Below are 223669 nucleotides of genomic sequence, written 5' to 3' on the forward strand. Positions count from 1 at the left end.
AACCATTGATGCGCTGAAAGCCCGTCAGGCGAACATGAACACCGCGCTGATTTACCTCTCGGATCACGGGGAATCGCTCGGTGAAAGCGGTATTTATCTGCACGGCACGCCGTACATGCTGGCGCCGGAGCAGCAGACGCACATTCCGTTTATGTTCTGGCTGTCCCCGGACTATGCGAAAAACTTTGGCATCAACGCGCAGTGTTTACGCGATCACGCAGCAAAAAATGCGGTTTCGCAGGACAATTTATTCTCGACGGTGCTGGGCATGATGGACGTTAAATCAAGCGTTTATCAGCAACAGCTGGACATTCTGAATGCGTGTCGCCGGTAACAGCGCTTGCATTAGACCGAACGGTCTATTAGAGTGAATCCATGAGCAGAAATACTGAACACGACACGCGCGAACATCTCCTGGCGACCGGCGAGCGGCTGTGCATGCACCGCGGCTTCACCGGTATGGGGTTGAGCGAGCTATTAAAAACCGCTGAGGTACCGAAAGGGTCGTTCTATCACTACTTTCGGTCCAAAGAGGCCTTTGGCGTGGCGATGCTGGAGCGGCACTATGCTGCTTACCACCAGCGCCTCGCGACCCACTTCGCCACGGGGGAAGGTAACTATCGGGATCGTGTTCTGAACTACTACCAGGAAACGCTGAACCAGTTCTGTCAGCAGGGCATTATCAGCGGATGCCTGACGGTTAAACTCTCTGCCGAAGTGTGCGATCTCTCAGAAGATATGCGCACTGCAATGGATAAAGGCGCCAGCGGCGTTATCGCCCTGCTGGCGCAGGCGCTGGCGAAGGGGCGCGAAGAAAATACGCTCGCCTTCCCCGGGGATCCCTTAACGCAGGCTCAGGTGCTCTACTCCCTCTGGTTAGGCGCCAACCTGCAGGCTAAAATTTCTCGCAGTGCCGTGCCGCTCGAAAGCGCGCTGGCACATGTGATAAGTACGATTACTGCGCCTGGCGCTTAGCAGGCGTTTTTATTTACGTTATTACTAGTCGACTGGTCTACTCAGGAGTCGTTATGTCAGCTGAAAAATTATTTACCCCCTTAAAAGTGGGTGCCGTCACCGCGCCAAACCGCGTGTTTATGGCTCCCCTTACCCGTCTGCGAAGCATTGAGCCGGGTGATATCCCAACCCCACTGATGGGTGAATACTATCGTCAGCGCGCCAGCTCTGGCCTGATCATCACTGAAGCCACGCAGATTTCTGCTCAGGCCAAGGGATATGCGGGTGCGCCGGGGCTGCACAGCCCGGAGCAGATCGCCGCATGGCAGAAAATCACCGCGGGCGTTCACGCTGAAGACGGTCGCATTGCGGTCCAGCTGTGGCATACCGGTCGTATCTCCCACAGCAGCATTCAGCCTGGCGGTCAGGCGCCGGTTTCAGCGTCTGCCCTGAACGCGAACACCCGCACCTCCCTGCGCGATGAAAACGGCAACGCGATCCGCGTCGACACCTCTACGCCACGCGCGCTGGAGCTGGATGAGATCCCGGGTATCGTGAACGATTTCCGTCAGGCCGTGGCCAACGCCCGCGAAGCCGGTTTTGACCTGGTTGAGCTGCACTCCGCGCACGGTTACCTGCTGCACCAGTTCCTGTCACCGTCGTCTAACCATCGCACCGACCAGTACGGCGGCAGCGTCGAAAACCGCGCTCGCCTGGTGCTGGAAGTGGTTGACGCCGTTTGTCAGGAGTGGAGCCCGGACCGTATCGGTATCCGCGTCTCCCCAATCGGTACGTTCCAGAACGTCGACAACGGTCCGAATGAAGAAGCGGACGCGCTGTATCTGATTGAAGAGCTGGCGAAGCGCGGCATTGCCTATCTGCACATGTCCGAGCCGGACTGGGCCGGCGGTAAGCCTTATACGGAAGCCTTCCGTCAGAAAGTGCGCGAACGCTTCCACGGGGTGATCATCGGTGCGGGTGCTTATACCCCGGAGAAAGCCGAAGATCTGATTAATAAAGGGCTGATCGATGCCGTGGCGTTTGGCCGCGACTATATTGCCAACCCGGATCTGGTTGCTCGACTGCAGCAGAAAGCGGCCCTGAACCCGCAACGTCCTGAGAGCTTCTACGGCGGCGGCGCGGAAGGCTACACCGACTACCCTTCACTGTAATCTCGCCATTGTTCATTGATAGCGGCGACACTTCGCCGCTATACTAAAACATCGTTTCTGTTCAAAAAAATAGTCTATTCCATTGGTTAATGAGGAAATTATGCGCCTACTTCACACCATGCTGCGCGTTGGCGATCTGCAACGTTCTATCGATTTCTACACTAACGTCCTGGGCATGAAGCTGCTGCGCACCAGCGAAAACCCGGAATACAAATACTCGCTGGCGTTCGTGGGCTACGGCCCGGAAACGGATGAAGCGGTCATTGAACTGACCTACAACTGGGGCGTGGACAGCTATGAACTGGGCACCGCCTACGGTCATATCGCGCTGGAAGTGGACAACGCTGCCGAGGCGTGTGAACGCATTCGCAGCAACGGCGGTAACGTCACGCGCGAAGCCGGCCCGGTAAAAGGCGGCACCACCGTTATTGCCTTTGTAGAAGATCCGGACGGTTACAAGATCGAGCTGATTGAAGCCAAAGACGCGGGTCGCGGTCTGGGCAACTGATCCCTCAGGGCGCAACATGCGCCCGTAGTTTTACTGCATCACCCTGCAAAATTTGCCATAATGCGCACTGCTTTTTCCCCTTGTAAGAGACCCTGATGTCCGATAACGCTCAATTTAGCGGTCTGTGCGACCGTTTTCGTGGTTTTTATCCCGTTGTCATTGATGTAGAAACAGCCGGATTTAACGCTAAAACCGATGCGCTGCTCGAAATTGCCGCCATCACGCTGAAGATGGATGAACAGGGCTGGCTTACACCGGACACCACGCTGCATTTCCACATTGAACCTTTCGAAGGGGCAAACTTACAGCCGGAGGCGCTGGCGTTTAACGGTATCGATCCGCATAACCCGCTGCGTGGTGCAGTCAGTGAATATGATGCGCTGCACGCCATATTTAAAATGGTGCGTAAAGGCATGAAAGAGAGCAACTGCAGCCGCGCCATCATGGTAGCCCATAACGCCACCTTCGATCACAGCTTTACCATGGCCGCAGCCGAACGCGCATCGCTCAAACGCAACCCTTTCCACCCGTTCGTGACCTTCGACACCGCCGCGCTAAGCGGTCTGGCGCTGGGACAAACGGTTTTATCCAAAGCCTGCATTACGGCGGGTATACCGTTTGACGGTACCCAGGCGCACTCCGCCTTATACGATACGGAGCGCACCGCAGAGCTGTTCTGTGAGATCGTCAACCGCTGGAAGCGTCTGGGCGGCTGGCCGCTGCCGATGGGCGACAGTGAAGAATAAAAAAAAGCGACCTCTTCAGGTCGCTTTTTTATTAACGCAGAAAATTATTCAGCGTCCGGCTCTTCCGTTTTGTACTTCGCCGCCGTCTCTTTGATCAGCTGCTGCAGTTCGCCGCGCTGATACATCTCAATCAGGATATCGCAGCCGCCCACCAGCTCGCCGTCTACCCACAGCTGCGGGAAGGTCGGCCAGTTAGCGTACTTAGGCAGCTCAGCGCGGATGTCCGGATTCTGCAGGATATCAACGTAAGCAAAACGCTCACCACAGGCTGACAGCGCCTGAACCGCTTGCGCGGAGAAGCCACAGCTTGGCAGCTTCGGAGAACCTTTCATATACAGCAGAATCGGGTTTTCAGCGATCTGGCGCTGGATTTTTTCAATAGTGGTGCTCATGTCTTGCTTCCTTTAACTTCTGTTACGGCAATAGTCTGACATTGTAGCGGGTCAGGCTGGCATCGGAAAATAACATTTTCGTCACGTTTATATATTTTACCCCGACTCCACAAAAGTTGCATTGCAAATGGTGTTTACCCCTTCGCCCGTCAGGGTTTTGCTTAGGGAGTGAACAATTCTGCGTCAGAACGATGAATTTTTTTGCACTTGCTAACGAAACACGTTTTTAGATTGAAAAATGCTATTAACTTCTCGGGTTTTTATGGATTAGAATCGACGGGCTTTGTAAATCACACGCGGGTATTATTGATGACCTGCATATATCAGGGGACTGCCCAGTGGCGCGGATAACTAAAATCTCGATCACGCTCTGTGCTTTACTGTTTACATCACTCACGTTAACGCCAGCGGCAAACGCCTCTCAGCAGGCGCGGCAATCTGCTGTACAAAAAAGCCATCTGGTGAAAGCCACAGAACGTAAGAAAAAAACCAGCAACAAGAACGACAAGAAAAAAACCACCGCTCAGACTAAACAAACCGCTTCCAGCAAGACGAAAACAAAATCTTCCCGCACTACCCGCACCGCCAAAAATAAAGCTTCGCAGACCGCCGCTAACCTCGTTACAGAAAAATGCATTACCCGTAAAGGCCATAAAGCAAAATGCACGAAGGTAACAAAGCTGGCGGATGTGCATAAAGTGCGTGTGCAAAAAGCGCAAAAAACCGCGATGAATAAACTGATGGGGCAGATTGGCAAACCTTATCGTTGGGGCGGCAGTTCGCCGCGTACCGGTTTCGACTGCAGCGGCCTCGTCTATTACGCCTATAAAGATCTGGTTAAATTCCGTATTCCACGTACCGCCAATGAGATGTATCACCTGCGCGATGCGTCACCGGTTAACCGGGGTGAGCTGGAAAACGGCGACCTGGTCTTCTTCCGCACGCAGGGTCGCGGTACGGCTGACCACGTGGGCGTCTACGTCGGCAACGGGAAATTCATCCAGTCTCCGCGCAGCGGTCAGGACATTCAGATCACCTCGCTCAGCGAAGATTACTGGGTACGTCACTACGTCGGCGCGCGTCGCGTCATGACGCCAAAAACCATTCGTTAATCCCTGCCCTGCCGCATCTGCGGCAGGGTAAGTTCCTCTTTTGCATACCCTTTCAATTTGCTATCCTGTCCTTGTTGTCTGTAGGGTTATTGGCAACACAAAATACAATAAGGAGAGAAGCAATGTCGTTCGAATTACCTGCACTACCGTATGCAAAAGACGCCCTGGCACCGCACATTTCTGCGGAAACCCTGGAATACCACTACGGCAAGCATCATCAGACGTACGTCACTAACCTGAACAACCTCATCAAGGGCACCGATTTTGAAGGCAAAACGCTGGAAGAGATCGTTCGCAGCTCAGAGGGTGGCGTTTTTAACAACGCGGCTCAGGTGTGGAACCATACTTTCTACTGGCACTGCCTGGCGCCGAATGCCGGTGGCGAACCTGCCGGTGAACTGGCAGCCGCCATCAACGCCGCCTTTGGCAGCTTTGCAGAGTTTAAAGCGAAGTTTACCGATGCCGCCATCAAGAACTTCGGTTCTGGCTGGACGTGGCTGGTAAAAGAGGCGGATGGCAAACTGGCTATCGTGTCCACGTCTAACGCGGGCACCCCGCTGACCACCAGCGCTACGCCGCTGATGACCGTGGACGTGTGGGAACATGCTTACTACATTGATTACCGTAATGCGCGCCCGAACTACCTGGAGCACTTCTGGGCTCTGGTTAACTGGGACTTTGTCGCGAAGAACTTCGCCGCGTAAGAGACACGCAGAAGGGGTAACCCTTCTGCGTTTTTGCTTATTCAGCCGTGCAAACCGCTTCAGGCTGTTTACGGCCGGACATCATCACCAGCAGCAGGCCGAGCGCGGCAATAATCGCCCCCATCACCGGCACAAAACTGTACCCCAGACCGCCTGAAATCACGGCGCCTCCGGCGGCGGCGCCCAGCGCATTGCCGAGATTGAATGCCCCGATATTCACGGAAGACGAGAGACCCGGCGCCTCATGGGCGACACGCATCACGCGCATCTGCAGCGGCGGCACCACGGCAAAGGTGGCAGCGCCCCAGACAACCATCGCAATCGCCGCGCCGAATTCATTCTGCGCCAGCCACGGGATCGCGACCATAATGACAATCAGCAGGGTTAAAAAGCCCTTCAGCGTGCCGCTCACGGAACGGTCGGCAAATTTCCCGCCGAGATAGTTGCCAATCGAGAAGCCGACGCCAATCAGCACCAGCATCGCGGTAACAAAGAGTGGCGTTGCGTGGGTAATGTCGTGTAAGACCGGCGAAATGTAGGTGTAGAGGGTAAACATCGCTCCTGCCCCCAGCACGGTGGTCAGCAGCGCGGAGAGTACCTGCGGGCGCATCAGCACCGACAGCTCTCTGCGTACATCAGGGCGTTCACCCGCACAGCCTTTTGGCAGGGAGAAGAACAACGCCACCATCGCGACCACGCCCAGTCCGGCCGTCGCCAGGAAGGACATCCGCCAGCCAATGACCTCGCCCAGCCAGGTTGCCGCAGGAACACCGCCGATGTTGGCAATCGTAAGCCCCATAAACATGGTGGCCACGGCGCTGGCCTGCTTGTGTTTTGGCACCACGCTTGCGGCCACGACCGAGCCCAGACCAAAGAAGGCACCGTGGTTGAGGCTGGTCAGAATGCGCGACAGCATCAGAGTGGTGTAATCCGGCGAAATGGCCGAAAGCACGTTGCCCAGGGTGAAAATCGCCATCAGGAAAATCAGCGCATTGCGGCGCGCACGGTGCGAAAGCAGAAGCGTCATCAGCGGCGCTCCTACCATCACGCCGATGGCGTAGGCGCTGATTAACATCCCGGCGGCCGGGATCGAGACGTCCACGCCCCGGGCGATAACGGGCAGTAACCCCATCGGGGAGAATTCAGTGGTGCCAATCCCAAAAGCGCCAATCGCCAGGGCCAGCAGGGGAAAATTGATTTTCATGCGTCAACTCCGGATGCCGTGTCATGTGGTGACACAGAACAAAGAAGCGGAAAGCATGACATCAATCACAAAAAATGAGAAGTTAACAAAATGGCAAAAGATATTTGCCAGAGAAGTAACAATCGGAGCGTTCGGGAGGGAGAAGGCTCTCCCCCCGCGTAAATCAATGCAGCGCAGCCGTCAGGCCAGCCGCCACAATCAGCGCCAGCACAATAACGGTGGTGAACAGCGAAAACTTCAGATCGGAACTCATCAATTTTTCTCCTTTTAATCCCCCCACGAAAAGTGAGCTTGCTCATTTTTGCACAGTTTACGTCAAAAATCTTCCTGGATTTAAGCTGATAAACACTTTACCTCTTCCCCTTTTCATCAAGATAGGCCAAAATTCCACGCTAAATTTATTAGCGTACCGGCCATTGACCCCCTCCTGACGTCCCGTGTCGTTTTCCCGGCGTGCCGCAATTCAAAATTGCGTGATAAGGGTGAGAGAAGGCAAACGTTTACCTTCAAGTTTTTCAGGAGTTTAGGATATGGTCTGGAGTGACATTTAATGGCAACAATTAAAGACGTAGCAAAACGCGCAAACGTTTCCACTACAACCGTATCACATGTAATTAACAAAACCCGTTTTGTGGCGGAAGAGACGCGCAACGCCGTCTGGGCAGCGATCAAAGAGCTGCACTACTCGCCGAGCGCGGTTGCGCGCAGCCTCAAGGTTAATCACACCAAGTCTATTGGTCTGCTGGCGACCAGCAGCGAAGCGGCCTATTTTGCCGAGATCATTGAAGCGGTAGAAAAAAACTGCTTCCAGAAAGGCTATACCCTGATTCTCGGCAACGCCTGGAACAGCATTGAAAAACAGCGCGCCTACCTGTCGATGATGGCGCAAAAGCGCGTGGACGGCCTGCTGGTGATGTGTTCAGAGTACCCGGAATCCGTGCTGTCGATGCTGGAAGAGTATCGCCATATCCCTATGGTGGTGATGGACTGGGGCGAAGCGCGCGCCGACTTCACCGACTCCGTTATCGATAACGCCTTCGAAGGCGGTTACATGGCGGGCCGTTATCTGATCGAACGCGGCCACCGCGAGATTGGCGTGATCCCGGGCCCGCTGGAACGCAACACCGGTGCGGGCCGCCTGGCCGGTTTTATGAAAGCGATGGAAGAAGCGCTAATCACCGTGCCGGAAAACTGGATCGTGCAGGGCGACTTTGAGCCGGAATCAGGCTACCGCGCGATGCAGCAGATCGTCTCCCAGCCTCACCGTCCAACCGCCGTCTTCTGCGGGGGCGATATCATGGCGATGGGCGCCCTCTGTGCGGCCGACGAGCTGGGTCTGCGCGTACCGCAGGACATCTCCGTGATCGGGTATGACAACGTGCGCAACGCGCGCTTCTTCACGCCAGCGTTGACCACCATTCACCAGCCGAAAGATTCGCTGGGTGAAACGGCCTTCAATATGCTGCTGGACAGGATCGTCAACAAACGTGAAGAGTCGCAGTCCATTGAAGTTCACCCTCGCCTCATCGAACGCCGTTCCGTTGCGGATGGCCCGTTCCGCGACTACCGTCGTTAATTTCATTGCGGAGCCAGTCAGTCTGGCTCCCGCAGCCACTCCCGGTTAAGCGTTTCGCTGTCCCCCAGATAGTCCAGCAGCCAGGCCATCGCCGGCGAGACATCATTTTGTTGCCAGGTGAGGCAGCAGGCCGCATCCGGGAACGGATTCTCCAGCGTCAGCTCAACCCACTCACCGGTGTCGATTCGCGGACGTGCAAAATGGGCGGGCACCATGCCTACGCAGAGCCCGGCGCTGAGGCACGTCGCCGACGATCCCCAGTCAGGGGCGACAACCCGCCGCTGGTTGTCCAGCAGCCAGGTAATTCGCTTCGGCAGCGAGCGGGAGGTATCTTCCAGCACCAGCGACGGCCAGCTGCGCAGCGTATCGTCGCTCAGCGGCCCTTCCGTCGCCGCCAGCGGATGATCGCTCGCCACCACGCATTTCCAGCTCAGCATCCCCATATCGCGAAAGGCGTAACGTCCCCCGACCGGGATCGCCTGGGTCGCACCAATCGCCATCTCTACCCTGCCGTCCGCCAGCGCATCCCAGACGCCGTTGAACACCTCCTGCGAGACCCGCAGTTCTACGTCAGAGAAATGCCGATAAAAGTCGACAATCATCTGCCGGGTGCGCTCGGGTTTAACAATGTTATCCACCGCAATGGAAAGGTGGCCCCGCCAGCCGTTCGCGATCTGCTGGCACTGCTCGCGGGTGATCTGCATTTTTTTGATAACAGAGCGCCCTTCCTTCAAAAACCACGCCCCTGCGGGCGTTAATTCCACATCACGATGCCGCCGTTCAAACAGCGGTACCGCCAGCCACTCCTCGAGCTGTCGCACCGTATAGCTGATGGCCGAAGGGACGCGGTGCAACTCCTGCGCCGCTCCGCTAAAGCTGCCGTTACGCGCGACAGCATCGACCACTTCAAGAGAATAATCTGACCACATTTTCTGCCTGCAAAAAATTTGAATGCACCCGCCAAATATTAGCGTTTCACAAGCGGCTTTGCACTCCCTACACTCAGCGCCAACATATACCTGCCTCCTCAGGAGAATAAAACAGTGCAACCCAGGAAAGGTTTTTTAGTCTGGCTCGGCGGCTTAAGCGTGCTGGGCTTTTTGGCCACCGATATGTACCTGCCGGCGTTTGCCGCCATGCAGGAAGATTTGCAAACCCCTGCTGCCGCCATCAGCGCCAGCCTGAGCCTGTTCCTGGCCGGTTTTGCCTTCGCGCAGTTGCTCTGGGGACCGCTTTCGGATCGCTTTGGGCGTAAACCGGTGCTGCTGCTGGGGCTGGCCATTTTTGCCGTGGGCTGCCTGGGGATGCTATGGGTGCGCGATGCCACCTGGCTGCTGGTGCTGCGGTTTGTTCAGGCGGTCGGCGTCTGTGCCGCGGCCGTGACCTGGCAGGCGCTGGTCACCGACTACTACCCGGCGAACCGCACTAACCGTATTTTCGCCACCATTATGCCGCTGGTGGGGCTCTCACCGGCCCTCGCCCCGCTGCTGGGCAGCTGGATCCTCGCGCACTTTGACTGGCAGGCCATCTTTGCCACGCTGTTTGCCATCACGCTGGTGCTGATGCTGCCGGCGTTCGCCCTCAAGCCCGCGCATAAAAAAGAGGCGCACGCAGACGCGAAGCCGATTACCTTCACCTCCCTGCTGAGCGCGAAAGCGTATCGCGGCAACGTTCTGATCTATGCCGCCTGCTCGGCGAGCTTCTTCGCGTGGCTGACCGGTTCGCCTTTTATTCTGCACGATATGGGCTATAGCCCTGCGGCCATTGGCCTGAGCTACGTTCCGCAGACCATCGCGTTCCTGGTGGGCGGGTACGGCTGCCGCGCGGCGCTGCAAAAATGGGAAGGCCAGCAGATGCTGCCGTGGCTGCTGGTGCTCTATGCGCTGAGCGTCATCGGCACCTGGGCCGTTGGCTTTATTCCGGGCGCGGGTCTGGCCGAAATATTGATTCCATTCTGCGTGATGGCCATCGCGAACGGGGCGATCTACCCTATCGTTGTGGCGCAGGCACTGCGTCCGTTCCCGCAGGCGACAGGCCGCGCGGCTGCGCTGCAGAACACCCTGCAGCTGGGGCTGTGCTTCCTGGCAAGCCTGGTGGTCTCCGCGCTGATTGCCACGCCGCTGCTGACGACAACCAGCGTGATGCTGGCTACCGTTGCGCTGGCCGTCATAGGCTATCGCATGCAGGCTTCCGCGCAGGATGAGAGCCCGCAGGTAGAAACCTCGCATGCCTAATCGCGCCAGAAACTATGTTAATTTTCAGTGATTAGGTTGCTAAGAATTTTCTATTGAATCACCAAATTTTGAGGCCTATACTAAATTTGGTTCGATTAAATACGATAAATATTATGTGTTAACGGGAGCCGGAGTGCTCCCGTTTTACCATGGAAGGCATTTCGGCAAGGGTTATCTCCCTTCCTCTGTTCTACGTCGGATACTAGCCTCGCGGTATTTACCGTGAGATTTCTCACAAACCAAAAAAGCGTCTACGCTGTTTTAAGGTTCTGATCACAGTAGGGTGATGGAGAAGCTATGAGTTCATCGTGTATAGAAGAAGTCAGCGTTCCGGACGATAACTGGTCCCGGATCGTCAGTGAACTGTTAGGTCGGGCAGGCATCACTATCAACGGATCATCCCCATCGGATCCTCAGGTTAAACATCCCGATTTTTTTAAACGCGTGTTGCGCGAGGGGTCGCTAGGCCTGGGGGAAAGCTATATGGACGGCTGGTGGGAATGCGAACGGCTGGATACTTTTTTCGCCAGCGTGCTGCGTGCTGGTCTGGAAAAACAGCTCCCCCGTAATCTTAAAGACACCCTGCGTGTCGCCTCTGCCCGTCTCTTTAACCTGCAAAGTAAAAAGCGTGCCTGGATCGTCGGCAAAGAGCATTACGATCTCGGCAACGATCTGTTCAGCCGCATGCTGGACCCCTTCATGCAATACTCCTGCGCCTACTGGAAAGAGGCGTCGACGCTTGAAGAGGCTCAGCAGGCCAAGCTGCGCCTGATTAGCGAGAAATTGCAGTTGCAGCCCGGTATGCGCGTGCTGGATATTGGCTGCGGCTGGGGCGGGCTGGCGTATTTTATGGCGAAGCACTACGGCGTCAGCGTGGTCGGCGTCACCATTTCCGCTGAACAGCAAAAAATGGCGCAGGAGCGCTGCCTGGGGCTTGATGTGGATATCCGCCTGCAGGATTACCGGGATCTGAACGAACAGTTTGACCGGGTCGTTTCCGTGGGCATGTTCGAGCACGTCGGGCCGAAAAATTACGACACCTATTTCGAGGTGGTGGACCGTAATCTGAAACCGGACGGTATTTTCCTGCTGCACACCATCGGCTCTAAGCGGACCGACAATAACGTTGACCCGTGGATCAACAAATACATCTTTCCGAATGGCTGTTTACCGTCCGTACGCCAGATTGCCAACGCCAGCGAATCCCATTTCGTGATGGAAGACTGGCATAACTTCGGCGCGGATTACGACACCACGTTAATGGCGTGGCATGCACGTTTTCAGGAAGCCTGGCCTGAAATTGCGGACAACTATTCTGAACGATTCAAGCGGATGTTTAGCTATTATCTGAATGCCTGCGCGGGGGCGTTTCGCGCGCGAGATATTCAGCTCTGGCAGGTTGTTTTTAGCCGTGGGATTGAACACGGCTTGCGGGTCGCACGCTAGAAAAATAACCCCGGCCAGCCGGGGTTATTTTTTATTCTTCTTCTACAGTTTTAATTATTGCGGCTTCTTTTGCGGCCAGCACGCGCTCAACGGTATCTACAACCGCCTGGGTTTGCGGATCGATTTCGATATTCACGCGATGCCCCAGTTTTTTCGAACCCAGCGTGGTGCGCTGCAGCGTCTCGGGAATTAAATGCACGCAAAAACGCGTCGGAGTAACTTCTCCCACCGTCAGACTAATCCCATCAATGCCAATAAACCCTTTATAGAGGATGTATTTCATTAATGACGGGTCCTGCACTTTAAACCAGATTTGACGGTTATTTTCTGATGTAACGATTTTCGCCACTTCGGCGGTGGTCATGATGTGCCCGGACATCAGATGGCCGCCAATCTCGTCGCTGAACTTCGCCGCGCGCTCAACGTTGACGGTGTCCCCCACCACCAGCTCGCCCAGGTTGGTAATACGCAGCGTCTCTTTCATTAAATCAAAGCTAATCTGGTTGCCATTAATTTCGGTGACGGTCAGGCAGCAGCCGTTATGGGCAACCGAGGCGCCGGTTTCGATGCCGTCGAGCATATATTCTGGCAGCTCTACAACATGAGTACGAAAATTAGGTTTTTCATCAATGGACACCACTTTGGCGGTGCCCTGCACAATACCAGTAAACATGCTTACAACTCCTGTTTTTTCCGGACGGTGGTGACACCGTTTAATCCCACCACAATAACAGTTGGAAAAACAGGTTGCCAGCGGAGCGCATTTTCTGGCGATTTTTTCACTAGATAAATAGCTAAAGCCCGCTACAATAGCTGGCACCCCCCTGCATTTTCTTCTTGCTGCCCGTTTCGGCGGCTTTTTTAGTCTCTCATATAACTACAAAATAAAGGTGTTCACGTGCAGAAGTACATGAATGAAGCGCGCCAGCTATTGGCACTGGCTATACCAGTGATCGTCGCGCAGGTGGCCCAGACCGCAATGGGATTTGTGGATACGGTAATGGCGGGTGGCTACAGCGCCACCGATATGGCGGCCGTTGCTATCGGCACGTCAATCTGGCTGCCGGCCATCCTGTTCGGCCACGGTCTGCTGCTCGCCCTCACCCCGGTTATCGCTCAGCTTAATGGCTCGGGTCGTCGCGAGCGTATTGCCCATCAGGTCCGTCAGGGTTTCTGGCTGGCAGGGTTTGTCTCCGTACTGATTATGGTCGTGCTCTGGAACGCGGGTCATATCATCCGCGCCATGCATAACATTGACCCGGCGCTGGCAGACAAAGCCGTGGGCTATCTGCGCGCCCTGCTCTGGGGTGCGCCCGGCTACCTCTTTTTCCAGGTCGCCCGTAACCAGTGTGAAGGGCTGGCGAAAACCAAGCCCGGCATGGTGATGGGCTTTATCGGCCTGCTGGTGAATATTCCGGTGAACTACATCTTTATCTACGGCCATTTCGGCATGCCGGAGCTGGGCGGCGTCGGCTGTGGCGTGGCGACGGCTGCGGTTTACTGGGTAATGTTCTTCAGTATGATCGCTTATGTGAAGCGCGCCCGTTCAATGCGCGATATTCGTAACGAGAACAGATTCAGCACGCCGGACTGGAGCATTATGACGCGCCTGGTGCAGCTAGGCTTGCCGATTGCGCTGGCCCTGTTCTTTGAGGTGACCCTGTTTGCCGTGGTCGCCCTGCTGGTCTCCCCGCTGGGCATTGTGGACGTCGCCGGGCACCAGATCGCGCTGAACTTCAGCTCTTTGATGTTTGTTCTGCCCATGTCGCTGGCCGCGGCAGTGACGATCCGCGTGGGCTTCCGCCTGGGACAAGGCTCGACGCTTGATGCGCAAACCGCCGCGCGCACCGGATTAGGCGTTGGCGTCTGCATGGCCATTTGCACGGCGCTTTTTACCGTAGCGCTGCGCGAGCAAATTGCCCTGCTCTATAACGATAATCCGGAGGTCGTCACGCTGGCATCGCACCTGATGCTGCTGGCCGCGATTTACCAGATTTCTGACTCCATTCAGGTGATTGGCAGCGGCGTATTGCGCGGCTATAAAGACACGCGTTCGATCTTCTTTATTACCTTTATCGCCTACTGGGTGCTGGGTCTGCCTACTGGCTACGTGTTGGCACTGACCGATCTGGTCGTTGATCGCATGGGGCCAGCCGGATTCTGGATGGGCTTTATCATCGGACTGACGTCGGCGGCGATCATGATGATGATGCGCATGCGCTTCCTGCAGCGCCAGCCGTCAACGGTAATTTTGCAGCGCGCTGCGCGTTAACTACGCAGTAGCCGCCAGCTGGCGGCTACTTTCTCTTCACTTTGCGCGGTAATGAAGCAATCGCGTGAAATCAGAGAGAAAAATGCGTTTTCCCTCTTGCCTCCTTGATGCTGTGCCGCTAATATTCGTCCCCGTTGTCACCGACAACACGTTGCGTTCATAGCTCAGTTGGTTAGAGCACCACCTTGACATGGTGGGGGTCGTTGGTTCGAGTCCAATTGAACGCACCATTCTGCGTCCGTAGCTCAGTTGGTTAGAGCACCACCTTGACATGGTGGGGGTCGGTGGTTCGAGTCCACTCGGACGCACCATTTCAGTCCTGAAATGGTGCAAATTCTCTCCTGTTGTCCTGAATTTTCTTAATCCCTTATTTTCTTTATTATTCTCCTGCTACGCTTTTTCTATGGAAAAAACACAGGAAACGTGTCGATGAAGAAAATCGCGATTATCGGCTCCGGCCCCACAGGGATTTACACCTTTTATCATCTGCTTAATAACAGCACGCCGCTCTCCGTATCCGTCTTCGAACAGGCCGATGAAGCCGGCGTGGGCATGCCCTATAACGACGACGATAATTCCCGGCTGATGCTGGCGAACATTGCGAGCATTGAAATCCCGCCCATTTTTATGACCTACCTCGACTGGCTCAAGGAACAGAGCGACGCCCATCTGGCGCGCTTTAAGGTTGATAAAGCCAGCCTGCATGACCGGCAGTTCCTGCCCCGACTCCTGTTGGGAGAGTATTTTCGCGACAGCTTGCGTTCAATCGTGAAAGAGGCAAAAAAGCTGGGGTTCCAGGTTACGGTCCATGAATCCGCGAAGGTAACGGACATCATCCCCTCGACAACCGGCGTAACGCTTTCCGTCAACGACACCACTTTGCCCGATCGGTTCGACCTGGCGGTTATCGCCACCGGCCACGTCTGGCCAGATGAGGAGGAAGCCACGCGCACGTTCTTCCCCAGCCCGTGGTCGGGGTTGATGGACGCCAGCATTCCCCCTTGCCGCGTGGGCATTATGGGAACGTCGTTGAGCGGTCTGGACGCGGCTATGGCGGTGGTAATGCAGCACGGTGAGTTTCGTGACGGTAAATTCCTCCTCGACAAGGGCAGCGAAGGGTTAAACATTACGCTGATGTCCCGCACGGGCATTCTGCCGGAAGCCGATTTTTACTGTCCAATCCCATACGAACCGCTGTCGGTATTGACCGAATTCATGGTTGAACACGAGATAGCCAAAGGATCGGACGGCCTGCTTGACCGCATATTTTCCCTGATGGTGAAAGAGCTCGAGCTCGCCGATCCGGCGTGGTGCGAGAAAATTTCTCTGCGTAACCAGGATGCCGACAGCCTTCGTGAGGCATGGTTTGAGGACCGTAAACGGCACGGGCCCTTTACCTGGGCGGAAGAGAACCTCAGCGAGGTTGAACGCAACAAACGCGAACGGCGTACCGTGGCCTGGCGCTATACCGTCCTTCGACTGCATGAGGTGGTTCAGGAGATTGTGCCCCACCTCAGCGAAGAGGACAGAGAGCGCTTTAAGCAGGGCCTCGCCCGCGTGTTTATCGACAACTATGCCGCCATCCCGCCGCAGTCTATCCGCAGGCTGCTTGCGCTTCGCGAGGCCGGCATCATTAGCGTGGCGGCGCTCGGCGATGATTACACGCTCGATGCCGGCAGCGATCGGACGGTAATTACCACCAAAGAGAGCGTTTATCGTTTCGACGTGTTTATTGACGCGCGCGGACAAAAGCCGCTCAAAACAAAGGACTTGCCTTTCCCGACGCTGCGTAAACAGCTGGCAGAGACGGGCGACGAGATACCCGACGTTGGCGAGGATTACACGCTTAAAGCGCCTGAAACGGTTCGCGGGCGCATTGCTTTCGGTGCGATACCGTGGCTGATGCACGATAGTCCCTTCGTTCAGGGGCTGGCGGAGTGTGCGGAGATTGCAGAGGCGATGGCGAAGGCGGCTGAAAAACCTGCCTCGGGGAGACGGCGTCGGTTACCGTACGTGGAGAACTGACAGGGCTTCCATGCCCTGCTATCGGTGATTACTCGAAGAAGACCTCCGGGTTTTCCGACAGCGATACGAACGTTTTGGTGTTCTTATCCAGGGCAAGGATTTTGCCGCTTTCAATGTCATACACCCAACCGTGCAGACGAAGTGAGTTATTACGCAGGCCCACCGCGACGGACGGATGGGTCTTGATGTTGCTCAGCTGCGCAAACACGTTCTCCTGCACCATCGCATTCACTTTATCGATCGGCTTATCCCAGCTTTTCTTCTCTACCACGGCTTTCGCCGCGTCGGAATAGCGCAGCCAGTGCGATACGGCTGGCATTGGCTCCAGGTTGGCGTTATCGGCAATTGCCTTCATCGCGCCGCAGTTGGAGTGGCCGCAGATCACGATATCCGTCACGCCCAGCGCCACCACCGCGTACTCGATAGTTGCAGATACGCCGCCCGGCTCCGGCCCGAAAGGCGGGACAATGTTGCCAGCATTACGAATGACAAAAAGCTGTCCCGGCTCTTGCTGGGTGACCAGTTCAGGAACCAGACGGCTGTCGGAGCAGGAGATGAACAGCGCTTTGGGATTCTGGCTGGACGCTAAACTGCGAAAGAGCTCTTTACGTTGCGGGAAAATCTCTTTTTGAAAGCTGAGAAAACCTTCAATGATATGTTGCATAGCAATTTCTCTTTTATCTGTTTTCGTTTAGGTATGATCGCGATCACACTCGTAAAGTTTACCCACCGTACTTTACCTGAGACAAGCAATATATTTCTGGCCCGACCGCTGCACGATGTCGTCGGCGTTCGCCGGGATGTTTTGCCCTTCGAATGCGCCGTAAAGACGAGCGAACGATTTTCCCGCCAGGCGCCGGGTAACGTCCTCAATCGTACGGGCAGGCAGCGGGAGCATATTCGGGTAGCTCCACATAAACGACACCGCATCTTTCCCCGGGGTGACCTGCAAAATATCCCCCGCCAGCAAAACGCCCTCGCCCTCCTGCCAGTGCAGCACCGTTCCGCCCGCAAAATGGCCGCCGAGACGTAGCAACGTGACGGACGGCCAAATCTCCAGCGCCTCCCCCTCCCAGAAATGAATCGCCGGGCTGTTGCGCATCACCCATTCGCGGTCGCTGGCGTGCAGGTAGACTGGCGCATCGAAAGCCGCGGCCCACTCCTGCATCGTGGTGTAATAGTGCGGATGCGAAATCGCAATGGCGTGAAGGCCACCGAGCGCGGTGATGAGCGTTTGGGTTGCCGGGTCAAGGTTGGCAATGCAGTCCCAAAGAATATTGCCGTGCGGGGTGCGCAGAAGCAGCGCCCTCTGGTTAATCGCAAAAGCGGGAACCGTTTTGATACTGAACAGCGCGGGCTCCAGCTGCTGCCATTTATTCACGTGCGTGGCCGTCACCGTCGCGTAATCAATCCACGCCTGACCGCTGACCGGGACATACTGGCGTTCATCCTCGCAAATCGGACATCTCTCCGGCTTTCCATCATAGGAGGTACCACAGGTTTTACAGAGTGTAATCATGAGCGCTCCTCGGTGATAAAGCACTGAGTATGGCAGGGATTATCCTTATGTGCTGCGAGGTACATTGCCGACGTTTTTTACCCTATACTGTGCCAGTATCAAAAACCGAACAGAGCAGGTGCAACATGGAAATTGATCTCGATAACTTAGTTTTTAACGGTCTGGATGAAGCGGAAGAGCGTAACGCGGAACGTCTGGACGACGCGGATAAAAAAGCGCAGGCGATTGTTGCCGACGACGACTGCGGTGATGCCTGCAAGATTTGATAAAAAAAGCACCGGTAAACCGGTGCTTTTTTTATATTACTTTTTCAGCCCGTCAATGGCCGCCTGAGCGCAGGCTTCATCAAGATGACCGCCCGGCGCGCCGCCGATGCCGATCGCCCCAATCACCTCATCGCCTTCTTTTACCGGCAGACCACCTGCCAGCAGCAGGTAGCCAGGAATATCACGCATGTTCTGTGCGCCCGCATTGCTCTGCGCCGCTTCCATCACTTTGCCTGACGCATTCTTAGCGCTGAGCGCCGTAAACGCTTTCATTTCGCTGGCTTTAACCGTGTGAGGACCGGCGTTATCCATACGCTGCACCGCTTTTACCACGCCCGCACGGTCAACGACCGTGACCGCGACCTGGTAATTTTTCGCTGCACAGGACTGAATGGCGGATGTTGCCAGTGCGTTAGCCTGCGTCAGAGAGAGATTTTTTTGGGTCAACGTCTCGGCCTGTGCGGCCAGACTTACGCTACCTGCGACCAGTGCCGCAACCATCATGACTTTTTTCATCGCACTTCCTCGCGTGTTGTTAGACATCCCGGAGGTTACTTAACGGCGCGATGAAACGTAATTCGGTTGATTACGCACTCCACCTGGTAGTTATACGGATTGCAATTTGTCGTACGCCCGGCTCGCCTGTACCAGACTGGTGACGCCGAGCTTGGCAAACGCCGCCGCACGGTGCGCTTCCACGGTTCTCGGGGAAAGATTCAGGCGTGCTGCCACCTCTTTATTACTGCACCCTTCCATCAGTACGGTCAGTACCTCGTGCTCCCGCGCGGTTAGCTGTTCAAAGCGTGCTTTGATCTGCGAAATATCCTGCCAGGCGGCAGACCGCCGCTGACTCTCCTCAAAGGCCAGCCCAACCGTTTCGATGAGCTTATCGGCGTCTAACGGCTTGGTGAAAAACTCAAATACGCCGTTGCGAAACGCGCGACGGCAGGCGTCGATCGTTCCGTGTCCGGTCATGACAACGACCGGCAGCAGCGGCCACGGCCATTCGCCCTCTTCCAGCCACGCCAGCCCACCTTTACCCGGCATGCGCATATCCAGCAGCAGACAGCCGACAAGCGCCGATTCACCGCTCTGCGCCTGAGTAAAAGCCTCGACGCTCGCAAACGTCTTAACCTGCCAGCCCATCCCCGACAGTAAAAACGACAGGGATTCTCTGATGGACTCGTCGTCATCAATGAGCCAGACCACCTTATCCATGTTTTAACTCCTTTCCTGCTGCCAGCTGCAAGCGGATCTGCGCCCCACCCTGCGGGGCATTGCCCAGGGCGATCGAGCCGTTCATGCGCGTCATCAGCGTTTCCGTTAACGTCATTCCCAGCCCAATTCCGCCGGGGCGTCCGCTAAAGAATGGCATAAATGCGTTCTGCAGGGCATCCGGGCTAAACCCGGGCCCGCCGTCGGTCAGGGTAACCAGAATGCCCTTCTCATTTTTCTGACTGTCGATTCGCACCCAGCCGTCCGCGCTCTCCTGCTGCGCCTGAATCGCATTGCTGAGCAGATTATGCAGGATCTGCTCCAGCCAGAGTCGGTCCGCCATTACAGTCGTAGCATCCACAGCAAACGCATGAATAACTGCGATACGTCGGGATTTACGCTCGTGCTCCAGTAAATTCTCCACCTGCTGCCAGCACTGCACCAGATCGGTTTCGCGCAGGGTCACCTTTTCCTGTACCACATGCTCGCGAAACCGGGTCAGCAAGGCGCTGATACGCTGCGTTTGCAGCAGCGCGGCCGCGAGCGCCTGCGACACGGCCTGCGGATTATCCTGCTGCTGTCGCTGCGCCCCCTGGATCCAGGTTTGCACGGCGGTCAGCGGCTGGTTGATTTCATGGACGATGCCCGCGGTGATCTCTCCCAGCGTGTTAAGCCTGGCGTGCTGATAATAGAGCGCACGCTGCTCGGCCTGCTGGCGCTGTTTGCGCTGCCAGAGCACGGTTCCCGCGCCCGCAATCACTATCCCCCACGTCAGAAACAGCAGCGGATACGCCAGCCAGGAGACCCTGAACCAGTCCGGATCTGCCGCGGCAGTGAGAATAAAGGGCTGAGTATGCTGCGGGAAGGTGCGCTGCCAGTGCCAGAAAGCGCCCGTTGACCGCGGCCGATCGTCATTCGAGAGATTCAGATGCAGCTCAGCAAAGCTATGGCTCGGCGCAAGCAGCGCGCTTAAGTCGATCAGGATGCGGATCTGCCGCCACGGGTTGTATAGCCAGTACTGAACGCCGCGAAAAGGCTCCACGCGGGCGGCGTCCAGCGCGCGACCGGTGGTTTTTTCCAGAGCCTTAATGTGGGGGAATTTTTTGCGTAACGCGGTGAGGTCTTCATCGCCGGTGAGAAGCGGAAGTACCGACTCGTTTTGCGTCAGCACTGCGCCGATCCCCGAATACAGCGCCGTAAACTCGCGGTCGCGCTCCCAGAACTGGCGGCGTATCTGTTCCGCATACAGCAGCACGCCGCTTATCAGGCAGACCACCACCCACGCAGCGATGCTGCGCTTTATCATCTTTTTTATGCTCATCGCGTTAACTGGCCCGTCATTCAGGCTGTCGACATTACCAGTTAACGTTGATGAGAACAAAAAAACGCGGGCGTAATCAGATCTCCGGCGTTTTGCTAAAGCCGGTCAGCATCAGGATCAGGCTTTGCGGGGAAGACGCCGTCTCAAACTGGTAGTGATTTCCCTGACGATCGCCGCCGATGTACCACGAAATCTCGGTTTTCCCTTCTGCCAGGGCCTTGCGCACCGCCTTATCCACGTCCACCATCCGGTATTCGCGGGAGTGGTTAAGGTAAAGCACCGCATCCGAACGATAGTTACAGGCTGGCCGCGACTGCCAACTCACGCTGGCCGGATCCCAGTCGTTGCTTGCCGGATAGAAGAAAATTTGATCCGCGCCGTTGGTTTCCACTTTCCCGCCATAAATCCGCACGCGGTATTTAAACTGCGAAGGATCCTGTCCGGCAGGCAGCGGGGGAATGTGAAACTTCACCAGCGACAGCGTTTCGCTGTTTTTGGTGCGCCCGCCGTTCTGCCAGTTATCCTGCACCAGCAGGACCTGGGGCTCTGGCTGGGTAAGCGCGGGCTCCAGGCTGCTGAGCCAGACGTTGGCCTTCGCTTTTGAATAACCATACGGAACGGTGGTGCCGCAGTCCAGACCGCGGTTCATGCACAGGTCGGTCATAAAGCGCGCGGCGTCTTCCGTCCAGCCGTTCATAAAATCAGCATGCGCCGTATACAGGCTCCCCCACCGCTCTTCACGCTCGTTGCCGTGCATGATGGGATCGAGGGAAAGCTGCGCTTTGCTGGTATCAAGCGAGCTAATCGTCGGGAGCACGTACGCAATGTTCATGTTCACGGTGGGAATTTTCACCGGGAAGTCGGACGGGCACTGCCCTTTGGTGTCGTAGGTGGCGTTGGCCAGACCGTGAGCGGGCTTAAGATTTACCCCGTCCCAGCAGTTCGGAAACTGAATGCCAATATTAAACTGCACGGCATCGTTCGCCTTGCGTAAGCCGCAGACCTCACCCGTTTTGGTGGTGTAGCCCTTGCCGTTAGCGCACAGGAAGGTGATATGTGGATTCGGGGCGGTACCGTGATGATCGCCCGCCAGCAGCGACAGCCCCGCCGGGAACGGGTGCAGCGGCCAGGCGTCGACGTTCGATGCCTGATAATAGGTTTTTTGATAGGCGGGTTTGACCACCGTTCCGTCAGGCAATTTCAGAGAGGGTGCCCAGTAGGCCGAGCTGTCTGCTTTGTTATCGCAGGTGGTCTTTTCATCTTTACGCAGCGATTCACGGCTGGAGAAGGCATCCGTTTGCACGTTGCCAAAAAAATCGTGCAGCATGGCCTCGTTGGGCATGCCGTGCATCATAATGGCATCGTCGCCGAGCGTGTGGGAGTAACCGCAGACGACGTGTGCCTGTGGCGCAGCGTGCGCCGCCTGCATGGCAATCAGTAGTGCGGTGGCAGAAAGTGCCGGGGTTAATACTGTCCGTTTCATTATCATCTCCTTCTGAGAAAGGAGATATTGGTATCAAAACGGCCAGGGTTTACCGAGGATTTGCCCGCGTATTTTTCCGTTCATCCCTGCTTTACACGGATCACGCACAGCTCATTCCAGTACGTTTCGCGCGTGCGGCGAAGTTCAGCGTGACGTTTTATCATGGAACCACTCCGGGTCGATGTTAGCGACGTCCACGCCATACAGGCTGGCAACAGGCAGTATTGACTCCAGAACACGCTGCGCGCTGTTCTCCGCATTCGCTGACCGGGTCGCAAAAAACCGCCGTAGCGTGCCGATCCATTTTTTCATTGCCTTTACCCCTCTCGCTTCACCAGCCCTGAGTTAAGCACGCGTTTCCTGGCCGCGGAAATATCAATTCCGGCAGTCGATGTGCAGGACGTGCAAATAGCTCCTTACATTTACCTGCCGGTAACACACTGTTCACTAATGCTTTTTTGTATAGAGCAAAGAACATTTTCTTATTTGGCGATAGCTTTTGCTTATGGGAGCGTAACGGTGCAAAACAAAAACAACGGGACGAACGATGACTATGGCAGCAAAGATGAAAAGGTTTAAAAAAGGGACGGCAGTTCTGGGATTACTGGCCGCCGGGAGCCTGTTTTCAGCGCAGGTGCTGGCCGATCGGCTGGAGGATATTAAGGCCGCGGGGGTGGTGAAAGTCGCCACGTTTGACGCCAACCCACCGTTTGGCTCAATTGATGCAAAAACGCACGAGATCGTGGGTTACGACGTGGACTTTGCCAAAGCACTGGCAAAATCACTCGGCGTGAAGCTTGAACTGGTTGCCACCAATCCGGCCAACCGCATTCCGCTGCTTCAGTCCGGAAAAGCAGATCTGATCGTAGCGGATATCACCATCACCCCGGAACGCGCGCAGGTGATTGATTTCTCCACCCCCTATTTCGTGACCGGACAACAGTTCCTGGTTCCCGCCAAATCACCCGATAAGCTGGATGAATACAGCCGGGCGCGCATTGGCGCGGTCAAAGGCACCACGGGTGAACAGGCGCTCCACCAGCGTTTCCCGCAGTCCCGCGTGCTGGCTTATGACGACATTCCTCTGGCGCTGACGGCGCTGCGCAACGGCAACGTACAGGCCATTACCCAGGACAGCACAATTCTTGCAGGCCTGCTGGCACAGGCCCCGGATAAAGCGAACTTCAAAATCCTGCCCGATCTGCTCAGTAAAGAAGAAATTGGCGTCGGGGTGAAGAAAGGTGAAACAGCGCTGCTGAAAGCCGTCAACGATGAGCTGGTTAATCTCGAGAAGAACGGTCAGGCGGCAAAAATCTATGACGTCTGGTTTGGCCCAAACACGCCCGCTCCACAGCCTCGCGCCTTTAAAATAGAAGCCAGGTAATTATGCTCTCAGGTTTATTTTCCCACTCCGCGGCCGGTGCCGCGGATTTTTCACATCTGGAACAGGCCAGCGTTGAGTTTCGTCACGTGGACAAACGCTACGGCGACCATCAGGTTTTACGCGACATTAACCTTACCATCACGCCCGGTGAAGTGGTTGCTATTCTCGGCCCTTCCGGTTCGGGTAAATCAACGCTGATCCGTCTTATCAATCAGCTTGAAACCCTGAGCGGCGGGGAAATCCTGGTCGACAGCAAGCCGACCGGGCAGCTTTCCGGCAGCAGGCTGCGTCAGCTGCGCAGCCGCGTTGGATTTGTGTTTCAGCAGTTCAATCTGTATGCCCACCTCACCGCCAGCCAGAACATCACCCTGGCGCTGGAGCATGTGCACGGCTGGAAGCCAAAGCCAGCTCAGGAGCGCGCGCTGGCGCTGCTGGAGAAGGTCGGAATGCAGGAAAAGGCTCACCACTTCCCCGCGGAGCTTTCCGGCGGCCAGCAGCAGCGCGTGGCGATTGCCCGCGCCCTGGCCTCGTCGCCGCAGATCATCCTCTTCGACGAGCCGACGTCGGCGCTCGATCCGGAGATGATTGGCGAAGTGTTATTCGTCATGAAAGCCCTTGCCCATAGCGGGATCACCATGATTGTCGTGACTCATGAGATGCAGTTCGCCCGGGAAATTGCCGACCGGATTGTCTTTATCGACGGCGGGCAGATTCTTGAAACCGCGCCGCCGGGGCAATTTTTCCGTCAACCGTCGCATCCCCGGGCGCAGCGTTTCCTGCAAAAAGTGCTGAACCCGCTGCACCAGGAGCACCTCTGATGCCCGCCCTCGACTGGCAGGGCGTGCTGGCCGGACAGCCTCTGCAGTGGATACTCTCCGGATTTCTCACCACCCTGTGGGTGACGCTGGCGGGGGGCCTGATCGCCAGCCTGCTTGCACCGACCTTTTTGCTCCTGCGTCTTTCCGGTGGACGCATCGGGAATGCGGTCGTCAGCGGCTGGGTATCGCTGTTTCGCAATACGCCGCTGTTGGTGCAGCTGCTGTTCTGGTATTTCGCCGCCTGGAACGGGTTACCGCAGGGCTTTCGAGACGCGGTGAATGCGGATCACAGCTGGTCAATTCTGCCCGGCGACGTCTGGTGGTTTACCCCTGAGTTTTTATGTTCTGCCTGGGGGCTGGGCGTTTTTACCTCGGCGTTTTTAATTGAGGAAGCGGCATCGGGACTGCGTTCTGTTCCTGCCGGACAGCAGGAAGCGGCGCTGGCGCAAGGATTCTCCTCGTGGCGTTTATTTCGCTACATCCTTCTGCCGCAGGGGCTCGCCAACGCCTGGCAGCCCGTTGTCGGCCAGTACCTCAACTTGATGAAGCTCTCCTCGCTCGCCAGCGGGATTGGCTTCGCTGAGCTAACCTACCAGGTCCGGCAGATTGAAAGTTACAACGCCCACGCCATGGAGGCGTTTATCGTCGGTACGGTGCTCTATTTGCTTACCGGCATTGTCATGGGGATGGTGCTGGTGCGCGTCGGTCCGCATTCAGGGAGGAAAAAAGATGGTTGCAGGATTTAACGTTATTGTCGAAAACCTGGATTATCTGCTGTGGGGACGAACGGCAGCGGGTGAACCCGGCGGCGTACTGCTTTCGCTGCTGATGGCCGCAGGGGCCGTCCTGCTTGCGCTTCCCGGCGGCGTGGCGCTGGCGTGCCTCGCCTGGCGCTATCCTGGGCTGGTGCGCAGGGGGCTTTTTCTGTGGGCGGAGTTGATTCGCGGTATTCCCCTGATTTTTGTGATTTTCTGGATGTGGTACCTGTTGCCGCTGATCACCGGCGGGGATCTGCCGGGGGCGCTGACCGTGACGCTGGCGCTGGCCTGGTTTACGGCGGCATCGGTGATGCATTCGGTTTTTGCCGGGCTCAGGGCGCTCCCAGCGGGTCAAAACGAGGCCGCGCTGTCTCAGGGGTTCAGCACGCAGCAAACCCTGTGGCGCGTGCTGCTGCCGCAGACGCTGAGAAATATTTTGCCGTCGCTGGTGGGAATTTTTATCAGCCTGCTGAAGGATACGTCGCTGGCATTCATCGTCAACGTCCCGGAGCTAACCACGGTGGCGGGACAGGTCAACAACCGGGTGCAAATCTACCCGGCGGCCATCTTTATCTTTACGGGTGCGGTCTATTACCTGCTCTGCTGCTCGCTTGAACAGGTCGCGAAACGCTGGCGCGTTAGCCGGCCAGCGCCTTAACCACCGTTTCCATCGCTTCGGTTGTCAGTGCGCTGCGCTTGATGCGCTGGTTCGCCAGCGCCGTGCGCAGCACGCCCGCAATGACAATATGCTTCGGCTCCTGCCCTAAATCACGCATCTCCAGCACCACCTTTCCGACCACCCGGCACATCTCCTGGTACAGCGCTTCATCTTTGGTCACGTTACCCATCGTCATCACTCCATTGCCTGTTAAACGTTGAGCTTAAATGATTCTCCCGCCGGATACAAAAAAGAAGCCCGGCGAGGTTCTCGCCGGGCTTCATCTGGAAAATCAAATAATTAGTTGTTTACTGGAATGACCGCGCCTTTGTATTTGGTGCGGATCCAGTCCTGAATCTCTTTGGAGTGCAGCACATTCACCAGCGCGACGATGTCTTTCTTTTTCTCGTCGCCGCGATGCACGGTAATGATGTTGGCGTACGGGTTGTTTTCACCGCTCTCGACCGCAATCGGGTCGTGAACCGGATCCAGACCGGCGTCTATCGCATAGTTGGCGTTAATCACCACCGCGTCGCCTTCGTCGTTGTTGTACATCTGCGGCAGCAGGGACGCTTCCACGTTCGGCGTGAACTTCAGTTTTTTCGGGTTCTCAACGATATCGCTGATGCGCGCCGTCACTTTGTCGATGCCCGGCTTCAGCTTGATCACGCCCTCTTTTTCGAAGATGGAGAGAATACGGCCTTCCTCGGAAACCGCATCACGCATGATGATCTTGCCGCCTTCCGGCAGGTCCTTCAGGGATTTGTATTTTTTTGAGTAGATGCCGATTGGCTCAATGTGGATCGCGCCCGCACTGACAAAATCGTAGTCTTTATCGCCAGCATGATCTTTCAGCACGCTGTTCAGGTAAGGAATGTGCTGGAAATAGTTCGCGTCGATGTCATGACCCGCCAGCGCAGTGTTCGGCAGAATGTAGTCCTGGAACGGTTTAATCTCCAGGTCGATACCCTGCTTCGCCAGAATCGGCTTGGCCTGCTCCAGAATTTCGGCGTGCGGCGTGTTGGATGCGCCCACGGTCAAGGTGTCGGCCCAGGAGGCGAAGCTCAGGGCGCTCAGGGTTGCGGCGGCGATCAGTGTCAGTGTCTTTTTCATGATGTGGTTCCTGTGTGTATTTATTAGCGTTTATCTAACAGTGAAGTAATGACATCGCCGAAGAACTGGATAATGAAAACGATGATTAAAATGGTCACCGTTGCCACCAGCGTGACGTCACCATGGTTGCGCTGGAATCCTTCCAGATAAGCCAGATTTCCCAAACCACCGGCGCCAATCACCCCCGCCATGGCGCTGTAGCTCACCAGCGCAATCAGCGTCACCGTAATACCTGATACCAGTGCAGGTGATGATTCCGGCAGTAAAACCCGAAATACGAGCGTGCTCAGTCGTACGCCCATCGAGCGCGTTGCTTCAATGACCCCTTTGTCCACTTCGCGCAGGGCGATCTCCACCAGACGCGCATAGAACGGCGCGGCACCGACAATCAGGGCCGGCAGCGCCGCGTTAGCGCCAAGGATGGTGCCGACGACGGTCTTGGTGAACGGGATCAGCAGAACGATGAGAATGATGAACGGAATAGAGCGGAACACGTTCACCACTATCGAAATGACGCTGTAGACCGTGCGGTTGTGGAACAAGCCACCGCGCGCGGTTAAAAACAGCGCCAGCCCCAGCACGATGCCCAGCACAAAGGTCGCCACGCCGGACAGCGCGGTCATGTACAGCGTCTCCAGCGTTGCAGCCCAGAGCTGATCCCACTTGAGATGCGGAAAGAGGTTCTCAGACATGTTTAATTACCTCGCCTTCAATATCGCTGTGCTGCAGGTCGGCGAGGATATTGTTCAGTTGTTCATCGGATGCTGCCACGTGGACCCAGAGCTGCCCGAAAACACCGTGGGCGGTCTGCGTCATTTTTCCGTGCAGGATGTTAAACGGCAGGCCGTAGCGCAGGGTGAGTTCCCCGACAATCGGCTTATGCGTGCTGTGTCCGGTAAAGGTCAGCCTGATCACCGTGCCTTCCAGATCGTTTGCGAGTTCAGTATTGAAGGTCTCTTCCTCGGCGTACTGGCTCACCTGGCGGACAAACTGCTGCGTAATCGGCTGCTGCGGATGGGTAAAGACGCTCAGCACGTCGCCCTCTTCCACCACTTTGCCGTTCTCCATCACCGCCACGCGGTCGCAGATTTTGCGCACCACGTGCATCTCGTGCGTGATCAGCACGATGGTGAGTTTGAAGCGGCGGTTAATGTCCAGCAGCAGATCGAGGATCTGATCGGTGGTCTGCGGGTCGAGCGCGGACGTAGCCTCATCGCAGAGCAGCACGTCGGGGTTGTTGGCCAGCGCGCGCGCAATCCCCACGCGCTGCTTTTGCCCGCCGCTCAACTGCGACGGGTACGCATTTTCGCGTCCCTTCAGGCCAACCAGCTCCACCAGTTCGGCGACGCGCGCCTTAATCTTCGCTTTTGGCACACCGGCAATTTGCATAGAGAAAGCAATGTTCTCACTCACCGTGCGCGACCACAGCAGGTTGAAGTGCTGAAACACCATGCTGATCTTCAGACGCGCCTGACGCAGTGCTTCACCTTTTGCGGCGGAGATATCCTGCCCGTTAATGGTGACGCTCCCGGCGCTGGGTTTCTCCAGACCGTTCAGCAGGCGAATCAGCGTGCTTTTCCCGGCGCCGCTGTAACCGATAATGCCGTATATTTGTCCCTGCTCTATCGTCAAATTGACGTTATCAACGGCGGTCAGCGCGACCTTTCCGTTGTCAAAAACCTTAGAAATATTGCTCAGTACAATCATTCTTATTCGTTATCCGTGCCGCCCTCGGCGGTTTAGCAGTATGGATGTCCAAACGATAGTAAACAGGCGTTATCAGCTTTTAAATGAACAAAAAAGAATGGGTTATAACTTTCGGAAATAAACAGCGGATTTACCGGGTGGGAAGCATTTAGACCAATTTCAGCAATGATTATCTGCCAGATGCATATCTGCTGGCGGACGCGCGCAAAAAACGGTCATTTTTGCAGCATTTTATCCCGATATAGCCATCCCTACATCCAGACAACTTTACGTCTTGCTGTCCTGACATCCAAAAACGGTATTTATATTCCTTTCTGTTCTAAACGGCAGTGAATGGTTCTTTATTGAGAAAATTTCATCGCCCTATTATCCCGTCATGACATCCCGAAAGGAAAACATCATGACGATTTACCACTCCGTCACCGAACTGATTGGCCGCACGCCGCTGATCCAGCTGCATAAGCTTGATACCGGTCCCTGCTCGCTGTTTCTGAAGCTGGAAAACCAGAACCCCGGCGGTTCGATTAAAGACCGCGTTGCGCTGTCGATGATTAACGAAGCGGAGCGCACCGGCCAGCTGCAGCCGGGCGGCACGATTATTGAGGCCACGGCGGGCAATACCGGCCTCGGCCTGGCGCTGATCGCCGCCCAGAAAGGCTACTCGCTGATCCTCGTAGTGCCCGACAAAATGAGCCGCGAAAAGATTTTCCACCTGCGCGCGCTGGGTGCTCAGGTGGTGCTGACCCGCTCGGACGTGAATAAGGGCCACCCCGCCTATTACCAGGATTACGCCCGGCGTCTGGCTAACGAGCTGCCCGGCGCGTTTTACATCGACCAGTTTAATAACGTAGCCAACCCGCTGGCGCACCGCACCACCACGGCACCGGAGCTGTACGAGCAGCTTGACGGCAGAATTGACGCCATCGTGGTCGGCGTCGGCTCAGGCGGCACGCTGGGCGGCCTGCAGGCGTGGTTCGCCGAGCACTCTCCGCACACGGAGTTTGTCCTGGCTGACCCCGCCGGGTCGGTGCTGGCCGACCAGGTGGAAACCGGACGCTACCACGACGCGGGCTCCTGGCTGGTAGAGGGCATTGGCGAAGACTTTATTCCGCCGCTGGCCCACATTGAAGGGGTGAATCGCGCCTGGCGCATCACCGACCGCGAAGCGTTCGCCACCGCGCGCGAGCTGCTGAAAACGGAAGGCATTCTGGCGGGCTCCTCCAGCGGCACGCTGCTGGCGGCGGCGCTGAAGTATTGCCAGGCGCAGACCACGCCGAAGCGCGTGGTGACCTTCGCCTGCGACAGCGGCAATAAGTATCTCTCGAAGATGTTTAACGACGACTGGATGCGCCAGCAGGGGCTTATCACGCGCCCTCAGGCGGGCGACCTCTCTGACTACATTGCCCTGCGCCATGATGAAGGCGCTACCGTCACCGCCGCGCCGGACGATACGCTTTCCACCGTACTGGCACGCATGCGTCTGTATGACATCTCTCAGTTGCCGGTCCTGGAGAACAGCAAGGTGGTGGGCATTATCGACGAGTGGGATCTCCTGCGGCATATCGGCGGCGACGGCGACCGCTTTGCCCTGCCGGTCACGGCGGCCATGACCCGTCAGGTGGAATTTCTCGATAAACGTGCCCCGGAGAGCGCCCTGCACGCCATCTTCGACCGCGGTCTGGTAGCCGTCATTAACGACAATGACCGTTTTCTCGGTCTGATTACGCGCAGCGACGTACTGACCGCGTGGCGCAATCGTCTACAGCAATAAAGGATTAAACGATGAAAAACCTGGCAACCCTGAGCGTCCACAGCGGCGCATTCAACGACCCGCACGGCGCCGTCATGCCGCCGATTTACGCCACGTCGACGTTTGCGCAACCGTCACCCGGCGAGCATACCGGCTATGAGTATTCCCGCAGCGGCAACCCCACCCGTCATGCGCTGGAAACCGCCATCGCCGAACTGGAAGGCGGCACGCGCGGCTACGCCTTTGCTTCCGGTCTGGCGGCCATCTCCACGGTGCTCGAGCTGCTGGATAAAGACAGCCATATCGTCGCCATTGATGACGTGTACGGCGGGACGTACCGCCTGATTGAAAACGTGCGCAAGCGCAGCACCGGCCTGCGGGTCAGCTGGGTTAAGCCGGACGACCTGGCCGGGCTTGAGGCCGCCATTCGCCCGGAGACCCGCATGGTGTGGGTCGAAACGCCGACCAACCCGCTGCTGAAGCTGGCCGATCTGGCGGCCATCGCGGCGATCGCCCGTCGCCATAACGTCATCAGCGTGGCGGATAACACCTTCGCGTCGCCGGTGATCCACCGTCCGCTGGAGTCCGGTTTCGATATCGTGGTGCACTCCGCCACCAAATACCTTAACGGCCACTCTGACGTGGTGGCCGGGCTGGCGATTGTCGGGGATAACAAGGAACTGGCGGACAAGCTGGGCTATCTGCAAAACGCGGTGGGCGGTGTCCTGGATCCGTTCAGCAGCTTCCTGACGCTGCGCGGTATTCGCACGCTTGCGCTGAGGGTCGAAAAGCACAGCAGCAACGCGCTGGCGATTGCGCAATGGCTGGCGCAGCATCCTCTTGTCGAAAAGGTATTCTATCCCGGCCTGGAATCGCATCCGCAGTACCAGCTTGCCCGCACGCAGATGGCGCTGCCCGGTGGCATGATTTCCGTCGTGGTAAAAGGCGATGCGCAACGCGCCAGCGAGGTGATTCGCAACCTGAAGCTGTTCACCCTAGCGGAAAGCCTGGGCGGCGTGGAGAGCCTTGTGAGCCAGCCTTACAGCATGACGCACGCCTCGATTCCGCTGGAGCAACGGCTGGCAAACGGCATTGTGCCGCAGCTGATTCGCCTCTCGGTAGGCATTGAAGATCCAAAAGACCTGATTGCCGACCTCAGCCAGGCGCTGCAAAAATAAGCAAACGGCGGCAGGTCGCTCACCTGCCGCCAAAAGTTGTCATCATGGCTTAACGCCTTGATAACAATATTATGTGAAACGGCATTGATTAATTCTGAAACACCGTTTCCATTTTCCTTTTATCTTAAAATTAGCGTATAATGCGCGCCAAATCCCTGGTGAATGGTTTCAGCGCTTGGAATACAAAAAACAACGTACAACTTCTCCTCTCCTTCGTTGGGCTGTCACTCAGGCACACTTTCTTCTGCACGCTCATTTGATGTCTCCTATCCTTAGTGCGTGTCATATACTCTTTTGCAACACAGGTTTGACTCCGCGGTGGTGCGCCCCCGGAGCGAGATTTCCATATCCTTCCCAACTTAAAGACTAAGACTGTCATGAAAAAGACGAAAATTGTTTGTACTATCGGCCCGAAAACCGAATCCGAAGAGATGCTGAGCAAAATGCTGGACGCCGGCATGAACGTGATGCGTCTGAACTTTTCCCACGGTGACTACGCAGAACACGGTCAGCGCATCCAGAACTTGCGCAACGTGATGAGCAAGACCGGTAAAAAAGCGGCGATCCTGCTCGACACCAAAGGTCCGGAAATCCGTACCATCAAACTGGAAGGCGGTAACGACGTCTCTCTGAAAGCGGGCCAGACCTTCACCTTCACTACCGACAAATCCGTTATTGGTAACAGCGAAATCGTTGCGGTCACCTATGAAGGCTTCACCAGCGATCTGTCCGTGGGTAACACCGTGCTGGTCGACGATGGTCTGATCGGTATGGAAGTCACCGCTATCGAAGGTAACAAGGTTATCTGTAAAGTGCTGAACAACGGCGACCTGGGCGAAAACAAAGGCGTTAACCTGCCGGGCGTTTCTATCGCGCTGCCAGCACTGGCGGAGAAAGACAAACAGGACCTGATCTTCGGCTGCGAACAAGGCGTTGATTTCGTTGCGGCGTCCTTCATCCGTAAGCGTTCCGACGTGGTTGAAATTCGTGAGCACCTGAAAGCCCACGGCGGCGAGAAGATCCAGATCATCTCCAAAATCGAAAACCAGGAAGGCCTGAACAACTTCGACGAAATCCTCGAAGCGTCTGACGGCATCATGGTTGCTCGTGGCGACCTGGGCGTTGAAATCCCGGTTGAAGAAGTGATCTTCGCGCAGAAGATGATGATCGAGAAATGTGTTCGCGCGCGTAAAGTGGTTATCACCGCCACGCAGATGCTGGACTCCATGATCAAAAACCCACGCCCTACCCGCGCTGAAGCAGGCGACGTGGCGAACGCCATCCTCGACGGTACCGATGCAGTAATGCTGTCCGGTGAATCCGCGAAAGGGAAATACCCTCTGGAAGCGGTCGGCATCATGGCGACCATCTGCGAACGTACTGACCGCGTGATGACCAGCCGTCTGGACTTCAACAACGACAGCCGCAAGCTGCGCATCACTGAAGCAGTATGCCGCGGTGCGGTAGAAACCGCTGAGAAACTGGAAGCGCCACTGATTGTTGTTGCGACCCAGGGCGGTAAATCTGCGCGCGCAGTGCGTAAATACTTCCCGGATGCCACCATCCTGGCCCTGACCACCAACGAAACCACCGCACGTCAGCTGGTGCTGAGCAAAGGCGTGGTTGCGCACCTGGTCAAAGAGATCGCCTCTACTGACGATTTCTACATTCAGGGTAAAGCAATGGCTCTGGAAAGCGGTCTGGCACAGAAGGGCGACGTGGTTGTAATGGTTTCTGGTGCTCTGGTACCAAGCGGAACAACCAATACTGCCTCCGTTCACGTGCTGTAATAATTCACGAACGAATTAAATTTGATAAAAAGCGCCCAATGGGCGCTTTTTTTATTCCCGGCATTAGCCAAATTGATTCAAAAAGCAAATCGGGTTTTTCTATTTAAATGCGATTTATCTAAGATGAATCCGATGAAAAATGCCTTTTTTTACATAGCTTTTTACTCAAAACGCACTGATTCGATGCTTCTTTGAGCGAACGATCAAAAATAGGCGTATTCCCATCAAAAAAATATTCTCAACCCAAAAAAGTTTGTGTAATACTTGTAACGCTACATGGAGATTAACTCAATCTAGAGGGTATTAATAATGAATCGTACTAAACTGGTACTGGGCGCGGTAATCCTGGGTTCTACTCTGCTGGCTGGTTGCTCCAGCAACGCTAAAATCGATCAGCTGTCTTCTGACGTTCAGACTCTGAACGCTAAAGTTGACCAGCTGAGCAACGACGTGAACGCAATGCGTTCCGACGTTCAGGCTGCTAAAGACGACGCAGCTCGCGCTAACCAGCGTCTGGACAACCAGGCTACTAAATACCGTAAGTAATAGTACCTGTTAATAAAATGGCGCACATTGTGCGCCATTTTTTTTGCCTGCGTCAAACTGCTACTGCGTTACCTTTTCCCCTTCCTCTTCTGCTACCGCAGCAGACACCCGGCTGTTCTGCACTGACAACACGCTATTGCTGGCCGACGGGCCGCTACCCGCGGATACGACAACCGGGATCCCGGCACGGCGCGCCAGGGCTTTATCAATTAACGCCTTATCGCTTCCGGCCTGAGAAACAAAGGTGGCAAAGTCTGCCGAGTGGGTAATGGGCGAAATCTGCGGGTTCTCGCCCTCCACCTGCGCCAGAGGACGGTGGACCTCAATATAACGTTTACCGTCCGGCTCAACCGAGAATTTCACCGGCTCGTTGATGATCTGTACCCGCGTGCCGACCCGCACCTGTTCAAACAGGGCTTTAATATCCGGGGCGTTCATTCGCATGCAGCCGGAACTGACGCGCAGACCTACGCTGTCCGGCGCGCTGGTGCCGTGAATAAGATATTCCCCATTACCAATTCCCAGACGCAGCGCATAGCGCCCCAGCGGGTTATTTGGCCCCGCCGGGACGACGGGTGGCAATTTAATTCCCTGGGCCAGAGAACGCGCTCTGATGCCCGCCGTTGGCGTCCAGGTTGGATTAGGGATTTTTTGGCTGACGCGGGTGGTGCTCACCGGCGTTTCCAGCCCCAGCTGTCCGATGCCGAGCGGGAAGACCTGGACAATATTTTCTCCCGGCGGGAAGTAGTAGAGCCGAAGCTCGGCCAGGTTAACCACAATGCCTTCGCGCGGGGTATCCGGCAGCAACATCTGCGACGGGATCGTGATAACGGTACCCGGCGCCGGGTTTACTGGCGCAATGGTATTGTTCGTTTCAAGGATCACCTGCGCCGCCGTATTAAACCGACGGGCGATAGTCTGAAGCTTATTATCCCCTTCCTGTATCGTGTAGGTTTGATTTTGCCCAATCAGACGGCTGCCTGCGGGCGGCAACGGATAGTCCATCGCGCGGGCCGAATTAAACGTACCGAGCGAACTGAGGAGTAATAGAGTTATTAGAGACGCGCGCTTCATGCTGAGATTCCTTATTCACTGGCAGGATGCCAGAAAGCTGAAAAACCAGCGAGGCGGGAACCACCTCGCGAAACAGAATGAATGCTGTTCTGTAAGTCTAGCTAAGGATTGCAGCTTTGGCGCGAATGGCGCGAATCATCGCTTCCAGCCCCTGGGAGCGGGACGGGGTGAGGTGTTGGGTCAGGGCCATTTTTTCAAACCACGGGCGGACATCGAACGCGACGATATCCTGCGCCGACATCCGGTGGTAAAGAATAAAGACGACCGCAATCAGCCCTTTTACAATGGCCGCATCGCTGTCGCCGTGCAGGGCGATAGTGCCGTCGTCAGACTGCTCCATCACAATCCACACCTGGCTCTGGCAGCCCTGAATAATGTTTTCCGGGTTATGCGCCTCTTCACCGAGCGGCGGCAGACGCTGCCCCAGCTCGATGATATAAAGGTACTTCTCTTCCCAGTTTGCACAGCGTCCAAAGTTGCGCAGCAATTTGTCTCTGTCCGGCAGTTCTGCCATCTTTTGCCTCTTCTTAGCCCAGCAGCTGGTGAATGCGCTTAAGCCCCGACACCAGCCTGTCGACCTCTTCCATTGTGTTATACATCACCAGCGATGCGCGGCACATTGCCGGCACCTGGTAAAAAGCCATCAGCGGCATGGCACAGTGGTGCCCGGTACGGACGGCCACGCCGTAGTTATCGAGGAAGCTGCCCACGTCATAGGCGTGGTGTTTCCCCAGGTTAAAGGCAATCACGCCCTGTCGGTCAGCCGGGCCATACAGGGTAAGGTCCGGCACGCTGGCAAGCTCCTGCAGCGCGTAGTGCATCAGCAGCTGTTCGTACTCCTGGATGGCGTCGAGGCCGATTGCGGAGACGTAAGACACCGCTGCCCCCAGGCCGATAATCCCGCCGGTGTTGGGGGTGCCCGCCTCGAAACGCCAGGGCGCACGGGCGTAGGTCGTCCCTTCCGTCAGGCTGACGGTGGCGATCATCGATCCGCCCCCTTCCCACGGCGGCATCGCCTGCAGGATGTCCTCTTTCACATACAGCACGCCAATCCCGGTCGGGCCATAGAGCTTATGCCCGGAGAATACGTAGAAATCGCAGTCCAGCGCCTGCACGTCCACCGCGTGGTGCATCACCGCCTGCGCGCCGTCAATCAGCACCTTCGCGCCGGCCTGATGGGCTTTTGCGATAATCTCTGTCACCGGGTTTTCGGTACCCAGCACGTTAGAGACCTGGGTGACCGCCACCAGCCGCGTTTTATCGTCCAGCAGGGCGTCAAGCTGCTCCAGCTGCAGCGTGCCGTCGTCGTTCAACGGAACGACCCGCAGCTGTGCGCCGACACGCTCGCAGAGCATCTGCCACGGCACAATATTGGCATGGTGCTCCATCTGGGTGATGATGATGTTATCCCCCGCGCGCACCTGGGCGTTGCCCCAGCTGTTGGCGACGAGGTTAATCCCCTCGGTTGTGCCGCGCACAAATACCAGCTCTTCCGGCTGGCGTGCATTGAGGAAGGCTGCAATTTGCGTGCGCACGTTTTCCATGCGCTGGGTCGCCTCGGCGCTCAGGGTATGAATACCGCGATGCACGGCGGCGTAGCCGTGGCGATAGAACTCGGCTTCCGCATCCACCACCTGATTCGGCTTCTGCGCGCTGGCCGCGCTGTCGAGATAGGCCAGCGGCAGGCCGTTCACTTCACGGGTCAGAACCGGGAAATCGGCCCGCACTTTCTCTACGGGAAAACTCATGCTTCGCCTCCGGGCAGACGCTGACCAATGCGGGCCAGCACCTGCTGCTTCAATACGCCATCGTGCAGCGCTTCCGTAAGCTCCGCCGCAAAGGCGTAGATGATCATTTTCTGCGCCGCCTGCTGGTCGATGCCGCGCGAGCGCAGGTAGAACATCTGCTCGTCGTCGATCCGACCGACCGTCGCGCCGTGGCTGCATTTTACGTCGTCGGCGTAGATCTCCAGCTGCGGCTTGGTGTCCACTTCCGCCAGACGCCCCAGCAGCAGATTGTTGTTGGTCATCTGCCCGTCGGTTTTGATGGCGTGCTGGGCCACGTTAATCAGGCCGTTAAACACCGCCCGCCCTTTATCGCTGACGATGGTTTTGTGCAGCTGGCGGCTGTTGCAGTAGCCTTTGTTGTGCTCAAGCCAGGTGCGCGTGTCGCACACTTCTGCCTTCACCGGCATCGCCAGGCTGTTGATGCGCAACGTAGTGTTTTCACCGTTAAGCTGCGTGCTGGTGTTGTGGCGCAGCACCGCGCCGCCGAGCAGGAAGCTGTGGCTGTACGCCGCGGAATCCTGGCCCAGCAGGAGATCGTTATGGGCAAAATGATGGCTCTGCGGATTCTCAAACGCCAGCTTAATATGGTGAAGCTGCGCATTGGCGGCAACGTTCATCGTCAGCCGGGACCCGGTAAAATGGCGGGTCTCGTTGAGGCTGACGTAATGTTCGATTACCGTGGCCTCCGCCCCCTCCGCCAGCTCAAGGTGATGGCGATAGTGCGCGGTGTTGATCTCATCGCCCTCCACGCCCTGGGTGATGTGCATCAGCAGCAGCGGTTTTGCCGGACGCTGGTTACGCTTGACCTGAATATGCGTCACGCTGCGGGCCAGGCTCTCGGTCAGGTAGAGGAAAACTTCCGGCTGAACCGGGGCGCTCAGGCTCTGGCGGTCGTCGTTAATGACGATATCGAACCCGCTATCCCGGGCGTCATCACTCAGTTCTGGACGCCAGACGCCGTCAACAAAGACCAGACGCACCGCATCCACCGTCAGCGCCAGAGCGTCGCGCCGGGCCGGGTCAATCTCCGCCAGACGCGTCACAAACTCGCCGTTCAGCAGGCCGTCGAGTGGGGTGTATTTCCAGTTCTCATGCTTCCGCGTCGGCAGGCCGAGGCGCAGCATCTGCTGCAGGTGCTGCTGCGCCTGCTCGGAGCGCGTATTACCCTGCTCCTCAAACAGCCGGTGCCACTGCTGGAGCGCATTACTGCTGTTCGGTAAGCCAGCCATAACCCTGCTCCTCCAGTTGTTTAACCAGCGTAAAATCACCGGATTTCACAATACGTCCCTGGTAAAGCACGTGGACGTAGTCCGGCTTGATGTAGTCCAGAATGCGCTGGTAGTGGGTGACAATAATGAACGAGCGCTTGCCGTCGCGCAGGGAATTCACCCCGTCGGCGACAATCTTCAGGGCATCGATATCCAGACCGGAGTCGGTCTCATCCAGAATGCACAGCTCGGGCTCGAGCACCGCCATCTGCAGGATATCGTTACGCTTTTTCTCGCCGCCGGAAAAGCCGACGTTGACCGAGCGGGTCAGCAGGTCTTCTGGCATTTTCAGCAGTTTGATCTTCTCTTCCATGAGATCCTGGAAGTCGAAGCGATCCAGCGCCTCCTGGCCGCGATACTTGCGCACCGCATTCAGCGCCGTCTGGAGGAAAAACTGGTTGCTGACGCCCGGAATTTCCACCGGGTACTGGAAGGCCATAAAGATGCCCTCACCCGCGCGGTCTTCCGGCGACATCTCCAGAAGATCTTTGCCGTTAAATTCGACCGAGCCGCCTGTCACCTCGTAATCTTCACGTCCCGCCAGCGTCGCTGAAAGCGTACTTTTCCCGGAGCCGTTTGGCCCCATGATGGCGTGAACTTCACCCGGCTTGACGTCAAAATTGAGACCGCGCAGGATCGCTTTCTCTTCCACGCTAACCTGTAAATCTTTAATGCTTAACATGTGCTTTCCTTAACCGACGCTGTGTTCAAGACTAATGGCGAGGAGTTTTTGTGCTTCAACGGCGAATTCCAGCGGCAGTTCAGAGAACACGTCCTTACAGAAGCCGTTCACAATCATCGAAATGGCATCTTCTTCGCTGATGCCGCGCTGCAGGCAGTAGAAGAGCTGATCTTCCCCAATGCGCGACGTGGTCGCCTCGTGCTCCAGCTGAGCCGTGTTGTTGCGACACTCCACGTACGGGAAGGTATGCGCCCCGCAGTCGGCACCGATCAGCATTGAATCACACTGGGTGAAGTTACGCGCGTTGGTGGCCGTCGGCATGATTTTCACCAGCCCGCGATAGCTGTTCTGGCTATGCCCGGCGGAGATCCCCTTCGAAATAATCGTCGATTTGGTATTTTTCCCAATGTGGATCATCTTGGTGCCGGTATCGGCCTGCTGATGCCCGCTGGTCAGCGCCACCGAGTAAAACTCACCGATGGAGTTATCCCCGCGCAGAATACAGCTCGGGTATTTCCAGGTAATAGCGGAGCCGGTTTCCGACTGCGTCCAGGACATTTTGCTGTTTTCGCCTTCGCACAGCGCGCGCTTGGTGACGAAGTTCAGGATACCGCCGGTATTGCCGTCGCCGGGGAACCAGTTCTGCACCGTGGAGTATTTCACCTCGGCGTCTTTGTGAATGATGACCTCAACCACCGCCGCGTGCAGCTGGTAGCTGTCGCGCACCGGGGCGGAGCACCCTTCGATATAGCTGACGTAGCTGCCTTCGTCCGCTACCAGAATGGTGCGTTCGAACTGTCCGGTTTTTTCGGCGTTGATGCGGAAATAGGTGGAGAGCTCCATCGGGCAGCGCACGCCTTTCGGCACGTAGATAAAGGTGCCGTCAGAGGCTACCGCGGCATTCAGCGCGGCGAAGAAGTTATCGTTGCTCGGTACCACGGTGCCGATGTACTTTTTCACCAGATCGGGATGGTCATGAATGGCTTCGCCAAAGGAGCAGAAAATGATCCCCTGCTCGGCCAGCTTTTCACGGTAGGTGGTCGCCACCGAGACGGAGTCGAAAATGGCGTCTACCGCCACCTCTCTCCCCTCGCGCACGGGCACGCCCAGCTGGTTAAACGCCTCTTCAACCTCTTTGCTCAGGAAGCTGTTCTCGGCACCGGTCTGCTGGACCGCGCCGGGCTGCGAGGCGCAGGTATCGTCACAGCTGCCGCAGGAGGGCGCGGAGTAGTAGCTGTAATCCTGATAGTTCAGCTTGTCGTAGTGGGCTTTCAGCCAGTGCGGCTCTTCCATCTCCAGCCAGGCGCGGAACGCGCTCAGGCGAAACTCGAGCATCCACTCGGGCTCGTTACGTTTGGCCGAAATGGCGCGCACCACATCTTCATTAATGCCTTTCGCCAGCTCGTCGGTCTGCAGCTGCGTGAAAAAACCCTCTTTATAGTTGAGGTGTCCGCCGCTCCAGGTGTTTACATCACTCGTTGCTTCAGTATTACGAGACATAGTACCGCCTATACCCCAAAGCTTTCGCCGCAGCCGCATTCGTTCTGGGCTTTCGGGTTATGAAATTTGAATAACTGGTTTAAACCTTCCCGCACGTAATCCACTTCGGTTCCATCGATAAACGGCATAGCCTGCAGCGCGACGTACAGCTTTGCGCCGTCGGTTTCAAACACCAGGTCATCTTTTTCCGGTGCGGTGACGGTATCCAGCACGTAGCCAAAGCCCGCGCAGCCGGTCTGCTTAACGCCTAAGCGCACGCCGAGAATGTCGGGATTTTTTGCCACCAGTTCGTGGATATGCGCCGCCGCCGCAGGCGTGAGCGTTAATCCTCGCCAGGCAAAATCGGCAGGATTGAAGGTTTCTGAATGCAGTTCCATAGGTCCACCTCATCTGATTAGCCATCAGGGCATAACACCATGTTAGTGATAACGATTATCACTTCAACCCTCTGTCAGCAGGGGCATTCGGCTAAACCGCCCTTTTTGTCTACTTTTATTAAGCATAGACCCTGTCAGAAGATGCGGGCGGGATGGATTTAATTGTTCAATACTTTGAAAATTAATGGATTATCTGTTGGAGAAAACAGCGAAGAGAGGAAAAGTAAAATATGTATCGGAAATGCCTATTTTTGAGATAGCTTTTGTTCTGGAAGTGTCTAAAACAATAAAAGGCCCTCAAGGCCTCTGATTATTATTGGTGAAATGAAACGCTAAAACCCTGCTCACGCCAGTGATCCAGCTGTTCCTGCTGACGCGGTGTTGGCGTTTTTCCCGTCCAGACGAAGATTTTTTGCCCCGGGAAAAGTTCAGGACGCGGGGAATCAATCGGGTCCGCCAGCACGTCAATGTGCCAGCCTTGCTGCGCCAGCCGCGCGGCTTCAAGCCAAAGATGGGTACGGTCATCGCATTCCCAGCCGATAAGCAACGCATCTTTACCCGCTTTCTTGCGCGACTCCGCCAGGCTTAGAACCGCGAATTCAATCAGGACGCCGTCAAGCATGCTCGCCATGTGGCGTACAGTATTTTGATCCTGATTCATTCGCTGGCGGACGGGGGAAATGATGTTATCAATCAGCGCATCCATGGCATGATCCCGGCGGAACTCACCGATTTTGGCGCGCAGCTTTGCCGGGCTGGCATAACGCAGAACGGTCATCATCTCTTCCTGGAACGAGACCCAGTTACCCTGAGTCAGGACTTCTTTATTTTCCAGCAAGGCTTTTACTTTTCCGACCGAAACGCCGCTTTTCATCAGGCGTTTGATCTCTTCAATACGCAGGATATCTTCATCGTCAAACTGACGATGACCCCCTTCGCTGCGCTGCGGCTTCAACAATCCATAACGTCGCTGCCAGGCACGCAGCGTAACGGGGTTGATACCGCATCGTTCGGCCACTTCGCCGATACTGTAATAGGCCATTAACTCCCTCACGCTCAGAACTTCCATACCTAACTACACCAACCTTATCAGATTGTACAAACCATTTGTATAACTAAGACCGCATTTTGCACAGGTGAAAGGGGTCGTTCTCCCTTCACCTGTTAATACATTGTTGTCTAAAGTTTGCTTCTCGTACAGCTAAGTCTGCCGAATTTTGTACAGCTTTATCAAAAATCGAATTTCTTCTCCGGCCATGCAATCGCCGGAATTCCGCCATGCCGGGGGCTGGCAAAAAGATGCCCCTGGAACTGGGAAATGCCCGCAGATTCCAGCCACATCCACTCTTCTGCCTTCTCCACGCCGACCGCGCAGAACTGAATTTCCAGCGAGGAACAGCATTTGATAATCGCCTGAATGATGGCCTGTCGAGGGCCACTTTTATGCACGTTCGCGACGAGATCGCGATTAATCTTAATTCTGTCGGGCTGGAATTGGGCCAGTAGCTGTAGTCCCGCAAAGCCGGCACCAAAGTGATCGATCGTCACGCTGATGCCTGCACTTTTTAGCTGTCTGACTGAATCCGTGAACTCGTCAAAACGGGAAATGGCTTCACTTTCGGTAAACTCCACCACAATTTGCTCAGGAACAAAACCGTTTGCACCAATCGCGGTGAGCAGGAAATCAACGGCGTTAGGAATGTTAACCAGCGTCATAGGCAGCAGGTTGAGGGATAACGTCTGGTTCTGCAACCCGAGTGCGCTGGCCATTGAGAGTGCCACCTGCTTGCTGTGCAAATCAGAGGTATACACGTCGTCACGCGGCAGATTGGCAAAGTAGATCCCCGGTGCGCCGCCGTCAGGCGTGCGGAGAAGCGCCTCCCAGGAGACGACCTGCTGCATAAACGGATCGACTATGGGCTGGAAAGCAAAGCTGCAATCCGCTTCTTTCGCGATTACCTCGGGTTGCGCTGACAAGCGTGTTTCTTCGCGAACGAACTCCCAGGAATCCGCAGGCGGCAGTTCAAAATAGTTAGCTTTTTCCGTGGCCTCGACAAAGGTACGGAAAAACTGCAGCGGACGGTCATTGTAAGTCAGCTGATAGCGTGTTGTTCCCTTGTTCAGCACCTGTTGCAGCACCTCATTCCTGTCGAACTGGCGCAAATCAAAAAGCTCCATCCCCACCTTGCCAAAACGCCGGACGGGGCCGTGATCGCGCATCAGTTCGACTACGTTATGGTGTCGCGGATCGTTGCAGATCTCCTCATAAATAGCAGAAACATGCTCCACTGGTCCCTCAAGCAACTGAAAAAAATGTGTGCCGTTAAACAGCAAGATCCCCGTGACGTTGGCTTGCCGGTTTTTATTATTTGCAGCAGCGACCATAGCTTCCAGTGCTTTCACTGGAACGTCCTCGCAGATATGACTGCGGTAAATGATGGTTGTAAGCATGCGATTCCTGGGGGTTAAGGGTTTTGACCACAAAAACATGTGGAGAGACTTCTCTTATAGCACATTAATTGCCTCACAAATAATTTACATCTCAATCATTTACGCCCGCTAATGGCACTCTCAAAAGTGTTGTACAACTTAACAGCGGCTGTGCGATTTGTACAATATATTCTGTAGCATTACCGTTTCATGAACAACAAATAAGCAATTGAAAAATAGAGTGTTTATGCAATATATCCTGATTTTATTAAAAATCTGTACATTTTTAATGTACAGATTTGGAAAAAGTGTATACCTTAAATGTAACGTTACTGATTACAAAATTTTACAGGAGCGAAACATGCAGCAGAAAGGTTACGTCGCAGATTCCGCAGCAGCGATCGCACAGTACTTCGAAAAAGCCACGCTTCCCACCCAACAGGAAACGCTGGGTCAGGTCGTTGTTGAGATCCTTAGCGACGGGCGAAATCTCAATCGCAAATCGCTCTGTACCAAACTGTTAAGTCGCCTTGAAAGGGCCGAGGGCCCCGAAGAGGAACAGCATTACCATATGCTGCTTGGTTTGCTCTTCGAACGATAACGTGATGAATCGCAGTGACGCAGACAAACTGACCGATCAGCTGATTGGCGAAGCCGTTCTTTCTCTTTTGAGAGAGCGTGGCCCCGTTACAACTGAAGCTCTGGTTCAGCGTCTGCGGCAGATGAAAACTCATGAAAAGAATCCCCGGCGGCGGGAGACACTGGCGAAGGCGATTGCCGATATCGGATCAAAAAGCCTCGGATTAAAACGTCGCAGAACCGCGCAAGGACGAATGAGCAGAGAGGGACCTCTCAATGATAACAGAGGCAATGTAGTGTCGTTGTTTGGAAAGGGAAAGCCGTCCGATCCCAAAAAAATACATTGACTGCATTTTAACAGCTACGGTGAGAACAAATGAGACAAAATATTCAGCTTCAACCCGAATACCACTCTGCTTTTTTAGACAGTGCGCTGGCGGAATATTTCCGTCACGCAGGCGATCGTTTTGCTGAAGAGTCCGCTATTTTTTCTACTGCAGTACGCTGTGTTCTGGCCTCTGAAGGTCATATTTCCAATAAAGCGATCATCCTGTGGCTCATTCAGACGCTGGAAGCGACCAGAGACGTTGTGCAGGCGGATGTTATTCGTAAGACGCTTGAGATCGTTGTGGGCTACACCATGGATGACGTTTAAACGCCCTGCCATTCAGCGATCGTGTCATCGTCAGAATTGTCGAACAGGCTGACGATGACACCCCCCTCTCTTCATAACCCCCTGTAAAGAAGCGTTATAAAGATGGCATGGTTTCTGCTTACTCCCTGTTACGGGACTGGGCTTACCAGTCATTTTGCTTCATTTCTTAACAGGTCTGTTATTGATGAAAAAAATCGCCAGCGTCTGCCCTTACTGTGGTGCAGGCTGCAAACTAAACCTTGTCGTTGAGAATAACCGTATCATCCGTGCCGAAGCGGCAGAGGGGGCCACAAACCAGGGCACGCTATGCCTGAAAGGATTTTACGGATGGGATTTCCTTAACGATACCCGCCTGCTCACCCCACGCCTGACCCAGCCGATGATCCGCTACCGCAAGGGAGAGACATTCACTCCCGTGACCTGGGAAGAGGCTATCCGCTACACCGCCCGGAAGCTCAGCAGCATTAAAGCCCAGTTCGGCCCGCGTTCGATTATGACCACCGGGTCGTCGCGCGGTACCGGGAATGAAACCAACTACGTGATGCAAAAATTTGCCCGCGCGGTGCTGCACACCAACAACGTCGACTGCTGCGCGCGCGTTTGTCACGGTCCTTCCGTCGCCGGACTTCAGGAGACCCTCGGCAACGGTGCAATGAGCAACTCTATCAACGATATTGAACACTCCAAATGCCTGCTGGTATTTGGCTATAACTGCGCAGACTCCCACCCTATCGTCGCCCGGCGCGTGCTAAAAGCCCGTGAAAACGGCGCGAAAATCATCGTCTGCGACCCGCGCCGCATCGAAACGGCGCGCATTGCCGATCAGCATCTGCAATTGAAGAACGGTAGCAACATGGCGCTGGTGAACGCCTTTGGCTATGTGCTTCTGGAAGAAGAGCTGTACGACAAGAACTACGTCGCGCGGTTTACCGAAGGACTTGAGGCCTATCGGCAGACGGTGAAAGAGTATGCCCCAGAGCGCGTAGAACACCTCACCGGCATCCCCGCCCGCGACGTTCGTCAGGCAATGCGCACCTTCGCGGCGGCCCCTTCCGCCACCGTAATGTGGGGAATGGGCGTGACCCAGTTTGGCCAGGCCGTCGATGTCGTCAAAGGGCTTTCCAGCCTGGCACTGCTGACCGGCAACCTCGGCCGCCCTGCCGTCGGTGTCGGTCCCGTGCGCGGGCAAAACAATGTTCAGGGCGCCTGCGATATGGGCGTTCTGCCGAATATGTTCCCCGGCTATCAGGATGTGACCGATCCGGCTGTCCGGCAGAAGTTCGCCGATGCCTGGGGGATTGACGTCAATAACATGGACGATCGCGTCGGAACGCGCATTACCGAAGTGCCTCACCTTGCGCTGGAAGGCAAGGTCAAAGCCTATTACATCATGGGGGAAGATCCGCTGCAGACGGAAGCCGATCTCGGCCTGGTGCGCAGCGGTTTTGAGGCGCTTGACTTCGTGGTGGTTCAGGACATCTTTATGACGAAAACGGCGGAAGTGGCAGACGTTCTGCTCCCTGCCACCTCATGGGGCGAACACGGCGGCGTCTTTACCTGCGCCGATCGGGGTTTCCAGCGTTTTGGCCAGGCTATTGAGGCCAAAGGCAACGTGAAGCGCGACTGGGAGATCATCAGCCTGCTCGCCACCGAGATGGGCTATCCGATGCATTACGACGATAACCAGCAGATCTGGGATGAAATGCGCGAGCTGTGCCCGCTCTTCTACGGCGTGACGTATGAAAAAATGGGCGAGATGGGCCACGTGCAGTGGCCGTGCCCGACGCTCGATCACCCCGGCACGCCGTACCTCTACAAAGATAATCAGTTCGATACCCCGAGCGGTAAAGGGCAGCTCTTTGCCGCTCCGTGGCGCGCGCCGGCCGAGACGCCCGATGATGATTATCCGCTGGTACTCTGCACGGTACGCGAAGTTGGGCACTACTCCTGCCGCTCGATGACCGGGAACTGCGCCGCGCTGCAAAGCCTCGCCGATGAGCCGGGACGGGTGCAGGTGAATCCTGCCGATGCGGAGAGACTAGGTATTAGCGACGGTCAACTGGTCTGGGTACGTTCGCGCCGGGGTAAAGTGATCACCCGCGCCAGCATTAGCGAGCGCATCAACGCCGGGGCGGTCTATATGACCTATCAATGGTGGATCGGGGCCTGCAACGAGCTGACGCAGGATAATCTCGACCCCGTATCAAAAACGCCGGAGACAAAATATTGTGCGGTGCAACTGGAGGCGATTGAGGATCAGCGCTGGGCGGAGGAATTTGCTGCGTCGTCTTACCAGACGATGAAAACGCGATTGATCAATGCCGTGAACGTCTGATGCACCTGCCGGGTGGTGTCAGCACCACCCGGCAACAGCGCCACGCTTTCGCGTTATTGCTGGTTATAAGCTGTTAATCAGATAGTCACGCAGCCGGTTCGGACAGGCATTTTTCTCTACCATCCGGTGAATCAAGGCCATAAGTTCAAAATCGCTGCGCAGGTCGAATTTCTGCATCAGCAGATATTTATGCGTAAAAATGGTTTTATCACTGGTGTTTAGTTTATTCGCAATCTGCCCTACCGATAATCCGCGGTAAAAATTGACCATAACGCGAATCTGCTGCGGCGATAATATTTTGTGCTGGCATTCGTAGCAGCTTTTATTCTTCCAGCGATAGCCCGGTAATTGCGTGCGATACCATGCGATAAAGAGCGCCTCACCGATCCGATCGAGCGAGGCCCGGCGAGAGATAAAAATCATATCCTGAAAACAGGAGGGAAATGCCGAGAAACGCTGCTCATCATCAACCAGGCCGATCACAATCCCTTTTTTCCGCGCCTGTAGCTCGGGATAACAGGTCAACGTTTCCCCCTGGCATAAAGAGAGAAAAATGATATCCGCAACGCTGACATTTTCCGGCGTAAGTTCAACCTCAAAATGAAGCTGGTGACTGAAATTATGAAAGAAGAACTCCCCCAGAAAACGCTTTAGGCCATCTCGAAAAAATGAATCTGTCTCTTTTATCAGAATATTCAACATTACCGTTACCGACATCTGTCAATCATTAAGAAATATCAACCCATGTACTGATTAGTTGTACTGCATCGTCATGACGACGACGGCACTGATGCTCCCCGGCGTTGCGCCGCCCGTGGAAGATCTGACCGATGCCTGCATGGCCATCGTTGCGGTTCTGTCTGCTGCAATAGTTTGTGTAATACTTGTTCCGGTTCCCTTCATTGCACCCGTTGCGGCCTCACTCATCGCAATCGCGACGTTCATGGCCGAACCGCTGTTCATGTAGTAATCCGCCCCGGCGACCGGATCGGGGTTTCCGGTAAAGGAGACCGTCACGCTGCGCGTCCCTGTCGGACACTGGGTAAACAGCAGGTTAAACGGCACAGGATCGGACGATGACCCCGGCGTAGCCATATTGGATGCCTGAATATTGCCAAGGTTGATATCCAGACTGTTATTTCCCCCATTAAAGATACAGGGAGAGGCCACAATATTTCCGGTAACGCTGACGTTAACGCTGTCCGTCGCAAAGGTATTGCAGCTTATTAATATGGCGGCAAGCGCTGCCGTGCGCAGAATATTCATCATTTATCCTTTACTGATACGTCAAATTTAAGGTTGCAGACGCATTGGCAGTACCGGGTTCAACCGTCGTTTGGGTCTGGTAATAACGCGCTGTTAATGGAAATGCCTGCTGCCCACCCGCGGCGGCATTTAACGGCAGACGGGTATTTAACGAGAGAGGCGTACCGTTATAGAGGAGCTGAACGCCAACCCCTTTCGCCGTGCCGGTATTACCCTGCCCCGTCAGCGCGAGTACGCTCGTTGTTGCTACGTCCGGGTTCTGAATGCCGCTGAGCGAAACGTTGACGTTTGCCCCCGGGTCGCAGTTCAGACCCAGGTTTTGCGTATTCTGAGCGCCCATCGGCGTGGTTCCGACCGTTGAGCCAAACGTCGCGGCAGAAATATCGCCGATGGGAAACGACAGCTGCGGCGTCGTTATGCTGCAGGCCAGCACGTTGATGGTCCCGTCCAGAAGCTTCGTCGTAAGGCCATCGCGATACACACCATCGCTCCCCTGCAGCATAACGACACCCAGTACGCCGGGCGTCAGCGAGCCAGAGGCAACGGGTCCGGTAACGACAAGTTCTATTTTACCGCCCCACCATTCGACATAACTTGTCTGCGCGTTATAAGAAAAGGTATAGGTCGGGTTTTCAAAATAATTACCTGATGAAAAGCGCACGCCAATACCGCTTACATTGGTGTTATAAACGTGATTACCGTAAGTACTCGGCGTTGCATTAAGGTACCGCATGCTAAACCCGAGCATTAACGGATTAGTACAGCCGCTTAAATAAGACCCGGTGACCGACGCATTTTTTGAAAATAATACCGTGCCAACCGCGACATCACGCTGCACCGTAATTGTGCCGATGGACAAAGTGGATTCCTGTGGCGTAATCGTTGTGCAGGTTCCTGCATGAGCACTATTCCAGGCAGCGGTGATACACAGCAGGAACAGGATGTTAAGTATGCGCATTTTTAAAACCCTAAATACAAGTGACGTTAATTTCAGTAATTCCGCCTGCCGAAGATTGCTGTGAAAGCCGGAACGGCGCGCGGCACTGCCGATCGCTTTCCACTCCCCACGTAACGAATACTGTCCCCTGCGAATCCAGGCCAGTGAGATAGACTTGCCCTTTGTCGCCAACAATAAAGCTGCTGTTGTCGCTGCCTTTCAGGCTCACGATTGCGCCAAAAGGAACAAAATGGCCGTTATGCATTAACGTGAATAATGCCCGCCTTCCCACTTTCGCCTTATAGTCGGCCAGGACAATTGCACCGCGCGTCGGCGTTACCGTGCGGGTATTAATATCCAGCTCAACGTCATCCGGCATACTTTCCGGGGCAAGCGTGATGTCATTTTTACGGTACGCGGAAAGGTTACTGACCACCGTATATCCCCGGAAATCTGTTTTTGCCCCCGGCTGATTACGAATATCTACGTCATGCGCGCCCGGTGCGCTAATCAGAACATTGGTCTCCCCCAGAGGCTGAGAAAGCGTAATCCCCTCTCTGTGAGCAAGAATGCCCCCCTGCAAACCATAGTTAAGACGCTCGCTGTTTTTGTCGTAGCTATAGCCCGCCGTCACTTCGCCGTACGTGCCCCTGTAATCCCCGTTCATGTTGCCCGTATAGCCAACGCCGTCCGACCCATACCCTTGCTGCACGTTCCAGTTCAGCCCATGGTTTTCCAGCGCCACGCCGTTCAGACCAATGTTCTGCGTGGTGCCGTTATTCTTGCTGGCGCTCACGCTATAGTTAGCCCAGGTCTGCGGCAGGAATTTTTCAAGCGGAATGCTGACGTTAAAGGCCAGCAGCTGATCGTTGTCGTCGCGTTTATTGCCGTCATATGAACCCGCGCTGCCGTTTTTACTGTAAGTCCAGGTGAGTCCGTAGCTAATGTTGTGCCAGTAGTTGTTGTAACCCAGGCTGTAAGACGCCATCCTTTTGCCCGAATTCCAGTAATCTTCACGGACCGCGCTCAGCGTCAACGAGCCAAGATTGCTGCCCAACGTCTGGCTCATCGTGAGCTCGGCACGGTTACGACGACGGTCCTGGAGCGCAGAGCTGTCTCCCCAGGAATCAAGGATCTCCTGCATGCCGTAGTAACCGCTGGTCGAATAGCGGTAGCCCGCAATCGAAAATTGGGTCCCTGTCCCGATAAAGTTCTTGCTGTAACGCGCACGCCAGGACTGCCCGATGGATTTTTCTTCCCCCTGCGGGGTTGACCAGGCCTGGGTCATGTCCGCCGAAATCGCGCCGAAATCCCCCATGTTTTTCCCGACCCCGGTGGCGATCGACTGATATTTGCTCGACTCCTGCAGCCCGCCATAGAGCGTGAGGCCATATGGCAGACCATAAATCCCCGTGATTTGGCCAAACGGGGTCTTATCCACGCTGCTGCTGTAAGAACGATACTGCCCTCCGGTCACCGCATACTTAAGGCGCCCTTCGCGCTGCAAAACCGGTAATGAGGCATAAGGCAGGGTGAAATGCTGCTCGCTGCCGTCAGCTTCCTTAATGGTGACGTCCAGATCGCCTGCCCCGCCGGTGGGATACATATCGGTAATTTCAAAGGCGCCGGGCGCGACATAGGTCTGGTAAATCTGATAGCCATTCTGGCGAACAATGACCTGAGCATTCGTACGCGCAATCCCACGCACGACGGGCGCGTAGCCTTTGAGCGAATCCGGGAGCATGTCATCATCGGAAGCCAGCTGTCCGCCGCGAAACGGTATACTGTCGAACACGTCGGCGGGCGCGGAGCTATCGCCCAGCGTGAGCTCCGCCTTGAGCGGAATAATCGCCCGCTGTGCATAGGTGTAGACGGTATCCCATTTGTCCTGACCGTTCTCATCACGCGACCAGGTGGTGTAGTTGCGCAGTCGCCATGGCCCAACGTTGAGGCCTGGACGTAAGTTGGCATACTGACTGCTGCTGTTTTTACTCTCGCTCTGTTTCGCCCAGCTGTTGGCTCCGCTCAGGCTGTAGTTGAGCATCGCAGCGGCGATCCCCTCGTCCCACTGTTCTGGCGGGACATACCCTCTCGCAGGCAGGTCGATCGCGGCCTGGGGAATGCTGATAACAAGCCGCTGTGCACCAAACTGAAAATCCGTAGTGGCGTGAGGAATTGCCTGGAGGTTGACGCAGGAGGTGCTTTCAACCGCCAGGTTGGGGAACAGCGCCGTTTTAACGCCCCATTTTTTTAGCTGATCCATGCTCAGGCAGGGCTGCAGGCTATCGTTTTCCTGCCCATCTTTCCGGGCAACAAAATCAATATCGCTGGTCTCAATAAGCTGGTCGTCGAGGATGATGTCAACATGGTATTTCCCTGGTGCCTGCGAACCTGATTCAAATGCAGATAAATCGGCTTTAGCCATTCCCGGATTATCCAACTCCACCAGTTCGGCGTTAAAGGAATCACGGGCGTTAACCACGGGGACTGCATTCGCCAGCGCGAAGGCAATACACATTGCCAGACGCGCGGGCTGCATTTTTATATTGCTTGTTGCCATCATCATAAACCTGACTCGATATTGCGGATGCCACTTTTCTCAGGAACTAAAAGCTGGCCTGATGTATTATTCCCGGGCTGCCATAATCGTTAATCACTTTAAATACGATCTGATTGCCATTAACGCCTGGCGGTAAGCGAAATGCTGCCACTGCGCCAGGTGCAACCCAGGAAACATCCTCCAGCTTTTTACCGCCGACGCTTATTTCATTAAAGTTGATCACATACGGTGTAGGATTTGTGACCTGAAGGTTGTTTCCGCTCCGGGACCAGGTTAATTTATTCGCCTGTTCTTCCGGTGTTGACGCCTTCAGGCTTGTCGGGCGATAAATAAGCTTAATACGTGTTTTAACGGCAATTTGTAACGAGTTTGCCTGTTTGCTCGCTGAAGGTATCGCTTTAATATTTAACCAGAAGAGGCTTTCTATATCCTGCGGCAGTGAGCCGGAGAGTAAAATCCGTTCAATATTTTGCTGGCCGCCGTTCAGTCTGTACAAAGGTGGCGTGACGATAAAAGGTGCTTTATTAGCATTACCCTCTGGCATGTCGACCCAGGACTGGATTAAATAAGGGGCGGCATCCGCATTGTTTACACTGATGGATGCCTCTTTTTTCCCGCCATCAAAAATTACGCGGGTACCACCAATAATAACCCCGGCATAAGCATGCGAAACAGATACAGTAATAACCGCCGCACTCAGCAGGGTTTTGCTAATAAAATTCATTTTGGACCTCTTAAAACAAGGGGGCAGTTTATGCCCCGCGCAGCGCCTCGCGGAGCTGACTCTTGTTCTGCTTAATGACTAGTTGTAAACAACGGAGAAGTTAGCGACGGAGTTGGCAGGACCCGCCGTTACCGATGCCGCCGTTGAAATATACTGTGCATAGAAATTCAGCGTATTGTCTGCGGTGCTGCTCAGTACATAGTTGTAGCCGTTGCTGCCGTGCAATGGCAGATCGGCTTTATCAGCGGTCATCAAATTAATGGCAACACCCGTTGCCGCCCCGGCGACAGAGGTATCAATCGCCAGCAGATCGGCGTTGGTCAGGTCAGGCGTACCGTCAAAACGAACTTTGGCACTGGTGACCGTAACCGGGCAGTTCTTCAGAATAATATCGAATTTCGTTGCCGCCGTTCTGGACCCTGTTGTCGGGAATTCTGTTTTATAATAATCGCCTAATACGACCACCTGGTTTTGAGAAGCAACAGCCACGTCGCAGGCTGAATCCAGGATGTTACCATTAAAATTAACGGTTCCTGCGGCGGCGAGAACATTGCCCATCATTAAGGCTGAACCCGTCGCAACCATCGCTAAAATAATACTCTTTTTCATAATGTTCATTTTCCTGTTCACGGTATAACTTTATTTATTATTGAAATTCAAGCAGCAGAAGACCGATAAAAGAATCGCTAAGGGTTCTTTTATTTTTCGCTGAATGGCTTAAGGTCTTCCTGACTGACTGGTCAAAATTTATATAATCATTTTAATGAGTACAACTTTTAGATGGTCTAGCTGTAGACTCTGATTTAACGAAAACTCAACATTTACGCCAGCAAAATCTTATCTTATATTGCAGAAGTCTATTATTAGACCTTGCGCATTTTTATTTACATTCAACCAGTTAGCCCCATAAGGGCTCCCGGTCTACTTTTAGACCTCACCAGAATATTCCCTGAGTTCTTCGTTTTTAAGATAATTCCCTCTGCAGATCAAAAATTGATCACACAAGAAGTCGATGTGAGGTATCTTATGAATACACGTTTAACCACCCCACTGAATAATTATCAATCCTCAGTTCTGGATTTAAAGCCGTTCGCCGATATAGACACCCTGATTAAACATGTGCTGCCAGCCGCCAGCAGAATGATCATCGGTCGGGGGGAGACGGTACATTATTACAAAGATAATGTCCGGCAGTGTTTTTTGTTAATCCAGGGCAGCGTGGCGCTTCATCGTCGCGGCGACGGTATTGTGTTAAATTCTGAATCTGCGCCTTTTATTCTGGGCGTCAGCAGCCAGTTTTCCTCTGAGCACCTGTACGTCAGGGCACTGGAGACTGCCGAGATCGCGCGCGTCTCGCTGGAGAGTTTCAATCAAATAGTGTCCCAGTACGATTTATGGGAGCACTTCTCAAAACTGCTTATTTATACCGCCTCGCGGGTATACGAACATTGTGCACAAATATCGCAAATGTCTGCTTACGATATCATCCGCTTCCAGCTTGTTGAGCTGATGCAGGAGCCGGACGCTATACGGCAAAATACGACGGCGGCAGCCTACATAAAAAGCCGTACGTATCTTTCACGTAGCGGAATTATGCGTATTCTGTCGGAACTGCGGACCGGCAAGTACATCACCATGGAGCGCGGCGTGCTGCTTGAAATTCACCATCTGCCACGCAAATATTGATTGCCACCGTGCCTGTCCCGGCGAGAAACGCTATAATTAGCCAGGTTATTTTTAAGGTTACCGGCTACCATGTCCCTTCCAGAAAAGTCTCACCGTGGCTCGCCCTACGCGCAAGAGCTTATTTCTCACTTACTGCCTGATTGCACAACGCGACGCACCGCTCGCGGTGAGCGGCTCGATCTTCAGATCAACGGTCAGGGAATGTGCTATTTAATTCTTGAGGGGACGGTCGCTATCTACAGAAGAAGCGACGACATGATGCTCTCCACGGCCCGCAGCCCCGCCCTTTTCGGTCTCGCTAATCTGACAGATATCTATTTCAATGATTACCTGAAGACCGTTAGTCCGTGCCTGATAGGAACGCTCACCACCGAACGGGTGAATGAGATTATCAAGGAAAAGGCGCTGTGGGGGCTGCTCTCAAAACAACTGATGTTTGTCTATAGCCGGCTTTATAACAACGTGATGCCGCAGGGCGTACCGACGGCATATGAGATGATTCGCCAGCAGCTGATAAAGCTGATGGAGGAAGATGAAAGTTATCGCAGCAGCGTAACGGCGGAAAGGTATATTCGGGAGAAAACCCAGCTCTCCCGCAGCGGCGTAATGCGCATTCTGGCGGATTTAAAAACCGGCGGATTTATCGAAATGGAAGAAGGCAGGCTTATTAAAATCAACAAGCTCCCCGCTAAATACTGAATGTCAGACACAAAAAAGGCCGCACTCGCGGCCTGTTCAACAACACTCACTCAATGGACGTGAACGCCCAACCGCCAGGCAAAGTAGATCTCTTCTTTCAGTTCATTCGAAGAGAGCGCCAGCAGATCCGTGAACTCCAGCTCAAGCTGTTTCAGCTTTTTCAGGTACTGCGCCGGAGACAGGTTGCTCTTATCGCGACGTAAATATTCAATTGCCAGCTGTGTTGGGGTTATTTCAGTATCCATGATGTCCTCGCTTATGTACAAATCCTGACCAGTATATCACAACACGCTGGCTAGTTTTTGACCAAAGGCAATTCATCTGAAAACTTTACACGACCGCCGTCGTCAGACGCGACGAGCAGCACAGGCGATCCTGCTCGTCGAGAATATCAATCTGCCACACCTGGTGGCGGCTGCCAGCGTGCAGCGCGCGACAGATACCGCGCACGCGCCCGCTGCGCACCGAGCGAATGTGGTTGGCATTCACCTCAAGCCCGACCACCTTCTGTTCGCCTTCGGTGCAGAGATATCCCGCGACGGAGCCCAGGGTTTCCGCCAGCACGACGGAAGCCCCGCCGTGCAACAGGCCAAACGGCTGATGGGTGCGACTATCGACAGGCATCGTCGCCTCCAGATCGTCTTCCCCAATGCGGGTGAACTGGATATCCAGTAGCCCCACCATATTCCCCTCGCCCATGGCGTTTAGCGCCTGCAGCGTGACGGCACGTTTCCAGATCATCCAATTATCTCCAGTAAAGCCTGTAATGGGTGACGCACGCCGTTACCCTCTACTCGTTTCACCTGGCTGCGGCAGGAGTAGCCCGTCGCCAGGCAGCGGTTTCTTGGCAATCGCTGCATCGCCTGATGCCACGACAGCTCATAGATGCCGAGCGAGTTGGCGTGGTTTTTCACCTCGTGGCCGTAGGTGCCCGCCATACCGCAGCAGCCCACGCTGACGTTCTCCAGCTTCGCGCCGAAACGCGCAAAAATAGACGCCCATTGCGCCGGGGCGCCGGGCAGCGCCGTCACTTCCGTACAGTGTCCGAACAGATACCACGGTTCACCACCAGCCTCCTGAATGGCCTTCTCTTCCAGGGCTGCCGGCAGCCACTCGTGCACCAGCATGACGTGGAAATCGCCGCGCTTATCACCCAGCGTCTGCTTGTATTCATCGCGATAGCAAAGCACCAGCGCCGGATCGACGCCGACCATCGGCATCCCAAGTTCGGCGATCCGGTTGAGAAAATCAGCGGTTTTTTGCGCCGTTTTCGCAAAGCGGTTCAGGAAGCCTTTAATGTGCTGCGCCTTGCCGTTTGGCGAGAATGGCAGCACTACCGGCTGATAGCCCAGTTTTTCAACCAGGCGGATGAAGTCAGCGACCACCTGCGCGTCGTAGTAGCTGGTGAACGGATCCTGGACCACCAGCACCACCTTCGCTTTTTGCTCAGGAGTAAGCGCTTCGAGCTGTTCCAGGGTCATGTTCGCCGAGCGGTGGCCGACGAGCTGGCGCTGCAGCGACGGCACCGACAACAACGGCAGATCGACCATGCCGATATGCTTTTCGGAAAGCTTGCGCACCAGCGGCTGATTGATAAAGAAGTTAAAGGTCTTCGGCGCGCGCGCCATCAGTGGCGCGTAGCTTTCCACCGTCGCCACCAGATGATCGCGCACCGGGCGCAGATAGCGGGTGTGGTAGAGCTGCAGGAAGCGCGAGCGGAATTCCGGCACGTCGATTTTAATCGGGCACTGGGTAGAGCAGGCTTTACAGGCCAGACAGCCGGACATCGCCTCTTTCACCTCATGGGAGAAATCATACTCGCCCTTATTGGCATGCCAGCTGTTGCGGGTGCGCTCAATCAACGAGCGCAGGCTGGCCCGTTTTTCCGGCAGCTCCTGCTCCAGCTTCAGGGGATCGACGCCGCGGTCCGCCAGCAGACGCAGCCACTCGCGCACCAGCGTCGCACGCCCTTTCGGCGAGTGAATGCGGTTGCTGGTGATTTTCATTGACGGGCACATCGGGCTTTTCACGTCAAAGTTAAAGCACAGGCCGTTGCCATTACACTCCATCGCGCCGCGCCAGGACGAGCGCACCGCAATCGGGATCTGTCTGTCATACGTACCGCGCTTAACGGCATCCACCCGGAGCATCGGCGCGTCCACCCCTTCAGGCGGGCAGATTTTCCCCGGATTGAGGCGGTTATCCGGGTCGAACGCCGCTTTGACCTTGCGCAGCTCCGCGTAAAGCTGCTCCCCGAAGAACGCCGGGCTGTATTCCGCGCGGAATCCTTTCCCGTGCTCCCCCCACAGCAGACCGCCGTATTTGGCGGTCAAGGCCACGACGTCGTCGGAGATCTGCTTCATCAGGATCTCCTGCTGCGGGTCGCACATGTCCAGCGCCGGACGCACGTGCAGCACCCCGGCATCCACGTGGCCGAACATGCCGTAGCTCAGGCCGTGGCCGTCCAGCAGGGCGCGAAACTCCACGATATAATCCGCCAGATGCTCGGGCGGCACGCAGGTGTCTTCGGCAAACGGAATCGGCTTCGCCGCCCCTTTCGCATTGCCAAGCAGGCCCACGGCTTTTTTACGCATGGCGTAAATACGCTCGATGCCGGCCAGATCGTGACAAAGCTGCCAGCCAATCACGCCGCCTTCGCCATGAGCAATCAGCTCATCCAGGCGCTGGCAGAGCGTCGTCACCTGGCTTTCAATCAGCTCCGCGTCATCACCGGCAAATTCCACGATGTTGAGGCCAAGCATCTCTTTATCCGGCACGTCGGTAATCAGCTCGCGCACGGAGTGCCAGACGATATCTTCCCGCGCCAGATTCAGCACCTTAGAGTCGACGGTTTCCACCGACAGCGCCTGCGCTTCCACCATAAACGGCGCATTGCGCAGCGCAGAGTCGAAGGAGTCATATTTGACGTTCACCAGGCGACGCACCTTCGGCAGGCGGGTGATATCCAGCCGCGCCTCGGTAATAAACGCCAGCGTTCCTTCGGAGCCGGTCAGCACGCGGGTTAAATCAAACTGCGTCAGGTCGTCGTTAAACACGTGGCGCAGGTCGTAGCCCGTTAAGAAGCGGTTCAGTTTGGGGAATTTGTCGAGAATAAGCTGGCGGTTGTCGCGGCAGCGCTCCAGCACGGTGCGGTAGATGCGCCCGCTGGTGGTGTTATCTTTACCCAGCGTTTCCGCCAGTTCGACCGGCATCGGCTGGGTATCAAGGATATCGCCGCCTAACAATACTGCCCGCACGCCCAGCACGTGATCGGAGGTTTTACCGTAGACCAGCGATCCCTGCCCGGAGGCATCGGTGTTGATCATCCCCCCGATGGTTGCTCGGTTGCTGGTGGAGAGTTCAGGGGCAAAAAAGTAGCCGTAAGGCTTGAGGTACTGATTAAGCTGATCTTTGATAACGCCCGCCTCAACCCGCACCCATCCCTCTTCGGGGTTGATCTCAATGATGCGGTTCATATAGCGCGACATATCAATAATGATGCCCTGGTTCAGCGCCTGACCGTTGGTTCCGGTGCCACCGCCGCGCGGTGTGAAGACCAGAGAGGCAAACCGCTCCTGCGTTGCCAGCCGGGCGATAAGCGCCACGTCGGCCGTGGAACGAGGGAAAACGACCGCATCGGGAAGAAGCTGGTAGATACTGTTATCGGTTGCCATCGTCAGCCTGTCGGCATAGTTCGTGGCGGTATCACCTGTAAAACCCTGTTGCTCCAGTGCCTGCAAAAAATTAAGCACCAGCTGAACGACGCCAGGTGCCTGAGAAATCTGTGGGATCATTACTGTCGACCCTAATTAGAGTTGTGGGAATCGTTTGCGTGTATCTTAAAAGTTTTATCACATTTTTTTCTTATAATCTCTGCTGAATTACAGGCAGAATTCGCCTGTCAAAAACCGCTGCGATCGCTAATGATAAGAGAGACGCGGTTTTCCATTCCCGCCAGTGGTACTGGCGTTCTTTTAAGGAAAGTTTCATTTATGGTCAATCTTCGCCAGCCCAGGGATGTTGCGCAAATTCTGCTGTCGGTGCTATTCCTGGCCCTCATGATTATTGCGTGTCTGTGGATTGTTCAACCCTTTATTCTCGGCTTCGCCTGGGCTGCGACCGTTGTCGTCGCCACGTGGCCTTTGCTGCTGCGCTTGCAGAAACTGCTGTTTGGCCGCCGCGGGCTGGCCGTGCTGGTGATGACGCTGCTGCTGTTCCTGCTGTTTATTATTCCAGTTGCGCTGCTGGTAAACAGCCTTGTCGACTCCAGCGGCCCGGTGATCCGCGCCGTGACAAGCGGCGACCTGACGCTGCCGGACCTCGGCTGGCTGAACAGCATTCCGGTCGTGGGCGCTAAACTTTACAGCGGCTGGCATAGCCTGCTGGAGATGGGCGGCAGCGCGCTGATGGCGAAAGTGCGTCCGTATATTGGCACCACCACCACCTGGTTTGTCGGTCAGGCCGCACATATCGGCCGCTTTATGATGCACTGTACTCTGATGCTGGTCTTCAGCGCCCTGCTTTACTGGCGCGGTGAGCAGGTAGCTTTAGGCGTTCGTCACTTTGCCACCCGCCTGGCGGGAAAACGGGGTGACGCCGCGGTGCTGCTGGCCGCGCAGGCCGTGCGCGCGGTCGCCCTGGGCGTCGTGGTGACGGCGCTGGTGCAGGCGGTGCTGGGCGGTATCGGCCTGGCGATTTCCGGCGTACCGTACGCCACCGTCTTTACCGTAGTCATGCTGATGACCTGCCTTGCGCAACTGGGGCCGCTGCTGGTGCTGGTTCCGAGCATTATCTGGCTTTACTGGACGGGTGATACCACGTGGGGAACGGTTCTGCTGGTCTGGAGCTGCGTGGTTGGCACCATGGATAACGTGATTCGCCCCATCCTCATCCGCATGGGCGCAGACCTGCCGCTGATCCTGATCCTCTCCGGGGTTATCGGCGGGTTGATTGCTTTCGGGATGATCGGTCTGTTCATTGGCCCAGTGCTGCTCGCCGTTACCTGGCGTCTGTTCTCCGCCTGGGTTCATGAAGTGCCGCCGCCTGGAACCGACCCGGACGTGATTCTGAGCGAGCTGGAAGAGCTGGAAGAAAAGAATACCCATTAAGCCTTGTTGCCGGGTGGTGCTTACGCTTACCCGGCCTACATTATCCCGCACAATACTTTAACACCGCTAAAGTATTTATTCGTTGCACACTGGTCAGACCCGCCATTTCAGCACTAAGTCCGCTATTATTCTCAAGAAATCTTTACGTCTCTTTAACTATTGAGACGAATCTGATCGACGCTAAAAATTACAATGCCTACTATTAGCTCACGGTTATAAATCAACACCTTGATTTATAAGCATGGAAATCCCCTGAGTGAAACAACGAATTGCTGTGTGTAGTCTTTGCCCATCTCCCACGATGGGCTTTTTTTTATCCTGACTACGCGCGCTTAACCTCACAGGTACTGAGCATCCGCCACTCAGCAGGCAGCACCCGCGTTTCCCCCGTCACATTGACCGCCACCGCCTGGCGGATATCCGCCGACGATGCGCCAATCTGCAGTTCAAACTCGCCCGGCTCAACGATGCGTTTCCCGTCCCGGCGGGTAAAGTTGAACATCTCAACCGGCAGCGTGAAGGTGAGCGTGGCGGTTTCGCCCGGCGAGAGCGTGACGCGCTGGAAGGCCTTAAGCTCCTGAAGCGGGCGCACCTGGGTGGCGACCTTGTCCCGCACGTAGACCTGCACCACCTCGCTGCCGCTGCGCTCGCCGGTATTGGTGATATCCACGCTCAGCGTTACCTCACCGTCGACCGGCAGGCTGCTTTCAGCGACGCGGGCAGTGCCCCAGCTAAACTGCGTCCAGCCGAGGCCGAAACCAAACGGGTAGCGCGCACCGAAATGGAACGCGAACGGCGTGCCGCCGCTTTTCAGCTTGTGGTTATAGTAGAATGGCATCGCCCCGGCGCTTTTCGGCACGCTGACCACCAGCCGGCCCTGCGGCTCCGCGCGACCGGTTAACACATCGGCAATCGCCCAGCCCCCTTCCTGTCCCGGCGCCCAGGCCATCATCAGCGCGGCAATCTTCTCCTCCAGCCCCTGAAGGTTGTACGGACGCCCGCCGGTCATTACGACGATCACCGGTTTGCCCGTCGCCACCAGCGCCTCCAGCAGCTGTTGCTGCACGCCCGGCAGATTCAGGGAGTCGGTATCGGAGCCTTCCCCCACGGTGCCGCTCTGGAACAGCCCGGCGAGATCGCCCACGCAGGCCACCACCACGTCACTCTCCTGTGCGGCGCTGACCGCCGCGGGGATAAGTGCGGTACTTTGCGACACCGGAGACTGCTGCATTGGCTTGCCGCCGCTGTCGCCCGGGAAGACCGGCGCGCCCGCCATCCGTTTTTCAATAATGTGGCACCCTTTCGCGTAGCGCACGTTCGATGCACCCAGGTACTGCACCAGCGCCGCGCGCGGCGTCGTCACCTGCGAGGTCTCCTCAACCATATCGCTGATGATCAGATGCACCGGGAAGCTATACCCGCTGAGTAACGCCAGCGGATCGTCTGCCGTCGGCCCCACTACCGCCACGCGGGGTTTACCGTTCAGCGGCAGAATGCCGTTGTTTTCCAGCAGCGTGACCGATTTTGTCGCCACCTCCCGCGCCACCTGGCGGGTCGTCTCATTTTGCAGATCGATGCCGTTTTCATCGGCATACGGGTTCTCAAACAGGCCGAGACGGAATTTTTCGGTCAGCGTACGCGCCACGATCTCATCGACTTTCGCCATAGAGATCAGCCCACGCTCTACCGCTTCCGCAAGATGGCGTGCGCAGTCATCTTTCGGCAGCTCGACGTCGAGCCCGGCGTTAAACGCCAGCGCGGCGGACTCCGCTGCGTCGTGGGAAATCCCGTGGTGCTGGTGCAGCAGGCTGACGCCGCCGTAGTCCGCCACAATAATGCCGTCGAAGCCCCACTGTTCGCGCAGGACGGTGGTCAACAAGAAGCTGTCGCTGTGCCCCGGCTGGTTATCGATGTCGTGGTAGGCGGGCATGACCGAACCGGCGTTTGCCAGCTTGACCGCCATTTCAAACGGCAGCAGGAAGGTGTCGTTCAACTCGCTAAAACCAAGATGCACCGGGGCGTGGTTGCGCGCCCCTTCGCTGAACGAGTGGCCCACGTAATGCTTGAGCGTCGCCAGCAGATCGCGCTTGTCGCCCTGTAACCCTTTCACCCAGGCGGTTGCCATCACGCCCACCAGCCAGGGATCTTCCCCGAAGGTCTCTTCGGTTCGCCCCCAGCGGACGTCGCGGGAAACGTCCAGCACCGGAGCCAGCCCCTGCTGGCAACCGACGGAACGCGCCTCTTTACCGATCTGCTCTGCCGCGCGCTGCACCAGCTCCGGGTCCCAGGTCGAGCCGTAGTTGAGCGAGGACGGGAACAGCGTGGCGTCTTTGCACAGCAGCCCCACCAGGCACTCCTCGTGGAACAACGCCGGAATGCCAAGCCGCGTCTCTTCCATCATCATGCGCTGCAGGCGGTTAGCCGCGCGCACCCCGGTTTTCGCGTCAACGATGTGGGTGCCGAGCGGACGGGTGATCTGCCCGACGCCCAGTTTTAGCCGTTCGCTCAGCGCCGCCTGCTCGCTGACGCCAGCAAATTCGTCGCTCAAATCGCTGCGCTCCCGGTGGTTGCCGTTTTCATCAAGGATCAGCCAGTAGGCGTGCATCTGGGCGAACTTCTCTTCGGGGGTCATGCGCGCCAGTAAATCAGCGACGCGCTCGTGCACGGGACATCCCGCGTCCTTATAGATAGCAGTCATATTTTACTCCTGTAGTGCGGAAGGGGTTGCCGGGCTAAGCTGCCCCGCGTCGGGTCTTACCTCACGCTTGCTGGCCAGCTCCCGGGCGATGGAATCCACCAGCCGGCTGTTGAGCTTGTAGATGGAAAGCAGCGCCACCATGCAGAGGAACAGCGCGCACGGAATAAGGGTGAACAGCGCGTTGATGGTGGAGAGCACGTGCGGCGCCTGGGCTGCCTGGCCCGGGGCGTAATCCACCATGCCGAGCACCCAGCCGACCACTGCCCCGCCCAGGGCAAGGCCAAACTTGATGGCGAACAGTGCGGTAGAGAAGACCAGCCCGTCCAGACGGCGGCCGCTACGATGCTCTTCGTAGTCGACCACATCAGAGAACATGGTCCACTGGAGCGGCGTGGTGAGGTTTTGAATAAAGCTAAAGACGATGTTAAGGCCAAAGATTAGCCACACCTGCGAAGGCGGCAGGAAGAAAATCAGCGCGCCGAAAATGACGAAGGACATTATCGTCCACTGATAGGCGCGCACGCGGTCAAATTTCCCCAGCAGGCGTTCAGATAATAACGCGCCGCTTAACGAGGCCACCATGCCAGAAACAATAAAGGCAAAAACCAGCTCCGGGCGCAACAGTACATAGTTGACGTAATACATGGTGGCAGAGCCGCGCGTCACCACCGCCGTTAACAGCAAAATATTAAACACAAACACAATGCGCCACTGGCTGTTACCGGCCAGCAGTTTTAAATCGGTGAGCATGGAGCCGGAGGTATCATTGCGCGGGGAATAACGCTCACGGGTCATCAGGAAACAGCAAAAGAACAGCACAATTCCCAGCAGCCCCATCAGGCTCATGGCAAAGAAATAGCCTTTCTGCACGTTGCCCTGGCCCAACAATGAGACCAGCGGCAGAGCGATAACCGTTACGATCAACCCGCCAATAAATGACAGGCCAAAGCGCCACGACTGCAGGGAGTGACGCTCGCGCGGATCCAGCGTCAGCGCACCGGGCATGGCGCAGTAAGGCACGTTAATGGCGGAGTAAATCAGACTTAAAATCGCGTAGGTCGCGCAGGCATAAACAATTTTTGCCGTCGGCCCGACGTCCGGTACGTAGAAGGTAATTAGGCAGCTTACGCCAAAGGGAATAGCAAACCACAGCAGCCAGGGACGGAAACGGCCGTGACGCGTCTGCGTGCGGTCAACCAGCGCGCCAATACACGGGTCGACAAACGCATCAACCACGCGCACCACTAAAAACATGGTACCCATGATCGCGGCAGGCAAACCAAAAACGTCGGTATAGAAATAAGCAAGAAATAATGTGGCCGTTTGCCAGACCAGCGCGCTGGCCATATCACCTAAGCCATAACCTATTTTATCTTTGGTACGCAATACAGAGGAAAGTGTCATTGTTATTTGCCTTTTTATCAGGTTAAAACGTATTTCAACCAGTTGCGCATCATCTGAAGGGAAATGCGCAGTAAGGCTCAAGTATTAGCAACGCGTTGCGCACTAACAATTGTCTTAATTAACAGACAAATTATGATATTTGGTTTTTTAGATTATTTGTGATGGGGAGCAAATTAGAGGTGAAATAAAAAAGGCGAGGAATAAAATCCTCGCCTTTTTGCGATCGTGTTGCCGTTACTTGTTCAGTTCCGCCAGGCTCAGCCAGGTTTGCACTACCGTGTCCGGGTTCAGGGAGAGGCTGTCAATCCCCTCTTCCATCAGCCAGGCGGCAAAGTCTTCATGGTCGGATGGACCCTGACCGCAAATCCCGACGTATTTACCCTGCTTCTTCGCCGCGCGGATGGACATGGAAAGCAGCGCTTTCACCGCCTCGTTACGCTCGTCGAACAGCTCGGAAACCACGCCGGAGTCGCGGTCCAGGCCCAGCGTCAGCTGAGTCATGTCGTTCGAGCCGATAGAGAAGCCGTCGAAGTGCTCCAGGAACTGCTCGGCCAGCAGGGCGTTGGACGGGATCTCACACATCATGATGATCTTCAGCCCGTTTTCGCCGCGCTTCAGGCCCTGACGCGCCAGCTCGTCCACCACCGCTTTCGCCTGATCCACGGTACGCACGAACGGGATCATGATTTCAACGTTGGTCAGCCCCATGTCGTTGCGCACGCGTTTCACCGCCTCGCACTCCAGCGCGAAACAGTCGCGGAAGCTGTCGGACACGTAGCGTCCGGCCCCGCGGAAGCCCAGCATCGGGTTCTCTTCTTCCGGCTCGTAGCGCTCGCCGCCCACAAGGTTAGCGTATTCGTTAGACTTAAAGTCAGACAGACGCACAATCACGCGTTTCGGGTAGAACGCTGCGCCCAGCGTGGCGATCCCTTCGGTCAGACGGCCGACGTAAAACTCTTTCGGCGAGTCGTAACCTTTCATCATCTCGCGGATTTCGTTCTGCAGCTTCGCGTCCTGGTCGTCAAACTCCAGCAGCGCGCGCGGGTGAACGCCGATCATGCGGTTAATGATGAATTCCAGACGCGCCAGACCAACGCCTTCGTTCGGCAGACAGGCGAAGTCAAACGCGCGGTCCGGGTTACCCACGTTCATCATGATCTTCAGCGGCAGATCCGGCATGGTATCCACGCTGGAGCTCTTCACGCTGAAGTCAAGGATATCGGCGTAGACGTAGCCGGTGTCGCCTTCGGCACAGGAGACGGTCACGTTCTGCCCGTCCTTCATGCGCTCGGTGGCGTCACCGCAGCCTACCACCGCCGGGATCCCCAGCTCGCGGGCAATGATCGCCGCGTGGCAGGTACGGCCGCCGCGGTTGGTGACGATGGCCGACGCTTTCTTCATGATCGGTTCCCAGTCCGGGTCGGTCATGTCGGTAACCAGCACATCGCCTGGCTCAATACGGTTCATCTCGCTGATGTCGTGGATCACTTTGACCGGACCGGCACCGATGCGGTGACCGATGGCGCGGCCTTCCGCCACGATTTTACCCTGCGCGTGCAGCGTATAACGCTCCATCACCTGGCCGCGAGAGCGAACGGTTTCCGGGCGCGCCTGAACGATAAACAGCTTGCCGGTGTTCCCGTCTTTCGCCCATTCGATATCCATCGGACGGCCATAGTGTTTCTCAATCTGCACCGCCTGCTTCGCCAGCTCCTGCACTTCGGCGTCGGTCAGTGAGAAGCGGTCGCGCTGCTCCTGCGGCACATCTTCAATCTTAACCTGCTTGCCATGCTCCTGGGTTGGGGCATAAATCATGCGGATTTTTTTCGAGCCCATGGTGCGGCGCACCACCGCCGGACGGCCCGCGGCAAGCGTAGGCTTGTGTACGTAGAATTCGTCAGGGTTCACCGCGCCCTGCACGACCATCTCACCCAGGCCCCACGCGGAGGTGATGAACACCACCTGGTCGAAGCCGGATTCGGTATCAATGGAGAACATCACGCCGGAGGAACCCACATCCGAGCGCACCATGCGCTGCACGCCCGCGGAGAGCGCCACGCCGCGATGGTCATAGCCCTGGTGCACGCGATAGGAGATGGCGCGGTCGTTGAACAGGGAAGCAAATACGTGCTTCACCGCCACCAGCACCGCATCGTAGCCCTGAACGTTCAGGAAGGTTTCCTGCTGTCCGGCAAACGACGCGTCCGGCATGTCTTCTGCGGTCGCGGAAGAACGTACGGCAAAGGAGGCCTGCGCGTCGTCAGCGGAGAGCTGGTTGTACGCGTCATGGATAGCTTTTTCCAGTTCCGGCTGGAAAGGTGTGTCGATGATCCACTGGCGGATCTGCGCCCCGGCTTTGGCAAGCTCGGTGACGTCATCAATATCCGTTTTATCCAGCAGGTCGTAAATGCGCTGGTTTACACCGCTCTGGTCTAAAAACAGGTTAAACGCGTCGGCGGTCGTGGCAAACCCGTTTGGTACGGAGACACCCATACCGGACAGATTTGTAATCATTTCACCCAGGGAGGCATTTTTGCCCCCAACTCTGTCTACATCATTCATGCCGAGTTGGTTATACCAAAGCACCAGCGGTGACGAGCCATTGTTGGACATCGAAACAATCCTTTTGTGATATTTGATCGGAGTAAGTAACACCTGACTACGTATTTATACTGGCATAATTATTTGCGCTAAAAAAACGGTGAATCGTGTAAGCAATTTAAATTTTCAACTTTTCGGATAGTTTCCCACCAGCCAATAAGCTGATGATTCCTCTATATTCAGCCAGAAACCACAAAAATAAAGTCGCTATTTGAAAAATGAAATCCGCTTTTCAGGAAAATCAAAAACATCATTTCATTTTAAATTCAGATAACTTCTTTGCTGTGCAATTAACTTTTTTAATTTATGCTTTCAGACAATTAGGTATGATATTCAGGGTGGGTAAAATGGATAATGCTGTCGATCGTCACGTTTTTTATATTTCTGATGGTACGGCGATCACCGCCGAGGTGCTGGGCCACGCGGTGATGTCGCAATTCCCCGTTTCGATTAACAGCATCACGCTGCCGTTTGTGGAAAATGAGAGCCGTGCCAAAGCGGTGAAGGACCAGATTGACGCCATCTTCCAGCAGACCGGCGTGCGCCCGCTGGTGTTCTACTCCATCGTTATTCCTGAGATTCGCCACATCATTTTGCAAAGTGAAGGCTTTTGCCAGGATATCGTGCAGGCGCTGGTGGCCCCGCTCCAGAGCGAACTGAAGCTTGACCCGACGCCTATCGCGCACCGCACCCACGGGCTGAACCCCGGCAACCTGACCAAATATGACGCGCGTATTGCCGCCATCGACTACACCCTGGTGCACGACGATGGGATCTCGCTGCGCAACCTCGACCAGGCGCAGGTGATTTTGCTCGGCGTGTCGCGCTGCGGCAAAACGCCGACCAGCCTCTATCTGGCGATGCAGTTCGGCATCCGCGCCGCAAACTACCCCTTTATTGCCGACGATATGGATAACCTGGTGCTGCCCGCTGCGCTCAAGCCGCTGCAGCACAAGCTGTTTGGCCTGACGATTAACCCGGAACGTCTCGCGGCGATCCGCGAAGAGCGCCGCGAGAACAGCCGCTACGCCTCGATGCGCCAGTGCCGCATGGAGGTTTCCGAAGTGGAAGCGCTGTACCGCAAAAACCAGATCCCGTGGCTGAACAGCACGAACTATTCGGTAGAAGAAATTGCCACCAAAATTCTCGACATCATGGGGCTTAACCGCCGCATGTACTAATAAGCTAGTACATTAGCTCAGATTCATGTATCATCCTTTTCAACAGCGGGGCGGTGTCGCCCCGAACTTGAAATCAGCAGGGATTGGTTTAATGTGATGCCCATCACTTCCCGGTAGTCTGCCGATGAAGCAAAAATTTTCTGAGACAAGTCATGAATAAAACCGATGAACTCCGCACGGCGCGCATAGACAGCCTGGTCACCCCGGCTGAACTGGCCGAGCGGCACCCCGTTTCCGCCGCGGTCGCGGAACATGTGACGGCCTCCCGCCGCCGCATTGAAAAAATCCTCAATGGTGAAGACAAGCGTCTTCTGGTGGTGATTGGGCCCTGCTCCATCCACGATCTGGATGCAGCGATGGATTATGCAAAACGACTTCAGGGGCTGCGGGAAAAATACCAGCATCGCCTTGAGATTGTGATGCGCACCTACTTTGAAAAACCGCGTACCGTGGTGGGCTGGAAAGGGCTGATTTCCGACCCTGACCTTAACGGCAGCTATCGCGTAAACCACGGCATCGAGCTGGCGCGCAAGCTGCTGTTGCAGGTCAACGAGCTGGGCGTGCCGACGGCCACCGAGTTTCTCGACATGGTGACCGGGCAGTTTATCGCCGATCTGATCAGCTGGGGCGCGATTGGCGCGCGCACTACCGAAAGCCAAATCCACCGCGAGATGGCCTCAGCCCTCTCCTGTCCGGTCGGCTTCAAAAACGGGACCGACGGCAACACCCGGATTGCGGTCGATGCGATCCGCGCCTCGCGTGCCAGCCATATGTTCCTGTCGCCGGACAAGAACGGCCATATGACCATCTACCAGACCAGCGGTAACCCGTATGGGCATATCATTATGCGCGGCGGGAAGAAGCCTAATTACCATGCACAAGACATCGCTGCCGCCTGTGAAACGCTGGCCGAATTCGACCTGCCGGAACATCTGGTGGTGGATTTCAGTCACGGCAACTGCCAGAAGCAGCATCGCCGCCAGCTGGACGTCTGCGATGAGGTCTGTCAGCAGATCCGCAGCGGCTCGACCGCCGTTGCCGGGATCATGGCCGAAAGCTTTATCAAAGAAGGCACGCAGAAAATCGTTGCCGGCCAGCAGATGGTATACGGCCAGTCGATCACCGACCCATGCCTGAGCTGGGAAGACAGCGAGCTGCTGCTGGAGAAGCTGGCAGCTGCGGTTGATTCTCGCTTCTGATGTTATTGTCGGGTGGCGCTGCGCTTACCCGACCTACGGTTCGCGCCCTTCTTCCTCTCCCCGTGGGAGAGGGTTGAGGTGAGGGCATCAGGCCGCATTTCCTCCTCCTGAATTTGATCCCGTCACACAATTTTCACAAAAACGCTTGCCGTGAATTTGCAGTTTATTGATAATGATTATCATTGTTACATTGATTGTTATTTATAAACATTATGTCACCGACCGATAACAGCGCGGCAACGCCAGTAAAAACACACACAGCGCCATCCCCTGCTTCCACCGATCGCCGCATCGACAGCAAAAGCCTGTTGGGTGAGGAAGGCCGGGTGATTATTGAGCATGACGGCCAGCAGTATCTGCTGCGCCAGACGAATGCCGGAAAACTGATCCTCACAAAATAAACCAAAACTTTCGCCAGCCACCCAGGTGATCCCCAGGCAGCCAGCGCTTTCGATACTTTATGGAGAGTTGCTATGCTACACCTGCATACCGCACGTTTACGCCCGTCCCTTCTGGCGCTGGCGATTGTCAGCACCCTGCCTGGCGCCGCGTTTGCTGCCGCAGATGAAATAACCGTCACCGCCACAGGCAACGCCCGTAGCGCCTTCGAAGCCCCGATGATGGTGAGCGTGGTTGACGCCACCGCCCCGGAAAAACAGACCGCCAGCTCTGCCGCCGACCTGCTGCGCAACGTGCCCGGTCTGACGCTGGACGGCACCGGCCGCACCAACGGTCAGGACGTTAACCTGCGCGGCTACGACCGCCGCGGCGTTCTGGTGCTGGTCGACGGCGTGCGCCAGGGTACCGACACCGGGCACCTCAACAGCACGTTCCTCGATCCGGCGCTGATTAAACGTATTGAAGTGGTGCGCGGTCCGTCTGCGCTGCTCTACGGCAGCGGCGCGCTGGGTGGTGTCATCTCCTATGACACCGTCGACGCCAAAGATCTGCTGGAACCGGGCAAAAACAGCGGTTATCGCGTGTTTGGTACCGGCGCAACGGGGGACCACAGCCTCGGCCTGGGGGCCAGCGCCTATGGTCGTACCGATACCCTGGACGGCCTGGTATCGTGGTCCAGCCGCGACCGCGGCGATATCCGCCAGAGCGACGGTGCGACGGCGCCGAACGACGAATCCATCAATAACATGCTGGCGAAAGGCAGCTGGAAAATCGACCAGGCCCAGACGCTGAGCGGCGCCCTGCGCTACTACAACAACGCCGCGCAGGAGCCGAAAAACCCGCAAACCTCTGATGCCAATAGCAGCAACCCGATGACCGACCGCTCCACCATCCAGCGCGATGCGCAGGTTGGCTACCACATTGCGCCGGAAGGATACGACTGGCTGAACGCCGATGCGAAGGTTTACTGGTCCGAAGCGCGCATTAATGCCCAGAACATCGACAGCACCGGCGAGTTCCGCAAGCAGACCACCAAAGGCGGCAAGGTGGAAAACCGTACCCGCCTGTTCAGCGACTCTTTTGCCTCTCACCTGCTGACCTACGGCGGAGAATATTATCGTCAGGAGCAGCGTCCGGGTGGGGCCACGACCGGCTTCCCGGAGGCGAAAATCGACTTCAGCTCCGGCTGGCTGCAGGATGAAATCACCCTGCGCGATCTGCCCGTCACCCTTCTGGGCGGCACGCGGTATGACAACTACCGCGGCAGCAGCAATGGCTACGACGATGTCGATGCCGATAAATGGTCCTCCCGCGCCGGGTTAACCGTCAGCCCCACCGACTGGCTGATGCTGTTCGGATCTTACGCGCAGGCCTTCCGCGCGCCGACCATGGGTGAGATGTATAACGACGCCAAACACTTCTCAATTGGCCGCTTCTACACCAACTACTGGGTGCCGAACCCGAACCTGCGCCCGGAAACCAACGAAACGCAGGAGTTTGGTTTTGGCCTGCGCTTTGACGATCTGATGCTCGCCAACGACGCGCTGGAGTTTAAAGCCAGCTATTTCGATACCAAAGCCAAAGACTATATCTCCACAACCGTCGATTTTGCCGCCGCGACCACCATGTCGTACAACGTTCCGAACGCCAAAATCTGGGGCTGGGACGTGATGGCAAAATACTCGGCCGATCTGTTTAGCCTCGACGTGGCCTATAACCGCACCCGCGGGAAAGATACCGATACGGGCGAGTACATCTCCAGCATTAACCCGGATACCGTCACCAGCAAGCTGGACGTTCCGGTGGCGCAAAGCGGTTTCTCCGTGGGCTGGATCGGCACCTTTGCCGATCGCTCAACCCACGTCAGCAGCAGTTACAGCAAGCAACCGGGCTATGCGGTTAACGATTTCTACGTCAGCTATAAGGGCCAGGAGCAGCTCAAGGGCGTCACCACCACGCTGGTGCTCGGCAACGCCTTCGATAAGGAGTACTGGTCTCCACAGGGTATTCCGCAGGACGGTCGTAACGGCAAGATTTTCGTAAGCTATCAGTGGTAATTCCCTTCGGGGCCACTCTTCAGAAGGATAAGACAATGCATCACTACGCACGCTGGCTTGAGCTAAAAGAAGAAAATCCGGGTAAGTATGCGCGAGACATCGCAGGGTTAATGAACATCAGCGAAGCGGAGCTGACCTTTTCCCGCGTGGGCCATGACGCATGGCGACTGCGCGGCGAAATCCGCGATATTCTGGGCGCGCTGGAAGCCGTGGGTGAAACCAAGTGCATCTGCCGCAACGAGTATGCCGTTCACGAGCAGGTGGGCAGCTTCACCAACCAGCACCTGAACGGCCACGCCGGGCTGGTGCTGAACCCGCGCGCGCTGGATCTGCGCCTGTTCCTCAACCAGTGGGCGAGCGCGTTTCACCTCAGTGAAACCACCGCCCGCGGCGAGCGACAGAGCATTCAGTTCTTCGATCGTCAGGGCGATGCGGTGCTGAAGGTCTACACCACGGACAACACCGACCTCGCCGCCTGGGGCGACGTGCTGACCCGCTTTATCTTTGCCGATAATCCGCCGCTTGAGCTGAGCGCTGGGGATGTCCCGGCTCACGCCGAAAACGCGGATGCCGCTCTCGTGGACAAGAAGTGGCGCGCCATGACCGACGTGCATCAGTTCTTCAGTCTGCTCAAACGCCACAATCTCAGCCGTCAGCAGGCGTTTCGCCTGGTGGGCGACGACCTGGCCTGTAAGGTGGAGAACAGCGCGCTGGCACAGCTGCTGGAAGCGGCACGCCGGGACGGCAACGAAATTATGGTCTTCGTCGGCAACCGCGGCTGCGTGCAGATCTTCACCGGCGCGGTGGAAAAAGTCGTGCCGATGAAAGGCTGGCTGAACGTCTTTAACCCTGCCTTTACCTTGCATCTGCTGGAGGAGACGATCGCAGAGAGCTGGGTGACGCGCAAGCCCACGGCTGACGGCCACGTCACCAGCCTGGAGCTGTTTGCCGCCGACGGCACGCAAATCGCCCAGCTTTACGGCCAGCGTACCGAAGGTGAGCCGGAGCAGAGCCAGTGGCGCAGCCAGATTGACGCCCTGACGCCAAAAGGGCTGGCCGCATGAAAACGTGGTTAGCCCTGCTGAGCGCCCTGCCTCTGGTGGCGTTTGCCGCCGCGCAGGAGAAAATTGTCGCCCTTGGCGGCGACGTGACGGAGATTGTCTACGCGCTTGGCGCGCAGTCTTCGCTGGTCGCGCGCGACAGCACCAGCCAGTGGCCGCAGGCGGCAAACGATCTGCCTGACGTGGGATATTTACGCCAGCTTAACGCCGAAGGCATTTTGTCCATGCGCCCCACGCTGGTGCTGGCCAGCGACCAGGCGCAGCCGTCTCTGGCGTTAAAGCAGGTCGAACAAAGTCACGTCAGGGTAGTAACCGTTCCCGGCCGCAACGACCTGAGCGTCATTGACGAAAAGGTTCGGGTGATTGCCAACGCTACGCACCATGAAGCCGAGGGGGAAGCCCTGCGCCACACGCTGCGTCAGGCGCTGGCGGCCCTGCCCTCCGCGCCCCTCAACAAGCGGGTGCTGTTTATCCTCAACCACGGGGGAATGACCGCAATGGCCGCCGGGCAGCAGACCGGCGCAGACGCCGCCATCCGTGCCGCCGGGCTGCAGAACGCGATGCAGGGATTCACCCGCTATCAGCCGCTGTCTCAGGAAGGGGTCATTGCCAGCCAGCCCGATCTGGTGGTGATTTCGCAGGACGGCGTGAACGCGCTGGGCGGCGAAGAAAACCTGTGGAAGCTGCCCGGTCTGGCGCAAACCCCGGCGGGACGGAACAGGCAGGTGCTGGCGATTGATGATATGGCGCTGCTGGGCTTCAGCGTGCGAACGCCGGATGCCATCCAGCAGCTGCGCGCCAAAGCGGAGCAACTGCCCTGATGTCCCGGCGGATCGCCTTGTCGTTGTGGATGCTGGCCGCGATCCTGAGCATCATGACGCTCACCGCGACCGGGTTTGGGGCACTGCACCTGCCGGTCAGCCTGCTGTGGAGCGGCAGCGATGAGGCCATGCGTCAGATCTGGCTTACCATTCGCCTGCCCCGCGTACTGCTGGCGCTGGTGATTGGCGGAGCGCTGGCGCTGGCCGGCTGTGTGATGCAGGGGCTGTTCCGCAACCCGCTGGCGGACCCGGGTCTGCTGGGGATCAGCAGCGGCGCGGCGCTGGCGGTGGCGCTGTGGGTGGTCATTCCCGCCGCGTTACCTGCCCTGCTGATGCTGTATGCCCCGATGCTCGCGGCGTTCCTCGGCGCGCTGGCCGCAACCGTCATTATCTTCCTGCTTAGCCAGCAGCGTCACGGCTCCCTGTCCCGCCTGCTGCTGGTGGGGATCGCCATCAACGCCCTGTGCGGCGCGGCCGTCGGGGTGCTCTCATGGCTCAGCAACGATGCCCAGCTTCGCCAGCTTTCCCTCTGGGGAATGGGCAGCCTCGGGCAGGCGCAGTGGTCCACCCTGCTGGCTGTAACGTCGCTGATGGTGCCCGCGGTGCTGATTATCTGGCGGCTGGCCGCCCCGCTCAACCTGCTGCAGCTGGGCGATGAAGAGGCGCACTATCTCGGGGTGGATGTCGCGATGGTACAGCGGATCCTGCTGCTGTGCAGCGCCCTGCTGGTTGCCGCGGCGGTAGCCGTCAGCGGCGTGATCGGCTTTATTGGCCTTGTGGTGCCGCACCTGATGCGCATGTGGCTGGGGGCCGACCACCGGGCCGTCATACCCGGCTCGGTGCTGGCCGGTGCACTGCTGCTGCTGGTTGCCGACACGCTGGCGCGCACCCTGGTCTCTCCGGCGGAGATGCCCGTCGGGTTATTGACCAGCCTTCTCGGCGCGCCGTGGTTCCTGTGGCTTATCTTTCGTCGCGGAGGTACGCATGGCTGAACGCTATTGTGCAGAGAAAATCTTCTTTCACGCCGGGCAGCGGACGCTGATCGACGATGTGTCGCTTACCCTCTCTCAGGGTGAGCTGGTCGCCCTGATTGGCCCCAACGGTGCCGGGAAATCGACGTTATTGCGGCTGCTTACCGGCTATCTCAAGCCCGCAAGCGGACGCAGCACTCTGGCCGGGACGCCGCTTGCGGACTGGCCGCCGGATACCCTCGCGCGTTACCGGGCGGTGATGCGCCAGAATACTCAGCCCGGATTCGACTGGCCGGTGGACGCGGTGGTCGGTATGGGACGCGCGCCCTGGACTCGCTCCCCTGAAGCGTCGGTAGTTGAGGAAGTGATGGCGATAACGGGCTGTCTACCGCTGGCGGGCAGACGCTATTCGACGCTCTCCGGCGGCGAGCAGCAGCGGATCCAGCTCGCCCGCGCGCTGGCCCAGCTCTGGTGCGACGGAGCCCCGCGCGGCTGGCTGTTTCTTGATGAGCCCACCTCCGCGCTGGATCTCTACCACCAGCAGCATCTGCTGCGCCTGATGAGATCCCTGACCCGTCGGGGTCATCTCCACGTGTGCGTGGTGCTGCACGATCTCAATCTGGCGGCGCTGTGGGCGGATCGCATTCTGCTGTTGCACAACGGCAGGCTGGTCTCCAGTGGCACACCGGAGGACGTGCTGCAGGCCGGGACGCTGGCGCGCTGGTACGGCGCGCAGGTGCGCGTCGGCAGCCATCCGGATCACCCCGTACCGCAGGTATTTCTCGCCCCGTGAGCGGGCTGGTAAAAATCCTTCAGCGTTTCCAGCAGGGCATGCGCCGCTTTAGAGAGCTGCGTGTGCCCCGGATGGATTGCTCCGATGCACTTTTCAATGGGCGGGTTATCCAGCGGTATACAGACCGCGCCCAGCGCCGTCATCTGCGCTTCGCAGAGCGCCGGTACGGCACTGCCGCCCAGCCCGCTGGCGACCATGCGACCTACCGTCACCAGTTGATGACTCTCCAGCGCCACGTCCAGCTTTCTGCCGCTTCGGGCCAGCTCCTCCTCCATCATCAGACGTACCGCCGACGGGCGCTGCAGGGTAATAAAATCCAGCGTCAGTAGCTCTTCCCAGGCCAGCCGCTTTTTGCCCGCCAGCGCGGAGTCCTTCGGCACAATGGCGACAAACCTGTCGAGCCCCAGCGGCGTAAACAGCAGGTTGTGCGTGGGGGCCGGCTCAAAGGCGATCCCCATCTCAACCCGCCCTTCCCGCACCATCTCAATCACCTGCTCGTTAATGACGTCATGCACGGTGACGTTAATCCCGGCGTGGCGATCGCGAAACGCCTTGAGCACCTCCGGTAAAACGTTGGCGGCAAATGACGGCATCGCCGCGACCGAGATTTTGCCGCGCTGCAGGGTAAAGCACTGGTGCATCGCCTCCTCCACATTATCCCAGTCGGCAAGGAGTTGCCGCGCCATCGGCAGAAACGTCTCCCCTTCCTGCGTGAGGGCAACCTTGCGCGTGCTCCGCTGCAGCAGCGGGCCGCCGAGCGCGTCTTCCAGACTTTTAATCGTCAGGCTCAGGGCCGGCTGGGAGAGATTTAAGCGTTCGCTGGCGTGCGCGAAATTGAGAGTGTGAGCTACCGCTAAAAACGCGCGTAACTGTTTGACACTCATTCTCATTTTTCATCCTGTTAACTAATTGAAAAGAATTAGTTAACAGGAAATTAATAAGAAAACCAAATGAGTGGGTCACAAATTCAAAATTAACAAATGAGTCGCCGCCCCTAATGATACCGGCACGGTTAACGGGAGGGATGACTATGGCAGGACTGGATAAGCGCGTCGGCAGCTATGCGCAGGCGCTGGACGGGCTGACGGACGGAATGACCTTGCTGGCGGGCGGCTTCGGCCTGTGCGGCATTCCGGAGAACCTGATTGCGGAGGTCCGACGCCGTCAGGTGAGAGATTTGACCGTGGTGTCAAACAACTGCGGCGTGGATGGATTCGGCCTGGGGATACTGCTCGAAACGCGGCAGGTTCGAAAAGTGGTGGCCTCTTACGTCGGCGAGAACGCGCTGTTTGAGCAGCAGGTGCTGAGCGGCGAGCTGGAAATTGAGCTTACGCCGCAGGGCACGCTGGCGGAAAAGGTGCGCGCGGGCGGGGCCGGTATTCCGGCGTTTTATACGGCCACCGGCTACGGCACGCCCGTGGCGACCGGCAAGGACGTGCGCCAGTTCGCGGGGAAGCACTACATCCTCGAGGAGGCGATCGTCGGTGACTTCGCGCTGATCAAGGGGTGGAAAGCGGACTGGTACGGCAACGTCATCTATCGCCATACCGCGCAAAACTTTAATCCGCTGATGGCAACGGCGGGCCGGATCACGGTGGTGGAGGTGGAAGAGATTGTTTCGCCGGGTGAACTGCCCCCGTCGGCCATTCACACCCCGGGAATTTACGTCGACAGGCTGATTGTCGGCCAGTTTGAAAAACGCATTGAGCAGCGCACCCTGCGCGCGCAAGGAGTGTGACGATGTTAACCCGTGAACAGATGGCCATGCGCGTCGCCCGCGAGCTGCGTGACGGTTATTACGTCAACCTGGGGATCGGCATCCCTACCCTGGTGGCGAACTACATTCCGGACGGGATGGACGTGATGCTGCAGTCGGAAAACGGCCTGCTGGGGATGGGGGCTTTTCCCGACGAGCAAACCCTTGATCCTGACATGATCAACGCCGGTAAACAGACCGTGACCGCGCGGACCGGCGCGGCCATTTTCGACTCGGCCCAGTCGTTTGCCATGATCCGCGGCGGCCACGTGGACCTGACCGTGCTGGGCGCATTTGAAGTGGACGTGGAGGGCAACATCGCCTCATGGATGATCCCCGGAAAGATGGTGAAGGGCATGGGCGGCGCGATGGATCTCGTTGCCGGGGCGCAGAACATCATCGTGGTGATGACCCACGCCTCAAAGAGCGGTGAGTCGAAGCTGCTGCCGCGCTGCACGCTTCCGCTCACGGGCGCGGGCTGTATCCGTCGGGTCCTGACCGATCTCGCGCTGCTGGAAATTCAGGACGGCACGTTCATCCTGCGGGAAAACGCCCCGGGCGTCAGTATTGACGAGATCGTGCGTAAAACGGCAGGGAAAATCATTGTGGCGGACGACGTGCGCGAGATGCGCTTCACCTGAGGGGTCAGCATGAAAAAGGTCATGATTGTCGGGGCAACGCGAACCCCCATTGGCAGTTTTCGCGGATCGCTCTCGTCCCTTTCTGCGGTTGAGCTTGGGGCCGTCACGGTACGGCACCTGCTGGAGAACCGTGGTCTCAGCGCCGAACAGGTAAACGAACTGATTTTCGGCCAGGTTCTGACGGCCGGATGCGGGCAAAACCCCGCCCGCCAGACGGCCATCGGCGCCGGATTGCCCGTCAGCACGCCGGCGACCACCGTCAACCTGGTGTGCGGCGCGGGCTTAAAAGCGGTCCAGCTCGCCGCCCAGGCGATCCGCTGCGGCGACGCGGAGGTGGTTATCGCCGGCGGTCAGGAGAGCATGAGCAACGCCCCATATCTGCTGGACGGCGCACGTGCCGGGCTGCGTTTCGGGCATGCGGGCCTCAAGGACAGCATGATTACCGACGGCCTGTGGGACGCATTCAACGATTACCACATGGGGATCACCGCTGAAAACGTTGCCCGCGAGTATGACATTTCCCGCGAGCAGCAGGACGCCTTCGCCGCCCGCTCGCAGCAAAAAGCGGCGTCCGCCATTGAGTCCGGCCGGCTTGACGCCGAGATAGCGCCGGTGACGGTGAAACAGGGTAAAAAGCCACCGCTGGTTATTGATCGTGACGAACAGCCCCGACCAGGCACTACTGCAGAGCAGCTTGCGCAGTTGCGTCCCGCCTTTTTGCACGAGGAAGGCACCGTCACGGCGGGGAATGCCTCCACGCTCAACGACGGTGCCGCCGCGGTGCTGCTGATGAGCGAGGAAAAGGCGCGGGAGAGCGGATTGCCTGTCCTTGGCCGCATCGTGAGTTACGCCGTGACGGGCGTTGACCCGTCAGTAATGGGCATGGGCCCGGTCAGCGCCTGCCGGACGGCGCTGGCGCGGGCTGGCTGGACGCTCGACGAGGTGGACCTCATTGAAGCCAATGAAGCCTTTGCCGCCCAGGCGCTGGCGGTGGGCCAGCAGCTCGGCTGGGATGAGCACAAGGTCAACGTTAACGGCGGTGCCATCGCCCTGGGCCATCCGATTGGTGCTTCCGGCTGCCGAATCCTCGTGACCCTGCTGTACGAAATGCAGCGCCGTGACGTTAAAAAAGGGCTCGTCACCCTGTGCGTAGGCGGCGGACAAGGCATTGCCCTGACCGTCGAGCGTTAAACCTCTCGTTGGTACCCGAATAATAAGTAAAGTGAGGAGTCATAATGAGTGTGTTAATAGCCCTGGCGGCGCTGGCACTGCTGATGCTGGCGGCCTACCGCGGATACAGCGTTATTTTGTTTGCGCCGATCGCGGCGCTCGGTGCCGTGCTGTTGACCGATCCGGGTGCCGTCGGCCCGACGTTTACCGGCCTGTTTATGGAAAAGATGGTGGGCTTCGTCAAGCTCTACTTCCCGGTGTTCCTGCTGGGTGCGGTGTTTGGCAAGCTGATTGAGCTTTCCGGCTTCTCACGCTCCATCGTCGCCGCCGGAATCCAGATCCTCGGGCGTCGACACGCCATCCCGGTGATTGTCCTGGTATGCGCGCTGTTAACCTACGGCGGCGTTTCGCTGTTCGTGGTGGCGTTTGCGGTGTACCCGTTTGCCGCCGAGCTGTTTCGCCAGAGCGGTATCCCTAAACGGCTGATCCCGGCCACCGTGGCGCTGGGGGCATTCTCGTTTACCATGGACGCCCTGCCCGGCACGCCGCAGATCCAGAATATCATCCCCACCAGCTTCTTCGGCACGAACGCCTGGGCGGCCCCGTGGCTGGGGCTTATCGGCTCTCTGTTTATTATCGTCTTTGGCCTGCTCTGGCTGGAGCGCCAGCGGCGTAAGGCGCTCAGCAACAACGAGGGTTACGGCACGGATCTGAAAAATGAACCCGAGACGCCGGATAACATTAATCTCCCGCATCCGCTGATTGCTATCTCCCCGCTGCTGGTGGTGGGCATACTGAACCTGCTGTTTACCCGCTGGATCCCCGGCTGGTACGGCGTGAGTCACGAGCTTACCCTGCCCGGCCTGGCGAAACCGATTGTGACCGAGGTGGGCAAGATCACCGCCATCTGGGCCGTGGAGGCGGCGCTGATCGCCGGTATCGTGCTGGTGCTGATTTTTGGCTTTCGCAATATCCGGGGGCGTCTGGCTGAAGGCAGCCGAACGGCGGTGAGCGGAGCCATTCTGGCGGCGATGAATACCGCCTCGGAATACGGTTTCGGCGCGGTTATCGCGGCGCTGCCTGGGTTCCTGGTGTTATCCAAAGCGCTGGCGGCCATTCCGAATCCGCTGCTAAATGAGGCCATCAGCGTGACCGTGCTCGCGGGGATCACCGGTTCGGCGTCCGGCGGGATGAGTATTGCCCTTGCCGCCATGTCCGACTCGTTTGTCGCCGCCGCCCATGCGGCCAATATCCCGCTTGAGGTGCTGCACCGCGTGGCCTCGATGGCGAGCGGCGGGATGGATACCCTTCCCCATAACGGGGCGGTGATTACCCTGCTGGCAATCACCGGCCTGAGCCATCGCCAGGCCTACGGCGGCATTTTCGCTATCACCATCATTAAAAGTCTGGCAGTACTTTTTGTCATTGCCGTGTTCTATCTGACCGGCATTGTGTAAGGAGAGAAAAATGAATCTGAACGGTAAAACCGCCCTGGTCACCGGCTCAACCAGCGGCATTGGTCTGGGGATCGCCCGCGTGCTGGCGAAGGCGGGCGCGCAGCTGATCCTCAACGGCTTCGGCGACAGCGCATCGGCACGGGAAGAGATTGCGCAACTGGGCAAAAAGCCGGGCTATCACGATGCGGATCTGCGGGACGTATTGCAGATTGAGGCCATGATGCGCTACGCCGAATCGCAGTTTGGCGGCGTGGACATTCTTGTGAACAACGCCGGGATCCAGCACGTGGCTCCGGTTGACGCCTTCCCGGTAGAGAAATGGAACGACATTATCGCCATTAATCTTTCCGCGGTGTTTCACACCAGCCGGCTGGCGCTGCCGACCATGCGGGATAAAAACTGGGGGCGCGTCATCAATATCGCCTCCGTTCACGGGCTGGTCGCGTCGAAAGAGAAATCGGCCTACGTTGCGGCCAAGCACGGCGTGGTGGGCTTTACCAAATCCCTGGCGCTGGAAACCGCCCGCACGGGTATTACCGCCAATACGATTTGCCCCGGCTGGGTACTGACCCCGCTGGTGCAGCAGCAAATCGACAAACGTATCGCGGACGGCGTACCGCCGGAGCAGGCTCGCGAACAGCTTCTGGCGGAGAAACAGCCTTCAGGGGAGTTTGTTACCCCGGAACAGCTGGGCGAGCTGGCGCTGTTTTTGTGCAGCGACGGCGCCGTGAACGTTCGCGGCGCTGCGTGGAATATGGATGGCGGCTGGGTTGCTCAGTGATGAACAGGCCGGGTAAGGCAACGTCGCCGCCCGGCTAAAATCGCTAGCTTGAGCAGCTGACCTCCAGCCGCTTGCCCCAGTCAGGCGGGCGGCTGACGTAGTCATCATCCCGGTCGGCAAACGGCGTGCGCAACGCCAGATGCAGCCGGTGTAACTCGTCGTACTCACCCTGCTCTGCCTGCTCAATCGCCCGCTGCGCCAGCCAGTTGCGTAATACCATCGCGGGGTTCGCTGCGTTCATCTGCGCCTGACGGGTAGCGTCGTCTACCTGCTCCTGCTGCAGCCGCGTGCGGTACTGTGCAAACCAGTCGTCAAACGCCTGACGGTCAATAAACTCGTCGCGCAGCGGCGAGGCGGCGCTGTGCTGCTCCGTCTGGCCCAGCATTCGGAAGGTGCGGGTGTAATCGCTTCCCTCACGCGCCATCAGGGCAAACAGGCCGTTGAGGATGTCGTTGTCGCCCTTCTCCTGGGTCATCAGCCCCAGCTTGTTACGCATCAGCGTGCCGTATTCCCGCAGCAAAAGGTCCTGATAGCTGTCGAGCGCATCGTTCAGGGCATCAACATCGATAAACGGCGATAAGGTTTGTGCAAGCCGCTGGAGGTTCCACAGCCCAACCGCCGGCTGATTATCAAAGCTGTAACGCCCCTGATAGTCGGAATGGTTGCAGATATACCCCGGCTGATAATCGTCCAGGAAACCAAACGGACCGTAATCAAAGGTCAGGCCGAGAATCGACATATTGTCCGTGTTCATGACCCCGTGAGCAAAGCCTACCGTTTGCCAGCGCGCAATCATCGTGGCGGTACGGGCAACCACGTCCCGGAACCAGAGAACGTATTTATCCGCCTCATCCTGCAGATGCGCCCAGTGGTGGCGAATGGCGAAGTCCGCGAGCTGGCGAACCTTGTCCGGCTCGCGGCGATAGTAAAAGTGCTCAAAATGACCAAAGCGGAGATGGCTTTGCGCTATGCGCATCAGCATCGCCCCCTTTTCCACCGTTTCGCGCGTCACCGGCGTGTCGCTGGTGACGATCGACAGCGCGCGGGTGGTGGGAATCCCCAGCGCATGCATCGCTTCGGATGCCAGACTTTCGCGTATCGTTGACCGCAATACCGCGCGCCCGTCGCCCATTCGTGAGTAAGGGGTAAGACCTGCGCCTTTCAGATGCCAGTCAACCGTCTCCCCGTTGGGAAGCCGTTGTTCGCCGAGCAGGATCCCCCTGCCGTCACCCAGCTGCCCCGCCCAGACGCCAAACTGGTGTCCGCTATAGACCTGGGCCAGAGGCTGCATACCGGGAAGAAGCGTCTCGCCTCCCCAGACGCCAGCACTGTCTGAACGCTGAAACAGATCGGGCGGAATGGCCAGCTCATCGGCCAGCCGATCGTTATGCCAGATAAGACGTGAATTATGTAACGGTGTTGGTTTGAGTGCGGTGTAAAAGCCAGGCAACTCGTCATGCCAGTGAGCAGTAAAAGACAGGGTCATAAGTCCTCCTGCCTTTAGTGTAGAGGGTTTACCCGGACTTAAACACGGGCGAAAGGCAGGGTTATCGCTGCTGAACGAGCGTCGTGACGTGCTCCGCCGAGACGGCTGGCCAGAGCGCACCCTGCATGGCACCAAAATTGAAGGACAGAACGCGCTGCAGCAAACCGTGGTCGTCAATGCCGGAGACGATCACCGACTGGCAGTGCGGCGTTATTTGCCAGAGGATCGCGCGCATAAAAGGCTCGAAAGAAAGCTCAGAAGCACGCTGCTGGATGAATCCTTTATCAAGAATAACCCGTTTAAATAATCCATCATAGACGGCCTTGAGCGATGCAGCACCGGCACCAAAGTTTGCCAGCACCAGCGGAAAATGGATCGCCATTCTTGCCAGCTGCAGATCGTCCTTTCCGTTATTTAAACCTGGATAGTTCTCATTAACAGTAAACTCAAGAAACGGATAACGCTCAAGAATTGAAACAGCATTCCCATTACTTAATAAAAACTCAACAATTGCTGGTGTAATATTGATCCATGCAATTAACTGATGCTGAATAAAAAACAGTTTACAGGTATCAAGCAATTGCAGTTTTTCGTTAAACAGCGCTAACTCCTCTGCCGCTGAAAGCCGAGGGATAACGAGCTCAGTGGGGATCCTCACATCGGTGCCGACGCCAGTAAAGTTAACCAGTATTTCTAAACCTTTTAGCTCGCCTGCGCTATTACGGGCAGGCAGAAGCATCAGTTCAGACTGGTAAGCATTATCTAGCGTAATAATCATTGCACTCGCCCCGCATTAAAGATGAGAGAGGACATCCTGGAGCAATTGCTGACACAATTCCACTGTCTTGATTTTAATAAGTTTAATTTCATTAGTTCCGTATTAATTTTCAGATTTATCCCTGAATCTAAAATAATCTTATCCTGGTTACTGAATAATAGCCAGTTTTAGATAAAACAGACACATAAGGATGTTGCTAATTTAGGTAAATTTAACTTTAATCAGCTTATTTGAGAAAAACGGCATGGTTTAATAGTTACATGCCGACATAAGAAACGTGTTCGGGCAGTCTAAATACGTCGCGCCTGCCAGAAATTTTTACGCCAGTACACGTTATCGAGAGAAGAGCGCATCACCCCGCGGCTGGTAGAGGCATGAATAAACTGATTGTCTGTATCATATATCCCAACATGCAGGCCGCTTTCTCCCGATCCGGTTTTGAAAAAGACCAGATCACCGGGAAGGAGATCGTCTTTATCAATTTCAGTGCCTATTTCCGCCTGCTTGCGCGTGTCTCGCGGAAGCTGTAAATCAAACTTGTCACGAAACGTCATCAGGACAAAGCCTGAGCAGTCCACCCCGCCGCGGCTCATGCCGCCGTAGCGGTAAGGCGTGCCGCGCCAGTTGCTCAGCTGATCGTTAAGGCTGGCAATAACGGTGATAGAATCCGATAGCCGCGGATTAGGCGGCGGTGCACGATGGCTGCTGCATCCCGCAAGAAAGAGTGCCGCCACGAAGAGAAACCAGAATCGCATTTTCAGACGAATCCTCTGCTTTTATTGTTCTTTTGGTAATTTAGCGTGCAATTGTGTTCACAGGCAAGAAACGGTTACTCCTGCCCGGTAGAAATCAGCATCTTATGTCCCTCTATATCCAGCCTGCGGAACGACATGTTGTAGGCGCGGGCAAGATTTGGCGGCGTAAGGACCCGATCCCGCGTACCGCTGGCGATCATCCTGCCGCGCGACAGGAGCCACACGCGATGGGCGTGACGTAACGTATGGTTAAGATCGTGGCTGCTCATCACTACGGCGATACCTTTCCTGCTCAGAGCGCTTAGCAGGCTATCCAGCGCCGCCTGCTGGGCAACATCCAGACCGCTCATCGGTTCATCCAGCAGCAGCATCCTCCCGTGAGGATTGCCTGCGGGATGGATCTGCAGAATGACCGCCGCCAGACGCACCCGCTGCCACTCCCCCCCGGAAAGCTGGCTGGCATGCCGGGACAGTTTATCTTCCAGCCCTAACGCCGCAGCCACTTCCTCCAGCAGTGCCGTATGCTGTTTGTCGTGCAGATGCAGCATCAGATAATGCCAGACCGGCATCGCAAAAGGCGGTACCTGCTGCTGCACCAGGTAGCTGCGCCGGTGGGCCAGCGAGGCGGGTGACCAGTCGACCAAAGCATGTTCCAGCAGCGTAATCTGCCCTGGCCCGGTGGTTAGCCCCGCCATCCGCGCCAGCAGCGTGCTTTTACCCGCGCCGTTTGGCCCGACGAGATGCAGGATTTCACCCGAATTGATGTCGCAGGTTACCGGCTCCAGACGCCCCTTCTCGGCGACGTCCGTGAGCTGCATCAGCAGCGACATTATTTCGCCAGCGCCAGCTTAATAGATTCCATGACGATCGGGTCCTCAGGCGTCATATCCGGCGAAAAACGCTGAACGACCTGGCCGTCACGGCCAATCAGGAATTTTTCGAAGTTCCACAGAATATCGTCCGGATAGAGCGGCGCGCGGCCTTTGCTGGCCATGCGCTCGTAAAAACCGCTCTCTTCCGGCGCAACGGCCTTCGGCGCGGCCGCAATCAGCTTCGCATACAGCGGATGGCGCTCTTCACCGTTGACGTCAATTTTGCTGAACATCGGGAACGTCACGCCATAAGTGGTGCTGCAGAAGGTTTTGATCTCTTCTTCGCTGCCCGGCTCCTGGCCCAGGAACTGGTTGCACGGGAAGCCCAGCACGGTAAAACCGTCTTTCTCCCAGGCCTTCTGAATATTCTCCAGCTGCTCGTACTGCGGCGTCAGGCCGCATTTCGATGCCACGTTGACGATGAGCAACACCTTGCCTTTGTAGCTTTCCAGCGTGGTGTTATCCCCATCAATGGTGGTCACTTCGGTATTCAGGATATCTGACTGCATAGCATTTCCTCAGGTTGTCGATTTAACGTCCAGCTTTTAATAGTAGCCAGATAAAGACTGGCGCGCCCAGCGTTGCGGTCACCACGCCAACAGGCAATTCTGCGGCCGTCAGGGCGAGACGGGCGATGATGTCGGCCACCAGCAGCGTGGCTGCCCCGGCAACCGCCGAGGCCGGAAGCAATGTTCGATGATCCGTGAAGCCGCAAAGACGCAGCATGTGCGGAATGACCAGCCCGATAAAGCCAATCGCCCCCGCCAGGGCCACGCTCACGCCTACCAGCCAGCCAATGGCAATGACCAGTACGTTACGCCAGAAACCAATCGGCATGCCGAGCTGGCGGGCAGAGATTTCCCCCAGCGCGAGCCGATTCAGCGGCTGGGCCTGCAGCGCAGCCCACGCGATGACCGGCACCAGCAGCGCCATTAGCCAGCCCTGGTGCCAGTCAACGCCGCCAAAGCCGCCCATCATCCAGTACATGAGCTGACGCAGGTCAAAGGAGGTCGAGAAGTAGACCGCCCAGGTCATCAGCGCGCTACAGATGATCCCCAGCGCGACGCCGGCAAGCAGCAGCCGGCTGGTCGACAGGTGCCGTCTGGCGAAGCGAAGAAGAATGATTGTGATCAGCAGTGCGCCGAGAATGGCGCTCAGGCTAATGCTCCAGCCGGAGAGTTCTCCCCCGCCCAGCATCACCGCCGCAATCAGCCCGACGCCTGCACCGTTCGACACCCCCAGCAGGCCGGGCTCCGCCAGCGGGTTTTCGAACAGCGCCTGCATAATAGTGCCAGACAGCGCCAGCGCGGCGCCGACCAGGATCACCGCGACGGTGCGCGGCAGGCGAATTTGCCAGACGAAGAGCTGACCGTCAGGCCCCAGCCAGCTTTCAGGCCCGATCCAGCTGTCGCCTGCGCAGAGGCTAATACCCGCGGCAAGAATAAGCAGCAGCACCAGCAGAAGCAGGCGACGCCGATCGGAACGGTGCTGGCGATGAGCATAATCAAGCATGTGTACGGTTTGTTAGCGAGTGATGTAATTGATTTTACGGCGTGTTTGCCGGAGAGCGCAAAGAAAAAAGGCCGCTGGGCGGCCTTTTTGGTTAGTTCATATTACTCTGCTTTAGGCGTTGCGTTTTCGACGCGGCTCTTTAACTTCTGGCCGGGTCTGAAGGTCACCACGCGGCGGGCTGTAATGGGAATATCTTCCCCCGTCTTCGGGTTACGGCCCGGACGTTGGTTTTTGTCTCGCAAATCAAAATTGCCAAAACCGGAGAGTTTTACCTGCTCACCATTTTCCAGAGCACGACGGATCTCTTCGAAAAACAGCTCTACCAGCTCTTTGGCATCCCGTTTGCTAAGCCCAAGCTTATCAAACAGATATTCTGACATTTCAGCTTTTGTAAGCGCCATAGGTTCAATCCCTCAATGATGCCTGGAATCGCTCTTTTAATGCCTCTACACATTTGGCGACGGTAGCGGCAATCTCCTCTTCTTCGAGTGTACGGCTGGTATCCTGAAGGATAAGGCTGATAGCGAGGCTCTTGAAACCTTCTGCTACGCCCTTGCCGCGGTACACGTCAAATAAGTTTACGCCAACTACCTGATTTACGCCAACTTTCTTACATTCGGCCAAAATATCTGCTGCGGGCACGTTTTCAGCGACTACAACCGCGATATCACGGCGGTTCGCCGGGAAGCGGGAGACGTCCTGCGCCTGAGGAATGACGCGGTCTGCAACCGGGCTCCACTCCAGCTCGAACACGATGGTACGGCCGTTCAGGTCCAGCTTACGCTCCAGCTCCGGGTGGACAACGCCAATGAAACCAACGCGTTTGCCGTCTAAATAAATCGCCGCGCTCTGGCCCGGATGGAGCGCAGGAATCGCTTCCGCGCGGAATTCAATTTCAGATAATTTACCGGTCAGATCCAGAATCGCTTCCAGATCACCCTTCATATCGTAGAAATCAACCGTGCCTTTTGCCAGGTCCCAGTGCTCTTCGTAGCGGTTACCGCTGATGGCACCAGCCAGCATGAGATCCTGACGGATGCCTAAATTTGCCTGATTATCCGGCACAAAGCGCAAACCGCTTTCGAAAATGCGCACGCGGTTTTGCTGGCGGTTCTGGTTGTAAACGATAGTCCCCAGCAGGCCCGTCCACAGGGACAGACGCATCGCGGACATTTCGCTGGAGATTGGGCTTGGCAGGATCAGCGCTTCCTGACCCGGGTGGATCAGCTGCTGCAGCTTAGGATCAACGAAGCTGTAGGTGATCACTTCCTGGTAGCCTTTGTCGTTCAGCATGGTTTTCACACGCTTCAGGGACAGGTCGGCTTCACGGTGGGTGCCCATCACCAGACCCGCCTGCACAGGCTCGTCAGGGATGTTGTTGTAGCCGTAAACACGGGCCACTTCTTCCACCAGATCTTCTTCAATTTCCATGTCGAAACGCCATGACGGCGCAACGGCTTTCCACTCGTCCTGACCTTCGGTCACTTCGCAGCCCAGGCGCGTCAGGATGTCGGTCACCTGCGCGTCGGCAACGTGGTGACCAATCAGGCGATCCAGCTTGCTGCGGCGCAGGGTAATGGTCGCACGCTTCGGCAGGGTCGCTTCGTTGGTGACGTCAATAACCGGGCCCGCTTCGCCGCCGCAGATGTCGATCAGCAGGCGGGTTGCACGCTCCATCGCTTTGTACTGCAGCGCCGGATCAACGCCGCGCTCGTAGCGGTGAGACGCGTCGGTGTGCAGGCCATGACGGCGCGCGCGGCCGGTGATGGAGAGCGGGCTGAAGAACGCACATTCCAGCAGGACGTTTTGCGTTTCGTCGTTGACGCCAGAGTGTTCGCCACCAAAGATACCGCCCATCGCCAGCGCTTTGCTGTGGTCAGCAATCACCAGAGTGTCGGCGTTCAGTTTGGCTTCTGTGCCGTCCAGCAGCACCAGGGTTTCCCCCTCTTTCGCCATGCGCACAACGATGCCGCCGTCGATACGATCTTTATCGAACGCGTGCATCGGCTGGCCCAGCTCCAGCAGAACGTAGTTAGTGACGTCAACCACGGCGTCGATTGAGCGGATACCGCAGCGGCGCAGTTTCTCTTTCATCCAAAGCGGGGTTGGCGCTTTAACGTTAATGCCTTTTACCACGCGACCGAGATAGCGCGGGCAGGCATCAGCAGCGTCAACCTGAATCGGCAACACGTCACTGATGGTCGCTTCAACCGGCACAATCTCCGGCGCGTTGAGTTCGGTCTGGTTCAGTACGGCCACGTCGCGCGCCACACCGATGATACCTAAGCAGTCGGCACGGTTTGGCGTGACGCTGATTTCGATAGTATTGTCATCAAGCTTCAGGTATTCACGGATATCGGTGCCCACTGGCGCATCCAGCGGCAGCTCGATGATGCCGTTGTGGTCGTCGGAAATACCCAGTTCGGAGAAGGAGCACAGCATGCCTTCAGACGGCTCACCGCGCAGCTTGGCCGCTTTGATTTTGAAATCACCCGGCAGTACGGCACCGACGGTCGCCACGGCCACCTTCAGGCCCTGACGGCAGTTTGGCGCACCGCAGACGATGTCCAGCAGACGGTCGCCGCCTACGTTCACTTTTGTCACGCGCAGTTTGTCAGCGTTAGGGTGCTGGCCGCACTCGACTACTTCACCCACCACGACGCCGTTGAAGGCACCGGAAACCGGCTCAACGCCGTCAACTTCCAGGCCCGCCATGGTGATCTGGTTGGAAAGCGCTTCGCTGTCCAGCGTGGTGTTAACCCATTCGCGTAACCACAGTTCACTGAATTTCATTGTTCTGTCCTGCCCTTATTTAAACTGTTTGAGGAAACGCAGATCGTTTTCGAAGAATGCACGTAAGTCGGTCACGCCGTAGCGCAGCATGGTCAAACGCTCCATGCCCATGCCGAAGGCAAAGCCGGAGTATACTTCCGGATCGATACCCACGTTGCGCAGCACGTTTGGATGCACCATGCCGCAGCCCAGCACTTCCAGCCATTTGCCGTTTTTACCCATCACGTCAACTTCCGCAGACGGTTCGGTGAACGGGAAGTAGGACGGACGGAAACGAACCTGCAAATCTTCCTCAAAGAAGTTGTTCAGGAAATCGTGCAGCGTGCCCTTCAGGTTGGTGAAGCTGATGTTTTTATCAACAATCAGACCTTCCATCTGGTGGAACATTGGGGTGTGGGTCTGATCGTAGTCGTTACGATAGACGCGGCCCGGCGCGATGATGCGGATTGGCGGTTCCTGATCCTTCATGGTACGGATCTGAACGCCAGAGGTCTGGGTACGCAGCAGACGCGTCGCGTCAAACCAGAAAGTGTCGTGGTCAGCGCGTGCCGGATGATGGCCAGGAATGTTCAGGGCGTCGAAGTTGTGGTAATCATCTTCGATTTCCGGGCCAGTCGCCACGGTAAAGCCGAGCTCACCGAAGAAACTTTCAATACGATCGATAGTACGGGTAACCGGATGCAGACCACCGTTTTCAATACGGCGACCCGGCAGAGAAACGTCGATGGTTTCTGCCGCAAGACGCGCGTTTAGTACCGCGCTCTCCAGCTCGGCCTTACGCGCGTTCAGCGCCTGCTGAACCTGCTCTTTGGCTTCGTTAATCACCGCACCCGCTGCCGGGCGTTCTTCTGGCGGCAGTTCACGCAGGGTTGTCATTTGAAGGGTCAGGTGCCCTTTCTTCCCAAGATATTCGACGCGGACATTGTCTAACGCGGCAACATCTGAGGCCTGATTAATGGCGGCTGTTGCACTGGCAACCAGCTCTGCGAGATGTGACATGATTTTCCTCATTATGTCGGTGCAGACACCGATTTGGTGGAGTTATTCTCTCAAATTCAGGCACAAAAAAAGCCTCCATCGGGAGGCTTATCTGGCGCTGTTTTTCGTTTCATCTTTCACGCGCTAGCCTCCTGGAGTCAGGTGCTAAAGTAAAAGAAGAAGCGGAAAATAGCAGCATTCATGCTTGCGTTACCTTGTTGGGTAAAAACCGGTAAGACCTTATTGAAAAGCCTGCACGGATAAATGTCAATCTTCTGATGGTGTTAAATGAAAAGAGGGAGCCAGGCCCCCTCTCTCAACTGGCTTATGCCAGTGCTGCTTTCGCTTTTTCGACCAGAGCGGTGAACGCTACTTTGTCGAATACTGCGATGTCAGCCAGGATCTTACGGTCGATTTCAACAGAGGCTTTTTTCAGGCCGTTGATGAATTTGCTGTAAGAAATACCGTTCTGACGTGCTGCTGCGTTGATACGCGCAATCCACAGTTGACGGAACTGACGCTTACGCTGACGACGGTCACGGTAAGCGTACTGACCTGCTTTGATAACAGCCTGGAAGGCAACGCGGTATACGCGTGAACGCGCACCGTAGTAGCCTTTAGCTTGTTTCAAAATTTTCTTGTGACGTGCACGTGCAATTACACCACGTTTTACGCGAGCCATATGTGCTCTCCTGTATCTATATTCTTAGTAAAAAATTAAACGTTAACGGCTTATGCGTACGGCAGGCACGCGATAACCAGACCCAGATCGCCTTTAGAAACAAGGCCTTTTGGACGCAGGTGACGTTTACGCTTAGTAGATTTTTTGGTCAGAATATGACGCAGGTTTGCGTGCTTACGCTTAAATCCACCACCACCGGTTTTTTTGAAGCGCTTAGCAGCACCGCGTACGGTCTTAATTTTTGGCATCTTAATAACTTCCACTTCGCATTGTTAAATAAACGAAACATAGGCGAACAAAACCTATGAAACCCGAAGGCTCCACAGATTTTGCTGCTTGAAGGCCTTACTGTTTCTTCTTAGGAGCGAGCACCATGATCATCTGGCGGCCTTCGATCTTCGTAGGGAAGGATTCGACTACTGCCAGTTCACTCAGATCGTCACGGACGCGGTTAAGCACTTCCATACCAATCTGTTGGTGGGCCATCTCACGACCGCGGAAACGCAGCGTGATCTTGGCCTTATCGCCATCTTCCAGAAAGCGAATCAGGCTGCGGAGTTTTACCTGATAATCGCCATCGTCGGTACCAGGACGGAATTTGATTTCCTTAACCTGGATAACTTTTTGCTTCTTCTTCTGTTCCTTAGAAGACTTACTCTTTTCATAAAGGAACTTGCCGTAGTCCATGATACGACAAACTGGCGGTTCGGCGTTAGGGCTGATTTCAACTAAATCTACTCCAGCTTCTTCAGCCTTTTCGATCGCTTCTCTCAGACTCACAATCCCCAGCTGCTCGCCTTCCAGACCTGTTAAGCGAACTTCCTGGGCGCGAATCTCGCCATTGATACGATTCGGACGTGCCGTTTGAACTCGTTTTCCGCCTTTAATACCTTATTCCTCCAGTTGTTGAAGACTGCGGCTGCGAATCTCTTGTTGCAGCTTCTCAATCACTTCACTTACGTCCAGGCTGCCCAGGTCTTTACCACGGCGGGTGCGAACGGCAACTTTGCCTGCTTCCACCTCTTTATCACCACAGACCAACATATACGGGACACGACGTAAAGTGTGCTCGCGGATTTTAAAGCCAATCTTCTCATTTCTCAAGTCTGCTTTTACGCGAATGCCCGCATTTTGTAGTTTCTGCGTCAATTCTTTAACGTAATCTGCCTGAGAATCGGTAATGTTCATCACCACGACCTGCACTGGCGCAAGCCAGGTTGGGAAGAAGCCCGCGAACTCTTCGGTCAGGATGCCGATGAAGCGCTCCAGAGAACCGAGAATAGCACGGTGAATCATGACCGGTACCTGACGCTCGTTGTCTTCGCCGACATAAGAGGCGCTTAAACGCTGCGGCAGGGAGAAGTCCAGCTGTACAGTACCGCACTGCCATGCGCGATCGAGGCAGTCATACAGGGTAAATTCAATTTTCGGACCGTAGAATGCGCCCTCACCCAGCTGGTATTCGAACGGAATACCGTTCTCTTCCAGCGCTACGGCGAGATCCGCTTCTGCGCGATCCCAGGTCTCATCGCTACCGATACGTTTTTCCGGACGCGTTGAGAGTTTGACCACGATCTTCTCGAAGCCAAAGGTGCTGTACATATCGTAGACCATACGAATACAGGCGTTAACTTCATCACGAACCTGATCTTCAGTACAGAAGATATGCGCATCATCCTGCGTAAAGCCACGCACGCGCATCAGACCGTGCAGCGCACCTGATGGCTCGTTACGGTGGCAGCTACCGAACTCCGCCATACGCAGCGGCAGGTCGCGGTAGGATTTCAGACCCTGGTTGAAGATCTGAACGTGGCCCGGGCAGTTCATTGGCTTGATGCAGTATTCACGGTTCTCGGACGAGGTGGTGAACATCGCATCTTTGTAGTTGTCCCAGTGGCCGGTTTTTTCCCACAGCACACGGTCCATCATGAACGGGCCTTTCACTTCCTGATACTGGTACTCTTTCAGCTTGGAACGTACGAACGTTTCCAGTTCACGGAAGATAGTCCAGCCATCGTTATGCCAGAACACCATACCCGGCGCTTCTTCCTGCATGTGGTACAGGTCAAGCTGCTTACCGATTTTACGGTGGTCACGCTTCGCGGCCTCTTCCAGGCGCTGCAGGTACGCGTTCAGGGCTTTCTTATCCGCCCACGCGGTACCATAGATACGCTGCAACATCTTGTTGTTGCTGTCGCCACGCCAGTAGGCGCCGGCGATCTTCATCAGTTTGAAATGATGACAGAAGCGCATGTTCGGCACGTGCGGTCCACGGCACATGTCGACGTATTCTTCGTGATGGTACAAGCCAGGCTTGTCATCATGAGCAATGTTTTCATCGAGAATAGAGACTTTATAGCTCTCGCCACGCTTGACGAAGGTTTCACGCGCTTCGTGCCAGCTGACTTTCTTCTTGATGACGTCATAGTTGGTCTCGGCGAGCTCGTGCATACGTTTTTCGAGCGCGTCGATATCTTCCTGGGTCAGGGTGTGGTCAAGATCAACGTCGTAGTAGAAACCGTTGTCGATAACCGGACCGATCGCCATTTTGGTGTTTGGCCACAGCTGCTTGATAGCATGACCCAACAGGTGTGCGCAGGAGTGACGAATGATCTCCAGACCTTCTTCGTCTTTCGCGGTGATGATTGCAAGCGTCGCATCGTTTTCAATCAGATCGGACGCATCAACCAGCTCACCGTTAACACGGCCGGCGATGGTCGCTTTCGCGAGGCCAGGACCGATGTCCAGGGCGACATCCATAGGACTAACAGCGTGGTCGAAATGGCGTTGGCTGCCATCAGGAAGAGTAATTACAGGCATTTTATATCCTTATTTGCAGTGATGCCCCACACATAAGAGCATATACAAAGAAAATAATCGTGATTTGACAATAGATTACGACACCATCTGACCAACAATCGTCAAATTGGTTCGTCATCATGCACCTGCCGAATTCAGATTAATGCGGATTTACGGCAAGCGACGTAATGTTAACACTATCAGCAAGGAGATTGCACCCTCTGCAGCCAGAATGATGGGCTGGCACGTAGCGTAAATTTGCAGATTGCATCTCTCCGGCGCTCGCATTTCAGACATGCTGGGCTACTCTTGAACATGCCTTTTATATCAACAGGTGCATACCATGAATGTATCCAGTAGAACGGTTGTGATTTTGAACATCCTTTCCGCAACAGGTCTAGTGTTGATCCTCGCCGAACGATTCCACTGGTTCTAAGCCGAACCCTTGTTGGCATAACTCGATCGCTCCCGGGAAGGCGCATCTTTTGGCCCCGTTTGATAGACTATGCGTATCAACGAACAAGGATTAGGTTATGCCAACAAAACGATTTGCCGTAAAACACTGGAAAATGGTGCTGGTGCTGGTTGCCATCTGCGGTGCAATGCTGTTATTTCGGTGGGCGGCAATGATTTGGGGCTAAGTACAAATAAAAATAAATGCCGTTGCGCGTGATGAGAATTTATTGGCGCGGGTTAACCATAATAATGAAAACGGGCCGACACTTTCATCGGCCCGCTATGATTACATTTTATAGCCCAGCGAAATCGTGGTTCTGCGATCGGTATGATCCGGTGCCGTTTCTGGCGGTGAAGAGTTCCAGGTCACGTTGTAGGCCAATTTCAAACCGAAGTGTTCATTGATAGCCACGTTCAAAGCGCTTTCGGAGTTCAGCGTCGTATCCTCGGCACCAAACACAGAAACACCCTGCGTAAATTTGGTGTTGTCGGTCATCTGCCAGGCATACGTGCCGGAAGCATAGCCCAGCGGCTGGGTTTCATTTTCGCCATTGGTGTACTCGTCATAGCGGACACCAGGACCGAATTCGAAACGGAGGCTGTGTACCGGACCATTCAGGAACTGACGACCATAACCGGCGGTGAACACATCGCGCTGGCGATAGCCGTTAAAGCGGTCGGTTAACCAACTTGCCTGACCAAAGATGTAGTCATAGTCGGTCATGTTGTAACGGCTACGTCCACCCACCGCATATTTCTCGGATGAGCGTTCATCGTTAGCGGACGTGTTGCTGGCATTCCCCCACAGCGACCATGCAGTGGTATTGCCGTACCAGGTCAGGGTGCTGTCCGCCGTCAGAGAAGAGCTTTTCGTATTACCCGATTGCGCGAGATACCCGGCGTTCAGGTTACCTTCAAACGGTTTTTTGGCAGTGGAGGGATCGTCCATGACAGTAAAAACGGTGTCATCGGCGGCTGCATTCAGTGATGCAAAAACGCCACCCGCCAGCATCAGTGCTGCGGGTACTGTCTTCAAAAGCTTCATTTTATTTAAGGAGTCCGTACAACAAAAAAAGAGACCACCACGGTCTCGGAAACTTTCTTGAGGATCAATGACAAGGCGTCCAGAGAAAGGTAACAAATTATAAAAAGGCGCAAATAACATAGCAATATTTTCTTATTTCATTTTTTGAATAAGAACGATCTCAAAACGCGTTTTATTTTATATATCCCTCATCGCATTTATGTCAGCATTCATTTTTAAAATCATACTGTTATTTACATTGCCTTCCTGTCGATCGGTGCCAGGCTTAAAAGAACCCATGCTAAAAGGAGGTTATGATGGCTTCTATTTATACGCTGACGCTCTCCCCTTCCCTCGACTCCGCGACCATAACGCCGCAGATTTACCCGGAAGGTAAACTACGCTGTAGCGCACCCGTATTTGAGCCGGGCGGTGGCGGGATTAACGTTGCGCGCGCCATTACCCACCTCGGCGGTAAAGCGACGGCCATCTTTCCGGCCGGTGGTGCCACGGGGGAGCATCTTGTTGCCTTGTTGGCCGATGAACAGGTTGCCGTGGATACCGTTGACGCCAAAGACTGGACCCGGCAGAACCTGCATGTCCACGTTGAGTCCAGCGGGGAACAGTATCGTTTCGTTATGCCAGGCGCCAGGCTGAGCGACGATGAGTTTCGTCAGTTGGAAGAGAAGGTGCTAACCATTGAAAGCGGCTCGCTGCTGGTCATCAGCGGTAGCCTGCCGCCAGGCGTGAAAACAGAAAAGCTGACAGCACTGGTTGATGCCGTACTTCAGCGCGGCATTCGCTGCATTGTCGACAGTTCAGGCGAAGCCCTGCAGGCGGCATTAGAACCCGGACAGCTTGAGCTCGTTAAGCCTAACCAGAAAGAGCTGAGTGCGCTTGTTAATCGCGAACTTAGCCAGCCGGATGACGTGCGTACTGCCGCAGAAGAACTGGTTCGCAGCGGCAAAGCGCACCGCGTTGTCGTCTCTCTCGGTCCTCAGGGTGCGCTGGCCGTCGACAAGACGGGCTTTGTGCAGGTTGTTCCGCCCCCAATGAAGAGCCAGAGCACCGTCGGCGCAGGCGACAGTATGGTCGGCGCGATGGCGCTGAAGCTGGCGCAGGGCGCATCACTTCTGGAGATGACGCGCTATGGCGTCGCGGCGGGGAGTGCCGCCACCATCAATCAGGGAACGCGCCTGTGTTCGCTTGCCGATACGCAGAAAATCGTCGATTACCTGTCACGAAGCTAACCGATATATCCCCCTCCTGGCGGAGGGGGATATCTGTGGAAGTCGCCAAATATGGCGTATCGACTATGCTAAAAAAACTTTCAGGATAACAATGAGGTGAATTATGAGCAGTGGTGATATCACCCGCTACGTCGTGACCATCAGCCTTCATGAAGCATCGCTGACCGAGCTTAACGAGCTCAACAATGCCTTTACACGGGCGAATTTCCTGCTCACGCTAACGGATGACGAAGGTCATATTCATGATTTAGGCACCCTGGCGTTTGGCCTGATCGCAGCCCTGAGTGAAGAAGAGGTGCATGCGCTGGCCGCCAGCCTGGTGGAAAGCGTGACCGACAAGCCTGCCGACATCACCGTGGAGACGTGGGAACGCTGGCAGAAAAAAGAACAATAAGTGCCCTGCATGAAATTAATCCGCTCAGGTGTGCGTTAGTTCGTATTTTTTTACCGCAGTTATGCGCTAACTTTATGATCTGGCAGACAACATGGGAGAGTCAACATGTGGCAGGCTATCAGTCATCTTTTACATGAGCAATTGGGTGAAGGTGAAATTGAACTGCGTAACGAGCTGCCGGGCGGGGAAATTCACGCCGCGTGGCATTTACGCTACGCAGGACGCGATCTGTTCGTTAAATGCGACGAGCGAGAGCTGCTCCCGATTTTTACCGCTGAAGCCGATCAGCTTGAACTGTTGTCCCGTAGTAAAACGGTGACGGTACCAGAGGTGCTGGCCGTGGGCAGTGACCGGGACTACAGCTTTCTGGTGATGGACTATCTCCCTGCCCGCCCGTTGGACGCCCATAATGCCTTTATTCTCGGGCAACAGTTAGCGCGCCTGCACCAGTGGAGCGACCAGCCCCAGTTTGGTCTCGACTTCGACAACGACCTTTCCACCACGCCGCAGCCCAATGCCTGGCAGCGCCGCTGGTCGACGTTCTTTGCCGAGCAGCGCATCGGATGGCAGCTTGAGCTGGCCGCAGAGAAAGGGCTGGAATTTGGCAATATTGATGCCATCGTCGAGCATGTGCAACAGCGCCTGGCCTCCCACCAGCCTCAGGCGTCTTTGCTGCACGGTGATTTATGGTCCGATAACTGCGCGCTGGGCCCCAACGGCCCGTATATCTTCGACCCGGCCTGCTACTGGGGCGACAGAGAGTGCGATTTGGCCATGTTGCCCCTGCATCCCGAACAACCGCCGCAAATATACGATGGCTATCAGTCTGTCTCCCCTCTGCCGCCGGACTTCCTTGAGCGCCAGCCCGTGTATCAGCTCTATACGCTGATGAACCGAGCCATTCTTTTTGGCGGGCAACATCTGGTCAACGCCCAGCGCGCGCTTGAACGCGTGCTTGCGGCTTAAAGACAAAACGGGTGGCCTTGCCGCCACCCTAATTCGTTACAGAAAACCGAGCAGTGAGAAGAAGAAATATCCCGCCACGATGATGATAACCGGCAGGATATAGAGCGGGAAAATTTGCAGGAAAATGGTGTGACGAGGCACCACAATGCGGGATTCAATCTGCTCCCGGCTCATTCCTTCAGGACCTTTCGCCTTCTCAAGGATAAGCTGATCTTCCACCCCTTCGCGTAAAAAACGGGTCTGGCGACTCATTCGTGCGCCCGATGCCTGCAGCGCCATCGCAATAAAAATCAGCGCATAGATAATCCAGAACCCAACATTCAGCTGCTGGTGAAAGTCCGGCGTTGGCGAGTTGAACCAGAAGACGTTCAGGAACGGGGTGTTAAACCGCACCATCTCAATCATGACATGCGCAAAATCAAGCATTACCGCATTAATGCCCGGCTGTTTTTCGCTGTGATCGTACATAAACTTCAGCACGGATATCAGCGTAGAAATGACGGCAGGAATAAAAATCACCCAGCCTGCAATACGTTTTAAGACAGCAATGCGTCCAGCTTGTTGATACGTCATCAGTTCCTCTTCATAAAGACGCGTGATTTGAGCCTAAGTCTACCTGCTGGACATCAATTTCGCCCGCTCTTTAAAAGCAATATGCTAAATTGCAGACTGTGCTTAGCACTTATCGTCTGTCGAACACCTGGATAAGGAGACGTTGTGATGTCGACACCGCGCCAGATACTTGCCGCTATTTTTGACATGGATGGATTACTGATTGATTCCGAGCCGTTGTGGGATCGCGCCGAGCTGGACGTGATGGCCAGCCTGGGCGTTGATATCAGTCGCCGTAATGAACTTCCCGACACGCTGGGCCTGCGTATTGATATGGTCGTTGACCTGTGGTACGCCCAACAGCCGTGGGTTGGGCCCGATCGCGACGAAGTCACCTCGCGTATTATCAGCCGAGCCATCGCGCTGGTGGAGGAGAACAAGCCGCTCTTGCCGGGCGTACATGAGGCTGTCGCGCTGTGCAAGTCTCAGGGGCTGAAGGTTGGCCTGGCTTCCGCTTCACCGCTGCATATGCTGGAAAAAGTGCTGATCATGTTTGAGCTGCGCGACAGTTTTGACGCCCTGGCGTCTGCGGAAAAACTGCCCTACAGCAAGCCGCATCCGCAGGTCTATATGGACTGCGCCGCGAAGCTGGGTCTTGATCCGCTGACCTGCGTCGCGCTGGAAGATTCAGTAAACGGCATGGTGGCCTCCAAAGCCGCGCGTATGCGCTCCATCGTGGTTCCCGATGAAGAAAACCGCCACGATCCGCGGTATGCTCTTGCCGACGTTAAGCTGAATTCGCTGGCTGAACTGACGGTACAACACCTGCGCGGCGAATAGCGCCCCTCTTACAGGCAGCGTCATGCTGCCTGATAAAAACAAAACACAGTTTCATTTTGTTTGCTTTTCTCATCCCTGCCTCCTATCTTTAACGTCAACACGACGATAACCAGCTTCTGAGGCGCGTATGATACTGGACACCTTTACTCTTTCAGGCAAAGTAGCCCTCATCACCGGGTGCGATACCGGGCTGGGGCAAGGCATGGCTATTGCGCTGGCGCAGGCAGGTTGCGATATCGTTGGGGTAAATCGCAAAGCTCCTGAGAAAACGGCCAGCGCCGTCACCGCCCTGGGAAGACGTTTTGTGGCTATTCGGGCCGATCTGAGCCAGCAGGAAAATCTTCAGTACGTCGTGGACACCGCCGTGGCGGAGATGGGACGAATTGATATTCTGGTGAACAATGCCGGGACAATTCGCCGGGAGGAGGCTCTGACGTTCAGCGAAAAAGACTGGGATGATGTTATGAACCTGAATCTCAAGTCGCTCTTTTTCCTCTCCCAGGCGGTCGCTAGGCGATTTATCACCCAGGGCCAGGGCGGCAAAATTATCAATATCGCCTCTATGCTCTCCTTTCAGGGCGGCATTCGCGTGCCGTCGTATACCGCCTCGAAAAGCGGCGTACTGGGGATCACGCGCCTGCTGGCAAATGAGTGGGCGCTACATGGCATCAACGTGAATGCCATCGCGCCGGGCTACATGGCGACGAATAATACGCAGCAACTGCGCGATAACGAACAGCGTAACGCGGAGATCCTTGACCGCATCCCGGCGGGTCGATGGGGAGTACCGGATGACCTTCAGGGGCCGGTCGTCTTTTTAGCCTCCCCCGCATCAGATTACGTGAATGGTCACACCTTAGCCGTCGACGGCGGCTGGCTGGCGCGCTGAGGCGCGTTTGTGACAAACAGTTACACCGTCACCTCTTTCGCCCACTGTATAAAAACCCTATACTGTATAAATTGACAGTTTCGTGGGTTTTATCATGACGGCGGAAGGCCACCTGCTTTTTTCAATTGCGTGCGCAGTATTTGCCAAAAACGCAGAACTTACTCCCGTGCTTGCACAGGGAGACTGGTGGCATATTGTCCCTTCCGCCGTTTTAACCTGTCTCCTGCCCGATATTGACCACCCAAAATCGTTCCTCGGACAGCGCCTGAAGTGGGTGTCGAAGCCCATCGCCCGCGCGTTCGGCCACCGCGGGTTTACCCACAGCCTGCTGGCCGTTTTTGGCCTGCTCACGCTTTTCTATTTAAAAGTCCCTGAAAGCTGGATAGTGCCGGGCGATGCCATTCAGGGCATGGTGCTGGGTTATTTAAGCCATATCCTCGCCGATATGCTGACGCCCGCGGGCGTGCCATTGCTTTGGCCCTGCCGCTGGCGTTTCCGTTTTCCGATCCTTGCGCCGCAGAAAGGGAATCAGCTTGAACGCGTGCTGTGCATGGCGCTGTTCGCCTACGCCGTCTGGATGCCGCAAACCTTGCCCGAAAATAGTGCAGTGCGCTGGTCTTCCCAGATGATCAATTCGCTGCAATTTCAGTTCAATCGTTTTATTCATCACCAGATTGAACAGTAAACCAACAAAATCATTCCATTTGTCATAAACCATTCCATTTGGATATAAGCGCCACATCACACTTCTGCTAACCTTCCGCCAACAGGATCGGGAAAAACCGATCCCACATAATAAATCAGGAGAACGGGGATGAATTTTCCACTCATCGCGAACATAGTCGTGTTCGTCGTATTACTATTGCTTCTCGCGCAGGCGCGCCACAAACAGTGGAGCCTGGCGAAAAAAGTACTGGTCGGTCTGGTCATGGGTGTGGCGTTTGGTCTGGCCTTACACGCCGTCTACGGCTCCGATAGTCCGGTACTGAAAGAGTCCATTCAGTGGTTCAACATTGTCGGTAACGGCTACGTCCAGCTGCTGCAGATGATCGTTATGCCGCTGGTGTTCGCCTCTATTCTGAGCGCCGTAGCCCGTCTGCACAACGCAACTCAGCTGGGTAAAATCAGCTTTCTGACCATTGGTACGCTGCTCTTTACCACGCTGATTGCCGCGCTGGTGGGGGTGCTGGTTACAAACCTGTTTGGCCTGACGGCCGAAGGTCTGGTTCAGGGTACCGCTGAAACGGCGCGTCTGACCGCAATTCAAACCAACTACGTGGGTAAAGTGGCTGATCTGACGGTTCCGCAGATGGTCCTCTCCTTCATTCCGAAGAACCCTTTTGCTGACCTGACCGGTGCAAGCCCAACCTCTATCATCAGCGTGGTGATCTTCGCGGCGTTTCTGGGCGTGGCTGCGCTTAAGCTGCTGAAAGACGACGCGCCGAAAGGCGAACGCGTGCTGACGGCGATTGATACCCTGCAAAGCTGGGTGATGAAGCTGGTCCGTCTGGTCATGCAGCTGACGCCATACGGCGTTCTGGCGCTGATGACCAAAGTGGTAGCCGGCTCTAACCTGCAGGACATCATTAAGCTGGGCAGCTTCGTTGTCGCCTCTTATCTGGGCCTGGGCATTATGTTCGTGGTGCACGGTATCCTGCTGGGCGTGAACGGCGTCAGCCCGCTGAAATACTTCCGCAAAGTATGGCCGGTACTGACCTTTGCCTTCACCAGCCGTTCCAGCGCAGCGTCTATTCCGCTGAACGTTGAAGCGCAGACCCGTCGTCTGGGCGTGCCGGAATCTATCGCCAGCTTCTCTGCCTCCTTTGGTGCTACCATCGGTCAGAACGGCTGCGCGGGTCTCTACCCGGCGATGCTGGCGGTGATGGTTGCCCCAACCGTGGGTATCAACCCGCTGGATCCGGTCTGGATCGCCACGCTGGTCGGGATTGTTACCATCAGCTCCGCCGGCGTTGCAGGTGTCGGCGGCGGTGCAACCTTCGCCGCGCTGATTGTGCTGCCCGCGCTGGGCCTGCCCGTCACGCTGGTCGCCCTGCTGATCTCCGTTGAACCGTTGATCGACATGGGCCGTACCGCGCTGAACGTGAGCGGCTCCATGACTGCCGGTACGCTGACCAGCCAGTGGCTGAAGCAGACCGACAAAGCCATTCTGGAAAGTGCAGACGACGCCGAGCTGGCGCACCGTTAATCTCGATAGAAATAAAAAAACCGCCTGATGGCGGTTTTTTTATGGCTGTTATTCTTCAACCTCTTCATCCTGGCGGATTTGCGTCGCCCATCGCTGGGCTGACTCCGGCACGGAAAACGCCGGCGACCGGCGGAAATGTTCCCCCATCAGGACAAAAGCCACATATTTACCGCGAAGCAGCCAGACATCACGAAAACCATCCACTTTCAGGGCATGGTCAGGCGGCGCGGGCTCAACGCGGGGCACATAGCTAATAACCTGGCGGTTTTGTTGACGAAGAGGTTTCATAAGCGACGGATTCACTAAAGCAAATTCTTGAAGCAGGAAAATTCTATGATAGCCGATCCTGCTGCCTTACGTCGCGCTCCGAGTGGGTGAGATGGCTCCTTTCGTTAATAACGTCATGTGAAAAACGCTTAGTTAGCGAGCTATCTCACGACATTGTTCTATCCTTAATAGGGTTTTTAGCAATGGATAAAGGAGAAGCGTGCAATGTCGAACAAAGATAAATCACATCAATCACCGATTCATGGCACTGAAGAATCTCAACCGGGTATGGACTCTCTCGCCCCTGCTGACGGCTCTCACCGCCCCTCGCCGGGCCCATCAGCCCCTGGCGAACAACCAACCGCGCCGGGAAGCATGAAATCGCCGGACACCGGAAACGAGAAGCTGAAATCGCTTGAGCCACACCGTAAAGGCGGTGAAGGTTTTGCACTCACCACCAATCAGGGCGTGCGCATTGCTGACGATCAAAACTCCCTTCGCGCAGGCACGCGCGGACCGACCCTGCTGGAAGATTTCATCCTGCGGGAAAAAATTACCCATTTTGACCACGAGCGAATTCCGGAACGCATCGTTCATGCGCGCGGTTCTGCGGCGCACGGCTACTTCCAGCCCTATAAAAGCCTGAAAGCGATCACCAAAGCGGATTTCCTCTCCGACCCGGATAAAATCACGCCGGTCTTTGTGCGTTTCTCCACCGTGCAGGGTGGCGCAGGTTCGGCAGACACGGTGCGTGATATCCGCGGCTTTGCCACCAAGTTTTATACCGAAGAGGGTATTTTCGATCTGGTGGGCAATAACACCCCGGTGTTTTTCATTCAGGATGCGCATAAATTTCCTGACTTTGTCCATGCGGTAAAACCGGAGCCCCACTGGGCCATACCCCAGGGACAAAGTGCGCACGATACCTTCTGGGACTATGTCTCCCTGCAGCCTGAAACCTTACACAACGTGATGTGGGCGATGTCCGACCGTGGGATCCCGCGCAGCTATCGCACGATGGAAGGGTTCGGTATTCATACCTTCCGCATGATCAACGCGGAAGGAAAAGCCACGTTTGTGCGCTTCCACTGGAAGCCGGTAGCGGGCAAAGCCTCGCTGGTATGGGACGAGGCGCAGAAGCTCACCGGGCGCGATCCGGACTTCCATCGCCGCGAACTGTGGGAATCCATTGAAGCGGGTGACTTCCCGGAATATGAACTGGGCTTACAGCTGATCCCGGAAGAAGACGAGTTTAAGTTCGATTTCGACCTGCTTGACCCGACAAAACTCATCCCTGAGGAGCTGGTGCCCGTTCAGCTGGTGGGGAAAATGGTGCTTAACCGCAACCCGGATAATTTCTTTGCCGAAAACGAGCAGGCCGCGTTCCACCCGGGCCACATCGTCCCCGGACTGGATTTCACCAACGATCCACTCTTACAGGGACGTCTGTTCTCGTATACCGATACGCAGATTAGCCGTCTTGGCGGGCCGAACTTCCACGAGATCCCGATTAACCGCCCAACCTGCCCGTACCATAACTTCCAGCGCGACGGGATGCACCGTCAGGATATTGATACCAACCCGGCAAACTATGAGCCGAACTCCATCAACGACAACTGGCCGCGAGAAACCCCGCCGGGGCCGAAACGCGGCGGATTCGAATCGTACCAGGAGCGTATCGACGGCAACAAAATTCGCGAGCGCAGCCCCTCGTTCGGTGAGTATTACGCCCACCCTCGCCTGTTCTGGAACAGCCAGACGCCGATTGAGCAACAGCACATCATCGGCGGCTTTAGCTTCGAACTGAGCAAAGTGGTGCGCACCTACATCCGCGAGCGCGTGGTCGATCAGCTGGCGCACATTGATATTCAGCTTGCCCAGAGCGTGGCGGATAACCTTGGTATCACACTAACGGACGAACAGCGCAACCTTGCGCCACCGAAAGAGGTTAACGGCGTGAAGAAAGATCCATCGCTGAGCCTGTATGCGGTGCCGGGGGGTTCAATTAAAGGCCGCGTGGTCGCCATCCTGCTGAACGACAAAACCCGCGCCAGCGACGTGCTGGGGATTATGCAGGCGCTAAAAACCCAGGGCGTACACGCCAAACTGCTCTATTCCCGCATGGGTGAAGTGACCGCCGATGACGGCTCCGTGCTGCCGGTGGCGGCGACCTTTGCCGGTGCGCCGTCGCTGACCGTCGATGCGGTGATTGTGCCGTGCGGGGATATTGCCAGCCTGCTCAACAACGGTGATGCCATCTATTATCTGCTGGAAGCCTATAAGCACCTGAAGCCCATTGCGCTGTCCGGCGACGCACGGCAGTTTAAGGCGCAACTGAAGGTTGCCGAGCAGGGTGAGGACGGCATTGTCGAGGGAGATAGCGTTGACGATGCGTTTATGACGAAGCTGTTTGATTTGCTCGCCGCGCACCGCGTCTGGTCGCGCAGCAGTAAGATCGATCAGATTCCGGCGTAAAAACCATTCCCGGTTGTGCGGCCTGATGCCCTCACCCACGGGAGAGGGAGAAAACAATAAAAACGGTAACCCAGGTTACCGTTTTGCTTTTACCTCGCCACCCGGCACTTCTTACAGATCCCCAAACGTCCCCAACCGATACCCACGCTCGGCAATGGCGTATTTCAGCGACGGCGACGTCAGGACATCCAGCTCCGCCAGGCGCGGCCAGCAGTAGGCGCTCTTACGCACGGTGTTATCGACAAAGGCAGGATGCGCCATGACCTCCAGCGACCGTTCCCCCCGCGCGGCGGAATCATCCAGCACCTTCAGGAACAGCGCTTCGTCGATCTCGTCACCGTAAAAGGCACTGCTGAACCCCTCTGTTGTTGTCACGGCACAGTCCGGCACGCCCTGCGCCTCACGATCCACGCGCATCGCCACGCTTTTGCGTTGGGCAAACGCCGCAACAATCGGGAAAATCGCCGGGATCATGTGCACATGATGGTGGCTGTCGATGTGCGTCGGCGCCTTGCCAAAAAGATCAACAAAGCGGTTGTATTGGCAGTCCAGCTCACGGGCAATCTCTTCGAGCGGCAGAGCGTCCTGCTCCGCCAGATCCCAAATCCATTTGCCCAGCAGACCGTCACGCGTCAGGCCCGGCATGGGTGAAAGCGGCATCCCGAGCGTCAGCACAAAATGCATGCCGACACCCAGCTCTGGCACCTCGCGGCTCAGCTGCGCCGCGTGTTCAACCGCTTCACCGTTCACCAGTGCCGTTGTAGAGGTCACTACCCCGCGGCGACAGGCTTCAATAATGCCGTAGTTCTGGCCTTTCGAAAGGCCAAAGTCATCAGCATTAACGATCAGCAGGTTTTCCATTGTGCGTCCTCTCAGTGTTGTTTGAACTTCAGCTTCTCAATCGTGGCGGCAAAGTTCGGCAACCATTTTTCATGCGCCAGGATCATCTCGCTGGCCAACTGCTCCGCATCGCGGTCGGAATGCACCAGCGGGCTGAGGTTCAGCGCCAGAAGCACGTCATTGAGTTCACCGCTTAGCGCCGCGTTGCTCGCCGCCACTTCAAAGCCTTTGATGGTGTGGATCAGGCCCATCACTTTGTCGTCGAAGTGGGTGATACGTGGATGCGGTTTAGCCCCCTCGCGCCCCAGAATGCAGGTCATCTCGACGGCCCAGTCCGCCGGGATATTGTCGATATGGCCGTGATGCGGCACGTTAACATAGTGCTCCGCCTGCTTGTCGTTGTAGATGGCGTTGATCACTTCACACGCTGCATCGGAGTAATAGGCCCCACCGCGCTGCTCAAGCGCTTTCGGTTTGACGTTCAGGTTCGGATCTTTATATAAATCGAACAGCTGCTTCTCAACTTTCTGAACGATTTGCGCACGCGCGCCGCCCTTATAGTACTCGCCCATTTCGATAGCCAGCATCTCTTTCTGCTTGAAGTAGTAAAGCAGGTATGAGCACGGCAGCAGATTCAGCGAGCGAATCAGCCCTTCGCTGAACGGCAGGTCAAAGATGTTCTTCACGGAGGCCGCGGTCAGGCGACCGGAGGCCACGCCGTCGAGCAGTTCGGCAAAGCGCGATTTTCCGTTCACGATGACGTCTTTAATGAACACCATGTGGTTCAGGCCGAACAGATCGATTGAGAGATCGTCACTGTCGGTCAGCTCCAGCACGTCGCGGATAAACATCTTCATGCCGATCGGGATATTACAGACGCCGATAAAGCGTTTGAAATTGGTATGACGATATACCGCCTCGGTCACCATTCCGGCCGGGTTAGTGAAGTTAATCACCCACGCGTTCGGGCAGATCTCTTGCACATCTTTGACGATGTCGAAAATCACCGGAATGGTACGCAGGCCTTTGAACAGGCCGCCCGCGCCGTTGGTCTCCTGCCCCAGGTAGCCGTGGCTCAGCGGAATACGCTCGTCCAGCTCGCGCGCTTTTAGCTGGCCGACGCGCAGCTGAGTGGTAACGAAATCCGCATCTTTCAGCGCCAGGCGACGATCGAGGGATTTATGCACGGTCATCGGCACGCCCGCTTTCTCAACCATGCGCTTGCACAGGTCGAAAATAATACCCAGCTTCTCCTGACCTTCCTCAACGTCCACCAGCCATAATTCGCTGACCGGTAATTCATGATAACGTTTCAGAAAACCTTCGAGTAATTCCGGGGTATAGCTGCTGCCGCCACCAATGGTTACGACTTTTAATTTCTTTTGCATAATATCTCCCTTAGCGTATCAGGTTAATCGCCTGCAAGGTATAGCGTACTCTTCCCGCTATTTGGGCAAGCCATTAAAGCAATATTTATGGCGGGTAATCCGCCGAAAGTTAATTAATTACCGTTAAATTCTTCCGGTAGCTGTTCGGTGTGAATGAGGTCAACTTCTTAAAAGTTTTAATAAACAGGCTGGGACTGCTATATCCTGACTCATAGGCAATATCGGTGACAGAATAGTTGGTAATCTCCAGCTGTTTTTTGGCAAAATTAATGCGGATTTCATTAATTATTTGCACCGGCGTTTTACGATAATAACGCTGCGTCGCGCGGGTCAGATATTCCTGGGATTTCCCCGAGAGGGATACCATATTTTCCAGCGCATTTTCGCTGAACTGGCCTTTATCGTGCATCAGTTCCACGGTGCTGCGCAGCCACTGTGGAACGTCATCCGTCACCTGCTGCTCTTCACGGTGATGCCGCAACCGGTTCATCACGTAGAAGGTCACCGTTTCAATAAATTCATCAAACTCATTGTCGCGGAAGTTAAGCGAGGCGATGACCGTTTCAATCCAGGTCATGAACTCGTTTTTCACACGATATACCTGGGACGCCACAAAGCAGAACGGCACCAGCGGCAGATAGTGCTTCTCAAAGAAGCGTCTGCTGACGCCCACGTTCAGAATGCGGGTCGCGCCAAATTCGTAAAAGCTCTGGTGATAGGAACCCATCGGTAGGAAGACAAAATCCCCTCGCTCCAGCAGGACGCGCTTACCGTTGATCTCCTGGTAGTAGCGGCCGGTCAGAACAATCGTGAACTCATAGTAGTCATGCTGGTGCAGACCGCTGGCGCTCTCCGTCTTGTTGTAGATAACCACGTGAAAATTTTTGCCATTAAACAGTTGCTGTTCAAATGCGGTTTTGATTTCCATCGTGCTGACCTCCTGCTGCTCAATCCGACCTAGTGCATTTTCTCGTGAAGCTCAATCAACTCCGCCACCAGCTCACGCGCCAGCATGGACGTCATCAGGTGATCCTGAGCGTGTACCAGCACCAGGCTGACCTTCATCTTCCCTTCGCCCTGGTCGCTTTCAATCAGCTTTGTCTGCACCAGGTGCGCTTCGTTCAGTGCCGTGCGGGACTGCTCCATCATGGTTTTCGCGGCGGCGAAATCGCCCTGCTTGGCCTGCTTCAGTGCGGCATACGCCAGGCTGCGCGCCTGCCCGGAGTTGATGATGAGGCCCATCACCACTTCTTCGAGATCGTTCTCTGCGGCTTCGTCTGCGACGATACTATCCAAATCTAACATGTTTTAGCTCCTTGTGGCTGGCGCGGGCTTCCCCGCGCCGGTCAATCTTAGAATTTCAGTGAGAGGGCAATTTCCTCTTCGCTCTCTTCTTCATCAATGATGGTGGCAGCTTTGTTCGCAATCGCCACGAACGGCATGTACAGCAGGGTGGCAATCCCGAGGTTGAATATCGCCAGCAGGAAGGCCGCGACGCTACCGTTGGTGTTAAAGAAGGCACCCAGACCTGCCGGCATGGTCCACGGAGCAATGTTGGTGATCGGTGGAATAATACCCATGTAGTAAGCCGTCAGGGTGATCGCTGCCAGCAGCGGCTGCACCAGGATGAACGGGATAAACATTACCGGGTTCATGATAATTGGCAGACCGAACAGAATCGGCTCGTTAATCTGGAAGATGCCTGATGGCAGGGCCAGTTTCGCCACCTGACGATAGTCAGCGCGACGAGAGACAATAAAGACCGCGATGATCAGACCCAGGGTCGCCCCGGTACCACCCAGGAAGATATAGGAGTCAAGCATCGGCTTCGCCCACACATGGAAGGTTTTACCTGCCGCCAGCGCCGCGTCAACGGAGCCGTACTGCTGGTAAAGCGCAACGTTTTCCAGTGCCCATGGGGTCATAATTCCGCTGTCCAGCGCGGCCAGTGCCAGTGAACCATGCACGCCGAAGAACCACAGCAGAGAGGTGAAAATCACATACGCCCAACCGACCACGCCACCCATCGACGCCAGCGGCGTAGAGATAGAGTCCATGATGATCTGGTGGAAGTTCGTGCCCCAGTGAGAGAGCGCCCAGGCGATAATCCCCATGATGGAGAGGATAATGAAGCCTGGGATCAACGCGGAAAAAGAACGAGAAACGGAGGCCGGCACGCTATCCGGCAGGCGGATAACCCAGTTGCGACGGATAATAAAGGTGAACATTTCTGCCACCACCAGGCCGATAACAATACCGGAGATGATGTTGGCTCCGCCCAGCCAGTTTGCGCCAACGGCGTAGGCTTCACCCACGCTGTAAGGCGTGACGGTCATAAACGCGGCAACGGATAATAATCCGGCGGCCAGCGGATCCACTTTCCGCTCTTCAGCCAGCGCCATCCCAATAAAGAAAGGCGCCATCAGCGACATAATACCCAACGTACCGTTATATACGTTGCCGCCGATGGCTTTAAAACCATTAAGGGTTTCAATAGTGGAAGCGTCTAACCGAATTCCTAATGAATAAAAGAAGGAACCTTCACCAAAGCTCAGAAAAACGTTGTTAATTAAAACGAACATGGCCCCGGCCAGCGTCAACGGCATTAATTTAATAAAACCGTTTTTGATGGCATTAACGTGAGGCTGCTTTCCTATTTTAACAGCAAAAGGAAGGAGTACCTTTTCAAGTGAAGCGATGACTTTACTCATAGGAAAATACCCTTAAATGCCGTAACGCATGTTACGGCGTAATTGTGTGTGAAATAACTCTTTGACGGGAAAAATAAAAATTAATTAGCAGCTTTTTTAATGGCTGCCACAGCAGCTTTAAGTACACCTAAACCATCGATCTTGCCGTACAGCCCCGAGTCGATCACCTCGACCGGTTTATTCGGTAGCAGTCGTTGAATTTCGGGCAACATATAGGCAATTTGCGGCCCCAGTAACACCACATCGGCTTTCTGGCCTTTTTCGCCCGCCAGCGTTTCCGGAAACGCTTCAATCACCACAGGAACTTCATACTTTTCAGCCTGCGCGCGCATCTTTGACACCAGAAGCGAGGTTGACATGCCCGCTGAGCAGAACAGGTAGATATGTTTCTTTTCCATCATAATTTCCCTCTTGTATGACTACCTGCCGTCGCGCTATCACTCGACTCGCTGTCCCGGCAGACAGGTAGCTTGCGTACTGTTGTTTATCGTTGAAGTGAGTATACGCAATGGTACAGAGGGGAGATAATTCTGGATAGGCCTAAATTGTCTCTCATTGACCTGGCTTGTTGACTACCTTCACATTTCAGGCAAATAATTCGCGCAAAGAAATAAGATTAACGTATGAATAAAAAAACCGGCCCAGAGGCCGGTTTGTTAACATCTTCAGGCAAGCAGGGTTACTGCGCCTTAGGTGCCTGCGGATCGGTGTCGTATTCAGCACAGGTCTGATAGCCGGAGTTAATCACATGTCCGGTATCATCCAGCGCGACGAAGTAGGTTTCTGCCTTACCATCACGTTGACCCAGGATATAAGTCTGACACGTACCGCGCGCGTGAATCATGGTCACTTCAGAAGAAGGCTTGCCGGCGATCGCAGCCACCTGCGAACGTGTCATCCCTTTTTTAACGTCTTTAACCACGGGCTGGGTAAACTGATCCTTGGTGCGATCGTAAGCCGTACACCCTGCCAGCATCGTCAGTACCGCCGCTGCGCTAAGAATTCCTGCTACGTTCTTGTTCATATTCCGTCCTCTTGTTTATCAGCGTGTTATCTAAGCATGGGATAAAAAGTACTATTGTTCAACTTTGTGATTTACGCCAGACGAATTTCGGAAAATTCTAATAAAACAACGATAAGCTGCTAAATCGCCGCAAATTAACGCACTCGAAACTGTGATCCTTGTCGTTTTCCGCCCAAAGGGTTAGTTTTAACAGTTAACACATTCTGTTTATGTTCTGCATACGGAGGGCATGATGGCTCTGCAACAAGAGATTATTCAGGCGCTGGGCGCTAAGCCTGCGATAGATGCACAGGAAGAGATCCGCCGCAGCGTGGATTTTTTAAAGTCGTACTTAAAAAAGAACGCTTTCCTGAAATCCCTGGTGCTGGGCATCAGCGGCGGGCAGGACTCTACCCTGACGGGTAAACTCTGCCAGATGGCGATTTCAGAGCTTCGTGAAGAGACGGGCGACGAAGCGCTGCAGTTTATCGCCGTGCGTCTGCCTTACGGGGTTCAGGCGGACGAACAGGACTGCCAGGACGCCATCGCGTTCATCCAGCCCGATCGCGTGCTTACCGTCAATATCAAAGGCTCGGTGCTGGCAAGCGAGCAGGCGCTGCGCGAAGCGGGCATTGAATTAAGTGATTTTGTGCGCGGCAACGAGAAAGCGCGCGAGCGCATGAAAGCGCAGTACAGCATCGCCGGGATGACCAAAGGCGTTGTGGTAGGCACCGACCATGCGGCAGAAGCGATCACCGGTTTCTTCACCAAATACGGCGATGGCGGCACCGACATCAACCCGATTTTCCGTCTCAACAAGCGTCAGGGCAAGCAGCTGCTCGCCGCGCTGGGCTGCCCTGAGCACCTGTACAAGAAAGCGCCAACAGCGGATCTGGAAGACGATCGCCCTTCCCTGCCGGATGAAGCGGCCCTTGGCGTCACCTATGACAACATTGATGATTATCTGGAAGGCAAAACGCTGGATGAAGGTACCGCGAAAATTATCGAGGGCTGGTACCTGAAAACCGAGCACAAGCGCCACACGCCAATTACGGTGTTTGACGATTTCTGGAAATAAACGCAAAACGGTAACCCAGGTTACCGTTTTTTGTGTTTGCGCCCTCTCCCGTGGGAGAGGGTTGGGGTGAGGGCATCAGGCCGCACGTCATGGCCGGGTGAGGCGTAGCCGCCACCCGGCTCTTTTTTAACCACAGCACACCTGCTACACTGTATACCTGAACAGTATATGGAGCAGTATGTGAGCAGGCGTCAATCAGCCCCGCGTCTTGAGTTTGAAGCGGCGGCTATCTATGAATATCCCGAACATCTTCGCCCCTGGCTTGAGGCGCTGCCCAAACAGCCGGGTGTGTACATCTTTCACGGTGAAAGCGAGACCCTGCCGCTCTACATCGGCAAAAGCGTTAACATTCGCAGCCGGGTGTTATCCCACCTGCGCACCCCGGACGAGGCCGCCATGCTGCGCCAGTCGCGACGCATTACCTGGTTCCAGACGGCGGGAGAAATGGGCGCGCTGTTGCTGGAAGCCCGGCTGATAAAAGAGCAGCAGCCGCTCTTCAATAAGCGCCTGCGGCGCAACCGCCAGCTCTGCTCCCTGCAGATCGCCGACGGCAAGCCGCAGGTCGTCTACGCCCGCGAGGTCGATTTCTCCCACGCCCCGAATCTCTTCGGGCTGTTCGCAAACAAGCGTGCCGCCCTGCAGTCTCTGCAGGCGCTCGCGGACGAGCTGCAGCTTTGCTATAGCCTTTTAGGGCTAGAGGGCACCACGCGGGGCCGCGCCTGTTTCCGCTCCGCTCTGAAGCGCTGCGCGGGCGCCTGCTGCGGAAAAGAGAGCGTTGAGGCGCATCACGCCCGGCTCCTCGCGGGAATGGCCGGGATCAGCGTCAACTGCTGGCCGTGGGACGGCGCCGTTGCGCTAAAAGAAGTGGGTGAAACCATGACGCAGTATCACATCGTCAATAACTGGCTCTGGCTGGGGGCTGTCGATGATTTAAGCGACGCGGCAACCCTGCTGCGCACCCCCGCGGGATTCGACCACGACGGCTACAAAATCCTCTGCAAGCCCGTATTAGCGGGCAAGTTCGAGATCATCGCACTCAGTGACCCGGCAGCCAATTAATTTCACTGAACAGCAGGGTGCCCTGAGACTCCAGCAGACGCAGAGTATGGGTCCCCTCCTGCCAGCTGGCGCCCTGATCGGCCGTGAGCAATTTATCACCCAGCTGCCACGCACCGCTTAATACAAACACCACGCCCCCGCGCGAGCCAAAGGTGGTAAAAGTACGATCGGCAACCCGCACCTTCGCCTGACAGCAATCGCGCCGGGTCATGATGTTGAAATCCATCGCCATCCTGCCATCGGAAAGCAGCGCCTTCACCGGCAAATCGCCAGCAAAACTGTAAGGCTGATGCTGTTTAAGGGTATGGCAGAACGCCTGACCGGCATCCAGCGTCACCTCCCCGCCTTCCAGCAGGGTAATGACCCGGTCGACACCGGGAAACGAGGAGAATTCGCCGTTGCTGGCGATGGTCGCGATACTGGCACGCCAGAAAAAATCGCGCGTCGCGGGAGGGATACAGCAAATTTCTCGCGTTTCGCCGGCACCATTGCGCCAGAGGCTGACCGGCATCTTACGAATATCAAAGAACTCCATCACCACTCCTGAATGGCACAACCCGTGCCAGGGCAAGGATATCGCTACCCCTGCAGTCTTGTTTGTTATCGTTAGGTATTCACAGACACAGTATCGGCAGCAGAGCGGGCAGGCCTTAGCGGAACGTTAATAAAAATGCTAACGCCATGACTCTACAGACATTCTCTGAAGCGACTACAGGAGAATACCGCGCTGGCGGCGGCAGGCAAGAGGGCAGAATAGAAAAACCGCCGGTCCTGTCCACAGCGATTTCGCTTTTGTGGACAGGATCCCGGCGGTCTTAAGAGAGTGAACCGATTATTCGGTTGGTGCTGGCATTTTACCTTCCATCGCCGGACGTTCTGTCAGACGCTTCTCAAAATTGGCATTAAACTGTTTTTTCTGTTCCGAGGTCAGAATGTTGTAGATCTTGTTCTGGGTTTCCATGTGGGCCAGCATGCGGGCTTTGTGCTGCTCGGCCATTTTGTCGATCTGCGCTTCGGCTTTCGCCTTATCGAAGCTGTCGCTGGCAATGATGTCATGCATTGCGCGGCGCTCTTCCAGCGGAGGACGCTTCATCTGGTCACGCTGGCTTTTCATGATGTCGCGGATCTGCTGCTTCTGCGCGTCCGTCAGGTTCAAATCTTTGAACATCATCATCTCGTGGTGCATACCCGGCTTGCCTTTATGATGCATCATCATTTTGCCTTCAGCTGGCGCGGCGGTGGTGGTTGCGGTATCTGCGGCGAACGCCATGCTGGTAGCGCCCAGAGCCAGGGTAGAAGCAACAAACAGTGCAGTAAACTTACGCATAATTTATTTCCTTTCTTTCAGTTATTCTTCGGCGCTATGCCGTGTTGACGAGATTAACTTTACGGGGTTTATCGTCAATTAATCAGAGCAACGGTAAAACAATGAAAGTGTAAAAAACAATTTTTCGCCAAATGTGGAGGAAATAAGGATAAAGCGTGGAGAGTTGCAACAAGAAATATTCAATACGATGATTTTAAAGCTATTTAGCAGAAGTATAACGAAGTGACGGTGAATAATAAAGCAATTCGCCAGGAATATTCCGTAAAAGAAATCAGAGCGCTTTAATCGCTAAGAAAACATATTTACTTCCCCTCCCGGATGGTGAGAGGGGAAAGGTTCAGGTGAGTTTTTCCAGCATCAGACCGGCCCGCAGGCCAAACGCTACGGAGGGGTTGGGGAACAGCACATATTCGGTGGTTTTCTGCACCTCGTAACGCTCTTCGCCATCTTCCGCCAGCAGAGCCCCTTTGCGAAACGGCGTGAAGTTCAGGGTGTGCGCGGCCATGTGAAGCTGGAAAGCCTCGCTGCGGCGGGTGATCTGCTGTACGACCCGGTACCGCTCAACGGGCTGATGTGCGTGCTCGGTAGCCGTCCCACCGAGCAGCGCCCGAAGCGCGAGCTCCGTTGGCGCAAAGCGCTTGAGATCGTTCTGTCCGAACGGTAGCGCTTTTCCCAGCTCCAGCGTACAGGACAGCGCGCCAAACCGTTCGCAAGTGAAGTGAGTAAAGGTCCCGCCCGGCGACTGATGAAACACCAGCGCCTCCAGCCCGGCATCCCCCAGCCAGCTCAAAAACGCTTCATCCCACGGCTGATTGCGCTGCGGCAGAACGCCGAATCTGACATGGTAAGAGGCGCGGATCGCCGTATGCAGATCCAGATGCCAGCACGCCGGTCCCGCCGCGGCAAAAAACGTCGTCACGACGTTCTCCAGCCACTGCGCGCGCGCCGTTTCGTCACTCTGCGGAAACTGCGACCAGCGACCGCCGAACATGCGGTTAATGTCGCTAACCAGGTACCGTTTGTTTTGCGCCAGCGCAGGCGGATTGCCAAGCGCCACCAGCACGCGGCACGCAAGGGCGATCTCGCCGCGATACAGCGCGCGCAGCAGCCCATCGACGATCTCAACGGGTGCGGTTTCATTCCCGTGGATCCCCGTGGAAAGCAGCAGCGATAACGCGCTGCTGGCCTTCGGTGTCAGCTCAAGCACCCCGCGCCCCAGCCACCGCCAGCGGAATGAGGGGCCCTCCCCCTCACTCTGGTCCGGCGTTTCATCGGCCAGGGTCAGCGCCAGTAAATTTTCCATATCCACTCCTTTAGCGCTGGAACGGGTAAACCGAGCCCAGCTGCAGGATTGACGATAATGCGTCCAGCGCCTCGCGCCCTTCGCGCAGCAGCTGCGGGTCAACCAGATCGGCCTGCGTTAGCCGGTCGCGATAGTAGCGGTCCACCCAGTTGTTCAGGGTGTTAAAGAGCGTCTCATTCATCATGACTGCCGGGTTAACGGCCTGTATTTCATTTGGCGTTAACACGACCCGCAGGCGCAGACAGGCGGGACCACCGCCGTTAGCCATGCTTTCGCGCAGGTCAAACACGCGCAGCTCGTCAATCGGGTTATCGGCCTTCACCAGTTCGGTGAGGTAGCGCCACACACCCCGATGATCCCGGGACTCCTGCGGCAGCACCAGCATCATGCTGCCGTCATCGCGGCTCAGCAGCTGGCTGTTGAACAGATAGGTTTCGACCGCGTCCTGCACGCTGACCGCCTGCGTTGGCACCTGGATCGGCATAAAGCCGGGCACGCGTTCGTGCAGCGTGGCGAGCAGCTTATCCTGATGGGCAAAGGCCTGCTCATGGCAGAACAGCACCTGGCGGTTGGACACGGCAATCACGTCGTTATGGAACACGCCCTGGTCGATCACGTGCGGGTTCTGCTGGGCAAAAATCACCTGGGAAGGATTGACCTGGTTCAGGCGCGCAACCGCCTGGCTGGCCGCGAGCGTCTGACGCGCTGGATAACGGGTTGGCGCGGCGTGGCCGCCCTCTTCCCGCCCGTAGATAAACAGCTGCACGGCGGGATCGCCGTAATCGCCACCCAGCCGGTTATGGTTGGCCGCGCCTTCGTCGCCAAACATCGCCACCTGCGGCAGGGCCTGATGGATCTCAAAATGGGCGTCATGCTTGAAAATAGCGCGCAGCACGCGCTCGGTGGTGTCCGCTTCGGTGGCGCGATGAAACTTATTATTCAGGTTCGCCACCGTCAGATGGACTTTACCATCCAGCGTATCGGCTGACGGCGCGACGGTGGCCGCGTTTGCCACCCACATTGAAGAGGCAGAGCTTGCCGCAGAGAGCAAATGCGGCGTCTGCGTACCCGCTTTTTCGACGACCTGCTCGTCCGTACCACTAAATCCTAGCTGGCGCAGCACCGCCACGTTAGGGCGTTCCTGCGGCGGGATCACCGCCTGCGGGAAGCCGGCATCCGCCAGCGCCTTCATTTTTAGCAGCCCCTGCTTCGCCGCCAGCTTCGGGTTGGAGACCTGAAAGCGGTGCTTCGTCGAGGCTTCATTACCAAAGGAGAGACCGGCATAGTGGTGCGTCAGCCCCACCAGCCCGTCAAAGTTGACTTCACGCGCTTTCATGGCCTTCTCCCTTCGTAAAATCAAGCCCCGGGTTAAGCGTCTCCGGCAGCGTCAGCGCCGGGGTTTCCAGACTCGCCATCGGCCACGCGCAGTAATCGGCGGCATACCAGGCGCTGGCGCGATGGTTGCCCGAGGCGCCCACGCCGCCGAACGGCGCGGTGCTCGCCGCCCCGGTCAGCGGTTTATTCCAGTTCACGATCCCGGCACGCGCTTCCAGCAGCAGTTGTTCAAACTTCTCGCGATGCGGCGATATCAGCCCGCTCGACAGGCCGTAGCGGGTGTTATTCGCCATCGCAATGGCCGCATCAAAATCGTCGTAACGCCAGACGCACAGCAGCGGGCCAAACACCTCTTCATCCGGCACGCTGCTCGCACCGCTCATCTCAACGATGCCCGGCGTCAGCAGCGAGGTACCCGGCTGAACTTGCTTCGGCTCGAGCAGGGTTTTCGCCCCGCGTGCAACGTGGTCCTGCCAGGCGTTGAGCACGTTCAGCGCGGCCTGTTCGGAGATCAGCCCGCCGATAAACGGCTGCGGATCGGCATCCCACGCGGCAGGCACCAGCCGCGCGCTCACCTCTACCAGACGCTTCAGGAAGGCATCCCCCTGCGCGCCGCGCTTGACCAGCAGGCGGCGGGCGCAGGTGCAGCGCTGTCCGGCGGTAATAAAGGCGGACTGGATCGTCAGGTGCACCGCGGCATCGATATCGTCGGGATCTTCGACAATCAGCGGGTTGTTGCCGCCCATCTCCAGCGCCAGAATTTTCTCCGGCTGCCCCGCCAGCTGGCGGTGCAGCTGATAGCCCGTTCCGGCGCTGCCGGTAAACAGCAGGCCGTCGATATCGCTCAGCGCGCTCAGCGCCTGACCGGTTTCCCTCCCGCCCTGCACGAGGTTCAGCACGCCCGGCGGCAGCCCGGCCTGCTCCCACAGCTTCACCACCGCCTCGCCGGTTAACGGCGTAAGCTCGCTCGGTTTGAAGATGACGGTATTGCCCGCCAGCAGCGCGGGCACAATGTGACCATTCGGCAGATGCCCAGGGAAGTTATACGGGCCAAACACCGCCAGCACGCCGTGCGGACGGTGGCGCAGCGTGGCCGCGCCGTCCGGCATCTCAGTATGCTGCTCGCCGGTGCGGGTGTGGTACGCCTTAATCGAAATAGCGATTTTATTGATCATCGCCGTCACTTCGGTCGCCGCTTCCCAGCGCGGTTTGCTGGTTTCGGACGCGATGATGCGCGTCAGCTCGGCCTTGTTGGCCTCCAGCAGTCCGCCAAATTTTTCAATAAGCGCCTGCCGCTCGGCGAATGGCCGTTTTGCCCACGCGGGAAACGCGTGTCGTGCGGAACGGCAGGCCTGCTCGACCTGCGCGGCGCTGGCGTCATTTCCCTTCCACAGCACCTCTTTTCCTACTGGATTGGTTTTTACGCGCTGTTCGCCTTCGCCCGTTACCCAGTCACCGTTAATCCATAATGTCATGCTGTTTTCTCCTCAGGGCAGAGACGCACCAGGCGAACCGTATCGCCGGCGTTACATTTCAGGGCATCCAGCTCTGCAGCCGTCAGCACCAGACGTTCACATTTCGGGTTGGTCCGCACCAGCATGGCGCGGAAGTTGGCGTAATTTTCGTTCGCTACCAGGCATGCCGGCCAGTCACCCGGCGCGGGCTGGCCTTCGGATACCTCAACCAGGCGGCTTTTGCGGATGGCGCGCACGCGGTCGATATCGCACTCAAGCGTTGGCCCGCCGTCAAAGATGTCGACATAGTTACGGTAGCGGAAGCCCTCTTTCTCCAGCACCGCGCGGGCAGGCGCGGTTTGCGGATGCACTTCGCCAATTACCGCCTGCGCTTCCGGTGTTAAGAAATGGGTATAGATAGGATGTTTAGGCATCAGCTCCGCGATAAACGCTTTCTGGCCGGTGCCGCAGAGATAGTCCGCCCGGCTGAACTCCATCGAGAAGAAGCGCTCGCCCAGGCTCTCCCAGAAGGGCGAGTAGCCTTTGTCGTCGATCACGCCGCGCATCTCTGCCACCACTTTTTCGTTAAAGCGATCGCGAAAAGCGGCCATAAACATAAAGCGCGATTTGGAGAGCAGATAGCCGTTGCCCTCTTTGCGCCACGCCGGGTCGAGGAACAGCGTACAGAGCTCGCTGGCGCCCGTGTGGTCATTGCAGAGAAACAGCGTGGGCAGCGCGTTATAGACGTTTAGCTCTTTCGAGGCGTGAACCATCGTGCCGACGCGGTAGTTGTACCACGGGTCGTTAAGCCCGACGGCCACTTCAATGGCGCAGATCCCGGCCACGCTCCCCGTTTCGGTGTCTTCCAGCACGAACACGTAACCCTGTTCGCTTTTTGGCAACGTCCCCTGCCAGGTTTGCAGGGCGCGCTCAATGCGCGCCGACAGCGTTTTTTCATCGGCAGGAAGCGAGGTCAGCCCGCCTCCCGTCTTACCGGCAAGCTGCATAAGCCCGGCAATATCGCCGCGCTCAACGGGACGGATGACCATCATGATGACACCCCGGATTTCACCTTCTCACACGCCAGCGCAAAACGATCCAGACCGGTTTGCACCTCTTCCTCGCTGACGATCAGCGCAGGGGCAAAACGCACCACGTTGGCACCGGCAATCAGCACCATCACGCCCGCTTTTGCCGCTTCCTGTGAAATAAGCTTCGCTTTTCCGGCAAACTCAGCCGTGAGCTCGCAGCCGATCAACAGCCCCAGGCCGCGAATTTCTTTAAACAGGCCAAGCTTGCCGTTAATGGCGTTCAGGCGCTCAACGAACCACTCGTGACGCTGCTTAACGCCCTTCAGCACCTCAGGGGTGTTAATGATGTCGAGAACCTGTCCGGCGACGGCGGTTGCCAGCGGGTTGCCGCCGTAGGTGGTGCCGTGGGTGCCCACGGTCATCACGCTGGCGAATTTATCAGTGGTCAGCGTCGCGCCAATCGGGAAGCCGCCGCCCAGCGCTTTGGCGGTAGAGAGAACGTCCGGCGTCACGCCGTAGTGCATGTAGGCATACAGCTCGCCGGTGCGGCCCACGCCGGTCTGCACTTCGTCGAAAATCAGGACCGCGTCGTGACGGTCGCACAGCTCGCGCAGCCCCTGCAGGAATGCCTTTTGCGCCGGAAGTACGCCACCCTCGCCCTGCATCGGTTCGACAATCACCGCGCAGGTGGTGTCGTTAATCAGCTCGCTGGCGGACTGCAGATCGTTATAAATGCCGTGGCGAATATCCGGCGGCAGCGGAGCGAAATCCTGCGAATAAGAAGGCTGGCCGCCCGCGCTCACGGTAAAGAGCGTGCGCCCGTGGAAGGCATTTTTAAACGCCACAATCCCGCTCTTGTGCGTCCCAAACTTGTCGTGGGCATATTTGCGCGCCAGTTTCAGCGCCGCTTCGTTGGCCTCCGCGCCGGAGTTACAGAAAAAGACTTTTTCAGCGAAGGTCGCGTCAATCAGCTTTTTCGCCAGGCGCAGCGCGGGTTCGTTGGTAAAGCCGTTGCCGGTATGCCAGAACTTCGCCGCCTGGTCATTCAGCGCCTGACGCAGCGCCGGATGGGCATGACCCAGCGCATTCACCGCAATCCCCCCGGCAAAGTCGATATACTCTTTACCCTGCTGATCCCACAGGCGTGAGCCTTCCCCACGAACCGGAATAAAAGCCGCCGGAGCGTAAACCGGCATCATCCATTCATCGAAATTTTCACGCGTAATTGACAGAGACATAGCGACCTCATCCGGTAAATAAAAAGTTATTTGAATGTTAAATAATTGAGTGTTTGCACTGTGAATGTAGATTGCAGCCTTCGTGCCAGCCAGCGATAAAAATGCATAAACGGGGTGAGGTAACAGAATATCAATAGGTTACAATATGGAGTTATTCACTGTTAGTGCATAAAAAGTGAATATTTTTACGACAAGCGGCGCTTTGCCGCATGAAAATCAGAAAGAGTATGCACAGGCCAAATATAATTCTGGAATTGTGATCGCTCGCGAAATTTATCGGCCCTTTACGCCCTGTTTGAGGGCGAAGCGCGTCAGAATGGTGCAAATATTGCACCACCGGCAATATCTGTCGCAGTTATTGGTCGAACCCGGTAACAGTTGACGCAAATTCTGCTACCATCCATGCACTATTCACCTTGCACTGGCAGCGACTATGAAATTTGTCTCTTTTAATATCAACGGCCTGCGCGCCCGCCCTCATCAGCTAGAAGCCATTGTTGAGCAACATCAGCCAGATGTGATCGGCCTGCAGGAGACCAAGGTTCACGACGACATGTTCCCCCTCGAAGAGGTGGCGAAACTCGGCTACAACGTCTTTTACCACGGTCAGAAAGGTCACTATGGCGTCGCGCTGCTCACCAAAGACACGCCGGTTTCCGTGCGCCGCGGCTTCCCCGGCGACGGTGAAGAAGCCCAGCGCCGCATCATCATGGCGGAAGTGCCTTCCGCGCTCGGGAATATTACGGTCATTAACGGCTATTTCCCGCAGGGTGAGAGCCGCGATCACGAGACAAAATTCCCGGCCAAAGCGAAGTTTTATCAGGATCTGCAGAACTATCTGACGACCGAACTGAAAAAAGAGAATCCGGTGCTGATCATGGGCGACATGAACATCAGCCCAACGGATCTGGATATCGGCATCGGCGAAGAGAACCGCAAGCGCTGGCTGCGCACCGGCAAATGCTCCTTCCTGCCGGAAGAGCGTGAGTGGATGGAGCGCCTGCTGGGCTGGGGCCTGGTGGATACCTTCCGCAATGCCAACCCGGAAACGCAGGATCGCTTCTCGTGGTTTGACTACCGCTCGAAGGGCTTTGACGACAACCGCGGCCTGCGTATCGATCTGCTGCTGGCGAGTACGCCGCTGGCGGAGCGCTGCATCGAAACCGGGATCGACTACGACATCCGCAGCATGGAAAAACCGTCGGACCACGCGCCGGTATGGGCTAAATTCAAGCTGTAAACGCGCGTGAACATACGAAAAACACTCTTCCTGTGCGCCCTTCTGGGCGCATTTCTTATGACATTTGTCATTCTGCCGCCTGACACGCTTTCTCTGGCAGGAATTAAAACCCACCAGCAGACGCTACTCTCCCATGTCGACCACGCGCCGCTGCGTAGCGCGCTGATCTTCTTTGCGCTTTACGTGGCGGTTTCCGCTCTCTCGATACCCGGCGCGGCGGTTCTGACCCTGCTGGGCGGGGCGTTATTTACGCTGTGGGAAGGCACCGTGCTGGTTTCGTTTGCCTCCACGCTCGGGGCCACGCTGGCGATGCTCGCCAGCCGTTACCTGCTGCGCGACTGGGTGCAGCGGCGGTTTGCCCGACAGATGGCTACGGTAAATGCGGGCATGGCGCGCGACGGCGCGGGCTATCTTTTTGCCCTGCGCCTGATGCCGCTGTTCCCGTTTTTCCTGGTGAATTTACTGATGGGGCTGACCCGCATCACGGTCCGGCGCTACTGGTGGGTCAGCCAGCTCGCCATGCTGCCCGCGACGGTTATCTTTCTGAACGCCGGGCGGGAACTGGGAAAAGTGGCATCGCTGCGCGATATTTTGTCGCCGGGCGTGGTATTCGCCTTTACACTACTGGGGTTATTACCGCTGGTTACGCGCCGGCTGTTTTCCCGCTATCTCCCTGCTGATAAAAAGTGAGGCATTATGCGCCGTGTGCGTTTTTGCACGTTTCTGACCGGTCTGCTGCTGGCAGCCCCCCTCTATGCCGCCGACGGCTGGCAAGCTATTCAACAGCAGGCCAAAGGCCAGACCGTCTGGTTTAACGCCTGGGGCGGCGATCCGGCGGTTAACCGCTACCTTGAGTGGGTCAGCGGTGAGATGCAAACGCACTATGCCATCACCCTAAAAATCGTCCCGCTGGCGGATGCCGCCGATGCGGTCAAACGTATTCAGACGGAAGCCGCCGCAGGGCGTAAGACCAACGGCTCGGTCGACCTCCTGTGGGTGAACGGCGAGAACTTCCGCACGCTAAAAGAAGCGAACCTGCTGCAAACCGGGTGGGCGCAGAGTCTGCCCAACTGGCGCTATGTCGATACCCGTAAACCCGTTACGGAAGATTTTGCGATTCCAACCGACGGGGCGGAATCGCCGTGGGGCGGAGCGCAGCTGACCTTTATCGCCCGCAAAGCCAGCATGCCATTGCCGCCGGAGGATCCGCAGGCGCTGCTGGCGTACGCGCAGCAGCACCCGGGCAAGGTGAGCTATCCTCGCCCACCCGATTTTACCGGAACGGCCTTTCTTGAGCAGCTGCTGCTGACGCTTTCGGCGCATCCCGAGGCGTTACAAAAAGCGCCTGATGATACGTTTGCCCAGGTTACGGCGCCGCTCTGGTCCTACCTCGATAAACTGCACCCGCTGCTGTGGCGTGAAGGAAAAGACTTCCCTCCCTCACCCGCCCGGATGGATGCCCTGCTCGCCAGCGGAAGTCTGAACCTGTCGCTGACCTTTAACCCGGCGCATGCGCAGCAAAAAGTGGCGAGCGGCGAACTGCCTGCCGACAGCTACAGCTTTGGTTTTCAGGGCGGGATGCTCGGCAACGTGCATTTTGTCGCTATTCCGGCTAATGCCAGCGCGAGCGCGGGGGCGAAAGTGGTCGCCAATTTCCTGCTGTCGCCGCAGGCGCAGATCCGCAAGGCCGATCCGGCCATTTGGGGAGATCCGAGCGTGCTGGATGCGAAAACGCTGCCCGAAGGTGAAGCGAAACAGCTACAGGCCCACACGCCTCAGGGGCTGCCGAAGGTGCTCCCGGAGCCGCAGTCCGCGTGGGTGAACGCGCTGGAGCAGGAATGGCTGCGTCGTTACGGCACCCGTTAGGCTGGCTTGTCTGGCTGGCGATGACGGTGATTTATCTGCCGATCCTGCCCGCTGGCACCGTGCTGTTCGCGCCGGCCTTTTCCGTGACGAACTGGCAGCGGCTGCTAAACGATCCTCAGCTGCCGCAGGCAGCCGTTGCTACGCTGGTCTCAACGCTTATCGCTACGCTGGGGGCCTTGTTTATCGCCCTTTCCCTCGTGGCTCTTTTCTGGCCCGGCACCCGCTGGCGGCGCCTCAGCACGCGCCTGCCGTGGCTGCTGGCGATCCCCCACGTGGCCTTCGCCACCAGCGCGCTACTGCTGTTTGCCGAGGGCGGACTGTTTTATCAGGTTTGTACCGTCTTTTCGCCGCCGTTTGACCGCTACGGCGTAGGGCTGGGCCTGACGCTCGCGGTCAAAGAGAGCGCATTCGTGCTGTGGGCCATTTACGCCGTGCTGCCGGAAAAAGGGCTCGCGCAGCAGAAGATCGTCCTGCAAACCTTTGGCTACGGGCGTTTTCAGACGCTCAGCTGGCTGATCCTTCCGGCGATCGCGCCCGTCCTCGGGGCGGTGATGCTGGCGGTGCTGGCGTGGTCGCTGTCGGTTGTGGACGTAGCGATCGTTCTCGGGCCCGGCAACCCGCCCACGCTGGCCGTGCTGGCCTGGCAGTGGCTGAGCCAGGGCGACGCGCAGCAGCAGGTGAAAGGGACGCTGCTGTGCCTGGTGCTCCTTCTTTTGCTGGCCGCGCTTGCCGCTCTGGGGTACGGCCTGTGGAAGGTCTGGCGTCGCGCGATTCCGGACCTGAGCGGGACGCGCCGCAGGTTGCATCTCGTCCTGCCTGAACGCGCATTCAGCGGCTTTTTGCCCGCATGCGGCCTCCTTTGCGCCGCCGTGCTGTTGATGCTGGCGCAGCGGGACGACGTAGGTCCAGTGGGAACCAGCCTCTCTTTCGGTCTGCTTTCGAGCCTTATCGCCCTGATCGTCATTTTTCTCTGGCTGGAATGGGGGCCGCAGCGCGGCGCGGCGTGGGTGTGGCTACCGCTCGCCCTTCCGGCACTGCCGCTCGTCACCGGGCAATACGCGATTGCTTTGCATCTGGGTCTCGACGGAGGCTTTATCGCCGTCCTCTGGAGCCATCTGCTGTGGGTGCTACCGTGGATGCTGCTGGTGCTGCAGCCCGCCTGGCGGCGGATCGATCCCCGGCTTATCCTTACCGCCAGAACGCTCGGCTGGCGGCGGGCAAAAATTTTCTGCCTGCTGAAATGTCCCCTGCTGGTGCGTCCTGCGCTGCTGGCCTTTGCCACCGGTTTTTCCGTCAGCATGGCCCAATATATGCCGACCCTGTGGCTGGGCGCGGGACGTTTCGCCACGCTGACCACCGAGACCGTCGCGCTCAGCAGCGGAGGCAGCATCCCGGTTCTCGCTAACCGTGCCCTGGGATTACTGCTGGTCACGAGCGTCGTATTCGGTCTTGCTGCGCTGTTATCCCGGCTCGCGGGCCGCTACCGTCAAGGATTACGCTAATGCTCAAGGTCAATGATCTCACCATCGAACCGCTTTTCCGCGAGGTCAATTTTTGCGTACCCCGCGGGGAGATTGTCACCCTGATGGGGCCGTCCGGCAGCGGCAAATCGACCCTCTTTGCCTGGATGGTCGGCGCGTTGTCAGAGGATTTTCAGGCGCGGGGCGAACTGTGGATCGGCGAACGCCGCTGCGACGGTTTGCCCGTCGAATCCCGCGGTCTGGGGATTCTTTTTCAGGACGCGCTGCTGTTCGACCCTTTCAGCGTTGGGCAAAATTTGCTGCTGGCCTTGCCTGAGCGGATCGCGGGACGCGCACGGCGGGAAGCGGTCAAGCAGGCGCTGGATTCCGCCGGGCTTGGCGGTCATTACGACAGCGATCCGGCCACCCTTTCCGGCGGAGAGCGCGCCCGGGTGAGCCTGCTGCGCGCCCTGCTCGCAGAGCCGCAGGCGCTGCTGCTGGACGAACCGTTCAGCCGCCTTGATAAAGCGTTACGCACGACGTTCCGGGCATGGGTATTTGACGCCGTCCGCGCGCGCAATATTCCGGTGGTGCTGGTCACCCATGACGAGGACGATATTCCGCCCGGCGGCAAGGTGATGGAGATTTCTCACTGGCAATAATGTGCTAACGCAATGTTTTCCGTTTCGGGAGAGACGACAATGCCCCCCTCTTTTACTGACGTCAGGTTATTCGATGAAACGTGTTTCTCAACTGACCGCGCTGGCCCTGATCTGCGGCCTCGCCTCTTTTTCCTCTCAGGCTGCTGATATGGCCAACGCGATGACGCTGTCTCAGCTTCAGGCGCAGCACGGCGCGGCAATCGACACCCGCCCCAGCGCCTTCTATAACGGCTGGCCGCAGACCCTCAGCGGTCCTTCAGGGCACGAACCCGCAGCGCTCAACCTGGCAGCCGCCTGGCTTAGCGCCATGAGCGACGAGCAGATTGCACTTTGGGCAAAACAGCATCAGCTTACCCCTGCGACGTCCATCGCGCTGTATGGCGACGAGAACGATAACCAGGCGGTGAAAGCCCGTCTGGAGAAAGCTGGTTACCGCCACGTTTCGCTGCTCAGCGATGCTCTGCGGACGCCCGACCGCCTTCAGCGCCTGCCCCACTTTGAACAGCTGGTTTACCCGCAGTGGATCCACCGGCTTCAGCAGGGCAAACCGGTGACCGCCGCGCCGGCGGGCGAATGGAAAGTCATAGAAGCGGCCTGGGGCGCGCCGAAGTTTTACCTGCTTAACCACATTCCCGGCGCGGGCTACATTGACACCAACGAGGTGGAAAGCGAGCCGCTGTGGAACAAAGTCTCCGACGACAGGCTGAAAGCAATGCTGGCAAAGCACGGGATCCGTCACGATACCACCGTCATTCTGTACGGGCGCGACGTGTATGCCGCCGCGCGCGTGGCGCAGATCATGCTCTACGCGGGCGTGAAGGATGTGCGCCTTCTCGATGGCGGCTGGAAGGTGTGGTCAGATGCCGGTCTGCCGGTTGAGCGCGGTACGCCCGGCAAAGTGGCTCCTGCCCCTGATTTTGGCGCGCCGATCCCCGGCCAGCCGCAGCTGATGGTGGATATGGAACAGGCGCGCAGCATGCTGCACCGTCAGGATGCCTCCCTGGTCAGCATTCGTTCGTGGCCGGAGTTTATCGGCGAAACCAGCGGCTACAGCTACATCAAACCAAAAGGTGAAATTGCCGGCGCCCGCTGGGGCCATGCGGGCAGCGATGCCACCCACATGGAGGATTTCCATAACCCGGATGGCACCATGCGCAGCGCTGACGACATCGCCGCCCAGTGGAAGCGCTGGAATATTCTGCCGGAACAGCAGGTCGCGTTTTACTGCGGCACCGGCTGGCGGGCGTCCGAAACCTTTATGTACGCCCGGGCGATGGGCTGGAAAAATATCGCCGTCTATGACGGCGGCTGGTACGAATGGAGCAGCCACCCGCAGAACCCGGTCACCGCCGGAGAGCGCGGACCAGAGAGTGCTCTCTAACGGGTGAGTGACTTCAGCGTCACGTAGCCGCTCCAGATGCGCGTTGTGGTGGTCAACCAGCACAGCGCGCCGAATATCCACGCGAACAGCGTAAACTGTGCCGGAAACAGGCAGCACAGCACGAACAGCGCGATGGTCTCCGTCCCTTCCGTTAACCCGCCGATATAGTAAAACGACTTATGCGCATAGCCGGGGTTGTCGATATCGTGCTTCGCCGCCAGCGCGGCAAATCCGAGAAAACTGCTGCCGGTGCCGATAAACGCAAACAACAGCCAGGCCGCCGCCAGCGCATTCTCTGCGGGTGCAGCCAGCGCAAAGCCAAACGGCACCAGCGCATAGAACAGAAAATCTAGGGCGATATCGAGAAACCCTCCCGCATCCGTCAGCCCTCTCCGACGCGCCAGCGCGCCGTCCAGACCATCCAACAGGCGGTTCAGGACGATGGCGGCCAGCGCCGCCGGATACCAGCCGAGGGCCAGAAACGGCAACGCCAGCAGGCCGATGGCAAACCCGGCAAGCGTTAATCCGTCGGGCGTAACGCCCGGCTTATCCAGCACGGATACCAGACGGTCCAGAGCGGGCTTTACCCGCGGGTGCAGGTGACGGTCAAGCATCAGGCTTCCCTTTAAACGTGGCGCACAGCCCTTGTGCCGGTATATCCAGCGCGGCATTAAACCGGGCCGAGAGATTCTGAAAGGCAATGAGCGCCGTTATTTCAGTGATGGCATCATCCGTAAAGTGGCGTTTCATCGCCGTTTTGATTGCTTCATCCACCCGGGGCGGCGTGGCGGTCACCGCCTCCGCATAGGCCAGCGCCGCGCGTTCCTGTTCACTGAACACGTCAGAATCAGCCCAGCCGCTTACGGCCTGGACTTTATCCAGCGCGCCGCAGCGCTCGGCCAGGCGCAGGCTGTTGGCGTCAATGCAGAACGCACAGTGGCACAGCTGCGATACGCGCGTCATTAGCAGCGAGCGCAGCACTGGCGTCAGGCGCGCTTTTCTGCGCTCCAGAAACCCCACAAACAAAGCGACCAGCCAGAACAGACGCGGCATGCGTCCCCACCAGCGCGTGGGGTTCAGCACGGCGCCGAAGTGTTTTTGCTGCATGGCGGCAATGGGTTTTACGCTCGCCGGAAGGGTTGGGATGGGCTCTACCCAGGTGGACGTCTCTTTCACCTGATTCTCCTGATGGCTGGACTCTTTGAAAGGGCACGATAATATGGCGTTTTTCGCTATCAAGTATTGACGACCATGCTAAAAACAGTCGATGTCGTTGCGGCCATCATCGAAAAAGACGACAAAATTTTACTGGCACAGCGCCCTGCTCACGCCGACCAGCCGGGAATGTGGGAGTTCGCTGGCGGCAAAGTGGAGGCCGGAGAAACCCAGCCTGAGGCGCTTATCCGCGAGCTGCGTGAAGAGCTGGGTATCGAGGCTCAGCCTGAGCAGTACGTGGCTAGCCATCAGCGCGAGGTATCACAGCGGTTAATCAACCTGCACGCCTGGCACGTACCCCGCTTCAGCGGAGAGTTAACGGCGCACTACCACAGCGCTCTGGAGTGGTGTACGCCGGAAGAGGCTTTCAGTTATGAGTTAGCTCCGGCGGATATTCCGCTGCTGGAGGCGTTTATTCTTTTACGCGACGCCAGACCAGCGGATTCGTGCTGATGGTACGTTCATCGCGCTGGCACTGCAGCAGCACGCCATCCGCCTTCACGACGGCCCCTTCAGAATAGTTTTGATCCTGGTAGATGCAGCACTGGTTACACGGCTGCGCGCGCTGGCCGCTGGAGCTAAACACCTCCGGCGGCACGTTCACTTCTACATCCGGGCGAATGCGGTCAGCCTGAGCGCCTGCGGTCAACATCAATGATAACGCGGCCATCACGTAACGGTTCATAGACTTCTCTTCCTGTTGTGTCCTGATAATGACTATAACGGTAAATCGGACAGAATCTTTAATTTAGCGCGCCATCGCTTTTTGTTATGACGCGGCCCGGGTCATTAATTTCCCTTTCGGCCCACATTTCTGCTTGCTTCACAAAGCGGTACGGGTGGTATAGTCAAAAAAACAACACAAATCGCATAAGCAACATACATTAATGACTATAAGAGGTTCTTATATCTATGGATCAGACACGCTCTCTGGAAAGTTTCCTTGCCTATGTTCAGCAGCGCGACCCGCATCAAAGCGAATTTGCTCAGGCCGTTCGTGAAGTAATGACTACCCTCTGGCCGTTCCTTGAAGAAAACCCGCGCTATCGTCAACTGTCGCTGCTGGAACGTCTGGTTGAACCCGAGCGTGTGATCCAGTTCCGCGTGACCTGGGTGGATGACCGCAACCAGGTACAGGTCAACCGCGCCTGGCGCGTGCAGTTTAACTCCGCCATCGGTCCGTTTAAGGGCGGCATGCGCTTCCACCCTTCCGTGAACCTGTCGATTCTGAAATTCCTTGGCTTTGAACAGACGTTTAAAAACGCGCTCACCACCCTGCCAATGGGCGGCGGTAAAGGCGGGAGCGATTTCGACCCGAAAGGCAAAAGCGAAGGCGAAGTGATGCGTTTCTGTCAGGCGCTAATGACCGAGCTCTACCGCCACCTCGGCCCGGACACCGACGTACCGGCGGGGGATATCGGCGTGGGGGCCCGCGAAGTGGGCTTTATGGCCGGGATGATGAAAAAGCTCTCCAACAACAGCGCCTGCGTCTTTACCGGCAAAGGATTATCGTTTGGCGGCAGCCTGATCCGCCCGGAGGCGACCGGCTACGGCCTGGTTTACTTCACCGAGGCAATGCTCAAGCGTCACGGCTTAGGTTTCGAGGGGATGCGCGTGGCGGTCTCCGGCTCCGGTAACGTGGCGCAGTACGCTATCGAAAAAGCGATGCAGTTTGGTGCCCGCGTGGTGACGGCCTCCGACTCTAAAGGCACGGTAGTGGACGAAGCGGGCTTTACGGCGGAGAAGCTGGCGCGCCTGTGCGAAATCAAAGCCAGCCGCGATGGCCGACTTGCCGATTATGCCGCGGAGTTTGGCCTGACGTATCTGGAAGGCAAACAGCCGTGGGGCGTACCGGTGGATATCGCCCTGCCGTGCGCCACGCAAAACGAACTGGACGCGGACGCCGCGCGCACGCTAATTAGCAACGGCGTGAAGGCGGTAGCGGAAGGGGCGAATATGCCGACCACTATCGAGGCGACGGATCTGTTCCTGGAGGCGGGCGTGCTGTTTGCGCCAGGCAAGGCGGCGAACGCGGGCGGCGTGGCGACCTCCGGCCTGGAGATGGCGCAAAACGCGGCGCGGCTCGGCTGGAAGGCGGAGAAAGTGGATTCCCGTTTGCACCACATCATGCTGGATATTCACCATGCCTGCGTCGAGTACGGCGGCGAGGCATCGCAAACCAACTACGTGCGCGGGGCGAATATCGCCGGGTTCGTGAAGGTGGCGGATGCGATGATTGGGCAGGGTGTGATTTAAGGTTTATATCGTGCGGCCGGGTGCCCTCTCCCACAGGGAGAGGGAGAAAACCGGGCGTATCAAGCCGCGCTCTTTTTCTTTTTGAACGGTTTCTTCGCGCCACCACCGGGTGCAACCATGCCTCTGAACCGCTTCACCGGCGTGCTGCGCGCCTGATCGATCAGCTGGTAAAGCGTCCCCACCAGCGGCTGCATAAAGTCCTGATAGCGGCACTGCTTTTCGCTGATTTGCGTCAGCACGGATTCCCAGTGCGCGGTCATGTCCGGCCTTGCGGCCAGCTCCGGCAGGGAGTGTATGAGCGCCCGGCCCGGTTCCGTTGAGTGGATGTAGCGCCCCTTTTTCTCAAGAAAACCTCGCTTAAAGAGCAGCTCGATGATCCCCGCGCGGGTTGCTTCCGTACCCAGTCCATCAGTGGCGCGCAGGATCTTCTTCAGATCTTTATCCTGCACAAAGCGGGCGATCCCGGTCATGGCTGACAGCAGCGTCGCATCGGTGAAGTGGCGCGGCGGCTGGGTCTGACGTTCAACCACTTCGCCCTTCTCGCACAGCAGTTCGTCATCTTTAGCGACCACCGGCAGCGGCGTGCCGTCGTTCTCCTCATCGCGCTCTTTGTTACCGAGGAGCGTGCGCCAGCCCGCTTCCGCGAGGAAACGCGCTTTAGCGATAAACTTGCCTTTGGCAATTTCCAGCTCGATGACACACTTGCGGAACACCGCGTCCGGGCAGAACTGCATCAGGTACTGACGGGCGATCAGGTTATAGACCTTCGCTTCGTTATCGGTCAGATTGACGCTGCTGGCGCGCGCCGTCGGGATAATCGCGTGGTGGGCATCGACCTTTTTGTCGTCCCAGCAGCGGTTATGGGTGTCCGGGTTAACGACGGACTGCGGGAGCAGATCCGGCGCGTGGACGCCTATGGCATTCATCACAGAATGGCGTCCGGCAAAGTGCTCTTCCGGCAGATAGCGGCTGTCCGAACGTGGATAGGTGATGAGCTTATGGGTTTCGTAGAGTTTCTGGCAGATATCCAGCACGTTCTGCGCGCTGAGGCCAAAGCGCTTCGCGGCCTCAATCTGCAGAGCAGAAAGGGAGAACGGCAGCGGCGCGGGTTCTGATTCTCGTTTATCGTTATAGCTGGTAACGATGGCCGGCTGGCCGGTAATACGGTTAACCACATGCTCCGCCAGCGGACGATGCAGCAAACGCCCCTCTTCATCCTGGTACGACTCGCAAGCGTCGCTCGGCTGCCAGACGGCGGTAAAGCGCTCGTCTTTAGGCGTGACGATATGCGCTTTCACTTCAAAGAAATCTTTGGCGACGAAGTTCTCGATCTCTTCGTCGCGACGCACCACCAGCCCCAGCACCGGCGTCTGCACGCGGCCCACGGAGAGTACGCCCTGATAGCCCGCGTTACGCCCGAGGATGGTGTAGGCGCGGGTCATGTTGATGCCGTACAGCCAGTCCGCTCGGGCGCGCGCTAAAGCAGAGACGCACAGCGGAATAAACTCGCTGTTGGAACGCAGGCGCGAGATCGCCCGCTCAACGGCCTGCGGGTTGAGGTCGTTGATCAGGCAGCGCTGCACCTGCTGGCGCTTTTCCGGCGCCAGCTCCAAGTAGTCCAGCACTTCGTCCACCAGCAGCTGCCCTTCTCTGTCCGGGTCACCTGCGTGGACCACCTCCGTTGCCTCATGCAGGAAGCGCTTAATAACGTTAAGCTGTTTGGTGACGGACGGACGAGGCTGAAGACGCCACTTTTCCGGCACGATGGGCAGATCGTTGAGGTTCCAGCGGGCGTAGCGGCTGTCGTAGACGTCCGGCTGCGCCTGTTCAAGCAGGTGGCCGATACACCAGGTGACCACCTGCCCGTTACCGCATTCGATAAAGCCGTCGCCTTTGCGATGCGGTTTAGGCAACACGTCGGCGATGGCACGGGCCAGGCTCGGCTTTTCGGCAATAAACAACCGCATCGAATTAACGGATCTCAATCATCGGTCGGCCGCCGCGGGCGGTCACCAGTTCGCCGATCGCCGTCAGGGTGATGCCAAACTCGGCGGCGGTTGCCTGAACCTCGGCTTCGGATTCCGGCGTCACCGCCAGCAGCAGGCCGCCGGAGGTTTGTGGATCGCACAGCAGGTTGCGCCACGCCTCAGGCATTTCGCCCATCAGGTGCCCGTAGCTGGCGAAGTTGCGCTGGGTACCGCCCGGAACCGCGCCCTGGGCAATGTACTCTTCCACGCCAGGCAGCTTCGGCACGTCCTGATACCAGACCTGCGCCTGCACGCCCGCGCCCTGACAGACTTCAGAGAGGTGCCCCAGCAGGCCAAAACCGGTGACGTCGGTCATCGCCTTTACGCCGTCGATATTGGCGAACGCCGCGCCGGCGAGGTTCATCTGGCACATGACTTCCGTCGCCAGACCTTTGTGCTCCGGTTTGAGCAGGGATTTTTTCTCAGCGGTGGTGAGCACGCCAATGCCCAGCGGCTTGGTGAGGAACAGCTTGCAGCCCGCCTGCGCGGTGCTGTTGCGCTTCACGCGCTCGGTCGGCACCACGCCGGTAACGGCCAGACCGAAGATCGGCTCTGGCGCATCAATCGAGTGGCCGCCGGCCAGCGCAATCCCTGCCTGCTGGCAGGCGAAACGCCCGCCATCAATCACCTCGCGGGCGATTTCCGGTGGAATGGTGTTGATCGGCCAGCCCAGAATGGCGATGGCCATGATCGGCTTACCGCCCATGGCGAAGATATCGCTGATGGCGTTGGTGGCCGCGATGCGCCCGAAGTCGAACGGGTTATCAACAATCGGCATGAAGAAGTCAGTGGTGCTGATAATGCTGGTGCCGTTACCTAAGTCATAAACCGCCGCATCGTCACGCGTTTCGTTGCCGACAAGCAGGTTCGGGTCGACAAACTTCGCCTGTTCACTGTGCAGAATGGTCTCCAGCACTTTCGGGGAAATTTTACAACCGCAACCGGCTCCGTGGCTGTACTGCGTTAAACGAATGGTTTGCTCGCTCATGGACGTCTCCTGTCATCTCAATCGCGCTATGGTAGCGCTCATTCCATAAAGAGGTAAGTATGACTGTCTGAATTCTGCGGCGGATGCTCAGAATCCAGACAGTTTAGCGCGTCTAATTAAAAACGGCTGACGAAAGGCGTGGTGTCCGGCACGCTAATGGTGCTGGAGGCTTTAAGCTGCGGGGTGCCGAGGTAAAGGAAACCGACAATTTTGTCGTGCTCACCGCAGGAGAATCCTGCCCGCACTGCGGCGCTCTCGGTCAGCGGCCCGGTGCGCCAGATACCGTTATAACCCTGCGCAACGGCGGCCATCTGCATCGCCATCACCGCACAGCCGGCAGACATTTCCTGCTCCCAGACCGGCACCTTATGGTCGGCCTGGCATTTCGCCACGACAGCGATAATCATCGGGGCGCGGAATGGCGCGTTACGCGCCTTATCGATACCTTTCTCATCCTGCCCGGCGGCAACTGCCCCCTGCTCCAGCAGCTGACTGAAGCGATCGCGGCCTTCGCCTTCAATCACAAAGAAGTGCCACGGCTGCAGCGTGCCATGATCCGGCGCACGCATACCGGCACGCAGAATGTTTTCCAGCTGCTCGCCCGCAGGGGCGGGTTCGGCCAGACGTGACGCGCTACGACGGTTAACAAGCAGTTCGAGTGCATCCATTGGTTAACTCCTTTCTTGAAATTTACTCACAAAATTAACACGACGGCAGATTTTGTTACAGCCTGGCAGGCGATTCCTGCTGACAAGTGGCGGTTGGGTCATTACGATAACCCAACATTACCGTCCAGTGGCGACGGAAACAGTCATTTTCTGGTTAGGGAGAATACATGCGAACCCTTTGGCGAATCTTTGCCGGTTTCTTTAAATGGACGTGGCGACTGCTCAACTTCGTCCGCAACCTGGTGATGAACATCTTCTTCATCCTGCTGGTTCTGGTTTGCGCGGGCATCTGGATGCATATCAGCAACGCGAATCAGGCGCAGCATTCGACTCGTGGGGCCCTGTTACTCGATATCACCGGCGTGATCGTTGATAAACCGTCCACCAGCAATCGTCTGGGGGTGATCGGCCGCCAGCTGTTTGGCGCGACGTCAGACCGCCTGCAGGAGAACTCCCTGTTCGATATCGTCGATACTATCCGTCAGGCCAAAGACGACCGAAACATCACCGGGATCGTGCTGGATCTGAAAGATTTTGCCGGCGGCGACCAGCCTTCTATGCAGTACATCGGTAAAGCGCTGCGCGAGTTCCGCGACAGCGGCAAGCCGGTGATTGCCGTGGGCGACAGCTACAGCCAGGGGCAATATTATCTGGCAAGCTTCGCTAATAAGATCTGGCTTTCGCCACAGGGAACGGTCGATCTGCACGGTTTTGCCACCAACGGCCTGTACTACAAATCGCTGCTCGACAAGCTGAAGGTCACCACCCACGTCTTCCGCGTCGGCACCTATAAATCTGCCGTGGAGCCGTTTATCCGCGACGATATGTCCCCTGCCGCCCGTGAAGCGGACAGCCGCTGGATTGGCGAGCTGTGGCAGAACTATCTGGGTACCGTTGCCGCTAACCGTCAAATTACCGCTGAGCAGGTGTTCCCTGGCGCTCGCGGCGTGCTGGATGGACTGCGCAAGGTCGATGGTGATACCGCGAAATATGCGCTCGACAACAAGCTGGTTGACGCGCTGGGCACCAGTGCAGATATCGAAAAAGCCCTGACCAAACAGTTTGGCTGGAGCAAAGAGGACAAAAACTACAGCGCCATCAGCATGTATGACTATGCTGCGAAAAAGCCGGACGACAGCGGCGACAGCGTAGCCGTGGTGTTTGCTAACGGCGCTATCATGGACGGTCAGGAAACCCCGGGGAACGTTGGGGGTGATACTACCGCGTCGCAAATTCGCGATGCACGCCTTGACCCCAAAGTGAAAGCGATTGTCCTGCGGGTGAACAGCCCTGGCGGCAGCGTTAGCGCTTCCGAAGTGATCCGCGCCGAGCTGGCCGCAGCGCGTGCCGCTGGCAAGCCGGTCGTCGTATCCATGGGCGGCATGGCCGCGTCTGGTGGGTACTGGATCTCCACGCCTGCCAACTATATTGTGGCGAACCCAAGCACGCTGACCGGCTCGATTGGCATCTTCGGGGTGATTAACACCGTAGAAAACAGCCTGGATTATCTGGGCGTGCATACCGATGGTGTTTCCACGTCGCCGCTGGCGGATGTGTCGATGACCAAATCTCTGCCGCCGGAAGTTTCAGAGATGATGCAGCTGAGCATTGAGAACGGCTATAAACGCTTTATCACGCTGGTTGCCGACTCGCGTAAGAAGACGCCGGAACAGATCGACCAGATTGCTCAGGGCCACGTCTGGACCGGACAGGATGCGAAGAGTAACGGTCTGGTCGACAGCCTGGGCGACTTCGACGACGCGGTGAAGAAAGCCGCCGAACTGGCGAAGCTCAAGCAGTGGCACGTTGAGTATTATCAGGACGAACCGTCGTTCTTCGATATGGTGATGGACAGCATGTCCGTCTCCGTACGCGCCATGCTGCCGGAGGCGCTGCAGGCGTACCTGCCGGCCCCGGTGACCACGGCTGCGAAAGCGATGAAGACGGAAAGCGATAGGCTCGCGGCCTTTAACGATCCACAAAGTCGTTACGCGTTTTGCCTGACCTGCGCGAACGTCCGTTAAAAACCGTCCCCTCTTCCCGTGAAGAGGGGATTTTTTTCTTTTGAAGAACAAGAACTCACTACCATGCAGAAGAAATCGATTTATGTAGCCTACACTGGCGGTACCATCGGTATGCAGCGCTCTGAAAATGGCTATATCCCCGTCTCCGGCCATCTGCAGCGTCAGCTTGCGCTGATGCCTGAATTCCACCGTCCGGAAATGCCTGACTTCACCATCCACGAATACGAGCCGCTGATGGACTCCTCCGACATGACGCCGGAAGACTGGCAGCACATCGCGGATGACATTAAAGCCCATTACGACCAGTACGACGGCTTCGTGATCCTTCACGGCACCGACACCATGGCGTTCACCGCTTCGGCGCTCTCCTTCATGCTGGAGAACCTGAGCAAGCCGGTGATCGTCACCGGGTCGCAAATACCGCTGGCGGAGCTGCGCTCGGACGGGCAGATCAACCTGCTGAACTCCCTGTACGTGGCGGCGAATTACCCGATCAACGAAGTGTCGCTGTTCTTTAACAATCGCCTGTATCGCGGCAACCGCACCACCAAAGCCCATGCCGACGGTTTTGATGCCTTTGCCTCCCCTAACCTGCAGCCGCTGCTGGAAGCGGGTATTCATATCCGTCGTCTGGGAACGCCTCCGGCACCGAACACCGCCGGCGAGCTGATTGTGCATCCGATTACCCCGCAGCCGATTGGCGTGGTCACCATTTATCCGGGCATTTCCGCGGACGTGGTGCGCAACTTCCTTCGCCAGCCGGTGAAAGCGCTGATCCTCCGTTCCTATGGCGTCGGCAACGCTCCGCAGAACGGCGAATTTCTGAAGGAGCTTCAGGAAGCCAGCGAGCGCGGAATTGTGGTGGTAAACCTGACCCAGTGCATGTCTGGCAAGGTCAATATGGGCGGTTATGCCACTGGCAACGCGCTGGCGCACGCGGGGGTGATCAGCGGCTTCGATATGACCGTTGAGGCGACACTGACTAAACTTCACTATTTACTGAGTCAGGATCTGGACATTCAGTCCATTCGCCGCGCAATGATGCAAAACCTTCGCGGCGAGCTGACCCCGGACGAATAAGGAGCTCTCATGAAGCAACGCGCCCTGCTACTGGTCGATTTGCAAAATGATTTCTGCGCGGGCGGCGCGCTGGCCGTCGCCGAAGGTGACAGCACCGTTGACGTGTCAAATACCCTGATTGACTGGTGCAAAGCCCGCGGTGAAGCGGTTGTCGCCAGCCAGGACTGGCACCCGGCGAACCACGGCAGCTTTGCCAGCCAGCACAACGTTGAGCCTTTCACCCAGGGTGAACTCGACGGTCTGGCGCAAACCTTCTGGCCGGATCACTGCGTACAGCAGACCGAAGGAGCGGAGCTGCACCCGCTCCTGAATCAGAAGGCCATCGACGCGGTGTTCCATAAAGGTGAAAACCCGGTTATCGACAGCTACAGCGCGTTTTTCGATAACGGGCATCGCCAGAAGACGGCGCTGGACGCGTGGTTACGTCACCATGAAATCACGGAGCTGATCGTGCTGGGTCTGGCGACGGATTACTGCGTGAAGTTTACCGTGCTGGACGCGCTCCAGCTGGGTTATACCGTTAGCGTCATCACCGACGGCTGTCGTGGGGTGAACATCCAACCACAGGACAGCGCCCAGGCGTTTATGGATATGGCCGCCGAAGGTGCAACGCTGTATACGCTGGCAGACTGGCAGGAAACGCAGGCGTAGCCTTTTAAGCCGGGTGGCGCTGACGCTTACCCGGCAAAACCCCTCCCCAATCCCCATAAAGTGAACTCCCTCGCATCCTCAGCGAAGCGGCAATGCTATTCTCTTCAGGCTGTTTTTTCGCCACGCCTTTTCTGTGGCGTGGTTATTTTTATTAAGTCAAAGAGGAACTTGTATGAAACGTTTGCCCCTGCTGGCAGCATTACCCTTGCTTTGCGCGTCGCTTGCTTCCGCCGCACCTCTGATGTCCGTGGGCTACTTTAACGGGGGTGGCGACGTCACCGCCGGACCGGGTGGCGATATCAATAAACTGGACGTTCGTCAGATCACCCATCTGAACTACTCGTTTGGGCTTGTTTATAACAACGAGAAAGACGAGACCAACCCCGCGCTGAAAGATCCGGCGAAGCTGCATCAAATCTGGCTGTCGCCAAAAGTGGCGTCCGATCTGGCCTTAATCCCCACTCTGCGTAAGCAAAACCCGAACCTGAAAGTCCTGCTCTCCGTTGGCGGCTGGGGGGCGCGCGGTTTCTCTGGCGCAGCGGCAACCCAGGAGAGTCGCGCGGTGTTTATCCGCTCCGCGAAGGAAATTGTTGAGAAATACGGTCTGGACGGGATCGATCTCGACTGGGAATATCCAGTCAACGGCGCGTGGGGGCTGGTTGCAAGCCAGCCCGCCGACAGGGATAACTTCACCGCCCTGCTGAAAGAGATGCGCGACGCGTTCGGGCAGAAAAAGCTGGTGACCATTGCGGTGGGCGCGAATGCGGAAAGTCCGAAAAGCTGGGTGGATGTCAAAGCCATCGCCCCGCTCCTCGACTACATCAACCTGATGACCTACGACATGGCGTACGGGACACAGTACTTCAACGCGAACCTGTATGACTCCAGCGCCTGGCCAACGGTGGCTGCCGCCGACAAATACAGCGTCGATTTTGTGGTGAACAACTATCTGGCCGCCGGACTTAAGCCGAAGCAGATGAACCTCGGGATCGGTTTTTACGGCCGCGTACCGAAACGTGCGGTTGAACCGGGCATTGACTGGAGCAAGCCGGACGCGCAAAAAAATCCGGTCACCCAGCCCTACTTTGGACCGCAGGAGATCGCCCTGTTTAAGTCGCTCGGCTATGACCTGACTAAAGATACCTACGTGAAGTACAACGATATCGTGAAGAAGCTGCTGAACGATCCGCAGAAGCGTTTTACCGAACACTGGGACGACCAGGCGAAGGTACCGTGGCTCTCGGTAAAGGGTGCCGATGGCAACGCGCTGTTTGCGATTTCGTATGAGAATCCGCGTTCTGTCGCGATCAAGGCGGACTACATCAAAGAGAAAGGTCTCGCCGGGGCGATGTTCTGGGAGTACGGAGCGGACGACAATAATCAGTTAGCGAAACAGCTGGCGGAGTCGCTAGGGATCCCGCATAAGTAGTAAGACACAGGCCCTCTCCCACAGAGAGAGGGCCTGGTGAGGGCATCAACCCGCACAGTTATTGCATTTTGATCGTCGCAATCGGCTTCGGCGTGATGCCAAAATCTTCCTTCAGCTCGCGCTTGCTCTTCATCACCATCTGACCGTTAGTGTCGATAGTCATGTGTTGCGCATCAGTGTTATTGCGCGCCTGCCACAGCATCACCAGCTGCAAACTGTTCTCTTTTTGCTCAGGCGTGAGCGCCACACCGTCCGGCCATTTTCCCAGCTCAACGGCGGTCACCAGACGCTGATAAACTTCCGGGGTCATCCCGTTAATCATGTCCTCAATATTCACGATATCTCCCTTTCAAAGGAATAATTTGCTGAATCGTTTTTTCAACCCTTAATCTGGTCGCCGTTTTCATCATCGGTGAAGCTCATTGAGGCTGAATTCACGCAGAAACGCTCACCCGTTGGCTGAGGACCATCCGGGAAGACATGCCCCAGGTGCGCGTCGCAGTTACCGCAGCGAATTTCCGTGCGCACCATACCGTGCGACGAGTCGGTCAGATAGCGGATTGCGTCATCGCTCACCGGCTCGTAAAAGCTCGGCCAGCCGCAGCCGGAGTCGTATTTCGTTTGTGAATTGAACAGCGGGGCATCGCAGACCAGACAGTGATAGACACCGTCTCGCTTGTTGTGCAGTAATCGCCCGGTAAATGGCGGCTCCGTGCCGTGATTCTGGGTCACGTAAAACTGCATTTCGGTGAGGTTTTTTTTCAAATCGTCAGGGTTATGTTGGTTCGACATATGCTTACATCTCGCTGTAGAAACAGACATCTTTTAACCCGGATTCTAACAAAACATTAACACCCTTGCGTGCACTTTTGTTCTAAACTTATGTGTCGCGAAAAGGCGGTCAGGCAATTGTGATCACGTTCACATTTTTATCCTGCGAGGACTTTAAAATTCCGGGCGCAGCCCCCATGTGGTTGCAAGCTCAAAGGGAAAGTGAGGCGAGTCAGTCGCACAAACGTTAGTCACAGGATTGATTTGTCGCAATGATTGACACGATTCCGCTTGACGCTGCGTAAGGTTTTTGTAATTTTACAGGCAACCTTTTATTCACTAACAAATAGCTGGTGGAATATATGACTATCAAAGTAGGTATCAACGGTTTTGGCCGTATCGGCCGTATTGTTTTCCGTGCTGCTCAGAAACGTTCTGACATCGAAATCGTTGGTATCAACGATCTCCTGGACGCTGAATACATGGCGTACATGCTGAAGTACGACTCAACTCACGGTCGTTTCGACGGCACCGTTGAAGTGAAAGACGGCCACCTGGTTGTTAACGGCAAAACCATCCGCGTTACTGCTGAGAAAGACCCAGCTAACCTGAAATGGAACGAAATCGGTGTTGACGTTGTTGCTGAAGCAACCGGTATCTTCCTGACCGACGAAACTGCACGTAAACACATCACTGCGGGTGCGAAGAAAGTTGTTCTGACTGGTCCTTCCAAAGACAACACCCCAATGTTCGTTCGCGGTGCAAACTTCGAAACTTACGCTGGCCAGGACATCGTTTCTAACGCATCCTGCACCACCAACTGCCTGGCACCGCTGGCTAAAGTGATCAACGACAACTTCGGCATCATCGAAGGTCTGATGACTACCGTTCACGCGACCACCGCTACTCAGAAAACCGTTGACGGCCCTTCTCACAAAGACTGGCGCGGCGGCCGTGGCGCGGCTCAGAACATCATCCCATCCTCTACCGGTGCTGCTAAAGCTGTAGGTAAAGTACTGCCAGAACTGAATGGCAAACTGACTGGTATGGCGTTCCGCGTTCCAACTCCTAACGTATCCGTTGTTGACCTGACCGTTCGTCTGGAAAAAGCTGCTTCTTATGAAGAAATTAAGAAAGCAATCAAAGCTGCTTCCGAAGGCCCAATGAAAGGCGTTCTGGGTTACACCGAAGACGACGTTGTATCTACCGATTTCAACGGCGAAGTGTGCACTTCCGTGTTCGATGCTAAAGCAGGTATCGCACTGAACGACAACTTCGTGAAACTGGTTTCCTGGTACGACAACGAAACCGGCTACTCTAACAAAGTACTGGACCTGATCGCTCACATCTCCAAATAAGTTGAGATGAGTGATTGATCCAAAAAGGCGACTTCGGTCGCCTTTTTTATTGTTTTTTAGACAGAGGATTGCTTAATGATAAATAAAATTTTTGCACTTCCGGTAGTCGAACAACTTACCCCTGTGCTCTCCCGCCGTCAGATTGACGGTGCCGACGTTATCGTCGTTGACCACCCGCGCGTTAAAGCCTCCGTGGCGCTGAACGGCGCACACCTGCTCTCCTGGAAACCGGAAGGCGAAGCGGAAGCGCTGTGGCTGAGTGACGCCACCTCGTTCAAAAAAGGGGATGCGATTCGCGGCGGCGTACCGATCTGCTGGCCGTGGTTTGGCCCGTCCGCACAGCCGGGTTTGCCTTCTCACGGTTTCGCCCGTAACGAGCAGTGGACGCTGAAAGCGCATAACGAAGATGACAACGGCGCAGTGCTGACCTTTGAGCTGCAGGCTAATGATGAAACCCGCGCCCTGTGGCCGCATGATTTCACCCTGTATGCCCGCTTCAAACTGGGTCAGAGCTGCGAGATTGAGCTGGAAGCCCACGGCGAGTTCGAGACCACCTCTGCCCTGCATACCTACTTCAACGTGGGTGACATCAATGCAGTGAAGGTGAGCGGCCTGGGCGATACCTTTATCGACAAAGTTGATAACGCGAAGGAAGGTAAGCTGAGCGACGGCGTTCAGGCGTTCCCTGACCGTACTGACCGCGTCTATCTGCATCCGGAAGCGTGCAGCGTGATCCACGACGGTGCTCTTAACCGCGGCATTGAGGTGGTTCATCACCATCACAGCAACGTGGTGGGCTGGAACCCGGGGCCTGCACTCTCCATCAGCATGGCCGACATCCCTGATGACGGTTACAAAACGTTCGTCTGCGTGGAAACGGCCTGCGTAACCACCCCGCAGAAAGCGAGCGAGGAAAAGCCGTCTCGTTTAGGGCAGACAATTCGCATCGTTAAGCGATAAGGTCGCTGCACCACACCAAAGCAAACGGGGCGCAAGCGCCCCGTTTTGATGCAATGATTGCACCGCGATAATGCACAATCAGAACTTGTAGGTCACACCCACCGAGAAGATGCCAGCCCAGGACTTATCAACCATCGGGCTATCCTTCACTTCGTCGCTCAGACGCTCGTAACGGCCGGTACCGTAGACGTTCCAGTCGCCAAGGAAGTTATAGCTCGCGGTCAGCTCCAGGTAAGGATCCCAGCCATCATCGGCGCTGTAGCTTTTCAGCCCACTGCGGCGGGACTCGTTTTTAGAAACGCCGTAGTAATAGTCGTTGTAGTTTTCACTGTTGTACTGCACGCCGATACCCGGCGTCAGGGTGAGCCCACCGTTGGTATAGCGATACAACCACGCCAGATCCCAGATAAAGCCGTTGCTATTATCCAGCGTATCACCCGCCAGGGCCGTACGGAGGAAGCCATACTGGGTGTTATGCACGTATGAAAGCCCGGCCATCATGGAGCTTTTGCGCTTGTCGAGCTGGCGAAGCGCGTGGCTGTCGCTGTCGCCTGGCTTGAAGTGCGTTGGATCGTAGTAGGCCATGATAGAAAGCTTATCGGCCGTATCGTTCCACAGATAGTAGCCGCCGCCGAGACCGCGGAACCAGAAGTTATCGCCTTCATAGGTGATAACGGGTACAGGATAAACATCGCGGTCATACTGTTTGTATGGGCTGTTAATGACGCCAACGCCCGCACCCACCGTCCACTGACTTTCCGCCTGAGCGGTGCTAACTGCGGTCGCGGCAAGGATGCCCAATGCCAGAAGTTTGAGTTTGGTCACAATCCATTCTTTCCTGTAGTCAAATAATCAGCGGGTGAAGTGTAACCGCCATTCCCGTACATCCCAAAATTTTTTGCCTGCTAATCAGTCTGATTAACCCATTATTTTTAACTTTTCAGATGACAACCCGCTTTCATTTATATGACCGCTGAATGAAAAACGTGCTTAAGCCTTATAACCAGGGTGGAAATTTTTGGATGAGTTATTGATATGTCATTGAAATTAGTTTTTCTCAGCATGCAAGTTTGGCAAATGCCATCTACGCTTAAATTTAAGAAGAGTTTTCCTGAACACCTGCGGTTCTTAGCGTCTGACCTGGCACACAGGTTGCTGCTCTGGCAGTGGGGTGCGAGAGATTCTCTTCCGGGAGCCTCCACTACTCATACGAACGGCTCTTATCCTGTGCTAAAAAACGAAAGGACGGCATGCCATGAATATATTCGATCACTATCGCCAGCGCTACGAAGCTGCCAAGGACGAAGAGTTCACACTGCAGGAGTTTCTTACCATTTGTCGGCAAGATCGCAGTGCCTATGCCAATGCGGCAGAACGGCTATTGATGGCTATCGGTGAGCCAAACATGGTTGATACTGCCCTGGAGCCACGGCTTTCCCGTCTATTTTCGAATCGGGTGGTCGCCCGATATCCGGCGTTCGAAGAGTTCTATGGTATGGAAGATGCCATTGAACAGATTGTCTCCTATCTGAAGCATGCCGCCCAGGGTCTGGAAGAGAAGAAACAGATCCTCTATTTACTCGGCCCCGTCGGCGGCGGTAAATCCTCGCTGGCTGAACGCCTGAAGTCGCTGATGCAGCGCGTACCGATTTATGTGCTGAGCGCCAACGGCGAACGCAGCCCGGTGAACGACCATCCGCTGTGCCTGTTTAACCCGCAGGAAGATGCGCAAATTCTGGATAAAGAGTTTGGCATCCCGCGTCGCTACCTCGGCACCATTATGTCGCCGTGGGCGGCAAAACGCCTGCACGAATTTGGCGGTGATATCACCAAATTCCGCGTCGTGAAAGTGTGGCCATCCATACTGGAGCAGATCGCTATCGCCAAAACGGAACCGGGTGATGAGAACAACCAGGATATCTCGGCGCTGGTGGGTAAAGTCGATATCCGTAAGCTGGAAAACTTCGCACAAAACGACCCGGATGCCTATGGCTATTCCGGTGCGCTGTGCCGCGCCAACCAGGGGATTATGGAATTCGTCGAGATGTTTAAAGCACCGATCAAAGTGCTGCATCCTCTGCTGACGGCGACCCAGGAAGGGAACTACAACGGTACGGAAGGTATCTCCGCCCTGCCGTTTAACGGGATTATTCTCGCCCACTCGAACGAATCGGAATGGGTGACCTTCCGTAATAACAAAAACAATGAGGCCTTCCTTGACCGCGTGTACATCGTCAAGGTGCCTTATTGCCTGCGGATCTCCGAAGAGATCAAAATTTACGAAAAACTGCTTAACCACAGCGAGCTGGTGCATGCGCCATGCGCTCCGGGCACGCTGGAAACGCTCTCGCGCTTCTCCATCCTGTCGCGTCTGAAAGAGCCGGAAAACTCCAGCATCTATTCGAAAATGCGCGTCTACGACGGTGAAAGCCTGAAAGATACCGATCCGAAAGCGAAATCGTACCAGGAATACCGCGATTACGCCGGGGTTGATGAAGGGATGAACGGCCTCTCCACGCGTTTCGCGTTTAAGATCCTCTCCCGGGTCTTTAACTTCGACCACGCGGAAGTGGCGGCCAACCCGGTTCATCTGTTCTACGTCCTGGAGCAGCAAATCGAGCGCGAGCAGTTCCCGCAGGAGCAGGCTGAACGCTACCTTGAGTTCCTGAAAGGCTACCTGATCCCGAAATACGCCGAGTTCATTGGCAAAGAGATCCAGACGGCCTACCTGGAATCCTATTCAGAATACGGGCAGAACATTTTCGACCGCTATGTCACCTATGCTGACTTCTGGATCCAGGATCAGGAGTACCGCGACCCGGATACCGGCCAGCTGTTTGATCGTGAATCCCTGAACGCGGAGCTGGAAAAAATCGAGAAGCCTGCCGGGATCAGCAACCCGAAAGACTTCCGTAATGAGATTGTGAACTTCGTCCTGCGCGCCAGAGCGCATAATAACGGGCGCAATCCGAACTGGACCAGCTACGAGAAGCTGCGCACGGTTATTGAGAAGAAAATGTTCTCCAATACCGAAGAGCTGCTGCCGGTGATCTCGTTTAACACCAAAACCTCAACCGACGAGCAGAAGAAACACGACGATTTTGTCGACCGTATGATGGAAAAAGGCTACACCCGCAAACAGGTTCGCCTGCTCTGCGAATGGTATCTGCGCGTGCGTAAATCGTCCTAAAACAAGTGCCCGGTAGCGCCTGCGCCTGCCGGGCCAACAAAAACGCAAGTTGGCAAATGCAGTACGGGGGGTATATGACCTGGTTTATTGACCGGCGTCTTAACGGCAAAAACAAGAGCACGGTGAACCGCCAGCGCTTCTTGCGCCGTTATAAAGCGCAAATTAAACAGTCGATCTCCGAGGCCATCAATAAACGCTCGGTGACCGACGTCGACAGCGGCGAGTCTGTCTCCATCCCTACCGATGACATCAGCGAACCGATGTTTCATCAGGGGCGCGGCGGCCTGCGCCATCGCGTTCATCCAGGTAACGACCACTTCGTTCAGAACGACAGAATTGAGCGCCCTCAGGGCGGCGGCGGTGGTTCAGGAAGCGGTCAGGGGCAGGCCAGCCAGGACGGTGAAGGCCAGGATGAGTTCGTTTTCCAGATTTCGAAAGATGAATATCTCGACCTGCTGTTTGAGGACCTTGCGCTGCCGAATCTGAAAAAGAATCAGCATCGTCAGCTTAACGAGTATAAAACCCATCGCGCGGGCTATACCGCTAACGGCGTGCCCGCCAATATCAGCGTTGTGCGTTCGTTGCAGAATTCTCTGGCGCGCCGCACGGCCATGACGGCAGGCAAACGTCGCGAACTGCGCGAGCTGGAGAGCAGCCTGAAGGTCGTGGAAAACACGGAGCCGGCGCAGCTGCTGGAAGAGGAGCGCCTGCGTAAAGAGATTGCCGAGCTAAGAGCGAAGATCGACCGCGTGCCGTTTATCGATACCTTCGACCTGCGCTACAAGAACTACGAAAAACGTCCTGAACCCTCCAGCCAGGCGGTCATGTTCTGTCTGATGGACGTCTCCGGCTCGATGGACCAGGCCACCAAGGATATGGCGAAGCGTTTCTATATCCTGCTCTACCTGTTCCTGAGCAGAACCTATAAGAACGTGGAAGTGGTCTATATCCGCCATCACACCCAGGCCAAAGAGGTGGATGAACATGAGTTCTTCTACTCCCAGGAGACCGGGGGGACCATCGTATCAAGCGCCCTGAAGCTGATGGATGAAGTAGTGAAAGAGCGTTACGACCCGGCGCAGTGGAACATTTATGCCGCGCAGGCGTCGGATGGCGACAACTGGGCCGACGACTCACCGCTGTGTCACGAGATCCTGGCGAAGAAAATTCTGCCGGTGGTGCGTTACTATAGCTATATCGAAATCACCCGTCGCGCCCACCAGACCCTGTGGCGGGAATATGAACATCTGCAGTCCATGTTCGATAACTTTGCCATGCAGCATATCCGCGATCAGGATGATATTTATCCTGTGTTCAGGGAGCTGTTCCACAAGCAATCTGCTACCAGCAACGCATAACCCAACAGCCAGCGAATCCGCTGGCTGTTTTCTTTCGACCCCGTTTATCCCGTGCTAATGTAGCAAGCTGCATACTGGATTATCACCGGGAAAATTGTGATGACTGACGACGTTATGGGGACAAGTACCCACCATCAGCTGATTACCTTACTCACCGAGCAGGGCGCGCGTTTTCGCGTCATGGAGCACGAGGCGGTGGGGAAATGCGAAGCGGTGAGTGAAATTCGCGGGACCGATCTGCGCCAGGGGGCAAAAGCCCTGGTCTGCAAGGTGAAGGGCAACGGCGTTAAAAAACACGTACTGGCGATTCTGGCCGCCGACCTGCAGGCCGATCTGAGCCAGCTTGCCAGCCATTTTGGCGGGCTTAAAGCCTCCCTCGCCAGCCCGGCCGAGGTCGATACCCTTACCGCCTGCGTTTTTGGCGCGATCCCGCCCTTTAGCTTCCATCCTGATTTGGCGCTGGTGGCCGACCCGCTGCTGTTCGAGCGTTTCGACGAAATTGCCTTTAACGCCGGTTTACTGGAGAAATCCGTGATCATGGACACCCAGGATTACCTGCGCATCGCCCGTCCTGAGCTTGTAAACTTCCATAAAGCGTCGTCGTGACGGCGCTAGCCTCTTCTTTCCAGAAACAGCACGGAGGCGACGAGAATCACGGCAATAGCGAAAAACGATGAGGAGATAATGAGCGTTTCAACAAACATGTGATCGTTCATGATGGCGATCCCTTTGCGATACCTGCCTTCGTTTTAATCCGCGTAAATGACAGGGTAATGACAGCGATAAAATCTTTTAAACGCTGTCCTCCGCCGCGTTTGCGCGTACAGTAAGCAGGATAATTATTCTGGCAAGGATCCCCCCATGTTTGACCCGACTCTGCTCATTCTTCTGGCGCTCGCCGCGCTCGGCTTTATCAGTCATAACACCACCGTCGCCATCTCGATTCTGGTGCTGATTATTGTGCGCGTGACCCCGTTAAATACCTTTTTCCCGTGGATAGAAAAACAAGGCCTCACCATCGGGATCATCATTTTAACCATCGGGGTGATGGCTCCCATCGCCAGCGGCACCCTTCCCGCCTCAACGCTGCTGCACTCGTTTGTGAACTGGAAATCTCTGGTGGCGATCGCGGTGGGGATTTTTGTTTCGTGGCTGGGCGGACGCGGCGTTACGCTGATGAGCAGCCAGCCCTCGCTGGTGGCGGGCCTGCTGGTGGGCACGGTACTCGGCGTGGCGCTTTTCCGCGGCGTGCCGGTAGGCCCGCTGATTGCGGCAGGGCTGGTGTCCCTGTTTATCGGGAAGTCATAGTCAGGCTGGCCATGTAACGCGCCGGCGTCTGGCCCAGCCCCTTTTTGAACATGGTGATAAACGCGGTGGTAGAGTCATAGCCCAGAGACTGTGCCACCTGCTGCACCGATTTCCCGCTAATCAAATGCTGTAACGCCACAATCAGCTGAAGCTGGTGACGCCAGCGGCGAAAGCTTAAACCGGTCTCTTTGACCACCAGCCGCGCCAGGTTGCGTTCACTCATCGCGAAATGGCTCGCCCACTGTGCCAGCGTCTGCCAGGCGGCGGGCTCTTCCGCCATCTTCTCGCTCATCAGCCGGATTTTAGGATGGGGAGAGACGGGCAGCTGCAGATGCTCCTGGCGCTGGAGCGGCAGCTCGTCAAACAGGACGTCCACCAGACGCGATGTGGCCGCAAGATGCAGCTGTTCACGTGATTTCTCCGCCAGGGATAAAATAAGTTCCCGCACCAGAGGAGAGATTTTCAGGGTGCAGCAGCGGTCGGGCAGGCTGGCGGCACCAGGCTCAATAAACAAAAAGCAGAGCTGCGCCCCCGGCGTGGCCCTGTTGCTGTGCGGCATTTGGCCTGGGATCCAGACGGCATACTGGGGCGGTACCATCAGCATCGCATTTTCCACTTCGCAGGTGATCGCGCCGCCAAGGGCCAGAATCAGCTGCCCCTTACGGTGTTGATGCTGCGGAATATATTGTTCTTCCGTCACCACGCGGATGCGAAACGCGACGGCCGCATCGTGCTGGCTATCAGGATCGTAGCCGTCCAGTCCCAGACCAATCATCAGGTTGTCCGATATTAGCGATAAACTGTCATTTTAGCCTGATTTCAACCGCTGAGAAAATCGGTATTGTGTGCGCTCGCTTGAACGTATGAGAACACAATGACTACTGCTCTTCGCACCTCAGGAAAACAGGGCGCGCTGTTGATTGCAGGCATCCTGATGATTGCCACCACGCTTCGCGTCACCTTTACCGGCGCAGCGCCGCTGCTCGATACCATTCGCCTTGATTATGGCTTAAGCACGGCGCAAACCGGTCTGCTGACCACCCTGCCCCTGCTGGCCTTTGCTCTTGTCTCCCCGCTCGCGGCGGGCGTTGCCCGGCGTATCGGCATGGAGCGCAGCCTGTTTATCGCCCTGATGCTGATTTGCATCGGGATTGCGGTTCGCTCCCTGCCCTCCGCTACCCTGCTTTTCATCGGAACGGCGGTGATTGGTTGCGGGATCGCGCTGGGGAATGTGCTGCTGCCCGGCTTAATTAAGCGTGACTTCCCGGGTCAGGTGGCAAAACTCACCGGCGCCTATTCCCTGACGATGGGTGTCTCTGCCGCGTTAGGCTCGGCGCTGATTGTTCCCCTGGCGCAGGGTGATGCGGGCTGGCATGGCGCGCTGCTGATGCTGATGGCGTTTCCGCTGATCGCGCTGTTGCTCTGGCTGCCGCAGTGGCGTCAAAAACACGTCGCAACGGTAACGGGCGCAGGCGCGCTGCATAACCGAGCGATCTGGCGCTCGGCACTCGCCTGGCAGGTGACGCTCTTTCTGGGGATTAACTCGCTGATTTATTACGTCATCATCGGCTGGCTGCCGGCCATATTACTCAGCCATGGCTTTAGCGAAGCGCAGGCCGGCTCGGTGCACGGTCTTTTACAGCTTGCCACGGCCGTGCCGGGGCTTGCCGTTCCGCTCGTCCTCCAGCGCCTGAAGGATCAGCGAACCATCGCCGGAGCGGTTGGGCTGATGTGCGCGGTTAGCGCGGCGGGTTTGTGGTTTATGCCTGAGATGGCGGTGATGTGGACGCTGGTGTTTGGCTTTGGTACCGGGGCAACGATGATCCTCGGCCTGACGTTCATCGGCCTGCGCGCCAGCTCCGCACACCAGGCGGCAGCGTTGTCCGGTATGGCACAGTCTATTGGTTATCTGCTCGCCGCCTGCGGTCCGCCGCTGATGGGTAAAATTCACGATTCGGCTGGAGACTGGCGGATCCCGCTTCTCGCCTGCGCGCTGGCCGCTGTCGTCATGGCCATCTGCGGCGTACTTGCCGGGCGCGACCGGGAAATCGCGCCCCGATAAACACGGTGGCAGACCATCGGGTCTGCCTTTTTTACCCGCGCGCGGCGCGCAGCATTGCCTGCACCAGCACCACCGGACGCCCTTCCAGCGCAGCACGCTCGTGCTGGAATAAGGTGATCACAAAGAACGGATGGGTCACCAGCTCCGCAGCGCGAATTTCCCCCTGCTCGTCCCAGCCCGTCACGCGCATATCACCGCTCTCCAGTTCCTGAGCAAACGCCGCCGATACGCCATAGTTACAGTGATAACCCTCTACGATTTCCGGCTTTCCGTAGGCCTTCGCGATCAGCGTATTATTGCGCAGCTCAATGGCATCGGTTTTTTCCACCAGCGAGCAGGTCAGCGGCGCAATCACCATCGTGCCTTCGGTATCCGTCTCAGCATGTGCCGCGTCGCTCCAGCCCAGCACGTTACGGGCATACTCGATTAACGCATGCTGGAACCCACCGCAGGTGCCCAGGAACGGAATGCTGTTTTCACGCGCGTAGCGTGCGGCAATAAAGGCCGCCTCGGTATTTTTATAGGGGCTTGCGGGAACCAGCCAGATGGCATCGTAGCCCACCAGATCCTCAGAACTGGTTAATTCCGTGGTGGCAAGCCAGTCGTAATCGGCGGTGAGGTCAAGGACCGCGGCGGCATCGTCAATGGCCAGCGGGATCGCCTTGTGTGCAATAACATCAGGATTGTAATCGCCAACCAGCGCAATGCGCAGCGTCGTTTTAACCGGGAGGTGTTCCATGAAAGGTTCCTTATGCCAGAGTATTATCAGATAACATAAGGAACCTCAGACTACCGATCTTCTGCAATTATCACAATACCTTAAATTGGGAGGGTGGAATCATGATTCAGTGCAAACGCGTCTATGAACAGGCGAGCCCGGGCGATGGCTATCGGGTTCTGGTGGACAGGCTCTGGCCCCGTGGGGTGAAAAAAACGGACCTCGCGTATGACGAATGGTGTAAAACGCTCACACCGTCCAGCGCGTTACGCAAGGACTTTCATAGCGAAGCGATTGATTTCGCGGCCTTCACTAAAGCCTACAAGGAAGAGCTGGCGCAGCATAAGGACGAAGGAGAGCGTCTGGCGGCGCTGGCGAAAAAGCAGACCGTAACCCTGCTCTACGGCGCGAAGGACACGAAGCAGAATCACGCTCTGGTCTTAGCCGACTGGCTGCGCCATCTGTGATCAGCCGACCGTCAGCTCATCCTGAATTTGCGGAGCTTCGTCCGGGGTGAGCGGCATCAGGTGTTCGGCGCGAACAAACGCAAAGCCGTGCTGATTATCAAAGGCGTAGACGTCTCCCGTCACCAGCCAGAGCGCGCGGTCCGCGCTTGCGGGTAACTGCGTCATCACGCCGTTGACCGGGTTAACGAAACGCTGGCCGGGTTGGCAGAGACCAAATAGCTCCACAGATTTACCAATATTGCGACGGCCTGACGCCGTGCGGGCACCGACGATCATCGCCACGCTGCCCGGTTTAAGCTGAAACATACTTCTCTCGCGGTAACGGTAGCCAGAAATTGGCTAAGAATAATCCTAAAGAGAAGTGTATCGCAGCTACTGTCCCTCTGTCACCTGGCAGGTTGCGGATGATCGCGACGATAGAGCGTCCATTCGTCGATCACTTCGCCACCGGGCAGCTTGCACTCGGTGCGGACCCCCTGCGGACTTTGAATCGGGACCTGTTCCCCGCCCTTTTCCAGACAGTAAACGGAAGCCGGGTTCGCCATGCCCACGGCGTGCGGCGGTTTCGGGGCGTCGGGTGGGGTTGTTTTTGCGGTGCAGGCAACCAGGGGAAGCGCCAGCGCCAGTAGCAGAAATCTCATCTTGTTGATCCTTTTGACATCATCATTGGCTAAGGGTAACGGCTTGTCGCCGCTTTCTCCATGATTTCTCCATTCTAACTGCACTTTTCAACGCTACAGTCTGGCATGTTCTCACTTTGACCAGAGAACATCATTCCGTAATCAAGATGTCTTTGCCCCGTTCTCAACAACGGGGCTTTTTTTCCCGCCTGCTGCCTACCTCTGCATATATTAAATTTTCTATATTCATGTTTTACTATGCCGGAAGCCTAAAAATTCAGCATAACATGCAGATGCAGACGTCTTCTGCCTGGGAGTCATTCTACGTCATGTCGGATCTTATCCTCGCTCGCGTTTCAGAAACCCTTGCCACCGAGCAATCCCTTGAAAGCCTCGTTCGTCAGCTGCTGGAGATGCTGGAAATCGTCACCGACATGGAGTCGACGTATCTGACGAAGGTGGATATAACAGCCCGGCTGCAGCATATCCTCTATGCCCGAAACAGCAAGCAGATGACTATCCCGGAAGGGTTAAGCGTGCCATGGGATGAAACGCTGTGTAAGCGCGCGCTGGATAGCGACACATTATTCAGTAACGATGTCCCCGAACGTTGGCCGGAGTGTGAAGCGGCTAAAGCGCTCGGCATTACCACTTACATGAGCATCCCAGTGCATCTTGCCGATGGCTCACTTTACGGTACGCTCTGCGCCACCAGTACGGCAAAGAAACCGCTCAGCGAACGCGGTGAACAGATATTAAAACTTTTCGCCGGGTTGATCGGTCAGTACATTCAAAAAGAGTCTCTGGTCACCCAGCTTCGTGAAGCCAATGCGGCCCTCATTGCACACTCCTATACCGATGCTCTGACCGGTCTGCCCAATCGTCGCGCCATTTTTGAGGATTTAACGACCCTGTTTTCTCTGGCACGGCATCTGAAACGTAACGCCATCATTGCCTTTATCGATCTGGATGATTTTAAACTGATTAACGATCGATACGGGCATGAAGCAGGCGACCAGTTCCTGATTGAAGTGGGCAAGCGTTTGACCGCAGAAAAACAGCAGGACGATATCATCGGCCGGCTGGGCGGCGATGAGTTTCTGGTGGCCACTCTGAGCAACGTCGAGAATGAGGAGCAAATTCACCTTCTCAGAACGCGCCTCAGCGCCCGAATTGCGGGGGAATACTGGCTGGGTAGCATCAGCATCATTTATCCTGGCGCCAGCCTCGGCGTTATCGAAGTGGATCCCGGCGTAACCGATCCGGACAGTGCGTTACGTGCCGCGGATATCGCGATGTATCAGGATAAGAAAGGAAAAAGCAAAACAGGCTTTCTCGCGATGGATTAACCCCGTACACTCTACGGCGTTGTAAAAACCGAAACAGGTGATGATATGAGAATAGGGATCCTCTTCCCGGTCGTTATTTTTATAACGGCGGTGGTATTTCTGGCGTGGTTTTTTGTCGGTGGTTACGCTGCTCCGGGGGCATAAATGAGAAAAACCACCCTCATTATGTTGATCGTTGCCGTCGTGGCGTTTGCCGGCACGCAATTTGGCTGGTGGTAAACCCGTTACGTAAAAAGGCCGCCATATGGCAGCCTTTTTAACGCTTCAGTATTAGCTTTTGATCTTTCTGTAGATAAACAGCACAACCAGCGCGCCGATCACCGCGACCGCGAAACTGCCGAAGTTAAAGCCATCGACTTTACCAAAACCGAACAGCGTACTGATCCAACCGCCGACTACCGCGCCGACAATACCCAGTATTATGGTGACGATAAACCCACCGCCATCTTTGCCCGGCATGATCCACTTCGCCAGAATACCCGCAATAAGCCCAAAGATAATCCAGGATAAAATTCCCATAACTTTCCTCTCTGTATGGTTTTTGTCATTAAATCAACGACACAAAAAGGATAGCACAGGATCTGAGAAAGGAAATTTGTGATAAGCCTCACAGAGAGAGTCTGCGCATTTCTTCATCAACATGCCCTTCCACAAGAACTGTGGGGTTGCATCTTTTGTTGAGAAAGATTATCTTTCTCAACACTGAATAGTTGAGATAAACACTCAGGTATTCAGTACGACATTGCTCACATTGCTTCCAGTATTTCTTGCCCACTCATGAGTGGGCTTTTTTTTGATCAAGCCCCAACGAAAGCGTGCCGGTTGCGCCCGCCGCGTTTTGCCTGATAGAGCGCCTGGTCGGCAGCATTAATAATATTCTGCTGGCTACCCGCGATGTTGACAGCACGCGCACTGGAGACCCCTACGCTTACCGTGACCCGCCCGAAGGGGCTAAACGCGTGTTCAATTTGCTGAGAGAAAACATAGCGAATAATCGTCTGCGCAAGGCGGAGCGCCTCCTGGATATCCGTTTCAGGCAAAATCAGCGCAAACTCCTCCCCGCCATAGCGCGCCACAATCTGGTTGTCGCGAGTGAGACTTTCCCTGAGGCAGTTTCCCAGCAACGCCAGGCATCTGTCCCCTTCCGGATGACCGTAGTTATCGTTGTACTTTTTGAAGTAGTCCACATCCACAAGGAGCAGCGAAACCGGCGCGTCCTTTGCCGCACACGCCGCAATTACCGAGAGGATTTTTTCATCAAAGATGCGCCTGTTATAAAGCCCTGTCAGCGCATCCTCCGAGGCAATAATCTTTAGCGCTTTGTTATCCCGTGCTTTTCTGGATAAGTCGGAATAGAGGAAACAGGACGCCACGATGAGCGTCGCGGTAAACACCAAAATAAGTGCGGCAAGCTGAATCGCCTGCTTGCGCCACGGTGAAAGGGCTTCATCAATGCTTACCGCTACCGTCGTAACCAGTCCGTAGCGCCTGTTTTTCTCATAGGCATAAATGCGTTCGATTTTATCAAACCTGGAGACAGAGCTGGCTATCCCTGTATTTTGTACCTTGAGGTATTTTCTGAAGAGAGGTGAGTCAGAAAAAATCGTACCGATATAGTTATTTTTAAAGGGATAACGAATCAGTAAAACGCCTGCTTGCGTCGTTAAACCAATAACGCCCGCGTGACCAATATTAATCTGTCCATAAAGTGCCAGAAAATTTTCGATACCCAGCGTCACCACCACAACACCGTTAAATGCACCGGTGTGGGTTTCAAGGCGTCGGCTAAGAGTAATAACCCATTTACCATTGGTTCTGCTTATCACCGGCTCACCAATATAAATCTGCTGACTTTTATTTTCCTTGTGATAGACAAAAAATGCCCTGTCCGTGCCATTATGGGGGCCCGCAAAATTTTTGTGCAATGCAGTGAAGATATCCCCATGCGCATCATAGACAACCACATTATTAATCTGAGTAAGAAGATTATCCTGATTGCTTATCATTCGCTGAATATTGATCGCCTGTTGGGGGGTCATACCATAAATTTCGATTGTGTCGGAAACGGTGGTAATCAACATTTCACTTTGGCGAATGATCCCTTCCGTGTAGACGTTAAGGGTATGGCTCAGGTTGGCAACGCTGGTATTGATTTGCTGAATTGACTGCTGTCGGGACGTGGCAATCTGGACGGCAAGCGACAATGAAACAATCAATGAGACAATGATGACGGTAATGGTTGTTGTGTAAAAAGTATTTTTCACATGCACGAGCTTTTCCACCTTATCACGCCTGGCATCCCTGGCTGACAACTCTTGTCACTGTAACAAAGCTCAGGTTAAGAGGAAAACAAATTGCACTTAAGCATAACGGCTGCCGTTATTATCAGGCTTGTAGCTTGCACTGCCTGTGATAAGATTTGAGAGATGAGGGAGCGGACAGGGTATCTGGAAAATGAAAAAGATCATTGCCGTTACTATCGTTTCAGCGTTTCTGGTCTTCCTGTCTCTTTTTGCGGTTAATGCAGTTATCGGGAGCCAGCAGAAAAGCAAACAGCTTGAGATTTCCCGAACCCTTTTACAGCATTCAGAAAGTCTGACCCAGAGCATGGCGCAGACGCTCAAAAACCTGACCACACAGGGATGCGACAGAGACAGCCTCGATCGCTACCGGCAGGTCAAGCTCGAAAGCCGCTATGTCGCTGACGTCGGTTTTATTGAAAAGGGAAAAATAGTCTGTACCGCTTTTTGGGGTAAACTCGTTAATCCTGTCCCGCTTCCTGAAGAGCTCCATGAAACGCCCAGAGGATTTCTCCTCGCGCAATTTTCGAGAAAAGATTTTTTTACCGGCAATGCGGCCATCTATAATAATCACATTATCTTCACCTCCCGCTATGCTTACGATAAATTCACCCCGGTTACGGAGAGCTATTCTCTGAGCACCACCACCAGGGACTTAAGCAGAACGTTTTTTTCGGCTACGCCTGAATTAAACCAACAGAGCGAACTGAATTCCTCCTTGTTTACCCTGACCCTCACCCGGTGCAGCACCACGTGGGATTTGTGCGTCATTGTGAAGCATCACAACGCGGGACTGGCCTCGTTATCTCCCGTTGTATTTATCGTTCTCGCGGTCATTTTATGTTTTATCTGGATTGCGATAACGCTCTTTTTCTTTCGACTCAACGAGGACCGGTTCTCCCTGGAGCGGACGCTGGTCAAAGCTGTTATCACTAATACTATCGGCGTTCATTACCAGCCCATTGTTCGGATTGAGGATAAAAAAATTGTAGGTGTGGAGGTCTTGTCGAGATGGCGTGACGCAAGATACGGTGACGTCTCCCCGGAACTGTTTATTCCATTAATCAAAAAAATTGGCCTGTATAAAAATTACTATATTAATATTCTCCAAAAATCCCTTTCGGATATCGCGCCACTTATTATTAAATATCATCTGGTTGTTTCGCTCAATGTTGGCCGAACGGAAATTGAAGACGGACAGTTTATCAGCATTTTGCGCCGTAGCTGTTTAGCTAATAACATTCCGCTCTCTCTGATCAAAATCGAGCTTTCTGAAAAAGCCATTTCAACGGGGAATATTCTGGAAGATTTCTGCAAGGATTTAAAAAACCTTGGCGTGAGAATATCCATTGATGACTTCGGGGTGCAAAACTCAAACCTGGCAAGGCTTTCGCTGCTTGAATATGATGAGATCAAAATCGACAAGTCGCTGGTCGATGGCATCAGTGAACATTACAAGCAGAACATTTTTGTCATTTTTAGCGACGCCCTCGCAAAACTGAATAAAACGCTTGTTTTCGAAGGCGTAGAGAGCGAAATACAGTATCGCTTTATTGCTGAAAGATACCCCGAGGCGCTGATTCAGGGATGGTATTTCTCAAAATCCGTCACCCGAAGCGAGCTTGCGAAGCGACTCGCTGGGATCGCGCGGTAGGTTACTCGTTTCCCCACTGATTGAGAAAGTTCGCAATATCATCAATACGTTCGGCACGAACCCCGGCTTCACGCGCCATCTCCTGCTGAGCTTCCTCATCGATCTCCTCATTATTCGACAAACGCGTGAGAAGCAGCTGGAAATAATGCGCCAGCGAGTCCTGCTCTGACTCACTCACGGGCTTTGTGGCTTCCGTCGCGTACTCTTCGACGATGTCATAATACTTCAGTGGGATTTCGTTATTCATAACAGCGTTAACCTTTGAGGGTGAAGCCACAAGTATATCCGACGACGTACGGTTAACCAACGCGTTGCGTCAGATAAGCAGGGCAAGCAGGGCTGCAAGAGCAGGTATGGCCTGAACGTACAGTATCTTTCGGCTGGCGGTCGCTGCGCCAAAGAGTCCGGCAATCAACACGCAGGTCAGGAAGAAGATGGCCACAGATATACCCTTTTCACCAAGCCAGAGGCTCCAGAGCAGACCCGCAGCCAGAAAACCATTATACAGCCCCTGATTCGCGGCCAGCACGCGGGTATCGCGCGCAAAATCGGGACGCAGATTAAAGGCCTTGTGCCCCGTTCTGGTGTTCCACAGAAACATTTCCAGCACAAGAATGTAGATATGGATGAATGCAACGACAGCGATAAGAACAGTAGCGAGCATCGTGTTATTTCCTGCAGGCAGAAGCAAAAAAAACGGGAACCCTCAGGCCCCCGCTCTTGTTTAACCCAGAATCTGGATTACATGTTCGCGATAATCGCGTCGCCAAACTCTGAACATTTCAGCAGCTTAGCGCCTTCCATCAGACGTTCGAAATCGTACGTTACGGTTTTCGCGTTGATCGCGCCTTCCATACCCTTCACGATCAGGTCTGCGGCTTCGAACAATTCCATATAACACAGTAGTATTTCATTAAATCAATCATGATGCATTGATTTTTCAGTTAAAAATTCATATTTGTCGCGTTCATCACACTTTATTGACTAAAAGCTAACCTATTGATTAGTTATAATGATTTTTGGGTTTTGATAACTACTTTTGGCTTTATTAATTAATTTCTTAATGGGTTCGCTGCGATCCTCCTTCTCTCCCTCCCCTATACTTTGAGTTTGACACTTGGCTGGAGGTTTCTATGTGCGGACGTTTTGCACAAGCCCAAACTCGTGAAGAATACTTGGCTTATCTAGCCAATGAAGCTGACCGCGACATTGCATTTGACCCGGAACCAATTGGACGCTACAACGTCGCTCCCGGTACAAAAGTCCTACTGCTTAGTGAACGTGATGATCAACTGCATCTCGATCCATTGTTCTGGGGTTACGCGCCAGAGTGGTGGAATAAGCCGCCACTGATTAACGCGCACGTCGAAAATGGGGCCGGCAGCAGAATGTTTAAACCTTTGTGGCAGCATGGCCGGGCTATCTGTTTTGCTGATGGCTGGTTCGAATGGAAGAAGGAAGGCAACAACAAACAGCCCTACTTCATTCACCGTGCTGACGGCCAACCCATATTTATGGCGGCGATCGGCAGCACGCCTTTCGAACGCGGCGATGAAGCAGAAGGTTTTCTGATAGTGACGTCTGAAGCTGATAAAGGCCTAGTCGATATCCACGACCGCCGTCCACTTGTTCTTTCACCGGAAGCTGCCCGGGAGTGGATGCGCCAGGATATAGGCGGAAAAGAAGCTGAGGATATAGCGGTCGATGGGGCTGTACCCGCTAACAAGTTGATCTGGCACGCAGTTACGCACGCTGTGAGTAACGTGAAGAATCAGGGACCGGAGCTAATCGAGGCAGCACAATAAAAGGTAAAAGAAACCAAGCACGTCCGAAATGAGCGAGGAGCGGAAGTACAAAACTGTTTGTACAATTAATGCGCGTTACTAACACGCTAATCCTAATCCACTTCTTCCGAGCGACCTCAATGGCAGAAAGAGGTGCACAAGTAAAGTCGAACACAATAACAATGAATTTCAGCAAAGCTCGTGATAAAGCAGAAATTGATTGGGGTGATGGCACACCAGCTACTTTCGATGAACAACGATCTTTATCAGAACGTCTTTATAAAGCTCAAGGTATCGATACTCAAAAATTGCTGGGACATAAATCGCCTAATCAGACAGCCCGGTATCACGATGATCGTGGAAAAGGTTGGGTTAAGATTTTTCTATAAAGGAGCAAGTGCTCCTTTATATTTTTTTAATAAAAATCCCCTTTAACTAAAAAAGATTATGCCATTTTATTACTTTTAAAGTTCACCTTCATTTATCCATGAACATAATAAAAGCTTCCCTACTTAATTCCACTCAATGATTTTAGGCTGTGGTCAATCAGCTTTTATCTAATTTGAGGACACAAAAAAAAGTCCGCATTCTTACGTAAATAATTTTTAACATCTCTATATGCACTAACAATATAAAACCTTGCATAAACATATAATTAATGACAGTTAGAGAAAAAACTTCTGTGATGATCACCGCTGAGGCAGCGCCAATCAACCCGAACTTGAGAGAAAGAAAATAAGAAAGAACTATACTCAAAACCAATATGAATATAGTTTTATATAGTAAGAATTTATATCCAGAATACTTAATAATGATTTTTGACGAAGCCATACCAAGTGTCGACAGCAATGTAGCAAAGCATAATAAAATGCAGGGTGTTATTGATCCTTTATACGCTACTCCGTATATCCAAAGAATCACATAGTTTATCACGAATGTCATTGCCAATATTACTGGGATTGACAATAAAATTATATTTAAGTGAATCCTTGCCCCTAAGTTAATTATTTTTGAATTATTTTTTTCTCTAAATATTGATGGTAGGCAAGAAGTTAATAACGATAACAAAATGAAACTCCAACTAGTAGCAAGAGTTTGAGAAACCGAATATATACCTACATCATGATTACCATACAAACACGAGATTACAATTACATTCAATCTCGAATAAATTGATGCAATGATCGAAGGAATAACGAGAATGCTACCAGCATAACTCAGATAAAAAAAACGTCTTCTTAAAATTTTATATTTCATTGCTCCTGTAATTTTATATTCTCGATGGAATAAGTATAACTTAATAAAATAAGGAACGGCACTTATTATTACAAGCGGCAATCCAAAATAGATAGCCTGTACTTTATATTCAACCATTAATGACCTAATTACTAAACCTGAAATAAGGCCTGTTACGTTTGCAAGGGCATTTACTCTAGAGTTCAGTAATGACTCATTAAAACTTGTATAAGTGTCAATGGTGTAAAAATAATAAGCTAAACATATTGACAGCACTAGTATCATACCTGTTAAATCCAGGCTCGCATTTAAAAGCATAATACAAGCACTTGCAAAAAACATATAAATTATACTTCTCAATATAAATATAGGCATCATTAATTGAATGCCGCCCATCAAGTTAGTGTTTATTCTTTTGTAAAAAATACTATCGCTACCAAAAACTCCGCCAACTTGAATAATTTGGAAAATAGCAGTAGCTATTGCTATTTGCCCAATTATAATAGGCCCCAAATATTTAGCGACTAAAGCATTTATGAGGAAAAGACCAACTACGCCAATTGATTTTTCTGTTACCATCCAAAAGAAATTTTTTTGAGTTTTAGTCAACACTTACTCAACCTCATTTAAAGTTTAATTCTCTTCATCATCTTTATAAAGTAAATCGATGAATTTATTTACATCCATACTATCTTTATATAATCGGATATAATACCAAACAGCACCCAACAACAGTAATACAATACATATAAATATAATCAACATATTCAACCCTCGTTTTAAGACTAAATAAAAAACCAACCTAAAAACATAATCATTGTATGGCATTAAATAATTAAATATAGAGAATTTGAGGTTTCATTATTAAAAATGCTTATTTAACACAAGTACGGATATATGATTGTTATATCAAAGTTCCTTGCCATATACTTTATTAACAATATATACGAAGCTCAGTTAACACAAAACCACCATCGTGGTCGACTATGAAGTATGATAGGTTGATAAATTTTAATGTTCACAGCACTAACTCATGATGATTTGATACATAAAAAAACTAAATAAATTATGTAGAATTACACAAAAACATGCTTAAATTTAAACTTGCCATCTTCCAGAAAGATTATATGATTACCTAACATCAAACTTTAAGAATGAAATTAGTAGCAGAGGCATCAAATCATGTTCAACCATATCTTAGAGATTGTTGAAGGATCTAACAAATTCATGCGCATTTATGCGTCAAATGGACAACGAATAAACTTCACGCTTAATAATAAACCACATGTATACTTTCTCACTGAAGGCAGAGTAGACATTTATAGAAAAGCAGACGACATTGTAATATTCACTGTATATGCACCTTATATTTTAGGTATAATCTTCATGTTCGAAAAGGATGATTATCATTATTTTCGAGCTTCAACGGATGCAACTTTCACAGCAATTCCAGCTAAAGAATTAGATAGTTTGGCTGATAGTAATAATTTGTGGAAACATTTTTTTTTAATGACTTGTGAAATTACTTTAAACTTTTTCAAAAGAGATCAGAGATTTTCATCAAAAAATGCCTACGACATTATAAAAAATAACTTAGAATCTATATGGGAGCTACCAGAGAATGAAAGAACTCAAATTTCTGTATTTAAGTTCATTTTGTCTAGAAGCACAATTTCTCGTAGCTCATTAAATAAAGTATTAAAAGACCTCCATGATGGGGGTTATATTAATATTCACAGAGGAAAACTTTTAAACATTAAAAACCTACCACTAAAATATTAATCATTTAGGGGGCAGGAAAATTTTTCGCCATAATGGTGTTGTCTCTGATGCAATTCTCTTCTTTTCATTGATGCGATAATTAGCATAAAAACAATAGATTGCAATTGGAATCAATACCATTATAGCTAATATAGAGACCACATTAAACATGTTCATATAGACCTTCTTTTGTTGCCAAAGCATACATATACAGTTCATGTCTATTCTTTAAATTTAACTTTTGCAAAATATTTCGCCGATGAGAACTTATTGTTTTTTTGGTTATGTTAAGCATAATTGCAATTTTATCATCCGTTGTTCCTTCAGAAAACAAAGTAAAAAGAAGAGTCTCTTTTTCTGAAAGTTTTTTAAAACAAATTTCATCGAAGAAGTAACTTTGGTTTGTTAAGTCATTAAAACATTCAATATATTTATCTAGGTCATAATTACATGGCAAAATCAAAGTTTTTTCTGGTCTATATTTTGACACTGCATAGCAATGTAAATAGTTATCTGTGATAATAATGTCTTGCGTATGGTACTTGTGATAAAAGATTAGGGTCGGAAGTTTCGATGTTTGTTCAATGCAGTATGTATAAGATTTAAAAACCTTCGAATCCTCAATAAGTTCCCTGATGCCATGATATAAAAAATAGTTATCAGTAATAACGTATATTCTTATTATTTTTTTTGAAAACATTTTATTCACCATGAAAGTCAGAACAAATAGCCTATACCAATGATGAAAGTATTCACTTCTTTTTTATCAACAATGCCAAGTTCATATCCTGAATTTAATTGAATGTGGTCTGTTAGGTCGTAAAACAAACCAGCACCAAAAGCACCTCCATAAATCTCATGGCTTTGATTGGGTTTCATTTTTGAACCACAAGAAAGACCAGCAAGCCCATATAAACTTATGTCTTGTGTGATGTTAAAGGCTATCCCGGGCATAATAGATGCATATTTGTTTTTTAAATATGCTTCCCCAGCTCCAGTTGTGTTCTGTATATAAGTACCTGATGCGACCAGAGCGAAATTATTCATATCGTGTTTAAACATTACATTTACGCCATGCATCATTTCCGCCCCATTTTCTTTGCCTAGCGCATAATTCATAGATACTGAATTACTAGCAAATACAGGCGTTGCAATAGTGCTAAATAAAACACAAACAGCTGCAAGATTAAATTTATTCATATTTCCTCCATATATTCACTTTAAATATACAGAGATAAAATAGTGTTACCAGCATATAAATACACATGCAAAAGTTTTAATAGCATAATAGAATGTTTATTTTTGTATATTAGGTAAGGTTGTGAGCACTAAACCGTCATCCCAGATGAAGGAATTTAAGGTCAGGGTAACCAGATTTTTCATTCCTAATACTTAGGGCAGTAAAACGATCAATCACTTAAAGTGAATAATATGCCATGCGTGAAATTGTTATGGCTGATGAGGGAGGAGCAGGGAATTACATCAGCTAAAGAGAGGGTTTTGTTAACCTTTTTTGATAAATTTTTGATAACCGTTCGAAAACAAATAATAAAAACGGGAACCTATCGGCTCCCGTTCGTGCTTAACCCAGCGAGTGGATTACATGTTCGCGATAATCGCGTCGCCAAACTCTGAGCATTTCAGCAGCTTAGCGCCTTCCATCAGACGTTCGAAATCGTAAGTTACGGTTTTCGCGTTGATCGCGCCTTCCATACCTTTGACGATCAGGTCTGCGGCTTCGAACCATTCCATATGGCGCAGCATTACATGTTTGAGCTTTACTTAAGCTACTGCTTTTACAGACAATTATCAACAATCTTTGTTTCATTTTACGACATTAACGCCATGTGCTAACTTGCTGATACCACTATCATTGTTTTTAGTTTTGGGGAATGAAATGACTGGCGATCTCCTTCTAAGTACTTCTTTCGAACACCTTCTTTGCTGCCCTCATTGCAAGGGTACTTATCTGCACCAATACAAATATGAAATTTTTGACCGTGCAGAGGATGCACGAGAAGGTAACCACGTAGTTGTTGATGGATCCGATGTGACTATCAATCGTTCGATGGAAGGAAACCCATCAGCCAGAAGGGATGGATTGAAAATTTATTTCACTTGCGAAGGGTGCGAAGAAAATCCGACTTTGCTCATTACTCAGCACAAAGGGCAAACCTTTCTTCAGTTTGAGTAAACGCTGTCATGTGGTGTCGGGGGGCGGAGAATCAAATCCTCTCGTGCCGACCAAAATTATTATCAAAACCAGCCTTTTACGGCTGGTTTTTTGTTGCCGTTAAATTGTGATGGCGAAAAGATGGTGAAATGATGGTTGAAGCCTGCTTTAAATTGCCGGGCAATCATCGTTACCAACCCTGTTAAGACTATGCGTTAGGACGCCAAAAACCTCTACGTCATCCAGCGCATCGCCTTCGATCGCTTCACCCTCTTCAGTTATCAATGCCGCCCCGTAAAGCTTTGCAAACTCGTTCCTGTTATCCATTCTTACCAGTAGCGTATCTCCCTGCTCTGGCCTCATGGCAACGTTAATGACAGCCCAACCGCATGACGTTTCTATTACCCTGCAGTTTCCATCAATTCCGCATAACAGCTCGATGGTTAACCGTTGTTCTTGGTAATCCATTGCTGGTGAAGGAAAGCCCATCAGAATACCCTCCCCATATTACGCAAGATCCAGTAACGGTTATCACTGCCATCCGTCGTCTTATCAGCAAAATCAGGCTGGTATCTCTTAATCCATGCGTTAGCGTCTGCCTGGCTGAAATGCCAGTTCTTCTCGCGCAAATTATTGATGAATTTGTTTGTTTTTAGGCAAAGGTAGCCCTTTGGATTCTGTTCTATAGAGGCTAAAAAAGCTACGTGAATATCATATTGGCGAGGCATAGCAGCACCCTCACTTGATCATTGACTGTATGCATATACAGTAGTATTTTTGTTTCACCAGATCAAGTCAGCAAGGATGGAGAGTGATGTTCGTTGAGTTGGTTTATGACAAGCGAAATGTAGAGGGGCTCGAAGGGGCCAGAGAAATTATTCTGGCCGAGTTGACGAAGCGGGTGCACCAGATTTTCCCTCATGCTGAAGTGAAGGTGAAGCCGATGCAGGCGAACGGCTTGAATAGTGATGCCAGCAAAAGCGATCGGGAAAAGCTGAACCGCATGCTGGAGGAGATGTTTGAAGAGGCCGATATGTGGCTGGTGTCCGATTAGCTAAGCGCGAACTTGAAAAAGTGAGTCATACCCTACATATAGGGTTGAAAAATGAAAAAACATCACCAGCTGGTGTTTTTTGATGCAAAAACCATTAAAACCAAAATTTTCTACCATCATAAACACACTTTTGGATAAACATCCTATCTGATTTTGAGTGACTACAAGCTGTAAACTTATTAATATGTACTAAAGGTTACCAATACGGTAAAATCTCCCAAAGACAACTGGTAATTCATACAGCATAAGGAGGCAAAAAATGGCTTACTCAGCTATCGCTGTTGCAAATGCCTTCATTGAGAAGGCGAACGAAAGAGGTATCCGTGACCTTTCTCCTATGAAATTGCAAAAACTTGTTTTTTTTGCACATTCTTGGATGCTTGCGTTGTCTGGAAAACCTCTGATTAAAGAACCTGTAAAAGCGTGGAAGTATGGCCCTGTGATAGATTCTGTCTATCATGAGTTTAAATCATACGGTTCCAGAAACATCACTTCTCTCGGTACCGAATTTGAAGGTTTAGATAGCGATGATGTATTCGATATTAAATATGTTATCCCTAAGCTGCCTAAGAATGATGAGCATGCCAACGCGATTATTAATGCGATATTAGATACTTATGGCAATAGAACAGCTACATACTTATCTAATTTAACCCATGAGCAAGGTTCCGCATGGGCAGTAACTCGCAAGTTACATTGCGACGGCGGCGTGAGGGAGTTTGTTATCCCGAACGACATCATCAAAGAAACGACCATTAAGAAATTAAAGATCGATTAAATGTCTGACAAGGATAAGTCTGGTTCTTTTTATACTCGCTTAGCTCAAGCGAAAAATAATCAGAAAGAAGAGGAGCCAGTAATTGACTCCTCTTCTGACGAAATGGTTCAGGAAGAGCAAGAAGACTATGAAGCGCAAGCAGCTCCAGATCCAGAATCGTTAGCTGAAATAAAAAAGGCAGCGGTTTTATCCGACGCAAAATTTTCTAAACTTAAACGAAAACTGCTTAAAGGCCAAGTAAGGCGCCAAAAGCAGAACAATAAGATGAGAAAAATTTATGCGTCTAAGGCATATAAATTTGTATGGCTTTGGTCAGTTTTTTTCTTTGTCATACTTCTACTTTCTGGTTACAAAAACCTTACAATAGAGTCACTTAACTTCAAACTCACTTCAAAATTTGAGTTAGCCGATCCCGTTTTGATCGCTTTGATTACTGGGGTTACAGTAAATATCGTTGCAGTATTCATAATTGTGATGAGAAATCTTTTCCCTTCCTCAGAAAAAGAAGACAAAGAAGCGGACAAGACAGTGGAAAAGGCTGAAAAAAAATAAGATGTATACTGGTGCGTAAATTTTTTTCAATGCGCCAACTTGGTCTTTAACTTTCTCTAGGATAATATCTCCTACAATTGCTTGGGCATGAACACTGAGTAACCAGCCGCCTCCCGTTTCTGCATACGACGGGAGGCGGTTTCCTCGCCCGGTGCCTGCATATATTATTTACGAACCTGACTGGCTAAGCTCAGAGGCAATTTTCACAGCGTTAATGACGTCACGAGCTTTTTCCGGATCGTTAAGCACCAACTCCACCAGGTTGAAGAGTTCTTTGATTGCTTCAGTATGGTACGCGGCAGCCACGCCTGATGTATCAAGAAACTTAAAATTCTCAATCACCGTACCGTCGCTAAACTTGCGGTCTCCGTATGTTTTGACAGCATCAGGACACCACTTTTCTACATCCTGAGCAATAAGGCCAACGCCACGCTCTCCATCCTGAATATCATACGTGACCCCGCGCAAATAGAGTACTGCAGCAAGGGGTTGCGCTACCGGCTCAATATTCGACTTGTGACGCTCGTCAGAACCATTAACCCAGGCGCCCTGAGAAGTGGCAGAGCCATCGTAATTAAAACTCCACAGTTTTGAACCGGTGCCATAAGATGCGCCGTTGTAGTAGATGGAGTATGTAAGCGTATTGGTACCTGAACCGCGAGTTATCCCTGCAATCCATCCGTCTGCATACCAGTTATACTGAAACGCGCCTACAAATCCTGTAGCACCCGTATTTCCATCACCTGAAACACTCAGGATATTGTTATCTTTTCCCTCCCCCTGTTGTACTTTTCCTTTCAGCGCAAAGCCTTTACCCATATCAACATCAAGACCACCATTAGCTGAAATCACTGAGTTAGCATCAGCCGAGATTGGTGCACCTCTCAGGTTAAGCTGACCTGTAAGCGTACCGCCTGAAGTATTAAGCTTGTTTCCAAACTGCGTAGAAAGATAATTCCATGAAGGTCCAGTGAATGTAGTGCCGTCTGGCAGCTTCACCGTAATGTTTCCAGCCGCACTGAAAACCTGTTGCCAGTTTTGTTTGTCGTAGTTCAGACCCCGTAGCGCTTCAGCACTTTGAGCCACCAGTGCAGCCGTTACCATGTTGAGCGCTACGCGGGGAACGGCTGACCAGGCAGCACCGGATTGCGTCGGCCCGGTAAATATGCTGACCAGCGTCAGTTGGGTATTGCTCTCTACCGATTTAACAGGCAGCGTATAAGGTACACCTCCCACAGTCGAAACGATGAAATCACCAGCGGCCAGATCTGAGGTGAATGAAGTTCCGGTACCGCCGACAACAGCGGACCCGTTCGTCAGGTTGATGGTGCCTGCTGACATAATGGACTCCTGCATTTAGATATTAAAAAACCCGCCGAAGCGGGTTGTCAGTAAATTGCATCAATGACGGGGATGGTAAGACTTGTCAGCCTTCGCCCTACGACGCTGTATTGCGATGTCCACGAAGCGGCATTTCTACCCCTCCCTGCGCGCACCAGATTTCCATTACGAATAAGTCCGGCCCATTTCAGATAGTCCCAGCCTGTGTAGACCTCGCTGTTATAGCCATATCGCCCGAGCAGTATCATGCCCTCACCAATATCGGTATTTGACCATGAAGGCGCGTAGGTTTGGTTTCGGTAGACGAATGGCCTGCGGGTGGTAGAGAACACACAAACACCGCCTTTAATGATATTCAGTCCCCTTCCAGGTGTCGGGCTTACACCACTGGCAAAAATCGCGATCTGCATGGTGACGGTCGCGGCCTGATCGAGGCCAGCATGATCTATCGTCGCAAGAATGTTTGAGCCGTCAAACTCGATGGTGACGTTATCGGCACTCCATTTGGCGAATACCATGTAGCGATCACGTGAGATATTTGTCGTCGGCGTCGCCCAGCTCCCGGTGAAAGTTACTGTGCCCCGCCACACGCAATAGCCCGACATAGTGGCATCGGTGATTGAGAGGAAATCAGTGCTGTCCTTAATGAGCAGCCCTCTGCCAGACGAGGCTGGAAGAATTTGCCAGATCGAGGCATCAAAGGTTTTTTTCTGGTTCCAGTTATCACTCCACCAGGTATTCATGGTGATGGTGTTACCTGATACGGTAAATCCATCCAGCATTCCGATGGTGGGAATGAGGTTTGTACCCCTGTTAAGTTTGTAAACCGTATTGCGTGGGATAACGACAATCTGGCTGCCATCCACGCGCTGATTAATCGTGTACTGGTTAACATCCCATGCTTCGCTGAGGTTCTGGCAAAAAGAAGGGCAACGCAGACCGGCAGTAATCTCCATTGCAGGTCCGCCATCATCATAGGTAATTCGTAATCCTTTTGGCATTGTCACCACTCTCCAAGAACAATCAGGTTCCCACCACCGAGATCAATTCTTACGCCCCTTCCGTCAATAGTGACGCCATTACCATTCCCGGTGAAAGCAAAATTACCGCTGGCGGCATACAGCGCGCCGTGCAGCTCACAGTTACCTGATTTATCAATGTTCCACCCTGCGCCACTAGGACCAGCCACATAGTTTGATGAACGGATGTAATTACCTATCTTCGCGTTAGTAATGCTGCCGTCCTGGATAAAGGCATCACGGATGAATACCTGACCGTTATAGACAAAAAATGCAGCCTGGTAATTACCCGGATCGCTTCCCGAGTAGATACCAAACTGATCGGCAGCAAAGACTACCGTTGATTTGTATGAAGAACCTGAAGGTTCTATGGACATCCCAAAGCCGGTGTTGTACTTAATGCCGTTTCGTATAATGCCAAGGTTCAGCGTGTATGAAGCTTTAGCAGAACCGTTGTCTGTGACTTCGGCAGTCATTTTTTCATTCACAGCAGCCGTTAACTGCCCATTTGGACCAATCTGCGCCTGTACGTAGGTGGATAAATCAGAGAGCCCCTGCTGAGCTGTAGCTACTGTGGTTTTTACTACCAGAATATCAGCTCGGACTTCCCCATATTGCTGGTACTGATGTTCAACCGTACCGTGATTAGCTAGGGCATTCTGCATTGCTGCTTCAAGGTTGATGTCCACGCCTTCAGCAACATTTTTGAAAGCGTCAGAGTCACGCACGGCATCATCAATGATGTCGATCAGCTCTCCGGTTTCCGTCTGGCACAGCGCGGCTACCTCGACGAAAGCAGACGTACCGAACGCATTGATGGTTCTGATGTACCAGTAATAGGTATGTCCGTTTTTCAGGTTGTGGCTTGTCCACGTCGTGCCAATACCCGCGCGCGTGGCTCCGGCCTCCACGTTCGCCGTATCTGTGTTGGCAAGCGGCTGCTCGCCAGACGTCCAGAAATCGAATTGGGTTGAAACGTTCGTGACGGCTGCCAGGCGGGGAATAAGCATCACAGCAAAAAATGCCTGCTCTACCGTAACACCAGACGGCGGTGGCGGTGCCTGAATGCTGAATTCCAGATATGCCTCGGGCGAAGATGCACCCATCTGATTAACCGCGGTGACGTGCGCAGTGTAAGTGTCCTGCAGCAGTCCAGTTAACCGCGTGAATGAGCCGGGAACCTGCGCTGTCATCACTGGCTGCCCGTTCCTGCGAATGACAACCTGGTTATAGACAAACTGCCCGATGTTCTGCCAGGAAAGCACGCCCTGCACCACCTGACCTATTTCCTCTACGGTGTATCGCAGGTTCTGAGGCTGAGCCACTCCACCAGGAGGGAGTTGGGTAAAATCAGGACGCTCGATCGGCTTACCAATGGCATCACCCCACACGTCAGCGGTTTCCTGCTTCAGCGTGATCTGCACGCCGTTCTGCACGCCAAATTTCCAGTCGGTCACGCGCATCTCAACGTTAACGATCCCAAGCGAGGGAAAATTAACTTTTACGTACATACCGGGGCGGTACCGGTACCCACTGAGGTTCAGCGTGAGATTCATTGTGCGAGAAATGCGGGTCCGCTTGAGCTTGATGTCCGCCAGGCGCTGAGCCTGAAATTCAGACGTAACGAAACGCAGCTTAAGATCCTGCGATATCTCCACGCCGTCTTCGGTTACCCACTCGCTGACAGATACCGAGGGAAAATCGGCTTCAGAGTAGGTCTGTTTAGGATCGACAAACGTACCGCTAATGGTGTTCACTCGCTCTGACTGTGACACCTCAGGCATGATCTCGATATCACCGGCCAGCTGACTCTCGGTAATAACTTCGGTTGCGGGGCCATAATACGCGCCAACGAGGATGCCATGTTTACCGGCGATGTAGGTTGGCTCTGCTGCGCCCGCTGTCAGCATAGCCTCAAGAATGCTCGCTTTATTTTCGCTGAGGTCAAATTCTCCGTTCAGCGTGTAGCGTTTTTCCGTCGTGCCGTCGCCGTTTGTCACCAGCTCGTCGCAGATGTTGGCCGCCTCCTGAAACTGATCCCAGTTAATATCAGCATCAGCGACTTTCAGGTAACTCCGGTAATAGTCCAGCACACACAGCGCCAGATTGTTGCTGTACTCCGTGCGGCCGGTGCGCGGGTCGTATACTTTCCGGCCCGTCTTCTCAACCTTCACGTTCGGGATGCCGGACGGGAATTTCTCTGCGTTGTATTTCAGAGACAGACGCAGCCAGGAAATCCCCTTGCCGATCATGTCATCTTTCCACGACGGGCAATTTGCCAGCATAAACGGATCTGCTGTCTGGCGGTCTATATGCACTTCATACGTGGCGCTCTCGCCATACGAGCCGATATCATCATCGCCCAGGTAAATGGTGCCTGTGCCTGAAATTGGGTGCCCCGCCAGGGTAATGGCAAGGTGAACCCATTCGCCATCAGTCTGATCGCCAGACTGTTCTTCTGCGAAAAACAGAGTGCCGGCAGACACCGTCCTGCCGTAGACAACCGTTTTAGGGCTGGCAGCCGCGCGCAGCACCTGCTTACGTTCTGCAGTATCACGGTAAGACCCCAGTGATGGCTTCTTCGTCATCATCTGTGTGGCGACCTGAGCGGCAATGGTGATTGCCATTGCGATAGCGTAGGCTCCATTGGCTGCTGCGGCGCCAGCGGCTACCGTCGCGATGATAGGAATTGCAGCAGGCATCAGCGAACCCTCCATGTACTCAACGGTTTGACGCGCAGGCAAACCAGACCTGTTTCACCTGGCATCCATACAGCACCGCCGTAAATCACGCCGGCGCATCGGGTTCCGGCATTTTCTACAACCGCGATATCGCCACGCTGGGCCATCTTCACCGGCACTTCATCGAGGTATTTACCCAGAACCTTTTCAAGAGAGCCGCCGCCGCGCAGCAGCGCCTTTTTTGCGCCCGTTTCGCTGTCGTAGGTCCCGCGCCAGCCGTAGGCGAAATTATCCCCGGTCATCGCTTCCGCACAATCTGCCGCAAACAGGCAGCAGTCATGTTCGCCCCATAAAAAAGGCCGCTTTTCAGCGGCCCTTATCACGGCGATTAATCTGTTATGCCAGTCTGGATGCTTCATGCTTCCTCACGAATAGGTAAACCCTGGTGCATCTTTTTTGCTGCCCCAGTAAATTGAACGTTCTGCCATCTGCGCGACGTAACGAAATATGCGGTCGCCTGGCTGGGTGGCCTGGTGTGACTCATCGGTATAGCGGTCCGGGAACGGTCGCTGCCAGTCCTCAAAAATATTACTGACGGTGTACTGCAGGGCATTCGTTTCACCTGCCGTTGCCCCGGTGCCGGAAATCTTCCCCTTAAAAATCAGGTCTGCAACCTGAACGACGCCGTTATCATCCATCGCCACCAGATACAGCTCCGCTGGCCTTCCCACACAGCGCTCATTGAGCGTTTTAGCAAACAGCGACATATCCAGCCCTGACAGCGTCATCCTGAGCTGAGTCGGGCTTGTCGTGTTGGTTTCGCCCACATCGTCGATGGCGCCCATTGTTCCCATGCCGTAATAGACATAACCGCCCAGCACCAGCGTGCCGGTACCGGAATGCACGTAGGCGGTACCGGACTCAAACTGGACATTAGCCGCCAGCACGGCGGTAACCCTGTCGCGGGATAGCCAGTCCACCATCGAATCAGAAAACGGGGAATACAGCATCAGAAAGCCTCCTCAAATTCCAGCGTATAGCTGGTAAAAACGCCCGGCACGCGATTACCAGCCCCCTGCTGGTTATCCTTCAGCTTGAAAATGCCGTATGGCTTAGCGACTTCGATTTTCCCGTTAGCCGGGGGAGAGGCGCGCAGCATAGGCGCAAAGGGAATAACGGCAGTTCCTGCAGCTGTGCTGGTCACATCAGCGGTGACCATCTTTAGCTCGTCATTAACGGTAAAGTAATCACCGGTGCGCAGTACCAGTGTGCCGGGTGTCCAGCCCTTACTGCCGAGCTGCGTACCGCTCTGGTTCGCGTCAGAAACCACCGGATTTCCGGCTGGCGTTCTGCCCCCCCGCCCCCAGTCTCTGATCTTCACCCTGCCATATTCACCATCCAGATCGGCCACCAGCGCATCGATGCGCCGGGATTTATCATCTGTAAGGTTGCTAAACGTCAGGGAGCAGATCCAGCGGGTGCCGGGGAAACGGACGGTCTGTGATGCACCATTAAACGGGGAACGAAATGTTTTTGTGTTACTTTCCGGCCGCCACGTCAGTGACGACGGACATACATCTTCAGGCCATTCAAGCACAGCCATTCTTAATTACTCCCGATGTTGAATATACTGATCGTTTATCAGGATGTTACTGATTTAAATACCTGGTTATGTTGGAAACTCAGCCCGACAGCGGTGGGACGCTGTCGAACTTAACCAGGAGGGATGGTTGATAACCTCTTAAAGGAAATTATATGAATTACAACTTTGAAAAATCGCTATCAGCGGGAACAGAGCTTCCTGACGACAAAACTGTTATTTACGTCCATAGCGCTGCTTATGCAGTTTTAGCTAGAACGCTTGATGACCATATCCCAGGGTTTGGTCATGAACTTCTGAAAAACCTTGATAGGGTTTATGAACAAAACGCCGGGAACGAAAAGACTCAGTTGGCCTTTGCTCAACTAGGAGCCATGGTCAAAACGCTGACAAACAAAGAAGGCTGATACCATTTTCTGAAATTAGAATACGGTCTTTTTTAATTTGCATGACCACGACCTGTTTTTTGCAGGTCGTATTATCAGCAATTATATAATCTTTCCTGCTTTCATTATCTTTCTTTTTTGGCTTCATAAATTACGCCTGCCTTTCGGCTCATTAATAAGACAATAAGTACCATTAAACGCCGAGCATCCTCCTGGCCTGACCGTTGGTCTGAAAATCACTCAGCATGTCCTGGCGCGCTTTTTTAGCACCGTCAGCAGCTCCCTGACGCGCGGCTTCCTGCATGGCCCGATTGAGCGCGGCGTCACCGTTACCAGAAACATTGATATGCTGGGTGATATGGATTTCACCACTTCCCGCCGGTGAGGTTTGCGCCCCGGTTACCCGAACACCTAGCGAACCATCCGCAGAGCGTGTGAGTGGCATGATGGCTTCCGGGCCAGCCTCCCCCATCAGCCCAGCGCCTTTCGCAAAAGCAAAGTATGTCGGTGATCTGACAATGCTGTTACTGTAAGCACTGAGGCTGGCGGAAGCGTAAGCGTCCCCCTTAGCGTTGAGCTGAAGACCTGATGCCGCAGAGTTGTAAGAACCAGACGGTGTGGACCCGCCAGCAGAGCCACCAAACAATCCGCCCAGGAATCCACCGCCGCCCATAGAAGACTGCAGCGAATTGACGATCATCGCGTTCAGGATAATTTTCTGCATGGATGCCAGTACCGATTTTGACCAGTCCTCCCAGTCAACTTTGTTACCGGCCAGCGCTTCAGAAATATTCCCCACCAGCCCAGACATGGTATTGTTCACCAGGTCTGCTGACTGTGAGGCATAATCGGAAGCAGTATCTACCCAGTTAGCAAAACCCTCCCGCATCCCAGCAGCCCAGTCACTTCTTTGGGCATCAGACGCAGCGTAGAAACTCTCCTGATCGCGTAAGCGTTCATCGAGATAACGTTTATTCAGTGCCAGCTCCTGACGATACAATTCCTCAGAGATATCACCGGTCTGATACTGGCGCTGAAGGTCAACGTTTTTCTGCTGAAATTCCTCCCTGATACGCAGCATTTCCTGCATACGCTCACGCATACGACTACCCTGACCGTACCCAGTGAGTTCAGCCTGGTTTGATGCGCGTGCGCTGGCGTTAGCATCGGAAAGGTTTGCTTCATACGCCGCCAGTTGTTCCCTAATTTTCCGCTGATCAATAAGTGCAGCATTTTGCAGCAGAGTTTGTTTCTGGGCCTCTGTAAGAGTCGCCAGTTCCCCCTGGCTCACCTGGTATTTCAGTTTTGCCAGTTCGGTATTCTGACCTGCCAGCGCGATCTGCTCTTTCTGCTGTTTGATCAGCTTGTCATAGGTATCAGCTGTTTTTTCAGCCTCGGATTTCCCGCCCTTATGGCGGCTGGAGTCACGAATTGCTTGCAACTGCCTGGCAGACTCAACTTCCATGCTGACATACTTCTCACGCCAACCAGCCGGGAGATTAAGGTCAGATGCATCAAATTCCGCCTGCCTACGGGTTTTGTCCAATCCCTTAAGGCCGGATAACTCAAGCTGTCGCTGCGCCTTGTCTATGGCTTGCTGCTGCTTATTATCAAGCGCAGGAAGTACAGGTCCTGCATATTTTGGTGGGGACACTGCTGTAGACTGTCTGGAAACATTGTTCAGCCGGTCATACATCTCTGTAAGAGAACTGACGGCGCCAGCCATTTCTACTGTTTTATTTATAGCCTGATCAGTTATGTCGTTTATTAACTGTTGTGTTTGCTTTCTTTTATTGAGCATTTGCTCAAGTCGGCCTTCCTCAACCGCAAGTTCTGAAGCAAAGTCTGCAGCTTTCTCAACCGCATCGTTATACAGCCATGTTCCTTCTGAAGCAGAATTGGCCGCTAATTTTGCGTTATAAAGTTGATTGGATAATTCAGCAACTTTCTGCTTCTGCTGTTCAATCGCACTATTCTGAGCATCAAGTGAAATATTCGCCTGTCCAAGGTTGGCGGATATCTGCGTCTGAGACATTGATTTCAGATTATCTCTTACCTGCTCGATTGTGTCCGCATATTGGATTGCAGATTCCCTGGCTTGTTCTTGACGTTGATACATCGTGTACCACGCCCCAGCACCCAACATTAAAATTCCTGGCAAACCACCAACTAACGACAAAAGACCCGTAGCGCCAGATTTGAACAAATTCATTACCGATGTTGATCGGTTGAGTGCTTCTTGCGACGCTGATACTGCTCTATTTGACTGAACGAGAGTAGCATTGGCGGCTATCATTGCGCGCCGTTTGGCAATAGAATTTTGTGTAGCTATCGCTTCTGCATTTGTGTTTTTTGCAAGTTCAAGCTCGGATAGCGAGAGCTGATAAGCACGCTCGGCAGCAATTGCATCTGCAGCCGCCTTTCGTTTTGATTGAGTAGCAGATTCAGCCCTGGCAGATGCGAGCGCAATTTCGTTCTTTCTGGCATCTATTAATTGCGCCGTCTGGTTCCCAAGATCGCCAAACATCCCTCCAAGATAGCGAGCTCCACCTATTGCAGCCAAAGCTCCGGCAGCCGTAGCCACAGTGTCGATATTGTCAGAAACTGTATTCAATACAGCAACAAGAGTACTTGTCGCACCAGTGGCTTCATTAGCACCACCTACCCATGCCATGAAAGCATTTTCGATTTTCGTTGTGGCAGCAGAAACGGTCTGCGGCATTGCCTCAAATTCACCACGCATAGTGCCAAGTTGACTTATCAGGGCCGGGACAACTTTATCTGCGGTTAGCATCCCCTGATCGGCCATTGCCTTCAGATCTTTACGAGCGACACCCATCCCAGCGGCCAGCGCACGGATAACTCGATCACCGTTTTCGTTAACAGAGTTGAATTCCTCGCCCCGCAGCACGCCCTGTGCTAATGCCTGACTAAACTGGGTGATAACAGAACTTGCTTCTGCCGTGCTGGCGCCGGATAACTTTAGTCCAGTAGAAATGGCCTCGGTTACATCCAGAACTTGCTGCGAACTGTATCCGTATTCACGCATCGATGCGGCGGAACGCGCAAACAGACTCGCATTATCAGAGAAGGCGGTTCCGGTTCGTTGGCTAATATCCATCAGCGCGCGCTGAGACTCCGTGAAATCATCAGACGACTGGGAAGCCTGCTTTAGCCTGGCATTAACAGAGCTCCATTCATCCGCCAGCGATATAAGATGACCAGTTGCAAATGCTCCAGCAAATGCACCTGCCATTCCCAGTGCTGAGGCCTTCGCGGTGTTTATTTGACTAGTTACCTCAGCCAAGGCGCGCTGAGTCTCCCGCGAAGCTGCGGCCGCTTGGCGTCCTCCGGTCTGCATTACCCGGTAATAGTCATTACCCATTCTTGAAGCACGAGAGATTTCTGACTGGAATGACTGGGAGTTTGCAGATATTTTGATGATCAGTTCGCGCAACGTAGCCATATTTTCACCCATAAAAAAACCCGCTTGATAGCGGGTCTTGAGTTATAAACTGTCTTTTCTTTGGTGAGCGACTTGTATTAATAAATCTATTTGAGCATCTTGCTTTCTATTTATCTCTTTAAGGGCTTCAACTTGTTCATTTGCCCTTGTGCTAAACCGTAATAAATAAAAAATCACAATTAAATTTATCAGCCAGCCGAATATTCCAAACACTACTACCAGTGGTTCCATAACGCCTCCTTTTCTTAAGGAAAGAGCGTATCGCCACATTGAAGACATGTGAAGCAATTATTGTGTCGCAGCAGTTAGCGCCGCCTCAAGCCCGGCAAACGGGTCTGCACCTTCATCATCAGGATCATGCTGCCAGCGCAGCAGCATGTCACTCATCGTGGCTTTTGCACCCTGAGCATTAAACACAGCCGTTGCAATTTGTGCCGCCTGAATGTCGCCCCGGATATCACCTATTGGGCTATGTTTATCAAATTCAGCCCAGAGCCTGAGCTCACTGGCAGACATGATATCCCGAAGCTCTGATAGCGTGCGCCCCATGCGGAGCGCAAGCGACATCAGAAACCGCATGCCGGGCTGTGCTACTTTCCCTCAGCTTCCTTCGGGTCAGTAGTCAGATTAAGAGCCTGGCGCAGCAACCGCGCATGAACAGGGCCATACACCGCTTCAACATCGGCAAAATCATTCTTGCTGAATACCGGTTCACCCTGTTCGTCAAACAAAACGTCAATAAACAGTGTGACATCGGCGCGAAGATTGCGGTGCGCACGTTCTGACACGGACAACTCACCATCAGTATCACCCGGTTTAATCACGTCCTGCCAGTGCAACCATGCTTCTGCTGATGGTTCCCTGAGCATAATCTTTACTCCATCCCATTCCGGCACTTCAACAGTAACGTGGCGGAATGCGGACTGACTCGACAGCGCGAGCTCCTTAATAGATTTCATCGGTTACTCCTTATGAACCCGGATCAATTTTCTGGGGCTTGCCCTTCAGACGCAGCGAGAATGTGGCGGCCACAACGCTGTTTGTACCTGATGACCAGGTGTGCTGGCGAACTTCAGCCAGGAACTGGAAGCCGATCCCAGAAGGGAAAATGATTTTGAAACCGTATGTGGTGTCGTTGTCGTAGGCTTCACGCAGGGCATCCTGTGCCGGGTTGGAGTAGAAGTTACCCGACAGTGAAATTTCTGACTGTGCACCCAGGCCGTTGATATTCTCCTGCTCTGTAGAACACAGGGTTGTGACGTCGATATCCTGTTTCTGACCGCCAGTGAACTGCACCTCTTTAATGGTGCACTGCAAATCCAGATAGGTTGCTGAACCGACAGTTTCTGGCGTTGCCGGGGCGGAAGTGATCTGAATCTTCGTGCCCTGTGATTTTTCATAAAGTGAGGACATAACTGTCTCCTGAAATAAAAAAACCCGCCGGAGCGGGTGGGATGGTTTAGGTCTGGTCAGACGGTTACCTGAAATTCGAGCGTTGCCCGATGATAGCGCAAATCAGGCTCATAGCCCGGCGTTTTCACAATGCTTTCCGGCTTCAGCACCTGCAGAGCATCAAGCGCCATATTCCTTATCGTGCGCGCTTCAGCGATGGTGCTGGAATAGACATCAACCTGCACAGAAACGGCAGATTCAGCCTGACCGCAAAGAACGTCTGCGGCCACGTCGGTAATAATCGAGAAAATTACCCAGGGCGGCGAGACTGAAGGCCTTCCGTCACTGCCGAGCGGCGCAACGTAGGGATAAACCTGTCCTCCGGCCAGCGGCGCCAGCAGAGGATAGAGATCGTCTTCCGTCATTTGCTTAATGCCTCGTCAATGGCCTGGTTCATCCGCCTGATCGCGACCTCTGTCGCCTGTTCCCGGCGTACATCGAACGCGTGACGAATGAAAGGGTGCGGCGGCATGTTAACGGTACCCATTTCGACGAATCGCCAGTAAAAGGCGTTTCTCGGGTTATTCGCCTTCATCGTGTTATCGCTGTTCCCGGTGCGCGGGTTAACACCACGAATGTGGACACCGGAAGAAATTTCCCCGCGGCGTCGGCTTTTTTGGGTCACCACCACCACGTTTTTTTTCAGTTTCCCGGTACGCACCGGAGCTCGGGCGATCACTTCTTCCTTAAGCACTTCGGCACCGGCGCGCGTGGCATCACGCAGAACCTTGTTGTTTTCAGCGCGGCTAAGCGCTTCCAGATCCTTTGCGATGTCATTCAGCCCGGAAAAATCAAGGCTCGTCTCAATCATTTTTCGGTACCCTGTTTGCAAAGAATTTCGAGCTGAACACCGCGAGAGTCAGGGATTGGCGGACCAATGATATTCAAAATGGCCCCCTTGAACGCGCCAGTCATAACCCTGAGTCTGGACGCAGCAGTTATATCGCTACGAAATCGTGTCCATACCCTGATAGTGGCGACTGCGGTTTCAGCACCAGCGGCTACCAACTCGCGCCCACTAATGCCCTTTACTTCTGCCCAGGTTTCTGCGCCGTCATGCCATGTTTCAACAGGCTGGCCAGAAGGATCTCTGGATGTTGTTATGTTCTGAATCAGCACCCTGTCTCTCAGTCTTCCGGCCTGCATAAAGTCCTCCTATACACCGTAAATTCGGTATGGCTGCAGTAGAGCTTCTACGGCGAAAGGCACCGCTGATGTAATATTTCCGATGTTTACAGCCTCTCGGTTTGCATACCAGTGACCAATCAACAGTAGCATTGCCGCCTTAACATCATCATTCAGTAGAATCGGGTCCGGGTCGTCTGCGTAGCCAGGGGAGCTTTGATTTTCATAGAGCGTTCGCCTTGTCCATGTCTGGACGTAACGCGCCGCCGCACCTGTGTAAATCTCCAGCAGAGCATCATCACCCGTAAAGTCGGTATCAATGCGGCAATGCTGTTTCACCACATTCTGATCAAGCATTTGTTTGCCCCAAAAAAAGCGGCCCGAAGGCCGCAATATTTATCAGCTCCCCGCGCCGGTGCTGAATGAACCGTACACGAACGCCTCAGGGCGTTTCACAGCCAGCGCCAGACGTTCTTCGCAACGGATGGTGATCATGTTTTTCTCGAAGTCGTCGGCGTTCTCCGTGGAGATCACCACGTTCGCATCTTCGCGGTCGAAGATTTGCGCGCCAGCGTTGAATGCACCGGTCAGGAATTTACCCTGGAAGGCTGCCGCTTCCGTTGCAACAACCGGCAGACCCCACAGAGTAGGACCAGTCAGCGCTGCAGGGTTAGCCAGGATGTAACGGCCCAGACTGTCTTTTGTCAGCTCGATCCGCGCCCAGTCAATGAAGTGAAGAACGTGACCGGATGCAGGGAAGCGCGCCAGCTGCGCCTGCAACATTGCCAGACGCAGATCGTCAATCCCGCTCTGCTGTTCGACAGTGAACGCCGGATTGAACGCTGACGCCTGAGGAACGATGCCGTGTAGATGAACGCCGGTACCATCACCGAAGAGAATTTCCTGCTCTTCTGCATACTTCAGCCCGTAGCGCATTTCGGCATCAACGGTGGACTGCAACTGTGCGAAGTCATCCAGGATCTGCTTTGAGGCTTTGAACAGGTGGGCGATGGTGCTGACGCCAGTGATTTTTGGCGTGAACTCAATTTCGCTGTATGGTTTCTGCGTATTTTCAGGTACCACTTTCGCGTTGTTGGTAAAGCCCGTCTGCTGCACCCAGAAAATAGCCGGGGAAGAAGTGCGTCCAGGCGCAATCAGATCGCGGATGAACAGACGCTGCTTCGGTGCCGTATCAATACCCGGCAGGCGCTGAGGCTCCACAACACCATCAGGAACATCCGCAGAAGTCAAAGCAGCCTTCACAGGGATGCTGATACGTTTACCACCTTCAACACCGGCAGCAAAGGTTTTCAGCGCCTCAGCAGAGATCACCTGCTGGCCGATTGATTCCACAACATGCTTCGCGTTAGCCAGTGGCATCTGGGCAACATGTTGCTCCAGTTCGCCCATCGCTGCTTTCAGCGTTTTTTCTGCTTCACGCAGGGCGTTGAACTCAGAAGCCATTTTATCAACGGCTGCCTTTGTTTCTTCTGACAGCCTGCCTGACTTCTGCGCCTCGTTGAGTGCGTCTTCTGCTTTCGCGTTGAACTTGCCGGTTGCCTCTTCAATGCTGGCAGTGACTTTTTTCAGAATATCGTTTACTTCAGACATAAAGGGTCCTTATTTGACTAGCGCCGCCAGGGCGTTTTCAAGTGAATTGATGGTTTCAGGTTTGATGTCTTCGGCAGCGCCCGGCGTACCGTCGTTGGTGGTGACAGCGCCAGGCATGCCACCGGATAAGGCTTTAATGAGTTTTCTGCGCTCAGAGCGCGGGGTGTTGGTCTTGGCCAGCAATGCATCAAGTTTGCGAAGCGCGGCTGCAGGCGATTCGTCGCCGTCGCTGACCGCATCTGCAGAAAGCAAGCTGTCTGCCAGTCCCTTCGCCACAGCATCACTGCCACCGATATAGCTTTCCGCGTCCATCAGCTTCTGCACAGCGGCCATATCAAGGCCGGAGCGCGCGGCGTAGATGTCAGCCATAGCGGTATCGAAGGGTTCCAGTGACTGTGCCAGTTCTGCAAAATCATGGCGGTTTCCCATCGCGTAGACCCAGCAGTTGTGGATCATCAGGAAGGCACCGCGGCCAATCTGAATATCATCCCCGGCCATCGCAATTATCGAGGCGGCGCTGGCGGCAATGCCCAGCACCTTCACCGTTACACGGCCTTCGTATTCGCGGAGCAGGTTATAAATAGCCAGACCTTCGAACATGTCGCCGCCCGGTGAGTTGATATTCACCGTAACGTCGGCGCCGTTCATCGCCCGAAGCGCACCGGCAATACGTTTAGCGGTTACCCCTTCGCCCCAGTAGTCCTGCCCGATAACATCAAAAACAGAAATGCTGTTATCGTCGGTGGCCGCCGCTTTGATCCCGCCGTCCCAGCGGTCCAGTGCGGACGGTAATGTTTCACAGGTAACGCGCGCGCAGGGGCGACCCGCCGGTGCTACCGGAAGTAGTTTTTTGCTCATCAGGAAAGTGCTCCTAAGCGGCCTGTTTCAGCGGAGATTGTTCAAAGGAAATATCGGGGAATACGTGGTTATGCAGCTCTCGCAGGGCCAGTGCCTGAACAGCAGGGTTGCTGCTTTCGAGATTTTTCAGTTGCGTCAGGTTGAGCTGAACGGTGTAAATATCGCCCCCTTCAATTGGCGGCATGTTCTCAAGACGACGAACGTCATTACGGGACATCCAACCATTTTGAAGCGCGCTGGTATAGTATGCCGCGCGACCGGCACTATCGGCTCGCAGTAGACCTTCAACAGAGAACTCTGCAAACACTTCATCATCGCTGTCGAGTAAGCACCGGCCAATTTCCTGCTCAATATTCACCAGCAGCGGTCGAAGTGTATGAGTCAGAAACTGCAGGTTCATACCTTCCAGGCTGGATGCCCAGCTGCTTTGTTTCGTGGTGTGACCAACCATGAAAGGCGGCACGCGAAACCAGCGGCAGATCTCCTCAATGCTAAATGCGCGGCTTTCGAGCATCTGAGCATCTTCCGGGTTCATGGTCACGCCCTGGTACGTCAAACCACCCTCAAGAACCATGATTTTCCCGGCGTTTTTCGAACCGGTAAACGCCGCCATGTAACCGCGAAGTTTTTCACGTTGAATATCATCCAGAGCTTTATCAGAAGAGAGGAATCCTGAACTCTGCAGGCCCTGTTCGAATATCTTCGCCGCGGACTCTTCAACGGCCATTGCTGAACCGATCACATCCCGGCCAGTCTTCATCGGCATCATGCCGCAAACACCGTCCAGACCGAACCCGCGAATGTGCATGATGTTTTTGACCGGAATGACGCGCTCGTTTCCGTTTTCAGTGTATTTGTATTCCAGCGCCCCGGTAGTGAGACGTTTAACAACCATGTTCTGCGGCAGTAAAGGCACCAGCGAAACAAGGCGGTTTGCGATGAATTTCTTCTCAATGAAGGCGTTCCCGCGCAGGCAAATACTGGCGACCACCATCAACATAAAGCGTGATGGTGTCATTTCTGAATTGGGGCGGCGGCACAGTATCGAATAGGCCGGATGATCGGTTGCCGCTTTGCGCGAACCGTCAGGCTGTCGAACATATATTTTCAGCGGAAGGGTTGAAATAGACTCGCTTAACAGCCTTACGCATGCCCACACAGCCGATAGCTGGATGGCTTTATCGGCCGTGACCACCTTTCCGCTGCTGCTGGTGCCAAACCATTCCTCCCAGAACGTGCCGGTAGTCAGGCTGATAGGCACACCAAGCCAGTTAAGCAGAGCGCTTTTCACCCTGCCTGGCTGTTTGTTTTTTTTCATCAGAAACCTACCATGATGGGATTATTGAAGAATCCGGAGAGATCCTGCTGGTCGTTGCCACCGTTAACCAGAACGCGGCTCATTGCTGTGAACAATGCCGCCGGGCCATCAATCTTGGCCTCTGGTGTGGACTTGTTCGGGAAAATGTTCTCGTTCCGGTCAGGTTTGACGGTTACGTTGGACATCATCCAGTTCATTACCGGGTGATCGCTGTGATGGAAGCGGCCACCGTATACCAGTGCTTCGACCTCTTTCATCGCCTCAGAGAAATTGCGAACCGTCTGCGGCACTTCCACCAGCGGCAGCCCTTCTTCTGCCAGCGCAAGGCTGAACTGCGTCGCACTCCACGGGTCGAAGCCAATTTCTTTCAGACTCTCGCCAGCAACCCACACCTGCAGCTCTTCCTTAATCTGAGCATGGTCGATTACATCCCCGTCGGTAAGGATCAGCTTGTCCATCTCAGCCCACTTACGATACAGCTCTGCCATCTGGCGTGAACATTTCTCAAGGCGTCCTTCCGGCAGCCAGAATTTAAAATCCGCATGAACGTGGCCACCTGGCGCGCGCCAGACTTTAGCAGCTGCACAGATATCAATTTTGTTTGAAAGGTCAACGCCCACCCAGGAGGGATAGGTTTTAAGTTCGTGCTGCGGGGCGATAAAATCGCATTTTTCCCATTTCATCATGTCCATCCAGGCAGACTCAGCGGTAACCCAGATATTCATGTGTTTGGTGAAGAAGTTAATCCTGGCCGAAACCTGCTCTTTCGCCTTTTTAGCCAGGCGGCGCAGGTCATCCCAGCGCTTACAGATACCCAGCCCCGGATTCGCCTTCTGCCAGACTTTTTCATCAAAGGGATCGTCACCTTCATCTAAGGTGTAGATAATGGCAAAAAACGTATCGTCTTTTACCAGCCCACGCAGCACCTTGATGGCGTAATCGCGTAGTTCGTAACAGATGCCTTCTTTGTTGAAGCCGGCGGTGGTGATACCGAAAAGCAGCGATTGAAGGCGCGCGCCGGTGGCCGTCTCCAGAACGTCCCAGACGTCACGGGTTTTATGAGCATGCAGCTCGTCAACGATGGCACAGTGGATGTTCAGGCCGTCGAGGTTGTTCGCATCTGATGATAAAGGCTCGAATTTGGAAGCCGTTTGCTCCTGGTAGATAGCGAGCTTGTTGAATTCGAAGATTCGCCCAAGAGTGGCCTTCGCCTTCTTGACCATATTTTTCGCGTCTTCAAAAACAATTCGCGCCTGGTCACGGGTGGTGGCAGCAGAATAAACCTCCGCCCCGCCCTCGCCGTCAGCGCCAGCCATATAGAGCCCCACGCCGGAGCAAAGTGTTGATTTGGCATTTTTACGGGCCACCTCAACATCTGCTGTACGGAAACGCCGAACCATCACCGGCCGACCGCTGCCGTCGTTACGCAGGACGGTTTCCCCCGTCTCTTCGTTCACCAGCGGGATAACAAAGCCAAAAATATTAATCAGGATGAAAACATGCCAGTCCATCAGCTCAATAGCCTGGCCTGCCAGAGCGCCTTTTACGTGAGGCACAAAATTATAGAAATTCAGAATGTGCTGCGCGCGCGGCTCACTGAAGAAAATACCGCGCTCTTCGCCGTGTGCCAGATCGTCAAGAAAACGCTGGCAGGCAAGGCGCACATACTCACAGGCAATAATTTCCCCCGCCACCACCCTCTCGGCGTAGCGGATGCCTTCTGCAACCTTAGCCATTAATCCCTCGCTTTCATAAACTCGGCCAGCGGGTCAACCGCATCAGGACCTTTTGCATTCACCTTAGAGCGGCTTGCTGGCGTCATGCCGAACTCACCGAGCATGGCGCGCAGTCGTTTCCAGGCATCAGCTTTCATGATGGCCGCCGGGTGAGCCTTGATCAGCTCATCCCCGCTCTGTGTTTCGGTCCGGTAGGTGTAGCCCTCAACTTCAAGCGTGTCGCAGTGATGCCGGTATTCGGTATAGGCCTCAACCAGCAGCTCAAGGGCTCTGGCATCCAGCTGAGACATCACACCGATAGCATCAAGCTCGTCGGCCATCCGTTTAAACCAGTATTTCCCCTGCTTGTCGAAATGCTTCGGCGTTGGGGGTACCCCTGAAGGGGGTTTTGGTTCGTTCTCATTGATCGGGCGTTTTGATGGGTTACCCCTCACCAAACGTAGATGGGTCGGGGTTTTCGGTGGTCCAGACATAATCGAAAACTCCTATTAATCATCGAATGGGGGATCCCATAAAAAAGTTTTCTAACCTGCGGCGATGTGAAAAGAGGTTAGGCGGCGGTCCTTTGGCGCGTCGTTCCTGAACTTTCAACCCGCCCTCCCCCTCTGTCGATTAAAATGAGAATTGATGTCATTTGAGTCTTTCAACTGCTGTCTTCGCCCTGTGGCAAGGCTTGCAGAGGCTTTCGAGGTTGGACAGGTCATCGGTCCCCCCATTTGCTTTGGCGGTGATGTGGTCCACCGTCTCAGCGGGTGTATACCTTCCATTTCGCAGGCACTCCTGACAAAGGTGTTTATCCCTGTCGAGAACGATTGGGCGTAACTTGTCCCACTTGCTGCCATACCCTCGCTGATGCCTACTCTTTCCTCTCTGATGCTGCTGCCAGCCTTCGTTAAGGTGCTTGGGGCAATAGCCTGAGCGGTCTGTGGTTGTGCCAGAGCAGCCACGCTTGCGGCATGCTCGCGGTATTTGTGATGGCATTAACACTCCTAAAAAATTGAGTCATCACCACGTTGAAAACGTAAATTCTTACTGCAAAGTGTATTTGCCACGCTTTTGTGGTTAATTTCGTGGAGGTATTTATGGGTTTGAAACCTGGTCAGTCTAGTGGACGCGATGGCGGTGTATATCGTGAACGCGGTCCGCGTGGCGGCCAAACCGATAATTACACAACCATTCCTGATAACCATAGGGCACCACCAACTTCAAAACCTGGTGCAACATGGGAACCAGTAAAACGGACTCCAGACAGCAAAAGATAAAACTAATTAAACCGGCCTACTGGCCGGTTTTCCAGGCGATTCTCCACGCTCGTCGCCGTTCTGTACGTAGCGCTGAGTCAGGGTGACACTCGACTGATTCAAAGTCTGCATGGTCCACAAGCGAGTAACACGGATAAACCACTGCACCGCCCCAAGCATCACCCACGGCATAATCAGCGGGCTTACTACTATCCCATCGAGACAACACGCGACTGATATGTTGCGGAGGTACGCTATAGCACACCCCGTGTATCAGCTGCGGCAGCGTGATGTGGTCAGCCTGAGTCTTATCAGCAACAATCAGCCGCTCGGCTATCTGCATTTGATACTGAGGAGGTCGACCTGTACCGAGATAAAAACTCACCAGAGAATCAGGGAAGCGATTTAGCCAGTGGTCTATCACCAGTTCAGTAAAACTGTTTGAAGGCTGAGCATCATCTTCAACTACAATTACCCGGCATGTTTGTTCTGCTGCCCACTCAAGCGCGCGCCGATGATTCCAGTTCGCGCCGTGGTTACCATCATCAATAAGTAGATAAGCATCCAGCAGCGCAGCAAGGCGTTGCGCATGTCTCAGGCGTGAGTAATGGCCGACCACCACAAACTTAATCTCTTCAGCCACCAGCGAATCTCCAATAAAAAAGCCGCACGATGGCGGCTACTGTTCTTTTGTCAGGGTGTCTAATAAGGCTATTCAGGTTACTCTTATGTAACCATCAAAGGAGTAAATCCATGGATAAAACAAGAAAATACGATAGAGCATTACAACTGGAAATTCTCAACGCACTTATTGACTGTGCCCCCAACACGTTGAACAAGTCACAAGAGATTGAACTCATTGAAAAGTTCGATAATTATGATCACTTCGTGGCCTGTATGCTTTATCTCGAAATGCATGGCCTAGTAACAACACCATTCGTACGCAGCGACACAATGGCCGGTGTGGAATTTATTTTCAATGCACCGGTATGCTACATCACTGAGAAAGGTATAGATTTCTTACTCGATGATGGCGGCTTGAGTGCCATTTTAAAAGTTCAAACTGTACGTCTTCACAACGACACTATAATTGCGCTTGAGGACATAATCCGCGTTGCAAATATGCCTGAAGATCAGAAGAAGGGATTGATTTCAAAACTTCGAGAGCTTCCGGCAGACGCCATAAAACATTTGACCCTACAGCTATTGACTCAGGGGGTTCTGAATCTGCCGAACGCAATTCAACTAATTCAAAGAGCCCTCCAGAAGGGCTGAATTCATCTGAGGGGCGGATTAATTCAAATTTGCCCCATCCAAGCTTTTTACTAAGTGTCACCCAAAATGGGTTCCGAGTGTCAGCGTGTATGTAGAAACTATTCTTATGCATCACAGCAGTGAAAATTTTCATCGTTGATTCAAACCTCATTTGTGCTTCCACCAAGCGTTTTCTTTCCCGACTCCGTCAGTTTTGAACACTGTATGTACCAGAGGGCCGGTGACCAGCCTGCCAGCAAATGACTGCGCGACAATACCGAACGCCAGCATGTCACCCACCGCAGCGCCAGCCTGCTCTTTCTTCCAGAAGCGATAACTCTCGATCCGGTAATAAAGACGGATGATGCCGTGAGCGAACGCCATTACATCAGAGCGGGTGCCACCCAGCAGACCAGCGTTAAGCATCACATCGCCGCGGTGCGCTTCAATGAATTCCTGATAGATACGTTCAGGATGATTCTGTTTCGCCCAGGAGTCGGCGTAGGTCTTCGGTTCAGAACCGACATACACCTTCCCGGGCTGCATTTCTTCCCATGGCGCGCGAAGCATTTCGACATCGGTACCATCAGTACACCAGACGAACCGGTATTCAGGGTGATCGCGCAGGTGCTGCCAGATGTGCAGCCAGCGCCGGAAGTAGACATTCATCTTCACGTCAGGTACGCGGTACAGCTCAACATCTGTCGGTGCCGCCTGCAACTCATCCACCAGCGCTATACGGCTACAATTCCGAAGCGAGGCCGCCCACTTGGTCAGCATGTCAGGTGAGGCCGTCATTTTCGTGCCGCGCTGAGGGTCAGGCTGGCTGGTCAGTAACGTAGTGATAACCACGTCGCGCTGACGCCGGTACTCCACATAACCGGTAAACCCGGTATCACGCCGTTCGTTGTGGATTTTTACGTTACGTTCCACCAGCGCCTGACGGTCTGGCTTCGGTACCGAACGCTCCACGGCCTCATGCTCATCGAGAGAATGGATCAGCTTTTCGGAGCCTTTCACATCGGCATAAGCCCACGTAGTCAATCCAGCGTTATGAATGCGCAGGGCGAGATCGCTGTGCTCGTACATGCCGCGACAATAAACCGGATCGAATCCGCCCACCTTCTCGATGGCGCTGCGGTGGTAATACAACATCACGCCGCGCTGCCCGGTATACGCCACATGCTGATCGTCACAGTAAAGCACCGAAAGGTCATTCAGCTTATTGCGGCCTGCCAGATCGAGAAACTGATAAGCCAGGTGTGGCTCATGTGATTCGATGTAAGGAACGTGCCAGTTATCAGCGATGGGCCAGGCATCATCATCCCACAGAAAAAGATGCTCGCACCCGGCGTCCATCAGCGCGGTCAGGCTGGCGTTCTTCGAAGCAACAATGCCAAGTGATGTTTCATGACGATGCAGTTGTACGCTGTCGGGCGCTATCGCTGCAGGTTTTGAGCCATCATCGACAACCACCACCAGCGCACCGGGCGGCAGGTGCTTCGAGTGCTGTTCGAGCGCCCGCTTCAGAACGTCAGCGCGGTTGTGTGTAGTGATGGCAATACCAATCCTAGTAACTGAGGCGCAGGCAGGCACATACTGGACCCTATCAATAGTAATCTGCATATTAAATCCATTGAATTTTTTATGATGAAGGGCTAATTTCAAAGCACCGATTTATCTTCAAAGAGTCGTCAATAGAATGGATCTTGTTCCAGCAAGTAAAGAGTTGAAGAGGGCAAAACGTTGTGTCGAACGTATGCGATCGGCCAAGTCATATGATGAGTATGATGAAGCATGGAGTGACTATTTAAGCCGTATTGAAAATGTTTTCGGAAGGGTTAAAGTTGCCGCTGAATCACATAAAAATTATCCATCATTTTCATCTAGTGTAAATCACCTACGGGCAACGGATAGTTTACTTATTTATCTAAAACAGGCTAGAAATGCTGTTCATCATGGAATTGTAGATACTTCTAAGTATATTCAGGGTGGCTTCGGCATAAATCCTCCTACCCCAGGCGGTATACTCCGCCTAGACTCAATAACTATTGATGGTAATGGTAATGCTCATATTGTATCCCGATCACCTTTTAGACTTGATATAATACCTGATTCAATAGAGGCTATTCCGTGTCGCAATAGAGGCGTTACATACAACCCTCCTGAGTCTCATTTAGGTGAAGAGATAAAAAGTAAAAACCCAGTAGATATAGCAGAGCTAGGCATTAAATTTTACGAATCCTATCTTGCAGGCGCTGAGGAAACTTTCCTTAAAAAATAGATTTAAGCTTAATTCTATGAATTTTATTTGTGGCAGTTCGCCTGCCACGCTTTGTTATGCGCCAGGATGTCTTTCTTCGTCTGGCGGTCCAGAACATCCCAGTCGTGATCCGTTCCGTAGATGGGTTTAACCCAGTCACAAGCCGTGTCCACTACCTCAACCTTTACGGGTCCAGTTGTCCCGCAGCTCGCGATCAACATCGTCGCCAGACATATGGTTAACAGTCTGCTGTACATTGCTGGCCTCTTTCGTTGCTTCTACCCGGCGTTCTGCTACTGCTTCAGTGGCTGCGGCTTTTTCTTCGGTATTTTGCTTCTTAAACTTCGCTTCCGTTTTTGTGGTTCCTGAAGCATGACCAAAGCCGAAAGCAGCAGCTATAGCACCGAGAACAGCAACAGCCAGTCCAATAATCAATTCCATAGTCATATGGCCACCCGTTCTCTTACCCATCCGTAAACAAACGTCTCGTTCGCGCTGCGCTGTTCTGCCAGTTCGAGATAACGCTGGCCCTGGCTACAATTCAATGCCCTGAGCATAACCAGCTCGCCCTCTTTTCCACGCCGGGAAAGATAGCTTTTTAACGCGCTGATAGTTCGCGGACCGATAAAACCATCTGCAATCAGATCGGGATAGAGCGTGCCCTGAATATTGAACACGTTCAGCCAGCGCTGGAACCATTTGGTCTGAACCGATGGGCCCATGTTTACGCCGGTATCGCACAGTTCGGCGGCAATGGCGGGAGAAACCTCAGAAACAAGATCAAAGCGTGGCCCTGTCCAGTAGTCGGCCGTCAGGATATCAAGAGCCTGCTGGCGGGTCAGGCTTCGCATATCCCCAGTGAATCCGTGGGCGCGCGCTACCGCTTGTGTGATCCCCCAGTTAGTTGGGCCGCCCTTGTCGTCAGGGTGATTAACGTAGCCGCCCTCTTTACCGAGGATGGCATTAAAAATTTCGTCTTTGGTCATGCGAATGCCTCAGGACGTCAATGATGCGTGCTACGTTTCCCCGAGCCCAGAGAACGGCAGCACAAATCAGGACGTTCACCAGCACCACGAACCAGTGTGATTCATGGTATAGGCCGAACAGGTAACGGAAAGGAACGCTGGCGTATACCAGCACCGTGAAATAAGCCATCAGCGATATCAGGGGACGATGACGCGCCCCGCCGCGCTGGTAGAACATCAGTGCAATAACGATAACAGCAGAGATAATTGCGTTTGCCATCGCACTCGGATCACTTGTTGCCATTACTGGTCCCTCCACCACGTAATCGTGAGAGAATTCCAAAAAGGCTACCCAAATCCTGACTGTTGACGAACGTCAGCAGCTTAATAGCAATAGCGGCTACGATTACCGCGCCCAGCGCATCAAGTGGCCTGTCGCTATACCCCGTCCATTTTGAGAAGTAAAACCCAAGGATAGGGGCGCCAATAACGCCAAAGATGAATGAGGTGATGAAGTAGCCCACCAGCTTTAGGCGGCTGATATTAACAGCCGTAGCGACATAGAACACCGCACCAGCGAATGCACCAAACACCACGCCGTAATCTATGCCAGTTGCCAGGCCGAACATGCTGGCCCCCATCAGACCACCAGCCGCTACCGTAGTGCCAGAAACAGGATCGGACATTTAGCCCCCTCTTATTGCCGTGAGTCCTCTCAGAACGAGGGGATAAAAAAAGCCACTAAACGTGGCTAATGTGTGAATTGATTGATTGGTCAGTCATTAAGATATTTATTAGCATCAGATATAAAATCAGAATATCTACCAACCCAGTTCCTTGAGTCATTTATACTTGCATGTTTCTTTATGATTATTTCTGACAAATAGCTCTGAATGTCATTTATTGATTTTTTAAAGGCCAATCCTTTTCCATCTTCAAGTACAGATATAAGCAAACTTACTTTATATTTCTCAAGCTCAAGTAAAGCAGCCGACATGTTTTTTTCAATTTCGGGGCGTTTATAGCTAACACCTTTAATCCCTTCATCAACCCATTCAGAATGTAACTCTTTTACTTTCGTGAGTTGATATGCATATTCACTGACGTTAAGCCTAACATGGGCTGCATAGTTCCTTTTGTCTTCACGGCTTTGTTGATATCTAACCGATTCATTATTTTGCCGGATAACATATAAAGAAATTAAAGCGGGAACCAAGCCGCTAATGAAAGCTGCAATTATGGTTTCCCATGAGAATGAAGAGTCTACTGAAACTGTAGCAATTTTATCAATACTGATTGTATCTGCTAAACGCTCATGAACGTATAGGAATGGTATGCCTAACCACATGACGAGACCTTAATGAATTTAAAAGGTCATAATAACAAAAAAACCCGCATTGCTTGCGGGTTTATGTCTCGTTCTGTTGCTCAGTACGCTTTACTGTCCCGAGCCTAACATATTTTAAGCACTTTCTTGCTCACTCTGCAACTTAAATCTGTCGCTATTTGTGCCAAACGCGTCACAAAGTGGAGCGTACAGGATCGATTCTGCAAGACTTACCCATGTATCAATTCGGCGGCGGCATGTGATAAGGGTCCAGTCAGGATGTTTTGCATTGAGCTCATTCGCCATCTGGAGCTTGCTCTTGCGGAGTCTGTGACGGTCGACGATGACGCCATAAAGTGATCGGTAGTCGTCATTCATCAGGACCGATGCAATAACACCATCCACCTTTAGCCCCTCTTCGTCAGAGCAGAACGCCAGGCCGCTTTTGTTTTTGCTGTCGAGAATTTCGCGCAGGTATGCTTCCAGCTCAGGTTTAGTGATGCCGGATTTCTTCATGCGGCGCAGCGCATCATTGATTGCAGTCTTGGTGATTTTCCCGGATGAAAGCAGTTGGTTGAACATGTTTCCGCAAGAGCCACCACCAATATAAGACCAGCGGCCCCACATACGGAGCTTACCCTGTACCCAGATGCTTTCGAGAGTGCGAAGGCGAACCATCTCGCCGGATTTGCCAACTTCTGAAGGATTGATCATATTGCGTCTCCACTTACGCCAGCGCGCCGATTGCCAGCGCACGATCTAAAAACCGAAACAACAGCACCAACTGGTCGCCGTATTTCGCTTCAAATGCCACAGGATCAGCGTGCAACTCGTCGTGATGCGCTCTGCACAGCGGTATCACAAACAGGTCATGCGCTTTGGTACCCATTCCACCCTGCCCGTGGCCTATCAGGTGGTGGGGGTCATCTGCCGGGTTATTGCAGCAACTGCACTGCTGCGACTTCACCCAGCGGGTGTACTTATCGTTCTCCCAGCGGCGGCGCTTTGGCCTCAGCATGAAAGATTCCGGTGATTCAGGATCGACCTTCACCGAGACTATCTTCTTAACTTTCTCCTGGAGGATTTCAGTCGCCGGTAATGACGGAATAATGTCACTTTCCCGCATCACGGAACTGTGCGATTCAGGCTTAATCCTGAGTGCCTGGTTAGCCACTGATTCAGGAATCAGGTCAGCCAGATCGTTACGTACCATCCACCAGCAAAACTCCGGTAGCGTCAGGGTGTGGTCAGAGCTGAAACCAAGCATGATATTCACCCTTTCCAGCAGCCATTTTACCAGGTTCTGCATGGCAATTCCTGCAAGTCTTTCAGAGGTTTGTTCACGTAACTGGTTATCACAGCCCCAGCAGAGGCGAATGCTTCCGGGGGTGTGACGCATCACCGTAAAGTCCTTTGAGTGCCATTCATTGTGGGGCCACTGACATTCGAATATACGCTCCAGCCAGGCATCAAGGCCGCTAAGACCACCAGCACGCTGAATCACTCTCTCGTTCAGGAAAAGCTCTTGAATACTGACATCATCTGTCAGCGGCTGGTGTGATTCCGGAATAAGACCAGATGGAAGATGCTTGATTGCTTCTGATGGGGTTTCAATCACTACCCGGCCACGACGGAACAGCCACAGCAACTCGTTACCAGGGCGGAACAGCACCACCCCGGACATTGGCGCAACTTCAGGTGTCAGTATGGCTCTCACCTAATTACCTCCATTGCTGGTTGATGCTTTGTTATAGATATTTCGACTCTTCCGCCATGCACTTTCGGTCCCCACTCCACCAGCATTCTCTGCACCTGGCTGTCATCCTCCCAGATGCCAGCGTGAGTAAGCGCGTCAAACAGAGCCTTGTTGTAGTTGTCGATGTCGCGGCGGCGTGCATCTGGCGGAAAGAGAAGGATCTCCACCGCAGCTGGTGACGATGATGGTTTAGGAAGGCAACGCAGCTGCTCAATAATCGCTGCGCAGGCCGCACTCTGATATGCCCTGCCTTTCTCGCTGATTAGATGGCGGCCTTTTAACGGCCCCTTGTTTGGGGCTCGCCAGTACGTGTTTACGCTCGGCGGAAATGGGAGAACCAGTTTCATAAAGTCACTCCCTGTTTTTTCAGCCATTCAACAGCATTATCTCTTGCCTTGTCTCCATCAGATAACAGGCCTTTAATGATCACTATCGGATCAGCATCCAATTCTGTTTTGACGACGGTAATGCCCCTTGCAGCGCCTGGAGCAATGGAGATGTAACCCTTTTTCTTAAGCGCCTTCACATGCTCAGCAGCTGCGTTCTGCGATGAGCAACCAATCAGTTCAGCAAGCTCGATCAATGTTGGTGGGAAGCCAACCTTTTCGATGTGAACCTTGATAGCTTCATACACTTCACTTTGACGCGGCGTTAATTCGATCATGACTCGACTCCATAACGCCCGTTCCATATTCTGGAAGTGCTGCTGCGATCTCTTTGTTAGTCAGCCCAGGGTTATTGGCCACGAACAGCTGAATTGTTTTCAGAAAACTCATGGTTTAGCTCCTCTGAAGCCTGCTGGTATTGCTTTGTCTGGTCCACCGAAGGTGAGCGAATTGTTCTTTCTGGCTGCATCCCAGTCCTCACGTTTTGGCCTTCCCTTCGAATCCCAGCGAGTAGCAACCTGCAGGTAACCTGGAAAGTTACCCGGGATGAATAGAGTCTTTGGTCGCATGTACTGGTAATCCTTCAGGCCTTTCCAGTGCTCGTGCTTGTAGTCGACCACCAGCATGAGTTCTTCCGGAGTGAACCCTTCACGAAGCCTTGCTCGGATGTTATCCAGCGATGCAGAGCAATTCTGGAAGCGAGAACCGCTAACCAGGTTGAGATGTTTAAGCACAAGTTTTGAATTGTCTGTCAGCAAAACCTCAGGATCAGGTTTTTTACCGACCGACTCATCGTCGGGTTGCGGGGCAACCTGACAAGAAGGTTTTTTATCTGACGGATCAGTAGTTGATTTTACTGACGGATCCCCACCAGATTCTGACGGGTGAAAACTGCCGTTATTACTGTTTTTCGACGCATCAGATTTTGACGCGTCGGATTTTGATGCATCAGATTTTGATGCATCAGATTTTGATGCGTCAGATTCTGACAGGTGAGAAAAGGCAGAATCACGGAGCTTATTAACGTTAAGTTGATAAATGTTTGATGCGTTACGATTGCCCTTACGGCGCTGCTGGCGGGTCAGCCAACCATCTTTTTCAAGCTGGCCAATTGCCGTGCGAACGGTGCTCTCACCAGCCCCAATCTGACGTGCGATAGTAGCGATAGAAGGCCAGCTAACCCCCTCATCACTGCTGAAGTCTGCCAGACGCGCCATGATGGCCACACTGGACAGCTTCATGCCTGAAGAAGCGCAAGCGTCCCAAACGTAACCGGTTAATTTAGTGCTCATGGTCGTCCTTTAACTCTGTAAATTTACGCTGGAATTGCTCAAGAGGGCTGAAGCACTCATGATCGTACCCTTCGCGAAGGTATATAACGCGTCGAGTCTGTGGCTCCCATCTGATGACATGGACCGGGACGCCGTAGTGGTCTTTGAATCGCCGGTTAACTTCAGCCATTCCTCACGCCCCTTCTCGTTCATCTGAGCAAAAGCCTCTACCATCGCGTTCTCAGGCTGGTAGTTGTTCGCACCAGCCTGGTCGTTTAATCTCTCCACATAGCCGAACGGGGAGTCTTTTCCCACCAGTGGAAGGCATCTGAATTGCTTCGCTGGTCTCAATCGGTTTAAACTGTTCATGCGTTAGTTTCTCCACTGAATACGACACGCCACGACGCCCGGAGCTGCACACTCGCGGGCGTCACTTCTTTTGGCTTTTCTTACGGCTAAACAGCGCGACAATTGCGCGGATTTCTTCTTCACGCGCAGCCAGGTGACGGCGGTGATGCTCCTGAATCTCTTCTGCCTCATGCGGTTCAATCACTCCATCTTCCAGGGCCTTCTGGATAATCTGATCAACCTGTCCACGTGCAGCTGCCGTTCTCATTGCTCTGGTAAACAGATCGACTCGGTCCAGATCTTCAAGTTGCGGCCTGTCCACCAGCAAAGCACCACGGCGCTGAGCAAAGTAATCAGCCATGAGAGACGTATTTGAAATGTCTTCCATCGCTTCCAGCTCGTTCACTTCGAAAAAGCGACAGCCGTTCTTCTCGTACAGGTTGTTGTTGAACTGCGTGACTGACATGCCAAGAGCACCGGCCATAGCCTCACGTCCACCTGGGTACGCTTTGCACATCGCTTTCACTACTTCTTTCAGGCTTGGCTCTACCATGTTGATTTTCCTTTTGTAGTTACTTTCAAGCAGCTGAATCTGTAGCCTTTTGGTAAAGGTTTGCATCGTACTTAAGCTTGCCTTTCGTAATTCGCTCAATGACGAACGCTTGCTTTTGAGGGATAACCTCACCCCATCGGCAAACTGCCGGGTGGGAAATCCCAAGAACACACGCGGTTTTTGATACGCCGCCAAAGTGCTCAATGACTTCTGATTTACGCATGGTTCCTCCTGGTTAACTCACGCCTTAAAGGTAACAAAAGGTACATCAAATAGCAAACAACTGTTACAAGGAATCAATGTAACATTGGTTACATGAAAACAGAGATGAAAGACCGAATAAGATCCCGTCGAGTCCAGCTCGACATAACACAGCAGACCCTGGCTAAACGCTTAGGAGTCAGCCGTGTTTCCGTAACTAAATGGGAGAGCGGTACGACCAAACCTGATGGTGAGAACCTCCACCAGCTGGCAATGGCGTTGCAGACAACTCCAGAGTGGATTCTTTACGGTCAGGGTGAGGAAACTCAGGACGATACCAAAGTTATTCCGTTCCTTAAGCCCCCAACGGCAGTCCCTATTATCTCTGCCGTTCAAGCTGGTATGTGGACTGATACTTACGCATGCTCAAGGCTTTCTGATGTGATTTCATGGACGCAAACCACTGCAAACGTTTCTGATGAAGTATTCGGATTGGTAGTTCGCGGGGAGTCTATGACCAACCCTCATGGTCTGCCATCGATCCCTGAAGGGTCGATAGTTATTGTTGAGCCTCATTATGGCCAACTGGATGACCTTTACGGAAAAATTGTAGTAGCAATACTTGACGGTTCAGCTGAGGCGACCGTTAAAAAGCTGGTATGGGATAGCCCTTTCTCATACCTGATGCCACTTAACCCTGCATTCAAACCTATCCCGATAGACGGTAACTGCCGAATTGTTGGGAAAGTGGTTCAGATAACCCAGAACATCTAAGTTTTTCATTTCCAATGCCAGTTCTCTTTCTGGCATTTTTTTCACCCCCCACTGGTAACAAAAAGTACATTCCTTGCTTGACCACAAAGGTAACTAAAGGTACATTTAAATCACGCCGGAGTTACTTACAGTTACCTACGCCGGTGTGGTAGTTAGCAGTACGGTATATGGCACATGTGCCGCAGCGGTCCGGGGATTCCTTTAAGTATCCAGATCCAGCGGGTAGCCGGAATGTGCAAGTCAATTGTGTACGACAGCCAGAGACGTTTCACCAGCGTGGCGATCAGGTGTGGCACCTCGGAAGAGACGAGGCCATAACAGGATTGAGCATTGTATGTTGGCTGATTGGTCAAAGGTAAGAAGATAAGTGCCTTAGAATATGGAAATGATACTTATCATCTATAACGTAACCTTCCCTATCAGGCCCGCAATTTATGGAATAGGTCTTTTTAAGGATGCCCTTATAGACCAGTTGCTCTACTACAGGATTGTGATTTTTAGCATAGACAACGTAATTACCTTCTTTGATGAAAGAAAGCAGGCACTGCTTTTCAGGTACTGAAAGAGTGCTGACTTTAAAACGCAAAGCCAGCGTATTAAGCGTGTTTAATACGGTTTTTGTAGTGAAACTGGTCAGCGAAGAAATAAAAAAGCTGACGCAGAAGATCATCAGATAGTACAGGCTGAATGCTGGTAGGAACTCTGGATTATGAGCGCCGACAGACTGCTTAATTGAGTCAGGCAAAAGGACCGTGAGAATGACGAAGATGATTAGCATATGCATTAAACGCCTAATGTCTATGTCACGCAGGATTGAACGCAGTAACTCCTGCAACCACTTGTTGTCCATCGGCGGAATCCATCACTCTCTGTAGGGGTGAGAAGATTTTAACCGATTTCTCGCTGTAGGGGTACACGAGAACCACCGAGCCTGATGTGGTGAAAAGACAGGCAGCAGTTGCAGTACGGTATATGGCACATGTGCCGCAGCGGCCCGGGGATTCCTTAGGCAGTAACCCGACACAGCTGGAAGCTGGAATGTGCAAGCCAAGTATGTACGATAGGTAGAGGCGTTCCACCGGTGTGTCGATCAGGTGTTACACCTCGGAAGAGAAGAGGATGGTATAGATAGGATAAAAGCGTCCAAGAGGACGCTACGTTCTAAAAAATCTATTCTGAAGCAGTTAAGGGGGAAACATTATTTACTGCGTAATTACCGAAAGCAAACAGGAAGACGAACATACATCCCGCAGTAATAAGGAATGCTTTAAACGTATTCCAAAAGTCGTCAGCTGTTGTCAATGGGTTATCTAACATTGTCAGAGCATCAAATAGGAGAGCGCAAAAGGTGCCAATAACTATGTATAACAGAATCAAGAAAACAGCCGCTACTCTTGGGCGTGGTGTAGGATCTGAAAAAGAAATCAATACCCTATTGGTTCGTTTGAAGGAGAGTATCAATATGACTAAACAGACGAGTACCCAGCCAAGTAACGCAATCATTGTATCAAGGCTGAAATTGCTTAATGTCAATTTACCTAACAATCCAGCATATAGGATAACGCCAAGCACTGAACAAATAGAACTGAGCATAAGGCCACGTATGCCTTCATAGTATTGATCATTACCTTCAAAAGGAACTTCTAGTCTTTTCTTAGACATTGTATTGACCCTATATTTCGTCTTAAAAAATCAGAGAGAACAAAAATATAATCGGAAATGAAGGAAAAATCTTTAATTATATTTTTGATTTTTCGCGCTGTGCAGAGCGCATATATTACGGAGAAACTAACCATGAAAAACACTCAGATCGTCACCAAGTTACAACCACGCATGACCAGAGAGCAGCTGATCGACGCAGCTCGTAAAACTGCCCCTCTACTCCCTGCCGCTTACGGTTGGATGGTTAACGAACTGGCTACGCGCCTTGATGTTGCCAGCGTCGCGCTTTGTGAAGCGATGGCGCAGCGGAAGGAACTGGCTGAGCAGAACGCTACGCTGCGTGAGGATGTTGCCAGCTGGGCCAAAGAGTGCGACCGCATCGAAGAGCGCCACACAAAAACGCCTACAAACATGCACTTGCTGGAAGCTCAGCGAGAACTCCGTGAGCTGCCTCGTGTCGTCATTTCCCTGAATAATGAGGTCACTCTCTAATGGCTAACTCATTCAAGCAAATGACCAAGGCCGGTGTAATTAAGCGCACCGATACCGGGATGTTTATCGCTCTTTCGGAGATCCACGTTCGCGAAGGTTTCAACAAGCGTGAAGACGATGAACGTACCCGCCAAGCTGATGATGACCTGTTCAACTATCTGATGAACGGCGGATCAGTTCCACCACTGGAAGTTATCGCCCGTGATGAAGGTGGCGTGTGGGTTGTTGAAGGTCACCGCCGTCGTCGCTGCTATGCGCGCTGTGCTGAAGCTGGGAAGCCAGTAGACCGCATCCATATCATGCCGTTCAGTGGTAACGATGTGCAGCGCCTGGCGCGCATCATGACCAGTAACAACCAGCTCCCGCTCTCCGATATGGAACAGGCTGCTGTTATTCAGGAACTGCATAACGCCTTCAACCAGACCACCAGCGAGATAGCGAAGCTGGTAAATAAGTCTGTGGCCACCGTTGAAAAGTTGCTGCTCCTCAGCACGGCGAACCATGACGTTCAGGAGGAGGTTAAATCCGGTGCGGTGTCTGTTGATGTAGCGGTTGATCGCGTTATGGAGTATGGCGAACAGGCCGGGAAAGTTCTTCAGCACGATAAGGCAGTAGCAGCTGCCCAGGGGAAAACGAAAGTTACCCGGAGTTCTATCGCTCCGGAACTAAGCGTAAAGAACGCGCGCCGTTTCGTTGAGCTGATGGCCCAGGCCACGATCAGTGATAAAGGTGTTTTCACTCTCGAAGGCTCTGCCCTTGCTGAAGCGCTGGCCATCATGGACGAGCACAAAGCGATTGCGGAAGCGCGTGAAACCTACCGCCTTTCACAGCCAGTGCCTGAAACAGAGGTAGTAGGCAAAACGCTTTACGTGAAACTGGAAGGCATAGAGATTGGTACCGCTCAAATCTATCGCGGCAAGAACGTTATCCTGAATGGGATCGTCACAAGCCAGTCAAAAGCGGTGGCCTACTTCGTTAAGCAGCACAAACTGCAGCAGGAGGTGAAGAATGGTTAACCTGCAACTGGCTGTTAACGGTGAATACTTCGACCAGATGAAGTCCGGCGAGAAAACCGAAGAGTATCGCCTGGTAAATCCGTACTGGTGCCGCAGGTTATCTCATGGCAATAACCAGCAATTACCGGGTCGCTTTGATCGCCTGATTATCACCCACGGCTATCCGAAGCGCAGTGATGCGAGCAAGCGTATCAACGTTCCGTATGCTGGTTATGAAGTTAAGGAGATAACACATCCACACTTCGGCCCTGATCCGGTTAAGGTCTTCGCTATCAGGGTCAATATCAATGGCCAGTAAACTAAAACAGCGGCGCATTCGCCGCCTTAAAGAAGACGTGAACTGGTGGCGAGAGGAAGCAGAGGATTGCCGCTCCCGTCTTCTGGAACTGGCCGGGGAAATCGACAGGCTCAAAAAGCTCGTTATCCGCGTGCCGATGCCGGTGCTCATGCCGAAGGAGATGGTCCACCAGCTCTATTACACCGAAACAAAAAGATGTCGTACCTGCAATGATGGGCTCCGTGGGGGTTGCTCATCATGGATTTTTCTATAAGAGATAGCCGGGTGCAGCCGGTTATGTGGAGGAAATTATGTCCCGCATGATTTCATTAATCGACTGGGCACAAGAAGAGTTTGGAGAACAGGCGCCAAGTGAACGCGTATTGAAAAAATACGCTAAGGGCCGAATGATGGTCCCGCCTGCCGTTAAGGTCGGGCGGAACTGGATGGTGGACCGTGAGGCACGTTACGTTGGAGTGATAGCCGAACCTATTGTTCCTACAAATTCTAACCCCAGATTAAAACGGATCATTGCTGATGGCTGCTAGACCACGTACACATAAAATTTCCATACCAAATCTCTATTGCAAGCTGGATAAGAGAACTGGAAAAGTTTACTGGCAGTACAAACACCCCACAACAGGGCGCTTTCATAGCCTTGGAACAGATGAGGAAGAAGCAAAACAGGTAGCTAACGAGGCTAACACTATTATTGCAGAACAAAGAACTCGTCAGATTCTTAGCGTTAATGATCGTCTGGCCAGGATGAAAGGGAAAAGAACAGATATAACTGTTACAGCATGGATTGATAAATATATAGTAATTCAAGAAGAACGCCTCAGGAATAACGAATTACGACCAAACTCTTTTCGTCAGAAAAATAAACCGCTTCGACTGTTCAGAGAACATTGTGGCATGCGATATCTGAAAGATATCGAGACCATTGATATAGCTGAAATCACTGATGCAATTAAGAATGATGGTTTTAGTCGCATGGCGCAGGTCGTGCGAATGGTATTGGTAGACGTGTTCAAAGAAGCTCAGCATGCCGGATATGTCCCTCCTGGATATAATCCGGCGATGGCAACAAAGCAACCTCGACACAAAGTTACAAGACAGCGACTTTCATTGGAAGAATGGAAGTCCATTTATGAAGCGGCTGAAACTATGCAGCCCTACCTACAGTGTGGGATGTTACTAGCGCTGGTAACCGGACAACGACTCGGTGATATCTGCAGAATGAAGTTCTCTGATATTTGGGACGACATGCTGCATATCGAACAGGAAAAGACTGGTTCAAGATTAGCCATTCCTCTTGATCTTAAATGCGATGCATTAGGGTTGACGCTTCGTGATGTGGTTTCAAAATGCCGAGATGCAGTGATAAGTAAATATCTTGTTCACTTTCGCCACTCGACATCTCAGGCAACCAGAGGAGACTGCGTTTCATCGAGTAGCCTTACAACATCTTTTAAAAAAGCCCGGAATAAATGCGGCATCGAATGGGAAAAGGGAACCGCGCCAACTTTTCATGAACAACGTTCGCTTTCAGAAAGATTGTATGAGGCGCAGGGGGTTGATACTCAAAAATTACTCGGCCACAAATCACCTCAGCAGACGGCTAAATACCATGATGACAGGGGAAAAGACTGGACAGTCATAGCCGTTTGAGAAGGATGTTTTATAGCCAGTTTTGGGGAGGATTTTGGGGAAGGTTTTGGGGAAGAAATTCGTTAGCTAATAAAAAACGGGAACCATCAGATTCCCGTTCTTGTTTAACCCAGAATATGGATTACATGTTCGCGATAATCGCGTCGCCAAACTCTGAGCATTTCAGCAGCTTAGCGCCTTCCATCAGACGTTCGAAGTCATAGGTTACGGTTTTCGCGTTGATCGCGCCTTCCATACCTTTAACGATCAGGTCTGCGGCTTCGAACCATTCCATATGACGCAGCATCATCTCTGCGGAGAGGATGATAGAGCCTGGGTTCACTTTGTCCTGGCCTGCGTATTTTGGTGCAGTACCGTGGGTTGCTTCGAACAGGGCGCACTCGTCACCGATGTTCGCGCCAGGGGCGATACCGATACCGCCAACCTGTGCCGCCAGGGCGTCAGAAATGTAGTCACCGTTCAGGTTCATACAGGCGATCACGTCGTATTCAGCAGGACGCAGCAGGATCTGCTGCAGGAACGCATCGGCGATCACATCTTTAATGATGATCTCTTTGCCGGTGTTCGGGTTCTTGATCTTCTGCCACGGGCCGCCGTCGATCAGCTCACCGCCGAACTCTTCGGTCGCCAGCTGGTAGCCCCAGTCTTTGAACGCGCCTTCGGTGAACTTCATGATGTTGCCCTTGTGAACCAGGGTCACAGAATCACGGTCGTTGGTGATCGCGTATTCGATGGCCGCACGCACCAGGCGCTTGGTCCCTTCTTCAGAGCACGGCTTAATGCCGATACCGCAGTGCTCAGGGAAGCGAATTTTCTTCACGCCCATCTCTTCGCGCAGGAATTTAATCACTTTTTCTGCATCAGCAGAGTCCGCTTTCCACTCGATACCCGCGTAGATGTCTTCTGAGTTTTCGCGGAAGATAACCATGTCGGTCAGTTCAGGGTGCTTAACCGGGCTTGGGGTGCCCTGATAGTAACGAACCGGACGCAGACACACGTACAGGTCCAGCTCCTGACGCAGCGCCACGTTCAGAGAACGGATGCCGCCGCCGACCGGAGTGGTCAGTGGGCCTTTAATAGCAACGCGGTAGTCGCGGATCAGGTCCAGCGTTTCTGCTGGCAGCCAGACGTCCTGGCCATAAACTTGCGTCGATTTCTCACCGGTGTAAATTTCCATCCAGGAAATTTTACGCTCGCCTTTGTAGGCTTTCTCAACAGCGGCATCAACCACTTTCAGCATTGCCGGGGTAACGTCTACACCGATACCGTCGCCTTCGATGAACGGAATAATCGGATTGTGAGGAACGTTAATCTTGCCGTTTTGCAGGGTGATCTTTTTACCTTCCGCCGGAACAACTACTTTGCTTTCCATTAACCTCTCCTTCGAGCGCTTCTGGTTGTTACTGATCTTATGTTAATAAATTGTAATGAGCCCTTCGATAGTACCTGATTGTCCTGCGCCATGAAAGGTCTTCGTTATTAGGCTATAATGCGGCAATTGATAACGCCTGAAAATACCATGAAGAAAACTTCTTTTACAAAACACCGGGTTGAGCGATTCAGCTCACGACAAGCCGCCAGACGACCGCAAGAAACCCAGCCAAAGCGGGTTATTCTGTTCAATAAACCCTACGATGTTTTGCCGCAGTTTACCGATGAGGCCGGACGCAGCACGCTCAAGGATTACATCCCTGTTCAGGGCGTCTACGCCGCCGGTCGCCTGGACCGGGACAGCGAAGGACTTTTGGTCCTAACCAACGACGGCGCCCTACAGGCAAAGCTTACGCAGCCGGGCAAACGCACCGGCAAAATTTACTTTGTGCAGGTTGAAGGCGAGCCGGACGAAGAGACGCTGGCGAAACTGCGCAGCGGGGTGACGCTGAACGACGGTCCCACCCTGCCCGCCGGTATTGAACGCGTGAATGAGCCGGAGTGGCTGTGGCCGCGTAACCCGCCCATTCGCGAGCGCAAATCCATCCCGACAAGCTGGCTCAAAATCACCCTGTATGAAGGCCGCAACCGCCAGGTGAGGCGAATGACCGCGCACGTCGGCTTCCCTACCCTACGTCTGATTCGCTACGCCATGGGCAGCTACACGCTGGATACGCTGGCAAACGGCGAATGGCGCGACGCTGCCCCTTAAGGAGAAACGATGTTTAAACCTCATGTTACGGTCGCCTGCGTGGTGCACGCGCAGGGAAAATTCCTCGTTGTGGAAGAGAGCATCAACGGCAGGGCGCTGTGGAATCAGCCTGCCGGGCATCTTGAAGCCAATGAAACGTTGCTGCAGGCCGCGAAGCGCGAGCTCTGGGAAGAGACCGGCATTCGCGCTGAGCCCCAGCACTTCATTCGCATGCACCAGTGGATTGCGCCCGACAGCACCCCATTCCTGCGCTTTTTATTCGCCGTTGAGCTTAGCGAAACGTGCGCCACAGAACCGCATGATGACGATATCGATCGCTGCCTGTGGGTCACCGCCGAGGAGATCCTGAACGCGCCAAACCTGCGCTCGCCGCTGGTTGCGGAAAGCATCCGCTGCTGGCAGTCAGGCGCACGCCTGCCGCTGGGTGTCATCGGAGAATTTAACTGGCCGTTTACAGAGGGTGTCAACGGTGGGGGGGCGTGATAGAATACGCCGCCTTGAAGTTCAATGTCGTGAGTATTCCATGTCAGATAACAGCCAGAAAAAAGTGATCGTCGGCATGTCCGGCGGTGTCGATTCCTCCGTTTCCGCCTACCTGTTGCAGCAACAGGGCTATAAGGTGGAGGGCCTGTTCATGAAGAACTGGGAGGAAGACGATGGCGAGGAATACTGCACTGCTGCAGCGGATCTCGCCGACGCGCAGGCCGTATGCGACAAGCTCGGCATTGAACTGCACACCGTTAACTTTGCCGCAGAATACTGGGACAACGTCTTTGAACTGTTCCTGGAAGAGTACAAAGCGGGCCGTACCCCGAACCCGGATATTCTGTGCAACAAAGAGATCAAATTTAAGGCCTTCCTGGAATTCGCCGCGGAAGATCTGGGCGCTGACTACATTGCGACCGGTCACTACGTGCGTCGTGCGGACGTGAATGGCAAAAGCCAGCTGCTGCGCGGCCTCGACGGCAATAAAGACCAGAGCTACTTCCTTTATACGCTGAGCCACGAACAGATTGCGCAAAGCCTGTTCCCGGTCGGCGAACTGGAAAAGCCGGAAGTGCGTAAAATTGCCGAAGAGCTGGACCTGATCACCGCGAAGAAAAAAGACTCCACCGGTATCTGCTTTATCGGCGAGCGCAAATTCCGTGATTTCCTGGGCCGCTACCTGCCTGCACAGCCAGGTAAAATTGTCACCGTTGATGGCGACGAGATTGGTCAGCATCAGGGGCTGATGTACCACACCTTAGGCCAGCGTAAAGGCCTGGGTATTGGTGGGACGAAAGAAGGCAGCGAAGATCCGTGGTACGTGGTCGACAAAGACGTCGAAAACAATATTCTGGTGGTGGCTCAGGGTCACGACCACCCGCGTCTGATGTCCGTTGGCCTTATCGCACAGCAGTTGCACTGGGTCGATCGCGAGCCCCTGAAAGGCACGCTGCGCTGCACGGTGAAAACGCGCTACCGCCAGACCGATATTCCTTGCACCATCACCGCGCTTGATGACGACCGTATTGACGTCCGTTTCGACGAGCCGGTCGCCGCCGTTACCCCGGGCCAGTCTGCTGTCTTCTACAGCGGCGAAATCTGCCTGGGCGGCGGGATCATTGAACAGCGCCTGCCGCTGCCCGCTGTTTAACCGATTGCACACATAAAGGAGACCGTGTGGCGAAGAATTATTATGACATCACCCTTGCGCTGGCAGGAATTTGCCAGTCTGCTCGTCTGGTGCAACAGCTAGCGCATCAGGGTCACTGTGACGCTGATGCCCTGCACGTTTCGCTCAACAGCGTTATCGACCTCAACCCCGGTTCAACCCTGGGCGTGTTCGGCGGCAGCGAAACCAATCTTCGTCTCGGTCTTGAAACCCTGCTTGGCGTGCTTAACGCCAGCAGCCGTCAAGGGTTAAACGCGGAACTGACCCGCTACACCTTAAGCCTGATGGTGCTTGAGCGTAAGCTGAGCGCGGCAAAAGGCGCGCTCAATACCCTGGGCGATCGCATCGCCGGGCTACAGCGTCAGCTCGACCATTTTGACCTGCAGTCTGAAACGCTGCTGAGCGCCATGGCGGGCATTTACGTTGATGTCATCAGCCCGCTGGGCCCGCGCATTCAGGTCACCGGCTCCCCTGCCGTACTGCAAAGCCCGCAGGTGCAGGCGAAGGTCCGCGCTTCCCTGCTGGCTGGGATCCGCGCCGCCGTGCTGTGGCATCAGGTTGGCGGTGGCCGCCTGCAGTTAATGTTTTCTCGTAATCGCCTGACTACTCAGGCAAAACAAATTCTTGCTCATTGTTAACCTCCCGGAGTTGCGAATTATGGAATTATCCTCACTGACCGCCGTATCCCCTGTCGATGGACGCTACGGCGATAAAGTCAGCGCGCTGCGCGGGATCTTCAGCGAATATGGTTTGCTGAAGTTCCGTGTTCAGGTTGAAGTACGCTGGCTGCAGAAGCTGGCCGCCCAGGCAGCAATCAAGGAAGTTCCTGCTTTTGACGAAAAGGCAAACGATTACCTTGATAAAATCGTTGCTGAGTTTAGCGAAGAAGATGCCGCGCGCATTAAGACCATTGAACGCACCACCAACCACGACGTGAAAGCGGTTGAGTATTTCCTGAAAGAGAAAGTGGAAAGCGTCCCGGCCCTGCATGCGGTATCCGAGTTCATTCACTTCGCCTGTACGTCCGAAGATATCAATAACCTGTCTCACGCGCTGATGCTCTCCACCGCGCGTAAAGAAGTGGTTCTGCCTTACTGGCGTAAAATCATCGACGCGGTGAAAGCGCTGTCCGTGGAATACCGCGACATTCCGCTGCTTTCCCGTACTCACGGCCAGCCAGCCACCCCATCCACGATGGGTAAAGAGATGGCGAACGTGGCGTACCGTATGGAGCGCCAGTATCGTCAGCTGGAGCAGGTTGAAATTCTGGGTAAAATCAACGGCGCGGTCGGTAACTACAATGCCCACATTGCCGCGTACCCGGAAGTGGACTGGCATCAGTTCAGCGAAGAGTTTGTGACCTCTCTGGGGATCCAGTGGAACCCGTACACCACCCAGATTGAGCCGCACGACTACATTGCAGAGCTGTTTGACTGCATCGCGCGCTTCAACACCATCCTGATCGACTTCGATCGCGACGTGTGGGGCTACATCGCGCTGAACCACTTCAAGCAGAAGACCATCGCCGGGGAAATTGGCTCCTCCACCATGCCGCACAAAGTGAACCCAATCGACTTCGAAAACTCCGAAGGCAATCTGGGCCTGGCGAATGCCGTGCTGCAGCATATGGCGAGCAAGCTGCCGGTTTCCCGCTGGCAGCGCGACCTGACCGATTCCACCGTGCTGCGTAACCTGGGCGTGGGCATTGGCTACGCGCTGATCGCGTATCAGTCCACCCTGAAGGGCGTGAGCAAGCTCGAAGTGAACCGTGACCGTCTTCTGGACGAGCTGGATCACAACTGGGAAGTATTGGCAGAGCCGATTCAGACCGTGATGCGCCGCTACGGTATCGAAAAACCGTACGAGAAGCTGAAAGAGCTGACCCGCGGTAAACGCGTCGATGCCGAAGGCATGAAACAGTTTATCGACGGTCTGGCACTGCCGGAAGAAGAGAAAACCCGCCTGAAGGCCATGACTCCGGCGAATTACATTGGCCGCGCCATCACCATGGTTGATGAGCTGAAGTAACGTTCCTTCCCCCCCTTTCCGCCCGGAAAGGGGGTTGCTTTTCCCCGGTTTACTGAATGTTTATCCCCACAGCAACATAATCAGCGTTAAACTATTCATACTATTTATTCTGGGAGAAAAGATGATGCGCGTACTGGTTGTTGAGGATAACGCATTGCTACGCCACCACCTGAAGGTTCAGCTTCAGGAGATGGGACATCAGGTGGATGATGCTGAAGATGCAAAAGAAGCCGATTATTATCTCAATGAACACCTGCCGGACATCGCCATTGTCGATTTAGGCCTGCCTGATGAAGACGGCCTGTCGTTAATTCGTCGCTGGCGCAGCCATGACGTTTCCCTGCCGGTTCTGGTTCTCACCGCCCGCGAAGGCTGGCAGGACAAAGTTGAAGTGCTCAGCGCCGGTGCGGATGATTACGTCACCAAACCGTTTCACATTGAAGAAGTGGCGGCGCGCATGCAGGCGCTGTTACGCCGCAACAGCGGGCTGGCTTCACAGGTTATCTCCATTCCGCCTTTCCAGGTGGATCTCTCCCGTCGCGAGCTCTCGATTAACGATGAAGTAATCAAGCTCACCGCGTTCGAATACACCATTATGGAAACGCTGATCCGTAACAGCGGAAAAGTAGTGAGCAAAGACTCCTTAATGCTCCAGCTCTACCCGGATGCTGAGCTGCGCGAGAGTCACACCATAGACGTGCTGATGGGCCGTTTGCGTAAGAAAATTCAGGCGCAGTATCCGCAGGACGTGATTACGACCGTTCGCGGCCAGGGCTACCTGTTCGAATTACGCTAAATGAGACGGATTTTGCGCCACATTCTGCCCCTCTCGCTGCGGGTTCGTTTTTTACTAGCAACGGCCGCGGTGGTGCTGGTGCTGTCGCTCTCCTACGGTCTGGTCGCCCTGGTGGGCTACAGCGTCAGCTTCGATAAAACGACCTTTCGACTGTTACGCGGCGAAAGTAATCTGTTTTATACCCTGGCCACATGGGAAGACAACCACATCACCGTTGAAATGCCGGAGAACCTGGATCAACAGAGTCCTACTTTAGCCCTGATTTACAATGAAAAGGGAAAGTTGCTTTGGGCGCAACGCGATATTCCGTGGCTGGCGAAAAGCATTCGTCCGGAGTGGCTCAAAACCAACGGGTTTCATGAGATAGAAGCCGATCTCAATACCACCAGCACGCTGATTCGCGAAGATCGCTCGATGCAGCAAAAGCTCAATGAAATCCGGGCTGACGATGCCGAGACGGAAATGACGCACTCGGTGGCGATCAATATCTACCCGGCGACCATGAACATGCCGCAGTTAACCATTGTGGTGATCGACACCATTCCGGTTGAGCTAAAACGTTCCTATAAGGTCTGGGGCTGGTTCGTTTATGTTCTGGCCGCAAACCTGCTGCTGGTGATCCCGCTGCTTTGGGTGGCGGCGTGGTGGAGCTTGCGCCCTATTGAGTCCCTGGCGCGAGAGGTGCGCGAGCTTGAGGAACATCATCGTGAAAAGCTCAATCCGGAAACCACCCGTGAGTTGACCAGTCTGGTGCGTAACCTCAATCGCCTGCTGAAAAGCGAGCGTGAACGCTATGATAAGTACCGTACGACCCTGACCGACCTCACCCACAGCCTGAAAACGCCGCTGGCCGTAATGCAAAGCACCCTGCGTTCCATGCGCAGCTCAAGGCTGAGCGTCGACGATGCCGAGCCGGTGATGCTGGAACAAATCAGCCGAATCTCGCAGCAAATTGGCTACTATCTGCACCGCGCCAGCATGCGTTCCGGCAGCGCGCTCCTGAGCCGCGAGCTGCACCCGGTGGCCCCGCTGCTGGATAATCTCACGTCCGCCCTTAACAAGGTGTATCAGCGTAAAGGGGTCAACATCAGTCTCGACATTTCGCCTGAAATTAGCTTTGTTGGCGAAAAAAATGACTTCATGGAAGTGATGGGCAACCTGCTGGATAACGCCTGTAAATACTGCCTGGAGTTTGTTGAAGTATCGGCGCGCCAGACGGATAACGAGTTACACATTATCGTTGAGGATGATGGCCCCGGGATCCCGCTTAATAAACGTGATGTGGTGTTCGATCGCGGTCAGCGAGCGGATACGCTGCGCCCCGGTCAGGGCGTGGGTTTAGCCGTCGCCCGCGAGATTGTCGACCAGTATGACGGAAAAATCGAAACCAGCGAAAGCTTGCTCGGCGGGGCCAGAATGGAAGTGATTTTTGGTCGTCAGCAGCCCACATCGGATGATAGTTAACCCGTTATGTGAAAAATGCGAGGATCTCGCAGCCGGGGGGCTGAGCTTCCGTTATAATCCGAGTCAGTAAGAGCCTGCGGATAAAAAAATATGGATTATCACTTAACACTTAACTGGCCCGAGTTTATTGAACGTTACTGGCAAAAGCGCCCGGTGGTTCTGAAACGCGGGTTCAGCAACTTTGTCGACCCTATCTCACCTGACGAGCTGGCCGGTCTGGCCATGGAAAACGAAGTCGACAGCCGTCTGGTCAGCCACCAGGACGGGAAATGGCAGGTCAGCCACGGTCCTTTCGAAAGCTACGATCATCTCGGCGAAAGCAACTGGTCGCTGCTGGTGCAGGCGGTTAACCACTGGCACGAGCCGACTGCCGCGCTAATGCGCCCGTTCCGCGCCCTGCCCGACTGGCGAATGGACGATCTGATGATCTCCTTCTCCGTACCTGGCGGCGGCGTGGGTCCGCATCTGGACCAGTACGACGTGTTTATCATTCAGGGCACGGGCCGCCGCCGCTGGCGCGTGGGCGAAAAAGTGCCGATGAAGCAGCACTGCCCGCATCCGGATCTGCTTCAGGTGGATCCGTTCGAAGGCATTATCGACGAAGAGCTGGAGCCAGGCGATATTCTCTACATTCCGCCAGGATTCCCTCACGAAGGTTACTCCCTGGAGAACTCGCTGAACTACTCTGTCGGGTTCCGTGCGCCAAGCGGCCGCGAAATGATCAGCGGCTTTGCCGACTATGTCCTGCAGCGCGAGCTGGGAAGCTATCGCTACAGCGATCCGGATGTGCCTGCACGCGAGCATCCGGCAGACATCGTGCCAGAAGAGCTGGATAAGCTGCGCGGCATGATGCTGGATCTGATCAACGAGCCGGAACATTTCAGGCAGTGGTTTGGCGAATTTATCAGTCAGTCACGCCACGAGCTGGACGTTGCACCGCCGGAGCCGCCGTATCAGGCAGATGAGATCTATGATGCGCTGCAGCAGGGTGACAAGCTGGTTCGTCTGGGCGGATTACGCGTGCTGCGCATTGGTGAAGAGGTCTTCGTCAACGGTGAGAAGCTCGACTCCCCGCACCGCCCGGCGCTGGAAGCCATTGCCAGCCATATGGTACTGACTGCAGAAACCTTTGGCGACGCGCTGGAAGACCCATCCTTCCTCGCGATGCTGGCCGCGCTGGTCAACAGCGGGTACTGGTTCTTTGAGGACTGAGTTGTGATAATGCCCGGTGGCGCTGCGCCACCGGGCATTTTTTTAGCGTTTAGCGGTTAACTCGGCTATGCGCACAATCACCTTCACCGCCTTTTCCATCCCTTCCAGCGTCACAAACTCATGCTTGCCGTGGTAGTTATAGCCACCGGTAAACAGGTTCGGGCACGGTAGCCCCATAAACGATAGCTGCGAGCCGTCAGTGCCGCCGCGAATCGGTTTTAAGACCGGTTCAATATCGCAGTCTCGCATCGCCTGCTGGGCGATATCCAGAATGTGCGGATGGGCCATCACCTTGTCGCGCATATTGTAATAGCTGTCTTCAATAATCAGCTCAATATAGCAGTCAGGATGCAATCCCTTCCCAACCTTCTTGGCGATCTCCATCATTTTGCGCTTGCGCGCCTCAAAAGCTTTACGGTCAAAATCGCGGATGATGTAGTGCATCTGCGCGCTGTCCACGGTGCCTTTGATGCTGGTGAGGTGATAAAAGCCCTCGTACCCCTCTGTCTGTTCAGGGCTCTCTTCCGCCGGGACTTCCGCATGAATACGCGACGCCAGCGACAGCGCGTTCACCATCACCCCTTTGGCAGACCCTGGGTGAACGTTGTTTCCGACAATTTTTATGGTCACCGACGCCGCGTTGAAGTTTTCATACTCCAGCTCGCCCACGCCACCGCCGTCGACGGTATACGCCCACTGCGCGTTAAAAGCGTCCACGTCGAAGTGCTTCGCGCCCTTACCTACCTCTTCATCTGGGGTAAAAGCAACGCGGATGTCCCCGTGCGGGATGTTTTTACCTTTCAGCACCGCCAGCGCCGTCATGATTTCCGCGATGCCCGCCTTGTCATCCGCCCCAAGCAGCGTTTTGCCGTCGGTGGTGATCAGCGTCTGCCCGAGCAGCTGGTGCAGCACGGGGAACATCACCGGAGAGAGCACTTCGTCGCCAATCCCCAGCGCGATATCACCGCCGCGGTAGTTTTCCACGATCTGCGGGTTAACGTGTTTGCCGCTAAAATCAGGTGAGGTATCGACATGAGAAATAAAGCCAATCGCCGGAATATCACCCGGCACATTCGCCGGCAGCGTTCCCATCACAGTGCCTTTTTCGCTTAACGTGACGTTGACCAGCCCCATGGCCTCAAGCTGCTCTTTAAGCAGGTTTAACAACTTCCACTGGCCTTCGGTGCTTGGCACCTGGCGGACACCCGGCTTAGATTGGGTATCCAGCGAAACATACTGTAAAAAACGCTCAAGTAATTTATCCATGCAGTCACCCTCACTTTTTGTGACAACATTATCAGTAAGCATCAAAACGCAAATATTGCGTCAGGTCACTTTTATCCCGCAAACGAGAACTTTTTACGTTTATATCTTTATGCGTTAATAAATGTAGCTTATGAATCAGTGACAAGGATTGGCGATTACGGGGGATTGCCGTAGAATGTCCGCCCTCATTACGAGTCACCAAGGTGGTTACACACAAACCCCGCTTCAGTCTGCTGCCTGAGGCGTCTATATGGGACAGCGCAAAAATTGAATACACAATCCCGTTCTCGTTCACCGCTGGTGCAACTGGAACGAATTCGTAAAAGCTTTGATGGCAAAGACGTCATTTCCGACCTCAACCTGACCATCAATGATGGTGAGTTTCTGACGCTGCTTGGCCCTTCCGGCTGCGGCAAAACCACCGTACTGCGCCTTATCGCCGGGCTGGAAAGCGTTGATAATGGCCGCATCCATCTTGAGAACCAGGACATAACCCAGGTTCCTGCCGAAGATCGCCACGTCAATACCGTTTTTCAGAGCTACGCCCTGTTCCCGCACATGACCGTGTTTGAGAACGTGGCGTTTGGCCTGCGGATGCAAAAAACCCCGGCTAATGAGATCGAACCGCGCGTCACCGAAGCCCTGCGCATGGTTCAGCTGGAGACGTTTGCCCAGCGAAAGCCCCACCAGCTCTCCGGCGGTCAGCAGCAGCGCGTGGCCATTGCCCGCGCGGTCGTCAATAAACCGCGCCTGCTTCTGCTGGATGAATCCCTCTCCGCGCTGGATTACAAGCTGCGCAAGCAGATGCAGAACGAGTTGAAAGCGCTACAGCGCAAGCTCGGTATCACCTTTGTCTTCGTCACCCACGATCAGGAAGAGGCGCTGACCATGTCAGACCGTATCGTGGTAATGCGTGACGGTAAGATTGAACAGGACGGTACGCCGCGTGAAATATACGAAGAGCCGAAAAACCTGTTTGTCGCCAGCTTTATTGGCGAGATCAATATCTTCAACGCCACCGTACTTGAGCGTCTGGATGCACAGCGCGTTCGCGCGAACGTCGAGGGACGCGACTGCATTATCACCGTGAACTTTGCCGTCGAGAAAGGACAAAAACTCAACGTCCTGCTGCGCCCGGAAGATCTCCGCGTTGATGAGATCCACGACACGGCCGACGTCGAAGGTCTGATCGGTTACGTTCGCGAACGTAACTATAAAGGGATGACCCTCGAGTCCGTTGTGGAACTGGAGAACGGCAAAATGGTGATGGTCAGCGAATTCTTTAACGAGGACGATCCTGACTTTGACCACTCTCTTGACCAGAAAATGGTTATCAACTGGGTAGAAAGCTGGGAGGTTGTGCTGGCTGATGAAGAACACAAGTAAGTTCCAGAAGGTGGTCATTGCCACTATCGTCGGTTGGCTTGTGTTATTTGTCTTTTTACCCAACCTGATGATCATCGCCACCAGCTTCCTGACCCGCGACGATGCAAACTTCGTTTCGCTGGTCTTTACGCTGGACAACTACGCGCGCCTGCTCGATCCGCTCTATTTCGACGTGCTGCTGCACTCGCTCAATATGGCGCTGATTGCCACCGTGGCCTGCCTGCTTCTGGGGTACCCTTTCGCATGGTTCCTGGCGGGACTGCCGCAAAAGGTGCGCCCGCTGCTGCTGTTTCTGCTGATTGTGCCGTTCTGGACCAACTCGCTGATTCGCATCTACGGGCTGAAAATCTTCCTCAGCACCAAAGGCTACCTCAACGCGTTTCTGCTGTGGCTGGGCGTGATTGATACGCCAGTGCGCATCATGTTTACCCCAGGTGCGGTAATCATTGGCCTGGTCTATATCCTGCTGCCGTTTATGGTGATGCCGCTCTACTCCAGCATTGAGAAGCTCGATAAACCGCTGCTGGAAGCGGCAAAAGATCTGGGGGCCAGCAAGCTGCAGACCTTTATCCGCATTATCATTCCGCTGACCATGCCCGGCATTATTGCGGGCTGTCTGCTGGTGATGCTCCCGGCGATGGGCCTGTTCTACGTGTCTGACCTGATGGGCGGGGCGAAAAACCTGCTGATTGGGAACGTGATCAAGAGTCAGTTCCTGAACATTCGCGACTGGCCGTTCGGCTCCGCGACCAGCATTACGCTCACGGTGGTGATGGGGCTGATGCTGCTGGTCTACTGGCGCGCTTCTCGCCTGCTCAACAAGAAGGTGGAACTCGAATGATCGGTCGACTGCTTCGCGGCGGTTTTATGACCGCCATTTACGCTTACCTTTATATCCCGATTATCATTTTGATCGTGAACTCGTTTAACAGCTCGCGGTTCGGGATCAACTGGCAGGGGTTTACCACCAACTGGTACAGCCTGCTGATGAACAATGACAGCCTGCTGCAGGCCGCACAGCACTCGCTGACGATGGCGATCGTTTCCGCCACCTTCGCCACGCTGATTGGCTCGCTGACCGCCGTGGCGCTGTACCGCTACCGTTTTCGCGGCAAGCCGTTCGTCAGCGGCATGCTGTTTGTAGTGATGATGTCGCCGGACATCGTGATGGCGATTTCGCTGCTGGTGCTGTTTATGCTGCTGGGCGTACAGCTTGGCTTCTGGTCGCTGCTGTTTTCCCATATCACCTTCTGCCTGCCGTTTGTGGTGGTCACCGTCTACGCGCGTCTGAAAGGGTTCGACGTGCGCATGCTGGAAGCGGCGAAAGATCTGGGTGCCAGCGAGATGATCATCCTGCGCAAAATCATCCTGCCGCTGGCGATGCCTGCCGTCGCCGCCGGATGGCTGCTCAGCTTTACCCTGTCGATGGATGACGTCGTGGTTTCCTCCTTCGTGACCGGGCCGAGCTACGAAATTCTGCCGTTGAAGATCTATTCGATGGTAAAAGTTGGCGTCTCACCGGAGGTGAACGCGCTGGCGACCATACTGCTGCTGTTTTCGCTGGTTCTGGTGATCGCCAGCCAGGTTCTTGCTCGTGATAAAACAAAATCTCAGGGGACAATGAAATGAAAAAAATGCTCGCCGCTGCGGCGCTGGTGCTTGGCATGGGTGCCGCGCACGCTGATGACAGTAAAACGCTCTACTTCTACAACTGGACGGAATACGTGCCGCCGGGCCTGCTGGAGCAGTTCACAAAGGAGACGGGCATCAAGGTGATCTACTCGACCTACGAGTCGAATGAAACCATGTATGCCAAGCTCAAAACCTACAAGGACGGCGCCTACGATCTGGTCGTTCCTTCCACCTACTTTGTCGACAAAATGCGCAAAGAGGGCATGATCCAGAAGATCGACAAAACGAAGCTAACTAATTTTTCAAACCTCGATCCTGAGATGCTCAACAAGCCGTTCGACCCGAATAACGACTACTCCATTCCGTACATCTGGGGCGCGACGGCGATTGGCGTGAACAGCGAGGCCATCGATCCGAAAACGGTCACCGGCTGGGCGGATCTGTGGAAACCGGAATACAAAGGCAGCCTGCTGTTAACCGACGACGCGCGTGAAGTGTTCCAGATCGCGCTGCGTAAGCTTGGCTATTCCGGTAACACCACCGATCCGAAAGAGATCGACGCGGCTTACAACGAGCTGAAAAAGCTGATGCCTAACGTGGCGGCATTCAACTCTGATAACCCGGCAAATCCGTATATGGAAGGCGAAGTAAACCTGGGGATGGTGTGGAACGGCTCTGCGTATGTTGCCCGCCAGGCCGGGACGCCGCTGGAGGTGGTCTGGCCGAAGGAAGGCGGGATCTTCTGGATGGATAGCCTCGCGATCCCGGCCAACGCGAAGAACGTGGACGGTGCGCTGAAACTGATTAATTTCCTGCTGCGTCCGGACGTGGCGAAACAGGTAGCCGAGACGATTGGCTACCCGACGCCAAACCTGGCCGCCCGCAAGCTGCTGAAGCCTGACGTGGCTAACGATAAGTCACTCTATCCGGATGCCGAAACCATCAGCAAAGGAGAATGGCAGAACGATGTAGGCGACGCGAGCCGCCTTTACGAAGAGTATTATCAAAAGTTAAAAGCAGGTCGTTAATGCAATACATAACGGGCGACGCAACATCGCCCGTTACTCTTACAGCCCCTTCAGAAGCTTATCTACAAACGCTGGCACCACTTCGCTCGCCAGGCCATATTGCTTCTCTTCAAACTCGCTGCCCACCTGGCTCGGCTCCAGATTGAGCTCCACCGTATGCGCCCCGTGCAGTCGCGCTTCGTGAACAAACCCCGCCGCCGGGTAAACGTGCCCTGATGTGCCAATAGCGATAAACACGTCCGCCATCGCCAGCGCGCTGTAGATCTCATCCATCCCCAGCGGCATTTCGCCAAACCAGACCACGTGCGGACGCAGGCGCGACGGGAACTGGCAGCAGTGGCACTTGTCCTCTGGCAGCACGTCCTCTTTCCAGTCCAGCACCTGGCCGCTCCAGGCGCAGCGAACCTTGAGCAGCTCACCGTGCATGTGGATGATGTTCTTGTTACCGGCCCGCTCGTGCAGATTGTCGATATTCTGCGTCACCAGCAGAAAACGATCCCCGAGCGCCTCTTCCAGCTTCGCCAGCGCCAGATGCGCCGCGTTTGGCGCAATCTCAGGCTGCTGAAGCTGCCGACGGCGAGCGTTGTAAAACGCCTGCACGAGATCCGGATCGCGGGCAAAGCCTTCCGGCGTCGCCACGTCCTCGACGCGGTGCTCTTCCCACAGCCCGTCTGCCGCACGGAAGGTTTGAATTCCTGACTCGGCGGAGATCCCCGCCCCGGTCAGTACCACCACTCTGGGTTTATCCATCGCTTCTGGCATGATTCTGTCTCTGAAAAAGATCCGCTGGCGCAAGCGCTCTCGTAAGCGGCGTTTGTTTTTGCGAAAACGGCTGAGTCGACCCTGGCGACGCGACAGCATAAAGACCTCGTAAACTAATCGGTGAGATGAAGGAATGCGGCTCCGCGCATGCCTCCCGCGTCCCCGTGTCGCGCGCGTTCAATGCGCGGCACGCGGGCGACCGGCAATAAATGTCGGGGCAGACGCCCGGACAACCGTTCCGTAATCGCAGTAAAGTTTGACAGCCCTCCCCCGATCACCAGCAGATCCGGGTCGACGATGGTGAGAATATTTCCCAGGCACACCGCCAGCAGATCCAGATAGCGCTCGACGTGTTCACGCGCCTGCGCATCCCCCTGCTCCCACAGGGTAATGATTTGAGGGGCCTCAAGTTTCTGATGATAGAAGTGTTCGTAAAGCCATGCAAACCCGCGTCCTGAGAGATAGTTCTCGATACAGCCGTGCTGGCCGCAGCCGCAGCGGGTCAGCGGGAAATCACGCCCTACCACCTCCAGCGCATCCACCGGGAGACGGATATGACCAAACTCCCCGGTGATGTAGCTGCGCCCGGTAATCGGCTTGCCGTTGATGACAATCCCCCCGCCTACGCCGGTACCGAGGATCAGCCCCATCACCAGCGGATAGCGGCGGAATTCATCGTCCCAGGCTTCAGAGAGAGCAAAGCAGTTGGCATCGTTATCTAAACGCACGTCGCGTTCAAGGAGGGCCGAGAGGTCGGCGCGGAGCGGTTTACCGCTGGCGGCAGGCACGTTGGCGGCATACAGCGTGCCATCATCGGTTTCCGGCATGCCCGGAATACCAATGCCGACGCTGCCTTTCACGCCAAAGCGTTCATCCGCCTGCGCCACCAGCGCAGTAATGGCGGTTAAAAATTCATCGTAGCTTTCGCGTGGCGTGGGAACGCGGGTTTCCCACTGCAGTTTGAGGTCTTTATCAAACACGCCGAGCGCAATCTTGGTGCCGCCAATATCAAATCCATAATACATAACGCATTCCTCTTTCTGACATAGCGGCCTCAGGACCGCTACACCATGACGTAATTACTGGCCACTTAATACCCTCGCCGGATCAATTCGGCTTGCGCGACGCGCCGGATACCAGCTTGCCAGCAGACTCAGTAAAAGTGCTGTAACCAGCACATAAAAAACGTCCAGCCAGTGCAATTCAGACGGCAGGAAGTCAATAAAATAGATGTCACCGGACAGGAACTGGTGACCAATAAGCTTTTCAATCCCGTTGATAATCGGCGTCAGCTGCAGAGAAACCACCACGCCAATCACCACGCCGCAAAGGCTGCCGAACAGCCCTGCCAGCAAACCGTACCAGACGAAGATGGCGCGAATAAGACCGTCTTTTGCCCCGAGGGTACGCAACACGGCGATGTCGCCGCTCTTGTCCTTAACCGCCATTACCAGCGTCGAGACGATATTAAAGCACGCCACGCCAATCACCAGCACCATCGCCAGATACATGATCGCACGGATCATCTGGATATCACGGTACATATATCCGTAAGTGCCGATCCAGCTTTTGATGTAGACATAGTTATTGGTGACGCTGCCGGCATCACGCACCAGTTTGTTGGCGTTAAAGACGTCGTTCACCTTAATGGCAATGCCCGTCACGCTGTCGCCCATGTCGAGATACTGGCGTGCATCCTCCATCGGCACCATCGCAAAGCTGTGGTCAAGCTGACCGCTCAGCTGAAGAATACCGGTAACGTGCAGGCGCACGCGTTTTGGCTGCTGCAGTTTGTGATCGGCACTGGCGTTGGGGATCATGATTGACACCCAGTCGCCCTGCTTCACCTTTAGGGCATCGGCAACGCCTTTACCCATAATGATCTGCTGCTCGCCGGCCTTAAAGTTCGCCCACGCGCCGTTCTGAACATATTTCGGCAGCGCGCTGAGCCGCTCCTCCTGGGCCGGGTTGACCCCTTTAACCTGGATGGCGCGCAGGTTTACCCCGCTCTCCACCAGCCCGGTAAAGTTAATGTAGGGCGCGGCCGCGGCAATGCCCGGCACTTTTTCCACTTTGGCGAGCGCATCGCTCCAGTTGGCCCACGGCTGGTTAACCGGCTCGATCTCCCCGTGCGGCACCACCGCCAGAATGCGGTTATTCAGCTCGCGCTCAAAGCCGTTCATGGCGCTCAGGCCGACAATCAGCACCGCTACGCCCAGCGCAATACCGATGGTCGAGATAACGGAGATCAGCGACACCATGCCGCCGCGTCGGCGACCGCGGCTAAAACGTAACCCGATGAGTAACGATAACGGTGACGCCATTACTCTGCTCCCATCAGGGTCAGTTCCGCGTTCAGATGGCCGTCGCGCATCTCAAGCTGGCGACCCATGCGTTTTGCCAGCTGCAGGTCGTGAGTCACCACCAGAAACGCGGTTCCCTGCGAGGCGTTCAGCTCGCCGAGAAGCTGGAAGATACTGTCCGCATTGCGTGCGTCCAGGTTACCGGTCGGTTCATCCGCCAGCACCAGGCGCGGATTATTGACCAGCGCGCGGGCAATCGCCACGCGCTGGCGCTCGCCGCCGGACAGCTCCGACGGGCGGTGATTTCCCCGGTGGCCCAGTCCTACCGCTTTCAGCATATCGCTGGCGCGGGCGTTAATTTCTGCCGGTTTCTTTTTACCAATCAGCAGCGGCATCGCCACGTTTTCCAGCGCCGTGAAGTCCGGCAGCAGGTGGTGGAACTGGTAGATAAAGCCCAGCTCGCGGTTACGCAGCTCGGCCTTCGCCGCAGAGGACATTTTGCTCATCGGCTGACCGGAGAAGATCACGTCGCCGTTGGTTGGCGTGTCCAGCCCGCCCAGCAGGTGCAGCAGAGTACTTTTGCCCGAGCCGGAGCTGCCGACAATCGCCATCATCTCGCCCTCGCCCACGCTGAAGCTCACATTGTGCAGCACGTCAGTCTGCACAGTGCCTTCCTGATAGCGTTTGGACAGGTTGTCGCATTGCAACAGGATCTTATTCATAACGTAAAGCCTCAGCGGGTTGAGTGGCGGCAGCGCGCCAGGAAGGATAAAGCGTAGAAAGCAGCGCAATGGCCATCGCGGCCAGCGCAATTCCGACCACCTGCAGCGGCTCGATAGCCACCGGCAGCGCCGCGCCGTCAAGGAGCGCGCCGATGATCGGCATTAAATTATTAAGCTGGCTGGCAAGCAGTGCGCCGAGCACGGCGCCCAACAGCGCGCCGATAATGCCTGCACTGGCCCCCTGCACCATAAAGACCGCCATGATCTGGCGCGGCGTCAGACCCTGGGTTTGCAGGATGGCGACTTCGCCCTGCTTCTCCATCACCATCAGGCCCAGCGAGGTGATGATGTTAAATGCAGCCACGGCGACGATCAGGCTCAGCAGCAGCCCCATCATGTTTTTTTCCATACGCACGGCCTGGAACAGCTCGCCTTTACGCTCGCGCCAGTCCTGCCATTTGGTGCCGTCCGGCAGTTTTTGCTGGCTGAGGGTATCGACCTTCAGGGGCTGATCGAGCCACAGGCGCCAGCCGGTGATATTTCCCGCCGGGTAACGCATCAGGCGTGACGCATCCTGAATGTTCACCAGCATCTGATAGCCGTCAACTTCGCTGTTGGCGGCAAAAGTACCAATCACGTTAAACAGGCGCTGGCTCGGCAGGCGACCCATTGGCGTAAACTGGCTGGCGGACGGCACCATCACGCGCAGCTGATCGCCGCGGTTGACGCCAAGCTGCCCGGCAAGCTGCTCACCCAGAATCACGTTGTATTTTCCGGCTTCCAGATCGGTTTGCTTCACGTTAACCAGGAACGGCGTCAGCGGATCTTTTTGCGCCGGGTCGATACCCAGCATCACGCCGACCGCCACGCTGCGGGCGCTTTGCAGCACCACATCGCCAGTGGTTAAGGGCGCAACGCGCGTGACACCCTGTAACTTCGCCGCGCTTTCCGGCAGCTGTTGCGGGTTAACGGAACCGTTGTTCGATGAGAGAACGGCCTGCGGCATCAGCCCCAGGATGTTGTTTTGCAGCTCGCGCTCGAAGCCATTCATGACGGAAAGCACCGTCACCAGAGCCATCACGCCGAGCGTAATGCCAATAGTCGAAAGCCAGGAGACAAAGCGACCGAAGCGGTCCGCGGCGCGCCCACGCATGTAGCGTAAGCCTATGAAGAGTGCGACAGGTTGATACATGAAGTCCGTCTGTTTGCTGATAGCAGACCCACGAGTATATAAGCGAATCCGTTAAGGGTAAATGACTGAAACCGTAAGCTTTGGTAATCATTTTTCCGAAAAACTCAGATAAATCAGGGTGGTACTTTCCATTTACCCTCTGGATAGCCTCCACCTTTTCCGAAAAACGTCCCGATACAGACAGTTACCCGTTACATCTCTCTGTCGTTTTAGAACAATTGCCCCTACGTTTATGGCAAAACTGGTATGGGTTACCAATGAAACAAAAAGCATTATGGATTAATCAGATAAAAGGGCTGTGCATCTGTCTGGTGGTGATTTACCACTCGGTCATCACCTTTTATCCTCATCTCAGCGGGCTACAGCATCCGCTCTCCGGTCTCCTCGCCAAATGCTGGGTCTATTTTAACCTCTATCTCGCCCCGTTCCGGATGCCGGTTTTCTTCTTTATCTCCGGCTATCTGATCCGTCGTTATATTGACGAGGTAGACTGGCGCACCAGCCTCGACAAGCGGATCTGGAGCATTGTCTGGGTTCTGGCGCTGTGGGGGATCCTGCAATGGCAGGCGCTGACCCACCTGAACGCCTGGCTGGCGCCCGATCGCGAGCTTGCCACCTCGTCGAACGCGGCCTACGCCGATTCCCTGGCAGGATTTGTGCGGGGCATGCTCACCGCCAGTACCAGCCTGTGGTATCTGTATGCTCTGGTGGTCTACTTCACGCTGTGTAAACTGCTGAGCCGCTGGAAGCTGCCGGTACTCGGACTGCTTGCGCTGGCGAGCATCGCGATCAACTTCCTGCCGCTGCCGTGGTGGGGAATGAACAGCGTGGTACGCAACATGATCTACTACAGCCTGGGGGCGTGGTATGGCGCCGAGCTGATGGCGTGGATGAAAAGTTTCAACCTGCGCCGCACCTGGCTGGCTACTGGCGCTTTCGCGGCCGTCTCCGTGGTGCTGTGGTTTGCTAACGTTCCTCTCCTGCTTTCTCTGCTGTCGATCGTGTTGATCATGAAGCTGTTCTACAGCCTTGAGCAGCGTTATGCCGTACATCCCAACAACCTGCTGAACGTGATTGGCTCAAACACCATTGCGATCTATACCACCCACCGCATCTTAATTGAGGCCTTCAGCCTGATCCTGATTGGCGAGATGAATGCCGCCCTGTGGCCGGTCTGGGCAGAACTGTGCTTAATACTGGTCTACCCGATTGCCAGCCTGCTGATCTGTACCCTTGCCGGGCTCGGGGTGCGTAAAATTTCCACCGCGCTGTTCGGGGACCTTTTCTTCTCTCCTCCGTCTACGCGGAGCCTGTCACCTGCCACCCGTTAATGCCCTCTCCGCCCCCGTTTTGGGGGCGTTTAGCCCTGCCGTGCGGTTACA

General features: G+C 54.6%; 244 protein-coding genes, 2 tRNA genes, 1 other RNA gene, 4 pseudogenes and 1 other annotated feature (1 of these 252 only partly in view). Of the genes and pseudogenes, 110 read left to right on the forward strand and 141 right to left on the reverse strand.

The features are described from left to right. The 5 genes from eptA to rnt form a co-directional block, all read left to right on the forward strand. On the forward strand, positions 1-334 hold the end of the coding sequence (eptA, locus tag A6013_RS01055) for a phosphoethanolamine transferase EptA (protein WP_048960364.1). It extends 1292 nt beyond the left edge of the window; 334 of the gene's 1626 nt are visible here — the last part of the coding sequence; the start codon falls outside the window, past its left edge; it ends in the stop codon at positions 332-334. Between the two features lie 41 nt (positions 335-375). Next, on the forward strand, positions 376-975 hold the full coding sequence (locus A6013_RS01060) for a TetR/AcrR family transcriptional regulator (RefSeq protein ID WP_047368408.1): 600 nt from the start codon (positions 376-378) through the stop codon (positions 973-975). Between the two features lie 53 nt (positions 976-1028). Continuing rightward, complete coding sequence (locus A6013_RS01065; protein ID WP_028012895.1) at positions 1029-2126, forward strand: alkene reductase; 1098 nt, start codon at positions 1029-1031, stop codon at positions 2124-2126. A gap of 100 nt (positions 2127-2226) precedes the next feature. Next, positions 2227-2634 carry a lactoylglutathione lyase gene (gene gloA / locus A6013_RS01070; protein WP_013096923.1) on the forward strand — a complete coding sequence of 136 codons (408 nt, stop codon included), beginning with the start codon at positions 2227-2229 and terminating at the stop codon, positions 2632-2634. Positions 2635-2729: 95 nt separating this feature from the next. Next, on the forward strand, positions 2730-3380 hold the full coding sequence (gene rnt / locus A6013_RS01075) for a ribonuclease T (RefSeq protein WP_028012894.1): 651 nt from the start codon (positions 2730-2732) through the stop codon (positions 3378-3380). A gap of 44 nt (positions 3381-3424) precedes the next feature. Here rnt and grxD read toward each other — a convergent pair whose 3' ends face one another. Next, positions 3425-3772: a monothiol glutaredoxin 4 gene (grxD, locus tag A6013_RS01080; protein ID WP_003832760.1), complete on the reverse strand. Its 348-nt coding sequence runs from the start codon at positions 3770-3772 to the stop codon at positions 3425-3427. 338 nt (positions 3773-4110) lie between these two features. On the opposite strand from grxD, the gene A6013_RS01085 reads away from it, so the two are divergent. Then, entirely contained in the window at positions 4111-4884 is a 774-nt protein-coding gene (locus tag A6013_RS01085; RefSeq protein ID WP_047368407.1) for a C40 family peptidase, read from the forward strand. Positions 4885-5006: 122 nt separating this feature from the next. Next, positions 5007-5588 carry a superoxide dismutase [Fe] gene (gene sodB, locus A6013_RS01090; protein WP_028012892.1) on the forward strand — a complete coding sequence of 194 codons (582 nt, stop codon included), beginning with the start codon at positions 5007-5009 and terminating at the stop codon, positions 5586-5588. 37 nt (positions 5589-5625) lie between these two features. Here the strand turns inward: sodB and A6013_RS01095 are convergent, their stop codons facing one another. Then, positions 5626-6792, reverse strand: a complete 1167-nt coding sequence (locus tag A6013_RS01095; RefSeq protein ID WP_069732382.1) for an MFS transporter — start codon at positions 6790-6792, stop codon at positions 5626-5628. Between the two features lie 163 nt (positions 6793-6955). After that, positions 6956-7045: a YnhF family membrane protein gene (locus tag A6013_RS26615; protein WP_020688313.1), complete on the reverse strand. Its 90-nt coding sequence runs from the start codon at positions 7043-7045 to the stop codon at positions 6956-6958. 297 nt (positions 7046-7342) lie between these two features. On the opposite strand from A6013_RS26615, the gene purR reads away from it, so the two are divergent. Further along, on the forward strand, positions 7343-8368 hold the full coding sequence (gene purR, locus A6013_RS01105; protein WP_008500597.1) for an HTH-type transcriptional repressor PurR: 1026 nt from the start codon (positions 7343-7345) through the stop codon (positions 8366-8368). Between the two features lie 17 nt (positions 8369-8385). On the opposite strand, the gene punR is transcribed toward purR, so the two are convergent. Beyond that, positions 8386-9297 carry a DNA-binding transcriptional activator PunR gene (gene punR, locus A6013_RS01110; protein WP_028012890.1) on the reverse strand — a complete coding sequence of 304 codons (912 nt, stop codon included), beginning with the start codon at positions 9295-9297 and terminating at the stop codon, positions 8386-8388. 114 nt (positions 9298-9411) lie between these two features. Between punR and punC the strand changes: the two genes are divergently transcribed. Together punC and cfa are read left to right on the forward strand one after the other, a co-directional pair. Next, the gene (gene punC, locus A6013_RS01115; protein WP_069732383.1) at positions 9412-10602 is read left to right on the forward strand and encodes a purine nucleoside transporter PunC; all 1191 of its coding nucleotides are present in this window, start codon (positions 9412-9414) and stop codon (positions 10600-10602) included. A gap of 297 nt (positions 10603-10899) precedes the next feature. Beyond that, the gene (gene cfa / locus A6013_RS01120; RefSeq protein WP_028012888.1) at positions 10900-12048 is read left to right on the forward strand and encodes a cyclopropane fatty acyl phospholipid synthase; all 1149 of its coding nucleotides are present in this window, start codon (positions 10900-10902) and stop codon (positions 12046-12048) included. A gap of 31 nt (positions 12049-12079) precedes the next feature. On the opposite strand, the gene A6013_RS01125 is transcribed toward cfa, so the two are convergent. Next, the gene (locus A6013_RS01125; protein ID WP_069732384.1) at positions 12080-12721 is read right to left on the reverse strand and encodes a riboflavin synthase; all 642 of its coding nucleotides are present in this window, start codon (positions 12719-12721) and stop codon (positions 12080-12082) included. 225 nt (positions 12722-12946) lie between these two features. Here A6013_RS01125 and mdtK point away from each other — a divergent pair, with 225 nt between their 5' ends. The 4 genes from mdtK to A6013_RS01145 all read left to right on the forward strand — a co-directional run bounded on the left by mdtK (position 12947) and on the right by A6013_RS01145 (position 16345). Next, positions 12947-14320 (forward strand): MdtK family multidrug efflux MATE transporter, encoded by a 1374-nt coding sequence (mdtK, locus tag A6013_RS01130; protein ID WP_069732385.1) that lies wholly within the window; start codon positions 12947-12949, stop codon positions 14318-14320. A 153-nt stretch (positions 14321-14473) separates the two neighbouring features. Then, positions 14474-14550 (forward strand) — tRNA-Val (locus A6013_RS01135). Positions 14551-14554: 4 nt separating this feature from the next. After that, positions 14555-14631 (forward strand) — tRNA-Val (locus tag A6013_RS01140). A gap of 118 nt (positions 14632-14749) precedes the next feature. Further along, positions 14750-16345 carry an FAD-NAD(P)-binding protein gene (locus A6013_RS01145; RefSeq protein WP_069732386.1) on the forward strand — a complete coding sequence of 532 codons (1596 nt, stop codon included), beginning with the start codon at positions 14750-14752 and terminating at the stop codon, positions 16343-16345. A 28-nt stretch (positions 16346-16373) separates the two neighbouring features. Here A6013_RS01145 and A6013_RS01150 read toward each other — a convergent pair whose 3' ends face one another. Beyond that, positions 16374-17009, reverse strand: coding sequence for a carbonic anhydrase (locus A6013_RS01150; protein WP_028012884.1), 636 nt, complete (start codon positions 17007-17009; stop codon positions 16374-16376). Positions 17010-17081: 72 nt separating this feature from the next. After that, on the reverse strand, positions 17082-17864 hold the full coding sequence (locus A6013_RS01155; RefSeq protein WP_069732387.1) for an MBL fold metallo-hydrolase: 783 nt from the start codon (positions 17862-17864) through the stop codon (positions 17082-17084). Between the two features lie 125 nt (positions 17865-17989). Here A6013_RS01155 and A6013_RS26620 point away from each other — a divergent pair, with 125 nt between their 5' ends. Beyond that, a complete protein-coding gene (locus tag A6013_RS26620; protein ID WP_003857665.1) occupies positions 17990-18130 on the forward strand; it encodes a hypothetical protein in 141 nt (46 codons plus the stop codon). Positions 18131-18166: 36 nt separating this feature from the next. Here A6013_RS26620 and A6013_RS01165 read toward each other — a convergent pair whose 3' ends face one another. The 5 genes from A6013_RS01165 to A6013_RS27240 all read right to left on the reverse strand — a co-directional run bounded on the left by A6013_RS01165 (position 18167) and on the right by A6013_RS27240 (position 22461). Beyond that, the gene (locus A6013_RS01165; protein WP_047368400.1) at positions 18167-18646 is read right to left on the reverse strand and encodes a heme-binding protein; all 480 of its coding nucleotides are present in this window, start codon (positions 18644-18646) and stop codon (positions 18167-18169) included. 90 nt (positions 18647-18736) lie between these two features. After that, positions 18737-19348, reverse strand: a complete 612-nt coding sequence (locus tag A6013_RS01170; protein ID WP_047368399.1) for a response regulator transcription factor — start codon at positions 19346-19348, stop codon at positions 18737-18739. Beyond that, complete coding sequence (locus A6013_RS01175) at positions 19341-20651, reverse strand: sensor histidine kinase (RefSeq protein WP_248035121.1); 1311 nt, start codon at positions 20649-20651, stop codon at positions 19341-19343. Before A6013_RS01175 ends, A6013_RS01170 begins: the two co-directional genes overlap by 8 nt. 91 nt (positions 20652-20742) lie before the next feature. Then, positions 20743-22149, reverse strand: a complete 1407-nt coding sequence (locus A6013_RS01180; protein ID WP_045630173.1) for a DUF1996 domain-containing protein — start codon at positions 22147-22149, stop codon at positions 20743-20745. A 144-nt stretch (positions 22150-22293) separates the two neighbouring features. Continuing rightward, positions 22294-22461: a hypothetical protein gene (locus A6013_RS27240; RefSeq protein ID WP_048338863.1), complete on the reverse strand. Its 168-nt coding sequence runs from the start codon at positions 22459-22461 to the stop codon at positions 22294-22296. A 241-nt stretch (positions 22462-22702) separates the two neighbouring features. Between A6013_RS27240 and A6013_RS01190 the strand changes: the two genes are divergently transcribed. From A6013_RS01190 to A6013_RS01205, 4 genes are read left to right on the forward strand one after another with little or no spacing between them, the layout of a single operon-like run. Continuing rightward, positions 22703-23533 (forward strand): ABC transporter substrate-binding protein, encoded by an 831-nt coding sequence (locus A6013_RS01190; RefSeq protein WP_069732621.1) that lies wholly within the window; start codon positions 22703-22705, stop codon positions 23531-23533. 2 nt (positions 23534-23535) lie between these two features. Further along, complete coding sequence (locus tag A6013_RS01195; RefSeq protein WP_069732389.1) at positions 23536-24351, forward strand: amino acid ABC transporter ATP-binding protein; 816 nt, start codon at positions 23536-23538, stop codon at positions 24349-24351. Further along, a complete protein-coding gene (locus A6013_RS01200) occupies positions 24351-25097 on the forward strand; it encodes an amino acid ABC transporter permease (RefSeq protein WP_069732390.1) in 747 nt (248 codons plus the stop codon). The genes A6013_RS01195 and A6013_RS01200 overlap by 1 nt, the downstream gene beginning before the upstream one ends. Then, positions 25081-25767, forward strand: a complete 687-nt coding sequence (locus tag A6013_RS01205; protein ID WP_063153882.1) for an amino acid ABC transporter permease — start codon at positions 25081-25083, stop codon at positions 25765-25767. The genes A6013_RS01200 and A6013_RS01205 overlap by 17 nt, the downstream gene beginning before the upstream one ends. On the opposite strand, the gene fumD is transcribed toward A6013_RS01205, so the two are convergent. From fumD to A6013_RS01225, 4 genes are all read right to left on the reverse strand, one after another. Continuing rightward, positions 25748-25957: a fumarate hydratase FumD gene (gene fumD / locus A6013_RS01210; RefSeq protein ID WP_028012876.1), complete on the reverse strand. Its 210-nt coding sequence runs from the start codon at positions 25955-25957 to the stop codon at positions 25748-25750. The two genes, A6013_RS01205 and fumD, sit on opposite strands and share 20 nt — an antisense overlap. 110 nt (positions 25958-26067) lie before the next feature. Beyond that, positions 26068-26880, reverse strand: coding sequence for a MetQ/NlpA family ABC transporter substrate-binding protein (locus tag A6013_RS01215; protein ID WP_028012875.1), 813 nt, complete (start codon positions 26878-26880; stop codon positions 26068-26070). A 23-nt stretch (positions 26881-26903) separates the two neighbouring features. Beyond that, the gene (locus tag A6013_RS01220; RefSeq protein ID WP_069732391.1) at positions 26904-27572 is read right to left on the reverse strand and encodes a methionine ABC transporter permease; all 669 of its coding nucleotides are present in this window, start codon (positions 27570-27572) and stop codon (positions 26904-26906) included. Further along, positions 27565-28587 carry a methionine ABC transporter ATP-binding protein gene (locus A6013_RS01225; RefSeq protein ID WP_047365404.1) on the reverse strand — a complete coding sequence of 341 codons (1023 nt, stop codon included), beginning with the start codon at positions 28585-28587 and terminating at the stop codon, positions 27565-27567. Before A6013_RS01225 ends, A6013_RS01220 begins: the two co-directional genes overlap by 8 nt. A 400-nt stretch (positions 28588-28987) precedes the next feature. On the opposite strand from A6013_RS01225, the gene A6013_RS01230 reads away from it, so the two are divergent. From A6013_RS01230 to lpp, 4 genes are all read left to right on the forward strand, one after another. After that, entirely contained in the window at positions 28988-30358 is a 1371-nt protein-coding gene (locus A6013_RS01230; RefSeq protein ID WP_069732392.1) for a cystathionine beta-synthase, read from the forward strand. An 11-nt stretch (positions 30359-30369) separates the two neighbouring features. Continuing rightward, positions 30370-31515: a PLP-dependent aspartate aminotransferase family protein gene (locus A6013_RS01235; protein ID WP_069732393.1), complete on the forward strand. Its 1146-nt coding sequence runs from the start codon at positions 30370-30372 to the stop codon at positions 31513-31515. A 377-nt stretch (positions 31516-31892) separates the two neighbouring features. Next, complete coding sequence (pykF, locus tag A6013_RS01240; protein ID WP_049000817.1) at positions 31893-33305, forward strand: pyruvate kinase PykF; 1413 nt, start codon at positions 31893-31895, stop codon at positions 33303-33305. 309 nt (positions 33306-33614) lie between these two features. Further along, positions 33615-33851, forward strand: coding sequence for a murein lipoprotein Lpp (gene lpp, locus A6013_RS01245; protein WP_001082307.1), 237 nt, complete (start codon positions 33615-33617; stop codon positions 33849-33851). 60 nt (positions 33852-33911) lie between these two features. Here the strand turns inward: lpp and A6013_RS01250 are convergent, their stop codons facing one another. From A6013_RS01250 to A6013_RS01290, 9 genes are all read right to left on the reverse strand, one after another. After that, positions 33912-34925, reverse strand: a complete 1014-nt coding sequence (locus A6013_RS01250) for a L,D-transpeptidase family protein (protein WP_028012870.1) — start codon at positions 34923-34925, stop codon at positions 33912-33914. Positions 34926-35022: 97 nt separating this feature from the next. Beyond that, positions 35023-35439: a cysteine desulfuration protein SufE gene (gene sufE / locus A6013_RS01255; RefSeq protein WP_028012869.1), complete on the reverse strand. Its 417-nt coding sequence runs from the start codon at positions 35437-35439 to the stop codon at positions 35023-35025. Positions 35440-35452: 13 nt separating this feature from the next. Beyond that, a complete protein-coding gene (gene sufS / locus A6013_RS01260; protein WP_069732394.1) occupies positions 35453-36673 on the reverse strand; it encodes a cysteine desulfurase SufS in 1221 nt (406 codons plus the stop codon). Then, positions 36670-37941 carry a Fe-S cluster assembly protein SufD gene (gene sufD / locus A6013_RS01265; protein WP_069732395.1) on the reverse strand — a complete coding sequence of 424 codons (1272 nt, stop codon included), beginning with the start codon at positions 37939-37941 and terminating at the stop codon, positions 36670-36672. The genes sufS and sufD overlap by 4 nt, the downstream gene beginning before the upstream one ends. Further along, entirely contained in the window at positions 37916-38662 is a 747-nt protein-coding gene (gene sufC / locus A6013_RS01270) for a Fe-S cluster assembly ATPase SufC (RefSeq protein WP_041910384.1), read from the reverse strand. The genes sufD and sufC overlap by 26 nt, the downstream gene beginning before the upstream one ends. 9 nt (positions 38663-38671) lie before the next feature. Continuing rightward, positions 38672-40162, reverse strand: a complete 1491-nt coding sequence (sufB, locus tag A6013_RS01275; RefSeq protein ID WP_028012865.1) for a Fe-S cluster assembly protein SufB — start codon at positions 40160-40162, stop codon at positions 38672-38674. Positions 40163-40170: 8 nt separating this feature from the next. Continuing rightward, positions 40171-40539 (reverse strand): Fe-S cluster assembly scaffold SufA, encoded by a 369-nt coding sequence (gene sufA, locus A6013_RS01280; RefSeq protein ID WP_041910386.1) that lies wholly within the window; start codon positions 40537-40539, stop codon positions 40171-40173. Between the two features lie 313 nt (positions 40540-40852). Beyond that, positions 40853-41581, reverse strand: coding sequence for a MerR family transcriptional regulator (locus A6013_RS01285; RefSeq protein WP_069732396.1), 729 nt, complete (start codon positions 41579-41581; stop codon positions 40853-40855). Positions 41582-41769: 188 nt separating this feature from the next. Further along, positions 41770-42990, reverse strand: a complete 1221-nt coding sequence (locus A6013_RS01290) for a diguanylate phosphodiesterase (RefSeq protein WP_069732397.1) — start codon at positions 42988-42990, stop codon at positions 41770-41772. Between the two features lie 340 nt (positions 42991-43330). Here A6013_RS01290 and ycgZ point away from each other — a divergent pair, with 340 nt between their 5' ends. The 4 genes from ycgZ (at position 43331) to fdhF (ending at position 46538) form a co-directional block, all read left to right on the forward strand. Further along, positions 43331-43570: a regulatory protein YcgZ gene (ycgZ, locus tag A6013_RS01295; RefSeq protein WP_028012861.1), complete on the forward strand. Its 240-nt coding sequence runs from the start codon at positions 43331-43333 to the stop codon at positions 43568-43570. A 4-nt stretch (positions 43571-43574) separates the two neighbouring features. Further along, a complete protein-coding gene (locus A6013_RS01300; protein WP_047365422.1) occupies positions 43575-43895 on the forward strand; it encodes a hypothetical protein in 321 nt (106 codons plus the stop codon). 29 nt (positions 43896-43924) lie between these two features. After that, positions 43925-44203 (forward strand): biofilm development regulator YmgB/AriR family protein, encoded by a 279-nt coding sequence (locus A6013_RS01305; protein WP_047368383.1) that lies wholly within the window; start codon positions 43925-43927, stop codon positions 44201-44203. Between the two features lie 184 nt (positions 44204-44387). After that, a complete protein-coding gene (fdhF, locus tag A6013_RS01310) occupies positions 44388-46538 on the forward strand; it encodes a formate dehydrogenase subunit alpha (protein WP_069732398.1) in 2151 nt (716 codons plus the stop codon). A 63-nt stretch (positions 46539-46601) separates the two neighbouring features. Here the strand turns inward: fdhF and A6013_RS01315 are convergent, their stop codons facing one another. The 6 genes from A6013_RS01315 to A6013_RS01340 all read right to left on the reverse strand — a co-directional run bounded on the left by A6013_RS01315 (position 46602) and on the right by A6013_RS01340 (position 52634). Next, positions 46602-47240 carry a LuxR C-terminal-related transcriptional regulator gene (locus tag A6013_RS01315; protein WP_069732622.1) on the reverse strand — a complete coding sequence of 213 codons (639 nt, stop codon included), beginning with the start codon at positions 47238-47240 and terminating at the stop codon, positions 46602-46604. Between the two features lie 51 nt (positions 47241-47291). Next, positions 47292-47807 carry a fimbrial protein gene (locus A6013_RS01320; protein WP_069732399.1) on the reverse strand — a complete coding sequence of 172 codons (516 nt, stop codon included), beginning with the start codon at positions 47805-47807 and terminating at the stop codon, positions 47292-47294. Between the two features lie 7 nt (positions 47808-47814). Then, on the reverse strand, positions 47815-48762 hold the full coding sequence (locus A6013_RS01325; RefSeq protein ID WP_069732400.1) for a fimbrial protein: 948 nt from the start codon (positions 48760-48762) through the stop codon (positions 47815-47817). Positions 48763-48772: 10 nt separating this feature from the next. Further along, positions 48773-51301 (reverse strand): fimbria/pilus outer membrane usher protein, encoded by a 2529-nt coding sequence (locus A6013_RS01330; protein WP_069732401.1) that lies wholly within the window; start codon positions 51299-51301, stop codon positions 48773-48775. 46 nt (positions 51302-51347) lie between these two features. Continuing rightward, positions 51348-52025 (reverse strand): molecular chaperone, encoded by a 678-nt coding sequence (locus A6013_RS01335; RefSeq protein ID WP_069732402.1) that lies wholly within the window; start codon positions 52023-52025, stop codon positions 51348-51350. Positions 52026-52103: 78 nt separating this feature from the next. After that, complete coding sequence (locus tag A6013_RS01340) at positions 52104-52634, reverse strand: fimbrial protein (protein WP_041912021.1); 531 nt, start codon at positions 52632-52634, stop codon at positions 52104-52106. A gap of 417 nt (positions 52635-53051) precedes the next feature. Between A6013_RS01340 and A6013_RS01345 the strand changes: the two genes are divergently transcribed. Together A6013_RS01345 and A6013_RS01350 are read left to right on the forward strand one after the other, a co-directional pair. After that, positions 53052-53711, forward strand: a complete 660-nt coding sequence (locus A6013_RS01345; protein WP_049138935.1) for a winged helix-turn-helix transcriptional regulator — start codon at positions 53052-53054, stop codon at positions 53709-53711. Positions 53712-53780: 69 nt separating this feature from the next. Beyond that, positions 53781-54410 (forward strand): helix-turn-helix domain-containing protein, encoded by a 630-nt coding sequence (locus tag A6013_RS01350; RefSeq protein ID WP_069732403.1) that lies wholly within the window; start codon positions 53781-53783, stop codon positions 54408-54410. A gap of 50 nt (positions 54411-54460) precedes the next feature. On the opposite strand, the gene A6013_RS01355 is transcribed toward A6013_RS01350, so the two are convergent. The 3 genes from A6013_RS01355 to A6013_RS01365 all read right to left on the reverse strand — a co-directional run bounded on the left by A6013_RS01355 (position 54461) and on the right by A6013_RS01365 (position 58204). Further along, positions 54461-54655, reverse strand: a complete 195-nt coding sequence (locus tag A6013_RS01355) for a YdiH family protein (protein WP_003857766.1) — start codon at positions 54653-54655, stop codon at positions 54461-54463. Between the two features lie 85 nt (positions 54656-54740). Continuing rightward, positions 54741-55151 carry a 1,4-dihydroxy-2-naphthoyl-CoA hydrolase gene (gene menI, locus A6013_RS01360; protein ID WP_028012841.1) on the reverse strand — a complete coding sequence of 137 codons (411 nt, stop codon included), beginning with the start codon at positions 55149-55151 and terminating at the stop codon, positions 54741-54743. Next, positions 55148-58204, reverse strand: a complete 3057-nt coding sequence (locus A6013_RS01365; protein ID WP_069732404.1) for an FAD-binding and (Fe-S)-binding domain-containing protein — start codon at positions 58202-58204, stop codon at positions 55148-55150. The genes menI and A6013_RS01365 overlap by 4 nt, the downstream gene beginning before the upstream one ends. 198 nt (positions 58205-58402) lie before the next feature. Between A6013_RS01365 and ydiK the strand changes: the two genes are divergently transcribed. Together ydiK and rprA are read left to right on the forward strand one after the other, a co-directional pair. Further along, complete coding sequence (ydiK, locus tag A6013_RS01370) at positions 58403-59518, forward strand: AI-2E family transporter YdiK (protein ID WP_028012839.1); 1116 nt, start codon at positions 58403-58405, stop codon at positions 59516-59518. 209 nt (positions 59519-59727) lie between these two features. Beyond that, positions 59728-59835: antisense sRNA RprA (rprA, locus tag A6013_RS01375), an RNA gene on the forward strand. 5 nt (positions 59836-59840) lie between these two features. On the opposite strand, the gene A6013_RS01380 is transcribed toward rprA, so the two are convergent. The 3 genes from A6013_RS01380 to ppsA form a co-directional block, all read right to left on the reverse strand. Further along, entirely contained in the window at positions 59841-62216 is a 2376-nt protein-coding gene (locus A6013_RS01380; protein ID WP_069732405.1) for a glycoside hydrolase family 3 N-terminal domain-containing protein, read from the reverse strand. A 3-nt stretch (positions 62217-62219) separates the two neighbouring features. Then, a complete protein-coding gene (locus A6013_RS01385) occupies positions 62220-63620 on the reverse strand; it encodes an MFS transporter (RefSeq protein ID WP_045261569.1) in 1401 nt (466 codons plus the stop codon). Between the two features lie 234 nt (positions 63621-63854). Continuing rightward, positions 63855-66233, reverse strand: a complete 2379-nt coding sequence (ppsA, locus tag A6013_RS01390) for a phosphoenolpyruvate synthase (RefSeq protein WP_028012836.1) — start codon at positions 66231-66233, stop codon at positions 63855-63857. Positions 66234-66568: 335 nt separating this feature from the next. Between ppsA and A6013_RS01395 the strand changes: the two genes are divergently transcribed. From A6013_RS01395 to A6013_RS01430, 8 genes are all read left to right on the forward strand, one after another. Next, positions 66569-67402: a pyruvate, water dikinase regulatory protein gene (locus A6013_RS01395; protein ID WP_069732406.1), complete on the forward strand. Its 834-nt coding sequence runs from the start codon at positions 66569-66571 to the stop codon at positions 67400-67402. A gap of 152 nt (positions 67403-67554) precedes the next feature. Next, positions 67555-68601, forward strand: coding sequence for a 3-deoxy-7-phosphoheptulonate synthase AroH (gene aroH, locus A6013_RS01400; RefSeq protein ID WP_028012834.1), 1047 nt, complete (start codon positions 67555-67557; stop codon positions 68599-68601). Between the two features lie 212 nt (positions 68602-68813). Beyond that, positions 68814-69002, forward strand: coding sequence for a hemin uptake protein HemP (gene hemP, locus A6013_RS01405; RefSeq protein WP_028012833.1), 189 nt, complete (start codon positions 68814-68816; stop codon positions 69000-69002). Between the two features lie 72 nt (positions 69003-69074). Next, entirely contained in the window at positions 69075-71057 is a 1983-nt protein-coding gene (locus tag A6013_RS01410; RefSeq protein ID WP_069732407.1) for a TonB-dependent hemoglobin/transferrin/lactoferrin family receptor, read from the forward strand. Between the two features lie 35 nt (positions 71058-71092). After that, positions 71093-72121: a hemin-degrading factor gene (locus A6013_RS01415; RefSeq protein WP_069732408.1), complete on the forward strand. Its 1029-nt coding sequence runs from the start codon at positions 71093-71095 to the stop codon at positions 72119-72121. Continuing rightward, on the forward strand, positions 72118-72939 hold the full coding sequence (locus A6013_RS01420; RefSeq protein WP_041910423.1) for a hemin ABC transporter substrate-binding protein: 822 nt from the start codon (positions 72118-72120) through the stop codon (positions 72937-72939). The genes A6013_RS01415 and A6013_RS01420 overlap by 4 nt, the downstream gene beginning before the upstream one ends. After that, a complete protein-coding gene (locus tag A6013_RS01425) occupies positions 72939-73931 on the forward strand; it encodes an iron ABC transporter permease (RefSeq protein ID WP_048959430.1) in 993 nt (330 codons plus the stop codon). Before A6013_RS01420 ends, A6013_RS01425 begins: the two co-directional genes overlap by 1 nt. After that, positions 73924-74703 (forward strand): heme ABC transporter ATP-binding protein, encoded by a 780-nt coding sequence (locus A6013_RS01430; protein ID WP_048956222.1) that lies wholly within the window; start codon positions 73924-73926, stop codon positions 74701-74703. Before A6013_RS01425 ends, A6013_RS01430 begins: the two co-directional genes overlap by 8 nt. Here A6013_RS01430 and A6013_RS01435 read toward each other — a convergent pair. Beyond that, positions 74670-75593 (reverse strand): LysR family transcriptional regulator, encoded by a 924-nt coding sequence (locus tag A6013_RS01435; protein ID WP_032644866.1) that lies wholly within the window; start codon positions 75591-75593, stop codon positions 74670-74672. The two genes, A6013_RS01430 and A6013_RS01435, sit on opposite strands and share 34 nt — an antisense overlap. 140 nt (positions 75594-75733) lie before the next feature. On the opposite strand from A6013_RS01435, the gene A6013_RS01440 reads away from it, so the two are divergent. The 5 genes from A6013_RS01440 to A6013_RS01460 are packed head-to-tail and all read left to right on the forward strand — an operon-like array spanning position 75734 to position 80508. Next, complete coding sequence (locus A6013_RS01440) at positions 75734-76441, forward strand: CoA transferase subunit A (RefSeq protein WP_069732409.1); 708 nt, start codon at positions 75734-75736, stop codon at positions 76439-76441. A 2-nt stretch (positions 76442-76443) separates the two neighbouring features. Then, positions 76444-77100: a CoA transferase subunit B gene (locus A6013_RS01445; RefSeq protein ID WP_069732410.1), complete on the forward strand. Its 657-nt coding sequence runs from the start codon at positions 76444-76446 to the stop codon at positions 77098-77100. Positions 77101-77109: 9 nt separating this feature from the next. Then, a complete protein-coding gene (locus A6013_RS01450; protein WP_069732411.1) occupies positions 77110-78291 on the forward strand; it encodes an acetyl-CoA C-acetyltransferase in 1182 nt (393 codons plus the stop codon). Between the two features lie 41 nt (positions 78292-78332). Further along, complete coding sequence (locus tag A6013_RS01455) at positions 78333-79727, forward strand: GntP family permease (protein WP_204370136.1); 1395 nt, start codon at positions 78333-78335, stop codon at positions 79725-79727. Positions 79728-79737: 10 nt separating this feature from the next. Further along, positions 79738-80508 (forward strand): 3-hydroxybutyrate dehydrogenase, encoded by a 771-nt coding sequence (locus A6013_RS01460; protein ID WP_048959435.1) that lies wholly within the window; start codon positions 79738-79740, stop codon positions 80506-80508. Positions 80509-80551: 43 nt separating this feature from the next. Here the strand turns inward: A6013_RS01460 and selO are convergent, their stop codons facing one another. The 14 genes from selO to thrS all read right to left on the reverse strand — a co-directional run bounded on the left by selO (position 80552) and on the right by thrS (position 93184). Further along, complete coding sequence (gene selO / locus A6013_RS01465; RefSeq protein ID WP_045630224.1) at positions 80552-81994, reverse strand: protein adenylyltransferase SelO; 1443 nt, start codon at positions 81992-81994, stop codon at positions 80552-80554. Between the two features lie 61 nt (positions 81995-82055). Beyond that, positions 82056-82772, reverse strand: coding sequence for an EAL domain-containing protein (locus A6013_RS01470; protein ID WP_028012821.1), 717 nt, complete (start codon positions 82770-82772; stop codon positions 82056-82058). Between the two features lie 290 nt (positions 82773-83062). Then, complete coding sequence (locus tag A6013_RS01475) at positions 83063-83527, reverse strand: C40 family peptidase (protein ID WP_028012820.1); 465 nt, start codon at positions 83525-83527, stop codon at positions 83063-83065. Between the two features lie 74 nt (positions 83528-83601). Beyond that, positions 83602-84357, reverse strand: coding sequence for a vitamin B12 ABC transporter ATP-binding protein BtuD (gene btuD / locus A6013_RS01480; protein WP_047368358.1), 756 nt, complete (start codon positions 84355-84357; stop codon positions 83602-83604). Continuing rightward, entirely contained in the window at positions 84357-84908 is a 552-nt protein-coding gene (locus tag A6013_RS01485) for a glutathione peroxidase (RefSeq protein WP_041910445.1), read from the reverse strand. The genes btuD and A6013_RS01485 overlap by 1 nt, the downstream gene beginning before the upstream one ends. A gap of 22 nt (positions 84909-84930) precedes the next feature. Next, a complete protein-coding gene (gene btuC, locus A6013_RS01490) occupies positions 84931-85911 on the reverse strand; it encodes a vitamin B12 ABC transporter permease BtuC (RefSeq protein WP_028012817.1) in 981 nt (326 codons plus the stop codon). Positions 85912-86012: 101 nt separating this feature from the next. Beyond that, positions 86013-86312, reverse strand: coding sequence for an integration host factor subunit alpha (gene ihfA / locus A6013_RS01495; RefSeq protein ID WP_003857805.1), 300 nt, complete (start codon positions 86310-86312; stop codon positions 86013-86015). A gap of 4 nt (positions 86313-86316) precedes the next feature. Next, a complete protein-coding gene (gene pheT / locus A6013_RS01500) occupies positions 86317-88704 on the reverse strand; it encodes a phenylalanine--tRNA ligase subunit beta (protein ID WP_045630140.1) in 2388 nt (795 codons plus the stop codon). 15 nt (positions 88705-88719) lie between these two features. Further along, on the reverse strand, positions 88720-89703 hold the full coding sequence (gene pheS / locus A6013_RS01505; protein ID WP_010426091.1) for a phenylalanine--tRNA ligase subunit alpha: 984 nt from the start codon (positions 89701-89703) through the stop codon (positions 88720-88722). 62 nt (positions 89704-89765) lie between these two features. Beyond that, positions 89766-89890: a sequence feature (Phe leader region), on the reverse strand. Further along, complete coding sequence (gene pheM, locus A6013_RS27245) at positions 89841-89885, reverse strand: pheST operon leader peptide PheM (RefSeq protein WP_001386830.1); 45 nt, start codon at positions 89883-89885, stop codon at positions 89841-89843. Its footprint overlaps the feature before it by 45 nt. 117 nt (positions 89891-90007) lie before the next feature. After that, entirely contained in the window at positions 90008-90364 is a 357-nt protein-coding gene (gene rplT, locus A6013_RS01510) for a 50S ribosomal protein L20 (RefSeq protein WP_000124850.1), read from the reverse strand. Between the two features lie 50 nt (positions 90365-90414). After that, the gene (gene rpmI, locus A6013_RS01515) at positions 90415-90612 is read right to left on the reverse strand and encodes a 50S ribosomal protein L35 (RefSeq protein WP_003030583.1); all 198 of its coding nucleotides are present in this window, start codon (positions 90610-90612) and stop codon (positions 90415-90417) included. Between the two features lie 97 nt (positions 90613-90709). Then, positions 90710-91252, reverse strand: a complete 543-nt coding sequence (gene infC, locus A6013_RS01520) for a translation initiation factor IF-3 (protein ID WP_023616141.1) — start codon at positions 91250-91252, stop codon at positions 90710-90712. A 3-nt stretch (positions 91253-91255) separates the two neighbouring features. Next, on the reverse strand, positions 91256-93184 hold the full coding sequence (gene thrS / locus A6013_RS01525; RefSeq protein WP_028012814.1) for a threonine--tRNA ligase: 1929 nt from the start codon (positions 93182-93184) through the stop codon (positions 91256-91258). A 322-nt stretch (positions 93185-93506) separates the two neighbouring features. Here thrS and yncL point away from each other — a divergent pair, with 322 nt between their 5' ends. Then, positions 93507-93599 carry a stress response membrane protein YncL gene (gene yncL, locus A6013_RS24890; RefSeq protein ID WP_071787459.1) on the forward strand — a complete coding sequence of 31 codons (93 nt, stop codon included), beginning with the start codon at positions 93507-93509 and terminating at the stop codon, positions 93597-93599. Positions 93600-93696: 97 nt separating this feature from the next. Beyond that, the gene (gene yniD / locus A6013_RS26630; RefSeq protein ID WP_088205299.1) at positions 93697-93804 is read left to right on the forward strand and encodes a small membrane protein YniD; all 108 of its coding nucleotides are present in this window, start codon (positions 93697-93699) and stop codon (positions 93802-93804) included. Positions 93805-93905: 101 nt separating this feature from the next. On the opposite strand, the gene A6013_RS01530 is transcribed toward yniD, so the two are convergent. Further along, positions 93906-94664, reverse strand: a complete 759-nt coding sequence (locus A6013_RS01530; RefSeq protein WP_028012813.1) for a YdiY family protein — start codon at positions 94662-94664, stop codon at positions 93906-93908. A 296-nt stretch (positions 94665-94960) separates the two neighbouring features. On the opposite strand from A6013_RS01530, the gene pfkB reads away from it, so the two are divergent. From pfkB to A6013_RS01545, 3 genes are all read left to right on the forward strand, one after another. Then, complete coding sequence (gene pfkB / locus A6013_RS01535; RefSeq protein WP_041910452.1) at positions 94961-95893, forward strand: 6-phosphofructokinase II; 933 nt, start codon at positions 94961-94963, stop codon at positions 95891-95893. Positions 95894-95996: 103 nt separating this feature from the next. Next, a complete protein-coding gene (ghoS, locus tag A6013_RS01540) occupies positions 95997-96287 on the forward strand; it encodes a type V toxin-antitoxin system endoribonuclease antitoxin GhoS (RefSeq protein WP_028012811.1) in 291 nt (96 codons plus the stop codon). A 105-nt stretch (positions 96288-96392) separates the two neighbouring features. Further along, positions 96393-97253 carry a fructosamine kinase family protein gene (locus A6013_RS01545; protein ID WP_041910453.1) on the forward strand — a complete coding sequence of 287 codons (861 nt, stop codon included), beginning with the start codon at positions 96393-96395 and terminating at the stop codon, positions 97251-97253. A gap of 36 nt (positions 97254-97289) precedes the next feature. On the opposite strand, the gene A6013_RS01550 is transcribed toward A6013_RS01545, so the two are convergent. Continuing rightward, positions 97290-97826, reverse strand: a complete 537-nt coding sequence (locus tag A6013_RS01550) for a YniB family protein (RefSeq protein ID WP_045261585.1) — start codon at positions 97824-97826, stop codon at positions 97290-97292. Positions 97827-97973: 147 nt separating this feature from the next. Here A6013_RS01550 and hxpB point away from each other — a divergent pair, with 147 nt between their 5' ends. The 4 genes from hxpB to A6013_RS01570 all read left to right on the forward strand — a co-directional run bounded on the left by hxpB (position 97974) and on the right by A6013_RS01570 (position 101740). After that, positions 97974-98645 carry a hexitol phosphatase HxpB gene (gene hxpB / locus A6013_RS01555; RefSeq protein ID WP_028012808.1) on the forward strand — a complete coding sequence of 224 codons (672 nt, stop codon included), beginning with the start codon at positions 97974-97976 and terminating at the stop codon, positions 98643-98645. Positions 98646-98772: 127 nt separating this feature from the next. After that, complete coding sequence (kduD, locus tag A6013_RS01560) at positions 98773-99534, forward strand: 2-dehydro-3-deoxy-D-gluconate 5-dehydrogenase KduD (RefSeq protein WP_063942620.1); 762 nt, start codon at positions 98773-98775, stop codon at positions 99532-99534. 94 nt (positions 99535-99628) lie between these two features. Further along, a complete protein-coding gene (locus A6013_RS01565) occupies positions 99629-100219 on the forward strand; it encodes a metal-dependent hydrolase (protein ID WP_032644865.1) in 591 nt (196 codons plus the stop codon). Positions 100220-100348: 129 nt separating this feature from the next. Beyond that, entirely contained in the window at positions 100349-101740 is a 1392-nt protein-coding gene (locus A6013_RS01570) for an L-cystine transporter (RefSeq protein ID WP_069732412.1), read from the forward strand. A 48-nt stretch (positions 101741-101788) separates the two neighbouring features. On the opposite strand, the gene cedA is transcribed toward A6013_RS01570, so the two are convergent. Further along, a complete protein-coding gene (gene cedA / locus A6013_RS01575) occupies positions 101789-102064 on the reverse strand; it encodes a cell division activator CedA (RefSeq protein WP_223239595.1) in 276 nt (91 codons plus the stop codon). Between the two features lie 168 nt (positions 102065-102232). On the opposite strand from cedA, the gene katE reads away from it, so the two are divergent. Continuing rightward, the gene (gene katE, locus A6013_RS01580) at positions 102233-104482 is read left to right on the forward strand and encodes a catalase HPII (RefSeq protein WP_069732413.1); all 2250 of its coding nucleotides are present in this window, start codon (positions 102233-102235) and stop codon (positions 104480-104482) included. A gap of 111 nt (positions 104483-104593) precedes the next feature. Here katE and chbG read toward each other — a convergent pair whose 3' ends face one another. From chbG to osmE, 7 genes are all read right to left on the reverse strand, one after another. After that, positions 104594-105343, reverse strand: a complete 750-nt coding sequence (chbG, locus tag A6013_RS01585; RefSeq protein ID WP_069732414.1) for a chitin disaccharide deacetylase — start codon at positions 105341-105343, stop codon at positions 104594-104596. A gap of 11 nt (positions 105344-105354) precedes the next feature. Beyond that, positions 105355-106710, reverse strand: a complete 1356-nt coding sequence (locus A6013_RS01590) for a 6-phospho-beta-glucosidase (RefSeq protein WP_069732415.1) — start codon at positions 106708-106710, stop codon at positions 105355-105357. Positions 106711-106819: 109 nt separating this feature from the next. Next, positions 106820-107662: a transcriptional regulator ChbR gene (chbR, locus tag A6013_RS01595; RefSeq protein ID WP_028012801.1), complete on the reverse strand. Its 843-nt coding sequence runs from the start codon at positions 107660-107662 to the stop codon at positions 106820-106822. Between the two features lie 5 nt (positions 107663-107667). Beyond that, positions 107668-108015 (reverse strand): PTS N,N'-diacetylchitobiose transporter subunit IIA, encoded by a 348-nt coding sequence (chbA, locus tag A6013_RS01600; protein ID WP_028012800.1) that lies wholly within the window; start codon positions 108013-108015, stop codon positions 107668-107670. A gap of 47 nt (positions 108016-108062) precedes the next feature. Continuing rightward, a complete protein-coding gene (gene chbC / locus A6013_RS01605; protein ID WP_028012799.1) occupies positions 108063-109421 on the reverse strand; it encodes a PTS N,N'-diacetylchitobiose transporter subunit IIC in 1359 nt (452 codons plus the stop codon). 80 nt (positions 109422-109501) lie between these two features. Beyond that, the gene (gene chbB / locus A6013_RS01610) at positions 109502-109819 is read right to left on the reverse strand and encodes a PTS N,N'-diacetylchitobiose transporter subunit IIB (protein ID WP_014883474.1); all 318 of its coding nucleotides are present in this window, start codon (positions 109817-109819) and stop codon (positions 109502-109504) included. Positions 109820-110100: 281 nt separating this feature from the next. Further along, positions 110101-110445 (reverse strand): osmotically-inducible lipoprotein OsmE, encoded by a 345-nt coding sequence (osmE, locus tag A6013_RS01615; protein WP_003857836.1) that lies wholly within the window; start codon positions 110443-110445, stop codon positions 110101-110103. 232 nt (positions 110446-110677) lie between these two features. On the opposite strand from osmE, the gene nadE reads away from it, so the two are divergent. Both nadE and cho read left to right on the forward strand, forming a co-directional pair. Continuing rightward, complete coding sequence (gene nadE, locus A6013_RS01620; protein ID WP_048959444.1) at positions 110678-111502, forward strand: ammonia-dependent NAD(+) synthetase; 825 nt, start codon at positions 110678-110680, stop codon at positions 111500-111502. A gap of 180 nt (positions 111503-111682) precedes the next feature. Next, on the forward strand, positions 111683-112561 hold the full coding sequence (gene cho / locus A6013_RS01625; RefSeq protein ID WP_069732623.1) for an excinuclease Cho: 879 nt from the start codon (positions 111683-111685) through the stop codon (positions 112559-112561). On the opposite strand, the gene ves is transcribed toward cho, so the two are convergent. From ves to A6013_RS01660, 7 genes are all read right to left on the reverse strand, one after another. Then, positions 112539-113096: an environmental stress-induced protein Ves gene (gene ves / locus A6013_RS01630; protein ID WP_045261590.1), complete on the reverse strand. Its 558-nt coding sequence runs from the start codon at positions 113094-113096 to the stop codon at positions 112539-112541. The genes cho and ves overlap by 23 nt on opposite strands. 297 nt (positions 113097-113393) lie before the next feature. After that, complete coding sequence (gene spy, locus A6013_RS01635; protein WP_069732416.1) at positions 113394-113888, reverse strand: ATP-independent periplasmic protein-refolding chaperone Spy; 495 nt, start codon at positions 113886-113888, stop codon at positions 113394-113396. 337 nt (positions 113889-114225) lie between these two features. Then, on the reverse strand, positions 114226-115191 hold the full coding sequence (astE, locus tag A6013_RS01640; RefSeq protein ID WP_069732417.1) for a succinylglutamate desuccinylase: 966 nt from the start codon (positions 115189-115191) through the stop codon (positions 114226-114228). 10 nt (positions 115192-115201) lie between these two features. Further along, positions 115202-116527: an N-succinylarginine dihydrolase gene (astB, locus tag A6013_RS01645; RefSeq protein WP_059356912.1), complete on the reverse strand. Its 1326-nt coding sequence runs from the start codon at positions 116525-116527 to the stop codon at positions 115202-115204. After that, the gene (gene astD, locus A6013_RS01650; protein ID WP_069732418.1) at positions 116514-118001 is read right to left on the reverse strand and encodes a succinylglutamate-semialdehyde dehydrogenase; all 1488 of its coding nucleotides are present in this window, start codon (positions 117999-118001) and stop codon (positions 116514-116516) included. The genes astB and astD overlap by 14 nt, the downstream gene beginning before the upstream one ends. Further along, positions 117998-119032, reverse strand: a complete 1035-nt coding sequence (gene astA, locus A6013_RS01655; protein ID WP_041910463.1) for an arginine N-succinyltransferase — start codon at positions 119030-119032, stop codon at positions 117998-118000. The genes astD and astA overlap by 4 nt, the downstream gene beginning before the upstream one ends. Continuing rightward, positions 119029-120249, reverse strand: coding sequence for an aspartate aminotransferase family protein (locus tag A6013_RS01660; protein WP_028012790.1), 1221 nt, complete (start codon positions 120247-120249; stop codon positions 119029-119031). The genes astA and A6013_RS01660 overlap by 4 nt, the downstream gene beginning before the upstream one ends. A 433-nt stretch (positions 120250-120682) precedes the next feature. Here A6013_RS01660 and xthA point away from each other — a divergent pair, with 433 nt between their 5' ends. From xthA to A6013_RS01690, 6 genes are all read left to right on the forward strand, one after another. Continuing rightward, positions 120683-121489 carry an exodeoxyribonuclease III gene (gene xthA, locus A6013_RS01665; protein WP_032644863.1) on the forward strand — a complete coding sequence of 269 codons (807 nt, stop codon included), beginning with the start codon at positions 120683-120685 and terminating at the stop codon, positions 121487-121489. Positions 121490-121495: 6 nt separating this feature from the next. Further along, the gene (locus tag A6013_RS01670) at positions 121496-122179 is read left to right on the forward strand and encodes a TVP38/TMEM64 family protein (RefSeq protein WP_028012788.1); all 684 of its coding nucleotides are present in this window, start codon (positions 121496-121498) and stop codon (positions 122177-122179) included. Positions 122180-122194: 15 nt separating this feature from the next. Beyond that, the gene (locus tag A6013_RS01675; RefSeq protein ID WP_370738834.1) at positions 122195-123355 is read left to right on the forward strand and encodes an ABC transporter substrate-binding protein; all 1161 of its coding nucleotides are present in this window, start codon (positions 122195-122197) and stop codon (positions 123353-123355) included. Next, positions 123328-124857: a thiamine ABC transporter permease gene (locus A6013_RS01680; protein WP_069732420.1), complete on the forward strand. Its 1530-nt coding sequence runs from the start codon at positions 123328-123330 to the stop codon at positions 124855-124857. Before A6013_RS01675 ends, A6013_RS01680 begins: the two co-directional genes overlap by 28 nt. Further along, positions 124857-125477, forward strand: a complete 621-nt coding sequence (locus A6013_RS01685; RefSeq protein ID WP_069732421.1) for an ATP-binding cassette domain-containing protein — start codon at positions 124857-124859, stop codon at positions 125475-125477. Before A6013_RS01680 ends, A6013_RS01685 begins: the two co-directional genes overlap by 1 nt. Positions 125478-125550: 73 nt before the next feature. Further along, positions 125551-126858, forward strand: coding sequence for a sulfurtransferase (locus tag A6013_RS01690; protein ID WP_069732422.1), 1308 nt, complete (start codon positions 125551-125553; stop codon positions 126856-126858). On the opposite strand, the gene A6013_RS01695 is transcribed toward A6013_RS01690, so the two are convergent. Continuing rightward, a complete protein-coding gene (locus A6013_RS01695) occupies positions 126855-127472 on the reverse strand; it encodes a CDP-alcohol phosphatidyltransferase family protein (RefSeq protein ID WP_069732423.1) in 618 nt (205 codons plus the stop codon). The two genes, A6013_RS01690 and A6013_RS01695, sit on opposite strands and share 4 nt — an antisense overlap. Then, positions 127465-128034, reverse strand: a complete 570-nt coding sequence (locus tag A6013_RS01700; RefSeq protein WP_047368340.1) for a carboxymuconolactone decarboxylase family protein — start codon at positions 128032-128034, stop codon at positions 127465-127467. Before A6013_RS01700 ends, A6013_RS01695 begins: the two co-directional genes overlap by 8 nt. 75 nt (positions 128035-128109) lie before the next feature. Between A6013_RS01700 and A6013_RS01705 the strand changes: the two genes are divergently transcribed. Continuing rightward, positions 128110-128526: a pyrimidine (deoxy)nucleoside triphosphate diphosphatase gene (locus A6013_RS01705; protein WP_069732424.1), complete on the forward strand. Its 417-nt coding sequence runs from the start codon at positions 128110-128112 to the stop codon at positions 128524-128526. Here the strand turns inward: A6013_RS01705 and A6013_RS01710 are convergent. Then, positions 128486-128758, reverse strand: a complete 273-nt coding sequence (locus tag A6013_RS01710; protein ID WP_028012780.1) for a YnjH family protein — start codon at positions 128756-128758, stop codon at positions 128486-128488. The two genes, A6013_RS01705 and A6013_RS01710, sit on opposite strands and share 41 nt — an antisense overlap. 227 nt (positions 128759-128985) lie before the next feature. Here A6013_RS01710 and gdhA point away from each other — a divergent pair, with 227 nt between their 5' ends. Beyond that, the gene (gene gdhA / locus A6013_RS01715) at positions 128986-130329 is read left to right on the forward strand and encodes an NADP-specific glutamate dehydrogenase (protein ID WP_069732425.1); all 1344 of its coding nucleotides are present in this window, start codon (positions 128986-128988) and stop codon (positions 130327-130329) included. Between the two features lie 59 nt (positions 130330-130388). Here the strand turns inward: gdhA and A6013_RS01720 are convergent, their stop codons facing one another. The 3 genes from A6013_RS01720 to A6013_RS01730 all read right to left on the reverse strand — a co-directional run bounded on the left by A6013_RS01720 (position 130389) and on the right by A6013_RS01730 (position 134012). Beyond that, positions 130389-132296: a DNA topoisomerase III gene (locus tag A6013_RS01720; protein ID WP_045261603.1), complete on the reverse strand. Its 1908-nt coding sequence runs from the start codon at positions 132294-132296 to the stop codon at positions 130389-130391. Positions 132297-132300: 4 nt separating this feature from the next. Continuing rightward, complete coding sequence (selD, locus tag A6013_RS01725) at positions 132301-133344, reverse strand: selenide, water dikinase SelD (RefSeq protein WP_028012777.1); 1044 nt, start codon at positions 133342-133344, stop codon at positions 132301-132303. Positions 133345-133460: 116 nt separating this feature from the next. Continuing rightward, on the reverse strand, positions 133461-134012 hold the full coding sequence (locus A6013_RS01730; protein WP_028012776.1) for an NAD(P)H nitroreductase: 552 nt from the start codon (positions 134010-134012) through the stop codon (positions 133461-133463). Positions 134013-134179: 167 nt separating this feature from the next. Between A6013_RS01730 and sppA the strand changes: the two genes are divergently transcribed. The 4 genes from sppA to A6013_RS01750 all read left to right on the forward strand — a co-directional run bounded on the left by sppA (position 134180) and on the right by A6013_RS01750 (position 139196). Then, complete coding sequence (gene sppA, locus A6013_RS01735; protein WP_069732426.1) at positions 134180-136036, forward strand: signal peptide peptidase SppA; 1857 nt, start codon at positions 134180-134182, stop codon at positions 136034-136036. A 63-nt stretch (positions 136037-136099) separates the two neighbouring features. Further along, on the forward strand, positions 136100-137116 hold the full coding sequence (gene ansA / locus A6013_RS01740) for an asparaginase (protein WP_028012774.1): 1017 nt from the start codon (positions 136100-136102) through the stop codon (positions 137114-137116). Positions 137117-137125: 9 nt separating this feature from the next. Beyond that, complete coding sequence (pncA, locus tag A6013_RS01745) at positions 137126-137767, forward strand: bifunctional nicotinamidase/pyrazinamidase (RefSeq protein WP_069732427.1); 642 nt, start codon at positions 137126-137128, stop codon at positions 137765-137767. Positions 137768-137939: 172 nt separating this feature from the next. Further along, positions 137940-139196 carry a glycoside hydrolase family 18 protein gene (locus A6013_RS01750; RefSeq protein WP_045630118.1) on the forward strand — a complete coding sequence of 419 codons (1257 nt, stop codon included), beginning with the start codon at positions 137940-137942 and terminating at the stop codon, positions 139194-139196. Positions 139197-139254: 58 nt separating this feature from the next. Here the strand turns inward: A6013_RS01750 and A6013_RS01755 are convergent, their stop codons facing one another. Both A6013_RS01755 and msrB read right to left on the reverse strand, forming a co-directional pair. Next, on the reverse strand, positions 139255-139533 hold the full coding sequence (locus tag A6013_RS01755) for a YeaC family protein (protein WP_028012771.1): 279 nt from the start codon (positions 139531-139533) through the stop codon (positions 139255-139257). Positions 139534-139574: 41 nt separating this feature from the next. Beyond that, positions 139575-139988, reverse strand: coding sequence for a peptide-methionine (R)-S-oxide reductase MsrB (gene msrB / locus A6013_RS01760; protein WP_028012770.1), 414 nt, complete (start codon positions 139986-139988; stop codon positions 139575-139577). 341 nt (positions 139989-140329) lie between these two features. Here msrB and gapA point away from each other — a divergent pair, with 341 nt between their 5' ends. Together gapA and A6013_RS01770 are read left to right on the forward strand one after the other, a co-directional pair. Further along, complete coding sequence (gene gapA / locus A6013_RS01765) at positions 140330-141325, forward strand: glyceraldehyde-3-phosphate dehydrogenase (RefSeq protein WP_006809136.1); 996 nt, start codon at positions 140330-140332, stop codon at positions 141323-141325. 75 nt (positions 141326-141400) lie between these two features. After that, the gene (locus A6013_RS01770) at positions 141401-142285 is read left to right on the forward strand and encodes a D-hexose-6-phosphate mutarotase (protein WP_069732428.1); all 885 of its coding nucleotides are present in this window, start codon (positions 141401-141403) and stop codon (positions 142283-142285) included. A 78-nt stretch (positions 142286-142363) separates the two neighbouring features. Here the strand turns inward: A6013_RS01770 and A6013_RS01775 are convergent, their stop codons facing one another. Beyond that, entirely contained in the window at positions 142364-143110 is a 747-nt protein-coding gene (locus A6013_RS01775; RefSeq protein ID WP_041910477.1) for a MipA/OmpV family protein, read from the reverse strand. Positions 143111-143540: 430 nt separating this feature from the next. Here A6013_RS01775 and yeaG point away from each other — a divergent pair, with 430 nt between their 5' ends. The 3 genes from yeaG (at position 143541) to A6013_RS01790 (ending at position 147439) form a co-directional block, all read left to right on the forward strand. Next, positions 143541-145475 (forward strand): protein kinase YeaG, encoded by a 1935-nt coding sequence (yeaG, locus tag A6013_RS01780; protein ID WP_014883443.1) that lies wholly within the window; start codon positions 143541-143543, stop codon positions 145473-145475. 74 nt (positions 145476-145549) lie between these two features. Beyond that, positions 145550-146833 carry a YeaH/YhbH family protein gene (locus tag A6013_RS01785; RefSeq protein ID WP_028012767.1) on the forward strand — a complete coding sequence of 428 codons (1284 nt, stop codon included), beginning with the start codon at positions 145550-145552 and terminating at the stop codon, positions 146831-146833. A gap of 99 nt (positions 146834-146932) precedes the next feature. Next, complete coding sequence (locus A6013_RS01790) at positions 146933-147439, forward strand: YbaK/prolyl-tRNA synthetase associated domain-containing protein (RefSeq protein ID WP_028012766.1); 507 nt, start codon at positions 146933-146935, stop codon at positions 147437-147439. Positions 147440-147444: 5 nt separating this feature from the next. On the opposite strand, the gene yoaI is transcribed toward A6013_RS01790, so the two are convergent. Next, entirely contained in the window at positions 147445-147549 is a 105-nt protein-coding gene (gene yoaI / locus A6013_RS26635) for a small membrane protein YoaI (protein ID WP_088205013.1), read from the reverse strand. A 145-nt stretch (positions 147550-147694) separates the two neighbouring features. On the opposite strand from yoaI, the gene A6013_RS01795 reads away from it, so the two are divergent. Then, positions 147695-148141, forward strand: coding sequence for a DUF441 domain-containing protein (locus A6013_RS01795; protein WP_008500737.1), 447 nt, complete (start codon positions 147695-147697; stop codon positions 148139-148141). Here A6013_RS01795 and A6013_RS01800 read toward each other — a convergent pair. Further along, positions 148125-148916 (reverse strand): helix-turn-helix transcriptional regulator, encoded by a 792-nt coding sequence (locus A6013_RS01800; protein WP_041910482.1) that lies wholly within the window; start codon positions 148914-148916, stop codon positions 148125-148127. The two genes, A6013_RS01795 and A6013_RS01800, sit on opposite strands and share 17 nt — an antisense overlap. A 99-nt stretch (positions 148917-149015) precedes the next feature. Here A6013_RS01800 and A6013_RS01805 point away from each other — a divergent pair, with 99 nt between their 5' ends. After that, positions 149016-150203 (forward strand): CynX/NimT family MFS transporter, encoded by a 1188-nt coding sequence (locus tag A6013_RS01805; RefSeq protein ID WP_028012764.1) that lies wholly within the window; start codon positions 149016-149018, stop codon positions 150201-150203. Positions 150204-150234: 31 nt separating this feature from the next. On the opposite strand, the gene A6013_RS01810 is transcribed toward A6013_RS01805, so the two are convergent. Beyond that, a complete protein-coding gene (locus tag A6013_RS01810; protein WP_028012763.1) occupies positions 150235-150942 on the reverse strand; it encodes a CTP synthase in 708 nt (235 codons plus the stop codon). A gap of 101 nt (positions 150943-151043) precedes the next feature. On the opposite strand from A6013_RS01810, the gene A6013_RS01815 reads away from it, so the two are divergent. Continuing rightward, a complete protein-coding gene (locus tag A6013_RS01815; protein ID WP_041910484.1) occupies positions 151044-151388 on the forward strand; it encodes a DUF488 domain-containing protein in 345 nt (114 codons plus the stop codon). Here the strand turns inward: A6013_RS01815 and A6013_RS01820 are convergent, their stop codons facing one another. Together A6013_RS01820 and A6013_RS01825 are read right to left on the reverse strand one after the other, a co-directional pair. Continuing rightward, on the reverse strand, positions 151389-151694 hold the full coding sequence (locus A6013_RS01820; RefSeq protein WP_028012761.1) for a hypothetical protein: 306 nt from the start codon (positions 151692-151694) through the stop codon (positions 151389-151391). A gap of 80 nt (positions 151695-151774) precedes the next feature. After that, on the reverse strand, positions 151775-152029 hold the full coding sequence (locus tag A6013_RS01825) for a DUF333 domain-containing protein (protein ID WP_045261615.1): 255 nt from the start codon (positions 152027-152029) through the stop codon (positions 151775-151777). A gap of 308 nt (positions 152030-152337) precedes the next feature. On the opposite strand from A6013_RS01825, the gene A6013_RS01830 reads away from it, so the two are divergent. Then, on the forward strand, positions 152338-153357 hold the full coding sequence (locus tag A6013_RS01830; protein ID WP_063437681.1) for a sensor domain-containing diguanylate cyclase: 1020 nt from the start codon (positions 152338-152340) through the stop codon (positions 153355-153357). Between the two features lie 45 nt (positions 153358-153402). Then, entirely contained in the window at positions 153403-153501 is a 99-nt protein-coding gene (locus A6013_RS26640) for a YoaK family small membrane protein (protein WP_014883431.1), read from the forward strand. A gap of 126 nt (positions 153502-153627) precedes the next feature. Here the strand turns inward: A6013_RS26640 and A6013_RS01835 are convergent, their stop codons facing one another. Both A6013_RS01835 and A6013_RS01840 read right to left on the reverse strand, forming a co-directional pair. Continuing rightward, positions 153628-153876: a GlsB/YeaQ/YmgE family stress response membrane protein gene (locus A6013_RS01835; RefSeq protein ID WP_028012758.1), complete on the reverse strand. Its 249-nt coding sequence runs from the start codon at positions 153874-153876 to the stop codon at positions 153628-153630. Between the two features lie 278 nt (positions 153877-154154). Beyond that, complete coding sequence (locus tag A6013_RS01840; RefSeq protein ID WP_248035100.1) at positions 154155-155639, reverse strand: sensor domain-containing diguanylate cyclase; 1485 nt, start codon at positions 155637-155639, stop codon at positions 154155-154157. Positions 155640-155811: 172 nt separating this feature from the next. On the opposite strand from A6013_RS01840, the gene A6013_RS01845 reads away from it, so the two are divergent. Further along, complete coding sequence (locus A6013_RS01845; protein WP_028012756.1) at positions 155812-157311, forward strand: EAL domain-containing protein; 1500 nt, start codon at positions 155812-155814, stop codon at positions 157309-157311. Position 157312: 1 nt separating this feature from the next. On the opposite strand, the gene A6013_RS01850 is transcribed toward A6013_RS01845, so the two are convergent. From A6013_RS01850 to A6013_RS24900, 3 genes and pseudogenes are all read right to left on the reverse strand, one after another. After that, complete coding sequence (locus A6013_RS01850; RefSeq protein WP_028012755.1) at positions 157313-157558, reverse strand: DUF2543 family protein; 246 nt, start codon at positions 157556-157558, stop codon at positions 157313-157315. Positions 157559-157627: 69 nt separating this feature from the next. Further along, the gene (locus tag A6013_RS01855) at positions 157628-157975 is read right to left on the reverse strand and encodes a DUF1304 domain-containing protein (protein ID WP_028012754.1); all 348 of its coding nucleotides are present in this window, start codon (positions 157973-157975) and stop codon (positions 157628-157630) included. Between the two features lie 77 nt (positions 157976-158052). Next, a pseudogene (locus A6013_RS24900) lies at positions 158053-158205 on the reverse strand (isocitrate/isopropylmalate family dehydrogenase); the annotation flags it as partial. A gap of 239 nt (positions 158206-158444) precedes the next feature. Here A6013_RS24900 and A6013_RS01860 point away from each other — a divergent pair. Both A6013_RS01860 and A6013_RS01865 read left to right on the forward strand, forming a co-directional pair. Continuing rightward, complete coding sequence (locus A6013_RS01860; RefSeq protein ID WP_069732429.1) at positions 158445-159116, forward strand: SOS response-associated peptidase; 672 nt, start codon at positions 158445-158447, stop codon at positions 159114-159116. A gap of 92 nt (positions 159117-159208) precedes the next feature. Continuing rightward, a pseudogene (locus tag A6013_RS01865) lies at positions 159209-159484 on the forward strand (integrase); the annotation flags it as partial. A gap of 157 nt (positions 159485-159641) precedes the next feature. On the opposite strand, the gene A6013_RS01870 reads toward A6013_RS01865, so the two are convergent. Further along, complete coding sequence (locus A6013_RS01870) at positions 159642-160943, reverse strand: polysaccharide biosynthesis protein (RefSeq protein ID WP_248035098.1); 1302 nt, start codon at positions 160941-160943, stop codon at positions 159642-159644. 570 nt (positions 160944-161513) lie between these two features. Between A6013_RS01870 and A6013_RS01880 the strand changes: the two genes are divergently transcribed. After that, complete coding sequence (locus A6013_RS01880) at positions 161514-162113, forward strand: helix-turn-helix domain-containing protein (RefSeq protein WP_059355532.1); 600 nt, start codon at positions 161514-161516, stop codon at positions 162111-162113. Between the two features lie 142 nt (positions 162114-162255). On the opposite strand, the gene A6013_RS27855 is transcribed toward A6013_RS01880, so the two are convergent. From A6013_RS27855 to A6013_RS24905, 3 genes and pseudogenes are all read right to left on the reverse strand, one after another. Further along, on the reverse strand, positions 162256-162804 hold the full coding sequence (locus A6013_RS27855; RefSeq protein ID WP_083264146.1) for a response regulator transcription factor: 549 nt from the start codon (positions 162802-162804) through the stop codon (positions 162256-162258). A 5-nt stretch (positions 162805-162809) separates the two neighbouring features. Continuing rightward, on the reverse strand, positions 162810-163292 hold the full coding sequence (locus A6013_RS01890) for an outer membrane beta-barrel protein (protein ID WP_069732433.1): 483 nt from the start codon (positions 163290-163292) through the stop codon (positions 162810-162812). 399 nt (positions 163293-163691) lie between these two features. Beyond that, positions 163692-163859 (reverse strand): annotated as a pseudogene (locus A6013_RS24905) (isocitrate/isopropylmalate family dehydrogenase); the annotation flags it as partial. Between the two features lie 130 nt (positions 163860-163989). Here A6013_RS24905 and A6013_RS26645 point away from each other — a divergent pair. Further along, complete coding sequence (locus tag A6013_RS26645) at positions 163990-164286, forward strand: hypothetical protein (protein ID WP_127348507.1); 297 nt, start codon at positions 163990-163992, stop codon at positions 164284-164286. Between the two features lie 147 nt (positions 164287-164433). On the opposite strand, the gene A6013_RS01895 is transcribed toward A6013_RS26645, so the two are convergent. Both A6013_RS01895 and A6013_RS01900 read right to left on the reverse strand, forming a co-directional pair. Beyond that, positions 164434-164754, reverse strand: coding sequence for a hypothetical protein (locus A6013_RS01895; RefSeq protein WP_069732434.1), 321 nt, complete (start codon positions 164752-164754; stop codon positions 164434-164436). Then, positions 164754-164993 carry a hypothetical protein gene (locus A6013_RS01900; RefSeq protein ID WP_069732435.1) on the reverse strand — a complete coding sequence of 80 codons (240 nt, stop codon included), beginning with the start codon at positions 164991-164993 and terminating at the stop codon, positions 164754-164756. Before A6013_RS01900 ends, A6013_RS01895 begins: the two co-directional genes overlap by 1 nt. Positions 164994-165079: 86 nt before the next feature. Between A6013_RS01900 and A6013_RS01905 the strand changes: the two genes are divergently transcribed. The 3 genes from A6013_RS01905 to A6013_RS01915 all read left to right on the forward strand — a co-directional run bounded on the left by A6013_RS01905 (position 165080) and on the right by A6013_RS01915 (position 166649). Further along, positions 165080-165319, forward strand: a complete 240-nt coding sequence (locus tag A6013_RS01905) for a DinI family protein (RefSeq protein ID WP_069732436.1) — start codon at positions 165080-165082, stop codon at positions 165317-165319. Between the two features lie 259 nt (positions 165320-165578). Continuing rightward, positions 165579-166097, forward strand: a complete 519-nt coding sequence (locus A6013_RS01910; RefSeq protein ID WP_069732437.1) for a Panacea domain-containing protein — start codon at positions 165579-165581, stop codon at positions 166095-166097. Then, entirely contained in the window at positions 166098-166649 is a 552-nt protein-coding gene (locus A6013_RS01915) for a hypothetical protein (RefSeq protein WP_069732438.1), read from the forward strand. Positions 166650-166817: 168 nt separating this feature from the next. Here the strand turns inward: A6013_RS01915 and A6013_RS24910 are convergent, their stop codons facing one another. From A6013_RS24910 to A6013_RS01945, 6 genes are read right to left on the reverse strand one after another with little or no spacing between them, the layout of a single operon-like run. Next, positions 166818-167990 carry a tail fiber domain-containing protein gene (locus A6013_RS24910; RefSeq protein ID WP_083264145.1) on the reverse strand — a complete coding sequence of 391 codons (1173 nt, stop codon included), beginning with the start codon at positions 167988-167990 and terminating at the stop codon, positions 166818-166820. 47 nt (positions 167991-168037) lie between these two features. Next, complete coding sequence (locus tag A6013_RS01925; protein ID WP_069732439.1) at positions 168038-168991, reverse strand: DUF6453 family protein; 954 nt, start codon at positions 168989-168991, stop codon at positions 168038-168040. Positions 168992-168993: 2 nt separating this feature from the next. Continuing rightward, positions 168994-171711 (reverse strand): DUF1983 domain-containing protein, encoded by a 2718-nt coding sequence (locus A6013_RS01930; protein WP_069732440.1) that lies wholly within the window; start codon positions 171709-171711, stop codon positions 168994-168996. Next, a complete protein-coding gene (locus A6013_RS01935) occupies positions 171711-172109 on the reverse strand; it encodes a hypothetical protein (protein WP_069732441.1) in 399 nt (132 codons plus the stop codon). Before A6013_RS01935 ends, A6013_RS01930 begins: the two co-directional genes overlap by 1 nt. Positions 172110-172115: 6 nt before the next feature. Further along, positions 172116-172700, reverse strand: coding sequence for a hypothetical protein (locus A6013_RS01940; RefSeq protein ID WP_069732442.1), 585 nt, complete (start codon positions 172698-172700; stop codon positions 172116-172118). Beyond that, on the reverse strand, positions 172700-173293 hold the full coding sequence (locus A6013_RS01945; RefSeq protein ID WP_069732443.1) for a hypothetical protein: 594 nt from the start codon (positions 173291-173293) through the stop codon (positions 172700-172702). The genes A6013_RS01940 and A6013_RS01945 overlap by 1 nt, the downstream gene beginning before the upstream one ends. A 152-nt stretch (positions 173294-173445) precedes the next feature. On the opposite strand from A6013_RS01945, the gene A6013_RS01950 reads away from it, so the two are divergent. Next, positions 173446-173697 (forward strand): hypothetical protein, encoded by a 252-nt coding sequence (locus A6013_RS01950; protein WP_069732444.1) that lies wholly within the window; start codon positions 173446-173448, stop codon positions 173695-173697. A gap of 172 nt (positions 173698-173869) precedes the next feature. Here the strand turns inward: A6013_RS01950 and A6013_RS01955 are convergent, their stop codons facing one another. From A6013_RS01955 to A6013_RS24915, 15 genes and pseudogenes are all read right to left on the reverse strand, one after another. After that, positions 173870-177142 carry a phage tail tape measure protein gene (locus A6013_RS01955; RefSeq protein ID WP_069732445.1) on the reverse strand — a complete coding sequence of 1091 codons (3273 nt, stop codon included), beginning with the start codon at positions 177140-177142 and terminating at the stop codon, positions 173870-173872. 42 nt (positions 177143-177184) lie between these two features. After that, complete coding sequence (locus tag A6013_RS01960) at positions 177185-177373, reverse strand: YebO family protein (protein WP_028019712.1); 189 nt, start codon at positions 177371-177373, stop codon at positions 177185-177187. Positions 177374-177430: 57 nt separating this feature from the next. Continuing rightward, a complete protein-coding gene (locus A6013_RS01965; RefSeq protein ID WP_069732446.1) occupies positions 177431-177721 on the reverse strand; it encodes a DUF4035 domain-containing protein in 291 nt (96 codons plus the stop codon). 11 nt (positions 177722-177732) lie between these two features. After that, positions 177733-178101 carry a phage tail assembly chaperone gene (locus tag A6013_RS01970; protein ID WP_069732447.1) on the reverse strand — a complete coding sequence of 123 codons (369 nt, stop codon included), beginning with the start codon at positions 178099-178101 and terminating at the stop codon, positions 177733-177735. Between the two features lie 34 nt (positions 178102-178135). Next, positions 178136-178555: pseudogene (locus tag A6013_RS01975) on the reverse strand (phage tail protein); the annotation flags it as partial. Positions 178556-178611: 56 nt separating this feature from the next. Continuing rightward, the gene (locus tag A6013_RS01980; protein ID WP_069732448.1) at positions 178612-178959 is read right to left on the reverse strand and encodes a DUF3168 domain-containing protein; all 348 of its coding nucleotides are present in this window, start codon (positions 178957-178959) and stop codon (positions 178612-178614) included. Then, positions 178956-179405 (reverse strand): HK97-gp10 family putative phage morphogenesis protein, encoded by a 450-nt coding sequence (locus tag A6013_RS01985; protein WP_069732449.1) that lies wholly within the window; start codon positions 179403-179405, stop codon positions 178956-178958. The genes A6013_RS01980 and A6013_RS01985 overlap by 4 nt, the downstream gene beginning before the upstream one ends. Next, a complete protein-coding gene (locus A6013_RS01990) occupies positions 179402-179740 on the reverse strand; it encodes a phage head closure protein (RefSeq protein ID WP_069732450.1) in 339 nt (112 codons plus the stop codon). The genes A6013_RS01985 and A6013_RS01990 overlap by 4 nt, the downstream gene beginning before the upstream one ends. 9 nt (positions 179741-179749) lie before the next feature. Next, a complete protein-coding gene (locus A6013_RS01995) occupies positions 179750-180076 on the reverse strand; it encodes a head-tail connector protein (RefSeq protein ID WP_046091696.1) in 327 nt (108 codons plus the stop codon). A 42-nt stretch (positions 180077-180118) separates the two neighbouring features. Next, positions 180119-181330, reverse strand: coding sequence for a phage major capsid protein (locus tag A6013_RS02000; protein ID WP_069732451.1), 1212 nt, complete (start codon positions 181328-181330; stop codon positions 180119-180121). Between the two features lie 9 nt (positions 181331-181339). Further along, complete coding sequence (locus A6013_RS02005; RefSeq protein ID WP_069732452.1) at positions 181340-182188, reverse strand: head maturation protease, ClpP-related; 849 nt, start codon at positions 182186-182188, stop codon at positions 181340-181342. A 13-nt stretch (positions 182189-182201) separates the two neighbouring features. Further along, positions 182202-183506, reverse strand: coding sequence for a phage portal protein (locus tag A6013_RS02010; protein WP_069732453.1), 1305 nt, complete (start codon positions 183504-183506; stop codon positions 182202-182204). Next, positions 183506-185242 carry a terminase large subunit gene (locus A6013_RS02015; RefSeq protein WP_069732454.1) on the reverse strand — a complete coding sequence of 579 codons (1737 nt, stop codon included), beginning with the start codon at positions 185240-185242 and terminating at the stop codon, positions 183506-183508. The genes A6013_RS02010 and A6013_RS02015 overlap by 1 nt, the downstream gene beginning before the upstream one ends. Further along, the gene (locus A6013_RS02020) at positions 185242-185715 is read right to left on the reverse strand and encodes a phage terminase small subunit P27 family (RefSeq protein ID WP_069732455.1); all 474 of its coding nucleotides are present in this window, start codon (positions 185713-185715) and stop codon (positions 185242-185244) included. The genes A6013_RS02015 and A6013_RS02020 overlap by 1 nt, the downstream gene beginning before the upstream one ends. A 157-nt stretch (positions 185716-185872) precedes the next feature. Beyond that, the gene (locus A6013_RS24915) at positions 185873-186223 is read right to left on the reverse strand and encodes an HNH endonuclease (protein WP_083264143.1); all 351 of its coding nucleotides are present in this window, start codon (positions 186221-186223) and stop codon (positions 185873-185875) included. A 101-nt stretch (positions 186224-186324) separates the two neighbouring features. Here A6013_RS24915 and A6013_RS27490 point away from each other — a divergent pair, with 101 nt between their 5' ends. After that, the gene (locus A6013_RS27490) at positions 186325-186504 is read left to right on the forward strand and encodes a hypothetical protein (protein ID WP_077064159.1); all 180 of its coding nucleotides are present in this window, start codon (positions 186325-186327) and stop codon (positions 186502-186504) included. 16 nt (positions 186505-186520) lie between these two features. On the opposite strand, the gene A6013_RS24925 is transcribed toward A6013_RS27490, so the two are convergent. Beyond that, on the reverse strand, positions 186521-187129 hold the full coding sequence (locus A6013_RS24925; RefSeq protein WP_083264142.1) for a hypothetical protein: 609 nt from the start codon (positions 187127-187129) through the stop codon (positions 186521-186523). A 107-nt stretch (positions 187130-187236) separates the two neighbouring features. Between A6013_RS24925 and A6013_RS02030 the strand changes: the two genes are divergently transcribed. Further along, positions 187237-187758, forward strand: coding sequence for a hypothetical protein (locus A6013_RS02030; RefSeq protein WP_069732457.1), 522 nt, complete (start codon positions 187237-187239; stop codon positions 187756-187758). Between the two features lie 147 nt (positions 187759-187905). Here the strand turns inward: A6013_RS02030 and A6013_RS02035 are convergent, their stop codons facing one another. Continuing rightward, positions 187906-189363, reverse strand: coding sequence for a glycosyltransferase family 2 protein (locus A6013_RS02035; protein WP_069732458.1), 1458 nt, complete (start codon positions 189361-189363; stop codon positions 187906-187908). A 76-nt stretch (positions 189364-189439) separates the two neighbouring features. On the opposite strand from A6013_RS02035, the gene A6013_RS26650 reads away from it, so the two are divergent. Then, positions 189440-190021, forward strand: coding sequence for a hypothetical protein (locus A6013_RS26650; RefSeq protein ID WP_139128215.1), 582 nt, complete (start codon positions 189440-189442; stop codon positions 190019-190021). Positions 190022-190044: 23 nt separating this feature from the next. On the opposite strand, the gene A6013_RS27760 is transcribed toward A6013_RS26650, so the two are convergent. The 15 genes from A6013_RS27760 to A6013_RS02100 form a co-directional block, all read right to left on the reverse strand. Continuing rightward, on the reverse strand, positions 190045-190173 hold the full coding sequence (locus tag A6013_RS27760; RefSeq protein ID WP_256099438.1) for a hypothetical protein: 129 nt from the start codon (positions 190171-190173) through the stop codon (positions 190045-190047). A 4-nt stretch (positions 190174-190177) separates the two neighbouring features. After that, on the reverse strand, positions 190178-190447 hold the full coding sequence (locus tag A6013_RS02040) for a hypothetical protein (protein WP_069732459.1): 270 nt from the start codon (positions 190445-190447) through the stop codon (positions 190178-190180). Then, complete coding sequence (locus A6013_RS02045; RefSeq protein WP_069732460.1) at positions 190444-190986, reverse strand: glycoside hydrolase family 108 protein; 543 nt, start codon at positions 190984-190986, stop codon at positions 190444-190446. Before A6013_RS02045 ends, A6013_RS02040 begins: the two co-directional genes overlap by 4 nt. Next, a complete protein-coding gene (locus tag A6013_RS02050) occupies positions 190964-191269 on the reverse strand; it encodes a phage holin family protein (RefSeq protein ID WP_069732461.1) in 306 nt (101 codons plus the stop codon). Before A6013_RS02050 ends, A6013_RS02045 begins: the two co-directional genes overlap by 23 nt. After that, entirely contained in the window at positions 191256-191651 is a 396-nt protein-coding gene (locus A6013_RS02055; RefSeq protein ID WP_069732462.1) for a phage holin family protein, read from the reverse strand. The genes A6013_RS02050 and A6013_RS02055 overlap by 14 nt, the downstream gene beginning before the upstream one ends. Before the next feature lie 89 nt (positions 191652-191740). After that, a complete protein-coding gene (locus A6013_RS02060; protein ID WP_069732463.1) occupies positions 191741-192313 on the reverse strand; it encodes a hypothetical protein in 573 nt (190 codons plus the stop codon). Positions 192314-192427: 114 nt separating this feature from the next. Continuing rightward, positions 192428-193006, reverse strand: a complete 579-nt coding sequence (locus tag A6013_RS02065; RefSeq protein ID WP_069732464.1) for a DUF1133 family protein — start codon at positions 193004-193006, stop codon at positions 192428-192430. A 13-nt stretch (positions 193007-193019) separates the two neighbouring features. Beyond that, a complete protein-coding gene (locus A6013_RS02070) occupies positions 193020-194009 on the reverse strand; it encodes a DUF968 domain-containing protein (RefSeq protein ID WP_069732465.1) in 990 nt (329 codons plus the stop codon). Next, positions 194006-194395, reverse strand: a complete 390-nt coding sequence (locus tag A6013_RS02075) for a RusA family crossover junction endodeoxyribonuclease (RefSeq protein WP_069732466.1) — start codon at positions 194393-194395, stop codon at positions 194006-194008. Before A6013_RS02075 ends, A6013_RS02070 begins: the two co-directional genes overlap by 4 nt. Then, positions 194392-194712 (reverse strand): LexA family transcriptional regulator, encoded by a 321-nt coding sequence (locus tag A6013_RS02080; protein WP_069732467.1) that lies wholly within the window; start codon positions 194710-194712, stop codon positions 194392-194394. Before A6013_RS02080 ends, A6013_RS02075 begins: the two co-directional genes overlap by 4 nt. Continuing rightward, positions 194684-194824: a hypothetical protein gene (locus A6013_RS27250; protein ID WP_175437378.1), complete on the reverse strand. Its 141-nt coding sequence runs from the start codon at positions 194822-194824 to the stop codon at positions 194684-194686. Before A6013_RS27250 ends, A6013_RS02080 begins: the two co-directional genes overlap by 29 nt. Then, positions 194821-195726 carry a conserved phage C-terminal domain-containing protein gene (locus tag A6013_RS02085; RefSeq protein ID WP_069732468.1) on the reverse strand — a complete coding sequence of 302 codons (906 nt, stop codon included), beginning with the start codon at positions 195724-195726 and terminating at the stop codon, positions 194821-194823. The genes A6013_RS27250 and A6013_RS02085 overlap by 4 nt, the downstream gene beginning before the upstream one ends. Beyond that, entirely contained in the window at positions 195716-195895 is a 180-nt protein-coding gene (locus tag A6013_RS24930; protein ID WP_083264141.1) for a DUF4222 domain-containing protein, read from the reverse strand. Before A6013_RS24930 ends, A6013_RS02085 begins: the two co-directional genes overlap by 11 nt. 240 nt (positions 195896-196135) lie before the next feature. After that, positions 196136-196606 (reverse strand): YmfL family putative regulatory protein, encoded by a 471-nt coding sequence (locus A6013_RS02095; RefSeq protein ID WP_069732470.1) that lies wholly within the window; start codon positions 196604-196606, stop codon positions 196136-196138. Between the two features lie 25 nt (positions 196607-196631). Then, on the reverse strand, positions 196632-196829 hold the full coding sequence (locus A6013_RS02100) for a Cro/CI family transcriptional regulator (RefSeq protein WP_069732471.1): 198 nt from the start codon (positions 196827-196829) through the stop codon (positions 196632-196634). Between the two features lie 92 nt (positions 196830-196921). Here A6013_RS02100 and A6013_RS02105 point away from each other — a divergent pair, with 92 nt between their 5' ends. Next, positions 196922-197581 (forward strand): LexA family transcriptional regulator, encoded by a 660-nt coding sequence (locus A6013_RS02105; RefSeq protein ID WP_170970934.1) that lies wholly within the window; start codon positions 196922-196924, stop codon positions 197579-197581. Positions 197582-197930: 349 nt separating this feature from the next. On the opposite strand, the gene A6013_RS02110 is transcribed toward A6013_RS02105, so the two are convergent. Both A6013_RS02110 and A6013_RS26655 read right to left on the reverse strand, forming a co-directional pair. Next, entirely contained in the window at positions 197931-198431 is a 501-nt protein-coding gene (locus tag A6013_RS02110) for a super-infection exclusion protein B (RefSeq protein ID WP_069732472.1), read from the reverse strand. 320 nt (positions 198432-198751) lie between these two features. Continuing rightward, positions 198752-199243, reverse strand: a complete 492-nt coding sequence (locus tag A6013_RS26655; RefSeq protein WP_139128216.1) for a hypothetical protein — start codon at positions 199241-199243, stop codon at positions 198752-198754. A gap of 57 nt (positions 199244-199300) precedes the next feature. On the opposite strand from A6013_RS26655, the gene A6013_RS02115 reads away from it, so the two are divergent. Genes A6013_RS02115 through A6013_RS02140 form a run of 6 tightly spaced genes read left to right on the forward strand, consistent with a single transcriptional unit; the run spans position 199301 to position 202699 of the window. Next, positions 199301-199735 (forward strand): hypothetical protein, encoded by a 435-nt coding sequence (locus A6013_RS02115; protein WP_069732473.1) that lies wholly within the window; start codon positions 199301-199303, stop codon positions 199733-199735. After that, a complete protein-coding gene (locus tag A6013_RS02120; protein ID WP_069732474.1) occupies positions 199735-200751 on the forward strand; it encodes a chromosome partitioning protein ParB in 1017 nt (338 codons plus the stop codon). Before A6013_RS02115 ends, A6013_RS02120 begins: the two co-directional genes overlap by 1 nt. After that, positions 200744-201049 carry an ASCH domain-containing protein gene (locus tag A6013_RS02125; protein WP_069732475.1) on the forward strand — a complete coding sequence of 102 codons (306 nt, stop codon included), beginning with the start codon at positions 200744-200746 and terminating at the stop codon, positions 201047-201049. Before A6013_RS02120 ends, A6013_RS02125 begins: the two co-directional genes overlap by 8 nt. After that, entirely contained in the window at positions 201039-201302 is a 264-nt protein-coding gene (locus tag A6013_RS02130; protein ID WP_069732476.1) for a hypothetical protein, read from the forward strand. The genes A6013_RS02125 and A6013_RS02130 overlap by 11 nt, the downstream gene beginning before the upstream one ends. Positions 201303-201339: 37 nt before the next feature. Continuing rightward, positions 201340-201576, forward strand: coding sequence for an excisionase (locus A6013_RS02135; RefSeq protein ID WP_069732477.1), 237 nt, complete (start codon positions 201340-201342; stop codon positions 201574-201576). Further along, positions 201566-202699, forward strand: a complete 1134-nt coding sequence (locus A6013_RS02140) for a site-specific integrase (protein ID WP_069732478.1) — start codon at positions 201566-201568, stop codon at positions 202697-202699. The genes A6013_RS02135 and A6013_RS02140 overlap by 11 nt, the downstream gene beginning before the upstream one ends. Positions 202700-202820: 121 nt before the next feature. Here the strand turns inward: A6013_RS02140 and icd are convergent, their stop codons facing one another. Next, positions 202821-204071, reverse strand: coding sequence for an NADP-dependent isocitrate dehydrogenase (icd, locus tag A6013_RS02145; RefSeq protein WP_003857898.1), 1251 nt, complete (start codon positions 204069-204071; stop codon positions 202821-202823). Between the two features lie 117 nt (positions 204072-204188). On the opposite strand from icd, the gene rluE reads away from it, so the two are divergent. From rluE to A6013_RS02185, 8 genes are all read left to right on the forward strand, one after another. Continuing rightward, on the forward strand, positions 204189-204842 hold the full coding sequence (rluE, locus tag A6013_RS02150; RefSeq protein WP_045261618.1) for a 23S rRNA pseudouridine(2457) synthase RluE: 654 nt from the start codon (positions 204189-204191) through the stop codon (positions 204840-204842). A gap of 9 nt (positions 204843-204851) precedes the next feature. Then, the gene (locus A6013_RS02155; RefSeq protein ID WP_028012752.1) at positions 204852-205325 is read left to right on the forward strand and encodes an NUDIX hydrolase; all 474 of its coding nucleotides are present in this window, start codon (positions 204852-204854) and stop codon (positions 205323-205325) included. Between the two features lie 40 nt (positions 205326-205365). Then, a complete protein-coding gene (gene mnmA, locus A6013_RS02160) occupies positions 205366-206478 on the forward strand; it encodes a tRNA 2-thiouridine(34) synthase MnmA (protein WP_028012751.1) in 1113 nt (370 codons plus the stop codon). 26 nt (positions 206479-206504) lie between these two features. Next, a complete protein-coding gene (gene hflD, locus A6013_RS02165; RefSeq protein WP_013097081.1) occupies positions 206505-207134 on the forward strand; it encodes a high frequency lysogenization protein HflD in 630 nt (209 codons plus the stop codon). A 19-nt stretch (positions 207135-207153) separates the two neighbouring features. Then, complete coding sequence (purB, locus tag A6013_RS02170; protein WP_014883421.1) at positions 207154-208524, forward strand: adenylosuccinate lyase; 1371 nt, start codon at positions 207154-207156, stop codon at positions 208522-208524. A gap of 124 nt (positions 208525-208648) precedes the next feature. Then, the gene (gene phoP / locus A6013_RS02175) at positions 208649-209320 is read left to right on the forward strand and encodes a two-component system response regulator PhoP (RefSeq protein WP_025911763.1); all 672 of its coding nucleotides are present in this window, start codon (positions 208649-208651) and stop codon (positions 209318-209320) included. Next, positions 209321-210784, forward strand: coding sequence for a two-component system sensor histidine kinase PhoQ (gene phoQ / locus A6013_RS02180; protein WP_045630113.1), 1464 nt, complete (start codon positions 209321-209323; stop codon positions 210782-210784). A gap of 90 nt (positions 210785-210874) precedes the next feature. Beyond that, positions 210875-211996, forward strand: a complete 1122-nt coding sequence (locus tag A6013_RS02185; protein ID WP_047364295.1) for a cupin domain-containing protein — start codon at positions 210875-210877, stop codon at positions 211994-211996. A gap of 42 nt (positions 211997-212038) precedes the next feature. Here A6013_RS02185 and pepT read toward each other — a convergent pair whose 3' ends face one another. Further along, on the reverse strand, positions 212039-213262 hold the full coding sequence (pepT, locus tag A6013_RS02190; protein WP_032644861.1) for a peptidase T: 1224 nt from the start codon (positions 213260-213262) through the stop codon (positions 212039-212041). 237 nt (positions 213263-213499) lie between these two features. Between pepT and potA the strand changes: the two genes are divergently transcribed. Genes potA through potD form a run of 4 tightly spaced genes read left to right on the forward strand, consistent with a single transcriptional unit; the run spans position 213500 to position 217308 of the window. After that, positions 213500-214648: a spermidine/putrescine ABC transporter ATP-binding protein PotA gene (gene potA / locus A6013_RS02200; RefSeq protein WP_167401640.1), complete on the forward strand. Its 1149-nt coding sequence runs from the start codon at positions 213500-213502 to the stop codon at positions 214646-214648. Beyond that, on the forward strand, positions 214632-215489 hold the full coding sequence (potB, locus tag A6013_RS02205; protein ID WP_041910497.1) for a spermidine/putrescine ABC transporter permease PotB: 858 nt from the start codon (positions 214632-214634) through the stop codon (positions 215487-215489). The genes potA and potB overlap by 17 nt, the downstream gene beginning before the upstream one ends. Next, positions 215486-216277, forward strand: a complete 792-nt coding sequence (gene potC, locus A6013_RS02210) for a spermidine/putrescine ABC transporter permease PotC (protein WP_048959704.1) — start codon at positions 215486-215488, stop codon at positions 216275-216277. Before potB ends, potC begins: the two co-directional genes overlap by 4 nt. Next, the gene (gene potD, locus A6013_RS02215; RefSeq protein WP_028012743.1) at positions 216274-217308 is read left to right on the forward strand and encodes a spermidine/putrescine ABC transporter substrate-binding protein PotD; all 1035 of its coding nucleotides are present in this window, start codon (positions 216274-216276) and stop codon (positions 217306-217308) included. The genes potC and potD overlap by 4 nt, the downstream gene beginning before the upstream one ends. Positions 217309-217347: 39 nt before the next feature. Here the strand turns inward: potD and cobB are convergent, their stop codons facing one another. From cobB to lolC, 5 genes are read right to left on the reverse strand one after another with little or no spacing between them, the layout of a single operon-like run. Next, positions 217348-218169: a Sir2 family NAD+-dependent deacetylase gene (cobB, locus tag A6013_RS02220; RefSeq protein WP_041910499.1), complete on the reverse strand. Its 822-nt coding sequence runs from the start codon at positions 218167-218169 to the stop codon at positions 217348-217350. Between the two features lie 14 nt (positions 218170-218183). Then, complete coding sequence (gene nagK / locus A6013_RS02225; protein WP_028012741.1) at positions 218184-219095, reverse strand: N-acetylglucosamine kinase; 912 nt, start codon at positions 219093-219095, stop codon at positions 218184-218186. 54 nt (positions 219096-219149) lie between these two features. Further along, positions 219150-220394 carry a lipoprotein-releasing ABC transporter permease subunit LolE gene (lolE, locus tag A6013_RS02230; protein ID WP_045261624.1) on the reverse strand — a complete coding sequence of 415 codons (1245 nt, stop codon included), beginning with the start codon at positions 220392-220394 and terminating at the stop codon, positions 219150-219152. Further along, a complete protein-coding gene (gene lolD, locus A6013_RS02235; protein WP_008500772.1) occupies positions 220394-221095 on the reverse strand; it encodes a lipoprotein-releasing ABC transporter ATP-binding protein LolD in 702 nt (233 codons plus the stop codon). The genes lolE and lolD overlap by 1 nt, the downstream gene beginning before the upstream one ends. Then, positions 221088-222287, reverse strand: coding sequence for a lipoprotein-releasing ABC transporter permease subunit LolC (gene lolC, locus A6013_RS02240; protein WP_028012739.1), 1200 nt, complete (start codon positions 222285-222287; stop codon positions 221088-221090). Before lolC ends, lolD begins: the two co-directional genes overlap by 8 nt. A gap of 257 nt (positions 222288-222544) precedes the next feature. Between lolC and A6013_RS02245 the strand changes: the two genes are divergently transcribed. Further along, entirely contained in the window at positions 222545-223618 is a 1074-nt protein-coding gene (locus A6013_RS02245) for an acyltransferase family protein (RefSeq protein WP_063437660.1), read from the forward strand. Positions 223619-223669 lie beyond the last annotated feature (51 nt).

The sequence above is a fragment of the Enterobacter sp. IF2SW-B1 genome (assembly GCF_001743375.1).
Taxonomy (GTDB): Bacteria; Pseudomonadota; Gammaproteobacteria; order Enterobacterales; family Enterobacteriaceae; genus Enterobacter; species Enterobacter bugandensis.

Bases quoted from the DNA above. Each gene is read 5' to 3' on its own strand.
- A6013_RS01060 (WP_047368408.1), top strand. From the start codon at position 376: ATGAGCAGAAATACTGAACACGACACGCGCGAACATCTCCTGGCGACC.
- A6013_RS01065 (WP_028012895.1), top strand. From the start codon at position 1,029: ATGTCAGCTGAAAAATTATTTACCCCCTTAAAAGTGGGTGCCGTCACC.
- gloA (WP_013096923.1), top strand. From the start codon at position 2,227: ATGCGCCTACTTCACACCATGCTGCGCGTTGGCGATCTGCAACGTTCT.
- rnt (WP_028012894.1), top strand. From the start codon at position 2,730: ATGTCCGATAACGCTCAATTTAGCGGTCTGTGCGACCGTTTTCGTGGT.
- grxD (WP_003832760.1), bottom strand. From the start codon at position 3,772: ATGAGCACCACTATTGAAAAAATCCAGCGCCAGATCGCTGAAAACCCG.
- sodB (WP_028012892.1), top strand. From the start codon at position 5,007: ATGTCGTTCGAATTACCTGCACTACCGTATGCAAAAGACGCCCTGGCA.
- A6013_RS01095 (WP_069732382.1), bottom strand. From the start codon at position 6,792: ATGAAAATCAATTTTCCCCTGCTGGCCCTGGCGATTGGCGCTTTTGGG.
- A6013_RS26615 (WP_020688313.1), bottom strand. From the start codon at position 7,045: ATGAGTTCCGATCTGAAGTTTTCGCTGTTCACCACCGTTATTGTGCTG.
- purR (WP_008500597.1), top strand. From the start codon at position 7,343: ATGGCAACAATTAAAGACGTAGCAAAACGCGCAAACGTTTCCACTACA.
- punR (WP_028012890.1), bottom strand. From the start codon at position 9,297: ATGTGGTCAGATTATTCTCTTGAAGTGGTCGATGCTGTCGCGCGTAAC.
- cfa (WP_028012888.1), top strand. From the start codon at position 10,900: ATGAGTTCATCGTGTATAGAAGAAGTCAGCGTTCCGGACGATAACTGG.
- A6013_RS01125 (WP_069732384.1), bottom strand. From the start codon at position 12,721: ATGTTTACTGGTATTGTGCAGGGCACCGCCAAAGTGGTGTCCATTGAT.
- A6013_RS01145 (WP_069732386.1), top strand. From the start codon at position 14,750: ATGAAGAAAATCGCGATTATCGGCTCCGGCCCCACAGGGATTTACACC.
- A6013_RS01150 (WP_028012884.1), bottom strand. From the start codon at position 17,009: ATGCAACATATCATTGAAGGTTTTCTCAGCTTTCAAAAAGAGATTTTC.
- A6013_RS01155 (WP_069732387.1), bottom strand. From the start codon at position 17,864: ATGATTACACTCTGTAAAACCTGTGGTACCTCCTATGATGGAAAGCCG.
- A6013_RS26620 (WP_003857665.1), top strand. From the start codon at position 17,990: ATGGAAATTGATCTCGATAACTTAGTTTTTAACGGTCTGGATGAAGCG.
- A6013_RS01165 (WP_047368400.1), bottom strand. From the start codon at position 18,646: ATGAAAAAAGTCATGATGGTTGCGGCACTGGTCGCAGGTAGCGTAAGT.
- A6013_RS01170 (WP_047368399.1), bottom strand. From the start codon at position 19,348: ATGGATAAGGTGGTCTGGCTCATTGATGACGACGAGTCCATCAGAGAA.
- A6013_RS01175 (WP_248035121.1), bottom strand. From the start codon at position 20,651: ATGATAAAGCGCAGCATCGCTGCGTGGGTGGTGGTCTGCCTGATAAGC.
- A6013_RS01180 (WP_045630173.1), bottom strand. From the start codon at position 22,149: ATGAAACGGACAGTATTAACCCCGGCACTTTCTGCCACCGCACTACTG.
- A6013_RS27240 (WP_048338863.1), bottom strand. From the start codon at position 22,461: ATGAAAAAATGGATCGGCACGCTACGGCGGTTTTTTGCGACCCGGTCA.
- A6013_RS01190 (WP_069732621.1), top strand. From the start codon at position 22,703: ATGGCAGCAAAGATGAAAAGGTTTAAAAAAGGGACGGCAGTTCTGGGA.
- A6013_RS01195 (WP_069732389.1), top strand. From the start codon at position 23,536: ATGCTCTCAGGTTTATTTTCCCACTCCGCGGCCGGTGCCGCGGATTTT.
- A6013_RS01200 (WP_069732390.1), top strand. From the start codon at position 24,351: ATGCCCGCCCTCGACTGGCAGGGCGTGCTGGCCGGACAGCCTCTGCAG.
- A6013_RS01205 (WP_063153882.1), top strand. From the start codon at position 25,081: ATGGTTGCAGGATTTAACGTTATTGTCGAAAACCTGGATTATCTGCTG.
- fumD (WP_028012876.1), bottom strand. From the start codon at position 25,957: ATGGGTAACGTGACCAAAGATGAAGCGCTGTACCAGGAGATGTGCCGG.
- A6013_RS01215 (WP_028012875.1), bottom strand. From the start codon at position 26,880: ATGAAAAAGACACTGACACTGATCGCCGCCGCAACCCTGAGCGCCCTG.
- A6013_RS01220 (WP_069732391.1), bottom strand. From the start codon at position 27,572: ATGTCTGAGAACCTCTTTCCGCATCTCAAGTGGGATCAGCTCTGGGCT.
- A6013_RS01225 (WP_047365404.1), bottom strand. From the start codon at position 28,587: ATGATTGTACTGAGCAATATTTCTAAGGTTTTTGACAACGGAAAGGTC.
- A6013_RS01230 (WP_069732392.1), top strand. From the start codon at position 28,988: ATGACGATTTACCACTCCGTCACCGAACTGATTGGCCGCACGCCGCTG.
- A6013_RS01235 (WP_069732393.1), top strand. From the start codon at position 30,370: ATGAAAAACCTGGCAACCCTGAGCGTCCACAGCGGCGCATTCAACGAC.
- pykF (WP_049000817.1), top strand. From the start codon at position 31,893: ATGAAAAAGACGAAAATTGTTTGTACTATCGGCCCGAAAACCGAATCC.
- lpp (WP_001082307.1), top strand. From the start codon at position 33,615: ATGAATCGTACTAAACTGGTACTGGGCGCGGTAATCCTGGGTTCTACT.
- A6013_RS01250 (WP_028012870.1), bottom strand. From the start codon at position 34,925: ATGAAGCGCGCGTCTCTAATAACTCTATTACTCCTCAGTTCGCTCGGT.
- sufE (WP_028012869.1), bottom strand. From the start codon at position 35,439: ATGGCAGAACTGCCGGACAGAGACAAATTGCTGCGCAACTTTGGACGC.
- sufS (WP_069732394.1), bottom strand. From the start codon at position 36,673: ATGAGTTTTCCCGTAGAGAAAGTGCGGGCCGATTTCCCGGTTCTGACC.
- sufD (WP_069732395.1), bottom strand. From the start codon at position 37,941: ATGGCTGGCTTACCGAACAGCAGTAATGCGCTCCAGCAGTGGCACCGG.
- sufC (WP_041910384.1), bottom strand. From the start codon at position 38,662: ATGTTAAGCATTAAAGATTTACAGGTTAGCGTGGAAGAGAAAGCGATC.
- sufB (WP_028012865.1), bottom strand. From the start codon at position 40,162: ATGTCTCGTAATACTGAAGCAACGAGTGATGTAAACACCTGGAGCGGC.
- sufA (WP_041910386.1), bottom strand. From the start codon at position 40,539: ATGGAACTGCATTCAGAAACCTTCAATCCTGCCGATTTTGCCTGGCGA.
- A6013_RS01285 (WP_069732396.1), bottom strand. From the start codon at position 41,581: ATGGCCTATTACAGTATCGGCGAAGTGGCCGAACGATGCGGTATCAAC.
- A6013_RS01290 (WP_069732397.1), bottom strand. From the start codon at position 42,990: ATGCTTACAACCATCATTTACCGCAGTCATATCTGCGAGGACGTTCCA.
- ycgZ (WP_028012861.1), top strand. From the start codon at position 43,331: ATGCAGCAGAAAGGTTACGTCGCAGATTCCGCAGCAGCGATCGCACAG.
- A6013_RS01300 (WP_047365422.1), top strand. From the start codon at position 43,575: ATGAATCGCAGTGACGCAGACAAACTGACCGATCAGCTGATTGGCGAA.
- A6013_RS01305 (WP_047368383.1), top strand. From the start codon at position 43,925: ATGAGACAAAATATTCAGCTTCAACCCGAATACCACTCTGCTTTTTTA.
- fdhF (WP_069732398.1), top strand. From the start codon at position 44,388: ATGAAAAAAATCGCCAGCGTCTGCCCTTACTGTGGTGCAGGCTGCAAA.
- A6013_RS01315 (WP_069732622.1), bottom strand. From the start codon at position 47,240: ATGTTGAATATTCTGATAAAAGAGACAGATTCATTTTTTCGAGATGGC.
- A6013_RS01320 (WP_069732399.1), bottom strand. From the start codon at position 47,807: ATGATGAATATTCTGCGCACGGCAGCGCTTGCCGCCATATTAATAAGC.
- A6013_RS01325 (WP_069732400.1), bottom strand. From the start codon at position 48,762: ATGCGCATACTTAACATCCTGTTCCTGCTGTGTATCACCGCTGCCTGG.
- A6013_RS01330 (WP_069732401.1), bottom strand. From the start codon at position 51,301: ATGGCAACAAGCAATATAAAAATGCAGCCCGCGCGTCTGGCAATGTGT.
- A6013_RS01335 (WP_069732402.1), bottom strand. From the start codon at position 52,025: ATGAATTTTATTAGCAAAACCCTGCTGAGTGCGGCGGTTATTACTGTA.
- A6013_RS01340 (WP_041912021.1), bottom strand. From the start codon at position 52,634: ATGAAAAAGAGTATTATTTTAGCGATGGTTGCGACGGGTTCAGCCTTA.
- A6013_RS01345 (WP_049138935.1), top strand. From the start codon at position 53,052: ATGAATACACGTTTAACCACCCCACTGAATAATTATCAATCCTCAGTT.
- A6013_RS01350 (WP_069732403.1), top strand. From the start codon at position 53,781: ATGTCCCTTCCAGAAAAGTCTCACCGTGGCTCGCCCTACGCGCAAGAG.
- A6013_RS01355 (WP_003857766.1), bottom strand. From the start codon at position 54,655: ATGGATACTGAAATAACCCCAACACAGCTGGCAATTGAATATTTACGT.
- menI (WP_028012841.1), bottom strand. From the start codon at position 55,151: ATGATCTGGAAACGTGCCGTCACGCTGCAGGCGCTAAACGCCATGGGC.
- A6013_RS01365 (WP_069732404.1), bottom strand. From the start codon at position 58,204: ATGATCCCACAGATTTCTCAGGCACCTGGCGTCGTTCAGCTGGTGCTT.
- ydiK (WP_028012839.1), top strand. From the start codon at position 58,403: ATGGTCAATCTTCGCCAGCCCAGGGATGTTGCGCAAATTCTGCTGTCG.
- A6013_RS01380 (WP_069732405.1), bottom strand. From the start codon at position 62,216: ATGACTGCTATCTATAAGGACGCGGGATGTCCCGTGCACGAGCGCGTC.
- A6013_RS01385 (WP_045261569.1), bottom strand. From the start codon at position 63,620: ATGACACTTTCCTCTGTATTGCGTACCAAAGATAAAATAGGTTATGGC.
- ppsA (WP_028012836.1), bottom strand. From the start codon at position 66,233: ATGTCCAACAATGGCTCGTCACCGCTGGTGCTTTGGTATAACCAACTC.
- A6013_RS01395 (WP_069732406.1), top strand. From the start codon at position 66,569: ATGGATAATGCTGTCGATCGTCACGTTTTTTATATTTCTGATGGTACG.
- aroH (WP_028012834.1), top strand. From the start codon at position 67,555: ATGAATAAAACCGATGAACTCCGCACGGCGCGCATAGACAGCCTGGTC.
- hemP (WP_028012833.1), top strand. From the start codon at position 68,814: ATGTCACCGACCGATAACAGCGCGGCAACGCCAGTAAAAACACACACA.
- A6013_RS01410 (WP_069732407.1), top strand. From the start codon at position 69,075: ATGCTACACCTGCATACCGCACGTTTACGCCCGTCCCTTCTGGCGCTG.
- A6013_RS01415 (WP_069732408.1), top strand. From the start codon at position 71,093: ATGCATCACTACGCACGCTGGCTTGAGCTAAAAGAAGAAAATCCGGGT.
- A6013_RS01420 (WP_041910423.1), top strand. From the start codon at position 72,118: ATGAAAACGTGGTTAGCCCTGCTGAGCGCCCTGCCTCTGGTGGCGTTT.
- A6013_RS01425 (WP_048959430.1), top strand. From the start codon at position 72,939: ATGTCCCGGCGGATCGCCTTGTCGTTGTGGATGCTGGCCGCGATCCTG.
- A6013_RS01430 (WP_048956222.1), top strand. From the start codon at position 73,924: ATGGCTGAACGCTATTGTGCAGAGAAAATCTTCTTTCACGCCGGGCAG.
- A6013_RS01435 (WP_032644866.1), bottom strand. From the start codon at position 75,593: ATGAGAATGAGTGTCAAACAGTTACGCGCGTTTTTAGCGGTAGCTCAC.
- A6013_RS01440 (WP_069732409.1), top strand. From the start codon at position 75,734: ATGGCAGGACTGGATAAGCGCGTCGGCAGCTATGCGCAGGCGCTGGAC.
- A6013_RS01445 (WP_069732410.1), top strand. From the start codon at position 76,444: ATGTTAACCCGTGAACAGATGGCCATGCGCGTCGCCCGCGAGCTGCGT.
- A6013_RS01450 (WP_069732411.1), top strand. From the start codon at position 77,110: ATGAAAAAGGTCATGATTGTCGGGGCAACGCGAACCCCCATTGGCAGT.
- A6013_RS01460 (WP_048959435.1), top strand. From the start codon at position 79,738: ATGAATCTGAACGGTAAAACCGCCCTGGTCACCGGCTCAACCAGCGGC.
- selO (WP_045630224.1), bottom strand. From the start codon at position 81,994: ATGACCCTGTCTTTTACTGCTCACTGGCATGACGAGTTGCCTGGCTTT.
- A6013_RS01470 (WP_028012821.1), bottom strand. From the start codon at position 82,772: ATGATTATTACGCTAGATAATGCTTACCAGTCTGAACTGATGCTTCTG.
- A6013_RS01475 (WP_028012820.1), bottom strand. From the start codon at position 83,527: ATGCGATTCTGGTTTCTCTTCGTGGCGGCACTCTTTCTTGCGGGATGC.
- btuD (WP_047368358.1), bottom strand. From the start codon at position 84,357: ATGTCGCTGCTGATGCAGCTCACGGACGTCGCCGAGAAGGGGCGTCTG.
- A6013_RS01485 (WP_041910445.1), bottom strand. From the start codon at position 84,908: ATGCAGTCAGATATCCTGAATACCGAAGTGACCACCATTGATGGGGAT.
- btuC (WP_028012817.1), bottom strand. From the start codon at position 85,911: ATGCTTGATTATGCTCATCGCCAGCACCGTTCCGATCGGCGTCGCCTG.
- ihfA (WP_003857805.1), bottom strand. From the start codon at position 86,312: ATGGCGCTTACAAAAGCTGAAATGTCAGAATATCTGTTTGATAAGCTT.
- pheT (WP_045630140.1), bottom strand. From the start codon at position 88,704: ATGAAATTCAGTGAACTGTGGTTACGCGAATGGGTTAACACCACGCTG.
- pheS (WP_010426091.1), bottom strand. From the start codon at position 89,703: ATGTCACATCTCGCAGAGCTGGTTGCCAGTGCAACAGCCGCCATTAAT.
- rplT (WP_000124850.1), bottom strand. From the start codon at position 90,364: ATGGCTCGCGTAAAACGTGGTGTAATTGCACGTGCACGTCACAAGAAA.
- rpmI (WP_003030583.1), bottom strand. From the start codon at position 90,612: ATGCCAAAAATTAAGACCGTACGCGGTGCTGCTAAGCGCTTCAAAAAA.
- thrS (WP_028012814.1), bottom strand. From the start codon at position 93,184: ATGCCTGTAATTACTCTTCCTGATGGCAGCCAACGCCATTTCGACCAC.
- yncL (WP_071787459.1), top strand. From the start codon at position 93,507: ATGAATGTATCCAGTAGAACGGTTGTGATTTTGAACATCCTTTCCGCA.
- yniD (WP_088205299.1), top strand. From the start codon at position 93,697: ATGCCAACAAAACGATTTGCCGTAAAACACTGGAAAATGGTGCTGGTG.
- A6013_RS01530 (WP_028012813.1), bottom strand. From the start codon at position 94,664: ATGAAGCTTTTGAAGACAGTACCCGCAGCACTGATGCTGGCGGGTGGC.
- pfkB (WP_041910452.1), top strand. From the start codon at position 94,961: ATGGCTTCTATTTATACGCTGACGCTCTCCCCTTCCCTCGACTCCGCG.
- ghoS (WP_028012811.1), top strand. From the start codon at position 95,997: ATGAGCAGTGGTGATATCACCCGCTACGTCGTGACCATCAGCCTTCAT.
- A6013_RS01545 (WP_041910453.1), top strand. From the start codon at position 96,393: ATGTGGCAGGCTATCAGTCATCTTTTACATGAGCAATTGGGTGAAGGT.
- A6013_RS01550 (WP_045261585.1), bottom strand. From the start codon at position 97,826: ATGACGTATCAACAAGCTGGACGCATTGCTGTCTTAAAACGTATTGCA.
- hxpB (WP_028012808.1), top strand. From the start codon at position 97,974: ATGTCGACACCGCGCCAGATACTTGCCGCTATTTTTGACATGGATGGA.
- kduD (WP_063942620.1), top strand. From the start codon at position 98,773: ATGATACTGGACACCTTTACTCTTTCAGGCAAAGTAGCCCTCATCACC.
- A6013_RS01565 (WP_032644865.1), top strand. From the start codon at position 99,629: ATGACGGCGGAAGGCCACCTGCTTTTTTCAATTGCGTGCGCAGTATTT.
- A6013_RS01570 (WP_069732412.1), top strand. From the start codon at position 100,349: ATGAATTTTCCACTCATCGCGAACATAGTCGTGTTCGTCGTATTACTA.
- katE (WP_069732413.1), top strand. From the start codon at position 102,233: ATGTCGAACAAAGATAAATCACATCAATCACCGATTCATGGCACTGAA.
- chbG (WP_069732414.1), bottom strand. From the start codon at position 105,343: ATGGAAAACCTGCTGATCGTTAATGCTGATGACTTTGGCCTTTCGAAA.
- A6013_RS01590 (WP_069732415.1), bottom strand. From the start codon at position 106,710: ATGCAAAAGAAATTAAAAGTCGTAACCATTGGTGGCGGCAGCAGCTAT.
- chbA (WP_028012800.1), bottom strand. From the start codon at position 108,015: ATGTTAGATTTGGATAGTATCGTCGCAGACGAAGCCGCAGAGAACGAT.
- chbC (WP_028012799.1), bottom strand. From the start codon at position 109,421: ATGAGTAAAGTCATCGCTTCACTTGAAAAGGTACTCCTTCCTTTTGCT.
- chbB (WP_014883474.1), bottom strand. From the start codon at position 109,819: ATGGAAAAGAAACATATCTACCTGTTCTGCTCAGCGGGCATGTCAACC.
- osmE (WP_003857836.1), bottom strand. From the start codon at position 110,445: ATGAACAAGAACGTAGCAGGAATTCTTAGCGCAGCGGCGGTACTGACG.
- nadE (WP_048959444.1), top strand. From the start codon at position 110,678: ATGGCTCTGCAACAAGAGATTATTCAGGCGCTGGGCGCTAAGCCTGCG.
- ves (WP_045261590.1), bottom strand. From the start codon at position 113,096: ATGGAGTTCTTTGATATTCGTAAGATGCCGGTCAGCCTCTGGCGCAAT.
- spy (WP_069732416.1), bottom strand. From the start codon at position 113,888: ATGCGTAAGTTTACTGCACTGTTTGTTGCTTCTACCCTGGCTCTGGGC.
- astE (WP_069732417.1), bottom strand. From the start codon at position 115,191: ATGGAAAATTTACTGGCGCTGACCCTGGCCGATGAAACGCCGGACCAG.
- astB (WP_059356912.1), bottom strand. From the start codon at position 116,527: ATGAAAGCGCGTGAAGTCAACTTTGACGGGCTGGTGGGGCTGACGCAC.
- astD (WP_069732418.1), bottom strand. From the start codon at position 118,001: ATGACATTATGGATTAACGGTGACTGGGTAACGGGCGAAGGCGAACAG.
- astA (WP_041910463.1), bottom strand. From the start codon at position 119,032: ATGATGGTCATCCGTCCCGTTGAGCGCGGCGATATTGCCGGGCTTATG.
- A6013_RS01660 (WP_028012790.1), bottom strand. From the start codon at position 120,249: ATGTCTCTGTCAATTACGCGTGAAAATTTCGATGAATGGATGATGCCG.
- xthA (WP_032644863.1), top strand. From the start codon at position 120,683: ATGAAATTTGTCTCTTTTAATATCAACGGCCTGCGCGCCCGCCCTCAT.
- A6013_RS01680 (WP_069732420.1), top strand. From the start codon at position 123,328: ATGGCTGCGTCGTTACGGCACCCGTTAGGCTGGCTTGTCTGGCTGGCG.
- A6013_RS01685 (WP_069732421.1), top strand. From the start codon at position 124,857: ATGCTCAAGGTCAATGATCTCACCATCGAACCGCTTTTCCGCGAGGTC.
- A6013_RS01690 (WP_069732422.1), top strand. From the start codon at position 125,551: ATGAAACGTGTTTCTCAACTGACCGCGCTGGCCCTGATCTGCGGCCTC.
- A6013_RS01695 (WP_069732423.1), bottom strand. From the start codon at position 127,472: ATGCTTGACCGTCACCTGCACCCGCGGGTAAAGCCCGCTCTGGACCGT.
- A6013_RS01705 (WP_069732424.1), top strand. From the start codon at position 128,110: ATGCTAAAAACAGTCGATGTCGTTGCGGCCATCATCGAAAAAGACGAC.
- A6013_RS01710 (WP_028012780.1), bottom strand. From the start codon at position 128,758: ATGAACCGTTACGTGATGGCCGCGTTATCATTGATGTTGACCGCAGGC.
- gdhA (WP_069732425.1), top strand. From the start codon at position 128,986: ATGGATCAGACACGCTCTCTGGAAAGTTTCCTTGCCTATGTTCAGCAG.
- A6013_RS01720 (WP_045261603.1), bottom strand. From the start codon at position 132,296: ATGCGGTTGTTTATTGCCGAAAAGCCGAGCCTGGCCCGTGCCATCGCC.
- selD (WP_028012777.1), bottom strand. From the start codon at position 133,344: ATGAGCGAGCAAACCATTCGTTTAACGCAGTACAGCCACGGAGCCGGT.
- A6013_RS01730 (WP_028012776.1), bottom strand. From the start codon at position 134,012: ATGGATGCACTCGAACTGCTTGTTAACCGTCGTAGCGCGTCACGTCTG.
- sppA (WP_069732426.1), top strand. From the start codon at position 134,180: ATGCGAACCCTTTGGCGAATCTTTGCCGGTTTCTTTAAATGGACGTGG.
- ansA (WP_028012774.1), top strand. From the start codon at position 136,100: ATGCAGAAGAAATCGATTTATGTAGCCTACACTGGCGGTACCATCGGT.
- pncA (WP_069732427.1), top strand. From the start codon at position 137,126: ATGAAGCAACGCGCCCTGCTACTGGTCGATTTGCAAAATGATTTCTGC.
- A6013_RS01750 (WP_045630118.1), top strand. From the start codon at position 137,940: ATGAAACGTTTGCCCCTGCTGGCAGCATTACCCTTGCTTTGCGCGTCG.
- msrB (WP_028012770.1), bottom strand. From the start codon at position 139,988: ATGTCGAACCAACATAACCCTGACGATTTGAAAAAAAACCTCACCGAA.
- gapA (WP_006809136.1), top strand. From the start codon at position 140,330: ATGACTATCAAAGTAGGTATCAACGGTTTTGGCCGTATCGGCCGTATT.
- A6013_RS01770 (WP_069732428.1), top strand. From the start codon at position 141,401: ATGATAAATAAAATTTTTGCACTTCCGGTAGTCGAACAACTTACCCCT.
- yeaG (WP_014883443.1), top strand. From the start codon at position 143,541: ATGAATATATTCGATCACTATCGCCAGCGCTACGAAGCTGCCAAGGAC.
- A6013_RS01785 (WP_028012767.1), top strand. From the start codon at position 145,550: ATGACCTGGTTTATTGACCGGCGTCTTAACGGCAAAAACAAGAGCACG.
- A6013_RS01790 (WP_028012766.1), top strand. From the start codon at position 146,933: ATGACTGACGACGTTATGGGGACAAGTACCCACCATCAGCTGATTACC.
- yoaI (WP_088205013.1), bottom strand. From the start codon at position 147,549: ATGAACGATCACATGTTTGTTGAAACGCTCATTATCTCCTCATCGTTT.
- A6013_RS01795 (WP_008500737.1), top strand. From the start codon at position 147,695: ATGTTTGACCCGACTCTGCTCATTCTTCTGGCGCTCGCCGCGCTCGGC.
- A6013_RS01800 (WP_041910482.1), bottom strand. From the start codon at position 148,916: ATGATTGGTCTGGGACTGGACGGCTACGATCCTGATAGCCAGCACGAT.
- A6013_RS01805 (WP_028012764.1), top strand. From the start codon at position 149,016: ATGACTACTGCTCTTCGCACCTCAGGAAAACAGGGCGCGCTGTTGATT.
- A6013_RS01810 (WP_028012763.1), bottom strand. From the start codon at position 150,942: ATGGAACACCTCCCGGTTAAAACGACGCTGCGCATTGCGCTGGTTGGC.
- A6013_RS01815 (WP_041910484.1), top strand. From the start codon at position 151,044: ATGATTCAGTGCAAACGCGTCTATGAACAGGCGAGCCCGGGCGATGGC.
- A6013_RS01820 (WP_028012761.1), bottom strand. From the start codon at position 151,694: ATGTTTCAGCTTAAACCGGGCAGCGTGGCGATGATCGTCGGTGCCCGC.
- A6013_RS01825 (WP_045261615.1), bottom strand. From the start codon at position 152,029: ATGAGATTTCTGCTACTGGCGCTGGCGCTTCCCCTGGTTGCCTGCACC.
- A6013_RS01830 (WP_063437681.1), top strand. From the start codon at position 152,338: ATGTCGGATCTTATCCTCGCTCGCGTTTCAGAAACCCTTGCCACCGAG.
- A6013_RS26640 (WP_014883431.1), top strand. From the start codon at position 153,403: ATGAGAATAGGGATCCTCTTCCCGGTCGTTATTTTTATAACGGCGGTG.
- A6013_RS01835 (WP_028012758.1), bottom strand. From the start codon at position 153,876: ATGGGAATTTTATCCTGGATTATCTTTGGGCTTATTGCGGGTATTCTG.
- A6013_RS01845 (WP_028012756.1), top strand. From the start codon at position 155,812: ATGAAAAAGATCATTGCCGTTACTATCGTTTCAGCGTTTCTGGTCTTC.
- A6013_RS01850 (WP_028012755.1), bottom strand. From the start codon at position 157,558: ATGAATAACGAAATCCCACTGAAGTATTATGACATCGTCGAAGAGTAC.
- A6013_RS01855 (WP_028012754.1), bottom strand. From the start codon at position 157,975: ATGCTCGCTACTGTTCTTATCGCTGTCGTTGCATTCATCCATATCTAC.
- A6013_RS01860 (WP_069732429.1), top strand. From the start codon at position 158,445: ATGTGCGGACGTTTTGCACAAGCCCAAACTCGTGAAGAATACTTGGCT.
- A6013_RS01880 (WP_059355532.1), top strand. From the start codon at position 161,514: ATGTTCAACCATATCTTAGAGATTGTTGAAGGATCTAACAAATTCATG.
- A6013_RS27855 (WP_083264146.1), bottom strand. From the start codon at position 162,804: ATGGTGAATAAAATGTTTTCAAAAAAAATAATAAGAATATACGTTATT.
- A6013_RS01890 (WP_069732433.1), bottom strand. From the start codon at position 163,292: ATGAATAAATTTAATCTTGCAGCTGTTTGTGTTTTATTTAGCACTATT.
- A6013_RS26645 (WP_127348507.1), top strand. From the start codon at position 163,990: ATGACTGGCGATCTCCTTCTAAGTACTTCTTTCGAACACCTTCTTTGC.
- A6013_RS01895 (WP_069732434.1), bottom strand. From the start codon at position 164,754: ATGGGCTTTCCTTCACCAGCAATGGATTACCAAGAACAACGGTTAACC.
- A6013_RS01900 (WP_069732435.1), bottom strand. From the start codon at position 164,993: ATGCCTCGCCAATATGATATTCACGTAGCTTTTTTAGCCTCTATAGAA.
- A6013_RS01905 (WP_069732436.1), top strand. From the start codon at position 165,080: ATGTTCGTTGAGTTGGTTTATGACAAGCGAAATGTAGAGGGGCTCGAA.
- A6013_RS01910 (WP_069732437.1), top strand. From the start codon at position 165,579: ATGGCTTACTCAGCTATCGCTGTTGCAAATGCCTTCATTGAGAAGGCG.
- A6013_RS01915 (WP_069732438.1), top strand. From the start codon at position 166,098: ATGTCTGACAAGGATAAGTCTGGTTCTTTTTATACTCGCTTAGCTCAA.
- A6013_RS24910 (WP_083264145.1), bottom strand. From the start codon at position 167,990: ATGTCAGCAGGCACCATCAACCTGACGAACGGGTCCGCTGTTGTCGGC.
- A6013_RS01925 (WP_069732439.1), bottom strand. From the start codon at position 168,991: ATGCCAAAAGGATTACGAATTACCTATGATGATGGCGGACCTGCAATG.
- A6013_RS01930 (WP_069732440.1), bottom strand. From the start codon at position 171,711: ATGCCTGCTGCAATTCCTATCATCGCGACGGTAGCCGCTGGCGCCGCA.
- A6013_RS01935 (WP_069732441.1), bottom strand. From the start codon at position 172,109: ATGAAGCATCCAGACTGGCATAACAGATTAATCGCCGTGATAAGGGCC.
- A6013_RS01940 (WP_069732442.1), bottom strand. From the start codon at position 172,700: ATGCTGTATTCCCCGTTTTCTGATTCGATGGTGGACTGGCTATCCCGC.
- A6013_RS01945 (WP_069732443.1), bottom strand. From the start codon at position 173,293: ATGGCTGTGCTTGAATGGCCTGAAGATGTATGTCCGTCGTCACTGACG.
- A6013_RS01950 (WP_069732444.1), top strand. From the start codon at position 173,446: ATGAATTACAACTTTGAAAAATCGCTATCAGCGGGAACAGAGCTTCCT.
- A6013_RS01955 (WP_069732445.1), bottom strand. From the start codon at position 177,142: ATGGCTACGTTGCGCGAACTGATCATCAAAATATCTGCAAACTCCCAG.
- A6013_RS01960 (WP_028019712.1), bottom strand. From the start codon at position 177,373: ATGGAACCACTGGTAGTAGTGTTTGGAATATTCGGCTGGCTGATAAAT.
- A6013_RS01965 (WP_069732446.1), bottom strand. From the start codon at position 177,721: ATGCGGTTTCTGATGTCGCTTGCGCTCCGCATGGGGCGCACGCTATCA.
- A6013_RS01970 (WP_069732447.1), bottom strand. From the start codon at position 178,101: ATGAAATCTATTAAGGAGCTCGCGCTGTCGAGTCAGTCCGCATTCCGC.
- A6013_RS01980 (WP_069732448.1), bottom strand. From the start codon at position 178,959: ATGACGGAAGACGATCTCTATCCTCTGCTGGCGCCGCTGGCCGGAGGA.
- A6013_RS01985 (WP_069732449.1), bottom strand. From the start codon at position 179,405: ATGATTGAGACGAGCCTTGATTTTTCCGGGCTGAATGACATCGCAAAG.
- A6013_RS01990 (WP_069732450.1), bottom strand. From the start codon at position 179,740: ATGCAGGCCGGAAGACTGAGAGACAGGGTGCTGATTCAGAACATAACA.
- A6013_RS01995 (WP_046091696.1), bottom strand. From the start codon at position 180,076: ATGCTTGATCAGAATGTGGTGAAACAGCATTGCCGCATTGATACCGAC.
- A6013_RS02000 (WP_069732451.1), bottom strand. From the start codon at position 181,330: ATGTCTGAAGTAAACGATATTCTGAAAAAAGTCACTGCCAGCATTGAA.
- A6013_RS02005 (WP_069732452.1), bottom strand. From the start codon at position 182,188: ATGAGCAAAAAACTACTTCCGGTAGCACCGGCGGGTCGCCCCTGCGCG.
- A6013_RS02010 (WP_069732453.1), bottom strand. From the start codon at position 183,506: ATGAAAAAAAACAAACAGCCAGGCAGGGTGAAAAGCGCTCTGCTTAAC.
- A6013_RS02015 (WP_069732454.1), bottom strand. From the start codon at position 185,242: ATGGCTAAGGTTGCAGAAGGCATCCGCTACGCCGAGAGGGTGGTGGCG.
- A6013_RS02020 (WP_069732455.1), bottom strand. From the start codon at position 185,715: ATGTCTGGACCACCGAAAACCCCGACCCATCTACGTTTGGTGAGGGGT.
- A6013_RS24915 (WP_083264143.1), bottom strand. From the start codon at position 186,223: ATGCCATCACAAATACCGCGAGCATGCCGCAAGCGTGGCTGCTCTGGC.
- A6013_RS27490 (WP_077064159.1), top strand. From the start codon at position 186,325: ATGGGTTTGAAACCTGGTCAGTCTAGTGGACGCGATGGCGGTGTATAT.
- A6013_RS02030 (WP_069732457.1), top strand. From the start codon at position 187,237: ATGGATAAAACAAGAAAATACGATAGAGCATTACAACTGGAAATTCTC.
- A6013_RS02035 (WP_069732458.1), bottom strand. From the start codon at position 189,363: ATGCAGATTACTATTGATAGGGTCCAGTATGTGCCTGCCTGCGCCTCA.
- A6013_RS26650 (WP_139128215.1), top strand. From the start codon at position 189,440: ATGGATCTTGTTCCAGCAAGTAAAGAGTTGAAGAGGGCAAAACGTTGT.
- A6013_RS02040 (WP_069732459.1), bottom strand. From the start codon at position 190,447: ATGACTATGGAATTGATTATTGGACTGGCTGTTGCTGTTCTCGGTGCT.
- A6013_RS02045 (WP_069732460.1), bottom strand. From the start codon at position 190,986: ATGACCAAAGACGAAATTTTTAATGCCATCCTCGGTAAAGAGGGCGGC.
- A6013_RS02050 (WP_069732461.1), bottom strand. From the start codon at position 191,269: ATGGCAACAAGTGATCCGAGTGCGATGGCAAACGCAATTATCTCTGCT.
- A6013_RS02055 (WP_069732462.1), bottom strand. From the start codon at position 191,651: ATGTCCGATCCTGTTTCTGGCACTACGGTAGCGGCTGGTGGTCTGATG.
- A6013_RS02060 (WP_069732463.1), bottom strand. From the start codon at position 192,313: ATGTGGTTAGGCATACCATTCCTATACGTTCATGAGCGTTTAGCAGAT.
- A6013_RS02065 (WP_069732464.1), bottom strand. From the start codon at position 193,006: ATGATCAATCCTTCAGAAGTTGGCAAATCCGGCGAGATGGTTCGCCTT.
- A6013_RS02075 (WP_069732466.1), bottom strand. From the start codon at position 194,395: ATGAAACTGGTTCTCCCATTTCCGCCGAGCGTAAACACGTACTGGCGA.
- A6013_RS02080 (WP_069732467.1), bottom strand. From the start codon at position 194,712: ATGATCGAATTAACGCCGCGTCAAAGTGAAGTGTATGAAGCTATCAAG.
- A6013_RS27250 (WP_175437378.1), bottom strand. From the start codon at position 194,824: ATGAGTTTTCTGAAAACAATTCAGCTGTTCGTGGCCAATAACCCTGGG.
- A6013_RS02085 (WP_069732468.1), bottom strand. From the start codon at position 195,726: ATGAGCACTAAATTAACCGGTTACGTTTGGGACGCTTGCGCTTCTTCA.
- A6013_RS24930 (WP_083264141.1), bottom strand. From the start codon at position 195,895: ATGGCTGAAGTTAACCGGCGATTCAAAGACCACTACGGCGTCCCGGTC.
- A6013_RS02095 (WP_069732470.1), bottom strand. From the start codon at position 196,606: ATGGTAGAGCCAAGCCTGAAAGAAGTAGTGAAAGCGATGTGCAAAGCG.
- A6013_RS02100 (WP_069732471.1), bottom strand. From the start codon at position 196,829: ATGCGTAAATCAGAAGTCATTGAGCACTTTGGCGGCGTATCAAAAACC.
- A6013_RS02105 (WP_170970934.1), top strand. From the start codon at position 196,922: ATGAAAACAGAGATGAAAGACCGAATAAGATCCCGTCGAGTCCAGCTC.
- A6013_RS02110 (WP_069732472.1), bottom strand. From the start codon at position 198,431: ATGGACAACAAGTGGTTGCAGGAGTTACTGCGTTCAATCCTGCGTGAC.
- A6013_RS26655 (WP_139128216.1), bottom strand. From the start codon at position 199,243: ATGTCTAAGAAAAGACTAGAAGTTCCTTTTGAAGGTAATGATCAATAC.
- A6013_RS02115 (WP_069732473.1), top strand. From the start codon at position 199,301: ATGAAGGAAAAATCTTTAATTATATTTTTGATTTTTCGCGCTGTGCAG.
- A6013_RS02120 (WP_069732474.1), top strand. From the start codon at position 199,735: ATGGCTAACTCATTCAAGCAAATGACCAAGGCCGGTGTAATTAAGCGC.
- A6013_RS02125 (WP_069732475.1), top strand. From the start codon at position 200,744: ATGGTTAACCTGCAACTGGCTGTTAACGGTGAATACTTCGACCAGATG.
- A6013_RS02130 (WP_069732476.1), top strand. From the start codon at position 201,039: ATGGCCAGTAAACTAAAACAGCGGCGCATTCGCCGCCTTAAAGAAGAC.
- A6013_RS02135 (WP_069732477.1), top strand. From the start codon at position 201,340: ATGTCCCGCATGATTTCATTAATCGACTGGGCACAAGAAGAGTTTGGA.
- A6013_RS02140 (WP_069732478.1), top strand. From the start codon at position 201,566: ATGGCTGCTAGACCACGTACACATAAAATTTCCATACCAAATCTCTAT.
- icd (WP_003857898.1), bottom strand. From the start codon at position 204,071: ATGGAAAGCAAAGTAGTTGTTCCGGCGGAAGGTAAAAAGATCACCCTG.
- rluE (WP_045261618.1), top strand. From the start codon at position 204,189: ATGCGGCAATTGATAACGCCTGAAAATACCATGAAGAAAACTTCTTTT.
- A6013_RS02155 (WP_028012752.1), top strand. From the start codon at position 204,852: ATGTTTAAACCTCATGTTACGGTCGCCTGCGTGGTGCACGCGCAGGGA.
- mnmA (WP_028012751.1), top strand. From the start codon at position 205,366: ATGTCAGATAACAGCCAGAAAAAAGTGATCGTCGGCATGTCCGGCGGT.
- purB (WP_014883421.1), top strand. From the start codon at position 207,154: ATGGAATTATCCTCACTGACCGCCGTATCCCCTGTCGATGGACGCTAC.
- phoP (WP_025911763.1), top strand. From the start codon at position 208,649: ATGCGCGTACTGGTTGTTGAGGATAACGCATTGCTACGCCACCACCTG.
- phoQ (WP_045630113.1), top strand. From the start codon at position 209,321: ATGAGACGGATTTTGCGCCACATTCTGCCCCTCTCGCTGCGGGTTCGT.
- A6013_RS02185 (WP_047364295.1), top strand. From the start codon at position 210,875: ATGGATTATCACTTAACACTTAACTGGCCCGAGTTTATTGAACGTTAC.
- pepT (WP_032644861.1), bottom strand. From the start codon at position 213,262: ATGGATAAATTACTTGAGCGTTTTTTACAGTATGTTTCGCTGGATACC.
- potB (WP_041910497.1), top strand. From the start codon at position 214,632: ATGAAGAACACAAGTAAGTTCCAGAAGGTGGTCATTGCCACTATCGTC.
- potC (WP_048959704.1), top strand. From the start codon at position 215,486: ATGATCGGTCGACTGCTTCGCGGCGGTTTTATGACCGCCATTTACGCT.
- potD (WP_028012743.1), top strand. From the start codon at position 216,274: ATGAAAAAAATGCTCGCCGCTGCGGCGCTGGTGCTTGGCATGGGTGCC.
- cobB (WP_041910499.1), bottom strand. From the start codon at position 218,169: ATGCTGTCGCGTCGCCAGGGTCGACTCAGCCGTTTTCGCAAAAACAAA.
- nagK (WP_028012741.1), bottom strand. From the start codon at position 219,095: ATGTATTATGGATTTGATATTGGCGGCACCAAGATTGCGCTCGGCGTG.
- lolE (WP_045261624.1), bottom strand. From the start codon at position 220,394: ATGGCGTCACCGTTATCGTTACTCATCGGGTTACGTTTTAGCCGCGGT.
- lolD (WP_008500772.1), bottom strand. From the start codon at position 221,095: ATGAATAAGATCCTGTTGCAATGCGACAACCTGTCCAAACGCTATCAG.
- lolC (WP_028012739.1), bottom strand. From the start codon at position 222,287: ATGTATCAACCTGTCGCACTCTTCATAGGCTTACGCTACATGCGTGGG.
- A6013_RS02245 (WP_063437660.1), top strand. From the start codon at position 222,545: ATGAAACAAAAAGCATTATGGATTAATCAGATAAAAGGGCTGTGCATC.